The organism is Nostoc sp. (genome assembly GCF_036916575.1).
GTDB lineage: Bacteria > Cyanobacteriota > Cyanobacteriia > Cyanobacteriales > Nostocaceae > Nostoc.
This window is the reverse complement of the sequence record NZ_JBALGC010000104.1, coordinates 56,946-265,776: the sequence shown is the minus strand read 5'-3', so window position 1 is coordinate 265,776 and position 208,831 is coordinate 56,946. Positions and strand designations below refer to the sequence as shown.

197 protein-coding genes, 18 tRNA genes and 5 pseudogenes (1 of these 220 running past the window's edge) are annotated in these 208,831 nt (G+C 42.1%); 130 read left to right on the top strand and 90 right to left on the bottom strand.

The window, feature by feature from the left end:
• Nucleotides 1-362: 362 nt before the first annotated feature.
• The 3 genes from V7L29_RS22670 (at nucleotide 363) to V7L29_RS22660 (ending at nucleotide 4,874) form a co-directional block, all read left to right on the top strand.
• A complete protein-coding gene (locus tag V7L29_RS22670) occupies nucleotides 363-1,046 on the top strand; it encodes a Crp/Fnr family transcriptional regulator (protein ID WP_334736865.1) in 684 nt (227 codons plus the stop codon).
• Between the two features lie 319 nt (nucleotides 1,047-1,365).
• Entirely contained in the window at nucleotides 1,366-2,931 is a 1,566-nt protein-coding gene (locus V7L29_RS22665; protein WP_334736864.1) for a DNA-directed RNA polymerase subunit alpha C-terminal domain-containing protein, read from the top strand.
• Between the two features lie 161 nt (nucleotides 2,932-3,092).
• Nucleotides 3,093-4,874, top strand: coding sequence for a M61 family metallopeptidase (locus V7L29_RS22660; RefSeq protein WP_334736863.1), 1,782 nt, complete (start codon nucleotides 3,093-3,095; stop codon nucleotides 4,872-4,874).
• Nucleotides 4,875-4,975: 101 nt separating this feature from the next.
• On the opposite strand, the gene pyk is transcribed toward V7L29_RS22660, so the two are convergent.
• The gene (pyk, locus tag V7L29_RS22655; RefSeq protein ID WP_334690389.1) at nucleotides 4,976-6,745 is read right to left on the bottom strand and encodes a pyruvate kinase; all 1,770 of its coding nucleotides are present in this window, start codon (nucleotides 6,743-6,745) and stop codon (nucleotides 4,976-4,978) included.
• A gap of 382 nt (nucleotides 6,746-7,127) precedes the next feature.
• Between pyk and crtR the strand changes: the two genes are divergently transcribed.
• Nucleotides 7,128-8,018: a beta-carotene hydroxylase gene (gene crtR / locus V7L29_RS22650; protein WP_334690388.1), complete on the top strand. Its 891-nt coding sequence runs from the start codon at nucleotides 7,128-7,130 to the stop codon at nucleotides 8,016-8,018.
• Between the two features lie 111 nt (nucleotides 8,019-8,129).
• Here crtR and V7L29_RS22645 read toward each other — a convergent pair whose 3' ends face one another.
• Nucleotides 8,130-8,363, bottom strand: coding sequence for a hypothetical protein (locus tag V7L29_RS22645; protein ID WP_334736862.1), 234 nt, complete (start codon nucleotides 8,361-8,363; stop codon nucleotides 8,130-8,132).
• Complete coding sequence (locus V7L29_RS22640; RefSeq protein ID WP_292705834.1) at nucleotides 8,347-8,571, bottom strand: DUF433 domain-containing protein; 225 nt, start codon at nucleotides 8,569-8,571, stop codon at nucleotides 8,347-8,349. Before V7L29_RS22640 ends, V7L29_RS22645 begins: the two co-directional genes overlap by 17 nt.
• Before the next feature lie 29 nt (nucleotides 8,572-8,600).
• Here V7L29_RS22640 and V7L29_RS22635 point away from each other — a divergent pair, with 29 nt between their 5' ends.
• Entirely contained in the window at nucleotides 8,601-8,843 is a 243-nt protein-coding gene (locus V7L29_RS22635; RefSeq protein ID WP_334690386.1) for a papain fold toxin domain-containing protein, read from the top strand.
• A gap of 307 nt (nucleotides 8,844-9,150) precedes the next feature.
• Here V7L29_RS22635 and aroH read toward each other — a convergent pair whose 3' ends face one another.
• The 3 genes from aroH to V7L29_RS22620 form a co-directional block, all read right to left on the bottom strand.
• On the bottom strand, nucleotides 9,151-9,564 hold the full coding sequence (gene aroH / locus V7L29_RS22630; protein WP_334690385.1) for a chorismate mutase: 414 nt from the start codon (nucleotides 9,562-9,564) through the stop codon (nucleotides 9,151-9,153).
• Between the two features lie 117 nt (nucleotides 9,565-9,681).
• The gene (sppA, locus tag V7L29_RS22625; RefSeq protein ID WP_334690384.1) at nucleotides 9,682-10,503 is read right to left on the bottom strand and encodes a signal peptide peptidase SppA; all 822 of its coding nucleotides are present in this window, start codon (nucleotides 10,501-10,503) and stop codon (nucleotides 9,682-9,684) included.
• A gap of 534 nt (nucleotides 10,504-11,037) precedes the next feature.
• The gene (locus V7L29_RS22620; protein WP_334690383.1) at nucleotides 11,038-11,334 is read right to left on the bottom strand and encodes a hypothetical protein; all 297 of its coding nucleotides are present in this window, start codon (nucleotides 11,332-11,334) and stop codon (nucleotides 11,038-11,040) included.
• Between the two features lie 711 nt (nucleotides 11,335-12,045).
• Between V7L29_RS22620 and V7L29_RS22615 the strand changes: the two genes are divergently transcribed.
• Together V7L29_RS22615 and V7L29_RS22610 are read left to right on the top strand one after the other, a co-directional pair.
• Nucleotides 12,046-12,840: an MlaE family lipid ABC transporter permease subunit gene (locus V7L29_RS22615; protein WP_334690382.1), complete on the top strand. Its 795-nt coding sequence runs from the start codon at nucleotides 12,046-12,048 to the stop codon at nucleotides 12,838-12,840.
• A 99-nt stretch (nucleotides 12,841-12,939) separates the two neighbouring features.
• On the top strand, nucleotides 12,940-13,326 hold the full coding sequence (locus V7L29_RS22610; RefSeq protein ID WP_334690381.1) for a DUF3119 family protein: 387 nt from the start codon (nucleotides 12,940-12,942) through the stop codon (nucleotides 13,324-13,326).
• Between the two features lie 2 nt (nucleotides 13,327-13,328).
• On the opposite strand, the gene V7L29_RS22605 is transcribed toward V7L29_RS22610, so the two are convergent.
• Nucleotides 13,329-13,562 carry a hypothetical protein gene (locus V7L29_RS22605; protein WP_334736861.1) on the bottom strand — a complete coding sequence of 78 codons (234 nt, stop codon included), beginning with the start codon at nucleotides 13,560-13,562 and terminating at the stop codon, nucleotides 13,329-13,331.
• Nucleotides 13,563-13,616: 54 nt separating this feature from the next.
• On the opposite strand from V7L29_RS22605, the gene V7L29_RS22600 reads away from it, so the two are divergent.
• A complete protein-coding gene (locus V7L29_RS22600) occupies nucleotides 13,617-14,891 on the top strand; it encodes a DUF3086 domain-containing protein (protein ID WP_334690379.1) in 1,275 nt (424 codons plus the stop codon).
• 86 nt (nucleotides 14,892-14,977) lie between these two features.
• Complete coding sequence (plsY, locus tag V7L29_RS22595) at nucleotides 14,978-15,655, top strand: glycerol-3-phosphate 1-O-acyltransferase PlsY (protein WP_334690378.1); 678 nt, start codon at nucleotides 14,978-14,980, stop codon at nucleotides 15,653-15,655.
• Nucleotides 15,656-15,961: 306 nt separating this feature from the next.
• Here plsY and V7L29_RS22590 read toward each other — a convergent pair whose 3' ends face one another.
• The 12 genes from V7L29_RS22590 to V7L29_RS22535 all read right to left on the bottom strand — a co-directional run bounded on the left by V7L29_RS22590 (nucleotide 15,962) and on the right by V7L29_RS22535 (nucleotide 27,923).
• Entirely contained in the window at nucleotides 15,962-16,219 is a 258-nt protein-coding gene (locus V7L29_RS22590; protein ID WP_334690377.1) for a hypothetical protein, read from the bottom strand.
• A gap of 63 nt (nucleotides 16,220-16,282) precedes the next feature.
• Nucleotides 16,283-16,522, bottom strand: a complete 240-nt coding sequence (locus V7L29_RS22585) for a hypothetical protein (protein WP_334690376.1) — start codon at nucleotides 16,520-16,522, stop codon at nucleotides 16,283-16,285.
• 351 nt (nucleotides 16,523-16,873) lie between these two features.
• Nucleotides 16,874-17,446 (bottom strand): hypothetical protein, encoded by a 573-nt coding sequence (locus V7L29_RS22580; RefSeq protein ID WP_334690375.1) that lies wholly within the window; start codon nucleotides 17,444-17,446, stop codon nucleotides 16,874-16,876.
• A gap of 124 nt (nucleotides 17,447-17,570) precedes the next feature.
• Nucleotides 17,571-19,202 carry a hypothetical protein gene (locus V7L29_RS22575; RefSeq protein ID WP_334736860.1) on the bottom strand — a complete coding sequence of 544 codons (1,632 nt, stop codon included), beginning with the start codon at nucleotides 19,200-19,202 and terminating at the stop codon, nucleotides 17,571-17,573.
• Complete coding sequence (locus tag V7L29_RS22570; RefSeq protein WP_334736859.1) at nucleotides 19,199-19,903, bottom strand: hypothetical protein; 705 nt, start codon at nucleotides 19,901-19,903, stop codon at nucleotides 19,199-19,201. The genes V7L29_RS22575 and V7L29_RS22570 overlap by 4 nt, the downstream gene beginning before the upstream one ends.
• A 47-nt stretch (nucleotides 19,904-19,950) precedes the next feature.
• A complete protein-coding gene (locus V7L29_RS22565; RefSeq protein WP_334690372.1) occupies nucleotides 19,951-20,778 on the bottom strand; it encodes a hypothetical protein in 828 nt (275 codons plus the stop codon).
• 112 nt (nucleotides 20,779-20,890) lie between these two features.
• A complete protein-coding gene (locus tag V7L29_RS22560; protein WP_334736858.1) occupies nucleotides 20,891-21,958 on the bottom strand; it encodes a hypothetical protein in 1,068 nt (355 codons plus the stop codon).
• A gap of 146 nt (nucleotides 21,959-22,104) precedes the next feature.
• Complete coding sequence (locus V7L29_RS22555; RefSeq protein ID WP_334736857.1) at nucleotides 22,105-22,959, bottom strand: hypothetical protein; 855 nt, start codon at nucleotides 22,957-22,959, stop codon at nucleotides 22,105-22,107.
• Between the two features lie 110 nt (nucleotides 22,960-23,069).
• A complete protein-coding gene (locus tag V7L29_RS22550) occupies nucleotides 23,070-25,817 on the bottom strand; it encodes a hypothetical protein (RefSeq protein WP_334736856.1) in 2,748 nt (915 codons plus the stop codon).
• Nucleotides 25,771-26,142, bottom strand: coding sequence for a hypothetical protein (locus tag V7L29_RS22545; RefSeq protein ID WP_190729596.1), 372 nt, complete (start codon nucleotides 26,140-26,142; stop codon nucleotides 25,771-25,773). Before V7L29_RS22545 ends, V7L29_RS22550 begins: the two co-directional genes overlap by 47 nt.
• A 25-nt stretch (nucleotides 26,143-26,167) precedes the next feature.
• A complete protein-coding gene (locus tag V7L29_RS22540) occupies nucleotides 26,168-26,785 on the bottom strand; it encodes a hypothetical protein (RefSeq protein WP_334690368.1) in 618 nt (205 codons plus the stop codon).
• 1,006 nt (nucleotides 26,786-27,791) lie between these two features.
• Entirely contained in the window at nucleotides 27,792-27,923 is a 132-nt protein-coding gene (locus tag V7L29_RS22535; RefSeq protein WP_334690367.1) for a hypothetical protein, read from the bottom strand.
• Nucleotides 27,924-28,805: 882 nt separating this feature from the next.
• On the opposite strand from V7L29_RS22535, the gene V7L29_RS22530 reads away from it, so the two are divergent.
• From V7L29_RS22530 to V7L29_RS22515, 4 genes are all read left to right on the top strand, one after another.
• On the top strand, nucleotides 28,806-29,915 hold the full coding sequence (locus tag V7L29_RS22530; protein WP_334690366.1) for a substrate-binding domain-containing protein: 1,110 nt from the start codon (nucleotides 28,806-28,808) through the stop codon (nucleotides 29,913-29,915).
• 1,317 nt (nucleotides 29,916-31,232) lie between these two features.
• Nucleotides 31,233-32,261: a hypothetical protein gene (locus tag V7L29_RS22525; RefSeq protein WP_334736855.1), complete on the top strand. Its 1,029-nt coding sequence runs from the start codon at nucleotides 31,233-31,235 to the stop codon at nucleotides 32,259-32,261.
• Between the two features lie 1,163 nt (nucleotides 32,262-33,424).
• Nucleotides 33,425-33,853: a hypothetical protein gene (locus tag V7L29_RS22520; RefSeq protein WP_334690364.1), complete on the top strand. Its 429-nt coding sequence runs from the start codon at nucleotides 33,425-33,427 to the stop codon at nucleotides 33,851-33,853.
• A gap of 534 nt (nucleotides 33,854-34,387) precedes the next feature.
• Nucleotides 34,388-34,621 carry a DUF3134 domain-containing protein gene (locus V7L29_RS22515; protein ID WP_322717408.1) on the top strand — a complete coding sequence of 78 codons (234 nt, stop codon included), beginning with the start codon at nucleotides 34,388-34,390 and terminating at the stop codon, nucleotides 34,619-34,621.
• A 337-nt stretch (nucleotides 34,622-34,958) separates the two neighbouring features.
• Here the strand turns inward: V7L29_RS22515 and mltA are convergent, their stop codons facing one another.
• Complete coding sequence (mltA, locus tag V7L29_RS22510) at nucleotides 34,959-36,254, bottom strand: murein transglycosylase A (RefSeq protein WP_334736854.1); 1,296 nt, start codon at nucleotides 36,252-36,254, stop codon at nucleotides 34,959-34,961.
• A 463-nt stretch (nucleotides 36,255-36,717) separates the two neighbouring features.
• Nucleotides 36,718-38,073, bottom strand: coding sequence for a proton extrusion protein PcxA (locus tag V7L29_RS22505; protein WP_334690363.1), 1,356 nt, complete (start codon nucleotides 38,071-38,073; stop codon nucleotides 36,718-36,720).
• A 78-nt stretch (nucleotides 38,074-38,151) separates the two neighbouring features.
• Here V7L29_RS22505 and V7L29_RS22500 point away from each other — a divergent pair, with 78 nt between their 5' ends.
• On the top strand, nucleotides 38,152-40,329 hold the full coding sequence (locus V7L29_RS22500; protein WP_334736853.1) for a recombinase family protein: 2,178 nt from the start codon (nucleotides 38,152-38,154) through the stop codon (nucleotides 40,327-40,329).
• 127 nt (nucleotides 40,330-40,456) lie between these two features.
• Here V7L29_RS22500 and V7L29_RS22495 read toward each other — a convergent pair.
• Nucleotides 40,457-40,891 (bottom strand): annotated as a pseudogene (locus V7L29_RS22495) (YidH family protein); the annotation flags it as partial.
• Between the two features lie 197 nt (nucleotides 40,892-41,088).
• On the opposite strand from V7L29_RS22495, the gene msrA reads away from it, so the two are divergent.
• A complete protein-coding gene (gene msrA / locus V7L29_RS22490) occupies nucleotides 41,089-41,757 on the top strand; it encodes a peptide-methionine (S)-S-oxide reductase MsrA (RefSeq protein WP_334736852.1) in 669 nt (222 codons plus the stop codon).
• Between the two features lie 273 nt (nucleotides 41,758-42,030).
• Here the strand turns inward: msrA and V7L29_RS22485 are convergent, their stop codons facing one another.
• Nucleotides 42,031-43,224 (bottom strand): serine/threonine protein kinase, encoded by a 1,194-nt coding sequence (locus V7L29_RS22485; protein WP_334736851.1) that lies wholly within the window; start codon nucleotides 43,222-43,224, stop codon nucleotides 42,031-42,033.
• 184 nt (nucleotides 43,225-43,408) lie between these two features.
• Here V7L29_RS22485 and V7L29_RS22480 point away from each other — a divergent pair, with 184 nt between their 5' ends.
• From V7L29_RS22480 to V7L29_RS22470, 3 genes are all read left to right on the top strand, one after another.
• Nucleotides 43,409-43,753, top strand: a complete 345-nt coding sequence (locus V7L29_RS22480; RefSeq protein WP_334736872.1) for a type II toxin-antitoxin system RelE/ParE family toxin — start codon at nucleotides 43,409-43,411, stop codon at nucleotides 43,751-43,753.
• A complete protein-coding gene (locus V7L29_RS22475) occupies nucleotides 43,740-44,060 on the top strand; it encodes an addiction module antidote protein (protein ID WP_334736850.1) in 321 nt (106 codons plus the stop codon). The genes V7L29_RS22480 and V7L29_RS22475 overlap by 14 nt, the downstream gene beginning before the upstream one ends.
• 215 nt (nucleotides 44,061-44,275) lie before the next feature.
• Complete coding sequence (locus V7L29_RS22470; protein ID WP_334736849.1) at nucleotides 44,276-44,566, top strand: LysM peptidoglycan-binding domain-containing protein; 291 nt, start codon at nucleotides 44,276-44,278, stop codon at nucleotides 44,564-44,566.
• Between the two features lie 296 nt (nucleotides 44,567-44,862).
• Here the strand turns inward: V7L29_RS22470 and rfbB are convergent, their stop codons facing one another.
• The 5 genes from rfbB to V7L29_RS22445 all read right to left on the bottom strand — a co-directional run bounded on the left by rfbB (nucleotide 44,863) and on the right by V7L29_RS22445 (nucleotide 49,266).
• Nucleotides 44,863-45,942 (bottom strand): dTDP-glucose 4,6-dehydratase, encoded by a 1,080-nt coding sequence (gene rfbB / locus V7L29_RS22465; protein ID WP_334736848.1) that lies wholly within the window; start codon nucleotides 45,940-45,942, stop codon nucleotides 44,863-44,865.
• 166 nt (nucleotides 45,943-46,108) lie between these two features.
• Nucleotides 46,109-47,107 carry a glycosyltransferase gene (locus V7L29_RS22460; protein WP_334736847.1) on the bottom strand — a complete coding sequence of 333 codons (999 nt, stop codon included), beginning with the start codon at nucleotides 47,105-47,107 and terminating at the stop codon, nucleotides 46,109-46,111.
• Nucleotides 47,108-47,472: 365 nt separating this feature from the next.
• Complete coding sequence (locus tag V7L29_RS22455; RefSeq protein WP_334736846.1) at nucleotides 47,473-47,673, bottom strand: hypothetical protein; 201 nt, start codon at nucleotides 47,671-47,673, stop codon at nucleotides 47,473-47,475.
• A 116-nt stretch (nucleotides 47,674-47,789) separates the two neighbouring features.
• Complete coding sequence (locus tag V7L29_RS22450; protein ID WP_334736845.1) at nucleotides 47,790-48,491, bottom strand: DUF6391 domain-containing protein; 702 nt, start codon at nucleotides 48,489-48,491, stop codon at nucleotides 47,790-47,792.
• A gap of 511 nt (nucleotides 48,492-49,002) precedes the next feature.
• Nucleotides 49,003-49,266, bottom strand: coding sequence for a helix-turn-helix domain-containing protein (locus tag V7L29_RS22445; protein WP_334690352.1), 264 nt, complete (start codon nucleotides 49,264-49,266; stop codon nucleotides 49,003-49,005).
• A 362-nt stretch (nucleotides 49,267-49,628) separates the two neighbouring features.
• On the opposite strand from V7L29_RS22445, the gene V7L29_RS22440 reads away from it, so the two are divergent.
• Nucleotides 49,629-50,606 carry a carbohydrate kinase family protein gene (locus V7L29_RS22440; RefSeq protein ID WP_334736844.1) on the top strand — a complete coding sequence of 326 codons (978 nt, stop codon included), beginning with the start codon at nucleotides 49,629-49,631 and terminating at the stop codon, nucleotides 50,604-50,606.
• Here the strand turns inward: V7L29_RS22440 and V7L29_RS22435 are convergent.
• The 3 genes from V7L29_RS22435 to V7L29_RS22425 form a co-directional block, all read right to left on the bottom strand.
• Nucleotides 50,603-51,367, bottom strand: a complete 765-nt coding sequence (locus V7L29_RS22435; RefSeq protein ID WP_334690350.1) for an HIRAN domain-containing protein — start codon at nucleotides 51,365-51,367, stop codon at nucleotides 50,603-50,605. The two genes, V7L29_RS22440 and V7L29_RS22435, sit on opposite strands and share 4 nt — an antisense overlap.
• Nucleotides 51,364-52,125, bottom strand: coding sequence for a HipA-like protein (locus V7L29_RS22430; protein WP_334736843.1), 762 nt, complete (start codon nucleotides 52,123-52,125; stop codon nucleotides 51,364-51,366). Before V7L29_RS22430 ends, V7L29_RS22435 begins: the two co-directional genes overlap by 4 nt.
• A 64-nt stretch (nucleotides 52,126-52,189) precedes the next feature.
• Nucleotides 52,190-52,870, bottom strand: coding sequence for a polysaccharide deacetylase family protein (locus V7L29_RS22425; protein ID WP_334736842.1), 681 nt, complete (start codon nucleotides 52,868-52,870; stop codon nucleotides 52,190-52,192).
• Nucleotides 52,871-53,266: 396 nt separating this feature from the next.
• Between V7L29_RS22425 and V7L29_RS22420 the strand changes: the two genes are divergently transcribed.
• The 3 genes from V7L29_RS22420 to V7L29_RS22410 all read left to right on the top strand — a co-directional run bounded on the left by V7L29_RS22420 (nucleotide 53,267) and on the right by V7L29_RS22410 (nucleotide 56,483).
• Nucleotides 53,267-54,115: an RnfABCDGE type electron transport complex subunit D gene (locus V7L29_RS22420; protein WP_334690347.1), complete on the top strand. Its 849-nt coding sequence runs from the start codon at nucleotides 53,267-53,269 to the stop codon at nucleotides 54,113-54,115.
• A gap of 66 nt (nucleotides 54,116-54,181) precedes the next feature.
• Nucleotides 54,182-55,558 carry a DUF2330 domain-containing protein gene (locus tag V7L29_RS22415; RefSeq protein ID WP_334736841.1) on the top strand — a complete coding sequence of 459 codons (1,377 nt, stop codon included), beginning with the start codon at nucleotides 54,182-54,184 and terminating at the stop codon, nucleotides 55,556-55,558.
• 274 nt (nucleotides 55,559-55,832) lie between these two features.
• Entirely contained in the window at nucleotides 55,833-56,483 is a 651-nt protein-coding gene (locus tag V7L29_RS22410; protein ID WP_334690345.1) for a sigma-70 family RNA polymerase sigma factor, read from the top strand.
• 293 nt (nucleotides 56,484-56,776) lie between these two features.
• Here V7L29_RS22410 and V7L29_RS22405 read toward each other — a convergent pair whose 3' ends face one another.
• Complete coding sequence (locus tag V7L29_RS22405) at nucleotides 56,777-57,715, bottom strand: alpha/beta fold hydrolase (RefSeq protein ID WP_334736840.1); 939 nt, start codon at nucleotides 57,713-57,715, stop codon at nucleotides 56,777-56,779.
• A 165-nt stretch (nucleotides 57,716-57,880) separates the two neighbouring features.
• Here V7L29_RS22405 and V7L29_RS22400 point away from each other — a divergent pair, with 165 nt between their 5' ends.
• On the top strand, nucleotides 57,881-58,765 hold the full coding sequence (locus tag V7L29_RS22400) for a shikimate dehydrogenase (RefSeq protein ID WP_334736839.1): 885 nt from the start codon (nucleotides 57,881-57,883) through the stop codon (nucleotides 58,763-58,765).
• Between the two features lie 264 nt (nucleotides 58,766-59,029).
• Nucleotides 59,030-60,745, top strand: a complete 1,716-nt coding sequence (locus V7L29_RS22395) for an RNA-directed DNA polymerase (RefSeq protein ID WP_334736838.1) — start codon at nucleotides 59,030-59,032, stop codon at nucleotides 60,743-60,745.
• Between the two features lie 10 nt (nucleotides 60,746-60,755).
• Here the strand turns inward: V7L29_RS22395 and V7L29_RS22390 are convergent, their stop codons facing one another.
• Complete coding sequence (locus V7L29_RS22390; protein WP_334736837.1) at nucleotides 60,756-62,318, bottom strand: nuclease-related domain-containing DEAD/DEAH box helicase; 1,563 nt, start codon at nucleotides 62,316-62,318, stop codon at nucleotides 60,756-60,758.
• 285 nt (nucleotides 62,319-62,603) lie between these two features.
• On the opposite strand from V7L29_RS22390, the gene V7L29_RS22385 reads away from it, so the two are divergent.
• Nucleotides 62,604-63,806, top strand: coding sequence for an alpha/beta hydrolase (locus tag V7L29_RS22385; protein WP_334736871.1), 1,203 nt, complete (start codon nucleotides 62,604-62,606; stop codon nucleotides 63,804-63,806).
• Nucleotides 63,807-63,925: 119 nt separating this feature from the next.
• Here V7L29_RS22385 and V7L29_RS22380 read toward each other — a convergent pair whose 3' ends face one another.
• A complete protein-coding gene (locus tag V7L29_RS22380; RefSeq protein WP_334690339.1) occupies nucleotides 63,926-64,537 on the bottom strand; it encodes a hypothetical protein in 612 nt (203 codons plus the stop codon).
• Nucleotides 64,538-64,673: 136 nt separating this feature from the next.
• Between V7L29_RS22380 and V7L29_RS22375 the strand changes: the two genes are divergently transcribed.
• A complete protein-coding gene (locus V7L29_RS22375) occupies nucleotides 64,674-65,105 on the top strand; it encodes a biotin carboxylase (protein WP_334736836.1) in 432 nt (143 codons plus the stop codon).
• A gap of 84 nt (nucleotides 65,106-65,189) precedes the next feature.
• Here V7L29_RS22375 and V7L29_RS22370 read toward each other — a convergent pair whose 3' ends face one another.
• From V7L29_RS22370 to upp, 3 genes are all read right to left on the bottom strand, one after another.
• Nucleotides 65,190-65,441: a YggT family protein gene (locus V7L29_RS22370; RefSeq protein ID WP_334690337.1), complete on the bottom strand. Its 252-nt coding sequence runs from the start codon at nucleotides 65,439-65,441 to the stop codon at nucleotides 65,190-65,192.
• Between the two features lie 125 nt (nucleotides 65,442-65,566).
• The gene (locus V7L29_RS22365; RefSeq protein WP_334736835.1) at nucleotides 65,567-65,917 is read right to left on the bottom strand and encodes a hypothetical protein; all 351 of its coding nucleotides are present in this window, start codon (nucleotides 65,915-65,917) and stop codon (nucleotides 65,567-65,569) included.
• A 74-nt stretch (nucleotides 65,918-65,991) separates the two neighbouring features.
• Complete coding sequence (upp, locus tag V7L29_RS22360; protein ID WP_334736834.1) at nucleotides 65,992-66,642, bottom strand: uracil phosphoribosyltransferase; 651 nt, start codon at nucleotides 66,640-66,642, stop codon at nucleotides 65,992-65,994.
• A 311-nt stretch (nucleotides 66,643-66,953) separates the two neighbouring features.
• Here upp and crtH point away from each other — a divergent pair, with 311 nt between their 5' ends.
• Nucleotides 66,954-68,456 (top strand): carotenoid isomerase, encoded by a 1,503-nt coding sequence (gene crtH / locus V7L29_RS22355; RefSeq protein ID WP_334736833.1) that lies wholly within the window; start codon nucleotides 66,954-66,956, stop codon nucleotides 68,454-68,456.
• 152 nt (nucleotides 68,457-68,608) lie between these two features.
• Here crtH and purT read toward each other — a convergent pair whose 3' ends face one another.
• The 4 genes from purT to V7L29_RS22335 all read right to left on the bottom strand — a co-directional run bounded on the left by purT (nucleotide 68,609) and on the right by V7L29_RS22335 (nucleotide 73,221).
• Nucleotides 68,609-69,772 (bottom strand): formate-dependent phosphoribosylglycinamide formyltransferase, encoded by a 1,164-nt coding sequence (purT, locus tag V7L29_RS22350; protein WP_334736832.1) that lies wholly within the window; start codon nucleotides 69,770-69,772, stop codon nucleotides 68,609-68,611.
• A gap of 65 nt (nucleotides 69,773-69,837) precedes the next feature.
• The gene (locus tag V7L29_RS22345; protein WP_334690333.1) at nucleotides 69,838-70,320 is read right to left on the bottom strand and encodes a pentapeptide repeat-containing protein; all 483 of its coding nucleotides are present in this window, start codon (nucleotides 70,318-70,320) and stop codon (nucleotides 69,838-69,840) included.
• A 157-nt stretch (nucleotides 70,321-70,477) separates the two neighbouring features.
• A complete protein-coding gene (locus V7L29_RS22340) occupies nucleotides 70,478-72,226 on the bottom strand; it encodes an ABC transporter permease subunit (protein ID WP_334690332.1) in 1,749 nt (582 codons plus the stop codon).
• A 44-nt stretch (nucleotides 72,227-72,270) separates the two neighbouring features.
• Nucleotides 72,271-73,221, bottom strand: a complete 951-nt coding sequence (locus V7L29_RS22335) for an ABC transporter ATP-binding protein (RefSeq protein ID WP_334736870.1) — start codon at nucleotides 73,219-73,221, stop codon at nucleotides 72,271-72,273.
• Between the two features lie 349 nt (nucleotides 73,222-73,570).
• Between V7L29_RS22335 and V7L29_RS22330 the strand changes: the two genes are divergently transcribed.
• The 5 genes from V7L29_RS22330 to accD all read left to right on the top strand — a co-directional run bounded on the left by V7L29_RS22330 (nucleotide 73,571) and on the right by accD (nucleotide 79,197).
• The gene (locus V7L29_RS22330; protein WP_334690331.1) at nucleotides 73,571-74,845 is read left to right on the top strand and encodes an APC family permease; all 1,275 of its coding nucleotides are present in this window, start codon (nucleotides 73,571-73,573) and stop codon (nucleotides 74,843-74,845) included.
• Nucleotides 74,846-75,293: 448 nt separating this feature from the next.
• Nucleotides 75,294-76,382, top strand: coding sequence for a 3-isopropylmalate dehydrogenase (leuB, locus tag V7L29_RS22325; RefSeq protein WP_334736831.1), 1,089 nt, complete (start codon nucleotides 75,294-75,296; stop codon nucleotides 76,380-76,382).
• Nucleotides 76,383-76,472: 90 nt separating this feature from the next.
• Nucleotides 76,473-76,733 (top strand): hypothetical protein, encoded by a 261-nt coding sequence (locus V7L29_RS22320; protein ID WP_334690329.1) that lies wholly within the window; start codon nucleotides 76,473-76,475, stop codon nucleotides 76,731-76,733.
• An 89-nt stretch (nucleotides 76,734-76,822) separates the two neighbouring features.
• Entirely contained in the window at nucleotides 76,823-77,713 is an 891-nt protein-coding gene (locus tag V7L29_RS22315) for a prepilin peptidase (RefSeq protein ID WP_334690328.1), read from the top strand.
• A 533-nt stretch (nucleotides 77,714-78,246) separates the two neighbouring features.
• Nucleotides 78,247-79,197, top strand: coding sequence for an acetyl-CoA carboxylase, carboxyltransferase subunit beta (gene accD / locus V7L29_RS22310; RefSeq protein ID WP_334690327.1), 951 nt, complete (start codon nucleotides 78,247-78,249; stop codon nucleotides 79,195-79,197).
• Between the two features lie 86 nt (nucleotides 79,198-79,283).
• Here the strand turns inward: accD and V7L29_RS22305 are convergent, their stop codons facing one another.
• Nucleotides 79,284-80,720: an MFS transporter gene (locus V7L29_RS22305; protein ID WP_334736830.1), complete on the bottom strand. Its 1,437-nt coding sequence runs from the start codon at nucleotides 80,718-80,720 to the stop codon at nucleotides 79,284-79,286.
• 229 nt (nucleotides 80,721-80,949) lie between these two features.
• On the opposite strand from V7L29_RS22305, the gene V7L29_RS22300 reads away from it, so the two are divergent.
• Nucleotides 80,950-82,170 (top strand): ABC transporter substrate-binding protein, encoded by a 1,221-nt coding sequence (locus tag V7L29_RS22300; protein ID WP_334736869.1) that lies wholly within the window; start codon nucleotides 80,950-80,952, stop codon nucleotides 82,168-82,170.
• Between the two features lie 16 nt (nucleotides 82,171-82,186).
• Here the strand turns inward: V7L29_RS22300 and V7L29_RS22295 are convergent, their stop codons facing one another.
• Both V7L29_RS22295 and V7L29_RS22290 read right to left on the bottom strand, forming a co-directional pair.
• Complete coding sequence (locus tag V7L29_RS22295; RefSeq protein WP_334736829.1) at nucleotides 82,187-82,579, bottom strand: type II toxin-antitoxin system VapC family toxin; 393 nt, start codon at nucleotides 82,577-82,579, stop codon at nucleotides 82,187-82,189.
• Nucleotides 82,576-82,806: a type II toxin-antitoxin system Phd/YefM family antitoxin gene (locus tag V7L29_RS22290; protein ID WP_334736828.1), complete on the bottom strand. Its 231-nt coding sequence runs from the start codon at nucleotides 82,804-82,806 to the stop codon at nucleotides 82,576-82,578. The genes V7L29_RS22295 and V7L29_RS22290 overlap by 4 nt, the downstream gene beginning before the upstream one ends.
• A gap of 45 nt (nucleotides 82,807-82,851) precedes the next feature.
• On the opposite strand from V7L29_RS22290, the gene V7L29_RS22285 reads away from it, so the two are divergent.
• The 3 genes from V7L29_RS22285 to V7L29_RS22275 all read left to right on the top strand — a co-directional run bounded on the left by V7L29_RS22285 (nucleotide 82,852) and on the right by V7L29_RS22275 (nucleotide 84,813).
• A complete protein-coding gene (locus V7L29_RS22285; RefSeq protein WP_334736827.1) occupies nucleotides 82,852-82,989 on the top strand; it encodes a hypothetical protein in 138 nt (45 codons plus the stop codon).
• Between the two features lie 574 nt (nucleotides 82,990-83,563).
• Nucleotides 83,564-83,782 (top strand): hypothetical protein, encoded by a 219-nt coding sequence (locus V7L29_RS22280; protein ID WP_334736826.1) that lies wholly within the window; start codon nucleotides 83,564-83,566, stop codon nucleotides 83,780-83,782.
• Between the two features lie 140 nt (nucleotides 83,783-83,922).
• Complete coding sequence (locus tag V7L29_RS22275) at nucleotides 83,923-84,813, top strand: proline iminopeptidase-family hydrolase (RefSeq protein ID WP_334736825.1); 891 nt, start codon at nucleotides 83,923-83,925, stop codon at nucleotides 84,811-84,813.
• Nucleotides 84,814-84,959: 146 nt separating this feature from the next.
• Here V7L29_RS22275 and V7L29_RS22270 read toward each other — a convergent pair whose 3' ends face one another.
• Nucleotides 84,960-85,604 carry a PEP-CTERM sorting domain-containing protein gene (locus V7L29_RS22270; RefSeq protein WP_334690668.1) on the bottom strand — a complete coding sequence of 215 codons (645 nt, stop codon included), beginning with the start codon at nucleotides 85,602-85,604 and terminating at the stop codon, nucleotides 84,960-84,962.
• A 146-nt stretch (nucleotides 85,605-85,750) separates the two neighbouring features.
• On the opposite strand from V7L29_RS22270, the gene V7L29_RS22265 reads away from it, so the two are divergent.
• From V7L29_RS22265 to petJ, 8 genes are all read left to right on the top strand, one after another.
• Complete coding sequence (locus V7L29_RS22265) at nucleotides 85,751-86,710, top strand: carbohydrate ABC transporter permease (protein ID WP_442944234.1); 960 nt, start codon at nucleotides 85,751-85,753, stop codon at nucleotides 86,708-86,710.
• Nucleotides 86,707-87,543 (top strand): carbohydrate ABC transporter permease, encoded by an 837-nt coding sequence (locus V7L29_RS22260; RefSeq protein WP_334690667.1) that lies wholly within the window; start codon nucleotides 86,707-86,709, stop codon nucleotides 87,541-87,543. Before V7L29_RS22265 ends, V7L29_RS22260 begins: the two co-directional genes overlap by 4 nt.
• Nucleotides 87,544-87,576: 33 nt before the next feature.
• Nucleotides 87,577-88,092 carry a GNAT family N-acetyltransferase gene (locus V7L29_RS22255; RefSeq protein ID WP_334736824.1) on the top strand — a complete coding sequence of 172 codons (516 nt, stop codon included), beginning with the start codon at nucleotides 87,577-87,579 and terminating at the stop codon, nucleotides 88,090-88,092.
• Nucleotides 88,093-88,333: 241 nt separating this feature from the next.
• Entirely contained in the window at nucleotides 88,334-88,549 is a 216-nt protein-coding gene (locus V7L29_RS22250; protein WP_334690665.1) for a hypothetical protein, read from the top strand.
• A 132-nt stretch (nucleotides 88,550-88,681) separates the two neighbouring features.
• Nucleotides 88,682-89,173: a photosystem II cytochrome c-550 gene (gene psbV, locus V7L29_RS22245; protein ID WP_334736823.1), complete on the top strand. Its 492-nt coding sequence runs from the start codon at nucleotides 88,682-88,684 to the stop codon at nucleotides 89,171-89,173.
• 136 nt (nucleotides 89,174-89,309) lie between these two features.
• Nucleotides 89,310-89,525: a hypothetical protein gene (locus tag V7L29_RS22240; protein WP_334736822.1), complete on the top strand. Its 216-nt coding sequence runs from the start codon at nucleotides 89,310-89,312 to the stop codon at nucleotides 89,523-89,525.
• Between the two features lie 50 nt (nucleotides 89,526-89,575).
• Entirely contained in the window at nucleotides 89,576-89,995 is a 420-nt protein-coding gene (gene petE, locus V7L29_RS22235; RefSeq protein ID WP_334690663.1) for a plastocyanin, read from the top strand.
• Nucleotides 89,996-90,236: 241 nt separating this feature from the next.
• A complete protein-coding gene (gene petJ / locus V7L29_RS22230; RefSeq protein ID WP_334736821.1) occupies nucleotides 90,237-90,581 on the top strand; it encodes a cytochrome c6 PetJ in 345 nt (114 codons plus the stop codon).
• A gap of 263 nt (nucleotides 90,582-90,844) precedes the next feature.
• On the opposite strand, the gene V7L29_RS22225 is transcribed toward petJ, so the two are convergent.
• Nucleotides 90,845-92,449, bottom strand: a complete 1,605-nt coding sequence (locus V7L29_RS22225) for a hypothetical protein (protein ID WP_334736820.1) — start codon at nucleotides 92,447-92,449, stop codon at nucleotides 90,845-90,847.
• Between the two features lie 609 nt (nucleotides 92,450-93,058).
• Between V7L29_RS22225 and V7L29_RS22220 the strand changes: the two genes are divergently transcribed.
• Both V7L29_RS22220 and V7L29_RS22215 read left to right on the top strand, forming a co-directional pair.
• Nucleotides 93,059-93,754, top strand: a complete 696-nt coding sequence (locus V7L29_RS22220; RefSeq protein WP_334736819.1) for an esterase/lipase family protein — start codon at nucleotides 93,059-93,061, stop codon at nucleotides 93,752-93,754.
• A gap of 101 nt (nucleotides 93,755-93,855) precedes the next feature.
• The gene (locus V7L29_RS22215) at nucleotides 93,856-94,467 is read left to right on the top strand and encodes a cytochrome b N-terminal domain-containing protein (RefSeq protein ID WP_334736818.1); all 612 of its coding nucleotides are present in this window, start codon (nucleotides 93,856-93,858) and stop codon (nucleotides 94,465-94,467) included.
• Nucleotides 94,468-94,550: 83 nt separating this feature from the next.
• Here the strand turns inward: V7L29_RS22215 and V7L29_RS22210 are convergent, their stop codons facing one another.
• A complete protein-coding gene (locus V7L29_RS22210; protein ID WP_334736817.1) occupies nucleotides 94,551-96,470 on the bottom strand; it encodes a cation:proton antiporter in 1,920 nt (639 codons plus the stop codon).
• Between the two features lie 329 nt (nucleotides 96,471-96,799).
• On the opposite strand from V7L29_RS22210, the gene V7L29_RS22205 reads away from it, so the two are divergent.
• Nucleotides 96,800-96,872, top strand: a tRNA-Glu gene (locus V7L29_RS22205).
• A gap of 89 nt (nucleotides 96,873-96,961) precedes the next feature.
• Here V7L29_RS22205 and V7L29_RS22200 read toward each other — a convergent pair.
• The 3 genes from V7L29_RS22200 to V7L29_RS22190 all read right to left on the bottom strand — a co-directional run bounded on the left by V7L29_RS22200 (nucleotide 96,962) and on the right by V7L29_RS22190 (nucleotide 100,602).
• A complete protein-coding gene (locus V7L29_RS22200; RefSeq protein WP_334690657.1) occupies nucleotides 96,962-97,570 on the bottom strand; it encodes an SRPBCC family protein in 609 nt (202 codons plus the stop codon).
• 8 nt (nucleotides 97,571-97,578) lie between these two features.
• On the bottom strand, nucleotides 97,579-99,597 hold the full coding sequence (locus tag V7L29_RS22195) for a GAF domain-containing sensor histidine kinase (RefSeq protein WP_334736816.1): 2,019 nt from the start codon (nucleotides 99,595-99,597) through the stop codon (nucleotides 97,579-97,581).
• 669 nt (nucleotides 99,598-100,266) lie between these two features.
• The gene (locus tag V7L29_RS22190) at nucleotides 100,267-100,602 is read right to left on the bottom strand and encodes a hypothetical protein (protein ID WP_334690655.1); all 336 of its coding nucleotides are present in this window, start codon (nucleotides 100,600-100,602) and stop codon (nucleotides 100,267-100,269) included.
• A gap of 71 nt (nucleotides 100,603-100,673) precedes the next feature.
• Here V7L29_RS22190 and V7L29_RS22185 point away from each other — a divergent pair, with 71 nt between their 5' ends.
• The 3 genes from V7L29_RS22185 to V7L29_RS22175 all read left to right on the top strand — a co-directional run bounded on the left by V7L29_RS22185 (nucleotide 100,674) and on the right by V7L29_RS22175 (nucleotide 101,952).
• A complete protein-coding gene (locus V7L29_RS22185; protein ID WP_334690654.1) occupies nucleotides 100,674-100,922 on the top strand; it encodes a hypothetical protein in 249 nt (82 codons plus the stop codon).
• A 114-nt stretch (nucleotides 100,923-101,036) separates the two neighbouring features.
• Nucleotides 101,037-101,543 carry an HNH endonuclease gene (locus tag V7L29_RS22180; RefSeq protein WP_442944236.1) on the top strand — a complete coding sequence of 169 codons (507 nt, stop codon included), beginning with the start codon at nucleotides 101,037-101,039 and terminating at the stop codon, nucleotides 101,541-101,543.
• Between the two features lie 16 nt (nucleotides 101,544-101,559).
• Nucleotides 101,560-101,952 carry an alr0857 family protein gene (locus V7L29_RS22175; RefSeq protein WP_334690653.1) on the top strand — a complete coding sequence of 131 codons (393 nt, stop codon included), beginning with the start codon at nucleotides 101,560-101,562 and terminating at the stop codon, nucleotides 101,950-101,952.
• Between the two features lie 34 nt (nucleotides 101,953-101,986).
• Here the strand turns inward: V7L29_RS22175 and V7L29_RS22170 are convergent, their stop codons facing one another.
• The 3 genes from V7L29_RS22170 to V7L29_RS22160 all read right to left on the bottom strand — a co-directional run bounded on the left by V7L29_RS22170 (nucleotide 101,987) and on the right by V7L29_RS22160 (nucleotide 103,309).
• Nucleotides 101,987-102,826, bottom strand: coding sequence for a polysaccharide deacetylase family protein (locus V7L29_RS22170; RefSeq protein ID WP_334736815.1), 840 nt, complete (start codon nucleotides 102,824-102,826; stop codon nucleotides 101,987-101,989).
• Nucleotides 102,827-103,025: 199 nt separating this feature from the next.
• Nucleotides 103,026-103,148 carry a hypothetical protein gene (locus tag V7L29_RS22165; RefSeq protein WP_334736814.1) on the bottom strand — a complete coding sequence of 41 codons (123 nt, stop codon included), beginning with the start codon at nucleotides 103,146-103,148 and terminating at the stop codon, nucleotides 103,026-103,028.
• Nucleotides 103,148-103,309: a hypothetical protein gene (locus V7L29_RS22160; RefSeq protein WP_334736813.1), complete on the bottom strand. Its 162-nt coding sequence runs from the start codon at nucleotides 103,307-103,309 to the stop codon at nucleotides 103,148-103,150. Before V7L29_RS22160 ends, V7L29_RS22165 begins: the two co-directional genes overlap by 1 nt.
• A 111-nt stretch (nucleotides 103,310-103,420) precedes the next feature.
• Between V7L29_RS22160 and V7L29_RS22155 the strand changes: the two genes are divergently transcribed.
• From V7L29_RS22155 to V7L29_RS22090, 14 genes are all read left to right on the top strand, one after another.
• Nucleotides 103,421-103,497: transfer RNA gene (locus V7L29_RS22155), tRNA-Glu, on the top strand.
• 3 nt (nucleotides 103,498-103,500) lie between these two features.
• Nucleotides 103,501-103,573 (top strand) — tRNA-Cys (locus V7L29_RS22150).
• 10 nt (nucleotides 103,574-103,583) lie between these two features.
• Nucleotides 103,584-103,659, top strand: a tRNA-Met gene (locus V7L29_RS22145).
• 3 nt (nucleotides 103,660-103,662) lie between these two features.
• Nucleotides 103,663-103,734 (top strand) — tRNA-Trp (locus V7L29_RS22140).
• 431 nt (nucleotides 103,735-104,165) lie between these two features.
• Nucleotides 104,166-104,236: transfer RNA gene (locus V7L29_RS22135), tRNA-Glu, on the top strand.
• Between the two features lie 7 nt (nucleotides 104,237-104,243).
• Nucleotides 104,244-104,345, top strand: a tRNA-Tyr gene (locus V7L29_RS22130).
• A gap of 4 nt (nucleotides 104,346-104,349) precedes the next feature.
• Nucleotides 104,350-104,442: transfer RNA gene (locus V7L29_RS22125), tRNA-Ser, on the top strand.
• Between the two features lie 4 nt (nucleotides 104,443-104,446).
• A tRNA-Arg gene (locus V7L29_RS22120) sits at nucleotides 104,447-104,521 on the top strand.
• A 21-nt stretch (nucleotides 104,522-104,542) separates the two neighbouring features.
• A tRNA-Phe gene (locus V7L29_RS22115) sits at nucleotides 104,543-104,617 on the top strand.
• Nucleotides 104,618-104,623: 6 nt separating this feature from the next.
• A tRNA-Asn gene (locus V7L29_RS22110) sits at nucleotides 104,624-104,698 on the top strand.
• 156 nt (nucleotides 104,699-104,854) lie between these two features.
• Nucleotides 104,855-104,927: transfer RNA gene (locus V7L29_RS22105), tRNA-Gln, on the top strand.
• Between the two features lie 3 nt (nucleotides 104,928-104,930).
• A tRNA-Gln gene (locus V7L29_RS22100) sits at nucleotides 104,931-105,006 on the top strand.
• A 26-nt stretch (nucleotides 105,007-105,032) separates the two neighbouring features.
• Nucleotides 105,033-105,106, top strand: a tRNA-Ala gene (locus V7L29_RS22095).
• A gap of 6 nt (nucleotides 105,107-105,112) precedes the next feature.
• Nucleotides 105,113-105,186, top strand: a tRNA-His gene (locus tag V7L29_RS22090).
• 184 nt (nucleotides 105,187-105,370) lie between these two features.
• Here V7L29_RS22090 and V7L29_RS35580 read toward each other — a convergent pair.
• Nucleotides 105,371-105,487, bottom strand: a pseudogene (locus tag V7L29_RS35580) (IS982 family transposase); the annotation flags it as partial.
• A 240-nt stretch (nucleotides 105,488-105,727) separates the two neighbouring features.
• Here V7L29_RS35580 and V7L29_RS22085 point away from each other — a divergent pair.
• Nucleotides 105,728-105,798: transfer RNA gene (locus V7L29_RS22085), tRNA-Lys, on the top strand.
• Here the strand turns inward: V7L29_RS22085 and V7L29_RS22080 are convergent.
• Nucleotides 105,799-106,887 carry a glycoside hydrolase family 3 protein gene (locus V7L29_RS22080; RefSeq protein WP_334736812.1) on the bottom strand — a complete coding sequence of 363 codons (1,089 nt, stop codon included), beginning with the start codon at nucleotides 106,885-106,887 and terminating at the stop codon, nucleotides 105,799-105,801.
• 446 nt (nucleotides 106,888-107,333) lie between these two features.
• Between V7L29_RS22080 and pds the strand changes: the two genes are divergently transcribed.
• From pds to V7L29_RS22060, 4 genes are all read left to right on the top strand, one after another.
• Entirely contained in the window at nucleotides 107,334-108,773 is a 1,440-nt protein-coding gene (gene pds / locus V7L29_RS22075; RefSeq protein WP_334736811.1) for a 15-cis-phytoene desaturase, read from the top strand.
• Nucleotides 108,757-109,689: a 15-cis-phytoene synthase CrtB gene (gene crtB, locus V7L29_RS22070; protein ID WP_334692866.1), complete on the top strand. Its 933-nt coding sequence runs from the start codon at nucleotides 108,757-108,759 to the stop codon at nucleotides 109,687-109,689. The genes pds and crtB overlap by 17 nt, the downstream gene beginning before the upstream one ends.
• A gap of 96 nt (nucleotides 109,690-109,785) precedes the next feature.
• Nucleotides 109,786-109,877: transfer RNA gene (locus V7L29_RS22065), tRNA-Ser, on the top strand.
• Between the two features lie 193 nt (nucleotides 109,878-110,070).
• On the top strand, nucleotides 110,071-111,393 hold the full coding sequence (locus tag V7L29_RS22060; protein WP_334736810.1) for an ABC transporter substrate-binding protein: 1,323 nt from the start codon (nucleotides 110,071-110,073) through the stop codon (nucleotides 111,391-111,393).
• A 77-nt stretch (nucleotides 111,394-111,470) separates the two neighbouring features.
• Here V7L29_RS22060 and V7L29_RS22055 read toward each other — a convergent pair whose 3' ends face one another.
• On the bottom strand, nucleotides 111,471-112,313 hold the full coding sequence (locus V7L29_RS22055; protein ID WP_334736809.1) for a hypothetical protein: 843 nt from the start codon (nucleotides 112,311-112,313) through the stop codon (nucleotides 111,471-111,473).
• 931 nt (nucleotides 112,314-113,244) lie between these two features.
• Between V7L29_RS22055 and V7L29_RS22050 the strand changes: the two genes are divergently transcribed.
• From V7L29_RS22050 to V7L29_RS35575, 4 genes are all read left to right on the top strand, one after another.
• Complete coding sequence (locus tag V7L29_RS22050) at nucleotides 113,245-113,562, top strand: hypothetical protein (RefSeq protein ID WP_273765957.1); 318 nt, start codon at nucleotides 113,245-113,247, stop codon at nucleotides 113,560-113,562.
• Nucleotides 113,563-113,814: 252 nt separating this feature from the next.
• Nucleotides 113,815-115,542, top strand: a complete 1,728-nt coding sequence (locus tag V7L29_RS22045; RefSeq protein WP_334736808.1) for a succinate dehydrogenase/fumarate reductase flavoprotein subunit — start codon at nucleotides 113,815-113,817, stop codon at nucleotides 115,540-115,542.
• Nucleotides 115,543-115,689: 147 nt separating this feature from the next.
• Entirely contained in the window at nucleotides 115,690-116,283 is a 594-nt protein-coding gene (locus V7L29_RS22040) for a hypothetical protein (RefSeq protein WP_334736807.1), read from the top strand.
• Between the two features lie 590 nt (nucleotides 116,284-116,873).
• Nucleotides 116,874-117,041 carry a DUF6888 family protein gene (locus V7L29_RS35575; RefSeq protein ID WP_442944233.1) on the top strand — a complete coding sequence of 56 codons (168 nt, stop codon included), beginning with the start codon at nucleotides 116,874-116,876 and terminating at the stop codon, nucleotides 117,039-117,041.
• Between the two features lie 40 nt (nucleotides 117,042-117,081).
• On the opposite strand, the gene V7L29_RS22035 is transcribed toward V7L29_RS35575, so the two are convergent.
• Complete coding sequence (locus tag V7L29_RS22035) at nucleotides 117,082-117,480, bottom strand: helix-turn-helix domain-containing protein (RefSeq protein WP_334736806.1); 399 nt, start codon at nucleotides 117,478-117,480, stop codon at nucleotides 117,082-117,084.
• Complete coding sequence (locus tag V7L29_RS22030; protein ID WP_334736805.1) at nucleotides 117,464-117,763, bottom strand: type II toxin-antitoxin system HigB family toxin; 300 nt, start codon at nucleotides 117,761-117,763, stop codon at nucleotides 117,464-117,466. Before V7L29_RS22030 ends, V7L29_RS22035 begins: the two co-directional genes overlap by 17 nt.
• Before the next feature lie 196 nt (nucleotides 117,764-117,959).
• Between V7L29_RS22030 and V7L29_RS22025 the strand changes: the two genes are divergently transcribed.
• From V7L29_RS22025 to V7L29_RS22015, 3 genes are all read left to right on the top strand, one after another.
• Nucleotides 117,960-118,922, top strand: a complete 963-nt coding sequence (locus tag V7L29_RS22025; protein WP_334736804.1) for a protochlorophyllide reductase — start codon at nucleotides 117,960-117,962, stop codon at nucleotides 118,920-118,922.
• A 147-nt stretch (nucleotides 118,923-119,069) separates the two neighbouring features.
• Nucleotides 119,070-119,330 carry a DUF29 domain-containing protein gene (locus tag V7L29_RS22020; protein ID WP_334736803.1) on the top strand — a complete coding sequence of 87 codons (261 nt, stop codon included), beginning with the start codon at nucleotides 119,070-119,072 and terminating at the stop codon, nucleotides 119,328-119,330.
• Nucleotides 119,331-119,754: 424 nt separating this feature from the next.
• Nucleotides 119,755-120,375: a TMEM165/GDT1 family protein gene (locus V7L29_RS22015; RefSeq protein WP_334736802.1), complete on the top strand. Its 621-nt coding sequence runs from the start codon at nucleotides 119,755-119,757 to the stop codon at nucleotides 120,373-120,375.
• Nucleotides 120,376-120,728: 353 nt separating this feature from the next.
• Here the strand turns inward: V7L29_RS22015 and V7L29_RS22010 are convergent, their stop codons facing one another.
• Entirely contained in the window at nucleotides 120,729-121,622 is an 894-nt protein-coding gene (locus V7L29_RS22010) for a tetratricopeptide repeat protein (RefSeq protein ID WP_334692859.1), read from the bottom strand.
• 378 nt (nucleotides 121,623-122,000) lie between these two features.
• On the opposite strand from V7L29_RS22010, the gene V7L29_RS22005 reads away from it, so the two are divergent.
• Nucleotides 122,001-123,026: a hypothetical protein gene (locus tag V7L29_RS22005; protein WP_334692858.1), complete on the top strand. Its 1,026-nt coding sequence runs from the start codon at nucleotides 122,001-122,003 to the stop codon at nucleotides 123,024-123,026.
• 399 nt (nucleotides 123,027-123,425) lie between these two features.
• Here the strand turns inward: V7L29_RS22005 and V7L29_RS22000 are convergent, their stop codons facing one another.
• Nucleotides 123,426-124,595, bottom strand: coding sequence for a homocysteine biosynthesis protein (locus V7L29_RS22000; RefSeq protein ID WP_334692857.1), 1,170 nt, complete (start codon nucleotides 124,593-124,595; stop codon nucleotides 123,426-123,428).
• A gap of 510 nt (nucleotides 124,596-125,105) precedes the next feature.
• On the opposite strand from V7L29_RS22000, the gene V7L29_RS21995 reads away from it, so the two are divergent.
• Complete coding sequence (locus V7L29_RS21995) at nucleotides 125,106-125,306, top strand: hypothetical protein (protein WP_334736801.1); 201 nt, start codon at nucleotides 125,106-125,108, stop codon at nucleotides 125,304-125,306.
• Between the two features lie 233 nt (nucleotides 125,307-125,539).
• Here V7L29_RS21995 and metK read toward each other — a convergent pair whose 3' ends face one another.
• Together metK and V7L29_RS21985 are read right to left on the bottom strand one after the other, a co-directional pair.
• Nucleotides 125,540-126,814 carry a methionine adenosyltransferase gene (metK, locus tag V7L29_RS21990; RefSeq protein ID WP_334692855.1) on the bottom strand — a complete coding sequence of 425 codons (1,275 nt, stop codon included), beginning with the start codon at nucleotides 126,812-126,814 and terminating at the stop codon, nucleotides 125,540-125,542.
• A gap of 265 nt (nucleotides 126,815-127,079) precedes the next feature.
• The gene (locus tag V7L29_RS21985; protein WP_334692854.1) at nucleotides 127,080-128,084 is read right to left on the bottom strand and encodes a phosphoribulokinase; all 1,005 of its coding nucleotides are present in this window, start codon (nucleotides 128,082-128,084) and stop codon (nucleotides 127,080-127,082) included.
• Between the two features lie 1,207 nt (nucleotides 128,085-129,291).
• On the opposite strand from V7L29_RS21985, the gene petH reads away from it, so the two are divergent.
• Together petH and V7L29_RS21975 are read left to right on the top strand one after the other, a co-directional pair.
• Nucleotides 129,292-130,680 carry a ferredoxin--NADP reductase gene (gene petH / locus V7L29_RS21980; protein ID WP_334736867.1) on the top strand — a complete coding sequence of 463 codons (1,389 nt, stop codon included), beginning with the start codon at nucleotides 129,292-129,294 and terminating at the stop codon, nucleotides 130,678-130,680.
• A 107-nt stretch (nucleotides 130,681-130,787) separates the two neighbouring features.
• On the top strand, nucleotides 130,788-132,074 hold the full coding sequence (locus V7L29_RS21975) for a homoserine dehydrogenase (protein ID WP_334736800.1): 1,287 nt from the start codon (nucleotides 130,788-130,790) through the stop codon (nucleotides 132,072-132,074).
• A 200-nt stretch (nucleotides 132,075-132,274) separates the two neighbouring features.
• On the opposite strand, the gene V7L29_RS21970 is transcribed toward V7L29_RS21975, so the two are convergent.
• Nucleotides 132,275-132,652: a hypothetical protein gene (locus V7L29_RS21970; protein WP_334736799.1), complete on the bottom strand. Its 378-nt coding sequence runs from the start codon at nucleotides 132,650-132,652 to the stop codon at nucleotides 132,275-132,277.
• A 123-nt stretch (nucleotides 132,653-132,775) separates the two neighbouring features.
• Here V7L29_RS21970 and V7L29_RS21965 point away from each other — a divergent pair, with 123 nt between their 5' ends.
• Together V7L29_RS21965 and V7L29_RS21960 are read left to right on the top strand one after the other, a co-directional pair.
• A complete protein-coding gene (locus tag V7L29_RS21965) occupies nucleotides 132,776-132,964 on the top strand; it encodes a hypothetical protein (RefSeq protein ID WP_263745781.1) in 189 nt (62 codons plus the stop codon).
• A 383-nt stretch (nucleotides 132,965-133,347) separates the two neighbouring features.
• A complete protein-coding gene (locus V7L29_RS21960; protein ID WP_334736798.1) occupies nucleotides 133,348-133,596 on the top strand; it encodes a hypothetical protein in 249 nt (82 codons plus the stop codon).
• Between the two features lie 178 nt (nucleotides 133,597-133,774).
• Here the strand turns inward: V7L29_RS21960 and V7L29_RS21955 are convergent, their stop codons facing one another.
• A complete protein-coding gene (locus tag V7L29_RS21955; RefSeq protein ID WP_334736797.1) occupies nucleotides 133,775-135,172 on the bottom strand; it encodes a serine/threonine protein kinase in 1,398 nt (465 codons plus the stop codon).
• Between the two features lie 60 nt (nucleotides 135,173-135,232).
• Nucleotides 135,233-136,270, bottom strand: a complete 1,038-nt coding sequence (locus V7L29_RS21950; RefSeq protein ID WP_334736796.1) for a serine/threonine protein kinase — start codon at nucleotides 136,268-136,270, stop codon at nucleotides 135,233-135,235.
• A gap of 158 nt (nucleotides 136,271-136,428) precedes the next feature.
• On the opposite strand from V7L29_RS21950, the gene V7L29_RS21945 reads away from it, so the two are divergent.
• Nucleotides 136,429-137,151, top strand: coding sequence for a Uma2 family endonuclease (locus V7L29_RS21945; protein WP_334736795.1), 723 nt, complete (start codon nucleotides 136,429-136,431; stop codon nucleotides 137,149-137,151).
• Nucleotides 137,152-137,168: 17 nt separating this feature from the next.
• Here the strand turns inward: V7L29_RS21945 and V7L29_RS21940 are convergent, their stop codons facing one another.
• From V7L29_RS21940 to V7L29_RS21930, 3 genes are all read right to left on the bottom strand, one after another.
• On the bottom strand, nucleotides 137,169-138,299 hold the full coding sequence (locus V7L29_RS21940) for a CO2 hydration protein (RefSeq protein ID WP_334736794.1): 1,131 nt from the start codon (nucleotides 138,297-138,299) through the stop codon (nucleotides 137,169-137,171).
• 143 nt (nucleotides 138,300-138,442) lie between these two features.
• Nucleotides 138,443-139,948 carry an NADH-quinone oxidoreductase subunit M gene (locus V7L29_RS21935; protein ID WP_334736793.1) on the bottom strand — a complete coding sequence of 502 codons (1,506 nt, stop codon included), beginning with the start codon at nucleotides 139,946-139,948 and terminating at the stop codon, nucleotides 138,443-138,445.
• A gap of 157 nt (nucleotides 139,949-140,105) precedes the next feature.
• Nucleotides 140,106-141,962, bottom strand: coding sequence for an NAD(P)H-quinone oxidoreductase subunit F (locus tag V7L29_RS21930; protein ID WP_334736792.1), 1,857 nt, complete (start codon nucleotides 141,960-141,962; stop codon nucleotides 140,106-140,108).
• A gap of 657 nt (nucleotides 141,963-142,619) precedes the next feature.
• Between V7L29_RS21930 and V7L29_RS21925 the strand changes: the two genes are divergently transcribed.
• The 8 genes from V7L29_RS21925 to V7L29_RS21890 all read left to right on the top strand — a co-directional run bounded on the left by V7L29_RS21925 (nucleotide 142,620) and on the right by V7L29_RS21890 (nucleotide 150,624).
• Nucleotides 142,620-142,928: a carbon dioxide-concentrating mechanism protein CcmK gene (locus V7L29_RS21925; RefSeq protein ID WP_015209255.1), complete on the top strand. Its 309-nt coding sequence runs from the start codon at nucleotides 142,620-142,622 to the stop codon at nucleotides 142,926-142,928.
• A 93-nt stretch (nucleotides 142,929-143,021) separates the two neighbouring features.
• The gene (locus V7L29_RS21920; protein WP_039748664.1) at nucleotides 143,022-143,366 is read left to right on the top strand and encodes a carbon dioxide-concentrating mechanism protein CcmK; all 345 of its coding nucleotides are present in this window, start codon (nucleotides 143,022-143,024) and stop codon (nucleotides 143,364-143,366) included.
• Between the two features lie 6 nt (nucleotides 143,367-143,372).
• Nucleotides 143,373-143,675 carry a EutN/CcmL family microcompartment protein gene (locus V7L29_RS21915; RefSeq protein WP_322729866.1) on the top strand — a complete coding sequence of 101 codons (303 nt, stop codon included), beginning with the start codon at nucleotides 143,373-143,375 and terminating at the stop codon, nucleotides 143,673-143,675.
• A gap of 113 nt (nucleotides 143,676-143,788) precedes the next feature.
• Nucleotides 143,789-145,807 (top strand): ribulose bisphosphate carboxylase small subunit, encoded by a 2,019-nt coding sequence (locus tag V7L29_RS21910; protein ID WP_334736791.1) that lies wholly within the window; start codon nucleotides 143,789-143,791, stop codon nucleotides 145,805-145,807.
• 227 nt (nucleotides 145,808-146,034) lie between these two features.
• Nucleotides 146,035-146,808, top strand: coding sequence for a transferase (locus V7L29_RS21905; protein ID WP_334736790.1), 774 nt, complete (start codon nucleotides 146,035-146,037; stop codon nucleotides 146,806-146,808).
• 56 nt (nucleotides 146,809-146,864) lie between these two features.
• Entirely contained in the window at nucleotides 146,865-147,653 is a 789-nt protein-coding gene (locus V7L29_RS21900) for a BMC domain-containing protein (RefSeq protein ID WP_334691924.1), read from the top strand.
• A gap of 253 nt (nucleotides 147,654-147,906) precedes the next feature.
• Nucleotides 147,907-148,854 (top strand): LysR family transcriptional regulator, encoded by a 948-nt coding sequence (locus V7L29_RS21895; protein WP_334691925.1) that lies wholly within the window; start codon nucleotides 147,907-147,909, stop codon nucleotides 148,852-148,854.
• A 141-nt stretch (nucleotides 148,855-148,995) separates the two neighbouring features.
• Nucleotides 148,996-150,624: a mucoidy inhibitor MuiA family protein gene (locus tag V7L29_RS21890; protein ID WP_334736789.1), complete on the top strand. Its 1,629-nt coding sequence runs from the start codon at nucleotides 148,996-148,998 to the stop codon at nucleotides 150,622-150,624.
• Between the two features lie 258 nt (nucleotides 150,625-150,882).
• On the opposite strand, the gene V7L29_RS21885 is transcribed toward V7L29_RS21890, so the two are convergent.
• Nucleotides 150,883-152,661 (bottom strand): hypothetical protein, encoded by a 1,779-nt coding sequence (locus V7L29_RS21885; RefSeq protein WP_334736788.1) that lies wholly within the window; start codon nucleotides 152,659-152,661, stop codon nucleotides 150,883-150,885.
• A gap of 316 nt (nucleotides 152,662-152,977) precedes the next feature.
• Here V7L29_RS21885 and V7L29_RS21880 point away from each other — a divergent pair, with 316 nt between their 5' ends.
• Nucleotides 152,978-153,109: a hypothetical protein gene (locus V7L29_RS21880; protein ID WP_334736787.1), complete on the top strand. Its 132-nt coding sequence runs from the start codon at nucleotides 152,978-152,980 to the stop codon at nucleotides 153,107-153,109.
• A gap of 114 nt (nucleotides 153,110-153,223) precedes the next feature.
• Here V7L29_RS21880 and V7L29_RS21875 read toward each other — a convergent pair.
• Nucleotides 153,224-153,457 (bottom strand): annotated as a pseudogene (locus V7L29_RS21875) (IS4 family transposase); the annotation flags it as partial.
• An 83-nt stretch (nucleotides 153,458-153,540) separates the two neighbouring features.
• Between V7L29_RS21875 and V7L29_RS21870 the strand changes: the two are divergent.
• Complete coding sequence (locus V7L29_RS21870; RefSeq protein WP_334736786.1) at nucleotides 153,541-154,209, top strand: Uma2 family endonuclease; 669 nt, start codon at nucleotides 153,541-153,543, stop codon at nucleotides 154,207-154,209.
• Between the two features lie 38 nt (nucleotides 154,210-154,247).
• Here V7L29_RS21870 and V7L29_RS21865 read toward each other — a convergent pair whose 3' ends face one another.
• The gene (locus V7L29_RS21865) at nucleotides 154,248-154,448 is read right to left on the bottom strand and encodes a hypothetical protein (protein WP_334691930.1); all 201 of its coding nucleotides are present in this window, start codon (nucleotides 154,446-154,448) and stop codon (nucleotides 154,248-154,250) included.
• Nucleotides 154,449-154,658: 210 nt separating this feature from the next.
• On the opposite strand from V7L29_RS21865, the gene mnmE reads away from it, so the two are divergent.
• Nucleotides 154,659-156,149, top strand: a complete 1,491-nt coding sequence (gene mnmE, locus V7L29_RS21860; RefSeq protein WP_442944232.1) for a tRNA uridine-5-carboxymethylaminomethyl(34) synthesis GTPase MnmE — start codon at nucleotides 154,659-154,661, stop codon at nucleotides 156,147-156,149.
• An 83-nt stretch (nucleotides 156,150-156,232) separates the two neighbouring features.
• The gene (locus V7L29_RS21855) at nucleotides 156,233-156,457 is read left to right on the top strand and encodes a hypothetical protein (RefSeq protein WP_334691932.1); all 225 of its coding nucleotides are present in this window, start codon (nucleotides 156,233-156,235) and stop codon (nucleotides 156,455-156,457) included.
• A 56-nt stretch (nucleotides 156,458-156,513) separates the two neighbouring features.
• On the opposite strand, the gene V7L29_RS21850 is transcribed toward V7L29_RS21855, so the two are convergent.
• Nucleotides 156,514-156,960, bottom strand: a complete 447-nt coding sequence (locus tag V7L29_RS21850) for a hypothetical protein (RefSeq protein ID WP_334736784.1) — start codon at nucleotides 156,958-156,960, stop codon at nucleotides 156,514-156,516.
• A 605-nt stretch (nucleotides 156,961-157,565) separates the two neighbouring features.
• Here V7L29_RS21850 and V7L29_RS21845 point away from each other — a divergent pair.
• Complete coding sequence (locus V7L29_RS21845; protein WP_334736783.1) at nucleotides 157,566-157,895, top strand: hypothetical protein; 330 nt, start codon at nucleotides 157,566-157,568, stop codon at nucleotides 157,893-157,895.
• A gap of 57 nt (nucleotides 157,896-157,952) precedes the next feature.
• Here the strand turns inward: V7L29_RS21845 and V7L29_RS21840 are convergent, their stop codons facing one another.
• The gene (locus V7L29_RS21840; RefSeq protein ID WP_334736782.1) at nucleotides 157,953-158,873 is read right to left on the bottom strand and encodes an alpha/beta hydrolase; all 921 of its coding nucleotides are present in this window, start codon (nucleotides 158,871-158,873) and stop codon (nucleotides 157,953-157,955) included.
• A gap of 116 nt (nucleotides 158,874-158,989) precedes the next feature.
• Between V7L29_RS21840 and V7L29_RS21835 the strand changes: the two are divergent.
• A pseudogene (locus tag V7L29_RS21835) lies at nucleotides 158,990-159,076 on the top strand (lysophospholipid acyltransferase family protein); the annotation flags it as partial.
• 4 nt (nucleotides 159,077-159,080) lie between these two features.
• Here V7L29_RS21835 and V7L29_RS21830 read toward each other — a convergent pair.
• Together V7L29_RS21830 and V7L29_RS21825 are read right to left on the bottom strand one after the other, a co-directional pair.
• A complete protein-coding gene (locus V7L29_RS21830) occupies nucleotides 159,081-159,296 on the bottom strand; it encodes a hypothetical protein (protein ID WP_334736781.1) in 216 nt (71 codons plus the stop codon).
• A gap of 346 nt (nucleotides 159,297-159,642) precedes the next feature.
• On the bottom strand, nucleotides 159,643-161,376 hold the full coding sequence (locus V7L29_RS21825) for a hypothetical protein (RefSeq protein ID WP_334736780.1): 1,734 nt from the start codon (nucleotides 161,374-161,376) through the stop codon (nucleotides 159,643-159,645).
• Between the two features lie 105 nt (nucleotides 161,377-161,481).
• Between V7L29_RS21825 and V7L29_RS21820 the strand changes: the two genes are divergently transcribed.
• Nucleotides 161,482-164,865 carry an alpha-mannosidase gene (locus V7L29_RS21820; protein ID WP_334736779.1) on the top strand — a complete coding sequence of 1,128 codons (3,384 nt, stop codon included), beginning with the start codon at nucleotides 161,482-161,484 and terminating at the stop codon, nucleotides 164,863-164,865.
• A gap of 97 nt (nucleotides 164,866-164,962) precedes the next feature.
• Here the strand turns inward: V7L29_RS21820 and psbN are convergent, their stop codons facing one another.
• Complete coding sequence (gene psbN, locus V7L29_RS21815) at nucleotides 164,963-165,094, bottom strand: photosystem II reaction center protein PsbN (protein WP_334736778.1); 132 nt, start codon at nucleotides 165,092-165,094, stop codon at nucleotides 164,963-164,965.
• A gap of 85 nt (nucleotides 165,095-165,179) precedes the next feature.
• Here psbN and psbH point away from each other — a divergent pair, with 85 nt between their 5' ends.
• Nucleotides 165,180-165,383: a photosystem II reaction center phosphoprotein PsbH gene (gene psbH, locus V7L29_RS21810; protein ID WP_292750899.1), complete on the top strand. Its 204-nt coding sequence runs from the start codon at nucleotides 165,180-165,182 to the stop codon at nucleotides 165,381-165,383.
• A 593-nt stretch (nucleotides 165,384-165,976) separates the two neighbouring features.
• Here the strand turns inward: psbH and V7L29_RS21805 are convergent.
• On the bottom strand, nucleotides 165,977-166,555 hold the full coding sequence (locus V7L29_RS21805; RefSeq protein ID WP_334736777.1) for a Uma2 family endonuclease: 579 nt from the start codon (nucleotides 166,553-166,555) through the stop codon (nucleotides 165,977-165,979).
• A gap of 134 nt (nucleotides 166,556-166,689) precedes the next feature.
• On the opposite strand from V7L29_RS21805, the gene V7L29_RS21800 reads away from it, so the two are divergent.
• Complete coding sequence (locus V7L29_RS21800; protein WP_334736776.1) at nucleotides 166,690-166,962, top strand: TatA/E family twin arginine-targeting protein translocase; 273 nt, start codon at nucleotides 166,690-166,692, stop codon at nucleotides 166,960-166,962.
• Between the two features lie 30 nt (nucleotides 166,963-166,992).
• Nucleotides 166,993-167,634, top strand: a complete 642-nt coding sequence (gene pth / locus V7L29_RS21795) for an aminoacyl-tRNA hydrolase (protein ID WP_334736775.1) — start codon at nucleotides 166,993-166,995, stop codon at nucleotides 167,632-167,634.
• Nucleotides 167,635-168,011: 377 nt separating this feature from the next.
• On the opposite strand, the gene rpsU is transcribed toward pth, so the two are convergent.
• Nucleotides 168,012-168,191, bottom strand: a complete 180-nt coding sequence (rpsU, locus tag V7L29_RS21790) for a 30S ribosomal protein S21 (protein ID WP_334736866.1) — start codon at nucleotides 168,189-168,191, stop codon at nucleotides 168,012-168,014.
• 306 nt (nucleotides 168,192-168,497) lie between these two features.
• The gene (locus V7L29_RS21785; protein WP_334691944.1) at nucleotides 168,498-168,842 is read right to left on the bottom strand and encodes a hypothetical protein; all 345 of its coding nucleotides are present in this window, start codon (nucleotides 168,840-168,842) and stop codon (nucleotides 168,498-168,500) included.
• A 413-nt stretch (nucleotides 168,843-169,255) separates the two neighbouring features.
• Here V7L29_RS21785 and V7L29_RS21780 point away from each other — a divergent pair, with 413 nt between their 5' ends.
• Nucleotides 169,256-170,098: an SPFH domain-containing protein gene (locus tag V7L29_RS21780; RefSeq protein WP_334691945.1), complete on the top strand. Its 843-nt coding sequence runs from the start codon at nucleotides 169,256-169,258 to the stop codon at nucleotides 170,096-170,098.
• On the opposite strand, the gene folP is transcribed toward V7L29_RS21780, so the two are convergent.
• Both folP and tpiA read right to left on the bottom strand, forming a co-directional pair.
• Nucleotides 170,095-170,955 carry a dihydropteroate synthase gene (gene folP, locus V7L29_RS21775; RefSeq protein ID WP_334736774.1) on the bottom strand — a complete coding sequence of 287 codons (861 nt, stop codon included), beginning with the start codon at nucleotides 170,953-170,955 and terminating at the stop codon, nucleotides 170,095-170,097. The two genes, V7L29_RS21780 and folP, sit on opposite strands and share 4 nt — an antisense overlap.
• Nucleotides 170,956-171,007: 52 nt before the next feature.
• Entirely contained in the window at nucleotides 171,008-171,739 is a 732-nt protein-coding gene (gene tpiA, locus V7L29_RS21770) for a triose-phosphate isomerase (protein WP_334691952.1), read from the bottom strand.
• 347 nt (nucleotides 171,740-172,086) lie between these two features.
• Here tpiA and V7L29_RS21765 point away from each other — a divergent pair, with 347 nt between their 5' ends.
• A complete protein-coding gene (locus tag V7L29_RS21765; protein WP_334736773.1) occupies nucleotides 172,087-173,568 on the top strand; it encodes a GTP-binding protein in 1,482 nt (493 codons plus the stop codon).
• Between the two features lie 378 nt (nucleotides 173,569-173,946).
• Nucleotides 173,947-175,290, top strand: a complete 1,344-nt coding sequence (locus V7L29_RS21760; RefSeq protein WP_334736772.1) for a hypothetical protein — start codon at nucleotides 173,947-173,949, stop codon at nucleotides 175,288-175,290.
• Nucleotides 175,291-175,506: 216 nt separating this feature from the next.
• Here the strand turns inward: V7L29_RS21760 and V7L29_RS21755 are convergent, their stop codons facing one another.
• Nucleotides 175,507-177,159 carry a mechanosensitive ion channel gene (locus V7L29_RS21755; RefSeq protein WP_334736771.1) on the bottom strand — a complete coding sequence of 551 codons (1,653 nt, stop codon included), beginning with the start codon at nucleotides 177,157-177,159 and terminating at the stop codon, nucleotides 175,507-175,509.
• A 200-nt stretch (nucleotides 177,160-177,359) separates the two neighbouring features.
• Here V7L29_RS21755 and V7L29_RS21750 point away from each other — a divergent pair, with 200 nt between their 5' ends.
• Nucleotides 177,360-177,806, top strand: a complete 447-nt coding sequence (locus V7L29_RS21750; protein ID WP_334691950.1) for an SRPBCC family protein — start codon at nucleotides 177,360-177,362, stop codon at nucleotides 177,804-177,806.
• An 87-nt stretch (nucleotides 177,807-177,893) separates the two neighbouring features.
• Here V7L29_RS21750 and V7L29_RS21745 read toward each other — a convergent pair whose 3' ends face one another.
• Nucleotides 177,894-178,718: a SirB1 family protein gene (locus V7L29_RS21745; protein ID WP_334736770.1), complete on the bottom strand. Its 825-nt coding sequence runs from the start codon at nucleotides 178,716-178,718 to the stop codon at nucleotides 177,894-177,896.
• Between the two features lie 1,086 nt (nucleotides 178,719-179,804).
• On the opposite strand from V7L29_RS21745, the gene V7L29_RS21740 reads away from it, so the two are divergent.
• Nucleotides 179,805-180,482, top strand: a complete 678-nt coding sequence (locus V7L29_RS21740; protein WP_334736769.1) for a PEP-CTERM sorting domain-containing protein — start codon at nucleotides 179,805-179,807, stop codon at nucleotides 180,480-180,482.
• A 200-nt stretch (nucleotides 180,483-180,682) separates the two neighbouring features.
• Here the strand turns inward: V7L29_RS21740 and V7L29_RS21735 are convergent.
• Nucleotides 180,683-180,844: pseudogene (locus V7L29_RS21735) on the bottom strand (tetratricopeptide repeat protein); the annotation flags it as partial.
• Nucleotides 180,845-180,863: 19 nt separating this feature from the next.
• Between V7L29_RS21735 and V7L29_RS21730 the strand changes: the two are divergent.
• The 5 genes from V7L29_RS21730 (at nucleotide 180,864) to V7L29_RS21710 (ending at nucleotide 187,602) form a co-directional block, all read left to right on the top strand.
• Nucleotides 180,864-181,175 (top strand): hypothetical protein, encoded by a 312-nt coding sequence (locus tag V7L29_RS21730; RefSeq protein ID WP_334690033.1) that lies wholly within the window; start codon nucleotides 180,864-180,866, stop codon nucleotides 181,173-181,175.
• Between the two features lie 244 nt (nucleotides 181,176-181,419).
• Nucleotides 181,420-182,868: a F0F1 ATP synthase subunit beta gene (gene atpD / locus V7L29_RS21725; RefSeq protein ID WP_334736768.1), complete on the top strand. Its 1,449-nt coding sequence runs from the start codon at nucleotides 181,420-181,422 to the stop codon at nucleotides 182,866-182,868.
• A gap of 129 nt (nucleotides 182,869-182,997) precedes the next feature.
• Nucleotides 182,998-183,417 carry an ATP synthase F1 subunit epsilon gene (gene atpC, locus V7L29_RS21720; RefSeq protein WP_334689992.1) on the top strand — a complete coding sequence of 140 codons (420 nt, stop codon included), beginning with the start codon at nucleotides 182,998-183,000 and terminating at the stop codon, nucleotides 183,415-183,417.
• Between the two features lie 148 nt (nucleotides 183,418-183,565).
• A complete protein-coding gene (locus tag V7L29_RS21715) occupies nucleotides 183,566-185,686 on the top strand; it encodes an SPFH domain-containing protein (RefSeq protein WP_334736767.1) in 2,121 nt (706 codons plus the stop codon).
• A 146-nt stretch (nucleotides 185,687-185,832) separates the two neighbouring features.
• Nucleotides 185,833-187,602 (top strand): serine/threonine-protein kinase, encoded by a 1,770-nt coding sequence (locus V7L29_RS21710; RefSeq protein WP_334736766.1) that lies wholly within the window; start codon nucleotides 185,833-185,835, stop codon nucleotides 187,600-187,602.
• Nucleotides 187,603-187,612: 10 nt separating this feature from the next.
• On the opposite strand, the gene V7L29_RS21705 is transcribed toward V7L29_RS21710, so the two are convergent.
• Nucleotides 187,613-187,912: a 30S ribosomal protein PSRP-3 gene (locus tag V7L29_RS21705; RefSeq protein WP_094333099.1), complete on the bottom strand. Its 300-nt coding sequence runs from the start codon at nucleotides 187,910-187,912 to the stop codon at nucleotides 187,613-187,615.
• A 328-nt stretch (nucleotides 187,913-188,240) separates the two neighbouring features.
• On the opposite strand from V7L29_RS21705, the gene V7L29_RS21700 reads away from it, so the two are divergent.
• On the top strand, nucleotides 188,241-189,044 hold the full coding sequence (locus tag V7L29_RS21700) for a TIGR01548 family HAD-type hydrolase (RefSeq protein ID WP_334736765.1): 804 nt from the start codon (nucleotides 188,241-188,243) through the stop codon (nucleotides 189,042-189,044).
• A 418-nt stretch (nucleotides 189,045-189,462) separates the two neighbouring features.
• A complete protein-coding gene (locus V7L29_RS21695; protein ID WP_334736764.1) occupies nucleotides 189,463-190,851 on the top strand; it encodes a cytochrome P450 in 1,389 nt (462 codons plus the stop codon).
• Between the two features lie 58 nt (nucleotides 190,852-190,909).
• Here the strand turns inward: V7L29_RS21695 and V7L29_RS21690 are convergent, their stop codons facing one another.
• Together V7L29_RS21690 and ruvB are read right to left on the bottom strand one after the other, a co-directional pair.
• Nucleotides 190,910-191,713, bottom strand: a complete 804-nt coding sequence (locus tag V7L29_RS21690) for a tetratricopeptide repeat protein (RefSeq protein WP_334736763.1) — start codon at nucleotides 191,711-191,713, stop codon at nucleotides 190,910-190,912.
• A 105-nt stretch (nucleotides 191,714-191,818) separates the two neighbouring features.
• Nucleotides 191,819-192,919, bottom strand: coding sequence for a Holliday junction branch migration DNA helicase RuvB (gene ruvB / locus V7L29_RS21685; RefSeq protein ID WP_334736762.1), 1,101 nt, complete (start codon nucleotides 192,917-192,919; stop codon nucleotides 191,819-191,821).
• A gap of 237 nt (nucleotides 192,920-193,156) precedes the next feature.
• Here ruvB and hisF point away from each other — a divergent pair, with 237 nt between their 5' ends.
• The 3 genes from hisF to V7L29_RS21670 all read left to right on the top strand — a co-directional run bounded on the left by hisF (nucleotide 193,157) and on the right by V7L29_RS21670 (nucleotide 194,390).
• Entirely contained in the window at nucleotides 193,157-193,930 is a 774-nt protein-coding gene (gene hisF, locus V7L29_RS21680) for an imidazole glycerol phosphate synthase subunit HisF (RefSeq protein WP_334689999.1), read from the top strand.
• Nucleotides 193,931-194,029: 99 nt separating this feature from the next.
• The gene (locus V7L29_RS21675) at nucleotides 194,030-194,221 is read left to right on the top strand and encodes a hypothetical protein (protein WP_334690000.1); all 192 of its coding nucleotides are present in this window, start codon (nucleotides 194,030-194,032) and stop codon (nucleotides 194,219-194,221) included.
• Between the two features lie 96 nt (nucleotides 194,222-194,317).
• A tRNA-Ala gene (locus V7L29_RS21670) sits at nucleotides 194,318-194,390 on the top strand.
• A gap of 4 nt (nucleotides 194,391-194,394) precedes the next feature.
• Here V7L29_RS21670 and V7L29_RS21665 read toward each other — a convergent pair.
• Nucleotides 194,395-194,589, bottom strand: a complete 195-nt coding sequence (locus tag V7L29_RS21665) for a hypothetical protein (protein ID WP_334690001.1) — start codon at nucleotides 194,587-194,589, stop codon at nucleotides 194,395-194,397.
• 510 nt (nucleotides 194,590-195,099) lie between these two features.
• Between V7L29_RS21665 and V7L29_RS21660 the strand changes: the two genes are divergently transcribed.
• The 6 genes from V7L29_RS21660 to V7L29_RS21635 all read left to right on the top strand — a co-directional run bounded on the left by V7L29_RS21660 (nucleotide 195,100) and on the right by V7L29_RS21635 (nucleotide 202,252).
• Nucleotides 195,100-195,819 carry a GDSL-type esterase/lipase family protein gene (locus tag V7L29_RS21660; RefSeq protein ID WP_334736761.1) on the top strand — a complete coding sequence of 240 codons (720 nt, stop codon included), beginning with the start codon at nucleotides 195,100-195,102 and terminating at the stop codon, nucleotides 195,817-195,819.
• Nucleotides 195,820-196,036: 217 nt separating this feature from the next.
• A complete protein-coding gene (locus V7L29_RS21655) occupies nucleotides 196,037-196,471 on the top strand; it encodes a hypothetical protein (RefSeq protein WP_334690003.1) in 435 nt (144 codons plus the stop codon).
• A gap of 343 nt (nucleotides 196,472-196,814) precedes the next feature.
• The gene (locus V7L29_RS21650; RefSeq protein ID WP_334736760.1) at nucleotides 196,815-198,116 is read left to right on the top strand and encodes a cation:proton antiporter; all 1,302 of its coding nucleotides are present in this window, start codon (nucleotides 196,815-196,817) and stop codon (nucleotides 198,114-198,116) included.
• A gap of 485 nt (nucleotides 198,117-198,601) precedes the next feature.
• Nucleotides 198,602-200,800 carry a cation:proton antiporter gene (locus V7L29_RS21645; RefSeq protein WP_334736759.1) on the top strand — a complete coding sequence of 733 codons (2,199 nt, stop codon included), beginning with the start codon at nucleotides 198,602-198,604 and terminating at the stop codon, nucleotides 200,798-200,800.
• Nucleotides 200,801-200,804: 4 nt separating this feature from the next.
• Nucleotides 200,805-201,314 (top strand): hypothetical protein, encoded by a 510-nt coding sequence (locus tag V7L29_RS21640; RefSeq protein ID WP_334690006.1) that lies wholly within the window; start codon nucleotides 200,805-200,807, stop codon nucleotides 201,312-201,314.
• 98 nt (nucleotides 201,315-201,412) lie between these two features.
• Nucleotides 201,413-202,252, top strand: coding sequence for an AMIN domain-containing protein (locus tag V7L29_RS21635; protein ID WP_334690007.1), 840 nt, complete (start codon nucleotides 201,413-201,415; stop codon nucleotides 202,250-202,252).
• A 48-nt stretch (nucleotides 202,253-202,300) separates the two neighbouring features.
• Here the strand turns inward: V7L29_RS21635 and V7L29_RS21630 are convergent, their stop codons facing one another.
• Complete coding sequence (locus tag V7L29_RS21630; RefSeq protein ID WP_334690008.1) at nucleotides 202,301-202,840, bottom strand: DUF3172 domain-containing protein; 540 nt, start codon at nucleotides 202,838-202,840, stop codon at nucleotides 202,301-202,303.
• Between the two features lie 490 nt (nucleotides 202,841-203,330).
• Nucleotides 203,331-203,807: an NAD(P)H-quinone oxidoreductase subunit N gene (locus tag V7L29_RS21625; RefSeq protein ID WP_334690009.1), complete on the bottom strand. Its 477-nt coding sequence runs from the start codon at nucleotides 203,805-203,807 to the stop codon at nucleotides 203,331-203,333.
• Between the two features lie 1,025 nt (nucleotides 203,808-204,832).
• Here V7L29_RS21625 and rplC point away from each other — a divergent pair.
• The 8 genes from rplC to rpsC all read left to right on the top strand — a co-directional run.
• Nucleotides 204,833-205,465 (top strand): 50S ribosomal protein L3, encoded by a 633-nt coding sequence (gene rplC, locus V7L29_RS21620; RefSeq protein ID WP_334690010.1) that lies wholly within the window; start codon nucleotides 204,833-204,835, stop codon nucleotides 205,463-205,465.
• A gap of 83 nt (nucleotides 205,466-205,548) precedes the next feature.
• Nucleotides 205,549-205,686 (top strand): hypothetical protein, encoded by a 138-nt coding sequence (locus V7L29_RS21615; RefSeq protein ID WP_334736758.1) that lies wholly within the window; start codon nucleotides 205,549-205,551, stop codon nucleotides 205,684-205,686.
• Nucleotides 205,679-206,317, top strand: coding sequence for a 50S ribosomal protein L4 (gene rplD / locus V7L29_RS21610; protein WP_334690011.1), 639 nt, complete (start codon nucleotides 205,679-205,681; stop codon nucleotides 206,315-206,317). The genes V7L29_RS21615 and rplD overlap by 8 nt, the downstream gene beginning before the upstream one ends.
• Nucleotides 206,310-206,624 (top strand): 50S ribosomal protein L23, encoded by a 315-nt coding sequence (locus V7L29_RS21605; protein WP_196518341.1) that lies wholly within the window; start codon nucleotides 206,310-206,312, stop codon nucleotides 206,622-206,624. The genes rplD and V7L29_RS21605 overlap by 8 nt, the downstream gene beginning before the upstream one ends.
• Nucleotides 206,625-206,746: 122 nt before the next feature.
• Nucleotides 206,747-207,610 carry a 50S ribosomal protein L2 gene (rplB, locus tag V7L29_RS21600; protein ID WP_334690012.1) on the top strand — a complete coding sequence of 288 codons (864 nt, stop codon included), beginning with the start codon at nucleotides 206,747-206,749 and terminating at the stop codon, nucleotides 207,608-207,610.
• Between the two features lie 99 nt (nucleotides 207,611-207,709).
• A complete protein-coding gene (gene rpsS, locus V7L29_RS21595) occupies nucleotides 207,710-207,988 on the top strand; it encodes a 30S ribosomal protein S19 (RefSeq protein WP_012410721.1) in 279 nt (92 codons plus the stop codon).
• 81 nt (nucleotides 207,989-208,069) lie between these two features.
• Nucleotides 208,070-208,426, top strand: a complete 357-nt coding sequence (rplV, locus tag V7L29_RS21590; RefSeq protein WP_196518347.1) for a 50S ribosomal protein L22 — start codon at nucleotides 208,070-208,072, stop codon at nucleotides 208,424-208,426.
• 53 nt (nucleotides 208,427-208,479) lie between these two features.
• Nucleotides 208,480-208,831 carry the start of a 30S ribosomal protein S3 gene (gene rpsC / locus V7L29_RS21585; RefSeq protein ID WP_334690013.1) on the top strand. It continues 425 nt past the right edge of the window, so 352 of the gene's 777 nt are visible here — the first part of the coding sequence; its start codon is at nucleotides 208,480-208,482; its stop codon lies off the right edge, out of view.

The window sequence follows — 208,831 nt, the reverse complement described above, 5'->3', positions numbered from 1 at the left end:
CTTCAAGTTACATGAACTACAAGAACGGCTTTTACTGAATCCTAGCTTTGACTCTCAGCAATTAGAGGCAATGGTAGCTTTGAATCAATTAGTGAGAAATTTAGACCAACAGATCAAAATACTGCCACTGGATAGCAATTTACCAACAAACAGCAAATCATAGGTCTGTCAGTGAAACCGCTGATTTCGATCGCACATATAATTGTTATGTTGTAATGGAACCCTAGACCGATCAACTTTAGAGGTTCATCTCAAATAAATACAAATTTTGCGATCATATTCTGAGTAAGATTACGGTTTAATCAAACTTATAGTAGCAAAGTTAATTTTCTGCTCTTGAATCCATTTTTTGCAAATATTTCATGCTAACTGAGGTTTTTAGTGAACTTTTCCCCTTAATGAGTACAGCCAATCCACAGACTTTGGAATGGCTGCTCAACGTTGCAGTTGAACATGAATACCCATCTGGGCGAGCTGTTGTGATGGAAGATGCCTGGGGTAACGCCGTTTACTTCGTAGTTTCTGGTTGGGTAAAAGTCCGGCGTACCGTCGGGGAAGATTCAGTAGCTCTAGCAATTTTTGGCCGTGGCGATTTTTTCGGAGAAATGGCAATTTTGGATGAATCTCCACGCTCTACCGATGTCATTGCCCTTTCACCCGTGAAGTTGCTTAGTATCTCCAGAGAGCGTTTTATTCAAATCTTGTTTAAAGACCCGCAGTTACATCACCGCATGTTGCAACTGATGGTGCGGCGATTGCGACAAATTAACCTGCGCTTACAAATGCGGTCTTCACCACCAGCAGTCAAACTCGCCCATACCCTAGTAACTTTAGGCGAAAGCTATGGTCAGGAATCAGATATAGGAAGAGAAATTTTTAACATTCCCTTTAAAGATTTAGCAGAGGTGACAGAAATCGGCGTTGAAGAAACCACTAAAATCATGGAAAAGCTGCATGAAAAAGGGTGGATAAAGATTGATAGCGCCAACAACATCACTTATCTTGTGAACTTCAAACAGTTGATGAACTTGGCTGGCAAAGTGTGATTGCTTTATTTATTCAACGATAAAAAATCGGGGTTTTAAACAGTCGGTCAACAATTTAGAACAATCTAGATTTAAATGTGACCTTTAAGTATCACTGCTGAAAATAAAGCAACATATAAAATCGATGCTAAGTCCTTGATATTGTTTATCTTTAACATGGTTTCTAATCAAATTAATTAGGGGAAAACACCTTAAAAGTAATTCACAATATTTTAAACGTTTTCACGGCAAATTTTTTCCTGCAAAGACGTTTGGCTTACAACTTAAATTGTAAGCCTTTATAGCTATATAAAGAACAATAAGTAACATAAACAGGTGCATGATGTTTTATGCAAAAGCAATGTATCGAGGTGGTGAGATTATTGTTTCTGCTGATGAAGACTTAAATTACTATTCTTATGTAAGTTTAGGACTGCGTTGTATCATTTGCGGAGAAGAGGTCAATTTAAGAAGAGGAAGCGTTAGAAATCCTCACTTTGCTCATTTTATAGATGTTGGCTCAAGTGCAAGTAATTGTCCTCTTCGAGTAAGAGGTTCTAGCGATTCTTGGAGCGAGTTAACAGTAGAATCTAAAGGACAAAGACGAAAGATATTTCAAGAATACTTTATAAATATAATTAAAAAGATAGATAATAATTTTGATGATTATATTCAAAGAGTTAAGAATATAATTTCTGTCAACAAGTTAAAAGTTATTTTTAATAAATGCTCTGAATGTTTTTATGAAAACAATAAAATTTTAATAACTGAATGCCGTAGCCTAGCTTTCAAAAACTATAATCAGAATTTAGGTTTGCAATATTTAATTGCAAGTGAAGCAATAGAATATTTATCTATTTTAAGCAGTCAACAATTACTTGAGCAGTTAATTTATTACAGTATTTACCTGTGTTATAATGAATCATCGCTTTCTGATGTAAATTCTTTAATTTCTAAAAGTGCTTACTCCAAAATAACTCAGACAATAAAAGAGATTATTTTAGAAACTCATTGGTTGACAAATCTTGAATATTTTAGTCAAAAGATTAAAGTGATTTCTGGAGATTATTCAAAACCAAAATTACAAGATAATCAATTGTTAAGGCATATTTTAAAGTCTATAGAAACTTATTTTGATACAAGTAATGATGCTTTAATAATTACATACAAAAGATTTACAACCTTCAAACTTAGATTTGATGATAAAATTAATATAAATTTATATACTATGCGTATAGTAGCGCGTGTAGGTACACAGGAAAAAGAAAGTTATAAATATTTTAAGACTATAGCTAACATTAGTAATATTGATATAATTCACAATCAAGAAATAATTATAACTTGGAGATTAATATATGACAAGGATACTAGCAGTCTTTACCCTGATTACTCCGGTCTTTATCTGTTTTTCAAACAACAAATCCTGCAATTATTAAAAAATAATTTACTAATAAAAGTAGCGTATAAATATAATTATAAAAAGGTAAGTTTTGTCTTAGATTATAAGGATTATGCTAATCTTGATATTGATATATTAATAATAAATTCCAAGTCAAGAGATAAGTTACGCAAAGCAGGAATAAATAAAATAAAGGATTTGATTAAAATATCTAGAGAAGAACTATCAAAAATTAAAAAGTTAGAACCAAAAAATGTTGATGATATCGTTAACAGCCTTCGTAAAACTTTTGATATTGAACTACCTTTAACTAATAATGTAAATATAGTAATCCAAAAGGATTTACGAGAAAACACTATATTTATGGAATTTAGGAGGTTCAAAATTTTCACAATTAACGGTGTAAGTCCAGCTACCATCTCAATTAACCAGACAAGGAGCTTAAGCCCCTTGTTAAAAGTATACGAACTTTCGCCACAGTGTACTAGGATTAATAGCTCCTTTTGACTGGGGACAAACGATTGAGCCAAATTCACTATAGGATATCAGCTTTTGTTCCACTAAACTTGGTTATGACTACCAACCGCAGCAAATAAAAGTCAAAAATTAAAAGCCAAATTTGTCATGATGGGGAAAATTACCCATTGACTATTAACTCAGCACACAAGATGACTGAAGCAACAGCAACTTGTCCCAACACCTACGTCGAGGAAACTGGGCCAACGATTCATTACCTGGTGGCAATGTCCCAACCAGAAACCCATCTGTTTGAGGTGACTTTGCGCCTTGTGGATTACCCCTCACCGATTCTCGATTTAAAACTGCCAGTGTGGACACCAGGTTCCTATTTAGTCCGAGAATACGCTAAGAATTTACAGGATTTTGGGGCTTTTGCAGAGGACAAGCCTTTATCTTGGCGGAAGATCAGTAAAAATCACTGGCAGGTAGACAAAACCGATGTTTCAGAATTAACTGTACGTTACTGCATTTTTGCGAATGAGCTATCGGTACGGACAAATCACTTAGATGCCACCCACGGTTATTTTAACGGTGCGGCACTATTTTTTAGAATACCGGGCAGGGAGAAGCAACCTATTCGCGTCACCATCGTACCACCAAACCTGGAATGGCAGGTAACTACTGCCCTACCACCCGTTGCTAAGGAAACGAATGCTTTCTTTGCTAGCGATTTTGATACCCTAGTGGATACTCCCTTTGAAATTGGTAGCCACCAATTGTATAAATTTGAGGTATTAGGAAAACCCCATGAATTGGCAATCTGGGGACAGGGAAATGTTCAAGCCCAGCAGATGATTGCTGATATCCAAAAAATTGTCCAGGTAGAAGCGCAGATGTTCGGCGGTTTGCCTTATGAACGATACGTGTTTCTGCTACATTTATTTAGCCAAGCTTTTGGCGGTTTGGAGCATAAAAATTCTTGCTCCTTAATTTACCACCGTTTTGGGTTTCGCGCTCAGGAAAAGTATGATCGCTTTATCCAATTGGTAGCACACGAGTTCTTTCACTTGTGGAATGTCAAGCGAATTCGCCCAAAAGCATTAGAAGTTTTTGATTACGACCAGGAAAACTACACACCATCATTGTGGTTTTGTGAGGGGACTACTAGTTACTATGACTTGTTAATTCCTTTGCGGGCAGGAATTTTTGATGTTAAGTCGTATTTGAATAACTTGGGTAAGGAAATTACTAGATATGAAACGACACCGGGGCGCAAGGTACAACCCGTTTCTGAGTCGAGTTTTGATGCCTGGATAAAACTCTATCGCCCGGATGCCAATAGCGGTAATTCCCAAATTTCCTACTATTTAAAAGGAGAAATGGTATCGTTGTTGCTGGATTTACTGATTCGCTCTACTCACCACAATCAGCGCTCCCTTGATGACGTGATGCTGAAAATGTGGCAGCAATTTGGGCAAGCTGAAATTGGCTATACCCCAGAACAGTTGCAGGAAGTTATAGAATCTGTCGCCGGAATCAATTTGACTGATTTCTTTAAACGCTACATTGATAGTACTGAGGATTTGCCTTTTAATCAGTATTTACAACCCTTTGGCTTGCAGTTAGTAGCTGATCAGCAGGAAGAACCTTACCTGGGTGTGAGAATAAATACAGAGAATGGGCGGGAGATCATTAAGTTTGTGGAGGCGGGTTCACCTGCACAAGTAGGGAAAATTGATGCAGGCGATGAGTTGCTAGCAATTGATGGGATTAGGGTAATGGCGGGTGGCTTAGGCGATCGCCTCAAAGATTACCAACCAAACGATAAAATTGAAGTCACAGTTTTCCACCAAGACGAACTGCGTACTTATTCCATCACCCTCGCGTCACCACGTCCCACTCGATATCAAGTAAAACCTGTTGAGCATCCTGACTCCACACAGCAGCAAAACTTTGCTGGATGGCTTGGAGTAGCGATCGCAACTGTTTGATAAAGGCATTGGGCATTGAGCAAACAGGGCATGGGGCATTGGGTATTAGTTATTTCCCCCCTGCTCCCCCTGCTCCCTGCTTCTTCCCCTGTCCCCCAGTCCTAAGGCGTTCTCACTGCCCCAGAGTAAATCAAACCCCGTTGCAGATCCAGCGTTATAATCGCTCCATCCCGAATCACCTGCGCTGCCTGCTTCACGCCGACAATCACTGGCACACCGAGACGCAAGCCAATGACTGCTGCGTGACTGGTGAGACTTTCATCTTCGGTAATAATCCCGGCAGCTTTCCGAATTGCCTCGACAAAATCGGCGCTAGTGCGGGGTGCAACCAATATATCTCCGGGATTAAAGTTACTAACATCCATGCCAGTATTAGCCACCCGGGCGCGACCACTCACTGAACCTTGTCCCAGTCCAATTCCGTGACCTAGTATTGCCGTCACCACCTCTACCTTAATCAAATCTGTGGAGCCGGAAATTCCCTGGAGTGTGCCAGCAGTCATCACTACTAAATCTCCCTGGGACAGTAACTTAAGCTCCTGAGCCACGTTGATCGCAGCTTGAAATGTCTGACCAGTGGAAGGTAATCCTAGCACTAACAGGGGTTTTACTCCCCACACCATCTGTAGCTGCCGCGCCACATTCACATGGGGTGTCACTGCCAAAATCGGTGTCTGGGGGCGGAACTTAGAGACATTGCGAGCTGTTGCCCCGGTTTGCGTTAGGGTCATGATTGCCGCTGCACCTAGTTGTTCGGCAATTTGACCTACAGCTTGACTAATCGCATTGGGAATGGAGCGCCGGGTATCTCTCAAAGAACGTAAGTTTAAGTTTTGGGCTTGCTCCTGCTCCATACGCTCGGCAATCCGCGCCATCGTCGCCACTGCTTCTACTGGGTAGCTACCCACAGCGGTTTCATTGGAGAGCATCACCGCGTCCGTACCGTCTAAAATCGCATTTGCCACATCCGATACTTCAGCACGAGTGGGACGGGGATTGCTCACCATGCTGTCTAACATCTGAGTAGCGGTAATGATGGGAATCCCCAAGCGATTTGCTGTAGCAATTAGCCGCTTTTGGAGTACTGGGACATCCTCTGCTGGCAATTCCACCCCTAAGTCGCCTCTGGCAACCATCACACCATCACACAAAGCCAGAACCGCCTCCATTTGTTCGATGGCTTCGTGCTTTTCAATTTTGGCAACCACTGGCACTTGCTTGCCTGTACTAGAAATTAATTCTTTAATTTCGATCATGTCCTGCGGATTGCGGACAAAGGAAAGTGCCACCCAATCTACACCTTGATCTAGACCAAACATCAGATCCTCTCGGTCTTTGTCGGTCATTGCCTTAATTGACAGGTAAACGCCGGGAAAGTTTACGCCTTTATTGTTAGAAAGTTTACCAGGCACGGTGATCCGACAATGCAAATCACCTTTGTCCCGGTTAATCTCCTCTACGAGCATTTCTACTCGTCCATCATCAAGGAGAATTTTTGCGCCAACCGGGACTTCTTGGGCTAAATAATCGTAGGTGACACAGCTAATTTCTTGTGTACCTACAACCGGACGATTTGTCAAGGTGAAGCGATCGCCTTTTGCCACAACTATAGATCCGTTGTCAAACTTCCCCAAGCGAATTTTTGGGCCCTGCAAGTCTTGGAGAATAGCCACTGGCTGATTTAGTTCAAAGGCGGTTTGCCGAATTAAGCGAATACTACGCTGATGGTCGGCATGAGTTCCGTGGGAGAAGTTTAGCCGCAGCGTCGTGGCTCCCGCTTCAATAATTGCCTTGAGCATTCCAGGACTGCTAGTGGCGGGGCCAATAGTAGCGACAATTTTTGTCCGGCGCAGAGAATCTCTTAATTGCATAGGGGCTGAAGTTAGGGAGCTATCTGGGAAGTCATCGTAACTTAAGTGGCATCTCCTTTTCAGTCACTGCTATATCAGATATAGATATAAGCAGTTAGAGAGGGTTTATGGGAGAGTGGGAACTGTGGGATAGACTAGATATAGTACATCAATCTTGTATCCATCCTCCCCACGAAGGAGTTTATCCCATAAACTTTTTGCCAATTGTCATACCCCACTTATCAGTAAAGACTAGTCTTGGTCTGGAATCATAGCGTTATTCATCTGCTGATATGCAAAGCTGTAGATAAATCTTGCTATACAAAAATTTGCAAAACTTTATTATTCCTTAATATTTATCGTATATTCGTAATGTTTGATAAACAAGGAGTCAATCTTAGAGATGATCACATCGGAGGCACAAAAGCCACTGACAATCCCGCCCAAGGAATTTTTAGCGCCTCCTGGTGATTTCAATCCCACGCTACTACTGTTTTTCGTAGCTGTGGCAATGTTGGTGTTATCTAACTTTGGTTACTGGTTTTGGGAATGGCCGCACTGGCTGTGCTTTAGCGTTAACACTATTGCCTTGCATTGTGCTGGGACGGTAATTCACGACGCCTGTCACCAATCTGCCCATCGCAACCGGGTGATCAATGGGATGTTAGGGCATGGTAGTGCGTTGATGCTAGCTTTTGCTTTTCCAGTGTTTACGCGGGTGCATTTACAGCATCATGGTCATGTTAACCATCCCGAAGACGACCCAGATCATTATGTCTCTACTGGTGGCCCACTGTGGCTGATTGCAGTGCGGTTTTTGTACCACGAGGTGTTTTTCTTTCAACGACGACTGTGGCGTAAATATGAGCTATTAGAATGGTTCATCAGCCGTTTAATTGTCGTTGTAATAGTTTATATATCAGTGCAATACAACTTTTTGGGTTACATTCTCAATTTTTGGTTTATACCGGCTTTCGTGGTGGGGATAGCATTAGGATTATTTTTTGACTATTTACCCCATCGTCCTTTTGCGGAGCGCGATCGCTGGAAAAATGCTCGCGTTTATCCTAACCCAATTCTCAATATCTTGATTATGGGACAGAATTACCACTTAATTCATCATCTGTGGCCTTCTATTCCTTGGTATAATTATCAGCCCAGCTATTATCTGATGAAGCCCCTGTTAGATAAAAAAGGGTGTTATCAAACTTCAGGATTATTGCAGAAAAAGGACTTTTTTGAGTTTGTTTACGATATCTTTTTAGGAATTCGATTTCATCACCATAAAGAATAGAGTTGTTGGATAAAGCGATGGCGTCAAAAATCTCTGATTTCAACAACCACACCCGGAGAGATCGTTGCTAGAACACTGGGTATTAATGCAAGCAAATCAGGTAAGCGATTACTAGATGCTATAAGAACAACGACCGCAACTCCAGTCTGTTGCAAGTTTTGCTGATATCGTAAGTAAGTTTTGGTCTGTTGTGAGAAGAATTGTGAAACTTTCCTGCATCATCAATTGCAACAGTTCGCCATTCTTTTTGCCTGACCATCCCATCTGCACAACTGTGCGTACCTCATAATCAGTGAGTTCACGTTTTAAGGGTCGCGGAACACACTCATCAAGCAGAATTCGCATAGGCGGTTAGCATTTCCTTCGCTAATTCGAGAGCAGCGATCGCTTGCTCACGGCTGACACTGGGAAAGTGATCTAAAAACTCATCCAGTGAGTCACCTGCTTCTAGATAATCGAGCAAGGTTTTTATCGGCACACGAGTACCAACAAAAACAGGCGTTCCCCCTAATATATCGGGATCGCTATGAACAACACGCGATGTGGATGTCATATAGTTAGCTGTCAGCCACAGACTACTTTTTGATCGTAGCTTTCGCTGTTTGGAAAATCTACCATAAACGCCTCCGACAAAACATTTTCATTAATGGACGACATGAAGCGATCGCCGTTGAAATTGATGGACAAAAACTCATCTTTGACAACATCCACCCCGAAGACATTTCCAGAGTAGACTGGAAGACTGCAAGGGAGCAGGGCGCAGTTCTTGCTGGGGCAGAAAGAGTTTTCAGGCTTTTGCACAGATGCGGGAATATAACTAATTAGGCGGACATGATATAACTACGCAAAATCGGGGTAGTGCATACGAAGTTGAACAGCCTGCATTACGGTTTTTACGACAAGGCTCTGTCGCTAATGTTCAAGGTCTAGGTTCAATCCCTGCTGCAAGACTGGAAAATAAACTTGGCGAATTACCACTTGAAGGGCAATCGCTTATTCACATAAAATCACTACAAAAAGCTAATAAAGTTCTCTCGCTAATAGTAGTAGGTTGAGCAGCAGCGTCACCTAACTAATAGCTTGTTTTATACTTTTTTACCTGTTTTTTGCATAATTATTATATGTAATAGTTTTACACTTTTGACTTAACTGCTGGCTGTGATGTTTGTAATGACTGAGGCAAACTCCAGTCGGGACGCAAGTTAGCGGCGTTGCGTAAATAAATATGATGAATTGAGGCGGAGGCTGGCAGGTAAGCGTGGATTAAGAACCGAATGCAGCGCTGTAAGCTACCTTCGACGTGCATTTGCTGCACATCCAACATGGCCACATTATCCCAACCAGGACGCGCTCTGGCGATCGCAGCTGGAAAAATAGCATCCAAATCGCGTGTGACTGAGAAAGTCACACTAATCATGTTTCTCGGCTGGAATTGATTCCGGTTTTCCAGTTCATTTAGTAGTTCTGTCACCACCTCTCGCATTGCCTCAACGGTATTTTCTGAAACGGTTGTTGCTCCGCGAATAGCCCGCATTTGCCACTCCACGCCAAAATCCTCCTTAATTAGTCATTAGTCATTAGTCACTGCTCATTAGTCATTGGTCATTGGTCATTTGACTGTGGGCAAAGGACAAAGGACTAATGACTAATGACAAACAACCATTTATGGTCGATATAACCACAACGGTAAACCACTGGTAGACATTTCAAATTCGAGCCAATCAATACCAGCCCCAATTCCTGATGAAACCTGACGACTTCCTGGTAGAAGGCGACTCAATAAGGGTTTACGTTCTTCTAGGGTATAGCAAAGAGTTTTTTCTGGATCAAGACCAACCAGTTCTGCTGTCCAGCGGCGGGCATCTTCTTCTGTGCCCAGGCGGTCTACAACACCCAACTCTAGGGCTTGCTGTCCAGTAAAAATCCGACCATCGGCGAAACTTTTCACAGTTTCTACTGCTAAAGAACGGCCATCAGCTACCGTTTGGACAAACTGCTGATAACTTGTGTCAATCAAATCTTGCAAGATGTTTGCTTCTGATTGAGTCAGTTCCCGGTCGAAAGCCAAAATGTCTTTGTAAGGGCCAGACTTAATTACCATAAAGGAAACACCGATTTTTTCTAGCAAGCGTTCCAAGTTATTCCCACGCAGAATCACACCAATACTACCCGTAATCGTACCTGGGTTAGCTACGATGTGTTCGGCTCCCATGCCGATGTAGACTCCTCCAGAAGCCGAAATATTGCCAAAGCTAGCGACGATTTTAATTTTTTCGCGCAAACGCTTCAGGGCGCTGTAGATTTCTTGAGAATCTCCGACTGTCCCGCCAGGACTATCGATACGTAGCAATAATGCCGGAAACTTTTTTTCCTCTACAGTTTTCAGGGCTTCTAGGACGCGTTTGCGAGTAGCACCGGCGATCGCACCAGTAATTTCAATCCGCGCAATTTGTTTTCTAAACTTAGGCTTAAACGGCCAAATCATGAGCTCTCAACATACCTCGTAATAAACTCAATATAAGATGTCCAGCGGTCAGACGACCTGCTTTGCTCTGTTAAGAAACATGAGCAGGCATTGTGCTCATCAGGATTTTAAGGAAATTTTTATATTTTGTAGAGAGTTTTATTTGATATTCTCAATGAATGCTAATCAAGTCCTTAAAGATTGCAGCTAACACCAAATGCCAATTTCTAGTTTAGCGTCCAACGTGATGATTTAGTACAAATGATTTTAGCTATTTTGCGAAATTAAAAATTCCAAAACCCTTGGTATTTTACCTTTGTGAGCTTTTGAAAAGGAGTTTCTATGTTCGCGCATGGCAATATTCATTAGTAATTAATAACTAATGAATAATAAGTATTTAATTAATAACTTCAGCACTCAATTTAATTAATAAAAATTCATTCGGCAACACTAATCCCTATTAAAATTAAGACCAGTAGTACTTTCACTTTTGGAAATATCACTTTTTCCTCTCTTATATAGCCCATGAGCATCTGACGAAGCTATTTTCACTACCTATGAATCTATTCGTAAAATTTGACACCGATAATAGACGTACATGTCAAACAGTGCCCCGACGAAAGTACAGGTCAAGCTAATTACAAATAATCCGCGTAGGGGAGTTCCACTGCCAAAGGTGGCAAGAAAATGCATAACCTGAGTAGCGATCACCTCAGTTAACTCTTGTAAGCCAGGGAAGTGACCGATCAGGGATAGAAGCAGCAATCCGCCGCCAACAAGGAACATGGGAGCGACAAAACTGAAAATGATCGTCAGTAGTAGGGAGCGGAGAAAGTTAGTGAAAATAGTCATTTAGGACAAACTCCGTGAGTAGAGATGACAATAGCCCAATAGCGGTTTGTCATTTTCTACAATACGTGCGATCGCTCCTGAGCAGACAATCTGTCAAGAATCTTAAGTTTTCATTAAAAGAAACAGCTACCAGTTACAGCACATGCTGAGGATATCAAACAATGACTTATATCTGTAAAAACCTTGCAAAATCTAGGTTATAGCCAAGGTTAGCATCTGTTTATTGCTTTGCAGCACGTTTAATAAGAGCTTGATTTTCTGAGAGCATCTTTAATCTAAGTTAATGTTCAGCCCATTGGGGAAATGAGGAAGCACAGGAGCAAGGTCAATAAGTAGTCATGCAAAATTAAATATAGATTGTCATTGCGAACACTTCGTTTGCAATGACAATCTATATTTTTGCATACCCACTACTGCTCGGTTAAGCCTCTTTTGGGCATTATAGACAACGATATTTCAAGGGTTTCAACCTACCTTCTTTCCTTAACCGAGCAGTATTAGGAGCAAGGTTGCAGCAAGTCTTTCCCCTCTGCCCCATGCCCAATACTTCTCTTCTTAGGCTGCGCCCTAAGCGTAGCTATGCCGCAGGCTTTACGGCTTACCTCGGCTTTGCTCGGCACAAGTCGCTCAGTACAAGTGCCCAATTCCCCATTCCCCATTTCCAATGACTTCCGCTATTCTTAAGGCAGTCACCGAGTTAGCTATAGAACATTGAACCAGACTACATCTAAATCCAGTTTAGGAGAATGGAGTCAGCGGCTGCTGGCAGCGATTTTTCTGGGTGGGCAAGTACTAGTTCACCTATTGAAAGGTAAAATCCATCGGCGCAACACCTTAGAACAAATGGCAGCAGTTGGGCCAGATTCCCTATTTATTGCCCTATTGACGGCTATTTCCGTTGGCGCGGTGTTTACCATTCAAGTGGCGCGAGAATTTATCAACTTTGGCGCAGGAAACGTTATTGGCGGAGTGCTTTCCATAGCGATGACACGAGAACTCGCTCCCGTGTTGACAGGAGTGATTCTAGCGGGGCGAGTCGGTTCTGCCTTTGCAGCAGAAATCGGTACCATGCGGGTCACAGAACAAATCGATGCCATGTTGATGTTAAGAACAGATCCAATCGATTATCTAGTTATCCCCCGCGTCCTTGCTTGCTGTTTAATGCTACCAATTTTAACCCTCCTGTCTTTGGTAACAGGGATGTTAGGGGGATTAATAGTTGCGACAAATATTTACAACCTGTCTGATACGGTATTTCTAGACTCAGCCCGTAACTTTCTTAGGATCTGGGATATTTTTAGCGCCATGATTAAGGCATGTTGCTTTGGCATTTTTATCGCCGTAATTGGTTGCAGTTGGGGGTTGACGACAACAGGAGGAGCCAAAGGTGTAGGACAGTCAACTACAACTGCTGTTGTGACTGCCTTGCTGATTATATTTATTAGCAATTTCTTTCTTTCTTGGTTAATGTTTCAGGGGACTGGCAGTGGATTACTAGGCTTATAAAAGTGATGAGTTAGGAGTTAAGAGTTATGAGTTAAAACTCCTCACTCCTAACTCCTAAAATAGGAAAGATGCCTACTAAATAAAGCAGGATTTAAGACTGTGACCAGTTCATTTGCTTCTAACTCCACATCAACTGTGGAACTCAAGCCTAGTTACAATATACCTATAGTGTTGGTGATTGCCGCTATTCCACTACTGTTGGTACAACCGTGGGTAGGCTTTGTTTTCACACTGTTTGGTTTGTTTCTCATGTTTCAGGCGTTAACGCTGCGTTTGCAATTTACCGCCACCGACTTAGATATTTACAGAGGCGAAAAATTAATTCGGCGCTTTCCCTACCAGGAATGGCAAAACTGGCGGATATTTTGGAATGGAGTCCCCATCCTGTTTTACTTTAAAGAAATTAAAAGTATTCACTTTTTGCCGATTTTATTTGACCCCAACACCTTGAAAACTTGCTTAAAACAACGTTGTCCGCGTATTTAATGCTAAATGCCATCTGTGCTGAGTCGTTTTGATCTAGACTCATAACGAGTGCAAGAAGTCAGAGCAGCGGCTTTTGCCGTAAACGCTTTGCGGTAAAACGTCCTGTAGGCGGGTTTCCTGCTGTAGGGAACTGTTGTTAACACAGCGTTAGCGACTGTGCGTAGCGTCACCCGGAGGCTTGCTGCAAGCATCTGAACTTCAATAACCCATGACTCAGGACTTTTATGGCAGGTCAATTGTAATATTTCTGAAAGCTATTTATTCGCGTCATAGGAATTACACTATTGTTTATGAACCCAGAGGCATCTCAAACCCCAGAACCAATTGATGAGCAGTTGACAGAAAAACAAGAACAGAACAATGCAATTGAACATCCAGTAAATTCATCTGTTGAGTCAGTGATAGAAACAGAAGCCATTAGCTCATCAGAAGACTATACAACTTTTGAGCCACTCATCTCCAATGCAGAAGTGGTAGATTCTACAGTAGAGCTAGCAGAAAATTCAAATGGCGAGTTTGTAGCGCAGTTAGAAGTGGAAAATCTCGCACTGGGGTCAGAAATAGGATCAGGAAATAATTCATTATATGCACAAGCAGAGCAGCGAGTGACAGAGTTGCAAAGCGTTGAAGCAGCTCTCAAGGAAGAAATAGCCAAGCTGCAAGCTTCTTACAAAAACCTTCAGGCACAAGTGAGTGAAACTCAAACATCACTGGGACAACTTGTGCAAGAGTCGCTGGTGCAGTTAGAACAACGCAAACAAACCCTGCAAATTTCTGTAGAACAACTAGAACGCCGTCAAGAACGTATCCGCAACGAGATGCGAACCAGTTTTGCTGGTGCATCCCAAGACTTGGCAATTCGGGTGCAGGGTTTTAAAGATTATCTTACGGGTAGCTTACAGGATTTAGCCGCTGCCGCTGAACAGTTGCAACTGACACCAAGTGTGGTGGAACGAGAAAAACCATCTATAAAAGAGGCAAAACCAGTTGAACCTCAACCTGGAATACCCCAATTTGCCCAACAACAGTTTCAAGATACTACAAAGCAAATTCGCCGCCTAATTGACCAATACCGCAATAAACCAGATTACTACGGTCCGGTATGGCAACTACGCCGTACCTTTGAACCAGTCCACGCTGAACGAGTTTCCAACTGGTTTTTTACCCAAGGGGGACGGGGTGGTTTGCGGACAATGGGTAGCCGCTTACAGAATATCCTAATTGCCTCAGCTGCAATTTCGATATTACACAAGCTGTATGGCGATCGCGTCCGTACTTTGGTCTTAGCTAATACACCAGAGCGATTAGGTGAATGGCGGCGAGGCTTGCAAGACTGTCTAGGAATCGGTCGCCCAGATTTCGGGCCAGACCGAGGTGTGGTATTATTTGAGGCATCTGATGCTGTCGCTCAAAAAGCAGACCGATTGACGAAAGCCAATCAACTGCCGTTAATTATCATTGATGATTCAGAAGAGCAAATCAGTTTGTCACTGCTGCAATTTCCCCTGTGGTTAGCCTTTGCTCCTGACCCCAAAATAGTGAGAAACTATGATGATGACTTTTAAATGAGTCATTAGTCATTAATCATTAGTCATTGGTCAAGAGGTATTACTCTTGACTTTTTTAAATTTTGTATTTTAAATTGTTTATTATGGCTATTTGGTTAACTGGATGTGGGGCAATTGTCGTCATAGCTTACCTGCTGGGTTCTTTTCCCACTGGATACATTGCTGTGAAGCAGTTAAAGGGTATTGATATCCGAGAAGTTGGTTCAGGTTCCACTGGCGCAACTAATGTACTAAGAACCTTGGGGAAAGGGCCAGGAGCATTGGTTTTAGTATTTGATTCCTTAAAGGGAGTATTAGCGATCGCTCTGGTTTATTGGCTGTTCAATTTTGCCTCTAGTCAAAATTTTATCCCCCCAACAGTAGATGTACAACTGTGGCAACCGTGGTTAGTAACTTTAGTTGGGTTAGCTGCCATTCTGGGACATAGTAAATCAATTTTTTTGGGTTTTACTGGTGGTAAATCTGTTGCTATCAGCTTGGGGATTTTGTTGGCTATGAGTTGGCAGGTAGGTTTAGCAACAGCAGGTGTGTTTGCCGTCATTGTGGCGATATCGCGGATTGTCTCTTTGAGTTCAATTGCAAGTGCGATCGCTGTTTCGATTTTCATGGTACTTTGGCATCAACCGTTACCCTATGTTCTGTTTGGGATTGTCGGTGGATTATATGTGATTTTGCGCCATCGCACTAATATTGAGCGACTACTTGCGGGAACGGAGCCAAAAATTGGGCAAAATGTAGCGACACCAGAACAAACTGCATAATTGACTAACTGTAAATAAATATATTTTTAACTTCTGTGCTTCAGTGGGGGCTAGTACAGCGGGCGCGTAAATAAACCTACCATACCCTCCGGGAAGCCGCTTTGCGTCTACAAAATGGCGTAAGAGCAAGGAATATAATTCTTTTGAATCAGTGACTTTTACTTCTCTACCTTGGGCTGCGCCCTAAGCATAGCTATGCCGCAGGCTTTACGGCTCCCTTCGGCTTTTCTACGAGACGCTGTGCGAACACTCAGGGCAAGACGCTCAGTACAAGTGACTTTTGACTTCCGCCTTGCGGTACTAGGCTTATGAACTAACGTTCCCTTTAATTAAACGGTGGAAAAGGCGGCAAGGCCACAAAAAAGCTCCACAGATACTTACTGAGGCGATGGCAACCACAACTCGCCAACTTGAGCTCGGCCCAGTGGCAGACTCTGAAGGATGAGCTTGTGTACTTTTAGCTAGTTCTGGCACTGAATGAGATAGCTGACTGGCTGTACTCACCCCTTCAATCGCTGCTCCGATTAAATAAGCTACCAGGGCAATTCCTAGCCAGTAATTCATAATATTCCACTGTTTGAACTCTGAGCGTATGCTTGGCAGTGAGCAATCATTAGATTTCTCTTACTAATGATTGCCACCTTGCCCAAAGGATAATCGACCTTCAGCTGTATCGCGAATCAGGGGCAGTTTAGATTTTATATAATTATTGAGGGTGCTATCTGCCTGGTCATCAATCCCCTGCTTAATTTTTAACTGCTGGAGGAGTAATTGTACTAAAGCAGCATCGTCAAACTGGAGCAGGGTGCTGACCTGGGTAGATTCGATTACAGCCCAGAGCTGTTGCATCATTTTAGCAGTCACCATGAGTCCGTAACCTCTTAAGCTTTTCTTTATATTTACACGGATTTGGAGTTTGTAGTTATTTTTTATCTAAAGATTTATAAAGATGTCGGCTGAAAATGCCTGAGTAAGCCAATATGGTTAAGTTATAGGGTTTTTCAATTGATTGAACTATAGCACTCTCTACTCCCTATCCTAACCTACTCTATAAAGAAAAAACTGCTCAAAGACTTAGATCCTCCCTAACCTTCCTTTCTCAAGAGAGAATTAGAGCAAGGCTCTTGAAAAGCTACAATGCAGATATACGTAAGCATCAGCGCTTTTTGTGGAGGGAAACTTCAGTCGTCTTCGCTGTCGGGTACTTTTGCTAGAAATTTATTGTGGAACTTTAGCACAAGCTCCTTCCTGACCAGAAGGATCGGCAAAAACTGCTAAAGTGTGATATTCAGGGTTATCTGTTTTATATATCACTCGAAAAGTATACAACCTATTTCTACCTTGTCCTTCGGTAACAACTGTTAAAAGTGTATTGCTAGTGGGGGGAAGCCCAGGAATATTCAGTTTTTGAATTCGTCTGAGTTGAATTACATTCGCTGAGGAGTTTTTACAATCTCCTCCACTACTATTAGAGTCTTGACCAAACTGCATACATACTGGCCCATCAAAGTCTATAGTTACCTGTGATGGATCGTTTAACCAAACTTTTTTAATTACTTCTCCAGCCGGAATAAAGCTTAAGTTTGTTCCTTGTTGATACCAAACGTCGATCGTAGGTATTGCTCCCCCTAAACCCTGTGCTTGACAGGAAAATATGGAACGCAAAACAGCGTTATTAGCACCAGCGCGGCCTACCAATAAGAACATAGCAACCGAGAAAATTAAGGAAGCTATAGGTAGGAAATAAGAATTACCTGGGGTATTTCCTGACAAATTAGGATTATTTTTCATGGTTGCAAATGGGAAGATTGGTAGATAGAACAAAATAATATGGAAAAGATACAAAGAAAACTAATTACCAATTACCATTACCCAATCAGAAATCTAAAATTGGTATAAATCCTATCTCCTAAAACTAGATTGGTTGATTAACGTATAGTTCAACATTTGTGCCGGCTTTCATAAACCAAATATTAGTTGGTTGCGACATTTGGGCGATCGCCTGTTGATTACGTTGGGCAATTTGGGGTACTACAGAGTTCATACCACCTTCCAGAACCGCAGCTGCGAGATTGCGCCTGTTCTCAGTGATAGTAGTATAACCACTAATGTAGCCGTTGCCGTTGTTACCGTTATTGCCATTCTCGATAGGATTGCCGTTAGAGTCGATGTTGTTGAGGTTACCGCCATATAAAGGCAGAACTTTGGTATCAGGGCGATTTACTAACTCTGCTGCTTTACCAATACCTCCTAAAACGAATAGTCCTGCATCCATTGATGCTATGGACGAACTTGAACCGGGATATTTCTTTGCTACTAAAGGTTTACCTTGAGTACCGCGAATAATAATTGCATTGCTGGGTAAGCTTTGTTCGGTAGGGTTGCCATTATTTTGCGAGATAAGCTTAGTTACGTTCATCTGCATAAGACCTTGTTCGTTAATGGAACTAATTTCAGCTAGGAATTCGGTGTTTGCAGGTATGACGGTACTACCATCCTTAGATTTAAGTGCTTCTTGCGATTTGATCACAAATACGTTTTTCGCTCCGCCTGCTTCATCACCACCGCCTGATTTAGTAGTAGTTTCCCCAAATATCGCTGTTGCTAACACAGCTTTAGCACTAGTCCCTATTGCTAAAGATTTCTGTCCCACAGGTTGCGCTTGGCTCACCTCAGGAGCAGAAGTTTCCGGTTGTGGTGTCTGTTGTTGCTGCGGCTGCGGATTGTTTGCAGGTTCAGGAGCTGCTGCTATGTTATTGGATTGATTCGTAGCATCTACTTGACCATAGCTACCTAACTTTGCTAACCTTCTCCACTCTTGCAATGGGCTTGGTGGAGATGGTGGATTTATATTGACTACAGTCTGAGGTTGAGTGTTTGGCTTCACAACTACTGGTAGTTGGGGCGATCGCACAGGTTGAGAAGCAGGTACTTTAACGATGCGCTCAACTGTCACTGTTCGGGGTACGTAAGGTGTTGGTGGTGGGGGTGTTGGGATCACTCTTTGTGTACCTCTAGAAGATACTGACGGTTCTTTTAAGACTACTGTCGGCGTTGATTTGGCGGTTCTAAGCTGTTGTTGAGCGGCTTTCACCATCTCTGCTTGTTCAGTCAGGGCTAATTTTGTTTTTAGAGTATCTACTTCGCCTGCTAGCTGTTGAGAGGTAGATTCATCAGTTGGCTGCTGACGCACTGGTGGGGAAACAATAGGTTTTGGCTTTTGACTGCTACTCATCAACTGGGACAAAAACACACCACCCACCAAAACTATCGCTAAGGTAGCAGCCCCTACCAAGCCTAACTTTGCAAAGGGATTAGATGAGAGGGGTTGCTTAGTCTGAACTTCTTGTGGTTGAGAAAGCGATTCTTGTGGAGTTGCAGAGTCTTCTGATTCTTGGGTATCGGGAGAAGATTCTTCTTCAAAACCGACTAACCTTGACATCCGCGATTCCCAATCAAAAGATTCTACATCTTGTTGGTAAGCATCGGTGGTTAGAGTAAATCCATTTTGAGCAGGTGTTTCCGCAGGAGTTGAGTATTTAGTCATGGTAAAGCTTGGTTGGGATTTACAGAACAATTTTTATCTTGGATTTCACATATATTATAAATTTCTAGTCTGGCTTCACCAAGGCGGTAAGCTGCGAACTGCAATGGTAGTGCTGCATTTGGTAGGGAAGTTGCGGGTTCATCTATTGCTCTAACTAAAACTTGTTTATTAAAGGAAGTTGATTTTCCCAACCTATCATAACCGCTAAACACTAATTGATTAGCAAACATCTCCACTTTCCACTGTCCATTACCTATTTCTGTAGGTTGAGAGATTTTTTGGATTACTAATACATTCTCTGCTCCTCTATTAACATTTTCAAATTGGCTATCTGGATTTAAATTGGTAATTTCTGACTTAAGTTTTTGTTTAAAATTATCAGCTACCAGTTGGGAGGTAATTTCCCAGACTTGTGTTGGCGGCTGTTGATCTGACCAGGTAAGCATTAAGCTCATAGTTTCACCCACAAAGCGCCGAATAGCCTCTGGCTGTCGCTCTAAATTTGGTTGGGGGTCTACCGTTATAGTGCGACCATCAACAAGCTGCACTAAACTTTGAGGTGTGAGTTGACGACCTAACTGCTGTAACATTGACCCGTTAAATATTAATAAAAGCAGGGTAAATACATGTAAACCAAATGTTCCTACTGCCAACAGTGGCAATGGGTTATTTTTCCTATTTTCTGGTTTGAGTATTTGCATTAATAATTGATTATCTAAATTGAATTATGAGCCAGTGAATGAGAAATCTATTGTCTGATAAAGCTATCAGATGTTTGTCCTGCCCCGCATTGTGTTAATCTATTTTGATTAAGGCCATTGTTGCCATCTAGCAAACATAAGTTACGAACTTCATAAATTTCTAATCTATCAGCGCGGACACTATAAATTGCTTTTTGCAAGTCTGTGCCGTTGTCGCCTTGAGGATTACCAAAATAATCTGCTGCACGTACAAGTAAATCTTTGTTAAAAGGAGTTATGAGTCTTGCACCACCAACTCGGTTTTTTTGAATTAAGTCTGCTACCATACCCACTCGCCACTTACCTGGTGCAATTTGTTTTGGCGGATAAACCCGCTTAATAACTAATTGTGATGTCATAGCTAGGCTGGGATTTTCAGAGAAAACTTCTGGCGGTGTCATTTCTGCAACTGTGCTTAAGAAACCTTTGCGAAAGTCTTCGGATAAGGCAAAACTAGCTATCCAACTGCTGGTACTAACTTTTTGGCTACTCCCTTGAGGTGTTTGAATAAGAACTCCTAAATCTGGTTTGGGATTTGCAACTTCTTCGATATTTTGTGGTGGTAAGGTTCCAGACCAGCTAAACATTGATATCATCGTTTTGCTGATGAATTGGCGAATTGCTTCTGGTTCTCTTGCTAAATCATCGATATTACCTACTGGTTTACCGTCTATTAATTGCACAAAGTTGGGAGCTTTTCTCAGACTGAGTTGGCGAATATTTAGCCCTTGTAATAAAAATAAAAATAAAACTAATATATGTAAACTGAAGGTTGCGATCGCAAAAATTGTCAAAACACTTGCCGTTCTTTGTCTTTTTTCCAGTAAACGCACCATTTACTCACCTTCTTCTGAAAAAAACTCAGCTATTATATATGATGTTTTGCATATAGTTAGCAGTTCCGAACACTTGTCAAAATTTTATTCATTTTGAATTTTGAATTTGAATTTATATCCTCTCCCTTACTAAAGAAGCTGTATTGCTAATACCGCTGAAGACTGCAAAACCGCCAGCAGCAGCCACAAGTAAGGATAAAATTGGTGCTAAAATTCCCAGAAAAATTATGAACCACATTAAGTCTGGATCAGCAGTAGTATTTTGACCTGGCCCATTTACAATAACTGCGGCAGTCAGTACAGCAATAATATTAAATGAAATCTTGGCGATTCCAATAGATAAAAATCCAGTTAGCCATGCAAAAATTGGTTTACCACCTACAGGTAGTAAAGACCCACCTACAGCTATTGGCCCTAAAAGTGCTATTAGCAACATGGTAGCTTCTATCAAATTCTGGAAGGCATATTGCAAGGAAACTAAAAAGTTTTTGATGCTTGTTTGGACTGTAGAACCTAACAAAGAATTAAATGAGGTTTCTGATACAAAGCCTTTGTTATATCTAATATTATCTAACTTCGTTTGTAGCCTATTTATCCAAATTTTCTTTCCGTATGTATTTCTATATTTCTGCAAGAGAACATTGACTTTATCGGCAGCTTGGACAAAGCATTGACTTTGTTGTTCACCAGTTAGCGATTGGCAAGGACGCAGAAAAGAACCAGTTACTTCTTCTGCAATACTCATATTCAGTGCTTGTTGGTACATTCTACCTGCATCTGCTGATACCACTACTTGCTGATTCACAGTGTTTAAAAGACCCCGTAATCCTAGTGTTAGATTAGAAAGGATACTTCCCTTGCCTGAATTACTTAAGAGAATCACTACCACAAAAGGCCAGATTAAAGCTGATATTGGACGACTATATTCGTAGGATATTAAGTCTCTGAGGAATTGTATCATAAAAAACAACAGAGTTCCTACTGCAAAAAAAATACCCAGATTTGTTAGCGCTCCATACAAGCTAGTAGTAGTGTTAGTGTTGTTTTGTAATAAATTCAGCCATTGTTGATTCCAACCATCGGCAATACTTAGAGAAGTTGCGGCACCATTATTGAGAACCTCATCAATGCCTACTTGGGCACCTACTTGGGCAAAAATTAGTTGAATAGCAAGTTGCATTTTGAGTTGATGGGCTGTTTTTTTAGATTTAGTAGGGTGAGTTAGCGACAGCGTAACGCACTCTACCAAACTGTTTTTTAGATTTGCTGTTAATTTGTAAGAAGTTTAAGGATTTTGAAAATTAATTGTATGGAAGATTAGAGTTTTTATATCCTCAAATCCGACTTATCAACTTCTTTTTTACTGGGACTCCGAAACAAATCTAGTTGAGAAGTAGCCCGTAAAAGTCGCGCAGCTTCTGTAGATGTTTCTACTCTCCGAGCACGATTTGCCTCTTCTGCCTGCTGAGAAATGTTTGCTAAATTTAAGTTAGAGTATTGCAAAAACTGATTATTTTGTAATGACTCAGCAAATGTTGCAGCTACAATTTTTACTTGCTCCTGTTGAATTTTCAGAATTTGCACTTGATTAGCACCTAGCAATTCTGCTAAACCGGAAATAGCATTTACTGTTGGATCGGCAGCCTTAACTTTATTAATATTGGTTTGAATTTGAGTGAGAAATGTATTATTGCTACCCTCTGTTTCCTGTGCCAATCCTGCAATATCTTCCAGACTTTTCTCTGTATTTTCTAACTTAGCTTTTGTCCGAATTTGTCCATTTTTACCCAGAACACCTGCTGCTACTCCACGGGTAATTACACGATTGAGTTCATTACTAACTGAATTTCCCCGCACTACTGAATTATTCTCAAAGCGGTTTGATCTAGAGTCTTCTCTATAAGAGTAGTTAATCAAATTATCACGAACCTGTTTTCCTGCATCGACGGGGTTAGGTATACTCAATTCTCCCTTGGTACTATTAATAAGAGCATTTTGACTCTGTAGTTCTACAGGATTTAAGTTGTCGCTCAAATTATTTTTAAGGTAATCTTGAAAATCTGTAGAATATGATTGAAAATCAGTCCAAACCTGGCCTAAATCTGCCGTATTAATTTGTGCCATTGCTGGTAGGATTGCCAAAGATAGCAAGGTAAAAGTAAAAATGGTAGTTTTTCTCATACATCTGTGCTTAAAAAAGGTAGACGATATTATGTAGTGAGGTAGAAATTTAGCTTTTTCACTATGATTTATAACTTTTTGACTCACTGTTAACTGCTTACAGAACCCGATTAACTACTACGTAGAGTAGCCACTAACTGACGTGCAAATGCAGAAATTGCTTCATACTTATTGCTATGAATTTGCATCATTTTGCTCCGTGCAGTTTGTTCAGAAGGGTTATTTGCAACTGCTGCCAATTGTTCGTAACCTGGATAGTAACGGCAGAATGTATAAATACCGTTATCATCTAACAGCCATTGACTATAAACGCCTTCTTTGCGGGGAAAAAAGCTTTCTGAAGCATTACGAGAAATAACTTCGCGGGGATACTTCAAGATGTCTGCAAAACTATCCACTGCAACTGGTTGAATGCGTCCAATCAATCGTGTTGTCAGGTTTTGCAAAATTTTAGATGCAGCTTTAGATTTGGCAATAGTATCAGGATCTTGTCCTGATAAGATGACTCTGATCCCGGCTTTAGCACCGTTAGCACAAATTCTGCCAACTAAGTCAGAAATTTGCTCGAATTCAAATAAAATTGGCGCTTCATCAATGAAGAATATGGAAGCTGGACTACTTAATGCGCGTCGTAATGCTGCTGAATAGGCACTCAAAGATAGTACGGCTGCATCTTCACTATCTGATAGGTTTCTGAGAGCAAAAACTAGAAGTTGTGCATCGGTAGGAAAGCTGGATGGTGCAGAAATGGCTTGTCCCACACGACTAGAAAGCCAAAACCGCAAGCGCAGCTGAATTTGACTGAGGGCGTCTTCTACTCTGCCAGTTAAAGAATTTAGCTGCAAGTGTTCTGATGAACAGAAAAACAGAAAATCTTTTAAGGTAGGAGTTTTCAGCCAAGCCTGAGTGCCAAATCCCCCCGCCATCGCCTGTCGATATCGCTCTTTTATGCCCTCATCAGCAAAGAAGGCTTCTAATGCTAAGTTGAGCAGCGATCGCACGGTTTGCGATAAAATTTGACTTTCAGTAGATGATCCTAAAACCATTGTCATTAAAGCTGATTCTAGGAAGGCGGTATAATCGTTAAAGCGATCACGCTGTTGTTCTGGTTCTAGCGATCGTAAGTCTGGCTGTTCAAATAAGTTATTCGATTGTTTAGAGATATCAAAATAGGCTCCATTCCCCTCCATAAACTCTGTGTAGTCAGTGAAAGTTGATGTACCATCAGGTTTGGGGAAATCTAACGCCACTACAGGAATGCCATGCGCCAAAGCCTGAGTTAAAATCCCTGATACCAACACCGATTTACCAGCACGAGTTGTGGCAAACAGAGCTAAATTTTTGTGTTGATTAAACAAATCTAAATGTACGGGTGTTCCGCCTTCTTCAGCAATCAACTCAAAGCCTTGTTTATCACCCCGTTTAGTTAAAACTAAAGGCATTAATCCGGGAACTTCACTTGTTAAATATAGCTGGCGACGGTTAAATGGTGTTGCTAACAAACCCTCCCAAACTATCGGTAGAGTTTGCAGCCAAACTTTCCAGGCGTACTCAGTTTCCCTAATTACCCTTGCTGGACGTTGAAAACAGTTTTCAATGTATCTTGTTGCCTCATCTAATTTCTCGACAGTTGGACGATGTACCAAAATAGCGATACTCGTATAAATCGGGATTGCACCTTCAAATAATTGTTCTTGTGCTGCTACCGATTTCTTCAACTTTAATTGAGCGTTGACATCAATAGTTTTACTTTTTTCTTGAGCCATGATTGTCGTCATGTTTGACTGTTTCAGCACTCGTTGCAAAGTAGTTTTCACCAATGCTGGATTTGCCGCAGTCAACTCACAAAAAATCTCTGTATCTACTACTGTTTCTCTGGCCAAGAGTTCCCATAAATAGCGCAGTTGGGCAGATTTATTGACCCAACCTCCGGGTTTTTCCAGAAATGACAGCGTGCCAATATAACGATTGTTAACATTAACCCAGCGGCGATCGGCACAAGGTACGCTAGACTCCATCAGCAAAGTTGTGCCGTGGATATTGTCTATAAGCAATTTAGTACTAGCTAAATCTGAATTAACTTGCTCGTGTAGTCCTTGTTCATCTAAAGTCATCAACTGGGGAATCGGTATTGGCTGGGTATCATTAAACCTTTTCCAGATGCCCTCCCAGAGTTCATCAGCTTTCAAAGGTTTGACATCCAATCCCATTTGGTTAGATAAAATTTGTTCCCAGCGCAGAAAACCCTGTTTGTAAGCATTTGTTACCAGGGTTTCAATGCGCTGGTGTTCTACTTCTGAGAGATCACCTTTGAATTTCATCCACCATGATTCAGCTTTGACTAAAAGCTTCTCTATCCAATCATCCGCATGGTGCGAGTTAGATTCAATGGTGTAGGTGACATAAATCCGCAAAAACTTTGGCTTACGAACACCAGAAATAGTCAGCTCTTTGACTCTAGCTCTTTCCGCCATCAACAAATATTTGATATCTCGTGATGGCGCATTTCTAATTAGTGATGCTAATTCTTTTTGGCGCTCTTTGTCTGAACTAAAAGATCCCAAATGCAGTGTTATTCTTTCACCGCTAGGGATGTCTTTCAATCCGGCTTCAATGTTATTAAAAAGTGTATCGATTTGTTCGGGCCTTAAGGTGGTATGAATTCCCTTACAGTCAAAACCAAAAACAAAGCAGAATCTATCTTTTTGAGTGCCTTTTGTTAAAAGGTAAGCGCCAATATCACGTCCATTCATTGCAACACGTAGCATTGTCGCCAAGTGTAAGGCATCTTCAAATGGTGTTAATCTACTTTCATTTCCGGCGACGCCGACGCTTTGTTTTCCGATTTTTTGCTTCATGGTTAACTTCCAATAAGCTTTGATAACGAGCAAAGCCTCTTGTCCAAGCGGGAACACCAATAAATTTACTTAAAAAACTCCAACTCCTACCACCAGTTAAAATCCACCAAGTTCCGATTCCCCAACCAGTCATTAGGATTGTCCACAACCATTTCTGAAACTCTTCTTGGAAAATACCCCCAAAAATTCCATTGATAATAAAATAGGAGGCTAAGGCAATTACCGTCCAAGGAAGAATTTGATCGGCAGGAATTGGTCCTAATGAAGGTTGGCTTCCCAGAACCTGATTGACTGGACGAAATTCTTGTTCCCGCTCTTGAGACATTTGAAATATGAAATATCTAAATTATTTACTGCCCTTGTGGGCCAATTACAAAGCGTGTGAGTACATCAGCAATGGTAACAGCAACAACGACTAATAGAGGAGTTCTGGCAATACTTTGCCAATCTTCATCCTTACGCACTGCGTTAATCACACCAACTAGAGAAATTGCAATATAGAGTAAGTATATCGCCCGCAATATATTAAATATCAAACTTATTGCTGTCTCGCTACCACCACCAGCTGCTTGTGCTCCACCTAAGTTTCTTTTGAAAAACTTTTCAGCTTCTCCAAAAAACTGTGCTTGTGCAGGGGCTGCAAACCAGTCTAACCAATACAAACTCAGAATTACGGCTGCTGCTAAAATTTGTAATAATATTAGCGATCGCCTTGGTAAATTCATCTGCTGCCCAATTTGCTGGGTGATGACTGCAATTAAACTACCAACTAGTAAACAAAAAAGCAGGATAGGACTTTTTAGGCTGATAACGCTTACAAGTACAGCACAAGCAATCAAAAAAGGTATAGATTCAACCAGAATAATCAGGCCGGATTCCAGTCCTAGTCTTAACTTATGAGATCCTTTGACCGCACTAATAATTAAAGCTTTGAAAAAGTTTCTCTCGTGAGAACTTTGTCTAGACATTTGCTAATTTTCCTCTGGTGTACTATGAGGGGTGGTTGTCTAAAATTTTACAGTTATTATAATTTAACATGATTTAATATTCATTTTTAATCAAAATTATCAAGTCGCAGTTAAAGTTTTACATTATATACAAACTATTATTAAGTTAACTTAAAGAAATATTAAATTTAGTTTAAAAAGTAAGTATGCGTGGTTTGAAAAACTAGGTTTTTAGCTTTAAACCAGAACTGTTACAGTCCTCCTAAACTTTTCTATTCCAGCGATTTTGCCTCAGTTAGAGGCTGGGGAATCTCCTAAAAAACGAGAAATGCTTAGGAGCAGAGTTACAAGTTCTATAGAAAACATTTTATTCCTCCAAGCAACAGTTTTGTGAAGTGTTATGCTCTCCTTGCGTACTACAATTTACTACATGCCTTACTACAACTTTAAGTAAGTTCGCAACGCAGTGGTTACAATATCCCATCTGCAAAGACCTTCGGGAATGCTTTTGGAGATTATGTTAGCACTACAATTCATCTGCGCGTTAATCAGTCTACCGTCCCTAGCACGAAAAAGACCACGCTTTACTCTTTTGCCTAAATATTCCGAATGTTTACAAATTTGTTCATTGTCAAAAAAGATACTCTAACTTCCTTGCTGACAGAAAACATTAAACACGCAGTATAGATTTCTGGTATTATAACTAGATTTTTCAGCTATTTTTTTGCGACGCCTGGGTTGGGCTACGCCTACGCAACTAATATAGGACTTACGCAAAAACCCTCTCAAACTCTTATTCCTCCGTCGCCGACAAAGGAAAGGATACAAGCCCCTAAACTTAATTTATAAAGAAGAAAAATATGTATGTAGAGACGCGTTGCGCGTTCGCCCTTGGCGTCTCGTAGAGAGAAATACGGCGTCCTCAATTAGGCCCACGTAGGCTACGCTCAGTGCTTCGCCTAAATTTATTTATGGGGATTAAAAATGTTTGAATTTTGCGGAAAGTTTGAGCGGAGGTTTCCTCCGCTCAAAACTTTCCAAGACGAATCCGTGAATTTTGAATTCGGAGCGTTCGCGCAGCGTCTCGTAGAGAAGCGACGTGACCTTTGCGTCCTTTGTGGTAGCCTGCGGCAAGCCGCTTTGCGTCTACGTTTTCCATTACCTGTGCGTAAATCCTATAATAAAAGGATGATTGATAAAATTCTGAAAGCAACGTATTTTCGTTGATATACACACTGATTAATTTGTCAACTGCGTAAATTATCTTAAATACTTATTAAAACGTTTAAAAAAAGCCTAATAAGCAAAACCAGATTTTATAAGCGAAAACTCGATATTTTTCTCTGAAAAGATAATAATAGCTCGTTACAAAAACCCCTTTTAAAATACCTCTAAATTATACAAATATCTTTAAACTTTTTAATCATTTCATAATGCGATCATGACTTGAGCTTAACCTTAACATTATACTGTTGATTTCGTTGGCAAATTTTAACAGCTATTAGCTATAGCAGTCCTAAAAGATTCGTGAAATCCTGACTTTCTTTACTTCGCACCTTAGCGGTAGCTTGTGGCATACTGCTGCGCGTCTCCATTAAAGAAAGTGATTTTCATAATTTTTAGATAAAATTGCCATCCTAAATAAGTAAGTGGGTAAAATTAAACATGGCTTTTTAAAAGGGTATAAAAGACTGAGAATGGTAATTGAGGCATGATTCATAGTACCTAGTAACTACTCTCTTATACTAAAGCCACTGAATATTTATACAAACTTACTTTGCGAATGTAGAGTTTTTAACTAGCAAATAATCATGTCAGAGTGTGGATGAGCAATAGCTTAACGCTCTCTCCATCCTTTAAAACTTTGCCTTTAATTTTCTCTACATTCTTCAGAGCTTTGTGAAAACTTTGGATTTATTAATAACCTTTTTAATTAATGCCAATTGTTTGTGCTTATAGAAGGTTATTTATAATCGCCAGTTTGACGCTTGATTTGATTTGATATTGTGTTGAACCGGAAATTAATTTGAAGGAGCTTGACATGGCTTTTTATCGCGAACGCCTGAGTAATTTGGTAAATTCAATTTCTGTACTTGCCATAGCAAGTGGTTTAGTAGTAGGTCAATCTGCTAGTCTGATATCTCTAGCTGCGACCTCTTTAGGTAATGGTGCAGGTGCAAGTACTGTAAATGCTTTATTTACAGGTCTAAAAACAGTCGCTCCGGGCTTCACATACACATATACTGCAAATGGTAGTGGCGCAGGGTTAAAAGCTTTTTTAACTCAAACCCCACCAGCTGGTACTCCTAGCCCAATCACTTTTGCAGCTAGTGACGACCCTGTAGCAGGAACAGAAAAGGTTACTGGCGGTCGTGGTTACGTCCAAGTGCCTGTGATAGGTGTTGGAATCACATTAGCTTATAACGCTAGTGGCCTTACTGTACCAGCAGGTGGAATTAAGCTTTCACGAGCTAGTTACTGTGGTATTTTGAACGGTAGCATCACAAATTGGAATAATCAGAGTATTAGTACTGATAACGGTCGCCAAATAGCACTTAATGTACCCATCAAAGTTGTACATCGTACTGACTCAAGTGGTAGCACTTTTGTTTTAACCAGTCATCTCAATGCTGCATGTAAGCCTGCTGGGACTCCAGGTATTCCATCAGCTTATGTATGGAATAGAGGAGTGGGTACAACTGTTAATTGGCCAAGCACTTTCATTGGCGCTAATGGTGGCGGAGGTGTAGCCACTGCGATCGCAAGTACTAAAGGTGCAATTGGTTATGTGGATAGTGCTACGCGCTCAAGTAAAGGTCTAGCTGCCGCGGTCTTACGTAACAAGGCAGGTAATTACACTCCTCCTTCATCAGATGCAATTCAAAAGGCTATTGAAGGTGGGACTGTTGTAAAATACGGTACTAATAAGAAGCTGATTAGAATTGATAATTTGAGCGATCCCACCGGTTCAGGTGCTTATCCCATTTCCACAGCAAGTTATTTGCTGTTTTACTCAGATGCTAGCATAGCAAATGGTTTTAAAACCTTCATCAACTCGGCTTTCGGATCAGCTGGGGATGCTTTAGCTACATCTCTCGGATATGCTCCTCTTCCCAATAGCATTAAAACTGCGTCTAAAGGTGTGTTTTGAATAGTTGCGTAGATGCTGTTTTACAGCTATTTTCAGGTAAATAGACCACGCGGTAGGGGCACAGCAATGCTGTGCCCCTACGACAGATGTGGTTCAAATACATGAAAACTGCTGTAAGTTCTTCTCCTTGAAGTTAGGTTTATAAATCGACCTAACAGCCTATTGGAGAATTCAGCTGTTAATTTTGTTGGCAAATTTTAACAGCTATTAACTATAGCAGTCCTAAAAGATTCGTGAAATCCTAACTTTCTTTACTTTGCGCCTTAGCAGTAGCTTGTGGCATACTGCTAAGGTTATTTATAATTGCCAGTTTGACACTTGATTTGGATTTGATATTCAGGGTAAGCGCATCTCAAATAACATTGACAAAACATACTTTTAATGTGTCAACGATAGAATAGGGATTATAGCTACTAAAGCCTTTTCCTGTTTTTAACTCCTCCTCAAGTGCTGCGATCGCAGCATCATCGATTTTCCGTTATTTTTTTGCGACGCCTGTTTTGAAAAGTGACGCTCCTACGGACGCTCGGTTCTCTCTACAAGACGCTGCGCCTAGCTTGCTCCCCTGTAAGGGTACGCTACCATTTCTCTACGAGGCGCTCCGCGAACGCGAACGCTGCGCTATACGCCTACGCAACTAATAAAATGCTGAAACAACATATTTTCGTTGATACACACGCTGATTAATTTGTAAACTGCGTAAACTCTATTAAATATTTATTAAAACGTCTAAAAAAAAGCTTAATAAGCAAAACCATTTGTGTGGGCTTGTTTTCACTCTATTCTCAACAAGCTTCTATTATTGCTGTGAGCAGTTACCAATTCTTTAGGGTGAAGCGATCGCTCCAGGAGTGTAATTCATCTTTGAACTTTTAGATGCGGCGATGCTAAATGTTAATTTCCTTTAACCTTCAAGAAAGAATATACATAAGATGTAATATGATTTCTACTAAATTTATATCAGATTACAAGAAATTTAGCAAGGTAAAATTTTTAGATTATTTTATTAGCGTACAAAAAACCCGAATCGGCACGGTAACTCCATTATTAAACAATAGTTTATAACCTTAACTTGTCACCAATAGCCCAAGGCTATTTCATTCAAAGATATCACGTTTTATGCTGACGGGTTAATTCTCATCAAATGGGCATTTTTGAAAATTAAGTTCATTGCTAAATTATTGTTTTTACCAAAAAGATTCGTAAAAACTGCCTTAAAAATAGAATGAAATAGCCGTGCCAATAGGCTGGAGTATGAACAGTTACAATAATTAATTCAAAATTCGGAGTGATTACACCATGAAAAACTGTCAGCAGATGCAGGCTAAAACTACAAATACACAAACAGGTTACAAACCAAAAAGGTTTATCAAAATAAATTTCCTAAAACCTATATTGAAGTTTACCTTTATCACTCTGCTAGTTATTGTTTTCGTAGTTACTGCAAATTCTTTAGCCTTAACTCAGAATGCAATTTCTATATTGGGTGTCACTTCAAATTTAGAAGATATTAACTCAATCACAGGAATAGATCAGGGATATGAAAATTTACCTCGTTTTCTTGCTGATGTGAATGGAGATACACGTGCTGATTACTGCCGCTTTGTTGGAAACAGTCCTGATATATATTTGTCTTGCAATCTTGCTACTGCATTCGGCTTTAGTACAAACCAATATGGGTTTAACTCAATTACAGGAATAGATCAGGGATATGAAAATTTGCCTCGCTTTCTTGCTGATGTGAATGGGGATACACGTGCTGATTACTGTCGCTTTGTTGGAGATACTCCTAATATATATTTGTCTTGCAATCTTGCTGCTGCATCAGGCTTTAGTACAAACCAATATGAGTTTAACTCAATCACAGGAATAGATCAGGGATATGAAAATTTGCCTCGCTTTCTTGCTGATGTGAATGGGGATACACGTGCTGATTACTGTCGCTTTGTTGGAGATCCTAATATATATTTGTCTTGCAATCTTGCTACTGCATCAGGCTTTAGTACAAACCAATATGAGTTTAACTCAATCACAGGAATAGATCGGGGATATGAAAATTTGCCTCGCTTTCTTGCTGATGTGAATGGGGATACACGTGCTGATTACTGTCGCTTTGTTGGAGATCCTAATATATATTTGTCTTGCAATCTTGCTACTGCATCAGGCTTTAGTACAAACCAATATGAGTTTAACTCAATCACAGGAATAGACCGGGGATATGAAAATTTGCCTCGCTTTCTTGCTGATGTGAATCGGGATAAACGTGCTGATTACTGTCGCTTTGTTGGAAACACTCCTAATATATTTTTGTCTTGCGATCTTGCTACTGTATCAGGCTTTAGGTAACCTTTCACACTCCCCCCTAACTCTCAACGATAAATCAAGGGTTTCGAGCATTTTGCAGGGGGTAGTGAATAATTACCTTTATTCAAGGAAACGTTGATGGATGCAATTCAAAAAAGAGTCAAGCTTGACTCTAGGTTACAGTTACACCCCTAGTCACATTTAAAAGAATTGCACTTTCAGGTTGTTCAAATGCAGCCTGTAATCTACTCGGTGAAAACTTGGGTGCTATTTTCAACTTAGAGGATGTTTGAAAAGTATTGTCCCAGAGTTTCAAAGGAAATTAAAATGCTTTGGTAAAACTACAGGATAAATTATTTTAACTTTGGCGCCGAGTTAAAGATGGAACTTAGACCCATTGGCCATAGCACGTTTGATTTTCCAACAATTCTGGATTCTCACCAAAGCCGGAAAAACTTTGGCTTTGGTACTGAAGACCAATTAACGACCCTACTTTAATGAGATCATGCGATCGCAATCAGTATTTATCCCTTAGCTATAACTCTGCTTAGTAAAAATTAAAACTACTTAAAAAATGTATTTATCTAAAAGTCGCAATTGAATACAACCCTATCGTTTTTGGTGACGGAATATGTATCGGTCAGAGTAGTTGAAAAAAGTTAAACGGTCAACTATGTTATAATTTAAATATGTTGAGAAATATTTTCGGTCATGTGACTGACTATATGGACGCTTCTCCGAATCTAAATCTCTACACCCCTTGATTCTGGAGGTGTTTTATGTCAGCTTATATTGCTGTATTGGAATACATGGCGTGAAACTGATAGATATAAGTGTCAAAAAAACGTCTTAATAACAACGGATAGTAAACTGGAATGGTACTTACTTAAGCTAGATTTAGATCCCCGACTTCTTTAGAACTTACGCAAAAACCCTCTCAAACTCTCTTTCTCCGTGTCGCGCAGTTGCTACCCTGTGGGAACCCTAAGAGCGAACAAGTCAGGGAACCCGCCCAACGCACTGGCTTCTCTGTGTTCTCTATGGTAGCCTGCGGCAAGCCGCTTTGCGTCTACGTTTTCCGTTACCTGTGCGTAAGTCCTATTCTTGAATAAATCGGGAATCTGGGTAGCAACTGCTTAAGTAAATGGAATTACACAGTAAAGTTTGTAACCAAGCCAGGCAACATACGGATAGTACTTAAACTTATGCCAACGGATATAATTACCCGTCCTGAATCCCTCACAGAAGATTGTTTCTTTACTTACGCCCTTGGGACTGATTTGCACGATTCTAATTCGACAGCACAATATTTACGCCGAATCAGGAAAGAAGATAAACCATATATCGACATAGCTGTTTCTCCCAGACCAGGCTATCGATTTGAGGTTTGCCTTATCCCTGTGGAAGGGTTCGCTCAAGAAACAATTTTGACAAAAGACGGTTTCGCCAAAGCTTTAGCGATTATTTGTGCTGTATCTAACAAAGCTAGGAAGCGATTCCCTTCAGGAAATGGACAAGATATAGTTCGGTGTCAATTTAGCAACTTAGCTGATGCAGTCGCTGTAGCGAACAGATTGTCTGCATTGCCCTCTAATATGTATGAAACTCTCGCCAAGCTACCAAATGCCTTGTGAGATAGCGTGCGTTTGAAGATTTATTATTAGGACTGACGCGAAGACATTTTGATCGTAAGTAACTAATACCGCAAGTCAAAAGCCAAAAGTCACTCATTCAAAAGTATTATGGAATGGGATTTTTAGAGTTTTTAAATGGTTACTCGTCCTGCAAAGTGACACTCCTGCGTCGCTCTAAGCGTACCCCTGCGGGGAAGCAAGCTACGCGTTAGCGTCTCTAAGAGTTGCTATGCCGTAGGCTTTACGCTGCGCTAATTGATGCCGAACGCGCAGCGTCTCGTAGAGAAGGCGGGCTACGCCAACGGCGGGAACCGCCGCTCAACGCCAGTTCCTTTAAGTGGGGGAACCCCACCAACTGACTGGCTCGACTTTGCGCTATTTACGCGCCCGACGTACTAGACAGATTTAAGATGAAAAACTCAATGGTTCATATTTCATTTGTTGAGAAAAGACTTGTTATACAAGACTTTTAACCCTTGTGTACAATTTTTTTGTTTTTGTACAGTGACCCGTAATTCAAAGTGAGTTTTTTTTATGCCTACAAGTCCTTTGCGTGAAGAACCTCGTAACCAGCGAGCGCCTGTAATTCGTACAAGTAATGAGTTTATTCTCTTAGAATGGCTAAAGTCAACTGGTCGTCTAATAGAGCGTGAACATCAAGAATCTGAGTATTTAAATGAAGTAGAAGAAATTTCAGAAATGATAGACCTTGACGATATCCCTTATGATCATGACGATGACGATGCTGATATGGATTTAGAAGCCTAGTAGAGGAACTGCCGTTAGCGCAGCGTAAAGCCTTCTCTTCTCTTTCAGAGACGCTAACACGAACGAGAGGCTTCGCCAACGGCATAGCTTCTCTACAAGACGCTAACGCGTAGCTTGCTTAAGAGCAGGGGTACGCTTAGAGCGAGCCACATTTACGCCGAAAGGTTAAGATTTCCGACTTTTTAGAGAAGTCGGGAATCTTAGTATTAAAATGCGAGTGTGTTTTAAGTAAGTTGGCACAATAAAACAAACTGTGTGAAGAAAAGTAAACAAGGCTCAAACCCTTATTGTCCTCAGCAAGAACTGCCTTATCCCAACGATAATTATTTACGCCGACCTACTTATTCTTGGACTTAAGTAATAGATAAAATAATTGTCCATTGCTGACAGTAACACCAGCGCGATCGCCTGCTAATTTACCAGTACCTAAAAAATAATCTACTCTACCTGCACCTTTAATTGCACCTCCAGTATCTTGGTCAAGAACATAGCGACTAACGATGCGCTCTTTGATTTTTCCGGTAGGATTAACAAAGGGAATAGAAGTGCGAATCAACGCTAAAGCGCCAGGAGGCATAAGGGATTTATCTGTAGCAATAGAACGCTCCGCTGTTAGTGGTACGTTGATAGAACCTTGGGCTGGCTCACCGTGATTTTCTTGAAAAAAAACAAAGCTGCGATCACGCGGAATATAAGTATTTAATTCTTGGGGATGCTTTTGAAAATAGTCGAGAATAATTGGCATAGTCATACCTTGTAGCGGTAATTTGCCATCATTTGCTAATTCTCGCCCAATGCTTTTGTAGTTATAAGCAATATGACCAGCGTAGCCGATTGTTGTTTGAGTACCATCGGGAAGCACAAGTCTGGCTGAACCTTCAATTTGAGCTAGATATGGTTCGAGGCGATCGCGAAACCAAAACAACTCTAATCCTCGCAATTTATTTTTAGCGCCTTGTAAACCATCTGCTCCTTCTAATTCCAAGCGTGTAGGATGAGGCTTAGGCCAGGAGTTTAAATCAGGAGGTAATCGATAAACAGGATAACGATATTCTGTTGTGGGGACACGACTGGCTGCGTAAAGTGGTTCATAATAGGCGGTGAATAAAACAGAACCTTTGGTGTCTTGACCGACTGACTGGTAAAGAACAAATTCCCGCTCGATGGCTTGATGTAATTCTGTTGCAGAATGAGTTTTTAATAGGAGTTCGCGGAATCTTTTCAAGCTTTTTAAGACGCGATCGCGCGTAATCTCAGCCACCTGATAGTTTTGATAAGCAGCCACAGCATTAGCTGATTGCAGGTATTGGAGACTGTGAGCGATCGCACTCAACAATGCCTTTTTGTCTGGTATTTGTCCATAGAGTACTTCATCCAAACAAGAGCTATCACCTTGACAACAAGTAACTGGTAATCTCTGAATTAATGGTGCTTTTTGCTTTTGTGTAAGTGCATTTTGATTTTTAGCAGTCAAGGACATTGATATATCCCACTTTTTCACACGACATTCTGGCGGGCTGAGTTCTTGATGCACTAAAGATGGCATCCGCACCAGCAAAATCGAGAAAACCACAGGTAAGCTGATGGCAATAACTTTGTTAAACTTTCCTAACCCAGCAGATATCTTTCTCATCAAAATTAAAAATTTTTGTCTTCCCATACTCCAGTAAATAGTGGTTTATGTCATTAGTGTTGATGGGTTGTGAAAGTTCGTACTCAACAGATATAGCATTTTAAATTAAGCGATTTCTCACTCACTACGAACCTCTGAAAATTCATGACACAGACTAATACTACACTGTGGCGGAAGTTTGCCTACCTTTAACAAGGGGTTTAAGCCCCAAGTCTTATTATGAGATAGTAGCTGGATTTACGCGCCCGCTGCACTAGTACCGCAAGGCGGAAGTCAAAAGTCAAAAGTATTATGGAATAAGCTCTTTAGGGCTTTTCAATAGTCTGCTTATTTCCGCCGTGCTGTACTAGGTAGACGGCAATAAAGCAAAACATAATCAAAGATTGTTTGTTATTTGTTTTTGACACCAGTTGTTACAACGGAGAGAACCTCCCAACCCACTGGCTCACCAATGCTTAATGCCTTATTCATTCATATTACGGTAAGTGGCAACTGCTGAAGGCGATATCCGGTTCAAATATCGGAATATCCAGTATTTGAAAATGGTATCTAAAATCACTGGAAATGTAGCAATAAATAAGAAGATAAAATCTCGATTTGCTGGTAATCCCCAATGACGCGATACACCTTCTAAGAGTACTTCCCAGCCATGAGGAGAGTGGAAACCTACAAATATATCGGTAAACAAAATGATAATAAATGCCTTGGCACTATCACTAAGTCCATAAACAATATGATCAAAGAAATCTTTGATCACAGCAATAGAAGACTTGCTGACGACTAAAAGACAAATAAAAGCAGTGACTGAGAAAATATCTGCAAAAACATTTTTTATTGCATTAGAGCTTTCGTCACGAAATTCTTCAGAAAGCTCAATAGCCCTCTTTTTTAGTTCTACTTCTATCTGTTCAGGCAACAGTGGAGGGGCATTTCTAATGAGATTTTCAAACTTGACCTTTTCTTCAAATCTTTGTAATTCTTCAAGGGCTTCCTCTTCCATTTCTGAATTGAGGAATATCTGCATTTGCTCAGTGTCTCTAGACCGCTCAATAATTGGTCCTACAACGAAAGCTTTTGCTATCTGATGTGTTAAAAGTGGTACGATAATTAATAGTAAAATAAACCTGATAGATATTATTGTTCTTCTTTGAGCTTGACGAAAATTTTGAATTACCTCTTGTTCAGAATTAGGGTCTAATTCAACTTGCAGACGAGTAATAGTACTTAAAATAGAGCGTGGTAAAACGCCCGTTGTATCAGTTTTACTCTTTGGTTTTGGTTTTTTCTGCCAGTCTGGAGTTTGTATTTTGGGTGGTAATGTTGGAGTATTGACAAGCAGCGACTTGTCGTCAGATATCACAGAGTTAACTGGTAGATTTGGAGGTTTGACTACTAAAGCTTTGGAAGTTATTTGATCAGAAGTTGTTGTGTATTTGGATGTAACTTGATCGATGAAGTTTAGCTTTTCCAAAACTAAAGAAGGACTCAGATACTCTATACCTGCTTTCTGAGCAGCTTTTTGATTTTCTTCATTTAAAAACCAACGGCTTGCTCTCAACTCTGTCAGCCGCATCCTCACAGTTTTTAATAACTTTTTTAGGTCTGACTCAAAATAATCCATCACGCTGTTACTGTACATGGCTGAGTCAATGTCTATTTTATTACCATTGAAATGCTTATCTTCTATTTCCTTAATCTTTAATGCTGCATCATAAGCCTCATGTAAAGAACGTTCAGGAGTCTGTAAGTACCATCGATAAGCAGCGAGTAAGAAAGAATAGATTTTTTGGCTAAAAACAGAGTTTTTCATTGCAGACAATCATCCAGCATTATTTGGCAATTCTTAACCTTAAGTTAACGCACGAGGTATACTAGCAAATCTACAAGGAGAAAGTTTGTGGTTTCTCATTCGGTTTGGATTGTTGGCACTAGCCGCAGTGGTAAGACGGCTCGCTTGGTAGAGCAATTTTGTAGTTGGGTACAACCTGAAAAGCAGTATACTGAATCATTTTATACTAAAAAGCCAGGACGTAGAAAAGGCGTTCAAATACCCGAATTTTTATATCTTAAACAAACAGAGCCAGGAGTTTTAGTCTTAGCTGCCAATGATGATAATCGTCGAGAGTTAGGAGATATAATTGTTACATCGACTTTAGGAAAATATCCGGTTCGCGCCAAGACGCCACTAGGTTTTTTCCAGGATGAAGTTATTTTATTTTGGCCGTTGCTAATTAACTCGTTGAGCCTGAAGGCACAGTTTCCGGTAAGATTGCGGCCAGAAACGGAACAAGAGTTAGCAACCAAACTCTGGCGTCCCCAATTAGACGAAGAAATTTTACGTGTTGCGGGAGTGAATGAATCTCGCTTGGTGCGTCGCATCCTAGACTTATTGCAATTAGCAGCTTACGGTGGTATACATTGCGAAGATATTGCCGATATTTTGACAAGGGGTCTGCGGGAAAATACTATAAATTTAGAGCCGGAATTTCTAGCCTCTTTGCTTTTAGATTGGCGTAACTGGTGTTTAGAGAGGGGGTTACTGACTTATGGGATTATTACTGAACTTTATAGTCAGCATTTGTTAAGCGATCGCAATTACCAGCAGCATCTAACTAAACGTTATCAGGCGGTACTGGCGGATGATGTTGATGATTATCCTAGCGTAGCGCGTCTTTTGTTTGAGTTGCTGTTGGATCAAGGCGCAGTCGGGGCGTTTAGCTATAATCCCGACGGTGCAGTACGATTGGGATTGGGAGCAGACCCCAACTACCTAGAAGGGCTAGCAGAGCGTTGTCGAGTAGAAATCTTGACCGGGCCGCCTCCTGAGTCCCTTGGTGAGCAAGCTAAACAGATGGTGGAATTAGTCACAGAACCGATGGTACTGTTGAGTTTACCTGAAATTGTACATTCAATTCAAACCACCTCTCGCGCCCAATTATTGCGACAAACAGCAGAGGTAATTGCTAATGCCATCCAATCACAGCAAGTGCAACCAGAACAAGTGGCGATTATTGCACCAGGTTTAGATGCGATCGCTCGTTATACTCTAGTAGAAATCCTCGTCAAGCAAAAGATTCAAGTAGAATCGCTCAATGACCAACGTCCCCTAATTAGTTCACCCGTCATTCGCGCCTTACTCACCATGCTGGCACTAGTTTATCCCGGCTTGGGACGCCTCGTAGATCGGGATGCCGTGGCAGAAATGCTGGTTGTATTGAGCAGGAAACAACAACCACCTGAAAACTCTACAGACGCGATTCATCGCGTCTCTACTGATATTGACCCGGTACGTGCTGGTTTGCTTGCAGATTACTGCTTTGTACCCCATCCCGATCGCCCCAACTTGCTACCAGTGTCAGCCTTTGAGCGCTGGGATAGAATCGGCTATGCAGCGACCACAACTTATAGTGAAATATTACAGTGGTTAGAACAGCAGCGATCGCAACAAGAACTGCGTTTAATTCCCAGTCCCATTTCCCTTTTAGACAGAGCAATTGTGCGCTTTTTGTGGAATGGGAGCAATCTTCCCTACGAACAACTAGCAGCACTGCGAGAATTATTAGAAACCGCCCAACACTACTGGGAAATTGACACCAGATTACGGCAAATTGCCCCAGTTGAAACAACGCCTCAGACAACTATTATCGAATTCATTCAACTACTGCGACGTGGTACAATCACCGCCAACTCTTACCCTGTGCGTCCCATCGGTGGGGCCAGAAAGGCTGTCACCTTAGCAACCATATTTCAATATCGATCTAGTAGGCGATCGCACCGCTGGCATTTTTGGCTGGACGCTGGTTCACCTCTATGGGCAAAAGGTGGTGCAGCGACTTTGTTTGGTGCGCCGTTTTTCCTGCGAGACAGGTTAGGCGAACCTTGGACAGCAGAAGATGAGAAATTGGCACAAGAACAACGACTGCGAAGGATTTTGACTGATTTACTATCTCGTGTATCCGAGAGAGTTTATTTGTGTCACAGCGATTTAGCAGTGAATGGACAAGAGCAACTAGGGCCGCTGTTACCTTTAGTAAATGCCTGTGTAACGGTTATTTCTGAGGCTACTGTAAATTGAATGTCTTCGGGCTGTGAGAAACTCAGATCCTCGACTTCTTTAAAAAGTCGGGGATCTTCTTGCAATATATTTGTTTGTATAGAGTAGTAATTGTCCCCTTTTTAACATTGAAGTTTGGGGTTGATCTTTGCAAATTTCGGGACTGTGGTTGAATTGGAACAGGAGAATGAGAAGGGACTTGATCACGCTTTAAAAGCAAAGGAATACTGAGAAATCCCAAAATAATTACTACTCCAGTCATTATCCAAACCATTAATCTATTTGGTCTATAATCGCCTTGTTCAATTTGCCAGAAAACTTGGTTGTATCGCCACGCAGCTAATGCAATAGCCAAAATTCCAAAAATTACCAAAGCCAGACCCAAATTTTCCGAGTTGGATAATGGATTTACCGGAGGTTCTTGTTGAGTAAGAGCAATATTCAGCTGGCGCAAAAATATACCAAATCGCGCAATCGCAAAACCAAAGCTAATCAATGCAATAGAAGTGCGTAGCCAAGCAAGAAAGGTACGTTCGTTCGCTTGATGCTCCCTTTGACGGTCAATTTTCGGTATTTTATCCATGAGTATCTTCTGACGCCAAGTTCCCTTTGAAAAGTATCCATCACATTGATGAATAGCATTATCAGTGAAAGATTAAACGCCGAGACGCATCTGTAAAAGTCAACACAGCCCAGTCACGATTCTGAGAAAACCCCAAGCGATCGCTAGAATCTTTACAATAGGAAATAAGGTAAAGATATATATCAGAGTCAAAATCAATGGCACTATTCGGATTTGGCAAAAAGCAAGTTATGCCCACACCTGAGGAAGCTTTGCCAGGAAGGGCACAGTCTATGTCAGTACCTGCTGCTCATTATGTCAATAAGAATCCTTTAAAAGCTCCTTATCCCGATGGATTAGAGAAAGCAATGTTTGGCTTGGGCTGTTTTTGGGGTGCAGAACGCAAATTCTGGCAACTGAAAGGAGTTTACACCACCGCAGTGGGTTACGCTGCTGGGTTCACACCCAACCCCACCTATGAAGAGGTATGTAGTGGGCGAACTGGTCACAATGAAGTGGTGTTGGTTGTGTTTGATCCAAAAGTAATTAGTTATTCTGAACTGCTCAAAGTGTTTTGGGAAAGCCACAATCCTACCCAAGGAATGCGCCAAGGTAATGATGCTGGCACTCAGTATCGTTCGGGAATTTATGTATATTCTGAAAGTCAAAAGCAGCTAGCAGAAGCATCGCGGGAAGCTTATCAGCAAGCTCTCAACGGTGCAGGTTATGGCAAGATTACCACAGAAATCTTGGATGCACCTGAATTTTATTACGCAGAAGCCTACCATCAGCAATACCTGGCTAAAAATCCCAACGGGTATTGTGGTTTAGGAGGGACAAACGTATCTTGTCCTGTGGGCGTAGTTGAATCGCAAGTGAGTGGATAGAAATGCACTAGCAACTCACAGATGTGTATTTGTGTCAATCTAAAATCAAAACCCTTTTAAAACCTTGTTTCCAGCCTCTGGCTGGAAATGCTCTTCAATTGCGGCTCTGCCGCGAGTAAGGGAGGCGGAGCCTCACAATAGGCATTCCCAGTCAGAGACTGGGAACGAGACAACTAGACAAATACCAGCGAAGGAAGATAATTCTTCACTCCCAACTCCTAACTCCTGTACAGACGCGATTAATCGCGTCTCTACTCCTAACTCCTACAGGACTTACAGTGCAGCTTTGAGCAAAGCGATCGCCCTAACCCACAACATAATACTAATAGGCGCTCCAATTAAAATACCAGCGATCGCCCAGCCTCTTTGATGGGCTTTGAATTGTTCAATACTGCGCCACCGCCTACTTTTCCAAGCCCATTCATTGCCTTTTGCACCAAGAGCGATCGCCATTACCCACCAAGCATTAGGTATAAAACAAAACAATCCATACCAGACTTGATTCGGCCACATCCACAACCAAGGCATCAGAAATGCGCCCCAATTCCAACCGAGAATTTCCTCTGGAACTGTTTCAATGTGATTATTTATCCCGCATCCAGAATTGTTGATTATTTCTTTTAGTGGTAAAAGCTGATTCTTGTTTATAGATTTGACAGCCAGACCAGATTTGAGAGCATTTAGCGCTTGGCTGGCACTAGTAAATCTTTGTTCGGGAGCGGGTTCTATCAACTTTTGTAACCAACTGACAAAACTGGGACTGAGATTAACTCGGTCTGTAAATTGCAGTCGCAAATCCTGCTGAGGTAAATCAGAAGGGGAAGTTCCAGTCAGCAAATGAATTAAAGTCGCTCCTAGTGCATAGAGGTCTGAAGCCGCAACCGCTCGACCACCAAATTGTTCCATTGGGGCATAACCATAAGTACCTACAACGGTAAAAGTAACGCCTTCTCTTGCTGCTTTATCCTGAACTGCGCCAAAATCAACTAAATAAATCCGATTATCTTCGCCCCAGATTAAATTACTCGGTTTAATATCTCTATGTAACACCCCTGGATTCAACTCATGTAGATACGTGAGAATATTTAAAACCTCAACAGCAATTTTTCTAGCTCGCTTTTCACTAAACCTTTTGCCAAGAGCAAGTTTTTCCTTGAGCGACTCACCAGGAATATATTCTTGGATTAAGCCAAACCAGAGTGTGCGATCATCGATACAAAAATAATCTATATATCGAGGGATGCGGGGATGATTTAGCTGTTTAAGAATTTGCGCTTCCCTCTCAAAAAGTTTCAAATCATCCCACTGTACAGTACCGCCAAAGGCCAAAAGTTTGACCACAACGGTAGAATTTTCGCCATTAGAGGCTTGTAAATCCTTTGCTAGCCAAGTTTGACGAATTCCATTGTTGCCGAGTTGGCGCTGGATCTGATAACGGTCTTGTAATATTTGTTCTGCTTGCAGCATCTGATACCTGCTGGCAATTTACGTTGATCTGATTCCCTTATATTCAAGGATAGTCATTATCTACAGAAACTGTGAGAGCCAGATAATTTATTGAAAGCAGTTGAAGATTTCAACTTTGGGGTTCTCTAGAAAATTAATGCGAATTATTGTTCGCATATATTATAGATAACAGTAAAGATTGAAAGTGGCCAAAGAAGCACAACCAAAACAGATTATCATCTATGCCAATCAAGACGGTTACGAGCCGTTTGCAGAGTGGATCGATAATTTACGCGATCAACAAGGAAAACGACGCATCCTGCAACGTCTACGCCGCCTTGAACAAGGCAATTACGGCGATGTTGCGCCGATAGGAGATGGTTTGAGCGAGTTGCGAATGTTCTTTGGTTCTGGTTATCGCGTCTATTTCGGCGAAGATGCTGAAAATATTGTTGTCTTACTCTGTGGAGGCGACAAAAGCACACAGAATCAGGACATCGAGGATGCAAAAGCTTACTGGAAGGAGTACCTAAGCCGTGAGAAAATTTAGAACACTTGATGAATTTGAAGAAGAGTACTTGCGTAAGCACCCGGAAGAAATCGACGATTATTTGACCGAGATATTTCAGGAATATGCACAAGACAACGATTCCGGCGCGTTGTTAGCATCTTTGCGCGCCGTTGCCCATGTACGGGGAATTAGCGAGATAGCCGAGCAAACAGGCATGACACGCCGGGGATTACAAAAAGCCTTATCCAGCAATGGCAACCCGCGCCTTGAAAACGTCAATTCCATCATGAAGGCGCTGGGATATTGTCTCACGCCACAAAAAATCATGCCTCCAGCCGCAGAGTGAATCACATCAGTAGTTATCGATTGTGACACTATTGTGTGCAGATTACGAGCACTAACTAGCAACTTACGTTAAAAAAACATAACTCATTGATTTATGCAAATAAAAGTAGATGCAAAGACTTTAAATTATAGATGAAATTTCAGAAGATTGAAGTGTGATTAGACAATATACAGCTAATTACATTTTAATCAACTTAATTTCAAAGGAAACAAACAATGACTACTAGAAAAATTTCTGAACCGCGTCTGGCTGATTTGGAACTATTTAGCGAAATTTCAGATGAAGCCCAAGCTTCTGTCAGAGGAGGTTTCACAGTAACAGTAAGGCGCGGTGATACGCTATCGGGTTTAGCTAAGGGTTATTGTGAAGATAGTAGTAAGTGGCCTCAAATTTACAAGGCTAATAAAAAGAAGATAGGATCTAACCCCAACCTGATTCGTCCTGGTCAAGTACTTAATATCCCTTGCGTTACGGGCAGGGTTAGGAAGCAAATAGAGTTGACCTAAATATAATCTGCGTGCTTAAAAAATGGTAGAACGTAAATTGAAATTTGGGTCATCCGCCTCACCTTGATTATAACCTTCGGTAATTGTGTTGCAAAAATTTTTTCAAACGCTAACTTTAAGTTTGTAGTATATATGCTTAAAATTTAGATGCAGTGCTTCGCAAATTTTTGTAACACGATTTTCTTGAAGAAAACAACATAATACATATTACCTACAGAGCCAACACTAAATTTTTGATTTAGTGTTGGCTCTATACCCATTCTTTAATTACGAATTACGAATTAGTAATTATTTCGTCAACGTTCATTTGTAGATTGCAGATAATTTTTGCGATAGTAAGCTTGATATTCCACAGACAGCAGAGGTTCCCACCAATCACGATGATTGAGATACCATTCAACAGTTAAACGTAAACCCTCAGCAATCGTTACTGAAGGTGTCCAACCGAGCTGAGTTTTAATTTTGTTCGCATTAATTGCATATCTCCGATCATGTCCCTGTCTATCCTTGACAAAAGTAATCAATTGCTTTGCTGGACATAGTGGGAAATCAGGTGCTAATTCATCCATCATCTGACACAAAAGTTGCACGAGATTAATATTTTCTACCTCATTATTGCCACCAATATTGTATGTCTCCCCTGGTTGACCATGATTGATTACCACATCTAAGGCACGACAATGATCGCCCACATAAAGCCAATCGCGGACATTTTTACCATCACCATAAACAGGTAATGGCTTACCGATCAAAGTGTTGATACACATCAGGGGAATTAGCTTTTCGGGAAACTGATAAGGGCCATAATTATTAGAGCAATTTGTGATAATTGTTGGAAGTTTATAAGTATGATAATAAGCACGGACTAAATGGTCACTACCCGCTTTCGAGGCTGAATAGGGACTATTGGGAGCATAAGGTGTAGTTTCACAAAAAGCTGCATTATCTGCGCCCAGACTACCGTATACTTCATCAGTAGAGACGTGCAAAAAACGATAATCAGATGGCTGTGCTTTTGCCTCCCAATGTTGCCGAAAAGCTTCTAGGAGAGTGAAAGTTCCTACCACATTAGTTTGCACAAAAGCCCCAGGTTCAAGAATCGAACGATCAACATGAGATTCAGCGGCAAAATGAGCGATGGTATCAATATTTTCCGTTGATAATAACTGATCTACAATGGTGCGATCGCAAATATCCCCCTGCACAAACCGAAAATTCTTTCTTCCCTCAACCAGCGTCAAATTCAGACGATTCCCCGCATAGGTAAGAGCATCCAACACCACTACCCGATCATCTGGATAAATCTGACACCAATGATGGACAAAATTTGCCCCAATAAACCCTGCACCCCCCGTAACTAATAACCGCCGACTCATCCAATTTCCTCTCTTGTATCTGTATTCTCAGCGCTTGGAGCGGTTCGTTAAGTAAGCAATAATAAATTAACTATATTACGCAATGTAAAATTAATTAAGCTGGCTCATAGTAAAGACTTGATTCCGTTTACTACAAACCTTTAATTATTCACGCCCACCTATTTATTTAAACCTTAAGATATTTCTTCTTCAGCTTATCGTATATCTTTTGTGCAAATAACTTTACTACACGTCTTTTCGTCAAACTCTTAATATTAGACGGCTGCTGGATTTTGTGGTCAAAAAACTCATTTAACTCATTCAGAATAACTTGGAAACGCTTAATAATATTTTCAGTACGATGTTCAACTAAAAATTCTTCAGACAAGCTAACTGTTACTGAAGAATTAAGTACCTTCATAATACGTTGAACATCATATTCTTGTGAATACCCAGCAATTTTATAGCAATTGAATCCAGGGTCTAAGTAATCTGCCAGTCCACCGTTGACACTAGAAAATACTTGACAACCACAGGCAATAGCTTCCATTGGTTGCAGACCAAATCCTTCACTAACACCCTGTTGTGCCCAGTACTCAGCCGAATCATACAGGTAAACCTTAGCTCGGTTAAATAGTCCAGGTAAATCTTCTACATAAGAGTCAACAACCAATACTTTACAACGTTTTTGCAAGGCTGGAATTAATTCTTTAATTAAATACTCAGAAGACTTCCGAGCTTGAACTAAAACATCAATATCCCGTTCCAGTCCTAAATTTTGAAACTCATCAGAAATTTGATTGGGTAAATAATAAATCAGAGAATTGGGTGATTTTTCTCCCCAATATCCCATTGTATAGCGGCTGACAGTGATGATCGGAATACTCGCTCCTAGTCTGAATGGATAGCCTGGACTATGGGCATGGTAAACGACATTGTATTGCTTAAGTTTAGCCACGAGTTGAGCTATATCAAATCCCCAACTGATAATAAAAATTACATCACTTAAATTTTTCTCTTTTAGCAAATCATCAATAAAAAGCTTACCTTTTTCGCGTTGACGGTAAGTTACAACATCAGCATTACAGAACTGCTGAACCAGATTAAGTGCTTTTAACTCAGCCCAAAGACCACCACAGGCAAATTTGCCATCTGTACCGGGGAGTAAAAAGTAAAGCTTTCTCATTACACAATTCTCTAAGAACAGATTTATAAAGTAAATCTTAAATTTGTAGTAGCTTGTCTACTCTTAGTTAGTGCAATAAATTTTGTAGATTGGGTTGAAATATAAAACCTAACATTCCTGTGATCGTTAAGTTTTGCTTCGCTCTACCCGACCTACATTTAATGCACTAGGAATGAGGAAACAAAAAGCACTTAGAGGATGTTTGAAAAGTATTAGGCGAATATAATTCGCTACTAGACAAACTCTCGTCTTCCTCCGTGGACTAAGAGAAAATCAAGGATTTTTAACCCAGGTCGGTGGGTAAAGTCTGTATAGCCGCACCTGTGCCAGGGTTAGTAATAAATTAGACTTGTTCATTCATCCTCTTAGACTGGTTTCACCGTTTGCCAGAGAGCATCAACCTCAGATGACGTATATGCACTTTCTGACGCAACCCCTGTCATATCCGCGAGGCGTCCAGCAAGAAACGAACGTCCAACCTTGATGATCTCGTTGTCTGGATAAGAGGGATGTACCCATAGCCCAATCTCTAAGGAATGTATTCCATCAGATTCTACATTGAACACAACTTTATGGAACGGTTCGGGAAAGCCTGGTCGGTGCTGGTTACGAAACACTTCCTTAAGAGTGATAGTGGTTTCAAAATGCATGATGAGTTCCTTTACTTTTTACTTTTTAGTTTTTATTCTCGCCAGTTCACCTTTACAAAATGCCCCTGTTTTCCCCAAACGTCGCGTGTACGGGTAATATTTTCAATTGCTAGGTTAAAAGGAATGGCAGTTGTTAGGTAACGCTGTGCCATAGAACCTAAATCAGGTGCGAGTTCAGCGGCTGTCGTCGCTGCCAACCCCAAACCTATAAGTTGCTCGATTGGTCGAAATGGTAGCAACAGATGCACACCTACAGCTAGTCCAGCTGTTAAAAGCATTGCTACTGATAAATTTGTGCCGCAACGAGGATGTACAGCCAAATCCCATTCTCCACTGGTGAGGCGATGTCGAGCAAGTGTGACCGCACGCCGTAAATCACTAATATTCACCTCACCATAGAGGTAGAATCCTTGCTCAGTAGACAAACCGCCTAATAGTTCGTTATCTAGTTGAACGTTAGTAGGTTCTCCTTTGGCAGGATAGGCAGTTTTTGATTCGCTAAGAACCCAAACAGTAGCATGTTCTAAGGCGTGAACCTGCCGCAGCATCAAAATTTCTTTCAACCCTGGAATAAACGATAGCTGTCTGAGTAAGTCGGCATCTTGTGTGGATTGCGGAAAGTCTAAGGGTCGGTATTCTGGGGTCAGAATTTTCTCAGATACAAGTGTCGTAAGATCTAAGTTAAAAAATTCAAAGGGAGACGAGCCACTCTGAAAAGAAGCAGAAGTATTCATTGGAACACTGCTCTCCAAGCCGATGGAGCAACATAGATTTCTTTCAAATGTAACGCTTGCACCACTGAATTGTTGCTAATTTTTGTGGATGATTGTTGAGTTTGGGCATGGGGCATTGGTCATTAGTCATTAGTCATTAGTCATTGATCATTGGGTATTGCTTATTTCTCCCCCTGCTTCCCCTACTCTCCCTGCCCCCTGCCCCTGTGCTTCTTAAAAGTCCCCAATCCCTAATACCTTGCCCAAACCTTTAATTTTTCGTTGCTGATGCGTAAGTCCTACATCTGTTCTGCTGAATTTGAAAAGGAATTCTGATCTTTGTTATAGTTTCCGAGTCCGAAGGTCAGCTGGTTCCACTAACATAAACTCCGGCTGAGTGAAGGACTCGGAACTTTTGGTAGAGTGTTCACACTGAAAACTTAGGCGTGAGGAGGGGAACAATCAGTAAACCTCATTCATTGGCTCTTTAGTATACCAGACCAGAGCTATTACGTTGCTACGAGTAAATTATTTATTCGCTCTGGTTAGGCAGAAGACAGCAATTGACATCATTCAAACAGACTTTGCCCCACTGTAAAGCCCAGCGGACAAGAGCTACTCGATTTTCTGTCTCAGTCTTGGTGAGAATATTACTGATATGGTTATCAACTGTACGCTTGCTAATCTCCAGTTTTCCTGCAATCTCTTGGTTAGTTAAGCCAGCGGCCACTAAGTCGATAATTTGCAGTTCTCTGTCTGACAGACTAACGGGGGTCTCAGACTTGCCACCAGCCATGACTATTTCTATCCTCCCTTGGTATATGTACTTAATCGCTCTTTTTAATTCTAGAGGATTCTTTTGTTGGTAGGGGTTTCAAGTGTTAGCAGTAATACTATTGTCAATATTTTCTTTGGATTTAAAGTTGACAGAAATATAAACTATAAATTTTTTTGTATAAAATTAAGCATTTTCATAAAAGATATTAAGTTTATTCACTGAGATAATTTTAGAGAGTATTAAAAGCATATACATGTTATTGGAGTAGTTAAAATTGCTATTTAATTCTATGAAGGACTGGCGACAGATTAGCAAAAATTATTATAGATTTTATACTGTAAATTCCTAATCCCAAATCGAAATCTAAAATTGAAAATGAGATGAGCAATCCCCGTGTTTTGTGCCTTGGTGAAATTTTGTTTGATTGTTTAGCCGATCAATTGGGGCTAAAGCTGGAAGAAGTGAAATCTTGGACTCCCTACCCAGGAGGGGCACCAGCTAACGTAGCCTGTGCTTTAGTCAAGCTGGGGACGACAGCGGGATTTATCGGAGCCGTTGGCGAAGATGAAGCAGGGAATGCACTGGTCAAGCTATTACAAGATGTAGGTGTAGAGACGACGGGGGTACAACGCCATCCCACAGCACCAACACGGCAAGTTTATGTTACACGGGATCTGGCTGGCGATCGCACCTTCGCTGGATTTGGTCAGTATGATACCGCAGAATTTGCCGATACTCGCCTGCAAGCTAAACAATTGCCAAATTCGCTGTTTCAAGAGGCAGATTTTCTGGTTTTGGGTACTTTGGAATTAGCCTATCCTGAAAGTGAACAGGCAATTTACCGCGCCTTAAAGTTAGCAGAACATTACGACTTGAAGATTGTGCTGGATGTCAACTGGCGTCCTGTATTTTGGGACGAGCCAAACATCGCTCATCAAAAAATTCCAGAATTATTTAAGCGAGTCGATTTCCTCAAACTCTCCAAAGAAGAAGCTGAATGGCTATTTGAAACTACAGATCCCGGAGCCATCACTTACCGTCTGGCTTCAATTGAAGGAGTACTAGTAACAGATGGGGAAAACGGTTGCACCTACTGTCTAGGTGAGAACGAAGGCAAATTACCTTCGTTTTCTATCCCCGTAGTTGATACAACTGGTGCAGGAGATAGCTTTTTGGCAGGATTCATCCACCAACTGAATCAGCACGGCATCCACAGCTTGCGGGATGCAGAAACAGCAAAACGTATTGTTACCTATGCCAGTGCTGTTGGGGCGCTGACTACGATTAAACCAGGTGCGATCGCATCTCAACCGACTGCTGCTGAAGTCGAAGCTTTTCTAGCCACACATCAACTCTAGGAACTAGCATAAGCGACTGGGATATCAGCCACCAAAGGCTGATACTCCGGGCTAGAAAATGGACGAAAATCTTCATGCCATTCTGCGGTCATATTGCACAATAAACGCAGTTGGAGAGCTGTCGGTACTGGGTTAACGCGCTCAACTTTTACTTTTACAAGTTCGGGATTTTTATTCTTGAGTTTAAAAACATCATCTACAATATATCGAGGGCAATAACCTACGATGTAATGATCCTCAGTGCATAAAAGCAATGCACGCGGGTCGTAGGGATTTTGAAATTCGTTAGCTAAATATAATACTTCACCCGTTTCTAATTGATTAATTCGTTCAGTTGCACAAGCAGGAAGATGTCGCAGTCCATGTACAAAAAAATGGATATGGTATAAACCATTTTCATCTGGTTCTGGACAGGGGAAAACTTCAAAATAATCTGTTACCTTGCGTCCACCACTACGAGAAAGAATGCTAACTGGCTCGTCTTCACCTTCAGGAATATTTAGCGATTCAATATAATCTTTGTAGTCAGGGCGAGAGCGTCGCATTAATCGATTAGAAAACAAGGGGAAAAGTTCAACTGATGTGTATTCTTTGTTTAAGTATGGGAAGGAATACAATAGCTGAAAATTATGTTCAGTTTGAGCTTTTACAGCACCTTGTGTATATACAAATTGATATTTTTTTCCGTCAAATGTTAAGCGACCAATGGGAAGCCAAGCGCGACTTTTAGGATCTTGCCAAGCTAAAAAAAGTGTTTTCATAGTAGGGTGTCCAGCAGCTTACTTTGATTTAACTCCAATATTTTTTGTGCAAATTCAATTGCTGTTTGCGATATGCGATTAGATGGAATACGCTTAAAAAGCTCTAACGTATCATTACTTGACACCCTTGCTAAATTATTTAACCATACCCTGGCTGCATCTGGATACCGTTGTTGCGCTTCACAAAATGCATTAAAAGCCTTGAGCTTGAGGGGTTTTTGATCACCAACTCTAGCATACAATGCAGAATCGCATCTTTCTACATACGCTTGGACAGAAAAGCCAGCGTCTTTCGTGGTTAGCCTGTTTTTTTCCGTCGCATGACTAATTCCCTTTGGTGGTGTCCAGTTGATGGGCAAATTTAGTGAAGCATCTCCGATAACATTGAATACATTATCTATTGTGTGTTGGAATAGGTCTTTAGAATCTTGTGGATAATTGGATACTATCCTAGCCAGAACTTCATTACCAAGGCTGAGAATTGCACCTGGTTGAGGCGGCAAAAATGAAGGTGAAACAATGCCATTGTCGCCATTGTATACCGCCAGTTCATAATCAGCATGAGGTAAACCTAGTAACTCGCACAACTCGGCTGCAATCTTTTCTGCCCAATCTTCTGCTGTGTTTGGTCTAGCTTTCTTGAATAGACAACGACCTAAATCCTGATGACGAAACCAGAACTTTTCTTTTGTTCCCAAATCCTCATTAGCCTCTCGGGCATCTAGGGGAACCTCAATAAGACGAAACTGCTCTGGCATAATTTTTGGAAAAGCCTGATTTAGAGCAAATTATTAACTTCACATATCCTTAAATGTGTAACAGTCAATGGTTAGCCTTAGCTCGTTGCCACAGAGTATCAACAGTCACAAACTCATAGCCTTGTTGTAGTAACTGCGGAATCAGGATTTGAATTGTGGCAGCAACATCTTCTCCACCGCAAGCACCATCATGCAAAACAATAAGCGAACCATTTTTGACCTGCTGCATAACTCGCTCTACCACGGTGGTTACGCCTGGTCGCACCCAGTCTTCTGGTACAACGCTCCACATAACTGGGCGGTAATTCCACTGAAAGAATAATTTTAAAGTCGCAGGTGTAAATAAACCATTGGGGGGGCGGACATCTCGCACTTGTTCAGGTTGGAGATTGCAGGCATTGTAGATGGCAGCTTGGGTTTTTTCTAAACTGTCCTTCAGGTCATTTGGGGAAAGCATCGGAAAAGAACGATGATCGTAGCCATGTAATCCGATCCAGTGTCCGCGATCGCTAACAGCTTTAGCGATCGCTGGTGAACGGTTGACGCAAACACCCAACCAAAAAAAACTAGCTGTAATCTTGTAACGGTCTAATACTGCCAAGACTTCGGGTGTGTATTCAGGATGGGGCCCATCATCGAATGTAAGTGCGATCGCTTTAGAATCGGGATTTCCAGCCCAAAGGCAGTTGGGAAAACTCGGTTGGAGAATGCGGTAGAAAATGGGGAATAGGGGAGCTAGCTGCATAAAGTTTTTTCTTTTTTGCGTAATCTTGCATAACTACACTGATTACTTAATATGAGACTGTTAAGCGTGGGAACGACAGCTTAACTCGCTTATATCTGGAACTTATGCACTGTACAAATAGAGAGTTCTAGATATAAGCGCTCCTTACACGTTAAAACATCAGAGCGATCGCTTTGATAAATGAAGATTGCTGAGTAATTTTTAATTCACTCATAACTCAGCACTTAAGACTCACCACTGAGTGTGGTCAATCACCACCCCCAAGTTAGTTGGGAAAGGTCGGCTGGAGAATGTCAATGCTCTATTTTCTAAAAAATCTCTAAGAGCAATACTTTTTGACCTACCACTGGTCTCAATTGAGGATAAATCTCCGAATAAACACTGGATGAAATGTTAATGTTGTTCAAAGATATACGAGATTATCAAATTTCATTTCTGGGCTTATTCCTAGTTGTGGGAATCGGTACACGAGACTGGACGTTGCGACCAGAGTTGATTGGGGTATTAATCGCCACTTGTATAGTAACCCAATGGATATTCTCGCGGGTAACAGGCAAAGAACAAATACCCAATCTTCGCAGTGCTTTAATAACCTCGCTAGGACTGGGCCTGCTGTTGCGGGCTGATCACTGGACAACAATGGTAATAGCGGCAGCAAGTGCGATCGCAAGCAAATTTCTGTTGAAATTCGGTAATAAGCATTTCTTCAACCCTGGTAATTTTGGCATCATTTCCGCCTTGGTTCTGACCTCCGATGCCTGGGTTTCGCCGGGACAATGGGGTGAAGAGTGGTGGTATGCGCTCTTATTCGCCGGAACTGGTGGCATGACTTTGCAGCGCATTGGTCGCTGGGACACCACAGCAGCTTTTTTGGGTGCCTACTCTTTGCTGGAAGCCATTCGCAATCTCTGGCTGGGTTGGACTTGGGATGTTTACTGGCATCGACTGATGAGTGGGTCTTTACTGCTGTTCGCCCTATTTATGATTACAGATCCGCGATCAATTCCCAATTCCCGAATTGGGCGGGTAGTTTGGGCATTTTGTATCGCCGGATTAACTTTCATCCTGCGAAATTATTTCTTTGTTTCCACCGCAGTCTTCTGGGCACTATTTGCCCTTGCCCCGTTGACCATTCTATTAGATGTTCTCTGGTTAGCCCCCCGGTTTTCTTGGCAACACACAGATGAAGGAGCAGGGGAAGCTGTTCTTGAGCAAGGGGAGAACTTCCTTACTCAACACTCCTAACTCCTGTACAGACGCGATTAATCGCGTCTCTACTCTTAACTCAGCACCAAAAAGTAGAGGTATAAAATGAAATTTTTGCGACTGTTGACGCCATTATTGTTGGTAATTGTAGCTGTTTTGTGCTTTGCACCCGCAGCTTGGGCATTTTGTGGATTTTATGTAGCCAAAGCTGATACGAAGCTGTACAACAAAGCTTCTCAAGTGGTGATCGCACGCAATGGCGATCGCACTGTCTTGACAATGGCAAACGACTACCAAGGCGAAGTCAAAGATTTTGCAATCGTAGTACCAGTGCCAACAGTGCTGCAAAAAGAGCAAGTTCGTGTAACTGAACCGAAGATTATCGAGCGCCTAGATGCTTTTAGTGCGCCGCGATTGGTGGAATATTTTGACCCAGATCCTTGTGCCCCACTACCACGATTTTTTGATAAACTATCTTTCGCAAGCGGAGCAGTAGCTAATAGTGCGGAAGTTCAGAGAAGCGATCGCAGTTTGGGTGTGACGGTGGAAGCGCGTTTCAACGTGGGCGAATACGACATTGTCATCCTCAGTGCCAAAGAATCTGGCGGACTGGAAACTTGGCTGACAAACAATGGCTACAAAATTCCTCAAGGGGCGAAACAGTTACTTCAGCCCTATATCCGTTCCTCAATGAAATTCTTTGTTGCCAAAGTCAACTTGGATAAATTCGAGGAATCTGGCTACCAATTCCTCCGTCCGCTACAAATTTCCTATCAATCACCCAAGTTCATCTTGCCAATTCGTTTAGGCATGATCAATGCCACTACAGAGCAAGATTTAATTGTCTATATCCTCTCGCCTCAAGGAGAGGCAGAAATCGCTAACTATCGGACGGTGAAAATTCCCTCCAACGTCAATATTCCGGTATTTATCAAAAATGAATTTGGTGAATTCTACAAATCTCTATTCCAAACCGCTTACACCAAAGAAGGCAAAAGAGTTGGTTTTTTGGAATACGCTTGGGATATGGGTAGTTGCGATCCTTGTTCTGCTGAACCCTTGACTCCAGAGGAACTTAAGGAAGCAGGCGTATTTTGGCTCAATGATAATTCTCCAACTGCTGTGCCACCATTCCGCAAGCTTGTTTTTCCCTCTTTTAACAGTAACGTCTTCATCTCCCGTCTGCATGTACGCTACACCCGCGACACATTCCCTGAAGACTTGACTTTCCTACAAACTGCCGACCGTGAATTATTCCAAGGGCGTTATATTTTGCAGTATCCATTTGAAGGGGAAGTTAAGTGTGAGGCAGGTAAAAAATACAGACAGTCTTTGCCCAAGCGTTTTGAACAAGAAGCCCAGACTCTAGCTAGGTTAACCAACGGGAATATCCAAGATATTCGCAATAAAATGAAGCTGAGTGTCGGAAATCTCACATATTCCTTCTGGGAAAATTTCTTGTCTAACTTTGGATTTGATTGAAGAAAGTGAGGAGTAGGGATGAGGGAGACAAGGAGAGAAGTCTGAGTGCTGACTTCCAGCGATCAGAACTTCGGAGGACAAGGGAGACATAAATAAATAAGCAATGCCCAATGCCCTGTTTGCCCAATCCCTATTACCCCTAATCTCCACTCCCTCCGGGAGCGGGGGCCCCGAGTTCCTCAATGCCCAATGATCAAATCTTGACGAAAGGTATTTTTTAGGGCGTTGTTATAGGCAATACTAAGATATTCTTGCTTTCTTCGCCAAGATTGTCATGGTTCAATTCGATGAACAGCTACACTGCTTAGTTACCGAAGCCTGTGGACACCCACCTGGAAGTCCTCAGCGTCAGAAGCTGCTCACGCAAATTATTCGCTTGACAGCAAGTAGACTTTGGAGAGAAAGTACTCCATACTATCAAGATGCACTACAACAAACTTGGTTGTATTTCTGCCGCAATGTTTGTGAAGGTTTGACAGGTCAAATCTATGACCCCACCTATGGCAGTGTCATCACCTGGCTGAATGCTTACCTAAAACGGAGACTACAAGACTTTTACATTAACCAGAACCGGGAACAAGCCACAACAGTCCCTCCTTGGGTTCGTCAGTCTACATCGGGTGGAATAAGTGAAACCATTGATCCTATAGATAACCTCCCAGCTACCCCCCAAGCACCTCCCATTCTGGAAGAATTGGAGACATGGATTAAGACAGATTCTGAAGGAGAACTGCGTGATACTTACATTAAAGGGCGTCCAGATGTGAATTGTCAGGTTTTAATTCTCAGACGCCTACCCCCGGAAGTTAGCTGGAAAGAATTATCTGAGGAATTTGGGCTGTCAATTCCAACATTAAGTAGTTTTTATCAGCGCCAGTGTCTACCACGTTTGCGTAAATTCGCTGAATTGGAGGGATTGTTATAACAATTCAAAATTCATGCATTCGTCTTGGAAAGTTCTAGGCTTTCACTGCCTTTTTGCGTAAGTTCTGTGATTTTTGAAATACATGTAGGTGTGTTAGCAATCGCGTAAGGCATCATGTCAAGCTTGTGCGTTACGCTTTGCTAAGACACCTTACAAAACTACTGAGATTTTTTCAAAAACAATTTACGATTTCTATAGTATAACGCACCATTGAAATAATCGAATATCAAAGACAAACTTGTCAATGTCAGCATTGCAAGTGAGTCGAAAGCGAATCAAATACAAAGCCTATATCACTTGCTAATAGACAAAACCCAATCGCCTAAAAGTTGGTTTACTCTATCGGGTACTTCATCATGGGGACAATGACCCGCTGTTAAGAAATGTTCTGTGAGTTCAGGATAATATTGACGAAATTTTAGGGAACGTTCTCTAGCATTTATCCAAGGGTCAGCTTCTCCCCACAACATCAACAGAGGACAAGTTAATTGCTTTAGTAGCACGTCAACTTTTTCCCCTTGAGGAGTGCTAAAGACTGATACAAATACTTCCATCGCACCAGGATCGGAAGCAGGACGAGAAATTTCTTCTACCAATTGGTCTGTAATTGCACTCTTGTCAAGATAAAGTTTTTCTAGAGTTTGACGGATCACCCAAGGTTGTCGCACGTATTGAAATAACAGAGATTGAGCTAAAGGTTGTTGAAAAATCCACTTAGTACCGTCATCAATAAATTTCTGCAAAGTAGCGGGTTGTTTGGGAGCCTGAATTTCTGATTGTAAAGCTTCAGGCTCAGATTTAGGTTGGCTTTCGCTAAAAGGGCCAGCACTATTGAGTAACACTAAACCAGCGGCACTGTTGGGAGGCTGTGCTGCAACACACAAGCAAGCGTAGCCACCAAGGGAATTACCCGCTAATACTGCTTTTTGACCAATTACTTTACTAATAAAATCATGGAGTTGGTCGCGCCACAAGTCGCCGCTGTACTGCAAATTTGGTTTTGCCGATCGCCCAAATCCCAAAAGGTCGATCGCAAATACTTCAAAATCTTGACACAATCCTGTGATATTCTTGCGCCAGTGGTCTGTGGAAGCACCAAATCCATGTACCAAAAGCAAAGGCGGACGTTGCGATTGTTTTTCTCCCGCACACACATAGTAAACGCTGTGCCCTCGCCACTGCCAATATTTACCAGGAATTGGGGTTGTAGAGGAGGCTGTAGTTGCCTGCATAATTTAAAGAAGTGTTAAGTTGCTTTTAATAATTGTAGGCTAGGTGAGGGAGTAGGAGTAGGGACTGGGGAACTCGGGCCCCCTCAAAGGGAGTGGGGATTAAGGGTAATGGGGATTGGGGAGATGAGCTATGCCCTATGACTAATAACTAATGACTAGTAACTAATGACTAAAGAAAGATTAATTACAGGCAAAACTAAACTAATAGGAGTCATTGGACATCCGGTGGAACATTCGCTATCGCCAGTGATGCATAATGCAGCGATCGCTCATTTAGGATTAGATTACGTTTATCTCCCCTTTCCAATCGAACCACAAAATTTAGAAGTGGCGATCGCAGGTTTCGCCGCTATTGGGGTTGTCGGCTTTAATGTCACAATACCTCATAAACAGGCAATCATACCCCTACTCTCAGAAATTACACCTCTGGCTCAAGCTATAGGCGCAGTGAATACTGTTAGTCGCCAAGATAATAAATGGGTGGGGACAAACACAGATATAGAAGGATTTATCGCTCCTTTGCAGACAACGTATAAGCAGGATTGGAATCAGAAGGTAGCGGTAATTTTAGGCAATGGTGGCGCAGCAAGAGCAGTTGTAGCAGGTTGTCACCAGCTAGGTTTTGCCAAAATTCACGTTGTTGGGCGGAATGTGCAGAAATTACAAGAATTTGGCAAGAGTTGGAACAATTCAACCATAAGTGAGAATTTACAAGTTGATCAATGGGAAGAACTTTCAAAGCTAATTCCCCAAGCTAATTTGCTGGTAAACACAACCCCTATAGGTATGTATCCCAACGTTGATAAGTCGCCTTTGAGTGTAGAGGAAATAGCGAATTTACCAACGGGTGCGATCGCTTACGATTTAATATATATCCCTAAACCGACGCAATTTCTAAAGCAAGCAGAAAAACAAGGTGCAATTGCGATCGATGGATTAGAAATGCTAGTTCAACAAGGGGTAGCAGCATTAAAAATCTGGTTGCAGCAGGAAACTGTGCCTGTAGAAGTGATGCGCCAAGCGTTGATAAACCATCTAGGTTTGGGTTGATGGAGAAACAATTTAATCGCGCTGCATCGCAGACAGGGTAAACTCGATGCGCGATCGCTGACGTTTAAGACATTAATTCTTGCCAACTAGCCGTTGATTGTGAGTGGGCATTCTTCATGCCGCACCAGTTGAAAAACGTTCAAATCTCACAACCTGTGTTCTGGTGGGTGATCGTTGGAGGATGTGTAGCGAATTGGCAGAACGGTAGATGTTAGATTAGACTTACTTAAAGCCAACAAAAGCACTTTTAATGTAGACAATCTAATGAATAAAGATTTTTTGATTGAGCAGATAAAAAAGAGAGAAGTTTTTGAAAAAGCTTATGTATATACCATTTCTTACAGAATTAATTGTGATTCTTACTGTAACTTTATTGAGATAGATTACTATAGGCAAAATAAAGAAAAATTGTTTCAAGAAATTAAATTATCTCTTGAAAATCCAAACTTATATGATGCAGAAACAGCATTTTCTTACTATCTACCAAAATCAGATATGTTCTTTAGGAGAATGATATATACTCCATTTAAAGACTTAGTAATCAAATTTATTTTTGTATCTGTATTAGCTGAACTATTAGATTTTACGTTTGTTCAAAATTGCTTTTCATATCGCCTTGAGAGAAATAGTGAAAAAAATAAAAAATCTAAGGGATATTTATATAAGCCTTACTATGAAGGTTTTAAAGAATTTATACATTGGCAATTAGCACAAGTTGAGAACAATAATTGTATGTTGAAAACCGATATATCATCTTTTTATGATTCTATATCGCACGAATACTTACTATTAGCGATTTCAAGACAAATTAATATAGGAAAAGATACACCTTTTTTGATTTTTTTTGGTAAAACATTAAAGTTCAAAATTTGTTACTACTCAATTGTGGATGGGAAACTTAGTGAAACACATAATAGTCAAGGTATACCGATAGGAAATGAAGCCGAGGGATTTATAGCCAATATATTTCTGAAAGAAGCCGATGAAGCATTATTTAACTTGGGTATAAACTTTGGAAGATATGTAGATGATTTCCGCATTTTTACTGTTTGTAAAAATGATGCGGTGAAAGCTTCAATAATATTACAAGAATTTCTTTTAAAGATAGGGATAAATTTGAATGCTTCAAAAACCAAGGTTATAGAAGCTGAGGAAGAAATAATTAATTTTATTGAAGAGTCAAAGGAAAGTGGAGTTTCTGCAATGCCATTTCAAGAAGAGGAATATGATGAAAGTAAGCAAGAAAAAAAGGTAGACAAGATAGACCTAATAAAAGAAATTGATTCAGAAAAAGTAAGTATGCATAAAAAATCTTATTATTCAGACCATCAAACAGGATTTTTGAAAATAGAAGATATTGATAATGAGGATAAAGCAAAACAATTTGGTAAGTTTTTGAATGAAATTCCATTAGGCATAGAGCTAAAAACTCAAATATTTAGTGAGCATGTAGAATGGCTTTATCAATTATCGAAAAAGTATCCAAAACATTGGAAGTTATACTCTTGGTTATTTGTAAAGTTTTTATCTCAAGATTATAGTGATGATGTTCAAAGGATTAGCCTTAAATATCTTTTCGCTGTATTTGATGATGAGCTTGTAAATACATTTATCAAGACTAGAATCATTCATCATCTAGTTAAGCCACGAAAAGGGGCATTAACTTATGTAGAAATAATGTCTACAAGAAAAAATATAAAACAAAGAATTATTGAACACATAACTAAGTTAATGAAAATCAGTTGTATGGCATTACAATTGAACTGTATATATGCTTATTATCTACTTTTCAAAGATCATCGACAATTAGAAGATTTTGTATCTAAAAGTTTAAAACGTCCAATACCAGAACCAATCCAAAATGCTGTTTATCAGATTGGAACTTTATGTTTCCAAGGTTCTTCACGGTTAGTCTCTTTTGAAGAAATTTTGGAAGAGAGTGAAATAGAAAATGAATCTGAAAGTATTATTTTTCAGTAAAATGAATACGTTAAAAGTCAATTTCTGGGTCAGGAGTTTCATAAATAATAAGAAAGGTTTTTGCTCTTGTTGCTCCGATATATTTGTTTGCAATATCCCATTTACTTGGGATTAATGTTTTTGTCTTCTCAAAGAATAGGATTATAACATCACTTTCCAGTCCCTTATACATCCCTACATTCGACCACTGAAGAGTATTTGGATCTTTATTAGAAAATGAATACTGCTTGAGATGAAAACGATTGATATGTAAATCATCTGAAAGTATGGATTTAACCAATGGATACATATCAGTTAATATAACAATTTGGTTAGGAATAATATTTTCTTTATCAACTAAATTTAGAATATCTTCTTCTAAAATATTAAATATCTGATTTGTCTCTTGATATAGTCGTTGTACAACATTTCTTCCCTCAATAGATGAACTTTTTATTGGATGAGTACAGGATACAAATGGCTCTGCATATTTAAATATTTTGTCAGTATTTCGGCAGTTTTTATCCAAAACATTTGGGATTACCGCAAGTGCAAATTTATTTGCATTTTTTGAAATATTTTGATTACTATCTTGAAAAATGTAAAATATTCCATCATCTGGAATCAACTTGTTCAAGCCATTAATTTCCTGATACTCAAAGTCTTGTCCTTCATCAACAATGATTGCTGTAAACTCAAATTTAACCTTATAATTTTTTGTCTTTATTTCTTCATAGCTATAAACCACGCAGTACCCTGATTGGATTTCATGTTGCAATGATGCTGCAAGATATAGTGAAAGATTATTAGATTTACAAATTACTAACGTTTTTATCTTATGTTGACACAACCTTCTAGCTTTTTCTATTGCTAATTGAGTCTTACCTGAACCAGCACATCCTAAAATTATGCATTTAGAATGATGATACAGGTAATCCAAGATGTTGAATTGTTGCTCTGTTAATTGAAGAATCTCTTCTTTTATCTCACTAATATCATTAGCGATATATTTTCTAAACTTAGTACTTGGAGATATAAGGTTAACAATTTTTTCTGTCCGATTCTTTCCAAGTTTTATAACTTTTCCTTTCGCGTAGTAACTGAAAACGGAAGAAACCCAACTGTTAACATTTTTTATTTGAGGACGTAAAAGTAATATTTCTTGTGGTGCTTCCGAAGGTAGTCCATTTATAACTTCATCGACATCAGGGAAAGCTACACATTGTCCAATACAGAAATCTTGCACTGAAAATTCGCTGTATTTACTAAGAAACTCTAGAAACTTATATCTAATCTGTCTAACTTGCTCAAATGGAGATATTTTCATCCTAATTTGGTTCTGATACCAAGCCTTATCAACAGAATCATATCTGATCTCTCCTGCTTTAGCTTCTACTACAAGTATTCCTTTATCAGGATGAATAATTATGAAGTCAGCTTCTCTGTCTTGAACAACATATTTGATATGCTGCCACCATGCTCCATGAAAAACAATATAATCATCAGCAAGGTCTTTTGCAAAAAATTGAAATAGTTTCTTTTCAGCACTGCTCTTTGTCGTTAACGATAGTTTTTCGGGAATCATTCTTGCCATAACAATTCAATTCCAAGTTAAGATAATTAGCTCCTTTGCAATATTACTCTGTACATTATCATTTAGTCATTCATTATGTTACATTACGATAACAATCTAATGGAATATTAATCAAGCTTTATCATGGTACTGCGATCACAGCCAAAATGAAATAAAAATATAAAGCTGTGTACCAAGGAACTGAGTAGTTGTCGATCACAATCGGCAAAACTGGCGTGACCAGAGTTTATTTTGACCGATATAACGTCTTTACAGAACACATCATTGATGTCATTTATTCCGTTTATGTTTGCTCAACCCAAAATACTTTTATCATGGCTTGTATTATTACTAAGTTTTGCAAGTTTACTTCTTAGTTCTTGGATTATTGTTTCTGCTCCAAATATGTTTTTACTCACCTTAGCAGTGGGAGCGCCAGAAGTCAGTCCTTGGTTATTGTTATTAAATTTGCTCTCTTTATTGTTTTCTTTCTTCTACATCCGTCACCGGAAACTACAGCGTTTAGCTTGTATTTTCAGTTTGATAGGATTGTTAATTTGTGGATGGGTGTTAGTGAATATTCCACTAACTCAAATACAGATGGCTAAAGCGATGAAACAAGGGTTGGGAACAAATTATCTAGAGCAAATTCCAGTCCAAGTAAGAGCTAAGATGCAAACTCATCCCTTTAACTTAGTTAATTTTTTCGGGGGTATTGCATTAGGCCAAACACGTCATCAAAAAGATATTCTTTTTGCTTCTCCTGCGGGAGTGCCTTTAAAAATGGAAGTTTACCAACCCCCAGAGGTAGGGAAATATCCAGCAGTGGTAGTAATTTATGGTGGAGCTTGGCAATATGGTAATCCTCACGCAAACTCCGAGTTTAATCAATATATCGCTCATCAAGGATATACAGTATTTGCGATCAACTATCGACACGCACCTAAATATCGGTTTCCAGCTCAGTTAGATGACGTGCGTACAGCCCTAAATTTTATTCGCAAACATGCAGCTGAATATGAAGCCGATCCAGAACGTATGGTACTTTTAGGACGTTCTGCGGGAGCACACCTAGCAATGCTAGCTGCTTATCAACCAGATGCACCACCCATTCGTGGTGTGGTCAACTATTACGGGCCTGTTAACTTAACTGAAGGATACAAAATACCACCAAATCCCGATCCGATCAACACCCACGCTGTTTTAAAAACATTTCTCGGTGGTTCTCTAGAAGAATTGCCTAATCAGTATAAAATTGCTTCACCGATAAATTATCTGACACACCCTTTACCATCAACTTTATTAATTTACGGCAGTCGCGATCATTTAGTGCAAGCGCAATTTGGCAAACAAATGTACGAAAGTTTACATAATTCTGGTAATACTGCGGTTTTTCTAGAAATTCCTTGGGCAGAACACGTTTTTGATGCGGTTTTCAACGGTGTAAGCAATCAATTAGCGTTATATTATACCGAGAGATTTTTGGCTTGGGCGTTGTTTAAGCAATAATTTCATTAACTTACAGCAGCAGTCAGAGCTTAAAGCCTCATTAATGGAGTTTAAAGACTCAATGATTTACTCCTAACTCCTGTACAGACGTGATTAATCGCGTCTCTCCTCACTCCTCACTATTTTTGCGGCCAGCGCCAATTGTAGCGATTCCATTCATATATTCCTTGAATTTCATACTCAGCGCCGTTGAAGAAGCGGACGACGCAATTAGTAGAGGTATCATCACCGTTGCTAATTTCCTCAACCTGAATCACCATACAAGGAAACCATTCGCGCTTACAAGGCCCATCCTCTTGCACCCATTCCCATAGTGCATTAGAAACTTCAATGCGATCGCCTACTCTCAGCTTTAGCGCATCCTCAAAATAAGAATACTTATCAAAATGATATGACTCAACACGATTGAGCCACTGTAAACCATAGCGTTGCCGAATAAATTGTACTGTTCCAGAGTCATTTTCTAGCAGCCAGTCGTTGAGTAATTGCACTTTCCAAGTGCGGTTGCGTTGTTCTTCATCCTTAACAAACTCTAAAAATGCTTCTAACTCCTCTGGGGTAAGTTCGTCTAAGGGATTAGCAATACCTGACGCCGCAGAGGTAGAATTTCCCTGAATTAGCTCGACGACTTGCAATAATATCTGTTTCTGCGTGTCAGTGAGAGGACAGCTTGCTATATCACAATCATTAAAGGCTGCAAGCATAGCTACTTCAATCTCATCTGGAGTCATAAGTTAATAGCAATTGAGGATTTATTTCCCTAATTATTACAAAAGTTAAATTAAAGTCTCCAATCCCCTTGTAGTTAAATTCAGGTAAGCTGAGGTTATAAATTACATATTGTTGGATTAAGTCACGGGGTCTTTTATGCGCTTGCGCTCACTCACGGTCGTTTTTATTTCCTGTCTCATCACCTTTCTATCGTGGGTGATCACTCCTGCTGCTGTAGCGTTGACACAGATTAAATTATTTGATGTTTCTTATAAAGATTGTCCACCAGAACTCGCACAAGGGGCTGTTATTAGTAGTGGTAGCGCGGCTGCCAATTGTTTTCTGGTCATTGGCAAAGCAGAAAATGGCACTAATAAAACAGTCTACGACGCAGATATTTTTGGACGCATCTATGATGCTAACAATGACTCGGTGATGCAAAACCGCACTCGCTTAGGTTCTATTGGTGAGGTGCCACCAGGCATTAGCGATTTTGAATTTAGAATTTCTGTACCTGCGAATCAGCCTACTCCGTTGAAGCTGAAGCAATTTAAAGCAGCCGGATTTAGCGGTCAAGTGCGACGTTAATAGATACTTTAAAAAGTCTGGACTTAATTAGCCCAGACTAAAAATGTTTTACTTGAAGTGTAGCAAACTGCAAATTCTGTGTTATTAAACGGCTTGCAGACCACCACCTACTATTTGAAGCAGTATAATAGCTAACATTGGAGAAAAATCCATACCGCCCAATGGGGGAATGATCGAGCGGAACAGATTCAGATAAGGGTCAGTTATCTGGCTCAAAGTGGTAAATGGTTGGTTGTACCAGTTGATATTGGGGAACCAGGTCAATAAAACCCGAATAATTAGTAAAAGAGTATAAATCTGGATGAAAGTAGCCAGAGTGTTAATTAGAAGGTACATGGATTTGTTGGTTTCCTGCTAAGTGTCAAACGCGGTCTTATCATTAATTTTAATTTAGTCCATGTCATAGTGTCTGCGGATTGGCACTTACCACACTTGACATTTTCACCACACCTAAACTTACTTTAGGAGTCTTTAGTGAGAGAGCGCTCGTTTGTCTGTGATGAATTTCCATTGACATTTCCTAATTGCTTTCGCACTTCGTCAATTGTGGCATTGAGTTGAGCAATTTTATCTTCTAGCGATCGCCTAGCCGTTTCTATACCGATATTCTCACTTTCTGAGGCTTTCATCTGACGCCGCTTTGCTGCTATCTTCTTAGCTTCGACTTGGCTATCTGTCAGTTCTGTCTCCTCCTCTGCTAGCAATTGGGGGTCGCGTCGAGAAGCAATCAGTGCCCCTATAACACCACCAAATACGCCACCAACAAACGCCCCTACGACAAAACCACTGGCAAAACCATCTCGCTGACTCATATCTTTACCGCCTTCAACAAATCTTGCAACTTTTACAGTAGTTATGCTATTTCCTGCCCTAGCTGCATACTAGCTTAAGTCCCAAAAATGCGATCGCCTGCATCTCCCAATCCCGGTACAATATACCCCTTGCTGTTCAGTTTTTCGTCAATAGTCGCCGTGTAAATTATTAAACCTGGATAAGCTTCACTCAATTTTTGCAAAGCTGGTGGAGCCGCTACTACACAAACAATTCGCATTAGGGCTGGATCAGCACCCCGTTGTGTCAATTCTGCCATTGCAGCCATGATCGATCCTCCAGTTGCCAACATTGGATCGGTAATTAACACTCGTGTTTGGGGGTCAAATTTTTCTGGTAACTTGTTCAGATAACAATGAGGTTGCAGTGTCTGTTCGTCTCGCGCCAAGCCCAGATGATAAATCGATGCTAAAGGTAATAAAGTCTGCGCTCCCTCAAGTAATCCTAGTCCAGCCCGTAGAATCGGCACTACTGCTATAGGCACTTGCAGATCAATCACCGTTGCTGGACAGGTATCCAAGGGACTCTGCACCGATGTTTCTTGAGTGGGCAACCAGTCTCGCGCAGCTTCATAAGTCAGCCATCTTCCCAATTCAATCATCGCACTGCGAAATAATACTGAAGGTGTGCCTGCATCACGGGCAACTGCCAGCCAGTGTTTTATCAGGGGATGGGGTGGAACATAAACGCGCAATTGTAGCGTCATAGCCAGAAATAGGCGCCTTTTTATTGTATAAGAACTGAAACACCATAATACTCTTTCCTGCATCCGGCTGACAGCTAAAATTAACACTCTCAATTTTATTGATAACACTTTTCATTAGCAGTTGACATTAATTCTCAATCAAGGCTATATTGTTATACAGTGTTCTCCTCTCTTTTAAGGATCGGCAGACGGGATTAGCCAGCAGCAGCAGGCTCGTCCCTCTTTTTTATGATTGGAGGGAGCATGGGGAGCAGAAAGAGAAATAAGCAATACCCAATGATCAATGACTAATGACTAATGACCAATGACCAATGACAAAAATGCAAGATATTGATGTGATCGTGATTGGGTCTGGGATTGGCGGATTAGTAACGGCGACCCAGTTAGCAGCGAAGGGAGCGAAAGTGCTGGTACTGGAACGTTATTTGATTCCAGGTGGTAGCGCTGGTTATTTTGAACGCCAAGGCTATCGATTCGATGTTGGCGCATCGATGATTTTTGGACTAGGACAAAATGGTACTACTAACTTACTCACCCGTGCATTATCAGCTGTAAATGTCAGCCAAGATGCGATCGCAGATCCGGTGCAGATTCACTATCATCTACCCCAAGGTTTAAACCTGAAGGTTGACCGGGTTTATGAAAAATTTTTGCAAAATCTTATTACTCATTTTCGCCATGAAGAACAGGGAATTCGTCGCTTTTATGACGAATGCCAAAAAGTATTCAAGTGTCTTAACAGCATGGATTTGCTGTCGCTGGAAGAACCTCGGTATCTACTGCGAGTATTTTTCCAGCATCCTTTAGCGTGTCTCGGTTTAGCTAAGTATCTCCCCCAAAATGCCGGGGACGTGGCGCGGTGCTACATTAAAGACCCGCAATTATTGAAATTTATCGATATGGAATGTTATTGCTGGTCGGTGGTTCCATCAGACATGACACCAATGATTAATGCTGGGATGGTCTTTTCTGACAGGCATTATGGCGGAGTTAACTATCCCAAAGGCGGAGTGGGACAAATTGCTCAAAAACTGGTGGAAGGTCTAGAGAAGGCTGGAGGTAAGATTCAGTACCAAGCTAGAGTCACGAAAATTATCACAGAACAGGGAAAAGCGGTAGGTGTGCAACTGGCTAATGATAAAGTATATCGGGGTAAACGTATAGTTTCTAATGCTACACGTTGGGATACATTTGAAAAATTACTACCAGCGGAAGAAATACCAGATAATGAGAAAAAATGGCAACAAAATTATGAAAAATCTCCAAGCTTTTTGAGTTTGCACATGGGGGTAAAGGAGTCAGTTCTGCCTGCGGGGACAGAGTGTCACCATATTTTACTGGAAGATTGGGAAAAGATGACAGCAGTGGAAGGCACAGTTTTTGTTTCGATTCCCACATTGCTTGACCCAGATTTAGCACCAAGTGGATATCATATCATTCATGCCTTCACGCCTCACTGGATTGATGATTGGCAAAAACTTTCTTTGAGTAAGTACGAAGCGAAGAAAGAAGAAGCGGCTTGGCGAATTATTGACCGCCTAGAGAAAATTTTTCCAGGCTTAGATGCTGGATTGGATTATCTGGAGGTAGGCACACCCCGCACCCATCGCCGCTTTTTGGGTCGTGAGGATGGCACATATGGCCCAATTCCCCGGCGTAAGTTGTGGGGGTTATTGAACATGCCCTTTAATCGCACAGCGATTCCAGGACTTTATTGTGTAGGGGATAGTACCTTTCCGGGTCAAGGGTTGAATGCAGTCGCTTTTTCTGGGTTTGCTTGCGCCCACCGTATTGCCGTAGATTTAGGACTTTAGGACTTACGCCAAGGTGCTTAGGACATTAACAGATAATAAAACCTAGACATAAAAAGACTTTTCACCCAGTCCCCAGTCCCCATTCCCCCTTATCCCCAGAGAGCGCCACGTGTTCCCCAGTCCCTTGCTATAGCTGTGCGCTTCTGCGGTAATTAGATAATTGTGATTTGACTTGCTGCTCTAGTAGCTTTTTCCCTAGCCTCTTGGACATTAACACCCTTCGCTAAAGCTACACCCATTCGCCGATATGGATGAGCATTAGGTTTACCAAATAATCTGATATCTACATCTTTTTCTAACAAAGCATCGGCTACACCACTAAAAGCGATAGAATCAGATTTTTCTGAGGCTAAAATTACCGCACTGGCTGCTGCTCCTAGCTGTTCTATATGAGGAATTGGCAAGCCTAAAATTGCTCTTAAATGTAGTTCAAATTCATTGAGATTTTGTGAGATTAGTGTCACCATTCCCGTATCGTGCGGTCTAGGAGAAAGTTCGGAAAAAATCACTTCATCTTTAGTAATAAAAAATTCAACGCCAAAAATTCCGGCTCCTCCTAGAGCATTGGTAACTTTTATGGCTATTTCTTGAGCTTTTAATATCTTGTCTTCAGAAATTAATGCGGGTTGCCACGATTCTTGATAATCGCCTCGTTCTTGGCGATGACCAATAGGAGAACAAAAAATTGTCGGTGCATTCCACTGTTTAATTGTCAGTAAAGTTATCTCAATCTCAAAGTTAATAAATTCTTCTATTATCACCTTTTGACTGTCTCCTCTAGAATTAGCGATCGCATAATTCCAAGCCCTCTCAACCTCACTCTTATCCTGGACTACTGACTGACCTTTACCAGAAGATGATATCACAGGTTTAACAACATTACTAAACCCAATTTGATCAGAAACTGTAATCAATTCTTCTAGAGTTGTTGCATATCCATATTTAGCCGTTCTGATGCCCAATTCTTGATGTGCCAGTTCCCGAATTCTATCGCGGTTCATTGTATAGTTAGTAGCAGCCGCAGTTGGTATAACTGTAATCCCTCGCTGCTCAAATTCCAGAAGTTTTTCTGTTCTGATTGCTTCAATTTCTGGTATAATAATATCTGGCTGATATTTTGTGACTACAGCTTCTAGATCATCAGCACTGAGCATAGAAATAACTTCATCAGCATCAGCAACTTGCATCGCTGGAGCGTTGGCATAGCGGTCAACGGCAATCACATAATTACCAAGACGTTGAGCAGCGATCGCAAATTCTTTGCCTAGTTCTCCTGAACCAAGCAACATCAATTTTTGGGGCAACTTAATACTCATTAACTTATCCAAGACAATTTTAATTTAATCATCTTATAATTTTTCGTGTTTTAATTACTATCTTCTCAAGAATTAAATATAGCTCCGCGCAATTGTAAATCTTGACGTTGTAAGTGATTTAAACCAATACCTACACCAAGCTGACACTTATCTACTAAAGTCTCTAACCAAATAGTCTCGTTCAGAGTTGCACCTCGTAAATCTGCATTTCTCAAGTCGGCTTTTGTAAAATTTACAAATAAAAGGTCTGCATTGATTAAACTGCTACCTTGTAAATTTGCGCCTGATAAATTTCCTCGGATGAAGTTTACGCCATCTAAAATTAAACCAGATAAATCTGCTCCCATAAGATTAGGAAACTTTAGCTGACTTGGATACTTCAAAAACTGCATCATACAAATGATATTTGCTTCATTGAGTCGTATATTGGTTAAAAACTCATAACGAGCTATGCCCAGTTGTTTAAGAATTTGCAGACGCTGTGGCGGACTTTGTTCTAAAAACTGGATAGCTGTGTAGCGTAGGTCTTGAGTAGAAAGATTTAGCATAATTCTTAGATAGTCGTGATATTTGTGGCGATTAAAAATTTAACAGCGGATGTAGGCAAATAATAGATAATATAACAGTCTTAAATCATTGATGAAAAACAAGATCCCCGACTTCTTTGAGAAGTCGGGGATCTAAGATGTATCGATAACTACTTACCTAACGTCCTGCTAATAATGCTTTCGTAGCAGATTCGCCTGCTAATCTCACCTGTCTTGTCAACTGGAAATTTAACAACGCTAGAACACTCAAATCGGCTAAGAGTGCCATGAAAACTGTTGTTACCTCAGCGGATTCTACAGCTGCCCAAGGAAAAGTTGTAAACATCCATACAGTAGAATGTTTCCACGACGAAATACCGATCAATTCTAGAATCATTGGTAGTAAGAACATGGCTGCACCTAAAGTCCCAATTGCCCAGAAAGAACGCTTAGGAGTTTTCAGCAAAAGTATTAATTGGGCAATGGTAGCATAAATCATCATTAAGCTGATGGATAAAGCTATAGTTAAAAGTACTTTAAATCTGTCAATCTCGTTAACAATCTCAGTTCGGCTATTGTTTGCGTCAACAACAGATGTAAGTAAAAACCAAACTAACCAGGGGATAGCAGCAATTGTCAAATTAATAGCGATCGCTACAAGTGCAGGGCTTTTTTCAGACCAAATTAGATCCTGCCAAATACTCTTGTGGTTAGAAACTCCCTGATGTCGATATCTTGCCCAATCTTGTATATCTTGACGGTGAGGAGAAAGAACCGCAATTAAACTTAAAATCAACACCAAGTTGTACAGTCCTAGCAAAACGAAATTTTTCGCAACCTGTTCATCCCATGTGTTATTATTCCCATTTTGTAGGGCAAATCCCCATATCATCAATTGGCAAAAAGCTACTAGTAAATAACTTTGCTTCTTGGTGATTATTGAGGCTTGAGGATTACGGAAGCAACGTTTAAGAGCTTGCAAAATACCGTAACTGCACAATCCAAAGTTCAATAAATGCAAGCCAACAACACTAACAATACTCGTCCCTAATGGTAAATAGAAAAACTGCAAGTTTTTTAGGGGAGAACCCTTGTAGAAATGGAACAAATTATGAAATAGATAGTTTGTTGCATCCCAAGGAGCAAACAACCTCAACCAAGCTGTTGAATTATGCCAAGTGCCTAAATTATCAGATGAAGCTATCTGAAACGTTGTCAACAAAAACAGGAAAACTGCACCACTACCTAACCAAGGCTGAAAACCACTAAACCACCGACTAACTAAGCTAAATAATAGTGCGGCACTGTAGAAGAAAATACAGCTAGCAGCAAGAATTGCGTAATAACTCAAAATGTAACTAAAGGCAATTTTGGCAGAACGCCCAGCCCACAAATGTAAAGGAACTGCTACTAAGATGATCAGATAAATTAAACTTGGAACTCCTAGCAACTTACCAGTCAATATACTTGTTTCTGATTGAGGGCTGAGACGGATGAAATTAAGTGTACCGCGAGTTTCTTCTTTGGCTAAATCGTTGATTAGCAAATAAGTTCCTGCAACTAATAGTGTAAATACAAAAATTACACTTAACGAGAGAAACATATATTCCCAATGGTCGCGCCACCACAACTGCCAATCAATTTCGTTTTGTGGGCAAATCTGCTTTGAGATTAAATCATTAAAGTCAGCATTTTGGAAAGCCTGTTTTTCTTGCTGCTCAAATACTTGAGTCGAACGACAGTATGTGCTATCAAGCGAGTATTTATCATCAGGAAACTCCCGTAACTGATACAAAAAAACTACCACTTGCACCAGTAGAGATGTTGCAACTGTGATCGCAACATTAAAAAATTTCAATCGTCCTTTGAGTTCCCGCAATAGTTGCGGATTCCAATCACCAATTTTATCTATCAAATTTGGCATCATAGCAAAAAATTCTCCAAAAATAGGGAGTGATATTTATTGACGTATCAAGATGCTTGTTTGTGACCTAATTTTAAGAAAATACTTTCTAAGTCTTCTTGCGTGCAGTGAAAATCAGTCAGAGGAATGCCTGCTTTGATAAGCGATCGCAATAACTCAGCACTATCTTCCTGTTTGCCTGAAAAATTTACCCGCACGCTCTTTTTTTCTGGTATTACCTCCCACTCTTCTACTAAAGGATGATGTTTCAATTCACTCAAAAGTGTCTCTAGATTATCCAAAGTTGATAACACAATTTGCTGATGGGAAAGACGTTGATAAAGTTGTTGTAACGAGGTACTTTCCACCAAAAAGCCAAGTTCCATAATTCCTACAGAAGTACACAGTTCCGCTAAATCACTGAGAACATGGGAAGAAATTAATATTGTCATCCCAGCTTCTCGCAAAGCCTTAATAATTTCACGAAACTGCATCCTGGCAATGGGGTCAAGTCCAGAAACAGGCTCATCTAGTAGGAGTAAAATCGGTTCGTGGATAATGGTTCGCGCTAAACTTAAGCGCTGTTTCATCCCACGTGAAAGAGTAGAAATCTGACTGTGGCGTTTATTACCAAGTTGGATGAGTTCTAAAACTTCATGCAAACGTTGAGTGCGGCGTGGTTCTCGCAAGCGATACAAACGCGCAAAATAATCTAAGTAATCCCAAACTGTCAAATCCTCATACAGCGGGTAGTCATCGGGTAAGTAGCCTAGACGACGCTTAAGTTTGGGATTACTCTTATCACGGAGTAGGCGATCGCCATTAATATAAATCTCACCCGTAGTTGGTTCCTCAGCAGTTGCCAACATGCGGATGAGAGTTGTTTTACCCGCGCCATTCGGCCCAATCAATCCATATACTTCCCCCGCCTGAATCTCTAAATCAACATCATTGACAGCAACGTGCCGGTCAAATTGCTTAGTTAGTCCACGGGTGCAAATTGCTAATTCTTTTACCATCGCTGCTGAGGTGCGGCTTGTGATTAACACTAAACCTAACCTTTTTCTACAACTTCTGTCAGGCTTGTTTCGGAAATTGAAACTGGTTTTATGTAAAGCTGCAATGATGCCTTTTATAGGCTCTGCGGTCAGTGGTACGGTAAATGGGGTAATGATGAATGCTTGTGGACATTCAGTGATTGCCTTCATCAAGGCTTGGAATAGGTCATAACTTAGCAAAAGTAGGTAGGACGTATGCCTTACCTACTTATGATCGAGAACCGCTATATTCCCACCCGCTTAATCTCAGCTTGATTATATGCCTGCTAATCAATGACTATAAGACTATCTATTCCTAAAGAGGTTACAGGTGTCAAGCAAAAAAATAGGTTTTTGGTCTGTGTGGGCATTGGGTGTAGGAGGCATTGTCGGTGGACTTTTCCCAGCGCTGGGAGTTGTAATTCAAATAGCTGATGCAGGCGCACCACTAGCATTTGCGATCGCTGGCACAATAGCTTTGATAACTACTTATGCTTATGCAAAACTTTCGGTAGCTCATCCATGTCGAGGTGGGACAGTAACCTTTTTAAACCAGGCTTTTGGTTCAGGGCTGTTTAGTGGGACACTGAATCTTCTACTATGGTTTAGCTATGTAGTCATGCTTTCCTTTTACTTGCAGGCTTTTGGTAGTTATGGAGTTAGCCTGTTCACATCTACTCAACCTATTTGGAAGCATTTACTGATTAGCTTGGCAATTTTAGGGGCAACTGGATTAAATCTACTAACTGCCAATCATGTTGGTAAATCTCAAATCTGGATTGTCAGCTTCAAACTGGGGATTTTGATACTGTTTATTACTATGGGAAGTAGTCATATCGACTTTTCCCGTTTACAACCAGCTTCAGTGTCGTCGCTACAGTCAATTTTCGCCGGAGCAATGGTAATCTTCTTGTCTTATGAAGGCTTTGAGCTAATCGCTAATGCAGCAGAGGATCTTGTCAATCCCAAGCATACTTTGCCACGAGTTTATTACTCTGTAATCGGGTTCGTTATTTTGCTTTACGTTTTAATAGCACTGGTTACATTGGGAGCAGAACCAATTGAACAGATTTTGGCAGCAAAAGACTATGCTTTGGCTGAAGTTGCCAAACCAATTCTGGGACAATTTGGATCTGTTTTGATTACTATTGCTGCTCTTTTCTCAACTATCTCGGCTAGTAACGCAACACTCTACGGTTCAGCTCGTTTTAGTTCTGTGATTGCTAAATCTAGAGGGTTTGACTTTGGCAGCAAAATAAATAGTATAGCTCAATCTTCAATTGGCTTATTTATTACTAGTGGTATCACTCTTATAATCGCCAATTTATTTGATATAAGTCGAATCTCAACGATGGGTAGTGCCGGATTTCTCTTAATATTTGCTGCGGTTAATTTAGCTAACGCTCGTATGCATCGTTATACGAACAGCAAGCAATGGATTTCACTTCTAGGTGCTGGAATATGTTTAGTAGCACTAGGAATGTTAATTTGGTTTGCTTTGCAAACAGATCCACAAACCGTCTGGGTTTTAGTGTTCATGGTAGGAGTAGCCATAGGTGTCGAAGTAATCTACTACTTGTCAAACAACCGACAGCTACGCCTTTGAAGAAGCTTTGCTCAACTCTAGGACGCATTTCAAAATTAACTCATCCCCCGGCTTCAAGCCGGGGGGAAATCGAAGTCATTAGTCATTAGTTATTAGTGATTAGTAGTTATATTTAATTCCTAAAGTTCAGTAATACTAATGACTAATGACCACTGACTAATGACGCTTGTCGACAAGGCGACAATTCCTCCCATCCCTAGAAAGAATGGGCAACCGCAGTCGTCTATTGGGTGAAATCAAGAACAGATATTTTGATGAGTCTTCCTTTATTTTTCCTGGTTTTCCTTTACTCTTTTTGACCATTGGGGGCGAATACCTCGGGAAGCATAGGGCAGCACGTTTTTGTTTAGCTCAAAAGAGCCGCACCCAAATAAATTAAAAATTCCATAGGTACATTTTGCTAGGTATGATATTTAATCTGTAAGCATTTACCTAGTAATAATCAGCTATGACCCAGAACTACCGCATTACTCTACTCCCCGGCGATGGCATTGGCCCTGAAATTATGGCAGTGGCGGTAGATGTGCTGAAAGTCGTAGGGAACCAATTTGATCTGAAGTTTGAATATCAAGAAGCCCTGATCGGTGGTGCAGCAATTGACGCTACAGGCGAACCCCTACCATCTGCTACTCTAGATACTTGCCGTAACAGTGATGCTGTATTACTCGCTGCGATTGGTGGTTATAAGTGGGATTCTCTACCATCCAATTTACGCCCAGAAGCAGGTTTGTTAGGATTACGTGCCGGTTTGGGATTATTTGCCAATTTGCGCCCAGCGAAAATTTTGCCCCAGCTAATCGATGCTTCAACTTTGAAACGCGAAGTTGTGGAAGGCGTCGATATTATGGTAGTGCGTGAACTTACTGGCGGAATTTACTTCGGTAAACCTAAAGGGATTTTTGCCACAGAAACTGGTGAGAAACGCGGTGTAAATACAATGGTTTACACGGAATCGGAAATTGAACGCATTGGGCGGGTAGCCTTTGAAGCAGCAAAAAAACGCGGTGGAAAACTTTGTTCGGTGGATAAGGCGAATGTATTAGAAGTATCTCAGCTGTGGCGCGATCGCATTACTCAACTTTCTCAGGAATATCCAGACATCCAACTCTCTCATCTATATGTAGATAATGCTGCTATGCAGTTAGTACGCGCTCCCAAACAGTTCGATACCATCGTCACAGGCAATTTGTTTGGTGATATTCTCTCTGATGCTGCTGCCATGCTCACGGGTAGTATTGGGATGTTACCCTCAGCTAGTTTGGGTGCTTCTGGCCCTGGTGTGTTTGAACCAGTCCACGGTTCCGCCCCAGATATCGCCGGACTTGATAAGGCAAATCCTCTAGCGCAGGTTTTGAGTGTGGCAATGATGTTACGCTACGGTTTAGACCAGCCAAAAGCAGCAGATCACATCGAACAAGCTGTATTGCAAGTTTTAGAACAAGGCGATCGCACAGGGGATATAATCTCTCCAGGAAAAAATCTTTTAGGTTGCCGTGCTATGGGCGATGCACTGATTAAAGCGATTGAAAGAAAATAATTTAATAATGCAACTTGGGCAATTTGGCAACCTTTGCTAGAAGTTTCGGGTAGACTAGAGAGAAATCTAGCAATCAAATAACAGTCGATAGTGTACGCATTACGACAAGGTCAAGCAAATTTTACCGCCCCAAAGAACCAGCCGCCTTTGATTGATCCCGCCGTAATCAGAGCTGCTGGACAGATTTACTATACTCACTGTGAAGTACATCCCGAAATAGCTGGGCAACCTTCCGGTGTAGCAATTAATCGCATAACTCATCGAGGTAAGGTTATTTTTACTAACCAACCAGTTCTCTTACCTCAAGAATGTTTTGTACCCTTGAGTCAAATTGAATCGCACATGTATTAGTCATTGGTCAGTAGAGACGCGATTAATCGCGTCTGTACAATGGTCATTAGTTATTGACAAAGGGTAAATGACAAAGGACAAATGACTATATGGACATTTGGTTCGCCGTTCCGGCGAGTGTAATGGTCTTTGCTTTAGGTGCATCTATTGGCAGTTTTCTCAATGTTATTGTTTATCGGCTACCTGCGGGGTTGTCAATTCTCTGGCCGCCTTCTCGTTGTCCTAAATGCTTAAACCAGCTAAAAGCTTACGACAATGTACCAGTATTTGGCTGGATTTCCTTAAGAGGGCGGTGTCGATATTGCAAAAGCAAAATTTCTGTCCGTTATCCTGTGGTAGAAGGGGTAACGGGCATAATTTTTTTACTGGTTTTTTTGGTATTTCAGGTTTCGACTTTAACAATAGGCTATTGGGCTTTTTGTAGTTGGTTATTGGCGCTATCGCTTATCGACCTAGATACAATGACCCTACCCAATCCACTTACTCAGTCAGGTTTGATCGTGGGGATTTTGTTTCAAATGGTGGTTGGTTTTTTACCAGAAGCTAGCTTTGTAGCATTGGTAAATCACCTGATGATGGCGATAGTTGGTGCAGTATTGGGTTTATGGCTGTTTGATGCGATCGCCATATTGGGTTCAATTGCCTTTAGTAAAGCTGCAATGGGTGCGGGTGACGCCAAGTTAGCAGCCATGATGGGAGCCTGGTTAGGTTGGAAATATTTGCTCTTGGCTAGTTTTATTGCTTGTGCGCTGGGAGCATTAATTGGTAGCGGTGTTATTATACGTAGACGCATACTCCTACGGAGAAGCAAGCTACGCGGAGCGTCTCGTAAAGAAGCAGCCAGTCAAGAGATATCCCGACAAAGGTTAGGACAAAAGATGCCTTTTGGCCCTTTTCTGGCTTTAGGATCTGTGATTACTCTGTTTAGCGGCGAAGCCATTTTGTCTAACTACCTGCGGTTATTTTTTCCAGCGTCTTGAATTGGAGTGGAGATTGGGGAAGAGGCAGTCAAAGTATGCCCCTGTACCTCTTCCCAATGCCCCATGCGCTTTCATAATAAATATTTATAACTCGTGACTGTAACCAGCATTACCCCATCTGCCCTTCATATTTTGATAATATTCAGCTTGTGACTTGTATTACCCTCTTAATGACGATTAACCATTGGCAAGCACAACTAGTGCAACAGATGCTGATTGCTCATGACCTAGCAATACGAATAATTGATTTGGGTAAGAGGAAGAGAGCATCTTATTTGGAGGTTAGTATTTTCATGGTGTCAGTACGTCCATATAATTAAGTCTGCTGAAAAAAGAGCAAGAGACTTGTATTGGCATAAGTATTTTCGTTAAGCTGGCAACCAAAGATGAAAATTCAGGTCTGAATTGCTTAAAAGCGTAGTTTGACGATGTAATCATCAGTCATTAGTAAAGACAAATGACAAAAGGTTAAGGATAACCCGATATAGCTTGACATGTTTTCGACCTCATACCCACTTAAAATAAAATAAAAAATGGCTAACAACGAAGAATCACGTGGTTTAAAGTCTCTATTTGATTGGTTTGCAAATCGACGAAAATCAGGATCTACCAGCCTCGAACGCCAAGAGCGTGAAATTGCTGATGGTCTGTGGCATAAATGTTCTAAATGTGGCGTGTTGACATATACAAAAGACCTGAAAGCCAATCAGATGGTTTGTGTCGAATGTGGTCATCACAATCGGGTAGACAGCGATGAGCGCATTCGTCAATTGATAGATCACAATACCTGGAAACCGCTGGACGAGCATTTGCGTCCAACCGATCCGCTGGAATTTCGCGATCGCAAACCCTACAGCGATCGCCTCCGGGAAATACAGGAAAAAATTGGCTTAATAGACGCGGTGAAAACGGGTTTAGGTCAAATCAATAGTTTGCCCATTGCCCTTGGGGTTATGGATTTCCGTTTTATGGGTGGTAGCATGGGTTCGGTGGTGGGAGAAAGACTCACCCGCATGATTGAGCAAGCCACTCAACGGCGGTATCCTGTAGTTATCGTCTGCACCTCCGGTGGTGCCAGGATGCAAGAAGGAATGCTCTCCCTGATGCAGATGGCGAAAATCTCCGCAGCCCTACAGCGCCATAAAGACGCCCGACTATTATATATTCCCGTTTTGACCAATCCCACAACAGGCGGTGTTACCGCAAGTTTTGCAATGTTGGGCGATCTCATTTTGGCAGAACCCAAGGCAACTATTGGTTTTGCCGGTCGGCGAGTGATTGAGCAAACCCTGCGGGAAAAACTGCCCGATGATTTTCAGACTGCTGAAGATTTGCTCCAGCACGGTTTTGTTGATGATATCGTACCCCGTACCCAATTAAAGAACACCCTAGCCCAGCTGATTGCCCTACACCAGCCTGTACTAACAACACCTCATATGGTGTTGTGGGAAACAATGTCCTTAACTTCTACTGCCGCAGAATAGAGCAGAGGAGCAGGGGGAGCAGTTCTTGAGCAGGGGAAGACAAAGGAGAAAATACTACCTTATCCTCCTCATCCCCCTCATCTCCCTCATCCTCTGCCTGGCTCTTGGAGAAACATGAGTGGAACAAGCGCTGCTAGTCGGAATAGACTAGACAGGGCGAACAACCCTAGTAAGCCTCCAAACTGAGCAAATTGGATGAGAAAGCTGCCTATAGTTGTGCCTAAAGCACCACTCGCTCCAGCAACGGCAGCTGCGATCGCAAAATAGATAGACTGATTTTTAGCTGGTGCAATGCCCAATTGTATATTGTTGCTGCACAAGTCAATCGCCGCCCAAGTACCTCCAGTCAAGATGTGTAACAGTGGCAACCACAACCAGATGTCAAGGCTATTAACACTAGTCCCTAGCCACAAGAGTGGTGTCACTCCAACCAAAATCCCAACACAGATGAGGATGGGACGATTACCTATCTTGTCTGCTAATTTTCCCCACACAATGAGCATCAGCAAAGTCGCCCCTGCCTGAAGGCTATTGTAGATAGTCACGTAGCTCACATCCAAATCCAGCGTATCCAGCATATAGAGGTTAAAAAAAGGACTGCTGAGGTTAACAGCAAGTGTCCAGAAGCTGAAATACAACAGAAATCTCAAAAAGTTAGAGTTTTTCCAGATGCTGTGATCTAATTGGTTTTGTGGACTAGGTATATATGGTTGACAATTTGATTCAGGTACAGTAGTTATTTCACTTTTTGCAACCTCTGTCTGAATTTCACTTGTTTGAGGTAACTTGCCAGAACAAGTGTTTTGCGATTGCGGATTCATATCCACCTGAAAATATTGACATCCCAATCCCACAATCCCAAACACAATGCCTACCAGTAGAACTACTCCATAACCTTGTAGAGATCCCCCATACCAATGTGATACAACTAGACCGGCCATTGGTACACAAACCAAATTAGTTAGACTAGCGGCACTATTGCGTGTTCCAAAATACCTGCCTCGTAATTGGCGAGGAACTATCATTGCCACCCAACTTAGCCATGATGGACTTCCTAATCCTCCCAAAAGATTGCTCAATAGAACAATCAAGAGTGTCAATATCACTAACTGGTGAGTATTAAACACTCCCCAGCTGAGGCTTGCAATACCAATTACTACAACTAGCCATAGCAGCCGACCAATTCCGTGTGTCCGAAGAGAATATTGAAAGCGGCTGGTGCTGCGTTCTGACAAGTAAGCACCTAACGGCTGAATGAGATTGACCAACATCGGTATAGAGGACAGCATCCCAAATACCACTGGACTAGCACCCAATTCCACCAAGAAATTGCTGAGTAAAATCCCGCCAGTTCCAAGGGAGTAAACCGCTGCTAACACAGAATCGGCAGTGGAAGCTTTTAAACTAGTGCGAATACTTTCTTTGGGAATTCGAGAGTTTGAAGAAAGTGTTGTGGGTGGTAAGGCAATCTGGGAAAATTCCAGAGTCAGTGACGCAGTTGTTTCAATCTGAACAGAGTCCATAATCTATGTTTATGCGTGAAGTATCCTGGAAGAAATCCAGTTGCAGAGGAACTCAGTATGCTTTGATTCGCATTCCTGATAAGTTTCCGTTATTTTAGCTTGCAATTTTCAACCGAAATTTCAAACAAGTAAACTATCAGTCCTTGATAACACAAGGTATAAGTGAGAAAAGAGAGACTATTATCTGTCCGTGATTAGTAAAAGATTATTTAATTTTTTGGGACTGGTAATGGCGATCGCGATCGCCATTATTGCTTGTCACACCCTAGAATTACCAAGCAAACTCTCAGTGTCTACCCCAGTCAGCATTAAACTCAGTGGTTGGGGAGGTAATCTTGTTGAGCAACAACTTTTGAAACAGGTACTGCTAGACTTTGAGGCACAGCATCCAAATATTAAGGTCAAATATGAGGCGATTTCTGACCAATACATGGATGTAATCAAAACTCGTTTGGTTGGGGAAGCAGCGCCTGATGTCTTTTATCTGGAGTCAGTGGAAGCTCCTTTTTTGATGAGTCAAAATGTTCTGGAACCGCTAGAAGCTTACATTACCCCCGAATTTGACCTAACGGACTTCGAGAATAGCCTACTTGACAGCTTCAAATACCAGAACCATATTTATGGTCTTCCTAAAGACTATTCCACCCTTGCCCTGTTTTATAACAAAAAAGCCTTTGACGCCGTAGGCTTGAGTAATCCGCCAGCTACTTGGGATGAACTACGCACTTACTCTAAGCAGTTGACAGGTAAACTTAACAGATACGGTTTTGGAGAAAACCCCGACTTAGCACGTCAGGTTTATAAAATTAAAGCCTTTAGTGGACAACTCGTCGATCAAAATAGTTATGCTACCTTTGCCAGTGAGGCAAGTTTACAGGGTTTAGAGTTAGTGATAGATCAGTATCAAAAAGACCGCTCCTCTGCTCAAAAATCTGATGTTGGTACAAACTCAGGTAGTGAAATGTTTGGTCAAGCCAAGGTGGCAATGGTGATTGAAGGTAACTGGGCAATTCCTTACTTAACTCAAACCTTTCCCCAACTAGAGTTTGCTACCGCTCAAGTGCCTACGATTAATAATAAAAAAGGCACAATGCTGTTGACTGTTGCCTACGTGATGAACAAGCAAGCACAGCACAAAGCTGAAGCCTGGGAGTTGATTTCCTATCTCACGGGTAAAGAAGGGATGCAAAAGTGGACAGGAACAGGGTTTGCTTTGCCAACACGTAAATCAGTGGCAAAGAATTTGGGCTATGACCAAGACCCATTGCGATCGCCATTAGTCGCAGGAGTTAATTATGCTACACCGTGGCAAGTAGGTCAGTATCCAGCTGCGATCATCAATAACTTTGATAACCAGTTTGTCAGCGCCTTATTGGGACAACAACCATTAAAGCAGGCGATGCTGAAGGCACAGAATGATGCGAATCAGCAGATTAAGGCGATGGAGTAAGCAATTTTTCTTACCTTCACCAAATCACTTCTGAGTAGAAATTTGCGATCTCTTTATCGGCTGTAATTATTGCAGCTTGATTACTTCTGGCTAGTGCGACGACAACTCGATCTACTGGATCTCGATGACCCCATTCTAAATTGACACTTTCCATCCAAATATTTTCATCAATCGGTACAATCTGAACGGTACTAGACTTTTTTAGCGTTACTACATACTCGTTAAGATTGACTCCTAAATCTAGTTTTTTATTTTTGATTTTTATCGCAATTTCCCATATAGCTATGGACGGGACAAGACCATTTTTATCCCTTTCCATGTAGTTGCACGCTTCTTTGGCTTGTTCAGAAAGTCTGGCTGGATCTAAACTCCACCAGATTAGGGCATAAGTGTCAAGGACTATCTTCACAATTGCGCCCATTCCTCAGTGGTTAGTGTAGTTAAATCCTCAAAGTACTTCACTTTACCGCGCATCTCCCCAAATAACTCCTCTGTTGAAGATGCTTGTGCGTATTTGGAAATTTTCACTACTGGCTTACCGCGATCGGTAACTACAATTTCTTCTCCTTCTGACTCTACAAGTCGCAAGAACTCAAGAAGTTGGGATTTGAGTTTACTTTTGGAAATTGATTTCATAATAACCATAGTCATGACTATAGTCATATTCTAATCGGACATAGCATGAACTATTACTCAATATTTACTGGCTATGACCAAGACCTACTGCGATCGCTCTTGGAACCAGTGCCAGGTATTGGAAAATCCCAAGTGCAAGAGATTGCAGAAAAATTTACTTGTGCCAATTGCTTCAAACGTTGAAAATTTGCTAATCTTGTTGTTGGTTACTTTCCCCCGTCCATTGCGTCCGTTCCGAACGCCCGCAGCAATTAATTCAGTGCATGTCAATTAGTACCGTAAGTGCCGTAAAGGTTCAAAAGGTTAGGAGGGACGGAAAAAGGGAAAGGAACCAACGTAGCTGCTTAGGTGTTCGTTCATTCAACCAAACTTCAGGGCTAGCCTTGAAGAAGCTCAGGATAATTGTATTTTTTATACAGATATTCAAAGCTTGTCACAAATTGCTGTTGCAATCTGTGATTTGAGTTGTATGCACGAATACCCGGTCAAATAAAGCAGTATAAAATTTAGCTTTTAGCTACCGGAATTGTTGCAAACGCTCTCTTCAAGGCAAGCCTCTTAGATTAAACCCAAAGAGGTGAAAAAAGGTGCAACATTCTATCAAATCTGTAAGCAATAGCAATAACAGCGCATTCAATGCAGATGCCCCAGGCTGTCTATGTCTGGGGCTTTTGCTTTTGCAGTTTCTATTCACAGAAAAAAGCCCGGAATCTCTCCAGGCCGAATTTCAATTAAACATCACTCTCATCATAAAATCATGTTCGTTAAAAATAAAAACTCATCCCTACTTCCCAAGGGAAACTTGCCTCCTGGGAAGTATGCTTACTTGTTCCTTGCCCTTGTAGTGATCGCTCCTATCTTTGCTGCCGTGCTATCCGGCTGTAACCCTGTGACCTTTTACCTGAGAGGACTAGGAATTGAGTACCAGTTCCAAAAGGGGACTTGTCAGCTTCCCCCAAATCAGCCACAAAAGTAGGATGACGTAATCATCAAGATGCCTAGTAGTGTGTAGCTTACCGCTGTAGGCATCGCTAGGCATCCCAATTTATAAACTCAATGAGGTTCAAGCGATCACGTAATTGAGTATATTTGTTTGAGCAGTAAAACACTAACTCCATGACTGTAACTTCTGCCATTGAAGACTTTATCTCATTCCGTGGTCATCAGGTATGGTATCGCATCGTTAAACCAGACCAAGAAGATTCTAAAAAGCTACCGCTGCTGTGTCTTCACGGAGGCCCAGGAGTACCCCATGACTACTTAGAACCATTAGAAGCGTTGGCTTCGCCCGCCGCAGGCATCGCTGCAACTGGCAGGCGAGTTATTTTTTACGATCAATTAGGATGTGGCAATAGCGATCGCCCCACAGATCCCAGCTTATATTCTATAGATTTGTTCAAAGAAGAACTCTTCGCCGTCCGCAGTGCTTTGGATTTAGACCAAATTCATCTTTTTGGGCAATCATGGGGCGGTTGTTTAGCCTTAGAACATGCTCTTTGCCAATCGACTGGATTACTCAGTCTCGTTTTAGCTAGTACACCTTGCAGTATTCAACAATTTGTTAGTGAAGCTTATAGCCTAATGAATGAGCTGCCAATTGAAGTACAACAGGTCATTCGTAAGCATGAAGCTGACGGTACAACTCAAGATCCCGAATATAAACAGGCAATGGAAGCTTTCAATCATTCTTTTCTTTGCCGAGTAGACCCTTGGCCCAGCAGCTTAACTAGAGCCTACAGCAAAGTTGGTACAGAGTTTCGGGGTGCAGGCAAAATCATCGACTGGAATATTCAAGACCGCCTCGGTGAAATTGTTGTGCCTACACTGCTGCTTTCAGGTCGCTACGATGAGGTTACACCTACTTGTGTTAAAACAGTTCACCAGGGTATTTCTGGCTCTGAGTGGGTACTGTTTGAAAACAGTTCACATATGCCTCATCTCGAAGAGACGGAACGATTCTTGCAAGTCTTGAGCGAATTTTTGAATCGTGTCGAAGCAGCCCTGTAAAGGTGAGATTGTAAGTTGAGTCTCATATTCCTTGAACCTAAGTCTTCATTTATTCTTGAATTCTCGAAGTTCCGATATTGTAAACATTAAAGCATCCATAATAAGAATTAAAGCGTTTATGAATACTTTAATGTTTGCCACTAATGTTATTTTCTAGCAGTTCTTTTTCGCTTTGCAAATGAACCAACAGCAAATCCACCAAATACTATTACTGTCCCCATGATGGTTGTTGGTTCTGGAACTTCTTGAGGAACTTTGATAGAACCACTAACTAAAGCCAGACCATTCAAGGTAATAGTTGATCCCAAATTAACTATGTCCTTTTCGGAGAACAATAGTGTACTTGTAGCGTTTTTGAATATGCCCTCACCGTCAGTGATATTCACGATACCAGAGCCTTTGGCTGTAAGGGTTTTAAAATTCACTGAAGCAGTAGCATCACTAGTTCCAAATAACTTGTTAGCACCGCCGCCAAACACGATGTAGCCTAATGGAAAACCTTGGACACCAAATACTTCTGGATTATTGTTAAAAGTGAGATTTCCCTTGTCATCAATCACGGAGTATGTCAAACCTTTGTATAATCCTAAATCATCGGGGGCATCATCACTCAAACCAACCTCAAATACCTGGGAAACGTTGCCTGAAATAGGCGTAATATTCACTGTTGTCCGATAATTGCCAATAAATGGATAAATAGTCTGTGCTGTTGCTCTGTCTAGATTTGAGCAAAGACTAACTGAGGTCATAACTAGTGGAACAATCCACATTTTGAGTGAATTAAATATCATTTAAAATCTCCATTTTCAAAAAAAATCGATTTTCACACAAACCTTACAATACATAACGAGCAGTTACAATGAATAATCCTTTGATAAAATTGGCAATTTTTTATCGAACAGAATTCAGGAGTCAGGAGTACGATAAATAATCATGCATGACCCATCGCTACAGCCGGGTTAGGGCGAGATTAGGTGGAGGTTCAGTAGTGTTTGAAATCAGCAGGCGGCGGAGTAACCCCAGGTGGAACATTACAGAAGACTTGGCTGGGTATCTGTTCATGATGCCCACCATTCTAGTGTTGGGGACTTTTGTGGTGTTACCCATTCTCTACGCCGTTTTTCTTTCCTTGCAAAAAGTGCAACTGCTTGGCGGTATTGAGTACGAGTTCATCGGTTTTCGGAACTTCACGCGATTAGCTGAAGATGAACGGGTTTGGATTGCTTTGAGAAACACAGCAGAATATGTAGCGATTGTTGTGCCAACTCAAACTATCCTGGCTTTAATTCTGGCGGTAACTCTGAATTCTGGGATTCGCGGTAAAAACTGGTGGCGCATCCTCTACTTTTTGCCCACAGTTACCTCTTCAGCAGTGCTGACGCTCATCTTCATGTGGATTTATAACACTGATGGGCTACTAAACGATTTTCTGGCTTTTGTGGGGCTACCTACTTATAACTGGTTGGGTGATCCAGCAGTTGCACTCAAAGGTATTATGATCATGAACATTTGGTCAACCGCGCCGTTTTTCATGGTGATTTATCTGGCGGCGTTGCAAGATATACCCCAAACACTTTATGAGGCGGCGGAACTCGATGGCGCAAATGGGTGGCAGCAATTTATTTACATTACTCTTCCCTTGCTGAAGCCTGTAACCTTCTTTGTGGTAGCAGTGGGGGTGATTGGGACTTTTCAACTTTTTGACCAGTCTTACATCTTTTCTGGCGGTACTGGCGGGCCAAACAACGCTACCTTAACTGTGGTGCTGCTAATTTACCAAGCTGTGTTTCGGAATTTACAAATGGGATATGCAGCTGCGATCGCATTTTTATTGACAGCAGTAATCATTGCCATCACTTTGATTCAGCGACGACTTTTTGGAGGCGAACGGATTTGACTAACATCTCTGGCTTATCCTGGCTGAAAGTCTTGTTATACGTCTTGCTGACACTCTATGCGATCGTCACCCTAATTCCCTTTCTTTGGGCATTTTCAGCATCATTTAAACCGCTAACAGAGATTGTCAGCGGTGAACCCAATTTTCTCCCCAAGAATTTTACTCTTGATAACTACAAGCAAATCTTTCTACAAGAACCACTGTTTTGGCGCTGGTTGTTCAACAGTGTGGTGATTGCCATCAGCGTCACTCTTTTAAACTTGTTGTTAAATTCAATGGCTGGTTATGCCTTAGCGAGACTGCGCTTTATAGGCAAGCGCTTTTGGTTCTTCCTAATTTTGGCTGTCCTGGCAGTACCGACGCAAATCACCTTAATTCCGACATTTTTGATTTTAAAAGCGCTCGGCTGGCTAAATTCTTACCAAGGCATGATTGTGCCCAGCATGGTCAATGCTACCTTCATCTTTATGATGCGACAGTTTTTCGTTAATTTTCCTAAAGAATTAGAAGAAGCAGCACAACTGGATGGCTTAAATACCTTTGGAATTTTTCGACATATTGTTTTACCTTTGGCAAAACCAGCACTAGCAGCACAGGCAGTTTTTGTGTTCATGGGAAGTTGGAATAATTTTTTACTGCCTATAGTTATCCTATTTGACCCAGAAATGTTTACTCTCCCTTTGGGGCTGAACACCTTCAAAGGTCAATACATCAGCTATTGGAACTACATTATGGCGGCTTCTATGATCTTTACCCTGCCAGCTTTAGGCATTTACGCCTTTTTTAATCGTTACTTTATTCAAAGCGTCACCTTTACCGGAGGAAAAGGTTAGGTAAGTAATTTAAAATACTGAAAAATCTATTCTATGTTTTTGAGAGAAGCCAGCTTAAAAGATATACCCATGATTGCACGAGTTCATGTAGACACTTGGCGAACAACATATCATGGGATTGTGCCAGAGGAATATTTAGCTCAACTGTCCTATGAAAAACGTGAGCGTGGCTGGGAAGAAATCCTCAGCAGTGCAAAAGACAGTGGGCAGTTTACATACGTTGCTTTAGACACATCAGGGGAAATTTATGGCTTTGCCAACGGAGGTCTGGAGCGTTCAGGGAACTCTATTTATAAAGGTGAAATCAACGCCATCTATATTCTAAAGACTCACCAGCGGCTGGGGATTGGACGACGCTTGTTTATGACTGTAGTAGAGAGACTTGCTCAGGCAGACATCCACTCAGTACTAGTTTGGGTGTTGGCAGATAGCTCGGCGTGCAGATTTTATGAAGCTTTAGGGGGTCAAAAGGTTTATGAGAAGCAAATCGAAAGAGGAAGTACTCAACTCAATGAAGTTGCCTATGGGTGGACGGACACAAAAGTTTAAGATGATAGATGAATTAACCCAAAATTGAGAGGTTGGGTAGGTTAATAACCCTTGGCTTACATCTGATGTGGGACAGTTACTGGCGGCGAAACTGTTACACTGCTTTCACATCGCCAACGTCGCAGTAAAACCTCCTAGATCCCCGCCTCAGGTGCAACCGTATTTTAGACAACAAATTGCACTCTTAACGTGATATTGGTATTAGAGCGACTCAATCTCTATATATCAGTAAACAAGCATTATGGGTTTTGCAGACCTATCGATCGCAGAGATAGCAGCCGACTACAGTATTCCTGTAGAAAAAGTGTTTTCTCTGTGCAACCAACTGGGAATCGCCTATAAACACCAAAAGACCCGTTTGGCGTTAGAAGATGCAAAGGCAATTATTTCCCAAATATCGTCTGAAACATGCCCAAAAGGTACTAGCGACTTGGTGGGTGATCACGAGGTCACCTGAAGGGTTATCTCGGGCTTTGGCTAATCACTGATAGCTAATGACAAAAAATAATGAGTCATTAGCAATTAGCAGCTTGGAGATTGAGAATCGCTTTCTTAGCTGTGTTGAGCGTCAAAATCTTTAAGGGGAAACATGTTTAGAAGACTAATTGGCGTTGTTATGGTTACTGTTTTACTCTCGTTTCAGTTGATTGTCGGTAGCGCGACAGCAGTGGAACTGGACAAAGGTACCCGGACAGTGCCATTAAATACTGAGGGTGAGACCACCGTACTCAGCCTTAAACAGGTAAAAGAAGGCAAACGCTTATTTAATTACGCTTGTGCCCAATGTCATGCTGGGGGAGTTACCAAGACAAACCAGAACGTGGGACTCACTCCAGAGGACCTGGCACTGGCAACACCCAACCGTAACAACGTTGAAGGCTTGGTGGATTACCTGAAAAATCCCACTACTTACGACGGGGAAGAAGAGATTTCCGAAATACACCCTAGTATCAAAAGTGCAGATATTTTCACAAAAATGCGAAATCTGACGGATGATAACTTGGAAGCGATCGCTGGTCATATTCTCTTACAACCCAAAATCGTTGGCACTAAGTGGGGAGGCGGAAAAATCTATTACTAAATCCCGGAATTAGTACTAGATATCGGGTACTGGGTACTGGGGATTGGGGATTGGAAAGAATTCAGTCCCTAGTCCCTAGTCCCCAATTCCTAGTTTTCACTAAAGTTTAGCTGCTTTGTTCTCACCGCAGCACAAAATGTTCCAGTTAGAGCAGAAAAAATTTTTGAAAAACCAGGATATTCCTAAAGAAAAAATAAAAATCTCTTCTTTGACTGTTTACCTTTATTCACAAGCTTCTTGGGCTATGGCAGTCTATTATTTATTACTGATTGCACAGCTTTTTGCAATAAATTCCTCCCCATTCTTTAAAAAAAAAATTGTATCTATGACAGATTGTCATATTTGGTGTTGATTTTATTTAAAATGAGAAAAGGAAAAAAAATTATTTGTTAGGAGAGAGCCATGAAATTGATTTCAGCAAGCTGGCGACGCCTTGGTTTAGCTGTGTTGACAATCCTTTTAGTTGTTAGCAGCTTCGCTGTTTTTACTCCCAGCGCTTCGGCTGAAACTTACAAGGTGAAATTGGGTAGTGATAAAGGAATGCTGGCATTTGAACCGAAAAAGTTGACCATTAAACCAGGCGACACAGTTGAATGGGTGAATAATAAAGTTCCTCCCCATAATGTTGTATTTGATCCTGCCAAAAACCCCGCCAAAAGCAAGGATTTAGCAGCATCTCTGTCTCATAAGAAGTTGCTCATGAGTCCTGGTCAAAAGGAAACAACTACCTTCCCCGCAGACGCAGCTGCTGGTGACTACACCTTCTACTGCGAACCTCACCGTGGTGCTGGCATGGTTGGTACAATCACTGTGCAAGGCTAAAAACATCGCCGTTGACACAATGATTTATCAGTGAAATTAGCTCATAGCAATACGCCACACTCTTAGAGTGACGCGCAAAATGCATAAATGGCGGTAACGAGTCATATCCTCCCCTAAGACGCTAAACAACCTGTGGCAATGGAGGAGTGAACTCGTTACCGCTAATTTTGATCAAATTTGACTTCATCAGGGATTAATCGCGTTTATACTCTTGCTGGAGGCTTGTTGCGAGGAAATTTTCTTGAGAATACTTTTATTAATCTTACTGTTGGCGATCGCCCAATTCAAATTGACATTCATAAGTCCAGCACTAGCTGCCGAAACATCCAATGGTGCTAAAATTTTCGAGGCTAACTGCGCTTCTTGCCATATAGGTGGCGGTAACATCCTTATTAACCAGAAAACCTTGAAAAAGGAAGCATTGTCAAAGTACCTAGAAAATTATAATAACGACTCACTCGAGGCGATTATCCACCAAGTGCAAAATGGAAAAAATGCCATGCCTGCTTTTAAAAGCAAATTAAGTCCTGAGGATATTCTGGAGGTAGCTGCTTACGTTTTTCAGAATGCAGAACAAGGCTGGTAAAGTAGCTGTACCGTGTACTTCTTGTGGGGTGAGCGTCTTTACCTGCCTTTAATTACTGACAGGACAGACGCCCAGCCCACAATATTGAAGAATTTATTTGTTGGAAATACCTAAGTGTATTTATAGATATAAATTTCTAACCAACTTCAAAGTTAGTTATATATATGAGGAACTAACCATCGCCAGTTCCTCAATTGCTAAAAACGATATTTTAAAGACATGGCTTTTAGCTTATTTCTTAATCCAAAATCACCAGCGGGTGATTATTTTTCTGGATTAGACTTTTGTCTGTCTTCCTTCACTTGGCGCAACCGTTCTACTAATTTCTGGTCGGATTCAGCAGAGGGCATAGTTTGACTCTTATTGACTCTCGGCAGCAATAATGGTTCGGAAGTAGTAGCTGCCGATGAAGGCATGGGCTGATTATTTTTGATTCCCAGTTCAGATAATGGTTTGGGAGTAACTCTCGGTGAGAATTCAGGCTGATTGCTATTGACTCCCAGTTCAGATAATGGTTTGAGAGTACCTGTTGGTGAGGACGCAGGCTGGTTATTTCTAATTCGCAGATCAGGTAATGGTTTAAAAGTAGCTGCTGGTGAGGGGGTAAGCTGATTGTTATTGATTCCCGGTGCAAATAATGATGAGGGCTTTTGCTCTTGAGTAGTTCCAGTGGTGTTGCTAGTGTTGTTTTGGAAACGTAAACTAAATGGATAGGAACTGATCTGTTTATCTCCCTTAGGGGATTGCTTGTTGAAGTATTGCCTTGCTTTAACAAGCAATTCTGGGGAAACTAACTTGTCTTGAAACTTGATATCTAAGACCTTACCATCAGGATCTACCACTAATACACCCAAAACAGCACCTTCAAGATTCGGCTTATTCGTAAGTAATGTTTGGCGGATAACTGGTTTTTGTTGGGCGCTAGGGTATTCTTGCTGGACTTCTTTTCTCAGGTTTGCGTATGAGTCTAGCTGTGCGATTGCCAGTTGAGTTCCTTTCGCCGATAAATCGGCTGTCTGGGGCATACTTCCCCTAGTTCCGATTAAAGTATTCCCACTCCTTAGTTGAGTTCCTTTCGCCGATAAATCGGCTGTCTGGGGCATACTTCCCCTAGTTCCGATTAAAGTATTCCCACTGCTTGGAGCTTGTTTTAGAGAATTTATCAGCGGGTTTTGAGCAATTCTAGACGCATCATTAACCGATTGCGTCATTTGTGAAGCCGTATTTCCCTGTGCTGTTGCAATGGGAGTAGTGTCAGATAAATTTGGAGATTGAGCATTTTGCAGAATATCATCAGGTATTTTCTGCGATTGCAATTCTGGCAATCTATTTACAGCCAGGGGTTTAATTGGTTCGTATTTGGTGGCACTGTCATTCACACGAGGAACTGATGGAGAGAATTTAGGGCTGGTATTATATTTAGAACTGTCAAACTTAGAGGCGTCAAACCGCAAATTCTCACTAGGAATCATCCGCAAAGACTGCCTTGTAGGCAAGGAAGAAACCCGATAGTTATTCGATGATGAGGGTAGCGGAGGCAATACTAGCTGACTAGATGCCGGTGGTGCCAATGGGGGCAATACACTTTGGGCGTTAAAGTTCGGAGAAGAAAGTGGCGCTACTGGAGGAAATTGCTGTAAACCAACTTGGGGTGTGCTTTGCGGCAAACGGTTTTGGTCGGCTTGGCTCAATTCCAAAAGTCCGACCGTTTTGGATGATGCTGTTTCTTTGGGCTTGTTAGACTCCATAGGCATCAATGGCACAATCATAGCAATAGCACCGTGGATGCCAAGAGAGGCTATAGCTGCTATCCCAATTGGCTGGCTTAAGATTTCTGGTATATTTTTCAGCAGGGAGACGTAAGACATAGCTGTTATCGTTCACTCGGCTCAGTTGCAGTTGACTAGCGATTTTTTCTTTCCGACTATATTGCAATATCTTGCAAAAGATGCATCCCTCTAAGGAAATAATAATTTCCTGTGCTGGCAATCAAAACGCCAAAATTGCCATTTATTCAAGTTTTTAATTGATCAATGATCCTGTATCATATCTTCCAAGTTGAGCTTGTTAAAGAGATATTTGAAAAATTACTACTTTTGATTTTTTTATTTTTATCAGACACACAATTAAAATTATTAATATCTGGGATATTTTTTATAAAGTTTAACTGAACGCAATAGTCTAAGTACATTACAACATTTGCTGAAGTTGCCTTGCTTTGTGTACTGTTTTCCTGTCAACTATACTTCTGTAATAGATGGCACCCTTGCTTTGTCCGAGACTAGTCCCTATGTAAAAATACTACCACATCAGCAGTTCCTAAAACTGTTGCAAATTGTACAATTTTATTGACATTCTAGCCTTAAACCCGATTAAAACTATTTGGGTTTTGATGAAAGGAGTCAGTCAGACAATCGTAATTCTAGCTTCTGAATCTGACTATTTCTTCGTCAAAAAAGTTCAAACCCTGATTTCAAATGCCGTTACCAACAGTTATTTTGCCTGGATATCTAGAAAGCGCGATCGCTTATCGCCAACTAGAACAATCCCTACAACAGTTAGATTTTCCTACGGTTACAGTACCACTGCGACGCCGTGACTGGTTACCCACTATTGGAGGAAGACCAGTAACGCCAATTTTGCAAAAACTAGATTTGACGATCAAGCATACATTGCACCAACATAATGGTACTCAAATTAACTTGATTGGTCACTCAGCCGGAGGTTGGATATCCCGCATCTACATGGGAGAAAAGCCCTATTTGGCACGCGGTGATGTCAAACCATTTATCTGGGAAGCGTATCCCCTGGTTGCTACTCTTATCACCTTGGGTACACCCCATATTAGCCAAGAACGCTGGACACGCTCCAATCTAGATTTTGTCACCAATAATTACCCAGGAGCTTTTTACAAAAACGTTCGTTACGTTTGTGTGGCTGGCAAAACTATCTTTGGAGAAAGGCGGCGCGGTAGCTGGTTAGCTTACAGTAGTTACCAATTAACCTGTGGCAAGGGTAACACTTGGGGAGATGGAATCACACCCATCGAAGCTGCTCATTTAGAAGGGGCAGAAAATCTGGTGATTGAAGGTGTGAGACATTCTCCGAGAAGTCCTGGGATTTGGTATGGTTCAGCAGAACCCTTAAAAGCTTGGGTGCGATATTTGATTTAAAAAACTTGATCTTTTTTGAATAAATGCAACATTTATTAATATTTCTTAGCTAAAATCATAATGAGAATAAATACCTAGCATAAGAACAGGAGGGGTGAGCCATGCAAAGCACCCAGTTCGATAGGATCTTGCGACGAGTAGCGACGATATTATCGGTCGTGATTGTAACTCTGTGCTTAATTTATGTATCTACGGGAGTTTTGCTGTCTTTTTACTATGAACCGACAGCAGGCGGAGCTTATAACTCGTTGAAGATGATTAATACACAACTGCCATATGGCTGGTTGTTTCGGAGAGCGCATGATATTGCTGGTAACGCGGTAATTGCGATCGCCCTAATTCAAATTGTAGTGATGTTTTTAGGTCGGCAATTTCGCAAGAGTTGGCTGGCTGCTTGGATTAGTGGGATTTTGTTGACCCTAAGTGCGATCGGGCTAGATTGGACAGGGATGATCCTAGATTGGACTCAAGAAGGATACTGGCGTTTTAGCATTGAGTTGGGAACCATCGAGGCAATTCCTTTTATTGGTGGGCAACTACGCGACATCCTGACTGGTGGTGGAGCCATTAACACAGTTACCGTCGAACACCTTTACACAATACACAGTTATCTTATTTCGGTGGTGACTCTAATTCTTGCCATAGTACATTTGTCTGCTTTACTTTGGCAGGAATGGCAAATGTATCAAGCTGAGTACGAAGTTAGGAGTTAGGAGCAAAGCCGGAGACGCTCCGCCTCCGGTTAGAAGTTAGGAGTTACTATTGTCCCCTTTGTCTCCCCAGTCCCCAATCCCCGTCATCCCCCAGGAGCCTCACTAGTGGAAAGTTGAGATAATTGGGCGAGGGATAGGTCTTCAACCTCTGGTAACTTTTCTAGAGAGAGAGGAGTGGATTGGGTAACACCAGATAAGCGCTTTAAAAGGCTAGGTCTAGGGTCATGCAACAGGTAAATAATGCGATCGCCAATTTCCCAATCTTGGTTAGCTGGCATTACCTGTAAACGTTCTTCTCGTTCTACCAATAGCGGTATTAACAGCCCAGTCCGAATCTTTTCTTGGATGTGATCGTATTGAGTGGAAAATTCCGACTCATTGAGCGTGGTAGTCCCCAGCTTGACTCGCCCATCATTCAGATATTCATTCCAAGTTTTAATTGCCAAGTCTGGGATAAAAGCTTGATTAACTCTATTATTAACCGAAGCACTCGCTTGCGGGTCACGGGGGAAAACAGCTAAGACACGCGGGGGCTTAAATTCCTCAGCTGCTCGTTGAGCCAAAACAAAATTCACCTCGCCATTACTTGTCATAGCCAAAAAAGTACCCATAGACGCAAGTCCTGCCTCTTCCAAAACAGCAGTATCCAGCGCACTGCTGGCAATAACCCGCAGATTTTGCGCCTCAGCTTGAACAAGACATTGGGGGTCAGTATCAATCATGACCACATTTTCTTCCCGTTCTTGAAAGAACCGGGCAATCAAAAGACTCAAGGGATTACAACCCACAATCACTGCCCCAGTTGCCTCTTTAGAAGTGATTTGCAGCCATTTAGCAATCCAGCCAGCTGTTAGACCTTGACAGACAACAGTCATGATAATTGTTAAGAAGACTAGAGCTTTGATGGAATCACCGCCGTTTATGCCGCGCTGGGTCAGGGAAATCGCAAAAAAAGAAGCTACGGAGGCGGCAACAATTCCTCTAGGAGCAACCCAGCTTAAAAACAGTTTCTGTCGCCAGTTTAGGTCACTGTTCCAGGTACACAACAGGATATTAATCGGGCGAACGACAAACATTAATACCAAAACTGTGAATAAACTACCCCAACCTAAAGCCAACACACTGGCAATGGATAAGTCAGCGGCTAATAAGATAAATAGCACCGAGACGCTGAGAATTGTCAGCTGACCCTTAAAGCTCCGTAACAAACGTTCTTCTGGGACTGAGGAGTTAGCAAATACTGCTCCTGCAACTACTGTTGTCATTACTCCCGATTCACTGCGGATCATTTGCGATAACGTAAACAGGCCCCAAAGTATCGCCAACACCACTAAGTTTTTTAACTCGAATGATAGAAAACTAGCGCGTTTGAAAATCAAGCTCATCAGATAACCGCCAGCACCACCAATTGCTCCACCAACACCCAGGCGCATGAGTAAACCAATGATCGCATTGATGGGGCCAGCATCGCCGTTCAAAATGGTATCGAGGACAACGAAGGCGAGGATAGCCCCTACAGGGTCAATTAAAACCCCTTCTCCTTCCAAAAGTGTTGCCACTTGCCGATCTACATTAATTTGTTTGAGCAAGGGGCCAACGACAGTTGGACCTGTAACCACAACTATGGAAGCATAGAGAAAAGCTATCTTCCAGGGAAATTCACCCAGCCAGTGAGCAGCCATACTCCCACCAAGCAGTGTGATCAGCGTTCCGAGAGTGACAAGCAATTGTAGGCTAACTGAAACTCTACCTAACTCTCGCAGATCCAAGTTAAGTCCGCCTTCAAACAAAATTATTGCCGTTGCTAGGGCGACAATAACTTCCAGTCCAGTGCCTAGCAAATAGGGATGCAACAGCCCTATGCCATCAGAGCCAAAGAGGATGCCCAAGAGCAACAACAAGACGATACTGGGTATCCGAAAGTATGCAGCCAGCACCTGAGCGCTAATGCCTGCAAGGACAGCGATCGCCATCTGTAGGGTAATTTCAAAAGATGCTTCCATGTTGTAGATTTTGAGCGATTTATTTCAAAATCTTTTGTAAAAAAAAATCGTAGATATTAACTCTACAGGGTACAACATCATACCCTTTGTCCTTTCCTAAATTTAGCGTTTTTTCGAGCTGTGTATCCTCCAAAATTTCGAGTGTCGGACGTTGATGCATCTTGCGGCTTACCACAGAAGCGTCTACAGAATTCTTTTTGTGTCTCCATATTTTTGTATCCTCTTCAAGTTTTTGCCTCCACCCAGTTTAGCTGCCACAAACTTTTTTTGGCATAAGCTGTTGACAACGGCTAGGAAATTCGTTACTTTATAAAAGGTCTGAGTCCGATGCCCCCATCGTCTAGAGGCCTAGGACACCTCCCTTTCACGGAGGTAACGGGGATTCGAATTCCCCTGGGGGTACTTAAAAATAATAAAAAGCAAAAGTATTTTTTGCTCAAAATTTATCAATCAAAACTATCATCCAGGAAGAATCCTGAATGATAGTTTAACTAGACATAAGGTTCTTTGCTGGCTAACTCTTTTACACGTTGCTGAATAGCCAGAAGATTTAACTGCAAATCCTTACTCAGGCGATTTTCAATCATTCCCACTGGCATAGTGAGTTTAGGCCAAACTTGGATTGTATAGCACAGATTTGTTCCTATATACTCACCCAGGGAATAAGGCTCTAAGCACCAGCGACCAGAAAAGCCTTTAAAATCTCCCTCTACCATACGGAAATTAATTTCTTTAGGGAAGTATTCTTCCAGATCCAGAACTACCCGTGCACAAAAGTTGAAATTCAGTAAGCGCTGGGAGCCTACTTGCTCCAATCGAATACCACCAGTGGGATGCTCGATTAGACGACTCTTGGCGAGGTTGGGGATAAACTCAGCTAAGGCTTCATAATCGGTCAAAACCTTCCAGATTTGTTCTACTGGTTGGGGAATTTGGACTTTAGCACTAATTTGCCGCTGTCGCTCTGCTATTTTTTCAATTTGAACTTCTACCTTAGCCGACAAAGCAACTGCATCAGTAGGCAAATCCCCTTCTAAGTTAGTGTCATCACTAGGAGACTGGAAATTAGAGTACTCTGTTGTGTTCTGTTTTTTAGTCACTTTCAGAATTATGGTTTGCTTTCGTCAGAAAATTGGGGCAAACTCAGGGTGAAGCAAATTTCGCTCTGTTCAGAATCCGAGATTTGGAGACTTTCAACAGCGATCACCCCATTTAGATGCTGCACTAAAGACTTGACTAAAGCAAGTCCCAAGCCAGTTCCTGGAGTCCAGCGCCCTTTTCCACGACGGAACTTGTCAAAAATGTAGGTGGCTTCTTCTTCGGAGATGGCACGTCCTGTATTCGTCACCTTCATGATAACTTGATCAATTTGTTGATCAACTCGGTGAGAGGCTTGTAAGTGGACAATAGTATCATGCTCTGAGTATTTACAGGCATTAGTTAACAACTCTTGTATGATGCGGTCAAAACTCTCCAGTTCAGTTTGCAGTTTTAGTGACTCCTGTGGTAAATCTAGAGAAATCTTTAATCCCTTCTCTGCGAGTTTTTTCTCGAAAGATGCTGCTATATCCTGGATTCTAGTATTTAAATCTATAGTTTCTAATTGTGGGGCTTCGTGAGGCGACTCTAGTTTTTGCAGTGTCAACAAGTCATTAATTAAGTTGATTTCCTTTGAACATTCCTGCTCTAGGATATCCAGATATTTAACTTGACGCTCTGGTGCTATTCCTGGCAAACGTAAGTTCCGAATTGACATCAGCATATTTGTCAGGGGGTAGCGTAGGCGATCGCTCATGTTGCTCAAAAATTCATCTTTGAGTTCGTTAAGTTTTCGCAACTGCTCAACATATTGCCGTGTTCTTTCATGCAATTTTGCTTGGAGTTCCAGACTGCTCTGGAGTTTCGCCGTCCGCTCATCTACCAAAGTTTGGACTTGGCGCAATGTCTGTGACTGAATTATGGCGTTACTCACTTGAGCACAAACCATTTCCACAAGATTTAATTCTGCTGGTTGCCAACTGCGGATAACAGATTGCTGTAGCACCAAGAATCCTAAGATTTTACCTTGACTTTCTAATGGCATTAATAGTACCGCAGGCAATTCCTCTACTGCAAATAATGGAGCAGCTGCCGAGGTATCGTTTTGGTCTGTATAGTCATCGAAGATTACTGCTTTTCCAGAATCCACAAAGGCACGCTGGCATAAACCACACTCTGAAAGCAAGAAAGACTGCTCTAAGGTATTTGGTTTACTAGTGCGGGGACTTTGTATTTCCCTAGCCCATTCACCGATCACGGTAGCTTTAGCTTTAGGAATTTGTTTTTTAGCTTGAGTCCTAAATAGTGGATCTGTATATTTTAGTAGTATAAGCAAACCCCGATCTGCCTGTAAAGATTCAGCAGTCGAAGCGATAACTAACTGGAGCATTTGATTAAGCTCCAAGTTGCTACGACTTAGTATAGTTAATTGCTTGATCAAGCTTTGATACTGGTTGTTCTTTTGCAGATACTGTTGTTGATGAGTAATTAGCTGGGCTTGTGCTACACGAGAAAAAGCGATCGCGCAAGCCGACTCCACTTCTTTGAGCAATTGTTTTTCTGATTCACTCCAATCATAGGGTTGGAATTTAATCAGACTAATCACTCCATTATTATTGCCACCAAATCGGGTGGGAATTGCTAAAACTGCTTTTAGCGGTAGTGGCAAATATTGACAACCAATTACTAGACTGTTGTGAATCAGGGAAATGTCTTCAATAGTCAATGGTTCAGCAGCACATTGGAGCACTGGCGAGTGCATAAGCAACTGTTCCATTGAAAACATCTCTTCTGGGTGTGGTAACCCTAAATACTCATCAGCACACCAATTAGTAGTAGTCGCTTCGTCGGATGTCTCACCCGTTACTGAAACCAAGCAGCAACAATCTACTTGAAAGACAACTCCTAGCAATTGGGCAATATCTTGCAGGATCAATGCCGTCGCTGAGCTATTAGCAATGATTTGGTTAATCTTTTGTACCAACTGGCGGGCAGGTTCTTCCTGATGCTGCATCAGCTTGACTTGGTAAGGTTGTAGTCGATCTACGTCATCTACGTACTGTGGCGGTGACCATAAAGGCTTTTTCATTCTTGGCATGCCCTTGGATAATAACCCCATTGTTTTTGCACCCAACCTCTTGGCATATTTTTCACCATTAGTTGTGTTGCTACACCTTGATAATTGACAAATCTTGTATGAAGACTTTCTCTCACTTGTTATAGCCCTTTTCTAGGGCAGATGGCCAAGTTGTCGCTATATTAAGCAAATTGCTACATAGGTAATGAGATACTTAGGATATATTAAAATGCCGCAGCCAGATGATTTTTGGCTGTTTTATCTTCTTTATATTCAGATGATTGACTAACTTTGACCTAGAATATCCTGTCTATAAGTATACATAAACCGTAATTTCTCTGGAATCTAAGCATAATCCGGGAATTTTAACAGTAAAAACACTGAATTTACTGGAAAAATTTCGTAATATTTATTTGAAATTTCTTCCGTTTTCCAAGCTACTGTTTTATCTGTGTGACTCTCAATAAAATCTAACTAAGCCAGAACTTCAAAAAAATTTGACTTAGAACTTATCCGAAAACTCTCATGTTGTATAGAGCCAAGTGGAATGTAGACGCGAAGTGCTTCCCACATCTATGATGATCGCTCTAAAGTGAGATTCTAACCTACAGAAACTTAAATTTTGAATGCAGCCCAATTATTTAGTAAAAATAACTGGGCTGTATTCGGCTGAATATAAGACTATCCAGCCAAGCTCTCAAGACTCAGAGGAACCATATCGCCATTCCTCGTCAGTCCTAACAACATTGGTTGTTGGGGTTGAATTAGTTGACCTGTCAGCACACAGCGTTCTTCTTGCTGAGCTGTGGCAGCTATGCTAGCTCGAATGTCGGTTCGCGAAAATCGAGGCTTCCACTCACCTGATTTTTGCTGGACATAATTCCAAAGGATATCTCGGATCAGAGCTTGATATCCCTGATTCCCAGCTATTTCTTTAAGCTTATCTTTGAGTTCCCGCTCTAGGCGGATGCTGGTAACTTCCATATCGGTAGTTGGGGTGCGAGCAATTGTATGCATCACTTTTTCTCCTTAAAGGTATAGACAGGATAGTAATACAAGTGTAGTATGTTTAAAGGAATGTTCAATAGGTGAAATTTTCTGTGAAATCCATTTATCCCATCTCCACTTCTTTTTACGCTACCAATTGCCGAGTCGGTTGGGAATCAGCTGCTATGGAAGTGGAGTATTTATTTATGGGCGATGGTAGCCGGAATCATGGGCAAATCACAGAGGGTAATTATGATTTTAGACATCTCAGCATTATTGCACTGATTGCAAAACCAGAACTAGATGAAGAAAGCGGGGGGTACAGACAAAAGAATACTGTACCAATATGAAACCAGAAAATTTTCTGGTCAATTCTAACCCCCGCTTCACCGAAAACTTGAAGCGGGGGTTTTTTTATAAGGAGTGAAGCTGTGACGATATCTTCCATGCGCGGCGCGATCGCAATGCAAGTGTTAGAGCAATCTGTGGTGGTGTTTTCGCAAAATTACTTGCCACTGTGTCGGGTCAATATCAAGCGGGCGATTGTGCTGTTAGTAACCAACAAAGCCCAACCGCTGGGTTTTACCACAGAAGGCGGATGGCGAATTCACTCACCCAGTTTGGTAGTTGAGGTGCCAAGACACATTCGCTTGACAATCACTTCCAATGAGCGGATGTGGAAAGTTCCGCCAGTCAATCGGCGAGAAGTGTTGCGACGAGACCATCACAGTTGCCAATATTGCGGTTGCGGCAAACATCTAACGCTAGATCATGTGATACCACGATCTAAAGGCGGTTCTCACACTTGGGATAACGTAGTCGCTGCTTGTGAAAGATGTAACTCCCGTAAAGGCGATCGCACCCTGTTTGAAGCTGGTATGCAACTGCGTACCAAACCAAAAGCACCAATCCACCCCGCGATTTCTTTTGCTGAACAGTTTTGGATGGACATGCAAGCAAACCTGGAATAACAGGAGAGCATAAGGAATGCTGAAATTAACTTACACTGAAAGTAGCTTTTATTTAGAATGTCTCACTGTGTCGCTAGAGGAATGGGTAGCGCAGCGAGTGATTTTAGCCCTGCGAGTTGGGCAAAGTTTATGCATTGAACCCAGTACCGCTTCCTTTTTGCTTCCTGTTGATTTGCCAGGTGTAGAAGTACTCAGGGCTGAGGTAAAAAGAGATGACAGAGGAATCATTGCTCTGTGTGCCTGCGATGCCGAATATATGGAAGTCACCCTGCGAGGTTCTTGGCTATCAGATAGTTATGAGGATTCTGTAGGTGTGTTTGTCACCACTATGAGCGATCGCGCTGAGTTCTTTTTGCACAAACTTTGGCAGGAAGCTCAACAGAGCAGTGCTTCTGTCATGAGCGAATAAACGAAACAGTAGGGTGAATAGAATTTCTCACCCTTTATTGTCCCATCTCTAGAAGTTCGGGAATTGTCACAAATCGGTAGCCTTGCTGTTTGAGTCCGCTGATGATTTGTGGCAATGCTTGTACAGTTCTTTGGCGATCGCCACCACCATCATGCATCAAAACAATAGAACCTGGTTTCGCGCCTTTCAAGACATTATTTACAAATGCTTGCGGTTTGGCGTGAGGGTCAGTATCGGCTGAAGTTAGCGACCACATAATTACAGCGTCTTTCTGGCTTTTGGCGTAAGCGGCTAGTCCGTTATTTAAAAAGCCTCCAGGAGGACGAAACAGAGCAGTTTTGACTCCTGTAGTTTTGTATATCAGGTCAGTTGTGCGATCAATTTCACTCTTGGCTGTGGCTTCATCCATTCGCCGATACCAATGATGCCAAGTATGGTTACCAATGGCGTATCCTTCGGCTACCTCGCGCTTGGCTAGGTCGGGATTTGCTTGCAAGGCTTGTCCTACCCAAAAGAATGTTGCTTTAACATCATTTTGCTTCAGAATATCCAGCATTTCTAGGGTTGTCTTTGGCCAGGGCCCATCATCAATGCTTAAAGCAATAACCTTCTCCTTGTTCCTGGGATGCACCTGATAAACTGTTTTTCCCTGAAATTTAGCTGGGACTGTAAAGGTAGGGTTTTCTAGTTTGGCTGATGGCGGTAGTTGGGCATTAATTTGGCCCTTTGCTGGATGATTTTGAACTTGTGCAGTATGGATTTTGCTTAAAGGCTTGTTCAACCCCAATTGTCGGGTGATACTACAAGCTGTAATCGTAGAGGCGATCGCGACAAAACTAATTATCTGTTGTCGCTTGAGAGAGTTATTTGTCACGTCAGGCTTTTAAAGATTCACCCAATCATAAGCTGTAGTTTGACTTTTCAGAGGGTTTAGCAAGTTCAAATCTAAGTACAGAAGCTTTTCTAGACAATTTAAAAAAAACTTTCTAAAACCCCTTGACACTTTTTGTAGTCTTTTGTAGCATAAATGTAGTGAAGGGAAGGACAAGCTTCCCAACAGTCAAAGTCATGTTTTACATACAACTAAAGGACAGGCGTTGGAATAAACCAGAGTCCCCAGTCAACAAAGCTGCTCCTACTTGCAAACCATCGGAAGTAGAGGCAATAAACGAAAAAAGTTCTAAGTTTGCACTCATCAAAACCACTGAATACATCCGGAATATACAACAGGCTTGCTACCTAGAGTTTCGGTTGTTTTTCTAACAGTAAAAGCTAATTTTTCTGAACCTTGAAAACTAAATAAGAAATGGGCAAGTTCACCAAAAATCTGTGCCTCAAAATCTAAAAGTTTAGGCACAGATTTCAAAAAATCGGGGTGTAGCTCAACTGACTAGAGCGTTCCGTTGTCTGCGGAAATGTTGCGGGTACCCTTCGGGAAGCAAGCTACAAGTCCCGTCACCCTGGTTGTAGTCCCGTAGGCGAATAGTTTAAGCCGTTAGTTTCTCAAGCTGAAGATTGCGAGTGCGAATCTCGTCGGGACTCCCAAATGGTCAGGTAGCCAAGTTGGTAAGGCGTTGGTCTGCAAAACCGATTAACGCGGGTTCAAATCCCGCCCTGACCTCTGGTGACATTGCAGCGTAGCTTAACCAGCAAAGCCCCAGGTTCATACCCTGGTATATGCGGGTGCAAATCCCGCCGCTGCCACCAAATGCAGGGATGGTGTAACGGCAACACCTCGTGACTCCAAATCCGATGTTCTGGGTTCAAATCCTAGTCCCTGCGTCACACAATTTTGGATTTTGGATTGCCGATACGTAGCGTAAAGCCTTCTCCTAACAGAGACGCTGCACGAACGGCATGGCTTCTCTACCAGACGCTGTTCGCGTTCGCTTAGAGCCAGTCCGCGTCCCTTGTGCGTCTCCTAAAGAGCGTCTTTTAGATTTAGGACTTACTCACAGACTACGATCTTACGTCATTACGAGCGTTGGCGCAGCCTCTCGTAGAGAAGCGAAGTAATCGCAAAGGCTTGGTTTTTCGTCACGAATGCGTAAGTCCTAAGATTAAAAAATTTAATCCAAAATCCAAAATCTAAAATCTAAATAGGACTTACGCACAGTTAACGGAAAACGAACCACAGAGAACACAGAGGTCATGGAGAAACGAGAGTTTGAGAGGGTTTTTGCGTAAGTCCTACTAAAATTCGGTCAATTATGCCCTCGTGGACGAATGGTTAAGTCAGTGTTCTTTCAAAGCACAGATGCGAGTTCAATTCTCGTCGAGGGAATGATTATGGGTCGGTGGCCGAGTCTGGCTGAAGGCGACAGTCTGTAAAACTGTTCTTTTTTGCATGCAGGCACCCTTCGGGAAGCAAGCTACAAATCCTGCTCGACCCACTGTGGAGAGGTGGCTGAGTGGCTCAAAGCGTCCTCCTGCTAAGAGGAAGCGGGTAGTTAAGTTAACCCGCCACAGGTTCAAATCCTGTCCTCTCCGTTTTGAGAGTGTGGTGTAACTGGATAACATCTCAGTCTACGAAACTGAAGATTTGAGGGTTCAAATCCCTCCGCTCTCGTTACATGATCTCTTCTTTTATCCCCCGGTAGCTCAGTTGGTAGTTAGCGCCTGTTTGAAAAACAGGAGGTCGTTGGTTCGATTCCGACCTGGGGGGTTTCGTTGCCTCATAGCTCAATGGTAGAGCAAGCGGCTGTTAACTGCACGGTTGTAGGTTCGAGTCCTACTGAGGCAGCCATTCATCATAATTCGTAATTAAATTGGGGTTGATACCCACGTTTCTATAAACGGCTTGTTTTGTGAAAGGGCTTTCAATCCTGACACAAAACATAATTACGAATTACGTAGCTTGCTTCTCGCCGGAGGCGAGTATTACGAACTACGAATTGTTTAATGCCAGGTGGACGAATTGGTAAGTCGCATCGCTCTGAACGATGAGGTTGCAGGTTCAAACCCTGCCCTGGCAATAAAGCCCTGTGGTGTAATTGGCAACATAGCGCCCTTTGAAGGCGAAGATTCCAGGTTCGAGTCCTGGTGGGGCTGCCAAACTTTGCTCTTTTTACTTGCTTAATGGGGTCATAGCTCAAATGGCTAGAGCGCCTGCCTTGCAAGCAGGAGGTTATGGGTTCAATTCCCATTGATTCCACTGATGGTGTCTGAAGCCAAAGTGGTCGAGGCGCTGGTTTGTGGAACCAGTCATAGCGGGTTCAAGCCCCGTTAGGCACCCCTCAATGGAAGATGCTTAGGACTTACGCAACGCCGATATTGTCATTGCGACCGAAACGGAGTGTAGGGAAGCAATAAGAGCGTCAGGGGGGATTACTTCTCTACGAGACGCTCCGCGTAGCTTGCTTCGACCTAGGAGTACGCTATCGCTCGTAATGACGAAATTAACGTGAGTTCGATAGAACTAAAAAAGAGCAGGAGGTAGAGCAGGTAAGTCTTTTGGGTAAATGTCAATAGAAGGTTTTTTAGGCAAATAGGTATAAGCAACCAACCCTGCCATTAAATTAACCAAAAAGTTAAATGGACGGCAACCAAGCTTGAACCTTGGAGTACAGGCAACTGTAGGGGTACCCTACGGGAAGCAAGCTACGATTCCTTCATCTTCCGCTATCCACCTGAAGCCGAAAAGTGAGGCGCTGTGCTGATAACACAGAAATAGGAGGGGCAGTACCTCCCAGGTGGATTTATATCTAGCACTGGTGTTACAACACTTGCAATGTAATACGAGCGCAGTGGCTCATTTCTTTATTTAAATTAACCAGGGTGGTTGGCATACCGGCTGTGCAGCGGGATTTTAACCTGCAGAAATAGGTTCGACCCCTATACCACCCATTATGAATAGGAACTAGCGATCGCTAGTTGAGCATGTTGCAGTAGTGTATCTTTATCCAGAGCATGTATGGGATATTGCGGTGTTATTGCCAGTAGTTTCTCAATTCTTTCTCTAGCGGCTTCTACTACTGTTTCATCTAAGCTACCGTTACTAAGCGAATCAGCAAAATCTTCAGCAATCCGATAAGTTCTTTCAATAGATGATGAATTAATATTACGCGACACAATAAACAGATCGCAGCCTGCATTAAATGACTGCGCTACAGTACCGGCTTTTATAAACATATCTGAGATAGCTTTCATATCCAAATCATCAGATACAATCACTCCCTCAAAGCCAAGTTCCTCTCTAAGTATGGTTTTGAGGATACCCTGAGAAAGCGTTCCTGGCACATCAGGATCTATCTTGGGAAATAAGATATGGACAGTCATAATCAAAGGAATCTGAACTTCGATTAGGGCTTTGAATGGTATAAGTTCTCGAAGTCGCAGGTCTTCTAGAGTTAAATTCAGTATTGGTAGCTCAATGTGAGAGTCCTTGCTGGTGTCTCCATGTCCGGGAAAGTGTTTGGCGCATCCCAAAATTCCTGAATCTCTAAGTCCAAGGTAATAGTCACGGGCACCTTGAGTAGCAGTTTCGGGAGTGTTACCAAAGGCGCGAGGCCCAATCACGGGGTTGTCGGGATGGGAAAAAATATCGGCTACTGGTGCCCAAGATAAATTAATTCCCAATGATTTTAGTTCTAACGCTGTGGCTTTTGCTACTTCATAAGCGTGCGATCGCAGCAATAAGGCATGAGGAAAGCGGGTAATTGGCGATGGTGTACGAATTACACGACCTCCTTCATGATCGAGAGTGATGAACATAGAATCACGTTCAGTGTATTCTCGTATTTGCCTGTTTAAATCCTTGAAGCTTTCCAGCCAAATCTGATATGGGGTGCCATCCAAAAAGTTCTTAGCAAAAAAGATCGCCCCAATCGGTTTTAATTCATTGAGTGCGCGTTTATCGTCATCGCTTAATCTAGTGCCGGAAACACCTATAATCAGGTGATGTCCAAAGCGCCTTAGCTCCTGCGATACACTCATAATCTTTTACTTGTAAGTTGTCAGGTAAACAACTTGGTTGTTCAACCTAAAGGACATAAACATTTATCCTACACCCTTATAGGGAGAGAAAAGTTTTCAAAGTAGTTTTTAAGCAATACCTTAGAGATTTTTTCATCATAAATACACAAATTAGCAAAGAAATCAACTACTTTAAGATAACTTTTAAAATTAGCTATTTTCAGTCAAAGGAAATACTTTTGTTTTACCGAAATCACTTGCATGTAAATATAGAGAAAGTGCACGCCGCAAAGCTATTGTCAGTAATGGTATTGGCAATTTATTTGGACAGGTGCGCGTAGGTAAAATTCCCTTTGGCAAAAGTTTTTTGGGGAAGTGATCGCACAATGACTGCCAAATGTAACGGTTTGCAACGTATAATAAAAACGACAAAACCATTAAGAAATATTGAAGGGCATTAGGGTTAAATGCGAGTAGCGATCGCGGGTGCTGGTTTAGCAGGACTTTCCTGCGCGAAATATCTCACAGACGCAGGTCACACTCCTATTGTCTTGGAAAGCCGGGACGTACTGGGTGGTCTTGTTGCGGCGTGGAAAGACTCTGACGGCGACTGGTACGAAATCGGGTTACACGCCTTCTTTGGGGCATACCCCAATATGCTTCAATTGCTTAAGGAGTTGGGCATTGAAGACAGACTTCAGTGGAAAGAGCATACGCTGATTTTCAATCAACCGGAGATGCCTGGGACACTATCACGTTTTGATGTTCCAGATATTCCATCTCCTTTCAACGTGATTGCGTCGATTCTTCGCAACAAAGACATGTTGACTTGGGAGCAGAAGATTCGATTTGCAATTGGCCTACTTCCAGCAGTGGTTCGGGGTCAGAAGTATGTTGAAGATATGGATAAGTACAGCTTCTTAGAGTGGTTGAAAAGGCAAGGTGTTGACGAGCGGGTAACTAGCGACGTTTTTATCGCCGCATGTAAAGCGCTCACCTTTATCAATCCTGATGAAGTTTCTGCAACGATCCTATTAACTGCACTGAATCGATTTTTACAAGAACGATATGGCTCTAAGATTGCCTTTTTGGATGGTTCTCCCACAGAACGGCTCTGTAGTCCGATCGTAGATTACATTACAGAATGTGGTGGGGAAGTGCGGTTGAATGCCCCCTTGAAAGAGATTTTGCTCAACGCCGATGGCACAGTGAAAGCATATTTGATTCGGGGGTTAAATGGGGCAGAAGATGAAGTTTTAACGGCTGATGTGTATGTATCTGCTATGTCGGTTGACCCTTTGAAGGTGATCTTGCCTAAGCCTTGGAAGCAAATAGAGTTTTTTAAGAAGCTAGAAGGCTTGGAAGGAGTACCAGTGATTAACCTGCATCTGTGGTTTGACCGGAAACTTACAGAAATTGATCACTTACTATTTTCGCGATCGCCCCTCCTAAGCGTTTATGCTGATATGAGCAATACCTGCCGTGAATACGCCAACCCCAATCGCTCGATGCTGGAATTAGTTCTAGCTCCGGCAAAAGATTGGATTGCCAAATCCGATGAGGAGATTGTGGCTGCAACGATTGCCGAGTTAGAAAAACTCTTCCCCGACCACTTTGGAGGAGACAATCCAGCAACGTTGTTGAAATCTCATGTGGTGAAAACGCCGCGTTCAGTTTACAAAGCGACCCCTGGTCGTCAACAGTACCGTCCCGCACAAGTTACGCCCATTGCCAACTTCTATCTCGCCGGAAGTTATACTATGCAACGCTACTTAGGCAGTATGGAAGGTGCCGTACTTTCTGGTAAGCTGACAGCGCAGGCGATTTCTGAGGCTCTCCCGGTAGCAAATTCCTCAAACCTGCAAACGCTCACCCGACCGCCCGCAACGAATGCTGCAACTGCCTGAATCCCCACCGCGCATGAAAACGCTGGTCTCTCTGGACGAGTCCTACGAACTTTGTCGTCACCTCATAGCCAAGTATTCCACGACTTTTTACCTCAGTACTTTGCTCCTGAGCAAAGAAAAACGTCCTGCTATTTGGGCAATTTATGCTTGGTGTCGCCGTTTAGATGAACTGGTGGATGGGCCCGCATCTGCTATTACCACGCCAGAAACCCTAGACCTATGGGAGCAGCAGCTCGAATCGATGTTTGCTGGACACCCATTGGACAACTTCGATGTCGCTTTGGTAGATACCATTCAACGTTTCCCGATGGACATTCAGCCCTTTCGGGATATGATTGCTGGTCAGCGCATGGACTTATATCGCAGTCGTTATGAAACCTTCGAGGAGTTATACCTCTACTGTTACCGTGTTGCTGGCACTGTCGGCTTGATGTCAACAGCAGTTATGGGGTTGGATACTACCAGAAATATAGCTCCGTGGAACCGTGAACAACAGCTATATATTCCCATCGAAGAAGAAATTGCCTTAGGAATTGCCAAGCAACTCACCAACATCTTGCGCGATGTAGGCGAGGATGCCCGAAGGGGACGAATCTACATTCCCCTAGAAGATTTGGCAAGATTTAACTACACCGAACAAGATTTGTTCGATGGTGTAGTAGATGAACGCTGGCGTTCCCTGATGCGCTTTCAAATTGACCGGGCACGACAGTTTTATTGGAAGGCAGAAAAGGGAATTTCTTACCTATCTTCTGATGGTCGTTGGCCTGTGTGGGCGGCTCTGATGCATTACAGTGGAATTTTAAGCATAATTGAACGTAACGATTATAATGCCTTCACTCGACGGGCCTACGTGCCCCAGTGGCAAAAGTTACGTTCTTTGCCCGTGGCTTGGATGCGATCGCAAGTCCTTTGAGCAAGTAGTCATTTGTCATTGGTCATTAGTAACGACAATGACAAATGACTATTGACTATGCCCAACAAATCTGCTAACATTATTATTCGTGAGTCAGGAGAGGTGGCTGAGTGGTCGAAAGCGGCAGATTGCTAATCTGTTGTACGGCAGGCAACTCCGTACCGAGGGTTCGAATCCCTCCCTCTCCGTTTTCTAGACTTTGAGACACGGAATATATTTCTGTGTACAAAAATAAGTGCTGATGTAGGGTTAAATACTTCTACTACCAAAGATGGATGATATGATTTATCCTTTGGAGCCTTCATAGGATACAACTAACTTACAAATCTAGTTTGAATCTTACTTTTAGGCTCCTAAATATCTGAGGAGTGAAAGTGACTTATGATAAAAATTAGCGCCGCCTTAACTTTAAGTATAGCTACCTTAGCAACTGGGTTCCTGGTTGGGGCTTGTGGTGATAGCAGTACCCCCAATGGCACAGCTAACAATGGAAGTACCGCTACCCCAGCTGCAAACTCAACAACCACAAGCAGTACTAAAGGGCTAAAAATTGGTTCTTTGCTACCGACAACAGGCGACTTAGCTTCTGTCGGACAGCAGATGCTAGGTTCTGTTCCTTTACTCGTCGATACGGTCAACGCTTGCGGTGGTGTGAATGGCGAACCTGTGACCTTGGTGCAAGTAGACGACCAAACTGACCCTAGAGCTGGTGCTGCTGGTATGACCAAATTAGCAACTTTAGATAAAGTGGCAGGTGTCGTTGGCTCCTTTGCCAGTAGCGTTTCTAGTGCAGCAGTCTCCATTGCCACGCCGAATAAAGTCATGCTGGTTTCCCCTGGCAGTACCAGTCCCGTCTTTACCGAAAAGGCCCAAAAAGGCGACTTTAAAGGCTTTTGGGCGCGTACAGCTCCCCCCGATACCTACCAAGCACTAGCTTTAGCCCAACTTGCTAATAAAAAAGGTTTCAAGCGAATTTCTACAGTTGTGATTAATAATGACTATGGTGTTGGGTTTGAAAAAGCATTTGTGCAAACTTTTGAAAAATTGGGTGGAACCATAGTTAATAAAGACAAGCCTGTCCGCTACGACCCAAAAGCTCAGACATTTGAGACAGAAGCGGCTGCTGCTTTTGCTGGTAAGCCAGATGCAGTCCTGGCTGTACTATACGCTGAGACTGGCAGTCTGTTTCTGAAAGCTGCTTATCAACAAGGTGTCGCAAAGGGTGTGCAGATTCTGCTTACAGATGGGGTGAAATCACCGACTTTCCCAGAACAAGTTGGCAAAGACAGCAACGGTAAGTATACCTTAACTGGAGCGATCGGTACAGTACCCGGTTCCGATGGCAAAGCGCTAGAAGCTTTCAACAAGTTGTGGAAGGATAAAAAAGGTGGTGCACCAGGGGAATATGCTCCTCAAACTTGGGATGCGGCTGCCTTATTGACGTTGGCAGCGCAAGATGCTAAGGAAAATACAGGTGTTGGTATAGCCAGCAAAATCCGTGAAGTTTCTAATGGGCCTGGCACAGAAGTTACTGATGTCTGCGAGGGACTGAAGTTACTTAAAGATGGAAAGAAGATTAACTACCAAGGAGCCAGTGGCAACGTAGATGTTGATGCTAACGGCGATGTCGTCGGTGTTTACGATGTTTGGACAGTAGGAGACGATGGCAAAATCAAGATAATTGACAAAGTTACCCCTAAGTAAAAAGTTAGGAGTTATGAATTAAGAGTTATGAGTAAAACATTACTAACTCTTAACTTCTAACTCCTAACTCCTAACTCTTAAAAGCCGGTGAAGTTGTAACCAACTCCTAACAACAAGCCTACATCAGTTTCATCGAAAAATCCGGCATTCACAGCAGCCGTTGCTGTAAATTGAGAATTTAAAGGCACATCAATGCCACCAGATACCAAAAAGGCAAATTGCGAATCATCACCAGTTTTGTAAGCTGCACCCACTCCGACGTAAGGTGCAATAGCTAATGGTTCGCTAAAAGCATCTGCTGACTTGAAAGAAAAATCGTAGGTTATAGGAAGTAGAACTGTAGTGTTGTCCCCAAATACGGCTGAGGGTCGCACAGATATAGTATTTGTCAGTCCGATTTTGCTGACTACCGCAAAGTTACCGTCACCCAAAGATGAGTCCCCACCATCTAAACCAATGTTAGCAGCGACGCCAATATAGCTGCTGCCACCACGGGTAGTTCTACCTAAATCAATATCCGATTGTGCTACTTTGGGAGCAGATGGTTGAGTAGTAGTTTGAGAAGTAGGTTGCACAAACTCAGAGGTGAGCGTCGCAGATGAGGTTGCCACTGTGCCTGGAACAGGTGTAGGCATCACACTGGCGTTTTTCTGTATCGCAGCGTTGGGGAACTGCTGTACATTAGTTAAATTTGTTACTGTAAATGTTTCAGTTGTTTCTGTAGAGAGATTTTGGCTTGCAGTGTCTAGTTCTGTACTAAACTCATTGGGAGACGCAACGGTTGCGGAAGGGTCGGTTAATGGCTGACTGCTCACCTTGTCCACTGTCTGGGCATTTGCAGATAAGCCGCTACTCAGGACTGCAAGAGCAGCTATACTTGGTAACCAAAAAACACCTTTACGAAGAAAAATAGTATTCACATTCACTCCTAAAACAATATTGCCACGAAAAATAAAGGGTTTTGTTGATTGAAGTCAACAAATTCGGGCAATACTCAAAATTTAACACCAAAAAATCGGTTTTTACATCTTGACTTTGCTGGATTTATCTAGTTAATATTTATCAGCTTTATCAGCAAAAAATTAAACTCGATATCCTGAATATCCGGAATTTTACAGATGAGAAAAATTCTATTGGCTTTAAGCAAAGAGTCTATTTGTTGAAGAGGTGATCAGGATTGGGAAAACTTTTACCAAAAAACTTAGTCTACATCAACACCGAGCTTTCTTAGTATTTATGCCAACTGTTTAGCACATTGGCGTTCCTGCTTTAACTTTAATTAATTGTTAAAGAGTAAAAACCATTTGCCTTTACCTCACAACTGTTGGGGCTAGCTGAGATTATCGCGTCTGGAGGGCGATTATAACGATTATATTAATCGGAACTACAGAATCATAACTCTATCGTCTCAATAAATACGAGAAAAATAAAAAGTCTCAAACAAACACACATCTGCGTAGAATTATAATACCTGATACAAAAGCTTCTTTCGAGTCACAAGCTAACCCCATGTGGAACTTTTACTCAAACCTAACCCCCCAGCCTCCTTGCCTACAAGGGAAGAGCTACCGTATACACATAAGTTGGAAAACCTCATCCACATTGGCTTGAATCTGGTAGGGTGCGTTATGGACAAAAGTTTGCTACAGGCAGCGACGACTACAGGAGAAGGGCTTCCCATAGGGTATGGTTGGTCTATTTACGCCATGCTGTACTAAGAATTGCGCTTTGTAACAAAAAAAGTTGATTGTGAAGTGATATTACAAAGCTTGCAAAAATATTTAGAAATTGTCTACAAGGCAAACATGGTTCTAACCTAGAACCTATTAGGAGAGACTTGAGGCAAATGTGATGAGCGGAAATAATACTCAAAAATATCGGTTTGTCTGTACCCTGACTTTCGGTGATATCTACGGTCAAATAATTGTTTGGTTGATTACAATTACCCTAAGTTTGGCATCAGCCTTGGCGCTGATGGGTGCCAAGCGACCCGTGTACGCTTTAGCAACAGCGGGTCTTGTCGTTCTGCTATCGCTACCTTTCTTGTTGTTTGCGTTTGTCACTACCTTGTTAAATCATATTGAAGTCACTCCTGTAGGACCTGGAACCAAAATGGAACCCATACCAGGCAATGTGTCTCAGCAACAACCTGTACAAGCAACTAGCTAAAAAGTTAGGAGTTAGGAGTAGAGACGCGATTAATCGCGTCTGTAAAGGAGTTATGAGTTATGAGTCACTCCATCTGTCCCATAACTCTTCATTTTTAACTTTTCACTCCTAATTTCAAAATTTGTAATAACATCCCTGTCTATAGGCAGGGAATTTTTTTGTAGAGATGCCACGGCAACCGTCGCAACGCACTGCCTAATTAATCACCTCTCTAGAATAGAACAGCAGGGGTTTGCAATCAGGGGGCTAATTATGCTGGAACACGATGTGATTATTGTCGGGGGTGGATTAGCAGGATGTCGTGCTGCTGTAGAAATTGCCCGCACTGACCCTAGTTTAAATATTGCTGTGGTTGCCAAAACCCACCCAATTCGTTCCCACTCAGTCGCAGCTCAAGGTGGTATGGCTGCATCGCTGAAAAATGTTGATTCCGAAGATAGTTGGGAGGCACATGCTTTTGATACTGTCAAGGGTTCTGATTACTTGGCAGACCAAGATGCTGTGGCAATTCTCGCCCAAGAAGCGCCAGATGTGGTGATTGACTTGGAACACATGGGCGTTTTGTTCTCTCGTTTACCCGATGGTCGCATTGCCCAACGGGCTTTTGGTGGACATTCCCACAACCGTACTTGCTACGCCGCTGATAAGACCGGTCACGCGATTTTGCACGAATTGGTTAACAACCTGCGGCGTTATGGGGTGCAAGTTTATGAAGAATGGTATGTAATGCGTCTGATTTTGTCAGAAAATGAGGCCAAGGGTGTGGTAATGTTCCATCTTTTGGATGGACATATCGAGGTGGTACGAGCCAAGGCGGTGATGTTTGCCACAGGGGGTTATGGTCGCGTTTATAACACCACCTCTAATGATTACGCTTCTTCGGGTGATGGTTTGGCAATGACTGTGATCGCCGGTTTGCCCCTCGAAGATATGGAATTTGTCCAATTTCATCCCACTGGTTTATATCCGGTAGGGGTGTTGATTTCAGAAGCAGTACGGGGTGAAGGGGCGTATCTGATTAATAGTGAAGGCGATCGCTTTATGGCGAACTACGCACCCAGTCGCATGGAACTAGCTCCTCGTGATATTACCTCACGAGCGATCGCTTACGAAATTCGTGCTGGTCGTGGTATTCATCTCAATGGTAGTGCTGGTGGCCCCTTTGTCTATCTGGATCTGCGCCATATGGGCAAAGAAAAAATTATGAGTCGCGTTCCCTTCTGTTGGGAAGAAGCCCATCGCCTAGTAGGCGTTGACGCGGTAACTCAACCGATGCCAGTCCGCCCGACAATTCACTATTGTATGGGTGGTATCCCAGTTAATACTGATGGGCAAGTCCGCAGTAGTGGTGATGGTCTGGTTGATGCTTTCTTTGCCGCTGGCGAAACATCTTGTGTTTCCGTACACGGGGCGAATCGCTTGGGCAGTAATTCACTACTAGAGTGCGTGGTTTATGGTAAGAGAACTGGGGCTGCGATCGCTAAATTTGTACAAAAACGTAAGTTGCCTTCTATAGATGAGCAACGCTATGTAACGGAAGCCCAGCAACAAATCCAAGCTTTGCTAGAACAACCAGGACAGTACCGGATTAACCAAGTCCGTCAAGCCTTCCAAGATTGTATGACTGAGTACTGCGGCGTTTTCCGCACTGAGGCATTAATGAGCGAAGGGTTACACAAATTAGAAGAAATACAACAGCAATATTCACAAATTTATTTAGATGACAAAGGAAGTTGCTGGAATACGGAACTTGTGGAAGCTTTAGAATTGCGAAGTTTGATGGTAGTGGGACAGACTATTTTGGCATCAGCCCTAAATCGCCAGGAAAGTCGTGGCGCTCATTTCCGCGAAGATTATTCCCAGCGAGATGATGCTAATTTCCTCAAACATACAATGGCTTACTATTCGCCAGCCGGAATTGATATACAGTACCGTCCTGTGGCAATTACTATGTTTGAGCCAAAAGAACGGAAGTATTAAACTTTAGCTAAAGGGTGAAATAGAGAATTTCATCCTTTATAACTTGATTTTTTTCAGACAATTTAATAGAGTGTTTGACAATTACACAAAGAATATGTAGATTTAAGCATTCGACAAGAGTTGATTGTTGATAACAGGTTACGCAATATGGTAAACGTTCTAAAGCTTTCTAATAATCGTAGAGATGCAATTGCTACTTGCATACATCAAACTGTTCAGGCATTTGCCGATAGACTTCATTATAACATTAATGGTCTATGCTTATACTATGCAGGTCTTGGTATGGATGTTTGTACATTTGTATATCATAGGGTAAGTAAAGATGAAACTCTTTATTACTCTCTTCAAGGAGGTAGTATTTCTGTAAGAGTAGCATCTGATCCTGAAGACGTAAGCAGAGGAGTAAATTTTGGAGCAATAAACCCATCTTTTAAGACTGGAAGTTACCATTGTTGGATTGTTGGTTTGTGTCGAGAACGCCAAGTAATCAAACCTTTTGAGTTTATCGATTTCACTAGTAAGCATTACAAATCAAATTCTCTAGAGCAGGGACATAATTGGGAAAGAACTGATATTGATGATTATCTATGGTTAGACCAAGATGAGATGGAGAAGTATGGAGTCTCAGTTAATTTTGATAAAAATATAACTCAACAAGCTATGCAAGCGTGGTCAAATACTAGCTTCAAGGATGCAATGCTTCGTCAGGCAATACAAAATTATAAATCAATAATTCAATAATTTAATCAATACTGCGAGAAAAATTTTAGCTCGTGATAGGGTGTGAAATGTTTATGCTGAGTTATTGATTCACATTGAATATTCAACCCAAAATGACTGTGCAAAGAACTGATATTGAAAGTTGCATTTAAGCTAACTTTGAGCCTATAATTTTATAATTATTATATGTGGGTGGCTGGTGTCTACGCCTTCCAAGTGTCTTGGGTATTAGGGTTCTTCTAGAAGTCCTCAAGGGTGTTTCAACAGTGCAGGATTGGGCCTCGTTCTTCGTGAACATAAAGGAGGGTCTTATGATTGCACCCGTTGTCTATGTGACAGTCGGTTCATGCGGAGTAGCGTTACTGCGGAGATCGAATGGGATTTACTCTAAAGTGTACTGGGAGCATCGTGAGGTCTGAAAGAGGGTCTTTACCAAGAGTAGCGCTATGGGGGTTCAATTCCCCCACTCCGCATTTCTCGTAGTTTACGCAGTTGGTAAATTAACTCAAGCAACAGCGAAATCCAACGCTATCAGCCTTGGTATTTGTGAGAAGCGATCGCATTGTACACTTTCTGATAAGCTACGGTTGGTGTGTTTCTAGGAATGTTACTTGCCAACATACAAACAATCAAATACAGCGATATTGCTTTGCCAGTTCTTTTCTAATTTGTATCAGTCCATCCAGGTTTTCTGCTACGGCAAAAATTTGAAACCGCTTTATATTCAACCTGGTTTGAACGATGAGATTGCAGTCATAATTAATCAAGATGGGAAATAGAACTGAGTGATTGCCTCTCGCCTATATTTGAAATTGAGCCTTAGATAAATAGGCTAGGTGAAACCTTGAAGTAATCACCAAGTATTTTGGCTTGTGCTTTGCTAATCGAACGCTTGCCATTAACAACCTCAGACACCACACCACTCGATCCAATAACGCCTACCAAGTCAGCTTGACGGGTTCCACTTGCTTCCATAATATGTTGAAGTATTTCATAAGGCAGAGATAAATCCATCGGGTAGTTTTGTGTTTCATATACTTCAATCAGCTTCACCAGCAATTTATGTAGAACTCGCTGCTCTGGAGTGCGATTTTCCGCAAAGGTTAAACCCTCTACCACTGTTAACATACGTTCATACTCCTCTTCCGTCTCAATTACTTTGGGAGCAACTTCAACTAGCAGATTGCCATAAGCAATTTCGTCAAAAGTAAAAGTCATTTTTCCATTTGCCTTTATCGTATTCAGTATGTGTAAGAAAGTATTTGTAATAAACTACCTGGTCTTCATAATCAATACCAACAATTAGGCGATAATCATTACCCTTGATATTGAAAACAGTGAAGTTTCCAACTGCTTCAGCATCTTTGTAAATCTTACGAACGTCCTCTAGGTTCTGCCATTCCGTTTTCTTCACAGTTGCATACCAGTTGTCAATCTGTTTCTTGACATCGGGATACTGAGCAATATCAGTACGAAGGTTGCGAATTGCAATTAGATGCATTTATTTCTAACTTTTTTGTCATATATTTTCAATGAAAAATTAATTACTGTTAAATACTCTCATTTTGAGAGCAAAAAGTCAAGAGTAGTTATTTGGAGTGCGGGTTAGTTCAGCCTAATCCAGCATCAAAAAAGCTAGTGACAATGATGGCTCACTGGTGTGAGATCCTAGAGACAGTCAATGGAGACTGAACACAATGGAACAACATCACAAGCCAACGGTTATAATCACAGGTGCTTCTTCAGGGGTCGGTTTGTATGCTGCCAAGGCTCTTGCTGAAAGGGGATGGTACGTAGTGATGGCCTGTAGGGATATAGCGAAGGCACAACTTGCAGCGCAATCTGTGAGAATCCCCCACCAGGGGAGCTACACCATCATGCATATCGACCTTGGCTCAATGGATAGCGTTCGACAATTTGTGAAGAACTTCCGAGCAAGCGGTAACTCCTTAGACGCTTTAGTATGCAATGCCGCAATTTATATGCCTTTGTTAAAGGAGCCACTGCGAAGCCCAGAAGGATTTGAGTTAAGTGTAGCGACAAATCACCTGGGGCATTTCCTTTTATGTAACTTGATGTTAGAGGATCTGAAGAAGTCATCTTCACAGCCAAGGCTGGTGATTTTAGGAACTGTCACTCACAATCCAGACGAACTGGGTGGGAAAATTCCGCCGCGTCCAGATTTGGGCGATTTGCAAGGCTTTGCAGAAGGATTTAAAGATCCAATTTCGATGATTGACGGCAAGAAATTTGAACCAGTTAAAGCTTACAAAGATAGCAAGGTTTGCAATGTACTGACTATGCGGGAACTGCACCAGCGCTATCACAAGTCAACCGGTATCGTCTTCAATTCTCTCTATCCGGGATGTGTTGCAGAAACGCCGCTATTTAGAAACCATTATCCCCTGTTTCAAAAAATCTTCCCATTATTCCAGAAGTATATCACTGGGGGATATGTGTCTCAGGAGTTGGCGGGAGAACGGGTTGCTGCGGTGGTTGCCGATCCTGAGTACAATCAATCCGGTGTTTATTGGAGTTGGGGAAATCGCCAGAAGCAAGATGGTAAGTCCTTTGTTCAAAAAGTTTCTCCGCAAGCGCGTGATGATAAAAAAGGCGATCGCATGTGGGAATTAAGTGCAAAGTTGGTTAGACTTACATGATGGAACAGAATTTGGCGTTATCCTTGTGGATGATTCATCAATTTATCGATCCACTTTTTTGAATGAATTGGCATTATGTGCAGGTAAACAATGTTTGAGGTGATTATTACGTCACCTCTGACTTTAGTAAAGTTGTAGACAAAGAAAATGATGCTCAAATGGCAATTCCAACCGGAAAAAAGAAGCGGTAGTTGGGAAGGAAGCATTATTGAATATCGTAGACGTGTCAAAGAAGCTTTAGATGATTCGCCTAGTCTCAAATCCTATCTTGAGATTGTTTTTGCGGAGTGTTATGCACAAGCAGTTAAGCAAGCAAAAGCTGAAACTGGTTTGTTAGTGGAATCTTTTCCTTTGATCTGTCCATATCAGCTACCAGAAGTTACAGATGATGAGTTTTTACCTCAGTAAACACTGAATTGGGCTGTATGTGCCGCTTTAACTAATTACTAATTCATAATGACGCTCTCTACAAGACGCTATGCGTAGCTTGCTTCTTTGCAAGAGTACGCAAACTCGCTACAGCTGTGCTAATGTAATTCGTAATTTTTGAGTTTAATCTATGTTTCCTCTCACTTCACTACTCCCTTGAATTATATATGAAAAATATGTATAATAGCATTCGCATGGAAGGGGAGTAGCTGCTGGCCAGAAAAATAAAAAGCCAGTACATCTGAATCAACATACTGGCGATGAGCCTGGTTCAGATGGCAAATAATCAATATTTGAAAGCGAGACCTTCACTAAGTTCACACCGAAAAGTGTAAACTTGGTGAGGTCTTTTGGTTCTCATCAAGCTTCACATCGGTAAACGATTCTTCAGGAGCTTGAGAGAGTGCTAACAGCTTTTACCGCAAGTTTATTACTAATAACAGTTTCAGAACTAGGCGATAAAACATTTTTTATTGCTGTGATTTTGGCAATGCACCACTCGCGGCGGCTGGTATTTACAGGTGTGACAACTGCTTTAGCCGCGATGACAATCCTTTCGGTGCTATTTGGACAAGCGGTATCTTTGTTGCCAAAAAATTATATTCATTACGCCGAAATAGTTTTGTTTATTGCCTTTGGTATCAAGCTGTTGTACGACGCTAGTAAGATGTCCGCTGCTGCTTGTGATACAGAAGTTGTACAAGAGGCCGAAGCTGCGGTGAAAAAAGCAGATTTGCAGCTACCAAAGCAAAAGACTTCCTTGGCAATTATAATAGAAGCCTTTGTGTTGACATTTATGGCAGAGTGGGGCGATCGCACGCAAATTGCCACCATTGCCCTAGCAGCAGGTAATAATCCAACTGGAGTCACAGTAGGTGCAATTTTAGGACATGCCATTTGTGCTGCGATCGCTGTTATCGGCGGCAAAATGATTGCCGGACGCATTTCTGAGCGTCAACTCACCTTTATTGGCGGATGCCTGTTTTTGGTCTTTGGTGTCGTTGCTGCGATTGAAGGAGCATGAGGGATGAGGGAGCAGAGGAAGCAGGGGAGTAAAAATTTTAGATTTTAGATTTTGCGGAAAGTCTGAGCGGAGGTTTCTTCCGTTGGCGCAGCCTGCCGTAGGCATCAGAACTTTCCAAGACGGATTAAAGAATTGAAACTTAATCCAAAAGACGCTCGCGGACTCGCTCTAAGCATTGGAGCAGCCTCTCGTTGGCTCAGCCTCTCGTAGAGAAGAGAAGCTATGCCGTACCACTTCGTGGAAGCAAGCTAGCAAGAGCGTCTGTGTTAGGAGAAGGCTTTACACTGCGCTATCGTCAACTAAAATCCAAAATTGAATTGCCCCATGCTCAATGCCCCACTCCCCACTCGCCATTACTTGGGTGTACTTTCCAATGTAGGTGCGGGAGATGCAGCACGATTAGGGATGGGGGAAGCCGTTGCTGCGTTTTTAATTTCGTCTTTGTATTGAGCAGGTGCTAAAGCTGCAGCACTATCAAACAAAGGTTTTGCATCTGCGTCTTTGCCCTGTTGTTTCAGCAGCATCGCTTTTGCCACAAGGGGGCGAAAATCCTTGGGATCTTTCTTAATTGCCTGGTCATATACAGAGCTAGCTTGAGCGTAGCGTTTCTGAGAAGCATGAACAGAACCTAACAGCACCTGCACGGCTACTGTATCTACACTTCCAGGCTGAATTGTATTTGCTTGGGCTGCGTTAGAGAGGGTTTCTTGCAACAAACCAATGGCTGCTTCGGGGCGTTGCTGACTGATCAACAGAGCCACCATTCCTTGCAAAGCCTTCAAATCGCCTGGTTTCGTGGACAAAATCGAACGATAAGCTTGAGCGGCTCCTTCGCGATCACCAATTTGCTGTTTGGCTTGAGCCAGTAGCACTGAATATTCTGACTGTTCGGGATTCAGCTTCGCTAGCTTTTCTAGGGGTTCAATCACGACTTGGATATCAGCTGGTTTAACCTCACTTTTTTCTTTTTGACTCAGTAGTTGTAGCCGCGCCTGCAATAAGCCCTTAAGCGCAGTCTGATTTTCTGGTTCCCTTTGCAAAACCAGTTCATAACCCCGTACTTCGTCTTCCAGTTTAGATTTTTGGTCAGCGGAGGGCAAACTGCCTCTGCTGCTAGCGGTATTCTGGTTTGAGGGTGGCGTATTATTAAATGCTCCAATTATGGGGATCACCGAAACACCCACAAAAGCAAGAATTGCCAGCGCCAAGACGACTTGAACTATCCACCGATTGCGCGGTTGAGACACAGTTTTGTCTTTCTCCTGAACTCTAATGACATTATCATTTACACAAATCGTAAAGTTAAAAATTTCCAAAACTTTGCGGAATACCGCCAATTGCCTGTGAATTTTATAACAATTAACTATCTACACTGCTAAAGTAAGTGATGACTTTAGGAGGAGCCGTCAAAATTGTAGCTATGATATGCTTCCGAAACTAGTGTAAAGGCGCTAAATTACACATTTAGTGTTTATACACTAAATTTAGCGCCTTTAGGATTGTGTAGAGTACCCTAGTGTGACTTTGTGAAAAGCTAATATACTTTCATCAGTCGCACAAATGCTCTTTTCAGCTGCCTTTGTAAAATCCCACAATGGGATGTGTCTCCGCCGCAAGGAGTTTTTATGAATTCCGACCTGATGCCGTTGCCTGAATCCTCCAATTCTTCTGCCTCTAACCAGGGCCCAACTAACACAGAGGCAGCCGCTAATGTTCATATAGCAGCCCAGTCCTCTAAAGAAGTTGAAAATTCGCCTGTCAACCTCAGTGAGACTGACTCAAATGGGAACTTCCCCAATCGACAGCAACCGATTCCGCCTCCCAGCGAACCGATGCAGTACCGAGCGATCGGGTTAGTCCGGGGTCGCTATCATGCAAGCAGCGAACAATTTACTCAAGGTACACTACTGACTACAGATGGTGTAGAACTCAATGCCGTCCTCCTAGGCCGGATTATGAGCTTAGTCAAGAATCACCTAGACTTAGAAAAAGAACACTTGTGGGTAGTATATCCACGTACAAGACAAGAAAATGATACCTTGCACATCCAAATCGTCGGAGTTTGGGAGCCAGAAAATCTGGCTAAAAACTCAACAGATGAGGACGAGTCAGATTTGGAGTTGCAAGAGGTACAGACGCCCGATGATGGCTTATCCGAAAACTCTGAACTAAGCACAATTGCCGTGATCCCCTCATCAGAAGTAGCAGATGGTGGTTTTTCTGTTCGTGGTGAGGTAGTATACCAATCTTTTGATGCTAAAAGCTTGGTAGTCAAAATTAGGCAGGCTGCACGCAAATCAACTGACAAACCTAAGTATTTTAAGTTGAAATTGAGGGGTGTGCTGACCACTAAAGCAGTGGGAAAATTCTGGGACTTCCAAGCCAAGCGGGAAGCTGACGTTTTGGTAGTAGAAAAAGCTGAGGCGATCGCTGACTTGCCCAAAAAACGCAAACCACCCTTCAAAGGTGGCCCTCGTGCTGGCGGTAGTGGTGCTGGTGGTAGAAAACCATTCCCCCCCAGACGCAGTGGTGAAACCCCACGTCCGATCAAGAAAACAGGCGCAGGTGGCGACCCCTCTGTGGTGTCAAAACCTATACCAAAAACGCCCGCTCCTAAACCCATCAAGCGACCGAAACCAACTCAAGAGTAGGCATTGGGCATGGGGCAATTCAATTTTGGATTTTAGTTGACGATAGCGCAGTGTAAAGCCTTCTCCTAACACAGACGCTCTTGCTAGCTTGCTTCCACGAAGTGGTACGGCATAGCTTCTCTTCTCTACGAGAGCCTGAGCCAATGAGAGGCTGCGCCAACGCTTAGAGCGAGTCCGTGAGCGTCTTTTGGATTAAATTTCAATTCTTTAATCTGTCTTGGAAAGTTCTGATGCCTACGGCGGGCTGCGCCAACGGATAGCGCAGCGTAAAGCCTTCTCTACGAGAGGCTGCGCCAACGGCATAGCTTCGCTTAGAGCGAGTCCGCGAGCGTCGGAAACCTCCGCTCAGACTTTCCGCAAAATCTAAAATCTAAAATTCTTACTCCCCAGTCTCCAATATCAAAAATCCGTCCGCCGATCTTGGGGTAGAAAAGTTCGCTCCATCGGAATTGGGGAAACTGGTTCTGTAAGGGTAAACGTACCTACTTCGATCCACTTTTTCAACTCTAGGGCGACTTGCCTAGAAAAAAACAAACTCGCTAAGGGGGCAGAGCGTACTGCTTTGCCCTCAATGGTGATCCGCCCAGATTTCAGTTGGGCATAACTCACCAAACCAAAGGTGGGACGGACGCGCCGGGGAATAGAAAAATCTACTATTGGGGCTACTAAGTCTTGATCTTGCACCGCACAGTGTTCAACTACTTGTTCATTTAATACAGGGAGTGGTACACCAACGCCTAACATCAATGAGGGGCCATAACTTTTGAAGTAACAACCCCGCACCCAATGAGCATCCATTTGCTTGGCATCACCAATTAAAGCTAAAGTGGCGGAAGGCCCAATCGGTGTACGATTAGCTAAACGCTTTTGTAAGGGGAAGTGCTGAGTACCTTCCCAGGCGACATAGCCAACACCACCGCCTAAAAAAATTCTTGTACCTATACCAACGAGTTGCAAATCGGGGTCATTGAGTAAGGGGGAAATAGCACCGGGGTTAGAGTAAACGGCATTCCCCAGACGCGGTTGTAAAGGGCCGAGATAGGTGAAGAGGGAGCGATCGCCACCATTTACACCAACAATAAAATTTTGATAAAGATTGCGCGGATTGAATAAATAAAACTGATTAATCGTTTCACTGGTAACTGTAGTTTCAAAAGTTGCTCTGGGGTAACAATCTGTTACTTGTCCTTGCGCTTTTACGTGTATAGGTTTACCAGCGATTAAATCTTCGATTACATGACCGCCGCCGCGTTCTCGGACTTCTTCACCGTCCATCGCTTCCACAGCACAACTCGCACCCAAATATAAATCCACTGCCCCAAAACCAGAGTAGGCTGGTACACCATCTAACCAGCAGCGGCGAATTTTTATCGGGGGGTCAGTGTGTCCCAGATTGATAATTGCACCACTTGATTCCATCGGCTCAAAGGTGCCAGTGGTAATTACATCAACTTCTTTAGCAGCTTTAGTAACACCGATTTCTACAACTCGTGCTTTTAATTCTTCAGTTGTCAACACTACTGCACGTTGGCGGCTGATTTTCTCATTAATTTCTGCAATTGTTCGCATCTTATCAGTGCTAGCGCTTCCTGCTGTCTTCCTTTTTGAAGGATATCTTGATAAATCACAGACTTTTGCATAATTTCCTCTTGAAATAGTTGTCGCCAATCTCTACGCGACAGCTTAACACCCCAGATAGGGTTAAAATTCCAAAAAAACAATTCAAGTATTCCAAAGTCTAAATCAGATATTTTTTGGGGCAAGCACGCTACGTATGTCAAAAATACTTGTTGTATACGTAAAATTACTAATAAAAAAGCCTTATATTATCAATCAAATGTATGTATGGTTAGGCTTAACTAGACTTACTGGACTTAAATGATTTTACGTCAATAGAAAGAAACATTTTTGGCTTTTGTAAAGCATTCTAAGCTAACTAGTCAATCGTAAGGGCGATCGCTAATATTGCAACTCCAAACACCTTTTCTAAAAGGGCATTTGATAACCCAATAGCCAGCTTTGCACCCAAAAAACCACCTAAAAAAAGCCCACACAAATAAAAGCCGTTATTTTCTATATGTGTTAATTACTGAGCTGACTGCTGCGATCGCACTTCAGACTATATGGGGTTGCGATAGCGTTCCGCCCGCCGTGGTGATCGCAAAAATAAATTTAGGCGATGCACTGAGCGGCTTGCCCACTTCGGCGCGTAAAGCCTGCGGCATAGCTACGCTTAAGGCGCAGCCTCTCCAAGAGTTGGGAGCCGAAGTGGGCTTGTAACCAATTGCGTACTTACCTCGGCTTCTCTATCAGACGCTCTTGCGTTCGCTCGACACAAGTCGGCTAAGCTCAATAACCATCTCAATTTTCTGCTAAATGACTTTTAAATGAGTGAATGAGTGACTTCGAGACCCAGTCTCGGTCAATAGCATATAAGGATTTGCCCACTGGCTACCAAAAAAATGAGGGCATAGGTAAATTGTTAATTTACCTATACCCCAATACGTTTTAGTCTAAGTTAGTGCCGGAGCAGCTACTGCCGAAAGTGACTCGTTTGCTGCTTGCTTCAACAATTCGGCTTTATCGGTCTGTTCCCAGGGCAAGTCTAAATCAGCCCGCCCAAAGTGACCGTAAGCCGCGACGTCCTGATAAAAACGTCCGCCTCGTTCACTTGGTAAGTTGCGTAAGTTGAAGGCATGGATAATCCCTGCTGGACGCAGTTCAAAGTGCTGGTTGATTAATTCCAGTAAGGTTTCTTCATCTACTTTGCCAGTGCCAAAGGTATCCACCAGAATGCTTGTTGGTCGCGCTACGCCAATAGCATAGGATAGCTGGATTTCAACTTTTTCTGCTAATCCGGCGGCGACAATATTTTTCGCCACATAGCGAGCCGCATAGGCAGCAGAGCGGTCTACCTTCGTGGGGTCTTTGCCGGAAAAAGCGCCGCCACCATGCCGTGAATAACCACCGTAGGTGTCAACGATTATTTTCCGTCCTGTCAGACCAGAGTCTCCTTGAGGGCCACCAACGACAAATTTGCCAGTGGGGTTGACTAAAAAACGTGTTTCTTCATTAGGCTTAACGTCAATGTCGCCAAAAACAGGTTCGACCACTGCTGACCAGAGGTCTTGTTTAATCTTGGCTTGTATCGCCGCCTCATCTGTGATTTCCCCAATAGTGGCTGTATGCTGGGTGGAAATCAAGATGGTATCAATGCCTACGGGACGCCCGTCTTCGTAAGCCACAGTTACTTGGGTTTTGCCGTCAGGACGCAGGTATGACAGTTCACCAGTTTTCCGGACTGCTGCCAATCGGCGAGCAATGCGGTGGGCGAGACTAATGGGTAAAGGGGTTAGTTCTGGTGTTTCGTTGCTGGCAAAACCGAACATTATACCTTGATCGCCCGCGCCAATTTTGTCGAATTGTTCATCACTATCTTGTTCGCGGGTTTCTTGGGCGGTGTTAACGCCTTGGGCAATATCAGGTGATTGTTCGTCTAAAGCTACCAGAACGCTGGTGCTGTTAGCAGAAAAGCCATTATCGGCATTGGTATAGCCAATTTCGGCAATTTTTTTGCGGGCGAGATTGACGAAATTCACATTGGCTTTGGTGGTTATTTCACCTGTGATTAGCACCAAACCAGTATTAACTACTACTTCAGCAGCGACACGGCTGCTGGGGTCTTGTGTCAGTAGGGCATCCAGAATGGTATCAGAAATCTGATCGCAGATTTTATCTGGATGACCTTCGGTGACTGACTCAGAGGTAAATAGATATCGACGAGACAAAGGAAATTCCTCCTTTCTTGAGTTTTTTTCGCTGACTAAATGTGGGTATTTAGTTCAACTACCTAATTTATGAAATCATAACAATATTTATACTTCAGTAGTTAGTATCTTCTTAATATTGATAAAAACTACTAGCTATAAGGTAAGTATCTGTAAAGAAGATAAACTTATGCTAATTATTTTGTAGCTAAAATGTATTTAATAACACAAAAAAAGGGGACACCCAAAAGCGCCCCCACAAACTTTGACACAAACACTGCTGCTTTTAAACCTGAACTGCTAACTTTGCTTCCGTAGCTGTCAACCGCTCATAAGCAGCACGCATTTTCAAACCTGTAAGCACTTGGAAGAAACCGGTACCATTATTTGAACCTGGATACTCGCGGTGCTGGAGTAACAAGTGAGTCAATTCACCCTGATATTTTGTGGATGTATTGCTGAGATGGGTTTCGATATAAATTACTTCTTCCAAGTTGTCAAATTGACCATCCACCTCTAGTACTGAGACGTAGCGACCGTAGTAAACATCTGAACCGTAGTATAATTGCATACCAGGATATGAACAGGTCAGCTTGCGTCCACAAGGAGTCCAATTAATTGTTGACCCTTCATCAAACAGGTAGGTTGGATCAAAGCCTTCCTTACCTTCCCGCTGGAGCATACGTACCCGCAGGACTCTGCGCTCCGTGTCGTTTTTGATCAAGTTAGTAGGTAATACCTGGAGAACCACATCGGCAAATTCTCTTTGTGGTTCGATAAATTTATCAAAGTCAGGTTTGCGGGAATTGATTTGCGCTAAAACATCTTCGTAGCGATGACCGCGTTCAGCCATATCTCGCTGGATTTTCCAGGCAATTTTGACTTCATCGCTAATGTCAAAATAAACACTGAAGTCGATTAGTGATCGCACCCGCTCATCATATAAAGGATGCAGTCCTTCAATAACTATAATGCGATTCGGCTCGATCCGCTCTGGCGGATCAAGCAAGCCGGTTTCATGGTTGTAAATCGGCTTATCAATGCCTTGACCACTTTTGAGCGCTTTAATTTGCTCATACATCAGGTCAAAATTATTCGCCCTGGGGTCTAGTGCAGTTATCCCCGTTTCTTTACGCTGTTTGCGATCCAGGGAGTGATAGTCATCCAAGCAGATGACTGTCATTAAATCTTCACCAAACAAATCTATCAAACGACGCAAAAACGTAGATTTCCCACACCCAGAGTCTCCGGCTACTCCAATCAGTACCACGCGTTCCGGCTTACTTGTCATAAATCTCCTCTAAAATACTAAAAGTTGTGTCAATAATTTTTCACACAGCAGATTCTGAAGCCAGGAGTTTACCCCTTTGGTTTATCCTGCGTTCTTGCTACCCAGCACAGCTATAAGACACCAAACGCGTAGACAACAAAGTAAAAATTAATAAGTTGCCACTCGCCGGACTAGCCTGAATTTTGGTGCCGGTAAGTATTTAATCCTAGTGGTATATTTGATTTTAACAGAAGGGGGTATCCCATACAAGATTTGCTGTCAAGAAGAATTAGCGTGGTTCATCAATCATTTTGTTGATTTAGTTGTTAATTTCAAAATGGGGATCAGTACCGCCCATAAGTATTGCAGTCCTGTCAGTCTGCTAGTTGTAACTCTATATAATCAAGTTTATAAGGTATAATTTATTTTGGCAGCGAATTCTTTTACCTTCTAAATTGTAATTCCTGCTCGACAATGCTTAAGATATTCAAAGCCAAAATCTATCTAACGAGTTAGCCAAAAACTTGCATTAGTCAAACTATTGGTTGTAAATTTATCGATATGCTCAAATAGAAGTGTCAGCGTTATGGCAAAATACTGATAAAGGTTGACATATTTTTCACATCAAGTAAAACTGATTACAGTTGATTTAATTACGGTTCTCTGTGTCATTCTGTTTGTAGCTAAAGTTTGTCCTAGCATGTAATTATCTATAGATAGGTCATGAATATAGCTAACAACATTCCAGGAGAGTAGTAGATTTGGAGAAGTAAAACCAATCCGAAGAAAACCTTCTTTTCCCTGCCATTCTTCGGTTTAAACCCATAGAGCAGGCAAACACAACGGCAACTTATGGAGGTAAACTGAGCGGTAGCTTTCACCAATCAAAGCATGTCTCCTACAATATCTGTCATTGTGAATTGCTCGTTAGGTAGTAAGTAAAAGCCTATCTCCCTGATGGGGGTGGTAGTTAACGAAAAAAAGATTAAATTGACTCATTATTAACATTCTCCACAAGAGTTATCCTTTACCTTAAAAGGTGAACAGGTGTGTTTTTTGCTATGCCTGCATGTCTTTGGTGAGTGTACTTAGCAAGGCATTAATTTAATGATGCCGTTTTTCCTTCAGAGCTAGTTTTGTGAAACGAAAATCCGGTAAACTAAAGCTGGCATGGAATGGGAATAGTTTTTTGAAAAACGGTTAAGTAAATATCGGAGTGGTAGAACGAATGTACAATCAAGGTGCTGTTGAGGGTGCTGCCAACACAGAATTAGGTAGCCGCGTCTTCCTCTATGAAGTAGTGGGTTTGCGTCAGAGCGAAGAAACTGATCAAACTAACTACCCAATTCGTAAAAGTGGCAGTGTGTTCATCAGAGTGCCTTACAACCGCATGAATCAAGAAATGCGACGTATCACTCGTCTAGGCGGCACAATTGTTAGCATCCAGCCTGTAACTGCTCTAGAGCAAGTTAATGGTAAAGCCTCACTTGGAAATGCTACAAGCGTTGTCAGCGAATTAGCTACATCTGGGGAAACTGCTACAAGCGTTGTCAGCGAATTAGCTACATCTGGGGAAACTGCTAACAGTAAAGGAAATGGTAAAGCCACACCTGTGAATCCTAATAGTGAAGTCAAAAGCTTCACTAAACCACCAGCTGAAGAACAGCTCAAGAACAAGGACAAGAAAGGCAACACCATGACTCAAGCGAAAGCCAAAAAAGACCAAGGTGACGTTCCTGTCAACACTTACCGTCCCAATGCTCCGTTTATTGGCAAGGTAATATCTAATGAACCGTTAGTCAAAGAAGGTGGGATTGGTATTGTTCAACACCTCAAATTTGACATTTCCGCTGGGGATTTAAAGTACATAGAAGGTCAAAGTATTGGGATTATTCCGCCAGGATTAGACAAGAACGGTAAGCCGGAAAAACTCAGACTATATTCCATTGCCTCAACTCGTCATGGCGATGATGTTGATGATAAGACAATATCACTGTGCGTCCGCCAGTTGGAGTACAAGCACCCGGAAACTGGCGAAACAGTCTACGGTGTTTGCTCTACACACCTGTGTTTCTTGGAACCAGGGACAGATGTAAAAATTACAGGGCCTGTGGGTAAGGAAATGTTGTTACCCAATGACCTTGATGCTAATGTCATCATGTTGGCAACCGGAACAGGTATTGCCCCGATGCGGGCTTACCTCTGGCGTCAGTTTAAAGATGACGAAAGAGCAGCTAACCCAGAATACGAATTTAAAGGATTCTCTTGGCTAATATTTGGTGTGCCGACAACTCCAAACTTCTTATATAAGGAAGAACTGGAAGAAATTCAACAAAAATATCCTGATAACTTCCGCCTCACTGGTGCCATCAGCCGCGAACAGAAAAATCCCCAAGGCGGTAGAATGTACATCCAAGACCGCGTAGCGGAACATGCTGATGAATTGTGGCAGTTGATTAAAAATGAAAAAACTCACACTTACATCTGCGGTTTGCGCGGTATGGAAGAAGGTATTGATGCAGCCTTAACTGCTGCTGCTGCTAAGGAAGGCGTAACCTGGAGTGATTACCAGAAGGAACTCAAGAAAGCTCATCGCTGGCACGTAGAAACATACTAAATTAGTCATTAGTCATTAGCAAAGGACAAATGACAAAGGAAGCAGGATAATCAGTAGGTAGGGCAAACGCTCTACCTACAATTGTTATTGGTGAAATTGGGTGCAAAATGGGTGTGAAACTAGGAATACTGGGATTAGGCACCGTGGGAACGGGTACAGTGCAGTTGTTGCAAGATCGGGCTGGACGTCACCCATTGTTGCAAGAGATAGAAATCTATCGGCTGGGAGTCCGATCGCTTGATAAACCCCGTGCAGTAGAATTGTCTAAGGAAGTTTTAAGTACAGATTTAGAAGCGATTGTCAACGATCCGGCGGTAGATATAGTTGTCGAGGTGATGGGTGGACTTGAACCAGCGCGATCGCTCATCCTCAAAGCTTTAAGTAATGGTAAGCATGTAGTCACCGCCAATAAAGCAGTGATCGCCCGTTTTGGGGCAGAAATTTTTACAACTGCCAATCAAGCCGGCGTATATGTGATGCTAGAAGCCGCTGTGGGTGGTGGGATTCCGGTGATTCAACCCCTGAAGCAGTCTTTAAGTGTTAACCGCATTCACACTATAACTGGCATCGTCAACGGTACGACTAACTACATCCTGACGCGGATGCAAACAGAAGGCAGCAACTTCAACGATGTCTTAGCTGATGCCCAACGTCTAGGTTATGCTGAGGCTGACCCTACAGCCGATGTCGATGGCTTAGATGCAGCAGATAAAGTTGCTATCCTGGCATCATTAGGCTTTGGTGGACGCATCAACCTACAAGATGTCTACACTGAGGGCATTCAGCAAGTGAGCAAAACAGATATTGCCTACGCCCAAAAATTGGGATTCGTGATTAAATTGTTAGCGATCGCCAAACGTAATACTCCCTCATCTCCACTCTCCATCAGAGTTCATCCTACCTTAGTGCCCCAAGCACACCCTTTGGCTAACATCAACGGCATTTATAACGCCATTCTTGTCGAAGGAGAACCCATCGGGCAAGTAATGTTTTTTGGCCCCGGTGCTGGTGCTGGTGCAACTGCCAGTGCTGTCACATCAGATATCTTGAATCTAGTTGCTGTCCTCAAAACCAATACAGCAGTTGCAAATCCATTATTAGCTTGTGGACATCAAGAATACTGCCAAATTGCGCCGATGGCAGAACTGATAACTCGGTTTTACGCCCGTTTTCTCACCAATGATCAACCTGGAGTTATCGGTAAATTGGGGACTTGCTTTGGTAACTATGGCGTTAGCTTAGAGTCAATTGTCCAAACTGGCTTTCAAGGGGAACTAGCAGAGATTGTGGTTGTTACCCATGATGTGCCAGAAGGCAACTTTCGGCAAGCTTTGGCAGAAATTCTGAATTTTGAAGCGATCGAAAGCATTCCCAGTTTACTGCGTGTACTTTGAGATTACCGTTTAGCGATCGCTTAACTGCACAATTGCGATCGCTTGGTGTGGAACCAGAAGCTTAATATTTTGGCATAAGGTTAAAGCTAGACTTTGGACTAGAGAGCTAGAGAAAAGCGTTTCTAAACAATCAAAAAGAGCTACTAAAAAAGTCCCCTAAGAAGAGGAATAACACAAGGATTATCAGGCTATTAATAAAATTAGTCCGCTAGCAAGTCCACAACTTGCTCTAGCAGCAGTTTAGCTTTGTAGAGGTTAAGCAGTTTCTCCTGCTCCCAGCGACTAGGTGCGCTCAAATACTTGCCTTCTAAGATTGCCTTGATTAATGCTGCTTGTTCGGCGGTGGGAGAATTCATCTCATCTAGTGCCGCGCTGATGGACTGAAAACTGCCAAACGATAATCGTCGTAATCCTTTCCCTTTTTGTAGCTGGTTAAGTGCGATCGCCGCAAATGCAATCAATGATGTGATATAGCTTACCTTCTGCACTGATTTCCCAGTGGGTCGTAATCCATAACGCTCACATAGCAAGCGTAGTTCGGCAATCGTTTTGATTTCGAGTTCCGATCGTGTAAACATAGAATTGTCTCATTATGAATGGGATATTGGTGGTTGCTGTACTCGCCAAAGTTAGACAACCACCAAATAAACATTAAACAGTTGCAAACGAGTGTTTCAGGCTTCTATTTATATTTCTATACAATGCCTAATCCAAAAGGTAACCCAGAAAGTTTGAGACCATTTGAATCAGAAAGAGAAGAACCACTATCAACTACTATTAGTTTTCGCGCTACTGAAAAAATGAAGGATGAAGTGAAAGCACAAGACGACCCTGCACAATTCTGTAGAGAAGCTATCCAGGAAGCGCTAGACAAGAAAAAGAAAACTTAGCTCAGGGGAGTCTATTATCTTCATCTTTCTTATATATCTGTAGATAAGTATAATTTTACTTATATAAATATATTATTTAAATATTTTTACATAGATTAAGGATGAGGAATCAGGGCGATCGCAGGGAATCTTCATGAGCTAAGCGAGATAAAGGCGCACCGAGCTTCGCAAAAATTAAATAGGAGTTCGATATTGCAATCAAGCGAGAAGCGCGATATTAAATTCAGGCGCTCGTTTATTGAATTCGGGCGCTCGTTTATTGAATTCGGGCAGTCGTTTATTGAATTCGGGCGATCGTTTATTGAATTCGGGCGCTCGTTTATTGAATTCGGGCGGTCTGGTTAGGTGGTGAACCAATCGATAAATATTATGTTGGCTCTCTTTTGGGCGATCGCTTAATTCACGCTGAATATGATAAGGATAAATGGAAAAATGACCCACGCGATACTACAACCGAAGCATTAGCTGAGGTAATTGGTTCCTTGGAAATTGCCTTGCAAATTGTTAATGGCGATTCTCCTTCCCTTCGGGACGCTGCGCGAACGGAGGCGCTTCGCGATCGCACCATTAGTAAAACTCAAGCAGAAGCGTTGGCAGACTATTTTAATGTAGATATTAGTTTATTTATTTAGCTTATTTTCCATAACAACGCTCTTAAAACCAGCGCTTGCTATTGAGCCGGAAATTTAATATTTTAGTATGAGGTTAAAGGTGCATAGACGCGTAGCGGCTTGTTGTTAGACATCGCTTCTCTACTTAATACAACAGCTACAAAATCTTTTGTCATTTAGCTTCTAGAGCTTGAGTAAGCTATGAACCTGTATTAAAAATCCTATGTCCTAACCATCCTAAACCCAAGCCTAGACTAGAAGTGCTAGCTAAAATTAGAAAAGTATGAACCTTGGTGAAAGATTTTTGTAATTCAACTCCAGCCACAGCCACCGCCACACTCCCAGCGGTAGCCACAATCTGAAACCTCAACATAACCCAACTCGCAGCTTCAGCCTTAGCCTTAGGCACAGGCACATCCCCAGCCAAAGGCCCAATCACAGCTACATAAACACAACTCCAAGCGAAAAACACAGCCCAAGCCATAGTCCAAGCCTTACCAACACCCATGCCCTTAGCAACACCCTTAGCCACAGCCCAAGCCATAGCTACAGCCCCTGCCACAACCCAAGCCCAAACTATGTACAGAGCGTTAGACGCGCATAACGAGTAGCCTATCAATAGGTAGCTTAATATTACACCAACCAGCCAGTCCCAAGGAATAATTCTAGGTGATTTAGTAGCTGGTTTACTTGGAATTGCCTCTAAGCTGAGTTTGGCTATGGAATAAACAACTTCTTGTCTATGAATTGGTTCAATAAGTGGTGGAGGCGTTGCTTTTGGTTCTTCTAACATTGCCAACCATACCTGCATCGATTGAGGGCGATCTTTTGCCTCCAATGCCATGCCTTTGAGAATTGCTTGATTTAATCTGTCACTTATGATTGGATTAGTTTGTTTAGGTGATTTCAGGGAAGCATTATCGAGCTTGCGATCCAAAGAGGTTGTGGGGCGTTGACCTGTCACGGCATAATAGAGTGTAGCAGCAAGACAGTAGACATCGACAGTTGGCTCTCGACTGCCTCTGCTTATTTGCTCATAGGGCGCAAACCATTTATTACCTGCAGTTCCCTTTGAACTTAAAGTTTTAGGCACAAGTTCTTTGGCGATTCCAAAGTCAATTAAAACCGCTTTACCCTTTCTTCGCAACATAATATTTCCAGGGTGGGCATCTCTGTGTACTAGCCCTGCCTGATGCACTATGCTCAAAGCTTCCCCAATTTGGCGGATGCAAGGTAGGATCTCCGTTTCTGATAAAGCCCCCTTACGCCTCACAGCTTCAAACAAATTTTCTCCCTCAACAAAGTCCATCACCAAACAGTAGGTAGCACCTTCCTGAAACAAGTCAATCACTCGCACAATATGAGGGTGAGGGTCTTGAGATAATTTTGCCAGTGTCCGCCCTTCTTGGATAAATCTCTCTATGTACTTTTCATATTTCGGATCGTGGCTGAGATATTCATTAGGTGTCTTAATTACAACTGTCTGGTTTAGCTCAACGTGCAAAGCTTTATAAGTAATCCCAAATCCCCCCTGTCCCAGGACTGTCTCAATTACATATTTGCCACCTTGCAATTTTTGTTCTGCTATCCAAGGCATGAATACCTCTAAGTAAAAAATTACTTTAATATCAGCATCTTAATGAGAGTTTAGCCAATTCTACGGTGTTTTGCTAGATGAGGGATTGGGAGATACTGATGGTGGACTATTATTAGACGAAGGGGATTTTAATTTATCCATCACAGCACCCGCCCCTGCAAGTAAGCCTCCTAAAGCTGCGATCGCCGCTATAATCACAGTCCAAAACTGAATTTTTTTATCCCAATTTGAGTTAGGTTTAGAGGGTATTGACGCAGGTATAGGAGTTTCCCCAGTCAGTCCCAAAGAATCGAGCCATTCTCGCATTGACTGCGATCGCTGTTTTGGGTCTAGCTTCATACCTGTTAAAATCGCGCGGTTTGTGCGATCGTTAATCTGAGGATTATGTTTTTTCGGTTCCACTAAAGGAGCGTTGTCTACCTTGCGTTTGAGCGCACTGACTGGTGTTTTTCCAGTCAGAAGTACATAAAGAGTTGCTGCTAAAGAATAGACATCGCTATATGCTCCAGTTGGTTTAGTATGTTGAGCATAAAGCTCAGGCGGTGTAAATCCCTCAGAAGTTTCCTTTGTTCTACTTGTGGTTAAGATATGGTCGAAATCGAGAGCTAAACCAAAATCTATTAGCACTGCTTCAGGCTGTCCTTCTCGCACTCGTAAAAAGATATTTCCTGGATGCACATCCCGATGAATCAACCGATTTTTATGTACTTCGATCAGCGCTTCTCCAATTTGTTGAATATAGCGTAAAGCCTCTGATTCAGAAAGTATTTGTTGGCGACGGTCAGCTAAACTCACTCCATCCACATATTCCATTACTAAACACCAGTGTTCTCCTTCTTTGAACGGTTGTGCAACCTGCACTATATGTTTGTGTTTACATTGAGTAAGTTTTACCGCTTCTTGCCAAAACATCGTTTCCAGTCGTCCGCGTTCCAACTGGTTTAGGGAATTTAGTAAATCGTCATTTAAAGTTTTAATGACTTGGCGATCGCTATTCTGATTTTTGACCAAATAGGTGATGCCAAAACGTCCTCTTCCTAACTCTTTTTCAATGGTGTATTTTCCACCTTGCAAGCGATCACCTTTTACCCAAGCCACATTTGTAGCTCCCAAAATACTTATATTAATTTTCACATAATAAAGCTTGAAGAACCGTAGCCTAGCTTTACAGAAATACTACGATGTCCACGGTAAGCCGCTTTACGTCTGTGCTTGCTAAACTAAAAAACAACCCTTACTCCTGCAAAGGTAACCTTATGACCTCTGCAACCGATTTATTCACCGACCTCACCCCGTTCCCAGACCATACACAACTTCCTGAGTCTGACGGTACATTCGTGAAAAACTTTCAGGAACATCCCCAAAGTATTCTCCTTACCGACTCTATTAAACCGATATTGGAAAAGCGTCATCCTGATGGGCAATACTGCATTGGTCAAGATAGCAGTATCTACTGGCGGATAACTGACCCTCCAGAAAAAGGCGCAGAGGCACCAGATTGGTTCTATGTAGGCAATGTACCGCCTACTCTTGATGGGCAAACCCGGAGGTCTTATGTACTATGGCGAGAGTTTATTGCCCCATTGATTGTATTGGAATTTGTTTTTGGAGATGGTACCCAGGAGCGAGATAAAACTCCTTGGAAGGGGAAATTTTGGATTTATGAACAGGTGATTCGTCCTCCCTTCTACGGCATTTATGAAGTTAATAAAGCCAGTGTGGAAGTTTATGAATTAATTGGTGGAGAATATCATTTATTAACAGCAAATGAACATGGACATTATCCTATACCTCCTTTAGAGGCTGAGTTAGGTATATGGCAGGGACAATATCAGAATATGGAATTACCTTGGCTACGCTGGTGGGATTTACAAGGTAATTTGTTGTTGACGGGCGAAGAAAGAGCCGAACAAGAACGCCAAAGGGCCGATCGCCTAGCTGAACAATTGCGCTCTCTAGGCATTGAACCAAATGCATAATTTTGAGTAAAAGTCAACTATTTATTCACATCCAGCAATCGGGAAGTTTCTAAGCGACTCATCCACTTTGCGAAATAAACTCGATTCGCTTTTTCCTCAAATGGATCTTTAGTATCTATTGGATAAGGCGCCAGTCCTAAAATCGCTGCTGTGGTCACGCAAAACATCGATTTTTGGAAAGTCATACAAATTTGCACTCGCAAATCATCTTCACCCCGGAGGCTGCGACGATAAATTTCATGCAAGTACTCTGGAAGATAATGACGCATATCTTGCATCAACAAGGTAGGAGGAATACCTGCACCGCCGATGGGTAAAGGATCGGCGTATAATGCGCCATACTGGAATCGACTTTGATCTGGGGATATTTGATAAGCTTGAGCGTTGTATGAAACTGTGCCCTGGAAAGGTGTTCCCCTAAAGAAAACTGCTTCTACATAAGGTATTGCTGTGTCTGCTAAGAAAGTTAAACCAACGTCTTCAGGAATGATTTCATAGAGTTTTTCCCGAACTTTGACAGTGTAGGTAATTGGCTTGGATGCATTTTCCACTAACCCTGCTTTAATATGGTCTACAATTTGGGGAATTGATTTGATTTCGCCTTTGTCGTAGCGGTCTGATAAGCTGAGGAAAATATCAGCCATGACTCGCCAAAATTGACCTAAACCAGTGTAGTAAGCAGAAACGCGTAACTGTTCGGTCAAAAAATCTGGAAACAGTTGATTAATGCCTAAAATTAAAGGATTATTTTTAAATTTAGCTATGATGACAGCTTTCGCTCTTTCTTGAAATTCTTTTGTATCTAAATATGTATCTAAACCGCCGCCACCGTGCCACATCATGCCTTTCATGCAATACTCGGCATATTCAAAATTAATGCGATTGTGCCACCAGTGACGAAGTAATTTCTGAAAAGATACTTCTCCATTAAAGTATTTAAAAAATGGGAAAAATACTAAAAACTGATGTTCGGCAATATAATTGAGATTTACTGAATAGGCATCTATAACTACGCCATAGCTTTTGAGAATACCAACTACTTCCACCACATTTTCTGGAGTATCAGTAAGTAATGCCTGTCCTGTTTGCAGGCGTTCAATAAACTCAGGTAAAGGTTCGTTAGTGAATTTCTTTTTAATAGTTACCATTGCAAGTTCTCCATTAAGTATTGGGTATTAAGCATGGGGAAGAGGACAAGGAGGACAAGGTAGCAATCTTTCTCCCTTGTCTCCCTTGCCTTCTACCTCTCCCTTGTCTCCCCCATCTCCCTCATCTCCTCACTCCCCACTCCCTACTTCCCATTTCCGATTCTCTTATCCAAGGACACCGTTGCTACTACGTTTTGAGTATTAACCATTGCTGTAATTGTTGGTTCAGTCCAGCGTGCTAACCAAGATGGCTGGATGCCAAAAATTACAATTAGTAAGGCTAAAATTGCAGCTGGAAGGCGATCGCTCCAATACACGCGTGGTAAGTTGACAACAGGTGAAGATAAACGACCAAAAAAGGCGCGGTTCATAAGTAATAGGAAGTAAACCGCTGTTAAACCCGTACCAATCATGCACAGCAGTGTTTGTACTGGAAAAACTGCAAAACTACCCCGATAAACTACGAATTCGGAAATAAATCCCAACATTCCTGGTATACCTGCGCTGGCCATGACTCCCACAATCATCAAGCTACCGATTACCGGCATACCGCGTTCTGGGTTCAGCAGTCCTCTGATGATTTCTAAATCCCGGCTGCCGGCTTTTTGATATACAACGCCCACCAGCAAAAACAGCATTGCCGAAATCAAGCCGTGGCTGATCATTTGCATCACAGCACCCAACACACTTAAGGGTGTAGCCGCCGCCGCGGCTAAAAGCACATAGCCCATGTGTCCAATAGAACTGTATGCCACCATTTTTTTCATATCGGTTTGGGCGATCGCGCAGGATGAACCATACAGTACACTTACTACTGCCCAAATTGCTAACCAAGGAGCAACATAATTCCAAGCTTCTGGTAACAAGTTCATGCCAAATCGCAGTAAGCCGTAAGTTCCCAACTTCAATAGCACCCCAGCCAACAGCACTGAAATCGGTGTGGAAGCTTCAACGTGAGCATCTGGCAACCAAGTATGGAAGGGAACTAAGGGAATTTTTATCCCGAAACCTACCAAAATTCCTGCTAGCAGTAAAAGCTGTGTTGCTAGAGGCAAAGTTGTCGTGTTCAAGGTTGCTAGTGCAAAGTTAGACGAACCACTCAGCCAAACTATGCCGAGGAAACTTGCCAAAATCAAGATTCCGGAAACAGCGGTATAAATAAGAAATTTGGTTGCAGCATAACCCCGCTTGGCACCACCCCAAATAGCTATCAACAGATACAGCGGAATTAGTTCCAATTCGTAAAACAGGAAAAATAGCAGTAAATCCTGTGCTAGAAAGGCTCCAGTCACGCCAACGCTTAATAATAGTATCAAAGAGTAATAAAATTTAGGACGCTGTAGGGATTCATCACTGCTGTAGATAGCAATGCAAGTCAATAGTCCATTCAAAACTAGCAACGGCAAAGATAAACCATCTATCCCAAGGTTATAGTTCAAGCCTAAAACATCTACCCAAAGGAAAGACTCGGCAAACTGTTGAGTAATTTCCCCTGGATGGAACTGAATTGCTAGTACGATTGTCCACAAGAAAGCGATACTGGCAAAGACCAAAGCCACCCCACGGGCGAATTTACCACTGATACCAGAGGGCCAGAAACCAATCAAAGCTGCGCCGATTAACGGCACTAAAATTAAAACACTAAGCATAGAATTCAGGTAAGGAGAGCAGGGGAAGCTGTTCTTGAGCAGGGGAAAGGGGGAGCAGGGAGAGAATAATAACTTTTAACTCCTAACCGGAGGCAAAGCGTCTCCGGCTTTGCTCCTAACCGGAGGCAAAGCGTCTCCGGCTTTGCTCCTAACTCAGTTAAAAAGGCAATTTATCTAGTAAACCCGATGACCAGCTGATGAAAAAACCCAGGACGCTGACAACTGCTAGGATGGTCAACATATAGCCCTGAGATTGCCCAGAAATACTGTACTTTAAAGTTTGTCCGCCGAGAATTGTCGCAAACCCAACCAAGTTTACTAAACCGTCAACCAAGTAGCGATCGCTCCAAGCAGAAATTTTAGATAGCAGTGCCACTGCACTTACCACCGTTACAAGATAAACTTGGTCAATATAAAAATCATAACCTAACAAGTCTTGCAGAAATCTCCACGCCAATATTCTGGATCTTGACCAAGCTTTATGCAGATAAACTGTACACCCTGCACCTACGCCCACCACGGTAGACCCAAACAACCCTAACGCCACATACCAATTAATACTTTCCCAATTAGGTAGCAAGTACCATTGCTGTAGCATCAAAGGTACAAGCAGAGTCAAGACTGTGAGAATCACCATTGGCAAGGCCATCTGCCAACTAACTTCTGGGGTGCGACGGGTCTTTTGTTGCGGTTTACCCCAGAAGACTAATCTAAATACTCTCGTCAAATTCAATGCTGTCAAACCATTGACCAATATTAAAACCCCAATCACCCAAGGGCTAATATTCACGAAACCGTCAGCCCATGCTAGCATTGCCCAGAAGCTTCCCAATGGTAGCAGTGTTACCATCCCGGCTGAACCAACAACATAGGCAGTGGTGGTGGCTGGCATCCGTGACCACAGACCGCCCATTTCTGTTAAGTCTTGGCTTTGGGTAGTCAAGATGACTGAACCAGAACTCATAAATAATAATGCTTTAGCGATCGCATGAGTTAAGAGCAACATCAAGGCTACACCCCCTTGCTGCAACCCTACCGCCAAAAACACTAAGCCCATGTATGCACTGGTGGAATGAGATAGCGATCGCTTAATGTCAATTTGAGCTATGGATACTAATGTGGCCCCAATCGCTGTCACCGTGCCCATGACTACCAAGGTATTCAAGGCAACTGGCGACAGTGCTAACAATGGTTGCAATTTATACAAAAGATAAGCACCACCAGCTACTACTAGTGAGTTTCGCATTACCGAGGCAGGATTGGGCCCTTCCATCGCCTCATCTAACCACAGGTGCAGTGGAAATTGGGCACATTTACCAGCAGGCCCAGCAATTAACGCCAACCCCAGCAATGTTGATGTCATTGGGCTTAAATTAGCTGTTTGCGCCCACTCATATAAATCCGAAAAGTTCAAACTGCCGGCTAAGGTGGAAAGCGTTACCACAGCCATCAGCAGCAACAAATCTCCCACCCGTTTGGTTAAAAACGCATCCCGCGCCGCTGTCACTACTAGCGGTTGAGCATACCAGAACCCCACTAGCAAGTAGGTCGAAAGCGTCAGGACTTCTAAAAGCGCATAGCTAACAAACAAAGAATCACTGATTGCTAGACCACTCAGCGCTGCTTCAAAAAATCCCAGCAGCCCAAAAAAACGCGCCAACGACCAGTCTTTTTCCATGTAACCCAGAGCGTAAACTTGTGCCAGTAAGCTTAACCCTGTAATTAAAACTGTTGCTCCAATGCTGATTGGCGATACTTCCAAGCTTAAAGATAAGTCTAAATCCGCAGCTTTGAACCAAGTGATCAGTAAATTTTCTGGTTCTTTATCCCAAATATTTTTAAATACAAACAGGCTATGGGCAAAAGCCAAAACGGTCGTTAATAAGTTGATGTATGCCGCAGGTCTTGGTCCTGTTTGCCGAATTATTCCTATTCCCCACGGCAATGTCAAAATTGCACCCAATAAGCTATATAAAGGCACAAACCAACTTGTTGAAAATATAAATTGATTCATTTAAATTTACCTTGACGATTCAGCCTTGATTTGAAAAAAGCTTTCAGACAATTATTTATTTAAAAAAATTAATTTAGTCAAACATCAATGTTTTTTATTTTTTGTTTCAACTAAATTCTCAAAAGTATTTTTACTTTAGTTTACCTAATTAAACTTCGATAAAATATAACTTTACATACGTAAAAGCATTTACTTGCCTTAACCTCACCGACCTTTTTACATTTGTATTTCTACTTTGAGCAAACTACTTTATACGATATATTTGAAAAAATTATATATTTTTCACCTAGTCCTTGTGCAGATAACGAAATTTCACGAAAGATAGAGACAGCATAAGATACAGCCGCTGCTTCTCCCTCGGCAGATGGAATTAGCCTTGGTTATGAATGTCGTTTTGTAAATGTGATAAAGAAATTATAAAGCATAAGTGGCTGCTCTAGGAATCAGTAAACTTTAATTGCTCAAAAGCACAGATAAATATTTGTTAAGTTTTTTAAAACTTTCTTATCATAAACTATTATAGTAATTTATATTGCCAGGGACGCCAAGCTTTCCTATGCTTAATTTGGAAGTGTTTTCTTAGCTTAAGATAAAGCTCTCCCCGTCAAAAATTTCAAACGACAGTACAGATTGGATTAATTTTGTAGGAGTTCTGCGGTGCCAATTGCAGTTGGAATGATTGAAACTAAAGGCTTTCCAGCAGTTGTAGAAGCTGCTGATGCGATGGTGAAAGCCGCCCGTGTCACTTTAGTAGGATATGAGAAAATTGGTAGCGCTCGCGTCACCGTGATAGTTAGGGGAGATGTATCGGAAGTCCAGGCTTCCGTAGCGGCTGGGGTTGAAGCTGCTAGAAGAGTCAATGGTGGTGAAGTGTTATCCACTCACATCATTGCTCGTCCCCACGAAAACCTAGAATACGTCTTACCGATACGTTACACAGAAGCTGTGGAACAGTTCCGCACTTAAAAGCTGTTTAAACAAAGTCATTAACGCTCTTTGCCTAATTGAGCATCACTTTTGTCCAAGGCTAAAAACTTTTCAAAATAGGGATTAAAACTAATGTCAATTGCAGTAGGAATGGTTGAAACGCTTGGCTTTCCAGCAGTAGTGGAAGCTGCTGACGCAATGGTGAAAGCTGCCCGCGTCACTTTAGTAGGCTATGAAAAAATCGGTAGTGGTCGGGTTACAGTGATTGTCCGGGGTGACGTGTCGGAAGTGCAAGCTTCCGTGGGCGCAGGAGTTGAATCTGTAAAGCGAGTCAACGGCGGACAAGTGCTATCTACTCATATCATTGCTCGTCCTCACGAAAACTTGGAATACGTTCTCCCAATTCGTTATACCGAAGACGTAGAGCAATTCCGGGAAAATGTGAATGCAATTCGTCCTTTTGGTAGAAGACCGTAATTTGTAATGCAAGTTGCCAAAGTTCGCGGCACAGTAGTTAGTACCCAAAAAGATCCAAGTCTTAGAGGTGTAAAACTACTGTTGTTACAATTAGTGGATGAAGACGGAAACATCCTGCCACAATATGAGGTAGCAGCAGATAGTGTAGGAGCAGGAGTAGATGAGTGGGTACTTGTCAGTCGTGGCAGTGTTGCTCGTCAAGTGCTTGGAAATGAACAACGTCCATTAGATGCAGTAGTGGTGGCGATCATCGATACTATTCACGTTGAAGATCGCCTCATTTATAGCAAAAAAGATCAATATCGATAGTCATTGGTCATTTAGTCATTAGCCATTAGTCATTAGTCATTAGCTCTCGACAAATGACAAAAGACAAATGACAAATGACAACTGACAAATGACAATACAGGAGGAATCTCGCGATGGCAGTCCGCAGCACGGCGGCACCCCCAACCCCGTGGTCAAGGAATTTAGCTGAACCAAAAATCCATGAAACTGCCTTTGTACATTCATTCTCCAATCTAATTGGGGATGTACGAATAGGTGCAAATGTAATCGTTGCTCCGGGGACTACGATTAGAGCAGATGAAGGCACACCTTTTTATCTGGGTGAAAACACCAATATTCAAGATGGTGTTGTCATTCATGGGTTGGAGCAAGGCCGAGTAATTGGCGATGACCAAAATAAATACTCAGTATGGATTGGTAAAAACGCTTGCATTACCCACATGGCTCTAATTCACGGGCCAGCTTATGTAGGTGATAATTCCTTCATTGGCTTTCGCTCTACGGTGTTTAATGCCAGGGTGGGTGCAGGTTGCATCGTGATGATGCACGCTTTGATTCAAGACGTAGAGATTCCCTCTGGTAAGTATGTACCTTCGGGAGCGATAATTACCAGCCAGCAGCAAGCTGACCGTTTGCCAGATGTGCAAGATCAAGATAAAGAATTTGCTCATCATGTGGTTGGAATTAATCAAGCATTACGAGCTGGTTATCTCTGTGCTGCGGATACTAAATGTATAGCACCCATTCGGGATGAAAACGCTAAATCTTATACAGGTAATGGTATTACTGTTTTAGAGTTGGAAAGGAGTAGTGAAGTGTCGAGCAATAGCTTGGGTGGAGAAACAATAGATCAGTTGCGGTATCTGTTGGGGCAAGGATATAAAATTGGTACGGAACATGTAGACCAAAGACGTTTCCGTACGGGTTCTTGGACTAGTTGTCAACCAATCGAAACCAGATCGCTCGATGAAGCGATCGCAGCATTAGAAAGCTGTTTACAAAACCATAGTGGCGAGTATGTCCGATTGTTTGGGATTGACAAAGGTAAACGGCGCGTGCTAGAAGCTATCATCCAACGTCCCGATGATGATCCAAAATCAGCTACCAGCTTTAAAGCGCCAACTAGTCATGGTAATAGCAGTTATAGCAGTTACAGGAGCTACAGCAGTAATGGTAATGGTAACGGTTCTAGCAGTGGCCAAGTCAATGGCGAAACTCTAGAGCAAATTCGCCAACTATTGGCAGGTGGTTATAAAATTGGCATGGAACACGTAGATGAGCGGCGTTTCCGCACTGGTTCCTGGACTAGTTGCAAGCCAATTGAAGCAACTTCAACAAATCAAGTCATCTCCGCTTTGGAAGAATGTATCGCAAGTCATCAAGGCGAGTACGTACGTTTAATCGGTATTGACACCAAAGCCAAACGGCGGGTATTAGAGACCATTATCCAACGTCCAAATGGTCAAGTAGCTTCCTCTGGTAGTCATAAATCATTTACTAGTAGTGCAGCACCCTCTGGTACAGGAACAGCTAGCAGTAAGCGCTTGAATTCTGAAGTAGTAGACCAACTCCGGCAATTATTGGCTAGCGGGTCTAAAATTAGCCTTGAACACGTGGATGAGCGCCGCTTCCGTATAAATTCCTGGACTAGTATCGGTCAAATCCAAGCCTCCTCAGAAAGAGAAGTGATCGCAGCTATAGAAGCACACCTCGGTGAATACGAAGGGGAATATGTACGCTTAATTGGTATTGACCCCAAAGCCAAACGGCGGGTATTAGAGACTATTATCCAACGTCCAAACGATCAAGTAGCCTCATCTAGCAGTCAGAAATCATTTAGTAGCAGTAGCAGTCCATCCTATACTACAGCAACAGCAACAGCTACCAATACCCGCTTGAGTAGTGAAGTCGTAGACCAACTCCGGCAATTATTGGCTAGCGGCTCAAAAATTAGCCTTGAACACGTAGATCAACGGCGATTCCGTATAGGTTCCTGGACTAGTATCGGTCACATTCAAGCATCCTCAGAAAGAGAAGCGATCGCAGCTGTAGAAAAACACCTCGGCGAATATCAAGGGGAATATGTCCGCTTAATTGGGATTGACCCCAAAGCCAAGCGCCGGGTATTAGAAACGATTATCCAACGTCCATAAGAAATTAGGAGCAAAGCCGGAGACTCCGAAGCTCCGGTTAGGAGTTAAAAGTTATGAATTAGGAGCAAAGCCGGAGACTCCGAAGCTCCGGTTAGGAGTTAAAAGTTATAAATAAACTTTGAATCAAAACTCTCATCTAAAAATTCTTAATTCGTCACTCCTAACTCCTCACTCCTCACTTGTAATTCCTAACTCTCTATTTTCCGGCTTCTGAGGTTAAAATTTTCATGTCTGTGCCGCCACTGCGCCTCAGCAACAACTTTGATTTTTACATTAGTGGTGAGGTGACTATTCATCCAAGCGCGGTACTTGCACCTGGGGTGATCCTCCAAGCGGCTGTGAACAGCAAGATTATCATTGGGCCAGGGGTCTGTATTGGTATGGGAGCAATTCTCCAAGTCCATGAAGGCACTCTAGAGGTAGAAGCAGGCGCAAACCTGGGAGCTGGTTTTTTGATGGTTGGCAAAGGCAAAATTGGGGCAAATGCTTGCATTGGTTCAGCGACAACAGTTTTTAACTATTCAGTTGAACCTGGACAAGTAGTACCACCTGGTTCCATTTTAGGAGACACCAGTCGGCAGATTGCTCAGATAAAACAACCGGAATCATCTACAAATAATTCAGCTTCTACAAATGCACCACCGCAGAAGGAAGAGGAAAATGGCTCAGGTGGAGTTAAGGAAAAAATAATTTCCTCAACTAACTTCTCAGCTTCAGCTGTTGTAGATTTCAAACAAAACAAGTCGATTTCTTACTTTAAATCTCCCCCCACTCCAGAAAGTCAGTCTCCTCCCGTGGAGGAACCAGCCAATAATCCTGATTCCACCTTGCAAGAAGCTCCTCAAGAGTCTACAAAACATGACTCAGACCCCAATCAGCTAACCACAGAATCCCCTAACGGTTTCGGGACTCAAATTTATGGGCAAGGGAGCATACACAGACTATTGACCACATTGTTTCCTCATAGACAATCCTTGAGCGACCCAAACTCTGACGATTAGTCCGAGTAAGTGTTAATTGTAAGTTGTCCGCTTTTTCCGTATCTTGGAGAATTCACATGGAAACATATAATCAACGGTCTATGAGTTCCAGCCAGGGAGCGAGTATTCAAGACACCTTTCAGGATACTGCTTTAGGTTTAGTTTCTACCCGCAGCTTTCCAGCAATAGTTGGTACAGCGGATATGATGCTGAAATCAGCGGGAGTTCACCTAGTTGGATATGAAAAAATTGGCGGCGGTCATTGTACTGCTATCGTCCGGGGTGGAATTGCGGATGTGCGTCTGGCTGTAGAATCAGGTGTGCAAACTGCTGAACAGTTTGGTCAGTTAGTTTCTAGTTTGGTGATTCCCCGACCTTATCCCAACCTAGATATAGTGCTTCCCATCACAACCCGTTTCACTAAATTGATGCAAGAGGGCAATTCTAGCCGTCTGAGTAATCAAGCAATTGGTCTGGTAGAAACGCGAGGATTTCCAGCGATGGTAGGAGCGTGTGATGCCATGCTCAAAGCTGCTGATGTTCATTTGGCAGCCTATGAAAAAATTGGTGCGGGTTTGTGTACAGCCATTATTCGTGGTTCCGTAGCAAATGTGGCGGTAGCAGTGGAAGCAGGAATGTTTGAGGCAGAACGCATTGGAGAATTAAATGCAGTGATGGTAATTCCCCGACCACTGGACGAAATGGAACAAACCTTGCCATTAGCAAGCTGCTGGATAGAACAACGCCAACCATTAAACTTGCCAGTGAATATTAAAGAACAAGTTGCCGAAATCGAGGTACTAAGATTACCAGATTTAACCAAGCTACCTACAAAAGTTACAGAAGAATTATGGAATGATGAATGATGAATGATGAATTGGGGAAAATCTACATTCAGCATTCAACATTCATCGTTTAGATGGAAGGCATCTTACGCTTTAGCTATTCTGAATAATAGCTTCTTCAATCCATAAATAAAATACCTTTCTTTTAATAGGAAATATAGAGTTTTATCTATGATAAACCTCGTAACTTTCTGTGAGCATCACTATATCATTTGCCAGTGTTCAGCAATACTAGTTTTATATCTATAAATCGCTATATACAGGAGAATTACCCTTGAACCAAGCGACGCTGCATCAGTTAAAGGTGTTCGAGGCGGCGGCACGACACAGTAGCTTTACTCGTGCAGCTGAAGAATTGTTTCTCACCCAACCTACCGTTTCTATGCAGATCAAGCAACTCACAAAATCGGTAGGTTTGCCATTATTTGAGCAAGTGGGGAAGCGGTTGTATCTGACGGAAGCAGGACGGGAATTATTTGCCACTTGTCGGCAGATTTTTGACAATATAGCCCAGTATGAAATGAAGGTGGCAGATTTAAAAGGGCTAAAACAGGGACAATTACGCTTGGCAGTGATTACAACGGCAAAATACTTTATTCCACGTTTGTTAGGGCCGTTTTGCGAACTTTATCCAGGGATTGATATCTCGCTGCAAGTAACGAATCACGAACAAATTTTGGAACGAATGAGTCAGAATCTGGACGACTTATATATTATGAGTCAAATTCCAGACAATATAGATGTGACTTGTGAACCATTTTTAGAAAATCCTTTGATAGTCTTTGCACCGAATAATCATCCGTTATCCAAGGAAAAAAACATTCCTATACAACGCCTGTCTAACGAACCTTTTATTATGCGGGAACCAGGTTCAGGAACTCGTCGCGCCGTCCAAAAGCTATTTGAAGAACAAGGGGTGATGGTAAAAGTCAAGCTAGAATTGGGAAGTAACGAAGCAATTAAACAAGCGATCGCAGGTGGTTTAGGAATTTCTGTTTTATCCCGTCATACCTTACTATTAGACGCCTCAGAGTTTAGCATTTTAAATGTACAACACTTCCCGATTCAGCGAAATTGGTACATGGTTTACCCATCTGGCAAACAGCTATCTATCGTTGCACGTGCCTATTATGAGTATCTCTTGGCTGCGGCAAAAAATATTGTCAAGCAAAATGCTAATAGTCATTCTGGTACGCTTGAACCAATATTATGGGTAAAATAATTCGTAATTATGAATTACGTAACTTGCTTCTCACCTTTGGCGAGTATTACGAATTACAAATTACTTAAAGGGGTTGACGGTTAGACCGGGAAGCATTGACAATTAACCAGCAGAATCATTAAGAATGGGGGAAAACTGGCAGTGGTTAACCCAGAAATGCCGTCTTGGCGCAAAACAGTACAAAGCGAGATTGTAGCTGTTACCGTGTATTCTGACAGAGCATTAGTTATAAGGCGAGGTGTAGTTTCTTTAACAGGAATTGAACAGGAATTAGTAATTACCCCAGTGCCAGGAACTCTAGAAACTGAGTCTGTCAGGGTTAGCGGTACAGGAACAGTAGGGGTGCGCTTGGTGGGAGTAAGTAGTGATCGCATCTACACTACTGAACCTGTAGCGGAGCGAGTAGCACATTTTACAAGGCAAATTCAGCAACTAGAAGCAGAAAAACGCCATCTGCAAGCCCAAGTGGATGCTTTAGCATTGCAGTCTAGTTTTATCGCAGGCTTACGGGAAAAAACAGAAGAACCCTTTTCACAAAGTTTGTCTCGGAAAAATCTCAGCCTCAGCGAAACTTTGGATTTCCTCAACTTTCTCGGAAGCCAGTATAGTGAGTATGCGATCGCATCTGGAGAGTGCAAAACCCAACAGCAGGAATTAGACAAACAACTGCAAGCACTCCGCACCTCATTGCAAAAAATCCAAACGCCCCATCCGAAAGAGAGTTTTAGTTTAGTTGTGGCAGTTGAAGTTACAAGTGAAGGCGAATTTGAATTAGAGCTATCATACTTAGTGAATCGCGCTAGTTGGACTCCGCTTTATGACTTGCGCTTTAGCACTACCAGCGATATTGTGCATTTAAGCTACCTTGCAGAAATCATCCAAAGCAGTGGCGAAGATTGGATTGGTGCAAATCTCACCCTTTCCACCGCTAAACCGGGATTAGGTACACTTCCACCCAAACTTGATCCCTGGTATATTGATGCCCCACGTCTCCAAAGAGTGCGACAACGATTTGCTGCCCAGCCACCACTGCTGCCTAGCATAGCAGATCCGCCTGCTTCTGCTGCCAGAGCAGATTGGCAAGCAGAAGACGAAGTTACAGAGGATGGTCTTATCCCAGCAGAAACCGTTGCAGCAGAAGTATCCAAAGAAGGGAGTGTAGTTACCTTTAAATTGAATGGTGGTGGTAACATTCCCAGTGATGGCGCACCCCATAAAACTACAATTTTCAATAATGATTATCCTTGTAATTTTGATTATGTGGCAATGCCGCGCTTGGTAAGCTTCGCTTATCTACAAGCTAATGTGAAAAATAGTTCCAACGGTGCAACTTTGTTACCAGGTAAAGCGAATATTTTCCGCGATAACGTTTTTATTGGGACAACTCAGTTAGATAATATTGCACCAGGGCAAGAATTCAAACTGAACTTAGGGATTGATGAAGGTTTAAAAATTGAGCGCGACTTAGTTGAACGTCTGGTAGACAAAAGATTAATTAGCAACCAGCGTCGGATTACTTATACTTATCGGTTAATAATTATTAATTTATTAGATAAACAAGTAAATCTGAAAGTAACTGAACAATTGCCAGTTAGTCGCGACGAACAAATTAAAGTGCGCCTCAGCCGTAGCAACCCGCAAATTCAACTGGGCGAAATGGGGATTTTAGAATGGCAGTTAACTTTTCCACCACAGGAGCAACGAGAGATATATTACCAGTTTAATGTTGAACATCCGCCTGAATTAACTGTGGTTGGGTTAGATATTTAGAATCAAGTTTTCCTGATTCTATTCTAATACTAATTGTTCAGTTAGAAACAATGGTTCGATTCAAAAACTTGTTTTTGATTTCCAACTTTCTATTTATGATTTCACAACTAAAATTGGTTTCTGGGATTTTTTTTGAGGTAAAACTTTTGCTCCTCGTTTGAGTCGATAACCTAAATAATTTAATTTGAGGCAAATTTCTGTCAACTGATATTTTACATCTTGTTACATTATTTAATTTTTTAACACCAACTTGCTTAATTATGAAAAGCCTGTACTGCCATTGAGACTGCCAATCCAGTTATGTCCCTTGTTGATGAAGTTACCTGCCACATCATCATGCTTAATAACCTTAGTTGAATCCTTTTGTGGTGTGTCAAAGTTACAAGCGATGGTACTGTAGTCCACTGTGGTAGTGCCATAAGTAGAATTGTTGTAAATGCCGCCACCATCACCAGACTCGTAAGTACCAGAAGTGAGTTCGATTCCGAAAGCTTTATTATGCTTGATAGTGCTGTTGCCCACTGTTAGAGTGCCATCATTATAGATGCCACCACCAAAATGTGCCTGATTGTCACTAAGGGTACTATAATCTACCGCAACAATACCTCGTTGAGCGGTGTTCGTGTACTGGTCGTAGAAGCTATCATTGTAAATGCCACCGCCGGCTGTCCCTGCTGTATTGCCACTAATGCTGCTATAACTCACGGTAACACTGCCTCCTGAATTACTATAATTGCCAGTGTAAAAGTTGTAGATACCACCGCCGTAGTCGCTAGCATAATTATCACTAATAGTACTCTTACTTACCGATACGCTCTGCCTATTGTAAATGCCACCACCATCGCCATCGCCGTACTCACCATTCACAGTGTTGCCAGTGATAGTGCTGTACTTTACCGATAGGATGCCATTATTGAAAATGCCACCACCACCGTAAGCGCCATCAGCACTGTACTTCCCATTCGCAGTGTTGTCACTGATAATACTGTAGTTTAAATTAACAGTGCAACTGTCATTGTTGTAAATACCACCACCACTGGCGTACCTCCCATTCACCGTGTTGCCAGTAATAGTGCTGTGGTTGACCGTAAGGATACTCGGTGATAGTACACGTGTGTCTCCTCCAATGTTGATAATGCCGCCTCCAGATTCTGCTGTGTTGCCAGTGATGTTGCTATAGTTCACTGTGAAACTATTGGAGTCATTACTGCTGTTAGAAATGCCGCCTCCACCACCAGATTCTGCTGTGTTGCCAGTGATGTTGCTATTGTTGACTGTGAGGTTGCCATCGCTGGAAATGCCGCCGCCGCTCCCACCGCTGTAGGGTCCACCTGTTGCTGTATTGCCAGTGATGTTGCTGTTGTTGACTGTGAGGCTGCTGTTGTTGACTGTGAGGCTGCCATCGCTGGAAATGCCGCCGTAAGGTACTGCTTGTAGGTTGAAATTGTCAATGCCGCCGCCAAAATCCGCCGAATTGTCAGTGATGTTGCTATTGTTGACTGTGAGGCTGCCATCGCTGGAAATGCCGCCACCGCCGCCGCTGCCTTTAACCACTGTGTTGCCTGTGATGGTGCAGTGATTCACTGTAAGGCTGCCAGTGTTGTAAATGCCGCTGCCCCTGCTCACCATGGTTCCGTAGTCTATTGCGTTGTAGTTTACTCTGTTGCCAGTGATGATACAGTTGTTTAAGATAAGAACGCCATCATTGGAAATAGCACCACCTCCTGATGCGCCATTGTAACTATTAGTAATAGTCAAGCCGTTGATTGTAGCTGTTACACCACTTTTCATGTCAAAAACACGGGAAGCACTATTATCCTTAATAGTTAGTAAGTTCGGATTTATCCCTTCAATAGTAAGGTCATTTGTGATACTCATACCACTACCAGTCAGACTGATGGCATGAGCCAGCCCATCATTAAACAGTCCACCAAAATCGATGATATCTTTTCCTGTCAGGGCATTGGCATCTAAAATTTCCTGCCGTAGTGAACCTGCACCACTGTTGTTGGTATTAGTAACAGTAAATGTAGCCATTAATATGACTCCGATTTTTTTAAGTGTATAAAAATTGCGTTTAAGGTTTGTCTTGATATTACTACAACTTGTGAACAAGCCGCAGGTATCGCGCTTTTATTGTCCTCACACATGGAAAACAATACCGTTCAGTTAAGCCCAAAATCCTTGGTAAATATGCGAAATTGAAATTCGTTGCGCTCCGCTAACACGCCTCTACAAGTCTAAAATCAGTACCAAAAATCCTTAACTGAACCGTATTAGTTTCTAAATGCTCTTCAACCAACTCATTAGCTACATCAAACCATTCCCTCTTTTTCGCTGAGGCAATCGAAGTTTGCATTCAAGTCGCTGCTGGCTTGACCACATTGGGCATCAGGCATTAGGTATTGGGGATTGGGTATTGCCTATTGGGCGATCGCTAATCTTGGTCAAACAGTTATATTTATCAGGTATCGAAACATTGTAGGCTGTGGAGCGCAGGGTCTACAGTAAGCGCGGTGAAAATAAATTGCCACGGACACGCCAAAGTTATAACGCAGTCAGAGATACAGGTAATTCTCAGTTGCGGCTTAGACTAAGTAACACTAAAATGATAGAGTCCTCGATAAATCATCTCCAAATAAATGCGGTCAAATGGCAGAAATAATTCATCAGCAACCGCGTCTTTTAAATCAACTAAGACGGCATAAAATAACCAAATAGCATACACTTGTAGCTTGACACCATTAATAGAATCAGTCCCAAAATAAGACAGTCCCAATAAACGTTTAACCGAATAAAAAGCTTCTTAAATTCGCCAACGTCGGCGATATAAATAATCAGTGTCTACACATCGCCTTCGCCAATAATTTTTTCACACTGCTACGCTAAACTTATAGCACTGAGACACTTGCCGCCATGTCTGCCACCAAAGATTTTGAAGTCCCAAAAGATGTTATATTTCCGCCAGGGGATTTATATAGTGATGAACCGCCTTTAGAAACTGACTTGCATCGGTTGCAAATGACACTGCTGATTCAATGCTTAGAGTGGTTGTGGCAAAATCGCAACAAGTTTTATGCAGCGGGTAATCTCACTATTTACTACAGTCCACGGCAGCGTAAATCAGAAAACTTCCGGGGGCCAGATTTTTTTGTGGTACTAGGGACTGAACGCAAACCCCGTAAAAGCTGGGTTGTTTGGGAAGAAGATGGCAAATATCCCAATTTAATTATCGAAATCCTCTCGGCTAGTACAGGCGACACTGATAAAGGCTTAAAAAAACAAATTTACCAAGATATCTTTCGCACACCAGATTACTTCTGGTTTGACCCGGAAACCTTAGAATTTTCAGGGTATCATTTGCTTGATGGTAAATATCAACCACTGGAACCAAATCCCCAAGGCTGGTTGTGGAGTCAACAATTAGGTTTATATTTAGGGGTTTATCAAGAAAATTTACGCTTTTATACTCCTGAAGGAGAACTGGTTCCGACACCGGAAGAAGTTGCACAACAGGAGAAGCAACGCAGCGATCGCTTGGCGGCAAAACTGCGAGAATTAAATATAGATCCAGATACTATTTAACCTACACACTGTCTTGCTTGTGCCTGTTGGCGCGAATGCTATGGATCTTCAGGAAAAACCCATTTTGGCGGTTCCGTCATTTTTTTTTGCAGATGTTCTTGTGCCAACTGCAACATTTTATCTAAGGGAGTCTCTTCAATAAATTTTGCAGCGGCCTCTCTAAACTCAATATTGGGGCATTTATCCCCTAAAACACAACCGTTAACGCAGGCTTGGGCGCAGTTAATTTTTTGCTCCACAGTAAATTCCTCTCTCTAAAAGTTATGAGTTATAAGTTATAAGTTGTGAGTTATTATTTTTAACCCTAACTCCTGACGGAGGCAGAGCGTCTTTGGGTTTGCTCTTAACTTTTTACTATCAGGCATTACTCTCTAAGTAAATTTTACCTTGCCAGTTGCCATCTAATTAGTCTAAATACCTACCATTTAGAAAGTTATAAGTTATGAGTTATGAGTTATGATTTTACTCCTAACTCCTCATTCCTAACTTCTCACTCCTCACTCTTATCAAGGGCGCTCATGTCAGAAGTTTTTGCCACTACTGGAACCATCGCTGCGATCGCTACTGCTGTTGTCCCCCAACAGGGTAGCGTTGGCATTGTGCGAGTGTCAGGTTCCCAAGCAATGGCTCTAGCCCAAACTCTCTTTCAGGCACCAGGGCGGCAAGTTTGGGAAACTCACCGGATTCTCTACGGTTACATTCGCCATCCTCAGACGCAACAACTGGTGGATGAAGCGCTGTTGTTGATCATGAAAGCACCCCGTTCTTACACCCGTGAAGATGTAGTGGAATTCCATTGCCACGGGGGAATAATGGCAGTGCAGCAGGTATTACAACTATGTTTGGAAAACGGTGCTAGACTAGCGCAACCAGGAGAATTTACTCTCCGCGCCTTTTTAAATGGACGATTGGATCTAACGCAAGCCGAAGGTATTGCTGATTTAGTGGGGGCGCGATCGCCGCAAGCTGCCCAAACTGCCTTAGCTGGTTTACAGGGAAAATTAGCTCATCCAATCCGGCAGTTACGCGCTAACTGTTTGGATATCTTGGCAGAAATCGAAGCTCGAATTGATTTTGAGGAAGACCTGCCTCCGTTGGATGATATAGTAATCATATCAGAAATCGAGAAAATTGCCGCAGAAATTACTAGGTTAATAGAAACCAAAGACAAAGGTGAGTTGCTTCGCACAGGTTTAAAAGTGGCAATTGTTGGACGTCCAAACGTTGGTAAGTCCAGCTTATTGAATGCTTGGAGCCGGAGCGATCGCGCGATTGTGACTGATTTACCCGGTACAACCCGTGATGTGGTGGAATCACAGTTAGTTGTTGGAGGAATTCCCGTACAAGTCCTAGATACTGCGGGGATTCGGGAAACAACAGATCAAGTGGAAAAAATAGGCGTCGAGCGATCGCGTCGTGCTGCAAATGCAGCTGATTTAGTCTTGCTTACCATCGATGCTTCATCTGGGTGGACACAAGGCGATCAAGAAATTTATGAGCAGGTGCAACACCGTCCGTTGATTCTAGTGATTAACAAAATCGATTTAGTAGAAGAAAGCAAAATAAAAAATCTTCAATCCCAAATTCCAGTTGCGCTGGAAGGCCACCAAAGGTGCGACCAAAAATCTAAAATTGCTACAGCAGCAGCAAAAAATCAAGGTATTGATGCTTTAGAGACAGCAATTTTAGAGATAGTTCAAGCAGGAAAAGTCCAAGCGGCTGATATGGATTTAGCCATTAATCAAAGGCAAGCAGCAGCTTTAACTAAAGCTAAAATTTCTTTGGAACAAGTAAAAACAACAATTGCCCAGCAACTCCCCCTTGATTTCTGGACAATTGACTTGCGGGGTGCAATTCAAGCACTAGGAGAAATTACCGGAGAAGAGGTTACAGAATCAGTTTTAGATAGGATTTTTAGTAGATTTTGTATTGGTAAGTAAACTCCAAAATTGCCAAAGACAAAAAGAAATAAAAAACCGGATGATTTATGTCTAATTGTTATTTTTTCTAATATTTAAATACAATGCTTGATAAGATTCCAGTTCAAGTTCTTGGTTGTCTCAGACCAGGCATAATCACAGTCATCGCCTTTCCCGGTGTAGGGATGGTAGATGGTGGGTTACTAATGGAGTTACCAACTGAAATGATTCCGGCAAAGCTACGAATGCCAAATAGCGAGTTTATAGTAGTTTGCAATAGACAAAGTAGAGAGTTTATACAAGTGTTGCCAAAAGACTCATCCAAATAACATAGAGTATTAACTTCGGTTGCACATTTATAATCTGGTAGCGACTGTCTTAAAAGTCAATTTCTAATCCTTTCACCCTTAAGATTAACAATAGTACCCGCGTCAGTTTGAGTAACATTAAACTTATTACCGTCATCAAAGATAACACCACTAAAATTAGCAGTCGTTCCATTGTTTCTAGTAACGGATATAGTAACGGTACAATCACTATTCACCTGGTATTTACCACGAGTGGCAACGTTGGTTGTCACATTTCCTGCAACACTGTTAGCCAGAACAGTACCCCCGCTTGTCCCATCACCATTGTAAGTAATTATACTAGTTATTGCATAAGGTTGGGTGTAATTTATATACCCTTCACTTTGATTTACATATGTTCCATATAGAGTTCTATTTGAGCATGTTTTTCCTGCTTTTGCCCTTTGGGTATCCAGAACAACTAAAGTGCTAAATGCTGATAGAAGACAAAGGGTTAATGTCGCTAAAGATTTTACTGATTTCATTTTAAATCTTTGTAACAGTTTGAACTACACAGCTAAGTGAATAACTTGTGCTGGCAGCTAAAATTATCCCATGTAAACCTAACCTTAATACATCAAGAATTGTAAGCTGAATTTTATATACAGACAAATTGGTGCTTATTTTGTCTCTCGCTATGAATATGAAATACCTCCACAAGTGAGCTAAATTTATATGTTTTTCACATACAGGATAATCGTCAAAATACGTAATCAGCAGATGCACCAGCCGCAGTGAAGCCGCAGAACTTTTAAAGCATTAGGGTTAGTGGACAGGATAAATCTGGGTAGATTTGCTGAAATTTTTTGAGAGGAATAGGTTTACGAGTTCAAAACTTAGTTTAGAAGTTCAAAACTTGATTTAGAAGTTCAAAACTAAGTTTAGAAGTTCAAAACTTGATCTGTGAGCTAGTAGGACTATCACAATAAATGGTGCGTTACGCTGGTGCTAATGAAACCTACTGGCGTGGCAAGGCTAAAATGTTGCAATAGATTTTTGAGAAAATTGAGATAAATCAATGTTTTCTGCTTTTTTTCTAATGCACTACTTTAGCCTTGTCACGCTACTACGTTACTTGTAATCAAAGCCTATGAAGTTTTTTGTGCCAGCAGCTAAGGATGATGTGAAAGCAGAGCAGGTGTATAATGCTCTTGCTCAGTCTGTCAAAGCACCAATAACCGAAAAACGTATTTGGAAGTTACAGTGGCGTGACAACGAAATTGATCTGGAATGCGAGGTAGGGAAACCTTTACCATCTTCTTACCAAACTGGGAAAGAGCTAGTTCTGGCAATATTTGAGTGTGAAAACCTTTATAATATTTGTACTCTGAGTCGTGGAGTAGTAAAGGGAGAGCCTATTTTGGCTGGAAAAAACTCTCAATCTTCAGCAACATATTTTTCAGATAATACAAACAATTGACTCTACATTTGAAGGTGCGATCGCCTTGATAGCATAATACTGTGTAAAGTTAAAGTGCTAAGAATTAGGAAACTCTAACTCAGCGCTTCCCCGTTCTAACTGCACCACCTCAGATGATAAGTGTTGCTCTAACCAACCCTCCAAATCAGCCATTACCTCGCGGTAATTTAAGTCACTCTGAATTTCGTGATAAGCTCCTGGATACTCGATTCTCAGTTTATCTGTGCAATTTACCTGTTGGTAAAAGATGTCGCTTCCCTCAGGCAAAGCCACTCGGTCTGCGCCACCGTGGAGAATCAACAATGGTAATTGCCAATCACCTGCGTGAGCATTAATCCAATCAACTGTTGCAAAGAATTCTGTAGCCAGACGGGCAGTACCACGGGTATGTCGCAGCGTATCTTGGGCATAAGCGGCTAAAATCTGCTGATCTCGTGAAGCAGCACTGATATCAATGCCTGTATTTAGGGTGAAACGTGGCCACACCCGTGAGAGCATTTTTCCTATAAGCACGCGAATAGGTGAAACTCCAACTTTCCCCAAGGTTGGCGCTAGAGCGATCGCACCCTGCAACGTGGCTGCTTGTTGGGGATAGCGCAGAATGTAATCTAAGACAATCACCGCCCCTAAACTATGACCCAACAGAAAAACTGGGCATCCTGGCTCCTGGGTTTGAATTAATTGTAAAAAGGCTCCCAGGTCTTGACGAAACTCACTCCAAGCCTTGATATAGCCTCGCTGGCCTGGTGAACGTCCATGACCACGCAAGTCTAAGCTGTAGACAGCATATTCTTTGGGTATCAAATGTTGAACTAGATTACTGTAGTGATTGCTGTGTCCTCCGAGTCCATGCACAATGGCTAATATTGCCCGTACTTTACCCTCTGGATGCCAGCTTTGGTAATACAGGTCAAGTCCTCCAATACCCTGATATATACCTTCTCTACGAGACCGGAGGCGATCGCTGTGGTCAATCATAAGGTTATACCATTTTGGATTTTGGAATTTTGCGGAAAGTCTGTAGACGCTTCTGCGGCTTCAGACGTTACTTGCTTTTCCCTACAGCCCTTTGGGCATCCTACAGCAGGCACTATGCAATGCTGGCTTTATTACCAACTGACTATCAGGAACCAACAAAATTAAAGCTGTTACGTTCTTTTCTCAATCACATGTTGTGGTGAGGGTTTATTGCTCTAAAAAGTTTGTAACTTTGAAATTTGATGTTCCCTCCCAACAGTGGTTTAAAAATGCGTTTACCTGAGCATCTGCTGAATCAGCCAATTCCCTAGATGCGTTAAATTGCACTGCTGTCACAATGTACTCAAAGATAATTACAAACTGCTTTTGGGGTGAAATTCTTTCAACTACAATTGTTTCACCTATCTTAGGGATTTGAGGCACATTTACTACAAATCTGTCAATTTTCGGTTTATCTAGTGGATTTTTGAAATTGAAGTATTTACAGTAAACAATAATTTTCACTTAGACAACCACCAATAACATTATAGATAATCAAAATTATTCTTTAATTTAAAAATTGTAAATATTATAATAGGTTATTAAAAAATATTTACCAACTCATACAAATTATCCCAAATCAGGCTACACATGTAAATTTGGAAACCCAGAACCAATCTGACTTTTTTAATTACAAATTAAAAATTACAAATTACGTTAGCGTAGCGGTAGCGAGTCCGCGTCCCTTTCGCGTCTCGTAGAGAGCGTCATTACGAATTACGAATTACTATTATTTCCTCTGCCATAGTTGCCGCAACGACTGAAAAATATTTACAAATTTTTCTTCTAGCCAAAGCATAACATAATCAAGCCATTCCAAAAGTTGCTCTAACGGGTGCTTCTCATAGCCTGTTGAAGTTGCTTTGGTTTCTATCCAGTCTGGTTGTGCCTCAACTTGACTGCTTTGATGAAACTGCTGTTGCAAAATTCCCCCTTTAAGACTCTCGCTTTTTGGTTGGGAAATACGGGCTTGGGTTTGTTTTGCGAAGGCGACTTTTCCAGATGTTTTTTGATTGGAGGCGAAATTACTATTTGGTTGTTTCCTTTGCACTAAGCCAAATTCCACTTGAGGTTGTTGTACACTCAAATTATTTTGTGGAAAATGCCCTACTGATAAACTTGGGGCTAAAGCAGGATTTTTTGTTTGAGAAAGTGGAACTGGCTTGTCAACAACTGTTTCGGTATCACCAAATAAATCACTCGACGTTAGCCAAGGATCATCTGTAAAATCCTGGTTCTCCAACTGACGGCTTTTGGACAAGGCTTTTCTAAGGCGTGATGAGAATAGTTTACCTGGCAATCTCTCATCACTAATTGTTAGCTCAAATCTTTTTTTATTATCAACACCAAAAAAGTAATTAAGCGCCGCCTCAATCAAAGCCTGAAGATTCAATGTATGAGTTTCCAAACCATCAGCAGTGGCTGCAATTTCTCCCCTAGCAGCTAATTGCTCTTTGCCATAAAGAAATATATTTAACTGAGTTTGGGCAACTTGGACAATTTTCTGGCTACGTTCTTGCACAGGAACTAAAGCATTTGACTCCAACTTAGCAACGGCTATATCTAAAAATGTTAATAATCTATCTGGATTAAGTAAATCTTTTGGTATACCCTCGACTAAAACTGGAATTTCGGCTGTATTTCCGTCAGTGAGTTTTGCTAATAAACGGTCAATTTGTGGTAGTAACTCCGTTTCTTTTTTAGCTTCAATAAACCGCCTTTCCTTCTCTGCCAGAGGCTGCGCCAAGGGAACGCTACGCGTAGCTTGCTTAAGAGTAGGGGTACGCGCAGCGTCTCGTAGAGAGGACTGCCAGTAATTAGCAATTTCGTTAATAATCCGGTCTTCTAATTTTACCTGCTGCTGGGGTGTTAAAATATCTAGAATTTCATTATCGGCACTAACAAGTACCAAATTATGATTTATCAAATTTGTGGCAATTCCTCGAACTATTGGAAGATACTGCTTAAGAGCATTCTCTAGCTGTGAAGAGTTGAGACTTCCGGCTTGATTCTCTGTAATATTTGATGATTGAGTAAAATTAGCGTTATTTGTTGAGTTATTATCAAGGAATTTCAGCCGAAAAACTCCCAAGAAAGCCAAGGGATTGAAAGGTTCAGATGTTTTTGCAGGAGTAGAGGCAGGTTCATCTGATGACAGATAATTGACTGCTTTTAGTACATGTTGAATGGGACTATCAACATTTAGAATTTCGGGCTGGAAATCGGTATCATTTGGTTGTAACTTGAGTCGAGTTTGTGGTTCTTTGGTATGTAGCGTTTTCCTAGATGATTCCGATGACTGAAACAGTAGATACACTGGGTAAAGTAGTACCTCCACACCCCACTTAGTGGCAACTTGCAAATGCCGGAAGGTGTGTTCCCACTGTTGTGTCACCCGCCGAGATTGCTGGTGGACAAAGTTAAATAGTCTGCTTTGATAACGACCAGAGGAACCAGAAGACATAGTAGTAATTTTTTAGTTCAAGTCTTGTTGAGTTGTGAGACTCCCGCCAAACAATAAAAACGACTAACTGTTAATTATCGTAAGTGACCTTATCTTAACGAAAATATGACCCCGACTGTCTCTCAATCCCATACTAAATTCATCTCACAAGTAATTGAGCAACTGCGCTCTTTTTGTCAAGTTAATCTTCAGTCTACTTGGCTATACCAGGAATCTGACCTGATTATTACAGATGTTGTAACTGCTGATTTGTCTGATTGGCAACCTGTCGAGTTGAATGCTAAAGAACATATTGCTTGGACAGGCGGCAAAAAAGTGCTATGGCTAGTGCAAAGATTGGTGGTTCCCCAAGATTTACAAGGTTATCCCTTAGCTGGGTTATCTTTGCGGCTGGCGCTGGTTTGGTGGGCAGATTCTGCTGAGATTTATGTGAATGGAGAGTTAGTCTTGGAGGGTGATTTATTTGATTGTTCGCCGAGAGTGCTTCTCAGTCGGGGGGTGACGCCAAAAGAAGAGTTTCTTGTGGCTTTGCGGTTAGTGAGTCCGGGACATTGTAATGGTGCTTTAGTGCGATCGCTCCTAGTTTATGAATCTACTGTTGATAATAATCCCGATCCGGGTTTTGTGGCTGATGAGTTAGCTGTGGTGCAACTTTATTTGGAACAGTTTGCGCCACAGAAGTTGGATGTTTTGGTAGAGATGGTAAGGGAGGTAACAAACCGCAGAGAGAAGTTTGAGCGGCAGCTTCCGCCGATCAAAACTTCTCCTAAGGGAGACGCTGCGCGAACGGTGGGCGCAAAGGACACGGAGGAAGAGAAGGGATTGGTAAAATCGTTTTTGCCCCTACGCCAAAACCTAATTCAATCCGACATCTTAGCCCCACTTCAAAAGTGGGGTTGGGGGGATCAAAAATCTAAAATTTTCCTGTTAGGTCATGCTCACTTAGATTTAGCATGGCTATGGCCTGTGAATGAAACTTGGAATGCGGCGCAAAACACTTTTGAGTCGGTTCTGAAGTTGCAAGAAGATTTTCCTGAGTTAATTTTCTGTCATTCTACTCCCGTACTTTATGCTTGGATTGAAGAACATCGCCCAGATTTGTTTGGGGCGATTCAAGCACAGGTAGCCGCTGGACGTTGGGAAGTTGTTGGCGGAATGTGGGTGGAACCGGAACTCAACCTGATTGCTGGTGAATCAATAGTCCGTCAGCTATTATATGGTCAGCGCTATATCCAGTCAAAATTTGGCAAGCTTTCAACTGTGGTGTGGGTTCCAGATTCTTTTGGTTTCTGTGCAACTTTACCGCAGTTTTTCGCTAATGCCGGAATTGAGTATTTTGTCACGCAGAAGTTGCGGTGGAATGATACTACTAAATTTGATTATGGGGCTTTTTGGTGGCGATCGCCTGACGGCAGCGAAGTCTTTAGTTTGATGTCTGCACTTGTTGGTCAAAGCATTGACCCAATTAAAATGGCATCCTACGCTCTTGAATGGCAAACCCAAACTGGTTTACCAGAATCTCTGTGGCTTCCCGGTGTCGGCGACCACGGCGGCGGCCCCACCCGTGATATGTTAGAAACTGCCCGACGCTGGCAAAAGTCACCTTTGTTCCCAGACTTAGAATTTACGACGGCTGAAAAGTATTTACAGCAAATCAGCAAACAAGGCAAAAAGCAGGAGTCAGTAGTCAGTAATTATGATTCTCCCCCATCCCCCCTTGATCCCCCTGCTTCCCCTGCGCCCCCTGCTTCCCCGTCCTTCCCCCTCTGGAATGACGAATTATACCTCGAATTCCATCGCGGTTGCTATACTACCCACGCAGATCAAAAACGTTGGAATCGTCGTTGTGAAAATTTATTATATCAAGCTGAATTATTTGCTACTTTGGCAACCGTAAGCTGCGGTGTGACATATCCCAAAGCAGAAATCGAAGCAGCTTGGAAGCAGGTATTATTTCAACAGTTTCACGATATTTTGCCTGGTTCTGCAATTACCCAAGTTTACACAGATGCATTGCCCCAGTGGCAGCAAGTGGAACAAGTGGGAACGAAGATATTACACGAATCACTTTTAGCGATCGCATCTCATATTACCCGATCAGAACCACCAAAACCCGATAGTTTGCCTATTTTCGTTTTCAATTCTCTCAATTGGCAACGTTCTGAGGTAGTCTCTGTAACCTTACCCACGCCAGCAACAGCTACCCAGGAATGGCAGATTTACGATGCTTCTGGAAAGCTACTTGTCTGCCAATTATCTGAACCATCAACACTACTATTTCTCGCCACCGAAATTCCATCCGTAGGCTACCGCATATTTTGGCTTTCCCCTTCATCCCCTTCATCCCCTACCCTACGGGAAGCTAAAGCTACATCTCCCCCACTCGTCCCAGACTGGATTTTAGAAAATGAATTCCTGCGAGTTGTTATAGATCCTGATACCGGAGATTTATCAAGTATTTTTGACAAAACTTATCAACGAGAAGTTTTGAGTGGGGCGGGAAATCAACTACAAGCTTTTAAAGACAGTGGTCAATATTGGGATGCTTGGAATATTGACCCCAATTATGCTCAACATCCCTTACCCGCAACAAATCTTCAATCTCTTCAGTGGTTAGAACAAGGCCCAGTGCAAAGTCGTGTGCGCGTGATGCGTCAGTTAGGTGAATCGGAATTTTGCCAAGACTATATTCTGCAAGCTGGTTCACCTCTGCTAAACATAGCTACTACCGTTAATTGGCAAGAAAATCATGTATTAGTGAAAGCTGCTTTTCCTCTGAATGTTGAAGCAGACTTTGCTACCTATGAAATTCCCTGTGGGGCGATTCGCCGCCCAACTAAACCGCAAACCCCCGCAGAACATGCAAAATGGGAAGTCCCTGCTTTGCGCTGGGCTGATTTGACAGGAGAAACACAGGAGGGTATTCACGGAGTTAGTTTGCTGAATGATTGTAAATACGGTTATGACAGTAAACCAAATCAACTGCGCTTGACACTCCTACGCAGTCCTAATTGGCCAGACTCAGAGGCTGACCGAGGTTTTCACGAGTTCACCTATGCCTTATATCTTCATGCTGGGAGCTGGGAATCAGCCCATACAGTACGGCGTGGCTATGAATTGAATATACCTTTACAAGTGATATTGAATCCAGTTAATCAAAACCCACAGAAAAATCCTCCCCTTTTTGTTAGCAAAGAGGGGTTGAAGGTGAGGTTCTTAGATTTATCAGCCGAAAATTTAATCTTGATGGCCTTAAAGCCATCTGAGAATGATCCACAGCAGTTAATTCTGCGGTGTTATGAATGTCACGGAGAAACAGCCGAGTTATCTTTGCAAAGTGATTTAGGGTTGAATCTAGGAGATACAGTAGATTTGTTAGAGCGTTCCTCTACGACTGAATTCTCATCTTTGCAACAAATCTTGACAATACAGCCTTGGAAAATCGCCAGTTTCAAGGTAATACCAGCGATTAATCCTAAGCTAGAGTGAGCCAGTATTGCTGTCTCAGTGGTCAGTTCTGGTTTTCCACAGACCACAGATAACTGACAAATGACAAATGACTAATGACTAATGACTAATGACTCGTTTAATCTTCATGGTCATCAAACGGATCGTTCAATTGCTTGCTAGGAGGGCCAAAGGAAGTATAAATTGCCAGTCCGGTGATGGCAATCACCACGGCACATACAGAAATGCTAAGAACTATTGCGGGTTCCATAATTGAGGGATAGATTATGAGTGCTATTCTTATAGAATATTACAGAAGATTAAAAAAAGCTTTGGCAAGTAATCTTAGGTGAACTATGGCACAAAGGACTAGGTTGGGAGATATCCTGAAACCACTAAACTCTGAGTATGGGAAAGTGGCTCCAGGTTGGGGTACTACCCCTGTGATGGCTGTTTTTATTTTGCTATTTTTTGTGTTTCTGCTGATTATTCTGCAACTTTACAATAAATCACTGTTGGTTCAGGATGTATTTGTCGATTGGCGGAGTTTAGGACGCTAACGGATACATAGCTATCAAGTTTGGATAACAAGTTAAGTTACACCCGGTTCTTCCGGGTTTTTTTGTGAGTTGTGATTTGCTACTGAACAATAACTCAGCAGATGTAGGTTGGGGAGCCACTGCGTTGGGCGGGTTTCCCGACTTGTTCGCGCTGCTTCTCCCCTTGGGAGAAGCAAGTGGCGTTTGAGAAACGTAGCTTGCTTCCCGTTCACGAAGCGTCCCGAAGGGAAGGGTAACCCAACAAACTCTTGAGAATGTTGAGTTTCAGTTCCCTATGGGACGCTGTTCGCGCTCGTTCAACCCAACCTACATTTATTTTTTTCTCCCCAGAGTAACACAAGCAAAGTAGAAGCGATCGCAAAACGACAGGTTACAATCACTCCAGATATCCTTTGCCCTACAATAGTGAATCAGCATTCTGAGTATCCAGTAGCCGCGACTTCCAGTCGCTTTTAAAACAACCTCTTAACTACTATCGCAAATTTATTGTTAGTGGTAATATCTATTATGGTTTTGTATAGACACTACTTGTATATAGCGGTTCTCGGTTACGTGAGGTACACCTGTAGGGGCACGGCATTGGCCAACTTAATTTACTCAAACTCAGGTGGCCACAGTTCTTTTATTGTTAATTCCCAACCTGAAAGTAATTCTGGGATTGTCAGTTTGTCGTTATCTTTTAAAACTACTGGTTCAAGGTTAGAACGATAAACTGTTACTAAAAGTTTATCAGGGTCAATGAGAATACCTACTGTAGATCCAAGTTCTAGGAATAGTTTAATCTTTTCTTGGAGTGGTTTGAGGCGATCGCTTTTCGATTTGACTTCAACCATCAGGTCTGGTACTAACTGCACAAAGTCACGTTGAGTCTTCTTGAGTCGTTCTGCTCGAACAAAGGAAACATCTGGAGCGCGTAGATTTCTTTTTTCCGGGTCGCCTTCAGTTTCATCAGTTTCAATGCTAGGCAAGATAAAGCCAGCACTAGAACCAGTAACACGTCCCAGTTTGCGAGGCATGACCCATATATTCAAAAACGTTAGCAGACGAGAACCAATTTCGTCTGATTCATAATCGGATGGCCCCATAACGATGATGTTTCCCTCTACTAGCTCCATCCGCCAATCAGGATTCTGTGATTGTAATTGTTCTAAGTCTTTGATTGTCAGAGACATAAAGCATCACTCGCTTGTGGGGCGTTAGCGTAGCTCGCCGCAGGCATCGCTTTCTATGATAGGCGATTATTGAGTAGACTACATAATAATATGTGAGTCTATGTAGTGGTTTTAGAGTTTACAGGAGACAAAAAATGAATATATTTGGTATTGGTCTGCCGGAAATGGCTGTAATTATGGTAGTGGCTTTGTTAATTTTTGGCCCAAAGAAGCTGCCAGAAATTGGTCGGAGTGTAGGCAAAACAATTCGTAGTTTTCAAGAAGCTTCCAAGGAGTTTCAAAGCGAGTTTCAAAAAGAAGCAGAACAGTTAGAAGAAGCTGTAAAGACTACTGCTGAATTGGAACCGAAGCAAATCGAGTCTGCTAAATCTGAGCAGGATACCGCTAGTTCTTCCCAACCTAGCTAGGATGCTGCATATCAATTGACTGTAGGCAAAATGACAGAAGCTGTTACGCAACCAGCTTTGGTGATTCCCCAGCTAATTGTCGGGTTGGGGAATCCAGAAGCTAAGTACGACCAAACACGCCATAATATCGGCTTTGCTGCTGTAGAAACTCTCTCCCATTCTTGGCGCATTCCCTTAGCAGAAAACCGCAAGTTTCAGGGTGAGTATGGCGAGGGTATAGTCCCAGGTGGAGGCAAGATTCGCTTGCTAAAGCCGTTAACTTATATGAATCGCTCAGGACAGTCAATACAAGCGGTGACAAGTTGGTATAAATTGTCGGCTGAATCAGTGCTGGTGATTTATGACGATATGGATTTGCCCTTGGGAAAAACTCGTCTGCGCTTATCTGGTTCGGCTGGGGGACATAACGGCATGAAAAGTGCGATCGCACATCTTAGTACCCAAAACTTTCCCCGTTTGCGAATCGGTATTGGTAAACCAAAAGGTTCAGTTAATAACGATGATTCCGATGCTGTCTCCCATGTGCTGGGGCGATTTTCCGCTGCCGAAAATCAGCAAATGTCTCTTGTACTTCAGTTCGTAGTTGAGTGTATTGAACTAAGCCTCAAACAGGGAGTAGAAAAGGCAATGAATCTTTGTAATAGCCGCACCATTAATAATTCTGAGTCTTAGGGTTGGATGATTACTGCCTTGTAAGCTTGGTAAAGACGCTTATTTTGGTTGATGGGCACCGATTTTAGCTTGTTCCATCCAACCAAGAGAAGTCCTTAACGCACTCTGTGCATAGGGAAAGTGACTCATTTACACCTAATTGGCGGTGCGGCACATCTTGTTTAATTTTTGTAAGAATAATGGCGATGTCTACGACAGGCTGTGACGCTCGTGACGCTCGATGACTCGCTAACGCTGCGCTATCGCCTTTGACGTCTCCCCTTCTCTACGAGACGCTGCGCGTAGCTTGCTTCCCCGTAGGAATACGCTATCGGTGACGCGCTGTTGCTTGTTTTAGGTCACAACCTCAAGCAACGCCAGTACCAAACCAAATAGGTTTAGTTAAAACGTCTTTTGCGTCTAGCTGTCACTGCCTTACGTTTGCGCTTTTCTATCGGTGTTTCAAAGTGCCGATGATATTTCACATCAGCTAATATCCCAGCTTTGGAAACCTGGCGTTTAAACCGACGCAAAGCTGAGTCTATTCCTTCGTTCTCTCCTAGAACCACCTGGGTCATTCTTGCCTTTTCCTCATCATCAATAGTTTCCATTCTAATAGTACCCTCAACCTTAGTAAAATCCCCCTGAGCTAAATTCATGATTAAGAGGTTATTCGTCCGGTTGAGGCGGGTTATGTGTGCTTCTGTCTTGTGAAATCGGTACTTAACTAAAAGTTAATCGAAGTGCCCTAATGCACTCTCAGAGTCCATAGAGAAGATAGGAAAATTATAATGCTAAATTTTTCTGGTTCTACTATTAACGGGAAAATAATGTAATATTAGCTACTAATATAAATGGAAAAAATATGATTAAATTTACAGATTTTAAAAGTTTATTCTGCCCTCACTTAGTAATTTATATCCAGATGCTAATGCTGCAAAAGCAATTATGAAATCCCATAAGCTAGTTGGCTTTAAAATAACTCCACCGCTTAAGAAAACTAGTACTATGCCAATGCCTAGAAAAATCCATCCCAAGTTACCAGTTTCTCTTTGAAAAAAGATTAATACAAATATACCTATCATCGTTGCCAAAACTGAAGCTGTAGCAGGTAAGCTCTGGTAAAAATATGAATAGTAACCACTAACAAATATGATGTTTTGACCAAAAAAGTATAATCCTGTCAAAAGTAGAATTAAACCTATAAGTTTGATTAACAACCTGCCCATAATATTTTGATATTTTTAATGGCTAAAGCCAATTTTTATCCGATTATAGTGGTGTTTTTAAAATCATGCAAAAATTTACCTACAATTAATTAATATTCCGTAAATATACTTAATAAAATTTCTGGCAGTCTGAAAATGCCAGTAGAAGTAATGTTGATTAGATCAATTAGTCCTTGCCAGCGTTTTATCAAGATGCTTTAATAGCGATGTCTGACGACATGAAGCAGAGCTTCTACGCATTCCGCAAAACAGTTTTACTTACAGAATATGTACAACAAGCGCAGCGACTCGACATTAGACATCGCTGCTGGCGTTCATAAAATTACAGACTCAAAACATTAAACTCAAAGATATGACAAGCTAGTAGCATATCCTTGACACTAAATTCTCCCCAAAGTTGAATAGGAGCATACATGGAGCCAATTATTGCTATAGTTTTAGCCCTTATAGGTTATGCCTTAGGTTCTGCAAAACTGATTAATCAAGGTAATGAAGCCCTAGTCGAACGCCTGGGGCGGTATCATCGGAAACTTAAGCCAGGGCTAAACTTTATTGTTCCCTTGATAGATCAGGTTGTGATGGAAGATACCACGCGAGAGCAAATTTTAGACATCAAACCTCAGGAGGTGATCACCCAAGATAATATTTCCGTGGAAGTGGACGCTATTGTCTACTGGCGCATCAGAGATATTGAGAAAAGCTTTTATGCTATTGAGGATCTGCAAGGGGCGCTGACACAGGTGACTACAACCACGCTCCGGGAAAGCATTGCCCAGAACACCTTAGAGCAGACCAATGTCTCTAGAGTGGAGATGGACTCAGCTATCTTAGAGCAGTTGAATAATATAACCGCAGATTGGGGAGTTGATATTATTCGGTTAGATATTCAGAGTATTACACTACCTGAGAGTGTACGAAGGTCGAGGGAAGAGGAGCAAGCCGCTGTAATCAAAAAACGGGCACTGATTACCGAAGCAGAAGGGGAAAAGGAAGCTGCAATTAAAAAAGCAGAAGGAACTATGGCTTCAGTGCAAATCATTTCTCAAGCTCTGCGTTCCAATCCTGACACTAGGGACATTCTGCGGTATCTTGTAGCTCAAGATTACGTAGATGCTAGCCAAAAACTTGGTGAGAGCAATAATGCCAAAATTGTCTTTATAGACCCAGCCAACTCAAGTGAAATGTTTCATGAGTTGATAGCCCACCCAGAAAATCCAGAAGGTAACGGCAAAAAACACGAAAACGGTAATGCTTAACAATCACCTTGTGCGACCTGTCTCAGTAGGGCATCAGCCACTAGTGAAACATCGCGCATTTCTTGAACATCGTGAACTCGGAGGATATCAGCGCCATTAAAAATAGCAGCACAACAAGCTGCTGCCGTTCCCCAAACTCGTGCTTTGGGATCTGGTTGATTTAAAATGCGACCAATGAAACTTTTGCGAGATGCTCCTACTAAGATAGGACAGTTGAGTGATGCGAGCGATCGCAAGCGGCAAAAAATTTCTAAATTTTGCTCATAGTTCTTAGCAAAGCCAATACCAGGATCAATAATAATTTTATCCAGGTCAATGCCCGCAGCAGTTGCTACCCCAATTTGTCGAGCCAAAAAACTATAAATCTCTCCAAGCAAATCTTGATAATCAGTCTGTTGTTGCATTGTCTGTGGTGTTCCCCGGATGTGCATTAAAATTATCGGCACATCTAACTCTGCCACTGTTGGCAACATTTCTGAGTCAAAAGTGCCGCCAGAAATATCATTAATAATATCCGCTCCAGCTTTTATAGATGCCCTGGCTACAGCAGCACGGGTTGTATCTACAGAAATCGGTACTGATATTTCTGGTCTTAGCACCTGTAACACCGATAGCACCCGGTCAAGTTCTTCTTTTAGAGTTATTTGCTTTGCCCCTGGTCGAGTTGATTGACCGCCCACATCGATCATGTCAGCACCAGCAGCTACCAGTGCTTGTGCCTGTACTAAAGCGGCAGAGGTAGTGTTAAACTCACCCCCATCACTAAAGCTATCAGGTGTCACATTCAAAATGCCCATCAAATAAGTCCGCTGTCCCCACTCAAAACAGCGTCCTCGAATTATCAAATTGCTTGGCATAAATCTACATTAGGCATTCCCATGCAGAGCATGGGAACGAGAAGAAGGCACATCACACTGACTGAAAATTCACAATCCGAGCGAAACTCTCAGGTTCTAGACTTGCTCCTCCCACTAAAACACCATCAATTTCTGGTTGAGCCATGATCTCATCAATATTATTCGGCTTGACTGAACCACCATATTGAATTGATACATTTGGATTACTCAACTGACTACGAATTAAGCCAATTATCCGATTCGCCTCCGTTACTTCACAAGTATCACCAGTACCGATCGCCCAAATAGGTTCGTAGGCAATCACCAAATTTTCCTGATCAATATCTACCAAGCCTTTGTCGAGTTGAAGACTAATCAGTGATTCAGTTTCTCCCGCATCTCGTTGTTGTTTAGTTTCGCCAACACAGAGAATCGGGGTTAAACCAAACCTTTGGGCAGTTCGGAGGCGCAGATTAACCGTGGCGTCCGTTTCACAAAAGTATTGCCGTCGTTCGCTATGACCGACAATCACAAAGCGCACACCATTTTCTTTCAGCATTGGGGCAGAAATCTCACCCGTATAGGCTCCAAATTCTTCCCAGTGGACATTTTGTGCCCCCAGATGGATGAGGCTACCGTGCAAACTCTTGGACAAAACACTTAAATCAGTGAACGGAGGGCACAATATCACTTCTCGCCCTTGGGGGGTTTCCTCTAAGTGGGGCAGAAATCCTTGTAAAAACTCCTGGGTTTCTGCCTGGGTTTTGAACATTTTCCAGTTGCCGGCAATAACGATTTTCCGCACAGGTAATTTAGTCAAGATCCTAACGCGTTATTTAGATGCATTTTTCAGTTTATGACTTTTTGTTAGTCATTGGTCATTAGTCATTAGTCACTTGTACTGAGCGAACGCAAGAGCATCTCTAAGAGTTGCCGTAAAGCCTGCGGCATAGCTACGCTTAGGGCGCAGCCCAAGGTAGAGAAGTATTAGTCATTGGGCATGGGGCATTGGGCAGTAAAAATTATTCTTTCCCTGTTCCCTCTGTCTCATCTCGCCAAACCCTTGCTAAAAATAACTAGGATAGTAGACGGGGTGTATCTAAAATCTAAAATTTAAAATCTAAAATCTAAAATCTAAAATCTAAAATTAATATGACTTCGACATTGCCCGTACCTGAACCTGATCAAAGCGATTCTGCTAACACTGACGCAAATTCTCTCAGCTGGGAGGAACAACTGGATAGTGCTATTTTCAGTTTTGAAGATATTCAGACAGAACTGAACTATAAACAAGCACAAACGGCGCTGCGAAACTTGGTAGCCAATCTCGACCTCACCCCCCAAGAAAAAACCGGATTGGAGACGGAAATTGCAGATTTGGAAACCATGCTGGGGAAGTTAGACCGGATGGTGGTGCAGATTGCGGCTTTTGGCATGGTGGGACGTGGTAAGTCTTCCTTGCTCAATGCTTTGGTTGGGCAAACAGTATTTGAAACTGGGCCACTGCACGGTGTCACCCGTGCTGCACAAAGAGTTAATTGGAGTATTAGTGAGGAAGCGATTGGAGAAACTGAACGTGCTTTGCGAGTCACTCTCCCTGGTGTAGGTCAATCCCAGGTGGAATTAATTGACACTCCTGGATTAGACGAAGTAGATGGTGCAACCCGTGCCGCATTAGCTGAACAGATTGCCAAACAAGCGGATCTAATTCTGTTTGTGATATCTGGCGACATGACAAAGCTAGAATACGTCGCCCTTTCTCAATTGCGGGAAGCAGGTAAACCGATCATTCTGGTGTTTAACAAAGTAGACCAGTATCCAGAAGCAGACCGGATGGCAATTTATCACAAAATTCGCGATGAAAGAGTGCGGGAATTACTCACACCTTTAGAAATTGTCATGGCTGCGGCATCGCCATTGGTGAAGACGGCGATTCTTCGCCCTGATGGTACTAGGGGCATACAGTTGCGTACAGGTAATGCCAAAGTCGAGGAACTCAAGCTGAAAATCTTGGAGATTTTACACCGTGAGGGTAAAGCTTTGGTTGCCCTCAATACTATGCTTTATGCCGACATTGTAAATGAGCAATTGGTAGAGCGAAAACTGATGATTCGGGAGGTGAATGCCAATCAGTTGATTTGGAAGGCTGTAATGACTAAAGCATTAGCGATCGCACTCAATCCCGTAACTGTGGTAGATATTCTGAGTAGTGTGGTTATTGATATTGCTCTGATTTTGGGTTTATCTAAACTCTATGGCTTCTCTATGACTGAGGCAGGGGCTGTACAACTGCTACAAAAAATCGCCTTGAGTATGGGCGGAATTGGTGCTAGTGAACTGTTGGCAAATTTGGGCTTGAGTGGATTAAAAACTTTACTTGGTATCTCTGCAACAGCTACGGCAGGTGTTGCCCTTGGCCCTTATATATCAGTGGCAATCACCCAAGCGGGAGTAGCTGGTGTTTCTTCTTACGGTATTGGACAAGTTACCAAAGTTTATTTAGCCAATGGTGCAACTTGGGGGCCTGATGGGCCGAAAGCAGTGATTAATCGGATTTTGGCAAACCTGGATGAAACTTCAATTCTCAACCGCATTAAAGATGAATTACTCTACAAGGTAAAACTCAGAAAGTAATCCATAGAAGTGGAGTTAATAAGGTTCCGTTAGCCATGTTCATTTCTACAAAACTCTCTAGTCCATCCCGCCTGCTTCTCCTTTTGAGAGATGCTGCACGTAAGCTTGCTTTAACTAATTTGTAATTTGTGATTATGAATTACGTAGCTTGCTTCTCACCGGAGGCGAGTATATTCCGACAAGTTAAATTCCTTTTCAAGTTTATTAAGTATTAATAATTTTAATTGAATATTTAATTTTGAGTTAAGCCTAACTTTAGACAGCATATTTTAATAAACTGTTAGTTCCTACTCAATTCAGGGAATACTAAAGTTTAGCTCTTGGAATCACCAGAATCGGGATTATGAGCATTTACTTCGTTTTGATATTAAAGTAAAAATGCTTTCAAATATTCATTTTCAAGAAATTTATCCGCTCATTGAGCTTAGATTACCACTTGTACAATTATCTCCAAGGTACTTACAACTTAATTCATCAAGAACTACTTATAAACTTGCTTATAACAGTGGAACAATAGTTGTTGTAGAAAAAAACGAAGGTTTGAAATACTATGGCAGCATAAATTTACAACGTCATATTACTTCAGATGATAGAGAATTTACTTATAATTTGTTAGCTTTAGCTTTTTTAAATAATCAAAAGGTTTTAGACTTGAGCAAACCTCAAATTTTTAATAATATTGAGTATCCTGCTAGTCTTATAGTTTATCAGCTAGAAATGGATAATGATAATTGGAAAAAACTAATTAATAAACTTGAAAATCGAGAATTAAATGAACGAACTCTCTCAATATGTTTTAATCTTGATAATGTAAATAGCAGCAATTATAGAGAAGTTGAACGAGATGAAGAAAAACGGCTTTATATTACAATCCATGCATTAGGGTTTATTCTCAAACCAGAAATTTCCTGGTTGCCAGAAGCAGGATTGCCAATAGAATTAAATATATCTAGCGGACTTGATGAAAATTTTGGTGTTTATGGTGCAGATAAACTCTATCCAGTTTCTGAAAAACGGCTTTATTATTGGTCTAGTGAAGATAGTAGTTTAAGCACTTATTCTTATGATACACAAGAACACAAAATAGGAAATCAAAGCGTAAAAAGAATCATGCTTGCACTTGAACTATTGCAGGGAGTTAGTACATGGACAACAGGTAAGAATAGTATTGCAGATGTTAATTTTAAATGGGATTTAATTGTTAAGGTAAATAACCGATGCTATCCTTTACAAATCAAATCAAACTCTGAAACTGCTATGGAAGCATATGAACAATATTTTGAGCTATGGGAACAAGCAAAAATTCCTTTTATACCTGTAATTTTTTGGACAAATGCAGGTTCTTGTATCAAGAAAATGGCTCAATATTTCGCAAATTTGTTTAATGTACCTTTAAAAGCAACCCAGGCATCTATCAATTCAGAAGTAACCTTGACTAAGATAAATTCACATAAAATCTACAAGCATATTGACGAGGTGAGAACTGGTAATAAAGCTCATAAACCTATTGTGGAAGCTTTGTTCGATGCTGCTGGTAGGGGAGAGTGGGATAAACAAGCAGAAGATTTGTTGCAAGCAATTGTTGATAGAGAAAAGAATAGTCACTATCAACTTATTAATCATTGCAGTATTATTGGCAAAGCTAGGATTAAGCAAGCTGAAGTTTTGAAAGCAAAATTAGAAAGTTTAGGCTTTAAATTAAATGGTGATATGTATTTATAACTCTTGAAACTTCGACTTCAGAACTTGAAGGCTAGAGCTTGGAGCTCGGAACTTAGAGATGGGAACGTGAACTTTCAAGTTCTACACTCAAACACCGAGCTTCTAAGCTCTAACTTTTAACCTTTTAGGCACAATTGCCGATAGATTTTCTCCACTACTGATGCTTAGGGCAGGACTTTCCTTTCTTTACAAACAAAATTACGCCTTGATCAACTTTTAGTTTCTACCTTTGAAAGAGTTTAGCCATTCTTGAACTTGTTCGCGGGCAATATCACGCCCTCCAAGACCAAAAGCTAGGGCAATAGCAACTGCGATCGCACCTAGTAAAAGTCCAAAGGCTAAATTCACAATATCACTGGCAACTCCAATCTGTTGCAGTGCCATTGCCGAGACTAAGCCAATGATGGCAATCCGCGCCACTTGTCCCAAAATCTGGGCTTGACGGTCGCCGGAACTGGTAATGATATTAAAAGCTAGATTTGCCAGGAATAAGCCAATGGCAAATATTATCAATCCTGCCAAAATCCGCCCGAATATGATCACAATACCAGACACTAATGCCGTCAGGGCTGGAATATTCAGGATATTCACCGCCGCCACCGTTGCAAACAGCATGATCCCCACTAAGGCAACAATGCCTGCAATTTCTGATGGCGTGCGACTTGGAATTGGAGGAGTTGTTGGTTCTGTTAAAATTACGACTTGTCTGCTGGGTGTTGTCAAACCCAGTATGCTGAAAATGTTATTAAACCCTAAATTGGTGAGAATACTTGTAACCAGATCCGCTACAAACCGCCCGACGAAATAGGCAACAATCAAAATTGCTACGGCTGTAAAGATGGCAGGGAGGGCGTTGAGAACCTGTTGCAGCATTGCGATCGCAGGCACAGATATCGCATCAATTCGCAAGGCATTCAACGCTGCGATCGCTACAGGAATCAAAATCAAAACATAGACAATTGTGCCGATAATACTCGATAGAGGTTGCACCCCCGCAGCCGAAGATAATCCCAACCGACTACCTAAACGGTCGATGCCAGTTGTCACCAGCAAGTTTGTTACAATCCGCCGCACCACATTAGCAATGAACCAGCCAACTACAGCAATTAATATCGCCGCTAAAATGTTTGGCAGAATTAGCAGAATTTCTGTAATTAGAGCTTGTACTGGTTGTAGAGCCTCCCTTAGTTCGAGAGTATCTAAAACTGGAGCAAGAAATAGTAAAAATATAAACCAATACAGAGCATTGCCAATCGTCTCACTCAGAGACAGCTGATTCAGGCTGGGTACGCTGTCTGCTGGTTCTGGATTCAAACGCTGATCCAGGTTAAATGCCTGTAATGAGCGCACAGTGATAATCTTCACAATGGTCGCCAAAAACCAGGCGGTTACCAAAAGGATTCCCGCACCAACCAACTTTGGCAAAAAGCCAATAAGTTGATTGAGAAAATTATTCAGGGGTCGAGATGCTATCTCCAAATCCAATGCCTGTAAAACAGCTACCGCCGTCAACAGGATAATGCTCCAAAAGACTAAGCTGGAGATTAATTTCTCCACTTGGGGAACATCTTGACGACCCGTTATCCCTGCGGCAATGCGGTTATCTATGTTTGTGCGATTGAGGATTCCTCGCGTCACGGCAGCGGCGATCGCCGCAATTAGCCAACCTACTAACAAAATTGCCACTGCCCCCAGCAGACGGGGTATAAACAGAATCAACTGTTGAACAATACCTTGCACATCAGCGATTCCTTGATTCACTGCTGGTTGTGTCAGTTGCAGGTTGGGCGATTGTGCCAAAAATTGCTGCACCCTCGTGGACAAAGCAACTTCTATCACCTGGGTTATTCCTTGCCAAGTTGTGTTCATGGTTTTCGGGAATTAAGCTTAAATATTCACCGCAAACACTGAGTCAGTGTTTTGCCTATCAATTTACCAGTAAAAACGTACATCTATGGCATTGATATCAAGAGTAATTTTTGACTTTGTTACCAAATATTTGATTTAATCTACTGGCAATGGCAAATTTTGCGTTACTCTAATTGCAGCAACAGCATCAAAGATGTGGAATGTCCCAAGTTTTGGAACAATCGATTCAAATTAATGCAACAGCTACGGTGGTAGAGCGCTGTATTAGCGATTTAGCTCTGATGCACCGTTGGCTCAACCCTGTCCTCCGTTGCGAACCTGTGGGTGAAGCTTGGAGTACCGATGTCGGCAGTCAAAGTCGTTTTATCATTCAAATTCCTCTACTGAAACCCACGTTGAATAGCGTAATTGTAGAACGACAGCCGGGTTTGGTAGTTTGGGAGTTTCAGGGATTTTTTCACGGGCGCGATCGCTGGGAATGTCAGCCAACAGAAAAGGGAACGCGCCTACTCAACCGCTTTGAGTACGATATCCCTAATCCCTTAATTAGTTGGGGTTTCAACACCTTTGCCGCATCTTGGACAAAAGAAGATATGCAAGCCCAGCTGCGCCGCCTCAAACGAGTCGCAGAAGAACAACAAAATTAGTCATTGGGCATTGGGTATTGGGAATTGGGCAATGATCAATAGTTCTTCTTCCCCTGCTTCCCCTGCTGCCTCATCTCCCCTATCCCTCTACCCATCCTTAGCCAATTCAGTAAGTAGCCGCCGAATCACAGATGCATCCTCGGCATCAGGAACTTTTGCTAAATAATTTTGTAAGTCGTCTATGGCTTGAGGATAGTAACCGAGTTGATAATAGATCAGACCGCGATCGCGCAATTCTAAAGTTAAACCAGGAAACAGCAATAAAATTCGTTCAACTGCTGCCAGCGTTTTTTCTAACTCTTGCTGTTTGAGGTAAATAAATTTTAAATTTGTCAGCATCCGTGCCAAAAATTGCCGATGAGTGACTACAGCTAAAAATTCTGGTTGTAGGGTCACAGGTTGTTGATAAAGTTGAGACAGCCGTTCCTCGCAATCTTGGGCAAATATTACTTCACCACCATTGAAAGCATCGACGAAAATCTCTATATCTGAAATATCTGGGCGGATTAGGAAATGTCCTGGCATTCCCACACCCACCATCGGAAAATCAATCCGTCGGGCAACCTCCAGGTAAACCAGCGCTAAGGTAATCGGAATCCCCAATCGTCGGTCAATTACATCATTGAAAAAGCTGTTGCGCGGGTCGTAATAGTCAGTTTTATTACCTGAAAACTTTAAATATTCGTAGAGATACTGATTAATACTTTGAACTATCCGCAAAGGATATCGTGAGTCAGGCAAGCGTTCTTGAAGCTCCCATGCCATTGTATCAAGGGCGTTGAGGTATTCCTCTAAGTCTAAGTTGGGATATTCTTCTTGTGCAATATACAAAGCTGCCTTTGCTAGGTCAATGTGCTCGTCAGACTGCTGAATCTCTTGGTAAAAATATTGTCGTGCTGACGAGAAATTCATAGGTTGTTGCTCAGTGGAAATGTGAGGATGAAGCCAGAGCTGCTTGGCTGAACTGAAAATAGTTTTATTGTACCTATTTTTATATTAAGGATATTCAGAAGATTTGGAAATGTAATTTGTACATAGTTTTGATGAAATGAATGTATCCAGCGGATGAAAATACGTTAATGTAGCTTTTTAGTATTGACTAAAGTACACATTTATAGTATTTAATTGTGCTAAATCTGCTTTGAGCAATCTAAAGATGTATGGTATCAAACTACCAATTAGTGATTACTAATTACTAATTACCTAAGTTCCGAAATAGTATTAAGAGCATGTGTATTAACTATTTGAATGAAATGGCATAGTACTGCTGTTTGTGCGATCGTCGCAGAGAGCAGATTTTTTATATAAGCTTCCCTAATATGTATTAAGCAAGCAAACACGCTGACAAGATAATTTTTATCTTAATATCAACGAGCAAGCGTTAGCGTTGGCGTAGCCTCTCGTAGAGAAGCTCGCCGCAGGCATCGCTACCTTAAGTTTTTAACTACTATGGTTTTCATCGCTAGGTATCATAACAGTGTGTTACTACGATGTTCTTAAGTGTAGATTCTGCTTACATAGTTATACTTACGCATAATCACGTTGATAAGCCTATCTTAAAGCAACAATTTAATTTTACAAAGTTTTAGTCAATTATTCACTTGATACTGGTATCTAAGTTGCCTTATATCTAGGTTTTGGCTGTTATTTATTCTAAATTAGAATGTAATTCTTATGTGAATACACGCAAATACTCTCCACACTAAATAAATTTGCTAGTAATCTAAAAGAATAAGCAAGTGAGGAAAACACTGGTAATAACCTCTTTAAATAATTAGAAGACAAAAGCTAAGTTCAGAACTTTAGTCATTTTTACTAGTGCTTATATCTGCGCTCGCAGCAAAAGGCTAAACCCTTACTGATCACAGAGGGGTTTATGCCTAATTTTGCTGATAAATTCGAGTGCAATCACAACTGAGTTTATCAGCATTAATCGAGAGTCATTAATTGTCGTTTGGAAGAATACACACCTTTGGAATTTTTGAGGAAACTAGAATCATGAATAAATCAATTGTTTTCAAAAGTTTAAATAAGATTGGTATAGTATTAACAGCCTTGACCGCAATCGGATTTGCTACGACAAATTCTGTTAGCGCAGCATCAGTTACAACCCTCTTACAGGATGATTTTAATCAAGAAAATAATGGTGTTGCTAATCTTGCCACTTTAAATTACACTCAGTTTTCCAACTGGAATGTTATAAACGGATCTGTGGACTTGATTGGAAATGGTTATTTTGATTTCCTTCCTGGTAACGGACTATATGTAGATTTGGATGGATCAACATTTAAAGCTGGTACACTTCAATCTAAAACAACATTTAACTTTCAAGCAGGAGACACAGTTAACCTCAGCTTCCAGCTTGCTGGGAATCAACGAAATAACGTGATTGACCCTGTAACCGTATCTCTGGGTAGTTTGTTTAGCGAAACATTTTTACTACCCGAATTTCAAGGGTTTACAACCTATACACGAAGTTTTAGCGTTGCTTCTGCAACAAGTGCCAGATTAAATTTCCAAGAGACTGGCGCAGATAATATTGGATTGCTGCTTGACAATGTGACGTTGACTAAATCAGTTCCTGAACCTGGTTCAATTATGGGTATTTTAGGTTTCGGTGCTTTTGGCCTTACCTCTCTTTGCAAGCGTAAACAACAAGCCGCAATTAAGGCATAAGCATCAATTTTTATTTAAGCCGTTTAATTTCATTAATGGGATTTAGACAAAAAATACCCATAAAAAAGCCTCAAATCCATATACAGATGGATTTTGACATCGTTTTGCTTAGTTTATTGATATATCTGGGTTTGGACCATTTTTGAGTAATTGGTGTATTTCCCTTGCCTTGCATGGGTTTGAGGCTTGTTTATCCCTCAAAAATGTTTAAGTACCGCTAACCTCAGACCGCGATCGCGCAATTCTAAAGTTAAATTAGGAAACAGCAACAAAATTCGTTCAACCGCTGCCAGCGTTTTTTCTAACTCTTGCTGTTTGAGGTAAATAAATTTTAAATTTGTCAGCATCCGTGCCAAAAATTGTAGGGATTTTAATGGTAAGTTGACTCTGACACTCGCAAACGGAGGTACTGAGACTTTCTCCGTTCCTAAGACCATTTCTAGTCTAGGCGGCTCGGCACGTTACTATAGCATCATTGCCTCAGACCCCAGCGAAGTTTTTACACAAGTGACCTTTGGTAACACCGGAGGCGGGAGTGACGTCTTTGGTTTTGATGACCTGACTATCGGCAGTATTCAGCAAGTGAAACCTGTTCTTGAACTAACTTCTATGTTGGGTGTCTTGGCATTTGGTGCTTTCGGTGCTGCTTCAAAAGTGAAGCGCAAACAACTCAAAGGCACAGCTAAAGACTAAATTTATCGGTAACTAACTTTTAACACTGCTGTGTCTGCACTATCCTGACACAGTAGTTTTGATTTTGATTTTCTCCCAGCCCCATGCTAAAACTTACCTTAATTTTGATCCCCAGGCAGCAGTCTTAAGGATCAATTTATGGCGTAGAGTAGGGTCGTTCAGTGCTAATCTGAAAGGTGACATTGCTTAACTTTATGTCTTCTCCGACCTTATCTGAAATATAGCTTCAATCATTAGGCGCAGCATGGTCACAACCGCAGAAAAAACAAACATAGGCTACATTACTCAAATCATTGGTCCAGTTGTAGACGTTAAATTTCCCGGCGGGAAATTGCCACAAATCTTCAACGCTTTGAAAATCATTGGCAGCAACGAAGCTGGACAAGAAATCAACCTCACCGTTGAAGTACAGCAACTGCTGGGCGACAACCAGGTGCGGACTGTTGCGATGAGTTCCACCGAAGGCTTAGTGCGCGGTTTGGAAGTGTCCGATACAGGCGCTCCGATCAACGTACCAGTTGGTAAAGCCACTTTGGGTCGGATTTTTAACGTCCTTGGCGAACCTGTAGACAACAGGGGCCCTGTAGATGCTGAGGCAAGTTTACCCATCCACCGCTCTGCTCCCAAATTCACTGACCTGGAAACCAAACCTTCCGTGTTCGAGACTGGGATTAAAGTTGTTGACCTTCTGACTCCCTATCGACGCGGCGGTAAGATTGGTCTATTCGGCGGTGCTGGTGTTGGTAAGACTGTAATCATGATGGAGTTGATCAACAATATTGCTACCCAGCATGGTGGAGTATCCGTTTTTGCTGGCGTGGGTGAGCGCACCCGTGAAGGCAATGACCTCTACAATGAAATGATTGAATCTGGAGTAATCAATAAAGACAACCTCAACGAGTCAAAGATTGCTCTAGTCTACGGTCAAATGAACGAGCCACCCGGAGCGAGAATGCGGGTTGGTCTTTCAGGATTGACAGTAGCAGAGTACTTCCGGGATGTGAACAAACAGGATGTGCTGCTATTTATTGACAACATTTTCCGGTTTGTACAAGCAGGTTCGGAAGTATCCGCGCTACTCGGTCGGATGCCCTCAGCAGTAGGATATCAGCCCACATTGGGAACCGACGTGGGTGAACTGCAAGAGCGGATTACCTCAACTACAGAGGGTTCGATTACCTCCATTCAGGCAGTGTACGTACCAGCGGACGACCTCACCGACCCCGCACCTGCTACCACCTTCGCCCACTTGGATGGTACAACAGTGCTGTCTCGCGGTTTGGCAGCTAAGGGAATTTATCCCGCAGTTGACCCCCTTGGTTCGACTTCCACGATGTTACAGTCCAACATTGTCGGTGACGAACACTACACTACTGCCCGGGCAGTGCAATCAACTCTGCAACGTTATAAAGAACTCCAAGACATTATCGCCATTCTCGGTCTAGATGAATTGTCTGAAGAAGACCGTTTGATCGTAGCGCGGGCGCGGAAGGTTGAGCGTTTCTTGTCTCAGCCGTTCTTTGTAGCAGAAGTATTCACCGGTTCTCCTGGTAAGTACGTGAAGTTGGAAGACACTATTAAAGGTTTCCAAAAGATTCTGTCTGGTGAGTTGGATGCTCTGCCAGAACAGGCTTTCTATTTGGTTGGCGATATTAACGAAGCGATCGCTAAAGCTGACAAAATCAAAGGTTAGTCATTAGTCATTAGTTATTGGTCATTGGTCATTAGTCATTAGTCATTAGTTCAACTGCTAATGACTAATGGCAATTACAAAGGACAAATGACAAAGGACAAAGGACAAAGGACGAAGGACAAAAGACAAATGACATTAACCGTTCGTGTAATTTCCCCAGATAAAACAGTCTGGGATGCCCCAGCTGAAGAAGTCGTTTTGCCTAGCACTACTGGTCAACTAGGTATCCTAACTGGACACGCACCACTTTTGACCGCCCTGGATACTGGTGTAATGCGAGTCCGCGCCGCTAAAAATCAGAATTGGGAGGCGATCGCCCTTTTGGGTGGCTTTGCTGAAGTCGAAGAAAATGAAGTGACAATTCTGGTTAACGGTGCTGAACGTGGCGACAAAATTAACCTTGATGAAGCTCGTACTGCTTATAACCAAGCAGAAACACGTCTAAGTCAAGTGTCAGCAGACGATCGCCAAGCCCAAATTCAGGCAACCCAAGCTTTCAAACGCGCCCGCGCTCGGTTTCAAGCTGCTGGCGGTTCGGTCTCAATTTAACTTTCTATTTCATCTTTGTAGGTTGGGCAATGTCCAATCTACAAATTATTTATTAAATTTTAAAAAAATTACATCAAGTTTAAGAAATTGAGGCAAGCTCTAGTGAAGTGTTAACTTAGCTAATTAGTTGCCCAGATGGGCACATATTATGAAAAGGTTTTCATCTTTACTTGGTACTCGTAAACAAAATAAGGTAGCTCGCTTTGTAGCATCTGTTGTAGCAACCTTAGCGATCGCTGCACCAGTGTCTTTGACGAACGCTAGAAGTATTCACTCTGCCAATGCAATTCCTGTAAAAACTACTTCTGCATCAGTCCAGCTAAATCAGACCAAACCAAATATTTCCCAATTACAAATTAGCAGGACTCAATATCAAGCTGCTGGAATTGACCCTTTCGTATTAATCCCCATTGTCCTTGTCGGGGGTTTAGTTATATTTGTCCCCCTATTCTTTGGTGGACTTGTAGTAATTGGCGAGCGTGAAGTCGGTATTATAGTTAGAAAATTTACCCTTTCTGGGCGCGGACTCCCTGCCGGCAGTTTGATTGCCCTCAACGGCGAAGCTGGCTTGCAGGCAGATACATTAGCTCCTGGCTGGCATTGGGGCTATTGGCCTTGGCAGTATTCTGTAAAAAAAGAGCCAGTAGTTGTCGTTCCCCAAGGGGAAATCGCTTTGATTGTGGCAGCAGATGGTCAACCCAACCCACCAGAGCGGATTTTGGGTAAAATTGTCAGTTGTGACAACTTCCAAGATGCTCGTAAATTCCTTGCCCAAGGCGGGGAAAAAGGACGGCAAATGGGTTTTCTCACAGCTGGTACGTACCGGATCAATACCGCCCTGTTTAAAGTCATCATGGCAGCAAATGCCAGCGCTCATGGCATGACTCCAGAACAGTTACGGGTGTACAGTCTGGCATCTGACAAAGTTGGCATTGTCACTACCTTAGATGGTTTGCCAATTTCTGCCGGTGAACTCGCAGGCCCCATAATTGAGAGACACGACAACTTCCAAAATGGTCACAAATTTATTGATGGCGGTGGACGGCGAGGTTTACAAGAACAGATATTGCTTTCGGGTTCTTGGAATTTGAATCCTTGGTTTGTCCAGGTTGAGCAAGTGCCGATGACGGAAATTCCCATTGGGTATGTGGGTGTGGTAATTTCTTTCGTGGGTAAAGCACATCAAGATGTCAGTGGTGCAGCTTTCACCCACGGTAACTTGGTAAATCAGGGACATAAGGGTGTGTGGATCGAACCGCTATATCCTGGTAAGCACCCGATTAACTCCCGGATTATGAAGATTGAACTCGTGCCAACGACCAACATTGTCTTAAACTGGTCAGGTCGGACTGAACGCCACAGCTATGATGCTAAACTGGCTTCTTTAACAGTGCGATCGCGTGATGGGTTTGCCTTTGATTTGGAAGTAGCGCAAATTATCCATGTGGGTGCTTTAGATGCTCCAAAGGTAATTTCTCGCGTTGGTGCAATGCAAAATCTGGTAGACCATGTATTAGAACCAACTATTGGTAATTATTTCCGCAACTCAGCCCAAGATTATACTGTACTAGACTTTCTCACCGCTCGCAGCGAACGACAATCTGAGGCTGCTGAGTATATTAAAACAGCATTACGGGCTTATGACGTGCAAGCGATCGACACTCTGATTGGTGATATTCAGCCACCAGCGTCACTAATGCAGACACAGACAGACCGGAAAATTGCCGAAGAAGAACGCAAGACTTATGAAGTCCAGCAGATGGCGCAAACCCAACGGCAGCAGCTTGTCCGGGAAACGGCACTCGCTGATATTCAGCAAGAAATGGTGAAATCGGAGCAGAGTGTACATATTGCTGACCTCAAAGCCCAAGCCCAAATTAAGCAGGCGACTGGTGAAGCCGAGGGGACAAAACTCCGGGCAATTGCTGAGGCTGAAGGTATTCGGGCCACAGGTAACGCCAAAGCTGAAACCTATCGGACAGGTGTGGAAGCTTTGGGGCCACAAGGTTATACAGCAATGCAACTAATGCAGATTATCGGCGATCGCAATGTCCGCTTGATTCCAGATGTCTTAGTTGGTAGTAACGGCAGCAATAACGGCTTAGTGGATGGACTACTATCGATGATTTTATGGAATCAAACTGCCAAGCCAGGTGAATTAAAACCAACACCTTTACATGCACAACCGATAGTTACCCAAACACAACCTACCGCAGAAAATGGTCTTCCACCTATAATTGTGAATTTTCCGGCGGATAAGCAACATTAGCAACACCAATGTACGTCTGTAGGGGCGTACAGCCGTATGCCCCTACCCATACATCTGTCGCATTCTTATTTCAAATTGGTATTCCGAGTTCTGAGTAACTAAAAACAGCTATATTTTATTGTGGATGCCCTGTAGGCAAAAAAATTTTGCTTTTACAAGAACGTTATCGTTTACTCAAGCGGATTAGTGAAGGGGGATTCTGCAAAACCTTCCTCGCTGTAGATGAAGGTCAGTTTCCTCCAATTCCTTTCGTCATTCAAGAATTATTGTTGGAATCCGAAACACCATTAGCCTTTGAGCAAAAAATGCAACGGCTAGAGGAATTAGGAAAACATCCCCAAATTCCCGCTTTATTAACTTATTTTCAGCAGAACGGGCATTTTTATTTAGTGCAAGAGTTTATTGCAGGCACTAATTTAGCTCAGGTGGTTGAAGAGGAAGGCGCTTTTAATGAAACTCAGATTTGGCAACTGTTAGAAGATGTGTTGCCAGTTTTACAGTTGATTAGCGATCGCAACATCATCCACCGTGATATTAAACCCTACAATATCATCCGTAGATCCCCAATTACAAAAAAAGGGGATTTAGTCATAGTCGATTTTAGCACTGCGAAAATCGTTACAGAAATTGATCGGTTAACATCACAAATCAGTATCGGCAGTCCAGAATACGCTGCACCAGAACAAGCGAGGGGAAAAGCGGTTTTTGCTAGTGACTTATATAGCTTGGGTGTAACTTGTATTTACTTACTTACCCAGATTTCTCCCTTTGATTTATTTGATATTGCTAATGATTGCTGGGTTTGGCAACAATATCTTACTACTAAGGTAAGCGAGCGCTTGGCGCAAATCCTCGACAAGCTGCTGCAAAATGCTGTTAACCGCCGTTTTCAATCAGCTGATGAAGTTATGCAAGCAATGGGTATGGAATGTAAAACTCAAAATCCAAAATCCCAAATTCAAAATCCTCCTTGGCGCTGCTTGCATACCCTAACTGGGCATTCTGGGACATTCAGTAGTGTGAATGCCCTTGCCCTCAGCCCTGACAGTAACACTTTAGCTAGTGGTAGTGATGATAAAATCGTCAAATTGTGGGATTTAAATACCCAAAAAGTCCTAGCTAGCTTATCAGGACATTCCCAAGCTGTAAAATCAGTTACCTTCAGTCCGGATGGGAAAATTCTGGCAACTACTAGCGACGATAAAACTATCAAATTGTGGCAGGTTGAGACATTAGAGGAAATCTGCACCCTATTGGGACACTCACACGCTGTAAAATCAGTTGCTTTTAGTCCAGATGGACAGATTCTCGCTAGTGGTAGCTGGGATAAGACAATCAAACTCTGGGATGTAAATACTGGTACAGAAATTTGCACCCTAACTGGACACAAATTACAGGTAAATTCAGTGGCGTTTAGTCCCAAAGGACAGATTTTAGCTAGCGCTAGTTATGACAGAACAATTCGCCTGTGGCAATTGAGAGCATTTGGAAGGTTTGAGAAAAAATTTCAAAACCGCCTATGCTATCGCTTGTTAGGCACCCTTTCAGGTCATGCATGGGCGGTTTTGACAGTCGCTTTTAGTCCCAATGGTCAAATTTTGGCGACGGGTAGTGATGATAACACTATTAAATTGTGGGAGGTAAACACTGGTCAGCTAATTTGCACACTTGTAGGCCATTCCTGGTCTGTGGTGGCTGTGGCTTTTTCTGTCGATGGCGAAACGCTTCTAAGTGCAAGTTGCGACAAAACAGTTAAACTTTGGAAGGTAAGCACAGCAGAAGAGATTGTTACTCTCTCTGGTCATGTAGACTCAGTATCTGCTGTTGCTGTGAGCAAAGTTACACAATTAATTGCAAGTGGCAGCAGGGATAAAACTATCAAACTGTGGCAGCTTGTAGAACAGTACAATAGCTAATTTTGTAATATCAAGCGCTACCTGTGAAGGCAACTTCCGGAAATTTCAACTGAGCTTCTGCCATTGGACGGTTTCTGCCTTCCTCTTGCCAGTAGTTTATCACTTCTGTCGCTTTATTCAGCAACTCGACGCGATCTAGGTCAGTAATCCAATGTTTGGATTCGAGTTCCTTCTTTAACTCTTCCCAGGCATCATTTCTGGGCCAAAAAAAGTACTTAGTTAAAGGACTTGTGCCTTTGCCTACAACTTGATCAACCGCTAGAGCGACGTTTTCGTCTAACCACAGAATTTTCAAAATAAACTTGGTCAATCACACCTCCGGGAATTTCCGGGCATTACTTAACTAGGATAGCGATCGCTTATTTTAACGCAATACTATATAAAATGACGAAACTAGTGATTGAAAATGGGCTAGCATAAGCTGTAGTCGGCGCTAACTCAAGATGCTTATGCCCGTACATCCTACGTCTGTTACCCCTCCATGAAGCAGGCGCAAAACCGTACCCTCTAAAATTAACACTATCACCATAATTCTTACCCAATGAAAGTATAAGTGCTGACGATTTGACTAAGCGATCATCCGGTACACAAAATTGGAAGTTCCTTATGATCATATAAAACTCTTTTACTCTCTACCCATGACTCAACAAACTTCTACAAAAACAATCGTTGTTTTCGATATTGATGGCGTTGTGCGCGATGTTAGCGGTTCCTATCGGCGAGCGATCGCAGATACCGTAGAATATTTTACTACCCAAGCATATCGTCCAACACCACTAGATATTGACCAACTGAAGTCTGAAGGCGTGTGGAATAACGATTGGGAAGCATCGCAGGAATTAATTTACCGCTACTTTGAAACCCAAAAACAGACCCGCGAACAACTGCAACTAGATTACAATGCGATCGTTGCTTTTTTTCAATCCCGTTACCGAGGACCAGACCCCAACAATTTAACGGGGTATATCTGTAATGAACCTTTATTATTGCAACCAAGCTATTTAGAGCAACTTACCCAAGCGGGGATTGCTTGGGGATTTTTCAGCGGTGCGACTCGTACTTCCGCTAACTATATTTTAGAAAAACGCCTGGGCTTACAATCTCCTGTGTTGATTGCGATGGAAGATGCACCAGGTAAACCTGACCCCACTGGACTTTTCGCCACAGTTCGTCAGTTAGAGAATAAAATTGAGCAAACATCAGCTGTAGTGTATGTGGGAGATACGGTAGCAGATATGTATACTGTCGAGAAAGCACAGGCTTTGGATTCTTCTCGCACTTGGATTGGTGTAGGGGTTTTACCGCCCCATGTGCAGGAAACAGCAGCCCGTGGTAATGCTTATGGTGAGACACTGCTAGCAGCAGGAGCAGCAGTAGTTTTGTGTAATGTCCAGGAATTAACCCCAAGGCAGATTCAAGAATTGGTAAGTTCATCTGCCTGAGCTATGTTATAAGTCAATACGCTTGGGTTAAGGCTAAAACTCTTTCTTCAAATCAATTTTTTTAACGAACCGCCAAGGACGCAAAGGACGCAAAGAGAAGGAAGAAATTTTTAACCCAAGCGTATTGTGTTATAAGTACAGTTTTGCGTAAAAGTGTAGCGTTTTTAATGCAGGGGAACGCATTAAGAATGCGGCCGACGCATTGGCATTGCAAGGGGACGCATTAAGAATGCGGCCGACGCATTGGCATTGCAGGGGGACGCATTAACAATGCGGCCGACGCATTGGCATTGCAACGTATTGCCTTTCTTTAATTCGCTACGAATTAATAAATGCTGTACTAAGATCAATCAAGCTATGCGTACAAGAATGACTAGCTGATAACAATCTTGCCCCAATTATTGGGAGATTAATAAAAATGTCTGCACTTAAACTGCCTAACGGCCCTCAAACTCACCCTTGGGTACAGACGTATCAGTGGCTTACTAATCCCTTAGAATACATGGAAGCCTGTGCTAAACGTTATGGTGATACGTTTACCCTCCGAATTGGCCCAGTTTTTACTCCTCAAGTGTTTATTAGTAATCCTCAGGCGATTCAGCAGATTTTTACCACAGATCCAAAACAGTTAGACTCTGGTGCAGCAGCAGGTTCAGGAACGCCTTTATTGGGGCCAAATTCTTTACTATCCTTAGAAGGAAAACCTCACCAGCGCCAGCGTAAATTGCTGACACCTCCTCTACATGGGGAAAGAATGCAGGCTTATGGTAATTTAATCTGTGAGATTACTAAGCAAGTAACTAGCCAGTGGACAGTCGGGGAAACCTTTACAGTCTTGCCATCTATGCAAAAAATCTCCTTTCAAGTGATTTTAAAGGCTGTATTTGGTCTAAAGGACGGACTTCGTTATGAAAAACTCAAAGAAATTCTGATTGCTATCCTGAATCCAAAAAAACCTATTTTTCGGGCAATATTACTGCTGTTCCCATTATTACGACAGGATTTAGGACCTCGCAGTCCTTGGGGAAGTTTTCTACGTTTGCGGCAGGAAATGGATGATCTCATCTATGCTGAAATTCAAGAGAGGCGATCGCTTGTAGATCAGTCTCGAAGTGATATTCTGTCTTTAATGATGGCGGCTCGTGATGAAGCAGGTGAGCCGATGACAGACTTGGAATTACGTGATGAGTTAATGACTTTGTTGGTTGCAGGTCATGAAACTACGGCTAGTTCTTTGGCATGGGCGCTGTACTGGATTCATCATCAGCCTGAAATACGTGAAAAACTGTTGCAAGAACTGGATAGTCTGGGTGACAACAAAGACCCGAACGCCATTTTCCGATTACCTTATTTGAATGCTGTTTGTTCAGAAACAATGCGCCTGTATCCGGTGGGGATGTTGGGATTAAATCGATTGGTTAAATCACCTTTAGAAATTGCAGGCTACAAATTTGACCCTGGTACTATACTGGTTCCTTGTATTTATTTAAGTCATCATCGAGAAGATTTATACCCCAATTCAAAGCAGTTTAAACCAGATCGGTTTCTAGAACGACAATTTACTTCAGCTGAATTTTTGCCCTTTGGTGGTGGTAATCGTCGCTGTATTGGCATGGCATTTGCCATGTTTGAGATGAAACTGGTATTGGCAACTATACTATCTAGTTGGCAAATGAAACTAGCTGATACAAAGCCAGTACTGCCAGTTCGGAAAAGCGTCCTATTAGCACCAGGCGGTGGTGTACCAATGGTAGTAATTGGAAAGCGTCAGCAAAATCAGCGAGTTCTTGAGACTAACTCAGTGTAGAAAGTCTCAGAATCAGGTGGGAGCGATTGCTTCGCTTCCCCTTTGATTTACCTGCTAATTACTGGAGTTTCAAGAATTTATCTAAAGCTGATACCATACTGGGCGGCCAACGACGGATATTTGTTACCCAGTTGATGTCCTTATAACGGCTATCGAGTCCATAAGCAGCTACCCAGTTACTTTCGGCTTCGCCTTGTTCTCCATTTACCCAGTATGCTGCTGTCAGGGCAGCACGCATATCGGCAAACTTGGGATATTTACGGACAATATTCCGCATTTCCCGGATTGCTTGGTCTTTTTGACCAGTTTCATAAAGAGCGAGGGCGTAGTTAGCACGGGCAAAGGCAAAATTCGGAGCAATCTCATTAGATTTTTTGTAGTCTGCGATCGCATCTGACCATTTTCCTAAACCGGCTGTGGCATTACCGCGATTATTGTACGCCATCGCATCCTGAGGATCGAGTTCTAAGACATGATTATAATCTGCGATCGCCGAATCCCATTTTCCCAACCCTTCCAACGCCGCACCCCGATTCAAGTAAGGATCGGTGACATTTGGCGCTAGTTCTATGGCTTTGTTATAATCTGCCAGCGCCTCTTGTAATTTATTCTGACTCACCCGCGAATTTCCTCGGTTACTCCACGCCCCTGCATTAGTGGGAAATTGCTCAATAATCTTTGTCCAGTAAGTTTCAGCCGTGGCAAAATCACCTTGATTCGTTGCTGTAAACGCTTGATTTGCCCACTCATCGCCTTGTTTTAATTGTTCTTGAGTAATGGGCGGTTGAGATTGTGCCATGACTGGAGTACCCCAGCCAAACACAAGTAACAGACTGAGAAAAATACCAATTAACTTAATCATCTGGATTTACCTGTGTCTATCTTAAACATGGGGAATGGGGCAGGGGAGGAGAGGAGCATAATTAATACCTAATGCCCTGTTTGGTCAATGCCCAATTTCCCATAATTACAATAATGACAACTGTTCATTAGGCGGCGTGAATCCTAAATGCTTGTATGCTGCCTTTGTCGCCATCCTCCCACGATGAGTCCGAGTTAAATACCCAATTTGCATGAGGTAAGGTTCGTATACCTCTTCAATTGTTTGGGTATCTTCACCCGTTGCTGCTGCCATTGTTTCCAACCCCACTGGCCCACCATTAAATTGTTCAATTATTACACTCAGCATTTGGCGGTCTGTCCAATCTAAACCGCATGGATCTACTTGAAATAGTTGCAATGCTTCTGAGGCAACGCTTTCATTAATCTCACCAGAATTTTTTACCTCCGCATAATCACGTACTCGTTTAAGTAGTCTATTAGCAATACGTGGCGTTCCGCGTGAACGACGGGCAATTTCTGTGGCACCATCTTCTGTAATGAGGGTTTTGAGTAATTGAGCGGTTCGCAGTACAATTTTAGTCAGTTCGTCAACTTCGTAAAATCGCAGTTTTTGAATCAAACCGAAGCGATCGCGCAGTGGTGAAGTTAGGGCACCTACACGCGTTGTAGCTCCCACTAGGGTAAACTTTGACAACGGCAAACTTCTGATCCGAGCGCTCGAACCCTTACCAATAGTGATATCTAAGCGATAATCTTCCATCGCCGGATAGAGAATTTCCTCCGTCATCCGCGAGAGGCGATGAATTTCATCCACAAATAAGATATCCCCTGGTTTCATGTTCACTAGTAGCCCGACAATATCTCGTGGACGTTCTAGGGCTGGCGCACTGGTAATTTTGTAATTTACTCCCATTTCCGATGCTAAAATCATTGCCATTGTGGTTTTGCCCAATCCCGGCGGCCCATACAGCAGCAAGTGATCTAGCACTTCACTACGAGACTTGGCTGCTTTGATAGCAATATCTAGGACATCCTTTAAATCTTTTTGCCCAATGTAATCGGCAAATCGGTGCGGTCGAATACCTTCTTCTTGCTGATCTTGTTCATCAATAGCAGCTTCAGGCTGCAAAATCTTGTCTGGGAATGGTGCTTTCGCCGACTCCCGACGCTGCTTTGGTTCTTTGTTGGGTTCTGAAGGCTGTTTTTTCGAGGAGATTATCGCCATAATTCAGCTATCTACTTTCAAGGGGACAGACTAATTCGTAATTCGGAGTGGAGAGTGGGGAGTAAGGGAAGTAGGCAAAGAAAGAATAAGCAATGCTCAATACTTCGGCAACTCTTAGAGACGCTCTTGCGTTCGCTCAGTACAAGTGTTCCATGCCATGAAAGTTTTCGTTTGAGAATACCCGCGCCAATTTAAAATTTAAATTCCGGTCAATTACCCAGAAGTACAAAAGTTATTATGTTATCTAAAAGAATTTTACCGTGCTTAGATGTGAAGGCGGGACGGGTTGTAAAAGGAGTTAACTTTGTCAATCTCCAAGATGCAGGCGATCCGGTAGAACTGGCCAAGGTTTACAACGAAGCTGGTGCAGATGAGTTAGTATTTCTGGATATTACAGCTACTCATGAAGACCGAGCTACTATTTTAGATGTGGTGTACCGCACTGCTGAACAGGTCTTTATTCCATTGACTGTGGGTGGTGGCATTCAATCCTTAGAAAATGTTAAAGCTTTGTTACGAGCTGGCGCAGATAAGGTTAGTATTAATTCTGCGGCAGTGCGGGAACCAGACTTAATTAATCGAGCCAGCGATCGCTTTGGTAATCAGTGCATAGTTGTTGCTATTGATGCCAGACGCAGAAATAATGCGGAAAATCCAAGTTGGGATGTGTATGTGCGGGGTGGTAGGGAAAATACAGGCTTAGATGCCTTACTTTGGGCACAAGAAGTTGAAAAACGGGGGGCCGGAGAACTGCTAGTCACAAGTATGGATGCTGATGGAACCCAAACCGGGTATGATATCGAGATAACACGGGCAATTGCCGATGCTGTAGAAATTCCAGTCATTGCTTCTGGTGGTGCAGGTAATTGTGAACATATCTACACAGCCCTAACTGAAGGCAAGGCTGAAGCAGCATTACTCGCATCCCTGTTACATTATGGTCAATTAAGCGTCGCAGAAATCAAAAATTATTTACGTGATCGCAACGTGCCAGTCCGCTTGTTTTCATAAAGGGTTATTTTTTAATCAATGACATCTATCTTAGGTTAGACACACTTGCCTGAAAGGGTGTTAATATTATTTTACAAGTATTAACAAATATTAAAAAATATGTTGCTTCCTATTTTACTTTTTGATGTAGCCCTTGTGGCGTGGTCACTGCACTTAATGGAAAGAGCCTACCAGAGTAAAGAATTTTCTCTAATGTTGGCTGGTACATTGGTTGCTTTGGCTGCTGCTGCCATGTTAGTAGTTTACTTTTTGATGGGGCACTGTATGACCTATTTGTTGCAAGTGTCGTAGGAGTGCTGAGTGCTAAAGGAGATATTTAAAATTTAGTTTCCATAAAAAGCTTGACAAAGTACTAATAATTAAGTGATTATGTATAATGGATTTTAAGGGGTTATAGCGCAGTTGGTAGCGCACCTCAATGGCATTGAGGGGGTCAGCGGTTCGAATCCGCTTAGCTCCATTCTTCACACACTAAACCTCTCCGTTAATGGAGAGGATTTTATTTGCTGTCTACCTAGCCAGTCTCGAAAGTTGGAATCATAGAGGCTGTAATGGGTTTCTGAGGCGATTCGTTGTTGCTGTAAGAACTCTAGCCAATTTTCTAACACTTCCTCAACTTCATACTCATCAGTATCAATGATTTGTGCGATTGCATCCACTGATATTACTTTTTGCTACTAGATTAAGACATTTAACACATCTATGCTATGTTCCGTCCCTTGTTCGGGTGGAATCATTTTGTGTAAATGCTGCTAATAATAGGCGTTGCTGAATTAAAATATGAATCATGCGTAGGCGTAGCCCGTCGTAGACATCGCCTCAAGCTTAGCTCCTCGTAGACATCACTCTCTCATACATAAAATAAACTGAAACATGGTGCGTAGGCGTAGCCCGTCGTAGACATCGCCTAGCTGTTTCAAATTCCAAACTCGATACTTGACACTCAGAAGCTCAACGTCCACCTTCAGAAGCTCAACCTTCGACCTCAGAAGCTCAACGTCCACCCGCAGAAGCTCAACCTTCGACCTCAGAGGCTTAAATGCGACAATATTAACTCTTGCAACTATTATCAACAAGTAGAAACCCCATAGATGCTTGGACACTAAAGATAGCCATCTATGGTATAGAAATGTATAGAATCTTGTAAAGATATAAAATATAGTTGTTAAATGCACACATTTCTAGCTTCTTCCTCAATGCAGGTGTCTGTACCACCAAATCACTTTCAGCCAATGAAGATTGTCGCACTGGGGGACAGCTTAATTTATGGATTTGGCGACCCGGAAAAAGGAGGCTGGATTGAGCAACTACGGCGATGGTGGATGTTGCCGGATAGTCCGGGTCATGTTCTTTATAATTTAGGGGTAAGAGGCGATCACACGCAACAAGTAGCACAAAGGCTAGAAGCAGAATTTCGCCACCGGGGTGAACTGCGAAATCGTGTTCCCGACTTGATTATTTTATCAGTAGGCGTGAATGACTCAGCACGTTTGGCGCGTCCCAATGGGCGAAGTTACACAGATTTTACCGTATTTGAAAAGCAAATTGCTTCTCTACTAGATTTAGCACAGCAACTATGTCCTGTGTTATTTGTGGGCATGGTGCCAGTGGATGAAGCCAAGATGCCATTTCTAGATTGCTTTTATTATAATCATGCCGATCAATACCGCTACAAAGAAGCAACTCGAATTGCTTGTAATAAACGGCAAATTCCTTATTTGGATATTTTTGAGCAATGGATAGAACGTGGTGAAAATTGGCGGCTCAAACGCTTGAGTGAAGATGGTCTTCATCCCAATACACTAGGTTATCAAGCTTTGTTAGAAGATGTGATCAATTGGGATGCCATACCTTTAATAGGCTTTGCCAATGCAGCTTACCATTCTTAGTTTGATTATCGCCTTAAACCATCCTAATAATATAGATGTGTTGGTGCTTTGGGACTAGCCGATATTCTCGTATTTGCCATCCTTGCAAAAAGCACCACAATCTTGCTGAATTTTCAATGAAAGTAGGTGTAACATCCATTTCATAATCCATCTATAAAAACTCTAACTTCTCTCTTGTTCATTACTCAGCACTCCTAACTCCTAACTTAGTACTCTTATGACACCAACTTTATTTGGTCGCTGGCAAACTCGATTATTATTACTTGCAACTGTAGGCGTACTTGTATCTTTGCCTTTTGCAATGGGTTTGATTAGTTCTAGTACTAACTCAGTTTATTTTTGGATACTTGGTTATGTTGCCATATTTGGCTTAGGCTGGGATGTGCTTTACGACTATCTGCAAAAATCCCGCTGGGATAGAGATTGGCCCGCAGTTTATCAACTCTTAGCTGGCATATGGGAATTGGTGTTTGTGTTTTGTGGAGTCAAAGTGTTTGGCTTCTTACCAATACCTTTACCGAAAGATGAATTTTCGCCAACAGTTTTTCTATTGCACTATAGCGTCGTATGGCTAGCAGTTTTTATTAGTTCACAAAGCCTGATGCGAATTATCTTTCCCCGTTGGCGTTTCCGGGGTGGGGAGTGGTTGTAAAATCTCAAATACTTAAAATATTCAATTTATTTTCACCTAATATACTGATAGTTTTTTCATTGATTTGAACCACAATCCTCTCTAGGGGCGCACATCTGTGCGCCCCTACTTTATGGTTTAATTACCTGAAAATTGCTGTAATTAAAAATCAACAATTAAATCGCAAATTCAAAAAATCATATATGGCGATTTTAGTTTGAATGCAATATGTTGTATTGACATACAGTTGTGTGCATCGCTATGAATATTGGTTGGGAGTTGAATCCCCATCAAAATTGTCCCCGTAAAGAGTCTATAATCCACAATCCTAGTTCAATGCAGAGACGTAAATTAAGGAAGTGCTATGTTGAATTTTGATCTAGTTATTCAGCTATTTCTGCAACTTACAGTTATTTTAGCCACTTGTCGCATCGTCACGATTTTAGGACGTCGCTATCTTGCTCAGACCGATGTTGTTTGCGAAATGATTGCAGGCGTAATGCTAGGGCCATCACTTTTAGGATTGATTGCACCAGATTTTCAGCAATGGCTATTTCCTAAGCTTCCCATCATCACTGCTGTTGGACTCAAGATACCTAATCCATCGATGTCGATTTTATATGCTATCAGCCAAATTGGGTTGGTAATTTATATGTTTTTGATTGGTTTAGAGTTTAATACCAAACTCTTAAAACATCATATCAAAAGTGCAAGTTTGCTATCTGCGGCTGGGATTATCACTCCCTTTATTTTAGGAGCGATCGCTTCTTTTTGGCTTTATCACAACGGCAATTTTTTTCAACCAAAGGTAACGCCTTGGTCGGCCGCTTTGTATCTAGGTGCGTCGATGACAATTACGGCTTTTCCGATGTTAGCTCGTATTCTTTACGAACGCGGTCTTGCACAAACCCGCTTCGGTACTTTGGCTTTAGGTGCAGCATCAGTAGATGATGGAGTTGCTTGGTGTTTGCTGGCGATCGTGCTTGCTTGCGTCAAAAATTCTCTAAGCATTGCCATATTAGCAATTGGTGGTGGCATCTGCTACCTGCTATTTGCAATTTTTCTCGGTCAACCTCTACTGAGAGCGTTCACACACATGACAAAACGCGATGCAGGCGTGAACAGACAAACCCTAACTTTAATGTTGATAATTTTGATGTTTTGTGCATGGTTTACCGATGTCACAGGTATCTATGCAATATTTGGTGCTTTTGTGCTGGGAGCAGTAACACCACGCCAAGAATTCGCCCAACAAATTCGCCAACATACAGAATTTTTAACTACTTCTTTTTTGTTACCGATATTTTTTGTTTTCTCTGGATTGAACACTCAAATTGGATTGGTAAATACACCTAATTTGTGGGGAATTACGCTCTTAATTATTGCGATCGCAATTCTCGGTAAAGGTATTGCTTGTATGTTGGCTGCAAAATTGGCAGGGGAAAATTGGCGTGAATCTGCAACTATCGGCGCTCTGATGAATGCTCGTGGTTTGATGGAGTTAATCATCCTCAATATTGGTCTTGAGCAAGGTATAATTACCCCAACTTTATTCACTATCATGGTTATTATGGCAGTAATTACTACCCTTATGGCATCACCAATGATTGCCTTTTTGTTGCATGGAACAAGCTATGATAAATCTCCGCTTAAGCAAATTTTATAAAATTAGTTACCTAGCAATTGGGTAAAAATTTCTGCTTTGATAGATATAACTGCTAATTTGTTTGTAGTGGCATTTAAACGCCACTACAAACTGGCTACCTATTACCTAATTTTTTGAATATCAGTAATTCGGAAGTTATTCTAAATTGAGCTACTAAAATCATTAAAATTTATGTTTCACGCCTGCAACTGCATCGTAACAATATTTGACATGAGAACGAAGCACAAATTACCCTTACGTGTATAATAATACGCAAAGGTTAAGGCTAAAACTATTTGTAAAATTCAATTGTTTGAACGACCTGCATTCAGATACCAGACGCACTAGAAGAACGTATAGACATGAAGTGGCTTCCCACAGGGTAGGACACAAAGACAAATAAATACTTAACTGAACTGTATTGAGGTGTATCTAACAAGCTTGACATTTTCCAGTCTTTTAAAGAATCATCTTAGAGAAACCAGATAGTTACTTTTAAGGAAACCATGCACATAGTTATTCTTGTTCTGGTTGAGGTGCTGATTGTTATTGGACTTTCACAGCTAGTAGGGCTAGGATTCCGTTCCATTAAGCAACCGCTGGTAATTGGTGAGATTGTCGCTGGGATTATGCTTGGCCCATCTTTATTTGGTTTAGTTGCTCCCGATGTAGCAGTTTCCTTGTTTCCACCAGAAACTATTCCTTTTCTAAATGTTTTGTCTCAGGTGGGACTAATATTTTTCATGTTTCTGATTGGGCTTGAACTAAATCCAAAATACCTCAGCGGACAATTAGAAGTAGCTGTTTTAACTTCTCATGTAAGCATTTTGCTGCCGTTTTCCTTAGGAACATTGCTAGCGGTGCTACTTTATCCCCTAGTTTCCAATGCAAGTGTATCCTTTACCACCTTCGCCTTATTTTTGGGGGCGGCGATGTCGATTACTGCCTTTCCAGTGTTGGCGCGAATCATTACTGAAAACAATTTACAAGGAACGCGTTTAGGAACGTTGGCGTTAACTTGTGCAGCAGTAGATGATGTTACAGCTTGGTGTGTATTAGCAGTTGCGATCGCTGTAGCTCGAACTGGCAACTTTGCTGGTGCGATACCCACAATTATCGCCAGCATAGTCTATATCGCCTTGATGTTGACGGTGGGACGTTGGTTCCTCAAAGGCCTTGCCAAACACTACCTCCGTGCAGGACGCCTCAGCCAATTGCTGCTAGCTGGGATTTATATGGGCGTAGTTGCGTCTGCACTGATCACCGAACAAATTGGCATTCACTTAATTTTTGGGGCATTCTTACTGGGAGCAGCCATGCCCAAAAATGAAGATTTAGTGCGGGAATTGGCAGTAAAAACCGAAGATTTTGTATTGATATTTTTGCTGCCAATATTTTTTGCCTACAGTGGCTTAAAGACGCAAATTGGCTTGCTCAACCGTCCAGAATTGTGGCTTTTGTGTGCGTTGGTTTTAGGAGTGGCGATCGCAGGCAAATATGTTGGCACTTATGTAGCGGCCCGTGTGAGTGGCATTAATAAACGGGAAGCCTCGGCACTCGGTTGGTTAATGAATACTCGCGGCTTAACTGAACTGATAGTGCTAAACATTGGTCTAGAGTTAGGGGTAATTTCCCCTTTAATATTTACCATGCTGGTAATTATGGCATTGGTAACTACATTCATGACCTCGCCACTGCTGGAATGGACATATCCGAAGAAGCTGATCAAGTTAGATGTCGTGCAACCAGAGTCGGAAGCAGAAACAGATATAGATACAGATGCGACTGTTGGAAGTGAAACTTACGTTCGTCCCTACCGAATTTTAGTGCCAGTGGCCAATCCGAGTAGCCAAAAAGGTTTGGTACAGTTGGCAGTAGGCATCGCTCTCAACTACCAACATCCTGCCGTTGTTAACCCTCTTAGCCTGATTGAATTTCAAGAAAATTATGCCTTTGAAAGTACGCCAGTTGAAGCAGACCGATTAATTGCCCAGCGCCGCCAGCAGCTAGAAGAATTGATTAATACTCTCGAACCGCTAGAAACACGCTCTCATGTGCATCCGATCATTCGCATATCCAGCAATGTCGCACGGGAAACAGCACAGATTGCCGCACTAGAGCAAGTTGATTTAATTCTTGTGGGATGGCATCGCCCAGCTTTTAGTAGCAATCGCTTAGGTGGAAGAGTTGGTCAAATTCTCACCACTGCACCAGTGGATGTAGCAGTATTTGTAGACCGGGGAGGTGAGCGATTAGAAAGCTTGTTGGTGCCTTATTCTGCAAATATTCATGATGATTTGGCACTGATACTGGCGCTCAGACTGCTAATCAATCATGAAAATTGTATGTTGCAGGTTTTACACGTTATACCAGAAAACCGCCTCAGGGATGAATTGAGTTACGAGTTGAACACGATGATAGAGCAATTACCGAGTAGTGTACGCGATCGCATAGAAATCAAAATTGTCCAAGCTCCAGAGCCAATCCAAGCTGTAGTCGAAGCCTCAAAAAGTGTAGACTTGACAATTGCTGGTACCAGCGGCACTTGGGGTATCAAACGTCAAACCTTGGGAAGATATACTGATCAACTAGCGATCCAATGTCGCTCCTCCCTGCTAATTACCCGCCGCTACAGTCAAGTCATCGCTCATCTTGCTTCTGTGCTTCCTGAGGTTAGTAGTCAAGAGCCAACATTAAGGAGTTGAGATTATGAATCATTTCAACTTCAAATCTTTAGCTTTTTACGGAGTAGCAATAATTTCAGTGCTACTGTTGTTTAAAACTGTCAGCGTTTATGGGGAAAACAATCTCAAGGCTCCTCCTCCAGTTAACGGCCGGTATCGTCTAACGCTGGCTGAGAATTTGCCGAACTGTGAAAAATCGGATACCCTGACCTTAAACATTGAGCAGTCAGGTATTTACTTAAATGCCTCTGTATTGCCGGCAAACGCTAACGCCGATACTGACGAACAGCACTCTCTGGCAGGCATCTTGAGAAATCAACAGTTAAATTTATCTGGAAAAGTTGGCAAATCAATCCTTTGCAATATTCCTCGTCCTCAAAATGACCCTCTAAACTCAGTCACAATTCAAATGCGACTTGTGGATAAAGGTACTATGACAGGTCAATTAACCGTAAATGGCATCCCACAAACTCTGAAATTTACCGCTGTGCCCGAAAAAGCCCAGCAAAAATCTCAGAAGTTAAACAGCCATTGAACTGGGGAGTGGGGACTGGGGACTAGGGATAGAGATTTAAAGCGCGAAGTAAACAGCAATGTGAGCGATTGTATGGGTTTTATGGAGCAGATAAAAAAATGGATCAGGGACTAAAGACTAGGCAATTTTGCCAATGGCGCAAGCAGCTATTTAGCATCAGTATATTAGGCTTTTATGCAGCGATCGCCCTCGACACTTCCACTACTGCGGCTACAGCAGTGGCAAAGCTAGATAATTGGCGTTTTTCCCCCAAGACACAGCAACTCGAAATCACCCTCTCAGCAGGCACAACCCCCCGTTATTTCTACCTAGCCCAACCCTCTCGTCTTGTTGTAGATTTACCGAATACTAAGTTGGGCAAAGTTACCACGCAACAAAATTATTCTGGAGCAATCAAAAGCATACGCGTTTCTCAACTGAATGATCACGACACACGCATTGTCCTAGATTTAGCATCAGGGGCTGTTTTAAATCCCAAACAGGTACAACTGCAGCCCGTTTCCCGAAAAAACTCCACTCGCTGGGTATTACGTCCGGTTATTTCTGGTAAAACTACTGCCGCAAAACCAGGAAACTCTCTACCTTCATCCAAGAAACAATCTCAAACACCCTATAAGTCACAGCCGCCTAATAATGTATCCGTAACTACTACTAATCCACAACCGCCTTTACTTACAGTTCCACCTCCATCTAGTGAACTACCCTCAACAATTACTACTAACTCAGGGCAGCCTTTTGTGACTGTACCTCCCCTAACTCCAAATACATCCTCTCAACAACCTGCTTTAATTCTTCCCCCTCCTTCTTTCCCAAATCAACCCGATAACTTGAATAGCATTCCTCCTTTCGGTATGTCGGAATTTCCAGTTCCAATAGTCCCCAATATTCCTAATCCCCAGGTGATCGAATTTGGTCAACCCTTACCTAAAACCCGGTAGGGACTGGGGATTAAATTCTTTTTGATACTCAATGCCCCATTCCCAAATCTAAAATCTGTCCGTTTCTTGAGGTGTTCCGACTGCTCCTGGTTGAGCCGTGAAGAAGTTTTGAGCAGCTTCATTCTGATATATACACCTAATATCAGGTTTGTCACTGTCCAAGTTACCTGTGAAGCCAAAGGTGTTCAGGCGATTTTTGCACTCACTTACCTGATCAGATGTCACCAGCTTACGTTGCTCTAAAAGCGCCCAGTTATTTTGTCGGATCACACATCCTGGACGCATACTAGGCTGGGCAACATAGACATTGAAGGGGTTAAGAGTGACGAACAGTCTAGCATCCATCACCATCGCGCTGGCTCCGTACTGCACACAAATTTCAGGGTTTGGTGCTTTGGTGTCAATGAATTCACGGGAAGCCACATTTGATGGGGCCAACGTGGTTGTAGAACTAAAAGCAATGCCAATCCCAATTCCCAAAATTAACACTCCTCCCAGAATTGCAATGGTGGTGAAGTTAAACAGAGGGGATTGGAAAACAGAGGGTTTAGAAGTAGTAGCCGATTTACTAGTGGGTTTACGTCTCATTGTTGCTTAATCACCTTCACGCCGATTTGGCTCTTAGTTGTCTAAAGTTTTCTCCCTCTTTTCAGTATGCCTATTCTTGACTGTAATTGCCTGTGACTTTCTGTGCAATATTCTTGATTAAATGAAAAAAGGAACTTATCTAGATAACTTAGTAGGCGTAAATAATTAAAGGTTGGTAGTGAGTTAGCGGAGTCTTCTCTAGGAGACGCTACGCCATAGCGTAGTCGTAATAGTGATCGCTCTTTCTTTGTGAGGTGGTTATAAATTCCCTCACCAACAGGATTAGAGACTGACAAATAAAAAAATACTCAACTACTTATTGTGGAGTAGACCGAAAAGTCCGCCCCACAAAATTGGATAATTTATTTGTTGTCAGTGCCTTAAAGCCTTGATAGCAACCTGTGCTTTAACTGTTGAATTTAGAGAATTATGAGTTAAAAGTTAGGAGTTAGGAGTTTTAAATTTTTAACTCCTCACTCCTTTGTAAGTGTTAGCTAGCTAACAGAGTTTTTTCTAGAGAAGTCCAACGGAAGGCGCGATCGCCACCTTTCTCAATGATTACTCTTACTCGTGGTTCTAGCTGAGGCAAATTCGTTAAATACTCAAGTTCCTCATTGGAAAGAATATGCCCTTCAATAATCCACAATACTAGCCCCTTTGACTTTGGTGGTAGCTGTTCTAGATGATAATTGACAATTGGTGGCAAATAGTACACCTGACCTACTGCTGCACCGCTACCAGTACTTTTTTTACCAAGATGAGGAGGTCTGACTCCATGAATTCTTGTGAGATACGCAGCTACATCCCCTAGTCCTTTAGCAGTAATGTGGATGGTGGTATAGCCAGCTGCGCGTAGTCGTCGCTGATATCGACCTTCATAACCCCCTTCCAGAGGTATATACACTCCGAGAGCGCCAAATTTTTCCAGATCGCGAATTAAACCGTTGCCAGTGGTAATTAGTGCCATAGATTTTCGTCTTATCCCACTTAGATATCTCTATTATTTACCCTGAACCGATAGATTAAAAGCATTTTTTTGGGCATAGGGCACTTGTACTGAGCTTGTCCTAAGCGTAGCCGACTTGTGCCGAGCGAACGCAAGAGCGTCTCGTAGAGAAGCCGAGGTAAGGGCGGCGTCGAAGTATGGGCTAAACAGGGCATTGGTTATTAATTCTTCTTCCCCTACTCCCCAAAAATAGCTCTATAAAGTACTGGACAAATATAAATAAATAATTTATATTATTAGATTGTGACCAAACACGCAAATTAAGTGCCTTCTTACTGTCATTCTGAGGTAGTGTTAGCATCAAAAACTGATGATTTAATCCAAACGGAATAATCTAACTCAGATCGATCATAGACTGGTAAACTAAAAAAGCTTTCAGGTCAAGATTGGAGCTTATGGATAAACAAGCAAAGTTAATACCTAAGCTCCAGAGTAGATTTACTCCTGTGCCTCTGAAAAAGCAGGCAAAATCTTAAACAATAGTTTAAGGTGTTTAGGGAAGTAAAAACTGAGCAGCAATGTTGGTTTCATGGCATTACGTCAGTCTCAGTTAACGGATACTGGGCGGTAAAAACCGCTTAAGTCCAACTGGAACACGGCAGTAGCCAACCTCCAAGAAGCTGTCCTTCGGGCGTATATAAATAGGAAAACCCGCCGACAGCGCTGCCTCCAGAGAGTGCCAGAGCAATTGCTTGGACGAAAGCATTGCTGCACACAGTTTAAAGCTGTAGCGCCTTGCATTGATTCCAGAAGTTACTCCTTCCCAATGGGAAGGGACTTGTGGCTGTTATGGTGATCTAGTGTGTGAAGCTAAACAGATTCACCAAGCAGTATGGACACGGTTTGTTGTGTCCCAAAGCATTTGGAGCGGTTTATTTAAGCCATTCCAAATTTCGCAGGCTAACTTAGCATAAACTGATGCGTACAAAGCGTGTCCTCTAGAGTCCAATTTCAAGGTCAGCAAGTAGAAAGGAGAACCAGTTACTGTGTCTGTAGGTATTCTCGGCACCAAGCTGGGCATGACCCAAATATTTGACGAAGCAGGAGTAGCCATTCCTGTGACTGTCATTCAAGCAGGGCCATGCACCGTTACACAAGTTAAAACGAAACAAACCGATGGTTACTTTGCCATTCAAGTTGGTTATGGGGAAGTCAAACCAAAAGCACTGAACAGACCACTACTGGGTCATTTGGCTAAATCATCTGCCCCAGCATTGCGCCACCTAAATGAGTATCACACCGATAGTTCTAGTGATTATGCTTTAGGTCAACAGATTAAAGCAGATATTTTTAGTGCAGGTCAAATTGTAGATGTAATCGGCACAAGCATCGGTCGCGGCTTTGCAGGTAACCAGAAGCGCAACAACTTTGGTCGGGGACCGATGTCACACGGTTCCAAAAACCACAGAGCGCCCGGTTCTATTGGTGCTGGTACAACACCAGGTCGTGTCTATCCAGGTAAGCGGATGGCAGGGCGTTTAGGTGGAAAACGCATCACAATCCGCAAGCTGACCATAGTGCGAGTTGACCCAGAACGCAACTTATTGTTAATTAAGGGAGCCATTCCTGGGAAACCGGGTGCTCTAGTGAATGTTATGCCTGCAAAAGTAGTGGGATAGTCAAAAGTCATTAGTCATTAGTCATTGGTCATTAGTCATTAGTCAATTGGTTAAAGGACGAAGTGACAAATGACACAGGAAAAATGGCAAAAGACAAAGCGCAAAGTCGAGCCAGTCGCTTGGGCGGGTTTCCCGAATTGTGCAAACTGGCGTTGAGCGGAGGTTTCCTCCCATCAGAACTTTGTAAGAGAGGACAAAGGACAAATAACAAAGATGGTTGAAAGCGTAGTTAAAAATTGGCAAGGAGAACAGGTCGGCGAGACGACCTTCGAGTTGCGCGTTGCCAAGGAAGAAACAGCGTCTCATATTGTACACCGGGCTTTAGTACGGCAATTGACCAATGCTCGTCAAGGAAATGCCAGTACAAAAACTCGTTCGGAAGTCAGAGGTGGCGGTCGTAAACCTTGGCGCCAAAAAGGTACTGGTCGCGCTCGTGCAGGGTCTATTCGTTCACCACTGTGGCGTGGTGGTGGTGTGATCTTTGGGCCAAAGCCCAGAGACTTCAACTTGAAGTTGAACCGTAAAGAGCGACGTTTAGCACTGCGGACAGCATTTGTCAGCCGCATTGACGATTTGATTGTAGTAGAAGAATTTAGCACCGAGCTATCTCGCCCGAAGACAAAAGAATTAGTGGCAGCGCTTGCCCGTTGGGGAGTAGCACCAGAAAGCAAGTCACTGTTAATTTTGTCCGAAATTGCGGATACAGATAACATTTATTTGTCAGCCCGCAACATTGAAAATTTAAAACTAATTGCAGCCGACCAGCTAAATGTTTTTGATTTACTGCATGCTGACAAGATTGTAGTTACGGCATCAGCCCTAGAAAAAATTCAGGAGGTCTACAGTGCCTAGCTTTGACCCCCGTGACCTTGCCGACTTAGTACGTCGCCCAATAGTCACCGAGAAGGCGACTATCTTGATGGAGCAGAATAAGTACACCTTTGAAGTAATTCCCAAGGCATCTAAGCCAGAAATCAAGGCTGCGATCGAAGACTTGTTTCAGGTCAAGGTTGTAAAAGTCAACACTATCTTACCACCGCGTAAAAAGCGGCGTGTTGGTAAATTTATTGGTTATAAACCCCAATATAAGCGAGCCATTGTTACCGTCGCACCTGGGGATGAAGACAAGATTAGACAAGTTCTATTCCCAGATGTCTAGGAATTTTAGATTTTAGATTGAGGAGTTTATTCAATAATTACCAAATTAGTTAAACACTCATTAAATCCAAAATCCAAAATTAAGCAAATCCAAAATCCAAAATCCAAAATCCAAAATAGATTATGGGTACTCGTTCTTATCGCCCTTATACCCCCAGCACTCGCCAAGTTACAGTCTCTGACTTTGCGGAAATTACAAAAACCAAGCCAGAGAAATCTTTAACAACCTCGAAGCATCGCGCCAAAGGTCGGAATAATCACGGGCGGATTACTAGTCGTCGCCGGGGTGGCGGACACAAACAGCTTTACCGGATCATCGATTTTAAAAGGGATAAACATAATATTCCTGCCAAAGTCGCAGCGATTGAATACGATCCTAATCGCAATGCCCGAATTGCCCTTTTGTATTACCAAGACGGCGAAAAACGGTACATCCTCCACCCCAACGGTTTGAAAGTTGGAACAATAGTTATTGCTGGACCTGAAGCTCCCTTTGAAGATGGTAATGCCTTACCGCTTTGGAAGATTCCCTTGGGTACTAGTGTTCACAACGTAGAACTGACTCCAGGGAAAGGTGGTCAAATTGTCCGGGCTGCTGGTGCTAGCGCCCAAGTCGTGGCAAAAGAAGGTAATTATGTAACTCTCAAGTTGCCTTCAGGAGAAGTCCGCTTGATTCGACGCGAGTCCTACGCCACCATTGGGCAAGTAGGCAACACCGATGCTAGAAACCTGAGTGCAGGTAAAGCCGGACGAAATCGCTGGAAAGGTCGCCGTCCTAAGGTTAGAGGTAGCGTCATGAACCCCGTTGATCACCCACACGGCGGTGGTGAAGGTAGGGCACCTATCGGTAGAGCTGGTCCTGTAACACCTTGGGGTAAACCCACATTAGGTGCGAAGACACGCAATCGCAAGAAACTTAGCAGCAAATTGATTATACGTCGTCGGCGTAAGTCTTCTAAACGCGGTCGCGGTGGTCGTGAATCTTAAAAAGTTAGGAGTTAAAAGTTATGAGTTAAGAGTAAAATTTAACTCCTAACTCCTCACTCCTAAATTCTAATTTCTAAATCCAAAATCCAAAATTAAATTATGGGTCGTTCTCTAAAAAAAGGTCCTTTTGTTGCGGATCATCTGCTAAAGAAAATTGAAAAGCTCAACGACAACAACAGAAAAGAAGTTATTAAAACTTGGTCACGAGCTTCGACAATTTTGCCTCTAATGGTAGGTCATACCATAGCTGTTCACAACGGACGCCAACACGTTCCAGTTTTTGTAAATGAACAGATGGTGGGACACAAGTTGGGTGAATTTGCCCCAACACGCACCTACAGGGGTCATGGAAAAAGCGACAAAAAAGCAGGTAGGTAGTCATTAGTTATGAAGTCATTAGTCATTAGCTAAAGACAAATGATTAATGACAAATGAGAAATGACAAAATTGGAGAAAACTATGGCTAATGATACTACTGAAGTAAAGGCGATCGCTCGTTTTATCCGCATCTCAGCCTACAAAGTGCGTCGCGTACTCGATCAAATCCGGGGGCGATCGTACCGGGAAGCGCTAATTATTCTGGAATTTATGCCCTATCGCGCCACTGAACCGATATTGAAAGTTCTCAGAAGCGCTGCTGCCAATGCCGAACACAACGCTGGCTTAGATCGGACTCAACTAGTGATTACTCAGGCATACGCCGATCAAGGGCCGCCCTTGAAGCGGTTCCAGCCAAGGGCGCAAGGTCGAGCTTACCAAATTCGCAAGCCGACGTGTCATATTACTGTGGCTGTTGCAGCTGCCCCAGAAAAATAAGCACGCTTACACGAATAAATTGCGTAAAGTAAGAAATTTTAGAGGAAGCATTCGTGGGACAGAAGATTCATCCAGTTGGTTTTCGCCTGGGTATTACACATGAACATCAATCCCGTTGGTTTGCTGTTCCTGATCGCTATCCAGAACTTCTACAAGAAGACCACAAACTCCGTCAATACATAGAACAAAAGCTGGGTAGACTCGCTCAAAACAACGCCGGAATTTCTGAGGTGCGGATTGAGCGCAAAGCTGACCAAATCGACTTAGAGGTACGCACAGCTAGACCAGGCGTAGTAGTGGGTCGTGGTGGGCAAGGCATCGAATCCTTACGTACCGGACTCCAAGGACTGTTGGGCAGTAATCGCCAAATTCGCATTAACGTAGTTGAAGTCCAACGAGTTGATG

Excerpts from the sequence above, each read along its gene's own strand:
- V7L29_RS22670 (WP_334736865.1), top strand. The coding sequence starts at position 363 with ATGCTAACTGAGGTTTTTAGTGAACTTTTCCCCTTAATGAGTACAGCC.
- V7L29_RS22665 (WP_334736864.1), top strand. The coding sequence starts at position 1,366 with ATGATGTTTTATGCAAAAGCAATGTATCGAGGTGGTGAGATTATTGTT.
- V7L29_RS22660 (WP_334736863.1), top strand. The coding sequence starts at position 3,093 with ATGACTGAAGCAACAGCAACTTGTCCCAACACCTACGTCGAGGAAACT.
- pyk (WP_334690389.1), bottom strand. The coding sequence starts at position 6,745 with ATGCAATTAAGAGATTCTCTGCGCCGGACAAAAATTGTCGCTACTATT.
- crtR (WP_334690388.1), top strand. The coding sequence starts at position 7,128 with ATGATCACATCGGAGGCACAAAAGCCACTGACAATCCCGCCCAAGGAA.
- V7L29_RS22645 (WP_334736862.1), bottom strand. The coding sequence starts at position 8,363 with ATGCGAATTCTGCTTGATGAGTGTGTTCCGCGACCCTTAAAACGTGAA.
- V7L29_RS22640 (WP_292705834.1), bottom strand. The coding sequence starts at position 8,571 with ATGACATCCACATCGCGTGTTGTTCATAGCGATCCCGATATATTAGGG.
- sppA (WP_334690384.1), bottom strand. The coding sequence starts at position 10,503 with ATGATTTGGCCGTTTAAGCCTAAGTTTAGAAAACAAATTGCGCGGATT.
- V7L29_RS22620 (WP_334690383.1), bottom strand. The coding sequence starts at position 11,334 with ATGACTATTTTCACTAACTTTCTCCGCTCCCTACTACTGACGATCATT.
- V7L29_RS22600 (WP_334690379.1), top strand. The coding sequence starts at position 13,617 with ATGAACCCAGAGGCATCTCAAACCCCAGAACCAATTGATGAGCAGTTG.
- plsY (WP_334690378.1), top strand. The coding sequence starts at position 14,978 with ATGGCTATTTGGTTAACTGGATGTGGGGCAATTGTCGTCATAGCTTAC.
- V7L29_RS22590 (WP_334690377.1), bottom strand. The coding sequence starts at position 16,219 with ATGAATTACTGGCTAGGAATTGCCCTGGTAGCTTATTTAATCGGAGCA.
- V7L29_RS22585 (WP_334690376.1), bottom strand. The coding sequence starts at position 16,522 with ATGGTGACTGCTAAAATGATGCAACAGCTCTGGGCTGTAATCGAATCT.
- V7L29_RS22580 (WP_334690375.1), bottom strand. The coding sequence starts at position 17,446 with ATGAAAAATAATCCTAATTTGTCAGGAAATACCCCAGGTAATTCTTAT.
- V7L29_RS22575 (WP_334736860.1), bottom strand. The coding sequence starts at position 19,202 with ATGACTAAATACTCAACTCCTGCGGAAACACCTGCTCAAAATGGATTT.
- V7L29_RS22570 (WP_334736859.1), bottom strand. The coding sequence starts at position 19,903 with ATGCAAATACTCAAACCAGAAAATAGGAAAAATAACCCATTGCCACTG.
- V7L29_RS22565 (WP_334690372.1), bottom strand. The coding sequence starts at position 20,778 with ATGGTGCGTTTACTGGAAAAAAGACAAAGAACGGCAAGTGTTTTGACA.
- V7L29_RS22560 (WP_334736858.1), bottom strand. The coding sequence starts at position 21,958 with ATGCAACTTGCTATTCAACTAATTTTTGCCCAAGTAGGTGCCCAAGTA.
- V7L29_RS22555 (WP_334736857.1), bottom strand. The coding sequence starts at position 22,959 with ATGAGAAAAACTACCATTTTTACTTTTACCTTGCTATCTTTGGCAATC.
- V7L29_RS22550 (WP_334736856.1), bottom strand. The coding sequence starts at position 25,817 with ATGAAGCAAAAAATCGGAAAACAAAGCGTCGGCGTCGCCGGAAATGAA.
- V7L29_RS22545 (WP_190729596.1), bottom strand. The coding sequence starts at position 26,142 with ATGTCTCAAGAGCGGGAACAAGAATTTCGTCCAGTCAATCAGGTTCTG.
- V7L29_RS22540 (WP_334690368.1), bottom strand. The coding sequence starts at position 26,785 with ATGTCTAGACAAAGTTCTCACGAGAGAAACTTTTTCAAAGCTTTAATT.
- V7L29_RS22535 (WP_334690367.1), bottom strand. The coding sequence starts at position 27,923 with ATGGAAAACGTAGACGCAAAGCGGCTTGCCGCAGGCTACCACAAAGGA.
- V7L29_RS22530 (WP_334690366.1), top strand. The coding sequence starts at position 28,806 with ATGGCTTTTTATCGCGAACGCCTGAGTAATTTGGTAAATTCAATTTCT.
- V7L29_RS22525 (WP_334736855.1), top strand. The coding sequence starts at position 31,233 with ATGCAGGCTAAAACTACAAATACACAAACAGGTTACAAACCAAAAAGG.
- V7L29_RS22520 (WP_334690364.1), top strand. The coding sequence starts at position 33,425 with ATGCCAACGGATATAATTACCCGTCCTGAATCCCTCACAGAAGATTGT.
- V7L29_RS22515 (WP_322717408.1), top strand. The coding sequence starts at position 34,388 with ATGCCTACAAGTCCTTTGCGTGAAGAACCTCGTAACCAGCGAGCGCCT.
- mltA (WP_334736854.1), bottom strand. The coding sequence starts at position 36,254 with ATGAGAAAGATATCTGCTGGGTTAGGAAAGTTTAACAAAGTTATTGCC.
- msrA (WP_334736852.1), top strand. The coding sequence starts at position 41,089 with ATGGCACTATTCGGATTTGGCAAAAAGCAAGTTATGCCCACACCTGAG.
- V7L29_RS22485 (WP_334736851.1), bottom strand. The coding sequence starts at position 43,224 with ATGCTGCAAGCAGAACAAATATTACAAGACCGTTATCAGATCCAGCGC.
- V7L29_RS22470 (WP_334736849.1), top strand. The coding sequence starts at position 44,276 with ATGACTACTAGAAAAATTTCTGAACCGCGTCTGGCTGATTTGGAACTA.
- rfbB (WP_334736848.1), bottom strand. The coding sequence starts at position 45,942 with ATGAGTCGGCGGTTATTAGTTACGGGGGGTGCAGGGTTTATTGGGGCA.
- V7L29_RS22460 (WP_334736847.1), bottom strand. The coding sequence starts at position 47,107 with ATGAGAAAGCTTTACTTTTTACTCCCCGGTACAGATGGCAAATTTGCC.
- V7L29_RS22450 (WP_334736845.1), bottom strand. The coding sequence starts at position 48,491 with ATGAATACTTCTGCTTCTTTTCAGAGTGGCTCGTCTCCCTTTGAATTT.
- V7L29_RS22445 (WP_334690352.1), bottom strand. The coding sequence starts at position 49,266 with ATGGCTGGTGGCAAGTCTGAGACCCCCGTTAGTCTGTCAGACAGAGAA.
- V7L29_RS22440 (WP_334736844.1), top strand. The coding sequence starts at position 49,629 with ATGAGCAATCCCCGTGTTTTGTGCCTTGGTGAAATTTTGTTTGATTGT.
- V7L29_RS22435 (WP_334690350.1), bottom strand. The coding sequence starts at position 51,367 with ATGAAAACACTTTTTTTAGCTTGGCAAGATCCTAAAAGTCGCGCTTGG.
- V7L29_RS22430 (WP_334736843.1), bottom strand. The coding sequence starts at position 52,125 with ATGCCAGAGCAGTTTCGTCTTATTGAGGTTCCCCTAGATGCCCGAGAG.
- V7L29_RS22425 (WP_334736842.1), bottom strand. The coding sequence starts at position 52,870 with ATGCAGCTAGCTCCCCTATTCCCCATTTTCTACCGCATTCTCCAACCG.
- V7L29_RS22420 (WP_334690347.1), top strand. The coding sequence starts at position 53,267 with ATGTTGTTCAAAGATATACGAGATTATCAAATTTCATTTCTGGGCTTA.
- V7L29_RS22415 (WP_334736841.1), top strand. The coding sequence starts at position 54,182 with ATGAAATTTTTGCGACTGTTGACGCCATTATTGTTGGTAATTGTAGCT.
- V7L29_RS22410 (WP_334690345.1), top strand. The coding sequence starts at position 55,833 with ATGGTTCAATTCGATGAACAGCTACACTGCTTAGTTACCGAAGCCTGT.
- V7L29_RS22405 (WP_334736840.1), bottom strand. The coding sequence starts at position 57,715 with ATGCAGGCAACTACAGCCTCCTCTACAACCCCAATTCCTGGTAAATAT.
- V7L29_RS22400 (WP_334736839.1), top strand. The coding sequence starts at position 57,881 with ATGACTAAAGAAAGATTAATTACAGGCAAAACTAAACTAATAGGAGTC.
- V7L29_RS22395 (WP_334736838.1), top strand. The coding sequence starts at position 59,030 with ATGAATAAAGATTTTTTGATTGAGCAGATAAAAAAGAGAGAAGTTTTT.
- V7L29_RS22390 (WP_334736837.1), bottom strand. The coding sequence starts at position 62,318 with ATGGCAAGAATGATTCCCGAAAAACTATCGTTAACGACAAAGAGCAGT.
- V7L29_RS22385 (WP_334736871.1), top strand. The coding sequence starts at position 62,604 with ATGTTTGCTCAACCCAAAATACTTTTATCATGGCTTGTATTATTACTA.
- V7L29_RS22380 (WP_334690339.1), bottom strand. The coding sequence starts at position 64,537 with ATGACTCCAGATGAGATTGAAGTAGCTATGCTTGCAGCCTTTAATGAT.
- V7L29_RS22375 (WP_334736836.1), top strand. The coding sequence starts at position 64,674 with ATGCGCTTGCGCTCACTCACGGTCGTTTTTATTTCCTGTCTCATCACC.
- V7L29_RS22370 (WP_334690337.1), bottom strand. The coding sequence starts at position 65,441 with ATGTACCTTCTAATTAACACTCTGGCTACTTTCATCCAGATTTATACT.
- V7L29_RS22365 (WP_334736835.1), bottom strand. The coding sequence starts at position 65,917 with ATGAGTCAGCGAGATGGTTTTGCCAGTGGTTTTGTCGTAGGGGCGTTT.
- upp (WP_334736834.1), bottom strand. The coding sequence starts at position 66,642 with ATGACGCTACAATTGCGCGTTTATGTTCCACCCCATCCCCTGATAAAA.
- crtH (WP_334736833.1), top strand. The coding sequence starts at position 66,954 with ATGACAAAAATGCAAGATATTGATGTGATCGTGATTGGGTCTGGGATT.
- purT (WP_334736832.1), bottom strand. The coding sequence starts at position 69,772 with ATGAGTATTAAGTTGCCCCAAAAATTGATGTTGCTTGGTTCAGGAGAA.
- V7L29_RS22345 (WP_334690333.1), bottom strand. The coding sequence starts at position 70,320 with ATGCTAAATCTTTCTACTCAAGACCTACGCTACACAGCTATCCAGTTT.
- V7L29_RS22340 (WP_334690332.1), bottom strand. The coding sequence starts at position 72,226 with ATGATGCCAAATTTGATAGATAAAATTGGTGATTGGAATCCGCAACTA.
- V7L29_RS22335 (WP_334736870.1), bottom strand. The coding sequence starts at position 73,221 with ATGGTAAAAGAATTAGCAATTTGCACCCGTGGACTAACTAAGCAATTT.
- leuB (WP_334736831.1), top strand. The coding sequence starts at position 75,294 with ATGACCCAGAACTACCGCATTACTCTACTCCCCGGCGATGGCATTGGC.
- V7L29_RS22315 (WP_334690328.1), top strand. The coding sequence starts at position 76,823 with ATGGACATTTGGTTCGCCGTTCCGGCGAGTGTAATGGTCTTTGCTTTA.
- accD (WP_334690327.1), top strand. The coding sequence starts at position 78,247 with ATGGCTAACAACGAAGAATCACGTGGTTTAAAGTCTCTATTTGATTGG.
- V7L29_RS22305 (WP_334736830.1), bottom strand. The coding sequence starts at position 80,720 with ATGGACTCTGTTCAGATTGAAACAACTGCGTCACTGACTCTGGAATTT.
- V7L29_RS22300 (WP_334736869.1), top strand. The coding sequence starts at position 80,950 with ATGGCGATCGCGATCGCCATTATTGCTTGTCACACCCTAGAATTACCA.
- V7L29_RS22290 (WP_334736828.1), bottom strand. The coding sequence starts at position 82,806 with ATGAAATCAATTTCCAAAAGTAAACTCAAATCCCAACTTCTTGAGTTC.
- V7L29_RS22285 (WP_334736827.1), top strand. The coding sequence starts at position 82,852 with ATGAACTATTACTCAATATTTACTGGCTATGACCAAGACCTACTGCGA.
- V7L29_RS22280 (WP_334736826.1), top strand. The coding sequence starts at position 83,564 with ATGTTCGTTAAAAATAAAAACTCATCCCTACTTCCCAAGGGAAACTTG.
- V7L29_RS22275 (WP_334736825.1), top strand. The coding sequence starts at position 83,923 with ATGACTGTAACTTCTGCCATTGAAGACTTTATCTCATTCCGTGGTCAT.
- V7L29_RS22270 (WP_334690668.1), bottom strand. The coding sequence starts at position 85,604 with ATGATATTTAATTCACTCAAAATGTGGATTGTTCCACTAGTTATGACC.
- V7L29_RS22265 (WP_442944234.1), top strand. The coding sequence starts at position 85,751 with ATGACCCATCGCTACAGCCGGGTTAGGGCGAGATTAGGTGGAGGTTCA.
- V7L29_RS22255 (WP_334736824.1), top strand. The coding sequence starts at position 87,577 with ATGTTTTTGAGAGAAGCCAGCTTAAAAGATATACCCATGATTGCACGA.
- V7L29_RS22250 (WP_334690665.1), top strand. The coding sequence starts at position 88,334 with ATGGGTTTTGCAGACCTATCGATCGCAGAGATAGCAGCCGACTACAGT.
- psbV (WP_334736823.1), top strand. The coding sequence starts at position 88,682 with ATGTTTAGAAGACTAATTGGCGTTGTTATGGTTACTGTTTTACTCTCG.
- V7L29_RS22240 (WP_334736822.1), top strand. The coding sequence starts at position 89,310 with ATGTTCCAGTTAGAGCAGAAAAAATTTTTGAAAAACCAGGATATTCCT.
- petE (WP_334690663.1), top strand. The coding sequence starts at position 89,576 with ATGAAATTGATTTCAGCAAGCTGGCGACGCCTTGGTTTAGCTGTGTTG.
- V7L29_RS22225 (WP_334736820.1), bottom strand. The coding sequence starts at position 92,449 with ATGTCTTACGTCTCCCTGCTGAAAAATATACCAGAAATCTTAAGCCAG.
- V7L29_RS22220 (WP_334736819.1), top strand. The coding sequence starts at position 93,059 with ATGCCGTTACCAACAGTTATTTTGCCTGGATATCTAGAAAGCGCGATC.
- V7L29_RS22215 (WP_334736818.1), top strand. The coding sequence starts at position 93,856 with ATGCAAAGCACCCAGTTCGATAGGATCTTGCGACGAGTAGCGACGATA.
- V7L29_RS22210 (WP_334736817.1), bottom strand. The coding sequence starts at position 96,470 with ATGGAAGCATCTTTTGAAATTACCCTACAGATGGCGATCGCTGTCCTT.
- V7L29_RS22195 (WP_334736816.1), bottom strand. The coding sequence starts at position 99,597 with ATGAAAAAGCCTTTATGGTCACCGCCACAGTACGTAGATGACGTAGAT.
- V7L29_RS22190 (WP_334690655.1), bottom strand. The coding sequence starts at position 100,602 with ATGCATACAATTGCTCGCACCCCAACTACCGATATGGAAGTTACCAGC.
- V7L29_RS22180 (WP_442944236.1), top strand. The coding sequence starts at position 101,037 with ATGCAAGTGTTAGAGCAATCTGTGGTGGTGTTTTCGCAAAATTACTTG.
- V7L29_RS22175 (WP_334690653.1), top strand. The coding sequence starts at position 101,560 with ATGCTGAAATTAACTTACACTGAAAGTAGCTTTTATTTAGAATGTCTC.
- V7L29_RS22165 (WP_334736814.1), bottom strand. The coding sequence starts at position 103,148 with ATGAGTGCAAACTTAGAACTTTTTTCGTTTATTGCCTCTACTTCCGAT.
- V7L29_RS22080 (WP_334736812.1), bottom strand. The coding sequence starts at position 106,887 with ATGAGTGTATCGCAGGAGCTAAGGCGCTTTGGACATCACCTGATTATA.
- pds (WP_334736811.1), top strand. The coding sequence starts at position 107,334 with ATGCGAGTAGCGATCGCGGGTGCTGGTTTAGCAGGACTTTCCTGCGCG.
- crtB (WP_334692866.1), top strand. The coding sequence starts at position 108,757 with ATGCTGCAACTGCCTGAATCCCCACCGCGCATGAAAACGCTGGTCTCT.
- V7L29_RS22060 (WP_334736810.1), top strand. The coding sequence starts at position 110,071 with ATGATAAAAATTAGCGCCGCCTTAACTTTAAGTATAGCTACCTTAGCA.
- V7L29_RS22050 (WP_273765957.1), top strand. The coding sequence starts at position 113,245 with ATGAGCGGAAATAATACTCAAAAATATCGGTTTGTCTGTACCCTGACT.
- V7L29_RS22045 (WP_334736808.1), top strand. The coding sequence starts at position 113,815 with ATGCTGGAACACGATGTGATTATTGTCGGGGGTGGATTAGCAGGATGT.
- V7L29_RS22040 (WP_334736807.1), top strand. The coding sequence starts at position 115,690 with ATGGTAAACGTTCTAAAGCTTTCTAATAATCGTAGAGATGCAATTGCT.
- V7L29_RS22035 (WP_334736806.1), bottom strand. The coding sequence starts at position 117,480 with ATGACTTTTACTTTTGACGAAATTGCTTATGGCAATCTGCTAGTTGAA.
- V7L29_RS22030 (WP_334736805.1), bottom strand. The coding sequence starts at position 117,763 with ATGCATCTAATTGCAATTCGCAACCTTCGTACTGATATTGCTCAGTAT.
- V7L29_RS22025 (WP_334736804.1), top strand. The coding sequence starts at position 117,960 with ATGGAACAACATCACAAGCCAACGGTTATAATCACAGGTGCTTCTTCA.
- V7L29_RS22020 (WP_334736803.1), top strand. The coding sequence starts at position 119,070 with ATGATGCTCAAATGGCAATTCCAACCGGAAAAAAGAAGCGGTAGTTGG.
- V7L29_RS22005 (WP_334692858.1), top strand. The coding sequence starts at position 122,001 with ATGAATTCCGACCTGATGCCGTTGCCTGAATCCTCCAATTCTTCTGCC.
- V7L29_RS22000 (WP_334692857.1), bottom strand. The coding sequence starts at position 124,595 with ATGCGAACAATTGCAGAAATTAATGAGAAAATCAGCCGCCAACGTGCA.
- V7L29_RS21985 (WP_334692854.1), bottom strand. The coding sequence starts at position 128,084 with ATGACAAGTAAGCCGGAACGCGTGGTACTGATTGGAGTAGCCGGAGAC.
- petH (WP_334736867.1), top strand. The coding sequence starts at position 129,292 with ATGTACAATCAAGGTGCTGTTGAGGGTGCTGCCAACACAGAATTAGGT.
- V7L29_RS21975 (WP_334736800.1), top strand. The coding sequence starts at position 130,788 with ATGGGTGTGAAACTAGGAATACTGGGATTAGGCACCGTGGGAACGGGT.
- V7L29_RS21970 (WP_334736799.1), bottom strand. The coding sequence starts at position 132,652 with ATGTTTACACGATCGGAACTCGAAATCAAAACGATTGCCGAACTACGC.
- V7L29_RS21965 (WP_263745781.1), top strand. The coding sequence starts at position 132,776 with ATGCCTAATCCAAAAGGTAACCCAGAAAGTTTGAGACCATTTGAATCA.
- V7L29_RS21955 (WP_334736797.1), bottom strand. The coding sequence starts at position 135,172 with ATGCCTTGGATAGCAGAACAAAAATTGCAAGGTGGCAAATATGTAATT.
- V7L29_RS21945 (WP_334736795.1), top strand. The coding sequence starts at position 136,429 with ATGACCTCTGCAACCGATTTATTCACCGACCTCACCCCGTTCCCAGAC.
- V7L29_RS21940 (WP_334736794.1), bottom strand. The coding sequence starts at position 138,299 with ATGGTAACTATTAAAAAGAAATTCACTAACGAACCTTTACCTGAGTTT.
- V7L29_RS21935 (WP_334736793.1), bottom strand. The coding sequence starts at position 139,948 with ATGCTTAGTGTTTTAATTTTAGTGCCGTTAATCGGCGCAGCTTTGATT.
- V7L29_RS21930 (WP_334736792.1), bottom strand. The coding sequence starts at position 141,962 with ATGAATCAATTTATATTTTCAACAAGTTGGTTTGTGCCTTTATATAGC.
- V7L29_RS21920 (WP_039748664.1), top strand. The coding sequence starts at position 143,022 with ATGTCAATTGCAGTAGGAATGGTTGAAACGCTTGGCTTTCCAGCAGTA.
- V7L29_RS21915 (WP_322729866.1), top strand. The coding sequence starts at position 143,373 with ATGCAAGTTGCCAAAGTTCGCGGCACAGTAGTTAGTACCCAAAAAGAT.
- V7L29_RS21910 (WP_334736791.1), top strand. The coding sequence starts at position 143,789 with ATGGCAGTCCGCAGCACGGCGGCACCCCCAACCCCGTGGTCAAGGAAT.
- V7L29_RS21905 (WP_334736790.1), top strand. The coding sequence starts at position 146,035 with ATGTCTGTGCCGCCACTGCGCCTCAGCAACAACTTTGATTTTTACATT.
- V7L29_RS21900 (WP_334691924.1), top strand. The coding sequence starts at position 146,865 with ATGGAAACATATAATCAACGGTCTATGAGTTCCAGCCAGGGAGCGAGT.
- V7L29_RS21885 (WP_334736788.1), bottom strand. The coding sequence starts at position 152,661 with ATGGCTACATTTACTGTTACTAATACCAACAACAGTGGTGCAGGTTCA.
- V7L29_RS21870 (WP_334736786.1), top strand. The coding sequence starts at position 153,541 with ATGTCTGCCACCAAAGATTTTGAAGTCCCAAAAGATGTTATATTTCCG.
- mnmE (WP_442944232.1), top strand. The coding sequence starts at position 154,659 with ATGAGTTATGATTTTACTCCTAACTCCTCATTCCTAACTTCTCACTCC.
- V7L29_RS21855 (WP_334691932.1), top strand. The coding sequence starts at position 156,233 with ATGCTTGATAAGATTCCAGTTCAAGTTCTTGGTTGTCTCAGACCAGGC.
- V7L29_RS21850 (WP_334736784.1), bottom strand. The coding sequence starts at position 156,960 with ATGAAATCAGTAAAATCTTTAGCGACATTAACCCTTTGTCTTCTATCA.
- V7L29_RS21845 (WP_334736783.1), top strand. The coding sequence starts at position 157,566 with ATGAAGTTTTTTGTGCCAGCAGCTAAGGATGATGTGAAAGCAGAGCAG.
- V7L29_RS21840 (WP_334736782.1), bottom strand. The coding sequence starts at position 158,873 with ATGATTGACCACAGCGATCGCCTCCGGTCTCGTAGAGAAGGTATATAT.
- V7L29_RS21825 (WP_334736780.1), bottom strand. The coding sequence starts at position 161,376 with ATGTCTTCTGGTTCCTCTGGTCGTTATCAAAGCAGACTATTTAACTTT.
- V7L29_RS21820 (WP_334736779.1), top strand. The coding sequence starts at position 161,482 with ATGACCCCGACTGTCTCTCAATCCCATACTAAATTCATCTCACAAGTA.
- psbN (WP_334736778.1), bottom strand. The coding sequence starts at position 165,094 with ATGGAACCCGCAATAGTTCTTAGCATTTCTGTATGTGCCGTGGTGATT.
- psbH (WP_292750899.1), top strand. The coding sequence starts at position 165,180 with ATGGCACAAAGGACTAGGTTGGGAGATATCCTGAAACCACTAAACTCT.
- V7L29_RS21805 (WP_334736777.1), bottom strand. The coding sequence starts at position 166,555 with ATGTCTCTGACAATCAAAGACTTAGAACAATTACAATCACAGAATCCT.
- V7L29_RS21800 (WP_334736776.1), top strand. The coding sequence starts at position 166,690 with ATGAATATATTTGGTATTGGTCTGCCGGAAATGGCTGTAATTATGGTA.
- pth (WP_334736775.1), top strand. The coding sequence starts at position 166,993 with ATGACAGAAGCTGTTACGCAACCAGCTTTGGTGATTCCCCAGCTAATT.
- rpsU (WP_334736866.1), bottom strand. The coding sequence starts at position 168,191 with ATGACCCAGGTGGTTCTAGGAGAGAACGAAGGAATAGACTCAGCTTTG.
- V7L29_RS21785 (WP_334691944.1), bottom strand. The coding sequence starts at position 168,842 with ATGGGCAGGTTGTTAATCAAACTTATAGGTTTAATTCTACTTTTGACA.
- V7L29_RS21780 (WP_334691945.1), top strand. The coding sequence starts at position 169,256 with ATGGAGCCAATTATTGCTATAGTTTTAGCCCTTATAGGTTATGCCTTA.
- folP (WP_334736774.1), bottom strand. The coding sequence starts at position 170,955 with ATGCCAAGCAATTTGATAATTCGAGGACGCTGTTTTGAGTGGGGACAG.
- V7L29_RS21765 (WP_334736773.1), top strand. The coding sequence starts at position 172,087 with ATGACTTCGACATTGCCCGTACCTGAACCTGATCAAAGCGATTCTGCT.
- V7L29_RS21760 (WP_334736772.1), top strand. The coding sequence starts at position 173,947 with ATGCTTTCAAATATTCATTTTCAAGAAATTTATCCGCTCATTGAGCTT.
- V7L29_RS21755 (WP_334736771.1), bottom strand. The coding sequence starts at position 177,159 with ATGAACACAACTTGGCAAGGAATAACCCAGGTGATAGAAGTTGCTTTG.
- V7L29_RS21750 (WP_334691950.1), top strand. The coding sequence starts at position 177,360 with ATGTCCCAAGTTTTGGAACAATCGATTCAAATTAATGCAACAGCTACG.
- V7L29_RS21745 (WP_334736770.1), bottom strand. The coding sequence starts at position 178,718 with ATGAATTTCTCGTCAGCACGACAATATTTTTACCAAGAGATTCAGCAG.
- V7L29_RS21740 (WP_334736769.1), top strand. The coding sequence starts at position 179,805 with ATGAATAAATCAATTGTTTTCAAAAGTTTAAATAAGATTGGTATAGTA.
- atpD (WP_334736768.1), top strand. The coding sequence starts at position 181,420 with ATGGTCACAACCGCAGAAAAAACAAACATAGGCTACATTACTCAAATC.
- atpC (WP_334689992.1), top strand. The coding sequence starts at position 182,998 with ATGACATTAACCGTTCGTGTAATTTCCCCAGATAAAACAGTCTGGGAT.
- V7L29_RS21715 (WP_334736767.1), top strand. The coding sequence starts at position 183,566 with ATGAAAAGGTTTTCATCTTTACTTGGTACTCGTAAACAAAATAAGGTA.
- V7L29_RS21700 (WP_334736765.1), top strand. The coding sequence starts at position 188,241 with ATGACTCAACAAACTTCTACAAAAACAATCGTTGTTTTCGATATTGAT.
- V7L29_RS21695 (WP_334736764.1), top strand. The coding sequence starts at position 189,463 with ATGTCTGCACTTAAACTGCCTAACGGCCCTCAAACTCACCCTTGGGTA.
- V7L29_RS21690 (WP_334736763.1), bottom strand. The coding sequence starts at position 191,713 with ATGATTAAGTTAATTGGTATTTTTCTCAGTCTGTTACTTGTGTTTGGC.
- ruvB (WP_334736762.1), bottom strand. The coding sequence starts at position 192,919 with ATGGCGATAATCTCCTCGAAAAAACAGCCTTCAGAACCCAACAAAGAA.
- hisF (WP_334689999.1), top strand. The coding sequence starts at position 193,157 with ATGTTATCTAAAAGAATTTTACCGTGCTTAGATGTGAAGGCGGGACGG.
- V7L29_RS21675 (WP_334690000.1), top strand. The coding sequence starts at position 194,030 with ATGTTGCTTCCTATTTTACTTTTTGATGTAGCCCTTGTGGCGTGGTCA.
- V7L29_RS21660 (WP_334736761.1), top strand. The coding sequence starts at position 195,100 with ATGCACACATTTCTAGCTTCTTCCTCAATGCAGGTGTCTGTACCACCA.
- V7L29_RS21655 (WP_334690003.1), top strand. The coding sequence starts at position 196,037 with ATGACACCAACTTTATTTGGTCGCTGGCAAACTCGATTATTATTACTT.
- V7L29_RS21650 (WP_334736760.1), top strand. The coding sequence starts at position 196,815 with ATGTTGAATTTTGATCTAGTTATTCAGCTATTTCTGCAACTTACAGTT.
- V7L29_RS21645 (WP_334736759.1), top strand. The coding sequence starts at position 198,602 with ATGCACATAGTTATTCTTGTTCTGGTTGAGGTGCTGATTGTTATTGGA.
- V7L29_RS21640 (WP_334690006.1), top strand. The coding sequence starts at position 200,805 with ATGAATCATTTCAACTTCAAATCTTTAGCTTTTTACGGAGTAGCAATA.
- V7L29_RS21635 (WP_334690007.1), top strand. The coding sequence starts at position 201,413 with ATGGATCAGGGACTAAAGACTAGGCAATTTTGCCAATGGCGCAAGCAG.
- V7L29_RS21630 (WP_334690008.1), bottom strand. The coding sequence starts at position 202,840 with ATGAGACGTAAACCCACTAGTAAATCGGCTACTACTTCTAAACCCTCT.
- V7L29_RS21625 (WP_334690009.1), bottom strand. The coding sequence starts at position 203,807 with ATGGCACTAATTACCACTGGCAACGGTTTAATTCGCGATCTGGAAAAA.
- V7L29_RS21615 (WP_334736758.1), top strand. The coding sequence starts at position 205,549 with ATGGCAAAAGACAAAGCGCAAAGTCGAGCCAGTCGCTTGGGCGGGTTT.
- rplD (WP_334690011.1), top strand. The coding sequence starts at position 205,679 with ATGGTTGAAAGCGTAGTTAAAAATTGGCAAGGAGAACAGGTCGGCGAG.
- rplB (WP_334690012.1), top strand. The coding sequence starts at position 206,747 with ATGGGTACTCGTTCTTATCGCCCTTATACCCCCAGCACTCGCCAAGTT.
- rpsS (WP_012410721.1), top strand. The coding sequence starts at position 207,710 with ATGGGTCGTTCTCTAAAAAAAGGTCCTTTTGTTGCGGATCATCTGCTA.
- rplV (WP_196518347.1), top strand. The coding sequence starts at position 208,070 with ATGGCTAATGATACTACTGAAGTAAAGGCGATCGCTCGTTTTATCCGC.